This is a genomic window from Sphingobacterium nematocida, from assembly GCF_900168125.1.
Taxonomy (GTDB): Bacteria; Bacteroidota; Bacteroidia; order Sphingobacteriales; family Sphingobacteriaceae; genus Sphingobacterium; species Sphingobacterium nematocida.
Window position 1 is genome coordinate 1 of record NZ_FUZF01000005.1, and the last position, 208,874, is coordinate 208,874.

Sequence of the window (208,874 nt, forward strand, 5' to 3'; positions counted from 1 at the left end):
CGGTCCCTATCTGTTGTGGGCGTTGGAAGTTTGAGTGGATCTGTCCTTAGTACGAGAGGACCGGGATGGACTGACCGCTGGTGAACCAGTTATGCCGCCAGGTGTACGGCTGGGTAGCTACGTCGGGAATAGATAAGCGCTGAAAGCATCTAAGTGCGAAACTAGCCACGAGATGAGACTTCCTTATAGGGTCGTTGTAGATGACAACGTTGATAGGCTATAGGTGTAAAGGTTGAGAGACCAAAGCCGAGTAGTACTAATAGCCCGAAGCTTTCCAAGCAGATAGACCTGTTGTCTTCTCTGACTGTTCTTTTTCTTTCAATAACATGTCAATCAGCCAGTAGCTATTAGCCAATAGCCATTAGCTTGAGATATTTCAGGTGCCTATATCGGCGGTGTCTACCTCTTCCCATTCCGAACAGAGAAGTCAAGCCCGCCAGAGCCGATGGTATTGCCGTAACAGGTGGGAGAGTAGGTCGGTGCCTTTTTTTATACAAAGCCCCTTCAGGCAACTGGAGGGGCTTTTTGTTGTTATATATATCTTTTAATAGCTGTCTTTCCTTTCTATTATAATAAGAATTTTACATCCTTGCTAAAGGAATATACCCTATATTGTAACGGGAATATTATTAATAGAAGTCCCTATTGTAAATTATGAATCGAAAAGTTGGAACATTTTTAGTGATTTTGTTCGTGATAGTTGCTGGTTTGGTAGGTTATCGATTAGTAAAGAATAAAGAAAAGGCTGATAGCAATGTGAAAGGTGGTGGTGCAGGTCGAAGCGAAGTCAAAGTCTATGGTATGATCGTTAAAGGGAAACCGTTTTCTGATTTTCTATCGTTAACAGGATCTATAGAGGCGAATGAAGTGGTAGATTTAAAGTCTGAGATTTCTGGTCTTGTGGAACTCTTGAATTTTGAGGAAGGCGGGAAGGTCGCTGCTGGACACGTTTTGGTTAAGATAAACGATTTGGAATTACGTGCACAGCTTGAGCAGGCAAAAACTCGGAGTGCACTTGCCGGTGAAAATGAGCGCAGAGCGAATCTTCTGCTAGAGAAGGAAGCTATTAGCCAAGAAGAGTATGATATCGCTAGTGCTGATTTTCGAACTGCAAAAGCGCAAATTCAACTAATTCAAGCACAGCTTAATAAAACAGTGATAAAGGCACCTTTTTCGGGAACTGTAGGATTACGGAGTATTTCAAAGGGAAGTTATATTACACCCACTACGCCAATTGCTCAACTCGTTAATATGGCTAGGGTCAAATTGCAATTTTCTATACCGGAAAAGTATGCGGTGAAGGTGAAAGTCGGTGAAGAAGTTCGTTTTACAGTACAAGGATCAGAAGATGTTTTTTTTGCAAAGGTATATGCTTTAGATCCTTTAATCGAGGAAAGTACGCGCACATTGCGGGTGCGAGCAATAGCTGAAAATGGCGGCAATAGACTAATTCCCGGTGCATTTGCAAATGTCATTTTTCCGTTGGAGACAATTACCGATGGTCTATTGGTTCCTACGGAAGCTTTGATACCAGTTCAGAATGGTAAAAAGCTGTTTGTGAAAAAAGAAGGCAAGGCTAAAGAAATTTTGGTAGAGACTGGTGGACGTTCTGATTCTGTAGTCTTGATTACGAAGGGAATTGCCGACGGCGATACCATATTGACTTCGGGCGTAATGTCATTACGTGACGGCAGTGCTGTTAAGGTAACGTTGAAATAGGAGGAGTGATGAGTTTATCAACGTTAAGTATTAAGAGACCAGTATTAGCAATAGTGATGAACTTGTTGCTGATACTATTTGGAATAATAGGCTATACTTTTTTGGGGGTTCGAGAATTCCCTTCTATTGATCCAGCGCAGATATCTGTCAGGACTAGCTATGCGGGAGCTAATGCCGAGATTATCGAATCTCAGATTACTGAGCCGTTGGAGAAATCTATAAATTCGATCGATGGAATTCGTAACATTTCTTCATCTAGTAATCAAGGTACAAGTAATATCACTATTGAATTCAATTTAGATAAGAATCTGGAAGAGGCTGCAAATGATGTGCGCGATAAGGTGTCACAGGCGCAACGAAATCTTCCTCAAGATATCGATGCGGCTCCCGTAGTTTCAAAAGCTGATGCTGATTCAGAACCTATTATTACAATGACGGTTCAAAGTGCGACTAAAAATGTACTTGAGTTGTCTGATTATGCTGAAAATGTAATTGCGCAAAGACTTCAAACTATCCCTGGGGTAAGTTCTGTTCAAATTTGGGGACAGAAGAAATTTGCTATGCGTTTATGGATAGATCCTGTAAAACTATCATCTTATGGCTTAACTGTATTGGATGTTCGAACAGCTTTGAATAGTCAAAACGTAGAGTTGCCTTCAGGTAAATTGACCGGGGCCAATACAGAATTAGCCGTAAAGACAATCGGAAACTTATCGACGGAAGAAGGTTTTAATAATATCGTTATTCGGGCAGAAGGTAATCGAATTATTAGGTTAAGTGATATAGGTAAAGCTACTTTAGAGGCGGAGAATTTCGAAACAAAGATGTCGGATTCAGGATATCCAATGGTTAGCTTAGCTATTATTCCACAGCCTGGTACTAATTATTTAGATATAGCCAAAGAATTTTATGAGGAATACGATCGACTGGAGGTTGATCTTCCTGAGGGATTCGAAATTAATGTCGCTTTAGATAATACCCAATTTGTGAAGCGAGCGGTATTAGAAGTCGTTGAGACCTTGCTGATTTCTATAGTTTTGGTTGTAATTATTATTTATATTTTCTTTCGAAACTGGAGTATAGCATTCAGACCGTTGATTGATATTCCTGTATCTCTTATCGCTACTTTTTTTATAATGTATCTATGTGGGTTTTCAATCAATGTATTGACATTATTGGCTATAGTGTTAGCTACTGGTCTTGTGGTTGATGATGGGATCGTAGTAACAGAAAATATATTTAAAAAGGTTGAAGAGGGAATGTCTCCGATCGAAGCCGCTATAAAGGGGTCTAATGAAATATTTTTCGCTGTCATTTCTATATCGGTAACATTGGCCGCAGTGTTTCTGCCTGTTATCTTTTTGGAGGGGTTTGTGGGGAGGTTGTTTCGAGAGTTTGGAATTGTGATAGGCGCAGCGGTATTGATTTCCGCATTCGTATCGCTCTCGTTAACTCCTATGTTGAATGCTTATCTCATGAAAGGCGGAGAGCAAAAGCGATCAAAGTTTTATGAAAGAACAGAACGCTACTTTGTTATGATGAATAAGGAGTATGAAGGTTCTCTCAGGAGTTTTTTAGGTCGAAGGTGGCTGAGTGTAGCAGTTATAGGCGCTTGTTTTGTTTTAATATATTTTTTTCATCAGCTTTTGCCTAAGGAGACGGCGCCTTACGATGATCGCAGTTACGTTTCTTTGAGAGCTACAGCTCCAGAGGGCGTTTCTTATGATTATATGGATCGTTTTATGACGGAGTTAACTTTATTGATTAACGATTCGGTTCCAGAGAAAAAGGTTAGTTTAGTGATAACTTCTCCTGGATTTGGTTCTTCTTCTTCCAACAGTGGTTTCGTACGTTTAGGCTTGGTGCAACCTCAAGAGCGGGAGCGGAGCCAAGAAGAAATAGCTAATCAGTTATCGCGATTGACACGACAATATTCTGAGGCCAGAGTTGCTGTATCTCAACAACCTACAATTGCCGTAAATAGAAGAGGAGGTTCTCCAATTCAGTATATTATTCAAGCACCTAATTTTCAAAAATTAGAAGAGAAGATTCCAGAGTTTATGGAAGAGTTGTCCAAGGACAAAACTTTCTCCATGGTAGATGTTAATCTCAAGTTTAATAAACCCGAGTTGTATGTACACATCGATAGAGAGAAAGCGCAAGCATTGGGGGTATCTGTATTGGATGTAGCGCAGACTTTACAGATGTCTCTATCTGGTCAGCGCTTCGGATATTTTATGATGAATGGGAAACAGTATCAGGTGATGGGGCAGTTTGATCGCAAGGATCGTGCAACACCGACCAATCTAACTTCAATTTTTGTAAAGAATAGAGATGGAAAACTGATTCAACTAGACAATATCGTGGAGGTTCAGGAGCATAGTAGCCCTCCGCAGCTTTATCATAACAATAGATATATGTCCGCTACAGTATCAGCATCTTTGGCTCCTGGAAGAAGTATGGGCGAGGGTATCGAAGCTATGGATGCTGTTAAAGAAAGAGTTTTAGATGAAAGTTTTACTACAGATTTAGGGGGCGAAGCTAGAGATTTCGTGGAAAGTGGATCAAATACGATGTTTGCCTTTGGGTTAGCTGTTCTCTTGATATTTTTGATTTTGGCGGCACAATTTGAAAGCTTTGTAGATCCCATCATAATTTTGCTAACAGTTCCAATGGCTGTTGGGGGAGCACTGTTTTCGTTGTGGTTATTTGGACAATCGTGGAATATCTTTAGTCAGATAGGTACTATTATGCTGATTGGACTTGTCACGAAAAACGGCATTTTAATTGTAGAATTTGCTAATCAACTGCGGGAAGAAGGTCACGAAAAGTTTGAGGCGGTAGTCCTTGCTGCAGAAGCAAGATTAAGGCCGATTTTAATGACTTCTTTAGCCATTGCGTTGGGGGCCTTGCCTATTGCTCTTTCTTTGGGGGCGGCTTCTACAAGTCGTATTGGTATGGGAGTTGTGATCGTTGGTGGTACGCTCTTTTCTTTGTTGTTGACGTTATACGTTATTCCCGGATTTTACTTGATGTTTTCTCGTAAGCGAGTACATCGTCCCGAATTTGACCAGATAGATGAATAGTATGAAGCTTGTAGTATTGGTTTTTACAACTTGGATTGGAGCTGTTCTTCCAGGTTTTGGACAGGATTTATTGACTATAAAGGAAGCTGTTGAGATAGCCTTGTCAAACAATTATGATATTAAATTGTCGCGAAATGAACTGGAAGTGGCTGCCGAGAATGTCACCTATGGAAACGCAGGTATGTTACCAAGTGTGACGGGTAACTTTAGTCAGAATAATAGTATACAGAATTCTAAGCAAACCCAAAACGATGGGAGTACCCGAGCTTTGGATAATGCAAAGAATAATAATATGACCTACGGTGTAAGTCTAGGTTGGACCATTTTTGATGGCTTAGGTATGTTTTCGAGGTATGAATCGCTTAGGGAATTAGAAAAACTTGGAGGAATCCAGGTGAAGCGTACGGTTGTATCTATGGTATCGGATGTCATACGTACCTATTATAGTATTGTCGAACAGCAGAATCTTTTAATGGCTATAGATTCAAGTATATTGATTTCTAAAGAAAGATTACGTACTGCTGAGAATCGTTTTTCTATAGGTAAGGCTTCTCGATTGGAGGTGCTTAATGTACAGGTTAATCTGAATGAGGACGAATCTACGCGTTTGAGACAGATGGAAGTTGTCAAGAATCTTAAGGTCGCTCTTAATGGGTTATTGGCTAGATCATTATCTCTTGATTTTGCCGTCGTCACAGAGGTGAAAATAGATCAGTCCATGGTGCTCGAAAATTTATTGGATCAAGCTAAAGTGCATAACCCAGACCTTATTGGTGTGAGTATTAGCAAGCGCTTGGCCGAACTTGAGGTTAAGAATGTGAAAGCTGCGCGCTACCCAACAGTGCGACTAAATGGAGGCTACAACTTTTCAGAATCAGAGTCTAGTTTAGGATTTGTAGCCCAATCCAATTCAAGGGGGCTCAATTATGGGGTATCAGCTTCACTTAATATATTCGATGGTTTTAATCAACGCCGTAATGAACGCGTTGCAAAACTTAGGGTCGATAATGCTGAACTTGCGGTAGAGCAGCAACGTGTCGCTGTGGAAACTGCGATTACTCAAGCATTTCATAGTTATCAGACCAATCTTGCTTTGGTAAACATTGAAGAAGGGAACGAACGGATTGCTAAACAGAATTTGAGTATTACCTTAGACAAATTTCGTATCGGTTCAATTAGTGCCGTTGAGTTTAGAGACGCACAACAGAATTACATTGATGCAGTCACTCGCTTCAATACCGCTAAGACGCAAGCAAAACTGTCCGAAGCTATGTTAAAGGAATTAGTGGGAGCGATTGATTTTGTACGGTAACTATTCTGTTAGGCAAACGTTTTCGCAATTTAAGTCAAACGTTTGCGTTCGTTTTTTATTTCTTATTATGGTATTTATAGATTATTATTGTCTTAGATAATTCGATAAAAAGAAGTTATCTATAACCAACAAGCCTTGAAGTATAGATTGGTTATTTATGACAAAAGACTGTTTAGTTTGTTTTAAAATAGGTGATTTTAAAGGGGGCTTTATGTCCCCTTTGATTTTTTGATGGAAAATAAACCCTAAGATTAATATGAGTTCAAATAGAAGAGATTTTTTAAAGAAAGCGGGATTTCTTTCAGCAGCAGCACTATCTTTGCCTGCTCTAAATAATGAAGCGCTTGCAGCTACATCGTTCAATATGTGGGGATATGCTGCTCCTAAGATTGATAAAGTAAGAATCGCTGTGATTGGTTTGGGGATGAGAGGTCCTGGTGCTGTCGATCGCTTATCTTATATCGAGGGAACTGAGATCGTGGCTTTATGTGATAGACATGCCGATCGTGTTGATAAAGCGCAGAAAATTTTGACAGGTAAAGGCTTGAAAGAAGCAAAGTCTTATTCTGGTGATAACGGTTGGGAGAAATTACTGAAGGAAGAGGAAGTCGATCTTGTCTATATCTGTACACCATGGGAGTTTCATGCTCCAATGAGTATTGCAGCGATGAAAGCTGGTGCACATGTTGCTTGTGAAGTTCCTATTGGTTTGACAGAAAAGGAATGTTGGGAAGTCGTTAAAGTTTCAGAGGCAACGAAAAAACACTGTATGATGTTGGAAAACTGTTGTTATGACTTTTTCGAAATGTTAACATTGAATATGACTCGTCAGGGTATGTTTGGTGAACTGGTGCATGCTGAAGGGGCTTATATCCATGATTTGCTGGATTTGAATTTCAACAGCAAGAATGGATATGATAATATGTGGCGTTTACGTGAGAACATTAAAATGAACGGAAACCTTTATCCTACACACGGTATCGGACCGATTGCTCAATGTTTGAATATTAACAGCGGTGATCGGATGACACATTTAGTAGCTATGCAGACAGCTGATTTTATGATGGCAGATAGAGCCCGGGAATTAGCAGCCAAAGATTCTTTTTATCAAGAGTTTGTTGGTAAAAAATACCGCGGAAATATGGATACTACCCTGATTAAGACAGAAAAGGGAAAAACTATGATGATCCAACATGACGTTACTTCCCCTAGACCTTATTCGCGTTTACATTTATTAAGCGGTACGAAAGGTTTCGCACAGAAGTATCCAAAAGAGGGCATTGCTTTCGGACACTCTTTTGTTAAGGAAGAGGAAATGAAAGGGTTGTACGAGAAATACACACCGCAATTAATTAAGTTTATTGGTGAACAAGCTAAGCAGGTTGGCGGACATGGTGGTATGGACTTTATGATGGATTGGCGTCTGATTGACTGTTTGAGAAATGGATTACCTATTGATCAACCGGTTTATGAAGGAGCTTCTTGGTCTGTTATTGTTCCGTTAAGCTGTGAATCTGTGGCCAAAAATAGTAAAACTGTTGCTATTCCTGATTTCACGAAAGGAAACTGGAAGACAAATGCACCTCATGATATGACGTTAAATGGAGGCGGAAATACTGGAATTCGTCCTAAGGTATCTAAAGATCAAAGCAAGCAATTAAAAGTTGGTTAATATAAGGTACATGAATTAATGTATAATGAAGGGAGATATTGAAAGTATCTCCCTTTTTTTTCTGAAAGTGTTCGTATTATTGATCCGTGACTACTTTTCAAAGGCATCAATGAGCTCTCTTCATTCGGTTTAATGGACATCAAGAACTTTTTTCATTACATTGTTCTCTATCGTAGACATTCAAGAGCTCACCCACTACAATCGGGTTCGGTTCATGCTTGTTGGTGATCCAGAGGTATCATGAAAGTTTTATTGAGTCAAACAAAGATATTGGCTTTTGAGCTGTGTTATCTAAAGTTTGTTTTGCTAAAGCTGAGTTAATTCAATATATTAAACTTTCTAAATTAAGAGAGCAACAAAAGATATTATCAGATGAATAAAAATACCATATATATATGTTTATCATTGTTTTTTGTGAGTTGTAACACGAAGAATCCTAAGCAAGTTGAAATAAAGTCTGTCGATAGTACGCTAACAACATGCGCTATGCATGGAGTACCAAGCAGGTTTGGTAGCGAAAGAAAGGATAGTCTTGTCTTTACAAAAGGAAATGATGACGCCACTATGGTATTGATTAAGGGAGGTGTTTTCAAGATGGGGTCCAAAGATTTTGTAGATGCAAGTCCTGTGCATGAAGTACAGGTAGGATCTTTTTATATGGACGAACATGAGGTGACAAATGCGCAGTTTGCGGCATTTGTGCTTGCTACGGGATATGTTACTGTAGCCGAACGACCTTTGGATCCGAAAGAATTTCCTAATGTGGATCCTACTATGTTAGTGGCCGGTTCAGCTGTTTTTGTGGGAAATAAAAAAGTAGATAATCTGAATAATGCTTTGCAATGGTGGGATTATATCGCTGGTGCTAGTTGGAGACAACCAGAAGGGCCGGGAAGCTCTATCGAAAACAGAAAAAATTACCCAGTCACACAGTTGGCTTATCAAGATGCTGAAGCTTATGCTAAATGGGCGGGGAAGCGTCTGCCAACGGAAGCGGAATGGGAGTACGCTGCAAAAGGGGGGACACATACTGATGAAACTTATTATTGGGGGAGAGAAAAAAAGGAAAACGGAAAGTGGGTAGCAAATATATATCAGGGGGATTTTCCTCAACATAATTCTAAAGAAGATGGTTTTGACTATGCCGCTCCGGTAAAATCCTATCCAGCGAATTCTTACGGACTTTATGATATGGAAGGAAATGTATGGGAATGGTGTTCGGATTTTTATCGTCCAGATTACTACGCTATTAGCGAGAAGGATAATCCTAAGGGACCCAATGATTCTTATGATCCACAGGAGCCGGGCTTAGTAAAGAGAGTTCAACGTGGCGGATCTTTTCTTTGTAATGATCAGTATTGTGAGCGTTATAAAGCCGGAGCCAGGGGTAAAGGAGAAATCAATAGCCCTACGAATAATGTAGGATTCAGATGTGTAAAAGATATTTAATGTTAAAGTATTTCGATTATATTAATGACGTTTATGTTGCCTAATTTTTTTAATATTTTAGGGATATTATCGTTATCTCTGTTGATTTTTCTGTCATATGATTTTCTTAGTATTGAAATTTTCAATCTTTGTCCTTTATTTAGTTTGAATTGATGTTTCTTAAATAAGTGCGGATTAATCTCAAATGTTAAATCAGGTTTTACGACGTCGAAAAGTTCGAATTTTTGGACTTTTCCTTTGTTCCGAACTTCTCTTGGTACATTTAATAAAGTTATTTCAATTATCTGTTTTTCTCCGTGCGCTCTACTATTAGCCTCTTGACTATTATCAAAATCAACTCCTTCCTTTATTAAAAATACTGCTAGAATTATTCCTGTATTTAAGATTAAAAAGTGTTTTAATTTTGATTTTTTCGTGTCACGAATAGGGTCTTTTATAATAAATGTGGTTTCATAATTCCAGTAGATCCCGATGGGAGTGAAGATTATAAATACGATTGAAAAACATAGCCTAACAAGTGAAGGAAAGTCTCCAAAGTAAAAATAATCCATGATGCCAAGTACTCCAAAAAGACCTAATACTAATAGCAGTAATGTAGTTATTAGGAATCTAAATTTGTCATTCATGTTAAATATTTCGGCTAGTTGACCATAAAAAAACCAGCTATTAAGATAAATAGCTGGTTTAAATATACTGAAAAATATTTTTTATTGTGCGTTTAAGAACATTGATTTCTTAGAAACCAATTCTCTAAAGTAAGGGTCTTGTAAGTCTTTGATAAAGCGAATAGCTTCACCTGTTGACTTCATCTCAGGCCCTAACTGTTTATCGACTTCTGGGAATTTTGAGAAAGAGAATACAGGTTCTTTGATTGCCCAGCCTTCTAGCTTACGTTCGATCGTAAAGTCTTTTAACTTGTTAGCCCCTAACATTACTTTTGTCGCGATGTTGATGTACGGCACATCATAAGCTTTAGCTATAAAAGGAACGGTACGCGAAGCACGTGGATTCGCTTCAATAACATATACATTTTCTCCTTTTATCGCAAACTGAATGTTTAATAGTCCCCGTACATTAAGCGCTTTTGCTAGTTTTATAGAGTATTCTTCCATTTTATCCTGTACGGCTTGCGAAAGTTCAAATGGAGGGAGTACTGCAGATGAGTCTCCAGAATGGATACCTGCTGGTTCGATATGCTCCATCATACCGATGATATGGACATCTTCTCCATCAGAGATCGAGTCCGATTCTGCTTCTTCCGCACGATCTAGGAAGTGGTCAATTAAGATTTGGTTTCCTGGAAGGTTTTTCAATAGATTAACTACTGCTTTTTCAAGATCTTCATCGTTAATAACGATACTCATACCTTGTCCACCTAATACATAGGATGGACGAACAAGAACCGGATAACCGACTTCGTTCGCTACTTTGATTGCTTCCTCTGCTGAAGTCGCAACTCCATATTTAGGATAAGGAATATCTAGTGCTTTTAATAAGTCTGAGAAACGTCCACGGTCTTCCGCTAGATCCATATCTTGGAAGGATGTGCCAATTATTTTAACACCAAGTTGTTCCAAACGCTCGGCCATTTTTAACGCGGTTTGACCTCCAAGTTGCACGATGACACCTACTGGTTTTTCGAGCTCGATGATTTCACGTACATGCTCCCAGAATACGGGCTCAAAATATAACTTGTCAGCCATATTGAAATCCGTAGATACTGTCTCTGGGTTACAGTTTACCATAATTGCTTCGTAGCCACACTCTTTAGCCGCTAACAATCCGTGTACACAAGAGTAATCGAATTCGATACCTTGACCAATACGGTTTGGCCCAGAACCTAATACAATTATTTTCTTGTTGTCCGAACAGATCGATTCATTTTCGTCTTCGAATGTAGAGTAGTAATATGGGGTGTGTGCTGGAAACTCGGCAGCACAGGTGTCTACCATTTTATAAACACGGTTGATACCTAGTTCTTTACGGCGAGCATAAACCTCATCTTCCGTTACATTACCTAACAACCAAGATATTTGCTCATCCGAATAACCTTTTTGTTTCAAGGTCATGAAGAAATCTCGTGGAATATTAGATAATTGATAACGACGTAATTCTTGTTCTAGTTGAACTAACTCTTGGATCTGTACTAAGAACCATTTGTCGATGTGTGTTGCTTTACGTATAGATTCCAATGGAACACCTAGTTCAAAGGCGTCTTTTATATGGAAAAGACGATCTGCACTTGGGTGCTCTAGACTGAACATGATTTCATCTAGGTTGCGCAACTGTTTGCCATCAGCACCTAATCCAGCACGGCCCGTCTCTAATGATTGACATGCTTTTTGTAAGGCTTCGATAAATGTACGACCTATTGCCATAACTTCACCGACAGCTTTCATCTGAAGACCAAGCTCTTTATTTGCTCCTTTGAATTTGTCAAAGTTAAAACGTGGAACTTTAACAATTACATAGTCTAACGTAGGCTCGAAATATGCCGAAGTTGTTTTAGTAATTTGATTTTGTAATTCATCAAGGTTATAGCCGATAGCTAACTTCGCAGCGATTTTGGCAATTGGGTATCCAGTAGCTTTAGAAGCTAATGCTGATGAACGAGAAACGCGTGGGTTTATTTCAATGGCGATAATATCTTCGTTCTCCGGGTTTACAGAAAATTGAACATTACATCCCCCTGCAAAGTTTCCTATCGAACGCATCATTTTGATGGCTTGGTTACGCATATCTTGATAACACTTGTCAGATAGGGTCATGCCAGGGGCTACAGTGATAGAGTCTCCTGTATGAATTCCCATAGGATCAAAGTTTTCGATTGTACAAATGATGATTACATTATCATTTGTATCACGAAGTAATTCTAATTCGAATTCTTTCCAACCTAAGACAGCCTGTTCTACCAATACTTCGTGGGTAGGGGACGCGTGTAGACCTCTATTTAGCGCAGCGTCGAAATCTTCTTTCTTGTGTACAAATCCACCACCAGTACCTGCTAAGGTGTAAGAAGGGCGTATAACCAATGGGAAGCCTATTTCTTGAGCTGCTTCCTTCCCTTCTAGGAAAGAGTTAGCTATTTTTGATGGGGCTACACCTACACCAATATCAATCATTAACTGACGGAATTCTTCACGATTTTCAGTTTTTTCAATGGCCGCTACATCAACTCCGATTACTTGAACATTGTATTTGTCCCAAAGACCAAGGTTGGACGCTTCAATACATAGATTTAAAGCTGTCTGTCCACCCATAGTTGGTAGTACAGCATCAATCTTTTGCTCTTTTAAGATTTGCTCAATGCTTTCGCAAGTAAGAGGTAATAGATAAATGTGATCTGCGACAACCTTATCGGTCATAATTGTTGCAGGGTTAGAATTAATTATGGAAACCGTAATACCTTCTTCTTTGAGAGATAAGGCAGCTTGAGATCCAGAATAATCAAATTCACACGCTTGTCCGATAACAATAGGACCAGAACCTATGATTAAGACAGAGTTAATGGAGGTGTTTCTAGGCATTATTTATGAAATCAAAAAATTAAAATACGAACTAGTTGCTATTTACAAAGCGGCGAAAATGCCTTTGAAAAGAAGAGTATTCCGACTGCTTTGTCGGAGTGCAAAGTTATATTTAATTTTTGAAATATGGAAATATGTTTTATAAAACTTGCTGTTGATTAAGAGTGGATTAAAAAAAATATTCGAATGGTACATTATTTGCTTTATCTTCGACGATAATATTCAAATATAACTATAAATAAAACTTTATGAAAAAATTTACTTTAGCATTAGCTGCATTATTAGTTGCCGGAGCGTCACAAGCACAAGATTACAAAAACTCAATTGGTATCCGCCTTGGTTCAGGTTATTACGATATGGTATCTGCGTCTTTCAAAACATTTATTAGTCAGCCTGCTGCATTAGAGTTTAACTTAGGTTTTGATTCAGATAAGTTTGCTGGTGATAATTTCACGAACTTATCGCTTTCAGGTGCTTACCAACATCATTTCCCAATTGGGTCTATTCAAGGATTTAAGTGGTTTGTAGGTGGTGGAGCTGTATTATCTAATACTTTTTCAGATTATGACGAAGTTAAGGGTTTTAGTGCTGGTATTTTCCCTACAGGTGGTGTTGACTACAAATTGAAAAATGCACCTTTTGCTTTTTCTGCTGACATCAGACCTACTATTCACATCGTAAATGGTGCCGGTCATTATAAAGGATTCTACGCGAATGGTGGTGTAACAGCTCGTTATACATTCTAGCTCTGATTTGCGTCAACAAAAAAGGGATTGCCATATGGCAATCCCTTTTTTGTTGACGGATCTAATTACTTTTTGAGATGTATGTCAAAATACTTGGCAATTTTATCATACATGTGAATTCTATCTTTTCCACTTACGTTATGCTCGTGTGTAGGGTATAGGAAATAGTCTACCTGTTTTCCTGCTTTTATACATTGCTCGACAAAGTCCATACTGTGTTGTTGGACGACTACTGGGTCCTGTGCGCCATGGATTATTAGTAAGTGACCATTCAGCTTGTCTGCCTTATTTAATAAAGAAGTCTTTTTATACCCTTCTGGATTTTCTTGCGGTGTATCCATGTAACGTTCTCCGTACATAGCTTCGTAATATTTCCAGTCCATTACTGGGCCTCCAGCTACCGCCGCTTTAAAGATATTGTTGTGTTTGGTCATTAAAGAGGTGGTCATGAAGCCTCCGTAACTCCAACCAAAAATCCCCATATTGTTACTGTCTACGTAAGGAAGTGATTTGAGGTATTCTATCCCTACAAGTTGATCTGCCATTTCTGCTTCGCCAAGATTGCGATGAGTGACGCGGGTAAAGTCTCTTCCACGGGCATCTGATCCTCTATTGTCAAGCGTGAATACCAAATAGCCATTTTGAGCCATATAAAGATCGAAGTATCCTACTCCTCCCAACCATTTGTCTGTAACCAATTGAGCATGTGACCCCCCATATAAATAGAGCATGACTGGGTATTTTTTTGAAGAATCAAAGTTGGTGGGATAAGTGATCCTCGCGTTTAACGGTGTTTGTCCATCTGGGGATACAAATGTTTTGAACTCGATTCTCGGAAGATTTATCTGCGATGTAAATGGATTGTTGGCTGTTAATATATTTGTAGTCTTATCGTCCTTTTTACTTAGCACTTGTATTTTGTTTGGTGTACTTAAGTTGCTGTATTGATCAAGGATGTAATTACCGCTCTCGCTCACCGCGGCATTGTGAGTGCCGTTAATCTTGGTCAATTGGGTAGTTTTTCCGGTTTTTAACTCAACTTCAAAGAGGTGGCGTTCTAATCCATTGTTAGTAGCTCCTGTGTAGTATGCTTTCGTTCCTTTGTGGTCAAAACCTTGGAAATCAATTACGATAACGCTGTTGTATCCTAGTTTACGAATTAAAGAACCTTGCGTGTCGTATAAGTAAAGTTGGTTGTAGCCATCTTTGTCGGTCTGATAAAGGAACTGTTGTGCATTATTCGGTGTAAAGATTAATTGTTTTTGAGGTTCTACCCAGGAGTCTGATTTCTCTTCAAAAAGTGTTTTGACCAGTTCGCCCGTCTTAGCATTGTATTTATTGAGCTTTAGGTGATCTTGTCCGCGGTTTAATACACCGACATACACGTAGTCATTGTTTGGGTCCCAAGTTGCAATAGTTAAGTATTGTTCTTTCTGTGCTCCGGTTTGTAATGTTATGTATTCGTTGGTCTGCGTATTGAAGATGTTTAATGTGACTTCTTCATTTTTCATTCCAGCCATTGGATAGCGTATGTCTTTGACTGTGGCTACGCGAGTGTTCCATTGTGGTAGAGGGTATTTACTGACCATTGTTTCGTCTTTACGGTAGTAAAGTAGTTTTTGATCATCTGGAGACCACCACATCCCTTTGTTAATCCCGAATTCCTGGCGGTGAGTGTTTTCGCTCCCGTTTACTATCCCGTCAATGGTATCTTTAGTGACTTCTATTCTTTTTCCTGTGGCGGTAATAATTTCGATATTGTTGCCGTTAAGGTAAGCTGTTTGTCGGTTAGAAGTACTGTATTCTGTGTTGGAGGCATTGTTTGGAACTGTTGAATTTAAATTTGCTTCCTTGTTTGCTATATTGTAGGCGATACGGTATGTGTTTTTTTCTCCGTTAATATTAAAAGCTAGTGTATTGGCATCTACCCATACATATTGCGTAGGAAAGCTGCGTAAATTGAACTTTTCTCCGGGAAGAATTTTAGATAATGCCAATTGTAATTCTGTCACGGAGGTTAATGGTTTGCTCTGCCAGTTGTCTTTGTTGCTCCGGATTACCAGCGTTTGGAAAGTGCTGTCTATATGAGAAAAAGCATCAGTTCCCTTAACCCATTTTTGACCAAAAAGGTTTTTTGGTGCAAATTTACCAGGGCCGAATACCGTTTCATCTATGGTGAAGTTGCGTTGGCCGTATGCGTACGTAGATCCTAATAAAAGTAGTACCAATAGTTTTTTCATATGCGTATGATTATTTATGAGTGTTTGTTTTCATTTGTATAAATGAGCTCGCTTCACTCGGTTTGTTTTTATCTATCATTAAATTGTCCCGACTTGTCGGGATGGAATATCCAAGCCGAGTGTAATCAGGTCACGAAGTAATTATATATATAACCAAAGCCTCTATGATGAGTCGGGTTTAATTTCGAACGAAATTAGTTATTTACAATAATATATCCGCTAACGTCAAAAAGGTTTTACACGCATTACTGTTCTTCATAGGTTCTGAAATGGTTGATTGTACTGTGACGACTGACGCATATTATGTTTGTTGAAAATGGGTAATAAAAAGCTTGTTTAATCCAAAATTTGTGTAAATTTAATATTATGATTACACAAAAAGTCTCCTTACGGGAAGTACGCTTTTATTCGCCTATAGGTTTTTATGAAGAAGAACAGGTGGTTGGGAATGAGTTTTATGTGAATGTAGATGTCTACTTTCCTTTTCAGAATTCGGACGCTGAAGATCTGAGAAACACGATTAATTACGAAGAGCTTTATCAGGTGGTGCTGGAGGTGATGAGCCCGAAACGGAAGTTGTTGGAGTCTGCATTGGAAGATATGTTGGACCTAATTATGAAGAAGTTTAATTTCGCACAAAAGGTGTATGTCGCAATCAAAAAGATAAATCCACCCTTTGGAGGTGATTTGGCAAATTCAGAGGTCTCTTTATTGTTCGAGAAAGATTAATGTCGCGTGAATTAGGGTGAGATATTCTGTTTATGACATTATGACTTGCTTTTGTGTTTTGTTGGCGACAAAAAGTCTTGTTTTTGTTTTTGGTATTTTTATTGAAATATGCTTGATGTATTAATAATAAAAATTGAACAACTAAATAATTGGAGGACAGAAAAATGGCATTAATTAAAATCCCAACTAAAGCAGTGAATACTGATGGTGTAAACCCATTTGTTAATAGTGTATTTGATAATCTATTTAATGATTCATTTATTTCAGATCGTTTGGTGACTCGTGTTCCGGCTGTGAACATTACCGAAACGGCAGAAGCTTTCGCGATAGAATTGGCGGCTCCTGGATTACAGAAATCTGATTTTAAAATCAATGTTGATAAAAATATTATTTCCGTAGGTGTAGAGAAGGTGGAAGAAACTGAAACAAAAGAAAAAATGTACAGTAAGAAAGAGTATAATTATAGTTCATTTTCCAGATCTTTTACGCTTCCTGATACTGTAGATTATAGCAGCATTGACGCATCTTATACTGATGGAATACTACATGTAAGGATCGGAAAGAAGGAAGAAGCTATCGTTGCTAAGCGATTGATCGAGGTTAAATAATAGAAGAACTTTATAAAAACAAAGGAGCTCTATTTCGAGCTCCTTTGTTTTTGGAAAAAAAATTGCAGGATTAAATATAATAGTCTATCTTTGCGGTTCATTAAATAATTAACATTTTTAATAAATAACAATGTACGCAATAGTAAATATAGCAGGGCAGCAATTTAAGGTTGCAAAAGACCAGTATCTTTTTGTACACCGTTTACAAGGAGAAGAAGGCGCTAGTATTGAATTTGACAATGTATTGTTGGCCGAAGACGGTGGTAAATTCACTGTGGGTACTCCAAGTATCTCAGGAGCTAAAGTTTCAGCTACGATTTTGTCTCATTTGAAAGGTGATAAAGTAATCGTTTTCAAGAAAAAACGCCGTAAAGGTTACAAAAAGAAAAACGGTCACCGTCAACAATTCACTAAAATCCAGATCACTGGTATCAGTTTATAATCGAATTTTTAATCCAGGCGAAAGTCATAAATTAAGATAAAGAAATGGCACATAAAAAAGGTGCGGGTAGTTCCAAGAACGGCCGTGAGTCACATAGTAAGAGATTAGGCATCAAGATTTTTGGTGGTCAGAAAGCTATCGCTGGTAACATCATCGTTCGCCAACGCGGTACTGTACATAATCCAGATGCTAACGTAGGTGTTGGTAAAGATCATACTTTGTTTGCTTTAGTTGACGGAACAGTTGTTTTCCGTAAAAAAGCAAATAATAAATCTTACGTTTCAGTAGTACCTGCTGAACAAAACTAAGGTTTAGTTTAATCCTATTTAAAAGCCGCTAAGTAATTCTTGGCGGCTTTTTTTTCTGAAAGTGTTGTTCTCAACGGACATCGTGAACCCTCGAGACATTTTCATTGCTGTTTAAATAGCTATTACAAGAGGGTTTATTTTATATAAAACGTATTGATGAAAACTTTCAATGATTTAAAAGTTAGCTCGCCGATATTGGCCGCTTTGGAGGCGCTAGGCTATCAGAATCCAACACCTATTCAAGAACAGGCTATTCCCGAGGTACTAAAAGGTAAAGATCTCTTGGGCTGTGCACAGACAGGTACAGGTAAAACAGCAGCGTTTGCAATCCCTATATTGCAGTTGCTTAATGCTACAAAGCCGCAAGGGCAAAAGCGAGGAACAATCCGCTCATTGATTTTGACACCGACTAGAGAGCTAGCGATACAGATAGGGGAGTCTTTTAGTGATTACGGTAAAAATCTGAAGCTAAAACATACCGTGATCTTTGGCGGTGTTAATCAATTTAGTCAGGTAAACGAGATTCGGCAAGGTGTGGATATTCTTATTGCTACTCCTGGTAGACTTTTGGATTTGATGAATCAACGTATCCTATCTATTAGTCAGATCGAAATATTCGTGTTAGATGAGGCGGACAGGATGCTAGATATGGGCTTTATACATGATGTAAAGCGTGTATTGAAGGTTATTCCAGAGAAGCGTCAGACTTTGTTTTTCTCGGCAACTATGCCAAAGGTGATCCAATCTTTAGCTGATAGTATCCTGAATGAACCGGTTAAAGTCGAAGTGACGCCAGAGTCTACTACAGCAGAAACTATTCAACAGACCTTGTATTACATTGAGAAAGCGAATAAGCCCAAGGCCTTAATGTATCTATTAAAAAAAGAGGTAGATGATAATGTTTTAGTGTTTACACGTACGAAACATGGTGCTGATCGGTTAGTTAAGCTTTTGCACAGACAGGATATATCTGCAGCTGCAATACACGGTAATAAGTCGCAGAATGCTCGGCAGAATGCTTTGGAAGGCTTTAAGAAGAAGGAAATCCGTGTTTTAGTCGCTACTGATATTGCTGCTAGAGGGATTGATATTGATCTCCTGAAGTATGTTATCAATTATGAAATCCCGAATATGCCAGATGCCTATGTGCACCGTATTGGCCGTTCGGGTAGAGCGGGAGCTGAAGGTTTTGCTATTTCTTTATGTGATGTTGAAGAGATTCCATATATCAAAGATATACAGTTTACAATTGGGTTTGAGCTTCCTGTGAAGAGGATTGAAGATTTAAGTATGTCTCCTCAGTTTGTGGCAAAGTCGTCATTGCAAACAGGGAAGACTAAGGTTAAAGCTGAACAGCCAAAGCCGGGAGCAAAACCGGATTATCGCCATAAGAAGAAACAGTCCTCTGGCCGAGGTGGACGGTCTTTCGGTGGGAAAAAGGGGAGCGATAGCTCTGGAAAGAAGTACTAAAATAAAGAAAGGCAGATTTTTAGATCTGCCTTTTTTAATGGTGGAGAATAACGGATTCGAACCGATGACCTCTTGCCTGCCAGGCAAGCGCTCTAGCCAACTGAGCTAATTCCCCATTAGCTGTTGCAAAGATATAAAATTATTAATCTGTTGCAAGTCTAAGTGTAAATTTCCCTCGATCAGTTTCCGAAACCTCCCGCATAAAGTTGTAGAATTCGATATAGCTCTCTGATTGGTAGGTCCCTTCTTTAATTTCCAGTTTCCGGTAATATAAAAGCTGATCATCTTTCATGCTGATTTGAAGATCATAAGTACCCATAGGAGAATTTATAACTTTATTTATCGGATAAAATCTGTCTTTAATGTTTTCTTGTATGCTGTATGTAATACTGTCAATGTCTGTGTAGCCACGGGTTATGTAAAGAGGATTCGTTCTGTTTTTAGATTCTGGGATGGCTTTAGCCATATTGAATAGGTTTGGAAGGAATATTAGCTGATCGTTGTTCCTTACAACATAGTTCTTTATCGTGATATCTGTTTTTTCAATAACCGCTGATTCTTTTTGGTTTTCTACTTCGTAAGAATGATTTGAAAAGCTAATGTTATCGATGTCATAAAATTGTTTTAACAATTCCTGTTGTTCGCGTTGTCCTTTAGAAACATTCTCAAAATGATTGTCAAATTGAGTGCCGGTAAAAGTTGTTGTTATACTTCCTTGGATATTACCGGTTTCTGTCACTTTAATATGTCCTACTCGGCTTTGCAAATTTTTAGCAGATGGATACTTGGTTGTTCGTAATATTTTCCCCCCGTCGGGTGCACAAGCGAGAACTAGCCTGTCATCAGTAAATTTGCCTAGATAACCGAAGGGATGTTTATTGCTTGTGCATTCGAGCCAGGTGGTATCTTTTTCGAAAGGCAAACATAGTATAATGTGATTGCCATCAACGGCATTTGCAAAGTCTATATCGAGATTTTTTTTCTGGTGCCCTGCCTCGACAATACAGTATAAAGATTCGATACCCGCTTCTTTTAACAAAGCCTGTGTGTAGTTTACGAGCGCTTTGCAATCTCCATATCCCAGTTGTTCTACATAGGAAGCTGGATAAGGCTCAAGTCCCCCAATTCCTATCTGTATACTGACGTAGCGCGTTTTACCCTGCATGTATGCGTATAGCACCTTTGCTTTTTCTTTGTTCGAATTCAGATGTGCCGTAAGTTCTCTTACTTTGTCTTTTGTTTCGGGAGATAATTCCTGCTTGCCTGTTAGAAGATCTTCATGTACCCATTTTCCGAAATCCGACCAACTCCTTACAGTTCCTTTTTTCTTGAAATAGTGAAAAGTTTCCGGGACAACTTTAACGAGGATAGCATCCTGTCGATCAAATGGTTTTAAGGGCTCATCTTTTCGTGCCTTTATGTTTTTCGCAATCCATCGATAAGTTTTAGATTTTTCAGTTGCTGTTATATGAGCGGGTTGAGGTATGTTCTCGCTTTTTATCCGTAATAATTGATCCGATTTACAGCTTAATTCGTATGTGCTACTAATTACAGCAAGATCGGCTAAGTAGTTAGGTTGCCAGTATGGAATAAACAGATTTTGTGTATGTTTTACTTCATAACTATACACAATAGTATAGGGGTAGGTATGAAAGTTTGGAGTATAATGTTTGACCCGTATATCATCAAACATACTGACTTGGCGTGTGGCACTATAATCTTTAAAGTCCTTTTGATTGAATTTGTTAATTTGATTACCGAACTCATCTAAAATCTGTCCCTTTATATCCTTGATTGTTTTGCTCTTGTCATAGTATAACACTAGTTCTGCATGTTTTTCTCCAGCTTTGTTCAGTATCGTTATTACCCTATGAACCGTTTGGGATGAATTTGAATAGTCTATGTCAAAAGCTATGCGTTCTTCCTGTACTACGGCATTCGCGCGACTTAACAGATCTTTTGAAATACCCGATGCCGTATACTGTTGAGCGTTTGCGTGTAGAATACAGAAGGTCATTAATAGTACGGAAATAATTCTATAGAGAAGCATCTGCTGTGTAATTGAATGAGTGATCTATCTTTAGCTGTTGTATTATTCTCGAAAACAATTCTTTTAATCCGAAATACTCATCGGTATTGTATATGGCCTTTTTAAGTGATAGGTGCTGTGTAACATGTAGCGTGTCATCTATCAATTCACTTTTGTAGTTATATCGGGCCGTATTCTCTGGTAATACAAGGCTTATGTTTTTTGGTGACGTCTTTATATTGCTTCCCTTTGGAAGTTTTACAGTTATCGTATGGCTCTCGTCTCTTTTAGAACCGAGATCTACATGATAGTTTCTTTCGTCAAGATTGAAGGGGTTTTTAATAGTACGATTTATAAAAATAGGGTTGAAATAAAAGTTATTTCCTTTTATTTCATCACCGACTCTGACCTCTATGATGAAATTTTCAATAAGAGATATTTCATTGTGATCCAGATTTTCTATGTTAAGTTTTTTTACAGTTATGCTTGTCAGTTTTTCGTCAACAGCTTCTTCGTATTCTTCTACCGAAGGGTACTCAAGTATGTTTCGGCGCTTGCTTATGGCATCCATTCCATTGTATACTATAGCAAGGTTACCCTTTAGTATACCAGTGGGCTCAAGGGAGCCGTCGAAACTGTAGTGAGTCGATGAAATCTGGTTATTGACCAGAGGAATCCATTCCGAGGATTTTTTAGAAAAAATAATTCTGCCTTTTTCGTTGATAAAGCGTATAGGAAGTTCGCCAAAAGGAAGTAGGGGATCGGTTGCGTCTGCGAGATAGGTTTCATTCTGAATCTTAACACCGGCTATTACATAATTAAAATCCGAAATGACAGGGTGGAGATTGTTGGGTACTCCGTTATCGCGTGTGGAAACAAGAATCGGGTAGGATTCTACTCCTACAGCATTGAGAGCAGCAACGAGCGCTAGATTAATATCCGCTGTGTTTCCGTTTTTATTTCTTAAAGCATCTTCAATACCATGTTGTGCGTATTTTCCGTAAATGTTATTCCATTTGATGTTCTGTTGAATCCATTTGAATACATTTTTAGCTTTATCATGTTGGCTAGAGCCGGCATCTATTGATTTGTTCAGCGTTTCTTCTAGTAAGTTTGTTTTTTTTAGTTGCCCGCCAAAATTTTTATCCGTCATGAGTTCTCGGTCTACATCGCTCCATTTTTTTGTGAAAGATTTGACGCCGCCTCCTGACATAGCCATTTCTTCTAACTCAAAACTAACGGCCGAGATGTAGTTTTTTGGCGCCAGCATATAAGCTTCTGTTTTGAAAGCGGGTATACTTTCCATAAAATAGGTGATGTCGGAACAGTCTATTTTGTTTCCATTCAGATGGAGGCATTCGCGTTGTAGTTTCGATCTTGTGTCGGAAAGTTTCAACGGACCTTTTAACGTAATATTGTATTTATAGATTGCAGGAATCAGTACTTGGTAGTCACTTTTTAGTTTGGGGATATCTGTTTGGAATTGCCAGGATCTGAAGTTAAAGATGTCGGGAGATACTAATGTGTATTCCAGTTCTATTATCGACCCGGTCTGGATATCTGGCATCGTAAATTTATTCAGTTTAACAAAATCGCTTCTGTTTTCGAGAAAGATATCTTTGTTTTTGAGAGGAGTGCCTTCTATTTTGCCGTTTACAAGGTTATATGTGGTAGCTTTTATATTCGTAATATATTCAAAGGTTGAACCATATTTATACAGCGGAATAGTGAAATTAGCCTGCTCATATCCTTCCTTTGTGAGGATTCTGATCCGGGTCTTGTAGTGATGAAATACCATTAAGGATCGATCTGATTCGCTTCTGTCAATTTGTGTCTTCCCGTGTTCAAAGAGCGTTATGGCATGGGCGCTAGTATCTATTTCATATACCTTGGTTTCAAAATCGCTGCGTCTTATCGTAGGACTGTCCTCAAATTGTGCCATTAAGCTAGTTGAAATCAACACAAAAAGAGCTAAAAGAATATGTCTCATAACTGAATATCCGGTTTGGTATCTTCCGAAAGTTAGATAAATATAACCCGAATTGCAAACAGAATTGTTACTCTGTGCTTTGCAGCAACTGCTTTTCATAGAGTTCGGCATACTCTCCATTGGCAGCTAACAAGCTGCTATGGTTTCCTTCTTCGATGATACTTCCATTTTCTAGTACAATGATATGATCTGCATTCTTGATCGTTGAAATACGGTGAGCGATAAAAATGGTCGTTTTGTCTCGCATGATACGACTTAAGTTGTGCAGTATTTCTTCCTCAGTTTTTGTGTCTACTGCTGATAGACAGTCGTCAAAAATCAACATTTGAGGGTCTTTGACCAGGGCTCTTGCGATAGAAACACGTTGTTTTTGTCCTCCCGATAGGGTGAGTCCTCTTTCGCCTATATGGGTTTGAAACCCTGCCTCAAAAGCAAGTATATTCTCATATACGGCTGCGTCTTTGGCTGCGGATTCTACTCTATCTATTTCGCAATGATCTAATCCAAAAGCTATATTATTAGCAATAGTGTCGGAGAATAAAAATACCTGTTGTGGTACGAAGCCTATCTGGTGACGTAAGCCTTTTATATGTAAGTTTTTTATATTATTGCCGTCATATGTTATACTGCCTTGATCTGCATCATACATCCTTAAAAGGAGGTTGGCAAGGGTGGATTTTCCAGATCCGGTCTTACCTATGATAGCTAGTGTTTGACCTGCTTTGATACTAATATTTATATTGCTTAATGCCTTGATACCAGTCTCTGGATAAGTAAACGAAAGGTTCTCGATACGGATATTCCCATCCAGTTTTTGCGTAATTGTACCACTGATAATTTCGGGTTTTGTGTTGAGGAATTCATTAATTCTTTTCTGAGAAGCTGCTGCTCTCTGAATTAGTGAAGTAACCCAGGCCAAAGCCATTGCCGGAAATGTCAGTTGGTTTACGTACATAATGAACTCTGCAATATTTCCAGCTGTTATGGTTCCCTTATTTACTTCTATTCCACCGATATAGACTGTGACAATGGTGCTAAACCCGACAAGAAATATGATTAATGGGAAAAATATCGCCTGTACTTTGACGAGATCCAAAGAGCTGTTGCGGTAGACATTGCTTTCATGTGCAAATTCAGCCATTTTTTGTTCTTCTTGAGTGTAGGTCTTTATGACTCTTATCCCAGAGAAGGTTTCTTGTACAAATGACGAAAGTTTTGACAACTGCGCTTGGATTTTAGAGCTCCGCTTATTTATAATTCGATTTACAATCAAGATGATTAGCGATATGATGGGGATCGGTATTAATGCATATGAAGCTAGCGTGGGATTGACATCGTACATCGCGTATATAATCATCACAGAGAGCGTTACTGTATTGATTGCATACATGATAGCTGGGCCTAAATAGTTTCGTACCTGATTGACATCCTCTGTTGCTCTGTTCATGAGATCTCCAGTATTGTTCTTTCTGAAGAATGAAAAATCAAGCTCTTGGTAGTGTCGGTATATTTCATTCTTCAAATCGTATTCGATGTGCCTAGATATGAGAATAATGGATTGTCGCATCAGGAATAGAAAAATACCTCTCAACAAAGCTAAGACAAGTACCACCGCTCCAAAAAAGAGTAAACTGCTACCAAATACTTGGTACATGAGGTCTTGTCGTTCAAAACCGTCATAAAGTCGATACAGGTCTATATTCTCTTTGACCAAATCAAATGCTTCCCGAATTACCTTTGCTGGTAAGATTCCAAAATAATTAGAGATGATAACGAAAATAACACCTGGAATTAAGCGCCATTTATACTTGTAAAAATATTTGTTGAGGTAAGATAGTTCTTTCATGTTCTGTGTCTATTACAAATGTAATGGTTTCACTTTAATATCTTTTGGCTGTTTTGCGCTTATTCGTCATATAATTCTCTAAAAGCTATCTTATTTAATGTGCATTTGGATTTTACGACGGTGTATATTTCAATAAATAGCAGATAAAACGAATTAATTTTTTATTTTTGTACAGCTTTTTAGGATAGTTTTATATTATTTCTTTTGATATGCAAAACGCTTCAGTTTTTGATTTGATGGCCGTTTCCGGACATCAAAATTTATTTTTTTGCAATGATCCATTGGTCGGTTTGAAGGCCATTGTTGCTATTCATGATACGACGTTAGGTCCAGCAATAGGTGGGGTTCGGATGTTGCCTTATGAGTCTGAAGAAGAAGCTATCGAAGATGCTTTACGTCTTTCAAAAGCAATCACTTATAAGTCTTCGTTGGCAGGATTGAATCTTGGCGGTGGTTGTGCTGTTATAATTGGCAATAATCGTACAGAAAAGACCGAGATTCTTATGCGTCGTTTTGGTAAGTTTGTAGCCGGGCTTAACGGTAATTTTATCGCTTCTATTGATGTTGGAACTACGCAAAAGGATCTTGAATATATCCATGCAGAGACAGATTATGTTGCAGGCCTGCCCACTTCTATGAATGGAGGAGGTGATACGACTGTTTTCGCTGCAAGAGGAGTTTTTTACGGGATAAAAGCTTCTATAAAGGAGTTGTATGGAGATGATTCGCTTGCAGGGAGAAAGATAGCGGTTCAAGGAGTTGGTTCAGTAGGAGAGCAGTTGGTGTCGATGTTGCGTGCAGAGAATGCCCGTGTTTATGTCTCGGATATGACGGAAGAGCGTAAGATGAAAGTCGCTGCTAAGTACAAAGCTGAACCTATCCAGTATGCGACCAGTTATGAACTTGATGTGGATGTATATGCTCCTTGTGCATTAGGAGGAACAGTTAATCCGGATACAGTGCCTAAGATGCGCTGCAAGATTATCGCTGGATCGGCCAATAATCAATTGAAAGACGAAGAACGTACAATTCAATTGTTGAAAGAACATAATATTCTGTATACACCCGACTTTTTGATCAATTCAGGAGCACTAATTAGCTGTTATTCTGAGTTAGAAGGATATGGAACAGACCGGACGGAGTCTTTAATCCGTAATATATATAGCGCTACGCGCCATGTTTTACAAACATCTAGAGAAGAAGGTATAACTACATTTGAAGCAGCTAGACAATTGGCAGAAAGGCGTATCAATGATATGACTAAGCTGAGAAGGTAGTTTGTATTCTTTAATAATCGTTCTTATAAAATAATCGTTCTTATTAAAATATGTTAAACAGAAGACACCTTAGAGTTAAGGTATTGCAGACGCTTTATGCGTACAGTTTATCCGAAGATAAACAGGTTAAAGATTTTGAAAAGGCACTTTTCAAAAATGTTGAAGAGGTCAATGAAATGTATATCTGGACATTGAATCTATTGGATGAAGTGGCAGAATATGTGGTCTTGGACCAAGAAAGCCGTGCGGCGAAGTTTTTGCCGACGGAGAAGGATAAAATGTTGACTGCAAAATTGAATGGTAACACCTTTATTGAGTCGTTACGGCAGAATCGTACCTATCTCGAGTTGGTTAAGAAGTATAAGGTGTCTTGGGGGTTTGATCCCGAAATTGTACGTTCAATTTTTGCCCAGCTTAAGGATTCTGAGGCCTATCTTGAGTATTTAGCTTTAGAAGATCAAAGTATAAATGCTGAAAAAGATATCATCAAGTATATCTTTAAAAAGATTATCTTAAAATCAGTAGATATTGAGCAGGTTTTTGAAGATAAGTTTATCAATTGGCCAGTAGATAAGGAAGTTCTTCAGGCGATGATTGCTAAAACTTTTAAAAACTTTAGTTCAGAAAACCCTTCTAATAATAAGTTGGCAGAGCTTACTCCGAATTGGGATGAAGACGAAGAGTTTATCTCCGAATTATTAAAGACATCTGTTCGGTATGGAGATGAGTACCAGGCATTGATTGCGGCAAAAACAAAGAATTGGGAGGCAGACCGTATTGCGTTAATGGATATTTTGTTAATGCGTATGGCGATTAGTGAGCTTATAAACTTTCCGTCAATTCCAGTGAAAGTTACTATAAATGAGTATATTGAGCTTTCTAAGTCGTTTAGTACTTTGAAGAGTAACACATTTATTAATGGTATTTTGGATAAAATCCTAGCTGACTTAACGAAGGAAGGACGTATTCGTAAAGCGGGTAGGGGATTAAAGGATTAACTTATGAAATTTAGAAACACACTTTTGGCTTTTTCGATTTTGGGATTTATGGCTTCTTGTGGAAACCAGGGAGATACGAATGTCAATAAAGGGACAACTGCTATCGCAGCTTCTGTCACTGACAGTACACATTCGGAGCAGGGATCTATTGAGTTTGAGAACGCTGTATTTGATTTCGGTAAGGTAAAAGAAGGTGCTGTTGTGGAGCATGTTTTTAAGTTTACGAATGGAGGAACAGCTCCAGTAATATTGTCTCAGGTGTCGGCTTCTTGTGGTTGTACTACACCGGATTTTACAAAAGAACCTATTCTTCCAGGCAAAACAGGTGAGATAAAAGTGAGTTTTAATAGTTTAGGCCAAGTAGGTACACAGCAAAAAATTGTAACAGTGAGTTCGAACGCTGAACCGAGAGTTACAACTGTTCAAATTAAAGGGGTGGTCGAAAAGTAGATCAGTAATTTATAACTAATTAAATAATAATGATATCAACATTTTTTTTACAAGCTGCAGGTGGCGGTGGATTCATGAGTTTTTTACCAATGATTTTGATCGTTGTTGTATTTTATTTTTTCATGATCAGGCCACAGATGAAAAAACAGAAAGACCATAAGAAATATATTCAAGAATTGGACGTAAACTCTAAAGTAGTTACTACTGCTGGGATACACGGACGTATCGTAGAAGTAAGTGAAACTACCTTTTTAGTTGATGTAGGTTCTGGGGTTCGTATTCGTTTTGATAAGTCGGCAATCTCATTGGATGCGTCTCGTGCAGCTAACACAGAGGTTAAGAAAGATTAATTTTTTCTCTTAGAAAAATCAAGAGCCATTCAGTATGTTGAATGGCTTTTTTTTTCGTTAATATAGGGCATTTTATCTAAGTTTGTATATATGAAGCAAAGGAGAATTAGTAAAATACAGCGTCGTAAGATTTCAATTTTCGTGCGTTGTCTTATTATTTCTTTTATCGCATGGTTGTTGATCGCCATCTCTAACAAGTATACATTTACGGTCAAAGCAGGTATCGAATATGTGAATATACCAGAAAAACGGGCTTTTCATCCATTACAGTCTGATACAGTCAATGTTCGGGTAAAGATGAGTGGGTGGAATGTTTTATTGTCCCGATTGAATCCTGATACAGCAAATATTCAAGTTGATTTAAGTAGCCTAAGTACGCGTAATTATATTGTTTTCTCCAATCAGATTGGATTTATTAATAGGCAATTCCCTGTGGACAAACAGGTGATCAGCGTAGGACCGGATACCCTATATTTTGATTTTTCAAAACAGACCCAACGTAAGGTGCCAGTTCGAGTGCCTATGCATCTTGGATTTAAGAAACAGTACGGAGTTATTGGAGCTACTCGGACGACTCCGGAATACGTTACGATAACGGGGCCTTTGGAGGATGTTGCCAATATTGAGTATCTAGAGACTGACAGTATCTTCGGTACCCAAGTTCATACCGATATACGTACCGTATCAAATATTAATAAGCGACAACGTACAAATGTGACGATTTACCCCACCTTTGCGGAGGTTGTTATCCCGATAGGAGAGCTTACAGAGAAAGTTATTGAAATACCCATCAAGGTTGAGAATGAGGGACGTTATACTTCTGTCCGTACTATACCCAGTAAGGTGACGATTACCACTTTGGTCTCATTAAAGGATTTTAGTAAATGGACTGCACGTGATTTTGAAGCTATTGTCGACTTGGATAATTGGGAGGAAAATCGTGTCAAGAGTTTGCCTGTCCTATTGACAAAGGTTCCTGATTTTGTCAAAGTTGTGAAAATTGAGCCGCAGAATGTTGATTTTTTTGTGCGCAAGTAAATATTAGTTATGACTATAAAAGTTGGTATTACAGGGGGGATAGGGTCTGGAAAGAGTTTTGTATCCAGTATATTTAAGACGATGGGAATTCCTTTTTATGATGCGGATCGTGAAGCAAAGTTCTTAATGAATCACGATCTAGATTTAAGAAGGGGATTGATCGATATCTTCGGCGTAGAGGTTTATCAAGCTGATGGTTCTTTGGATAGAAGGTGGCTGGCGAAACAGGTTTTCGGGGATAGTGATAAATTGAACTTATTAAATAGTATAGTCCATCCGATCGTAATCCGGCATGCTGAGCGATGGGCGGAAAAACAAATTGCAGCATATAGTCTCAAAGAGGCAGCATTGCTTATTGAAAGCGGTTCTTATAAGTCACTGGATTGTCTCATTTTGGTCCGTGCTCCGGAGCCACTAAGAATTGAACGTGTCATGCAGAGGGATAATGTTTCCCGCGCAGAAGTCATTGAACGGATAAACAAACAGATGACTGAAGAAGAAAAGCAAAAATATGTGAATTTTACTATTCTAAATGATGGAGTAAGCCCTTTACTTCCTCAAATATTACAAATACATCAACAGATTTTAGATAGACAATGGTCGAAATAATTGACGACTTTTTAATAGAAACGACACTGGGTTATTATTGTCGTATTGGTAATTTTTATATTGATCCAAAGCATCCGGTACAACATGCCGTAATATCGCACGCGCATGGTGATCATGCTGTGCCAGGACATCAGGAGATATACTGTACGGCAGCTACTGCTGCATTTATGCAATATCGATTTACGAAGCAAGCCTTATCATCTTACAAGCTTCAACCATTTGACAAATGCTTTGTTTTTAATGGTGTGGAGGTTACTTTTATACCTGCCGGGCATATTCTAGGATCTGCTCAGATTTTGATGGTGTATAGAGGCGTACGGTATCTCTACACTGGTGATTATAAGTTGCAGGAGGACGCGACATGCGAGCCCATTGCTTACGTTAAAGCTGACGTATTGATTACCGAAACTACATTTGCATATCCAGATGTCATCCATCCCGATCCCGTAGAAGAGATCAAGAAGTTGGGACAGCAGTCTGTCCATATTATGTTAGGCTGTTATTCATTAGGGAAGGCACAGCGTCTTACATATCTTCTTAATACCTATTGTCCGCAGAAGGAGGTATTCGTGCATCACAGTATGGCTCCTATCCACCGCATTTACGATCAATTGGGCTTTGTTAAGCTCAAATATGAGTTGTATCACAGAAAGGCTTTGAAGGAAGGGAAAGACAAGGTGTATTTAGTTCCTCCTATGACATTCAATCATTATACAAGGGCTAAAAATGTAATTCGCGTTTTTGCATCTGGATGGAAGCGTCTGCAGCGACAGAATGATTTGTCGTTATATATTTCTGATCACATTGATTGGAATGATTTGTTAACTTATATCGAACGAGTGGAGCCGCTAGAGATTTGGACTGTACACGGAGAGGGGGCACATCTATGTTCAGTCTATAGCGATACAAAGAAAGTCAGAAATATTTTGAAAGAGTCCGGAGTCGATTAGATTATTCATAAATAAAAAAAGACTATCTAAAGAGATAGTCTTTTTTTGTGGTGCCAGCTGGATTCGAACCAGCGACACAAGGATTTTCAGTCCTTTGCTCTACCGACTGAGCTATGGCACCTTACCAAGTTTTTGTTTAGAATCTGTTACTTGTCAGATTTTGGGTGGTGCCAGCTGGATTCGAACCAGCGACACAAGGATTTTCAGTCCTTTGCTCTACCAACTGAGCTATGGCACCTTTTTTTGCAATCCGTTTTACCGTTCTTGCGATGCAAATATAGCTTCTCTTTTTGGATTCTAAAACATTTATATGAAAAAAAAACAGGATATATGTACAAATGGTTGATTTTGATTGAGATAAAATTACACGAAATAAACACAGGGATAAATGATTTTAGGGTATCTTTGCATTTTATTAAAATAGTATGAGTAAAAGAGGAAGAGTATTGGTAGCGATGAGTGGCGGTGTTGATAGTTCGGTAGCGGCCGTCATGTTGCACGAGCAAGGTTACGAAGTGATCGGAATAACGATGAAAACTTGGGATTACGCTAGTTCCGGAGGTTCGTCGAAGGAAACGGGATGTTGTAGCTTAGACAGTATTAATGATGCTCGGTCTCTTGCTGTAAATTATGGATTTCCCCATTTTATTTTAGATATACGCAATGAATTTGGTGATTATGTGATTGATAATTTCGTCGATGAGTATATCGCAGGACGTACCCCTAATCCTTGTGTGTTGTGTAATACGCATATCAAATGGGAGGCATTAATCAAAAGAGCAAATAAGCTGGATTGTGAATTTATTGCTACAGGGCATTATGCGAATATCCGTCAACACGATAATGGGCGTTATGTGATTTCTAAAGGACTTGACGAACATAAAGACCAATCTTATGTCCTGTGGGGAGTCACTCAGGAAAACCTAGCCCGGACACAGTTTCCATTGGGCGGTTTTCACAAATCAGAGATTAAACAGATGGCATTGGATATGGGGCAAAAGGAACTTGCTAACAAATCGGAAAGTTATGAGATATGTTTTGTGCCTAATAACGATTATAGAGAGTTTTTAAGGCATAAAAAGCCTTCCCTTGATCAAGAGATAGGTCCAGGTAATTTTTTGCTCTCAGATGGCACCGTAGTAGGGCAACATATCGGTTATCCTTATTTCACAATCGGTCAACGTAAGGGGCTAGGAATTGCACTAGGTAAACCAATGTTTGTGATTGAGATTTTACCAGAAAGTAATTCGGTTGTCTTGGGCGAAGAGCACGAGTTGGAGCGTTCACAGGCATTTGTACGTAATATTAATTTAGTGAAGTACGCTTCTTTGGAAGAGCCTATGGAAGCTATTACTAAAATTAGATACAAAGATGCTGGTGCGGTATCTACCTTGACCCAACAGGGGGATATCATGCAAGTGGACTTTCCTCATGCGGTGAAAGGTATTGCACCGGGGCAATCAGCCGTATTTTATGAAGGTAATGATCTAGTTGGTGGAGGATTTTTAATGAAATAAGCTTTAGAATTTCTAAAGCTTACTTTCTTTTTTAACCTTTCGTTTTACAACAACTTGACGAAGCTGTTGTTTGGCTTCATATTGAGTTTCGAGGTATTTTATAATTTCACCTGCGATATCTTTGTGTGTAGCTTTCTCGATGCCTTCTAAACCGGGGGAGGAGTTTACTTCTAGAATTAATGGGCCTCTTGTTGAAGGTAGCATATCGACCCCTGCGACAGTAAGTCCCATTGCTCGGGCAGCTGCGATAGCAGTTTCCCTTTCTTTGCGGGTTAATTTGACGATTTCGGCAGTTCCTCCTCGATGTAGATTCGATCTGAATTCTCCTTCTTTAGCGGTTCTTTTCATGGCACCTACAACTTTTCCGTCGACTACAAAAGCACGTATGTCCGTACCTTTGGCCTCTTTGATATATTCTTGAATCAGGATGTTGTTGCCTAAGCCATAGAATGCTTCGATCACAGAGGAAGCTGCTTTTTTAGTTTCGGCCAATACCACACCTATTCCTTGTGTTCCTTCTAACAATTTGATGACCAGAGGAGCACCACCTACCATGTTGATAAGATCATCTACATCTGAGGTCGTTCGGGCAAATCCTGTGATAGGTAAACCTAATCCTGCCCCTGAAAGTATCTGCATACATCTTAGCTTGTCTCGTGAGCGGGTTATCGCCTGACTTGGATTGGCAGATATTACATTCATTACTTCGAATTGACGTACGATTGCTGATCCGTAAAATGTTACCGAAGCACCAATACGTGGTATGATAGCATCTATATCTGTTATGTTCTCTCCGCGGTAATGGATGCTTGGTTTTCCTTGCTGTATTCCTACATAGCATTTGCTGTGATCCATAACAACGCATTCGTGGCCTCTAGCAGAGGCAGCTTCGACTAGACGTTGTGTGGAGTATAGATTTTTATTTGTAGATAGTATTGCTATTTTCACGAATGTGCTTATTTAAAATATAAAACAAATGGGTAGGCTAAAGGTTTGATTAAAAGCTGTTTCTAGAAAGGTTTTTCTTGGAAACATCTACAAGGAATTTTCCGCTTATGAAGTTCCTACCTAACAACATAGGGTAGGACATAGAAGATCGATCTCTTAAGGATAATTTAATATCATAAAGAGCATCAAACATACGGATTTTAGTCAAAAATATATGACGGGTTTCTGTCTGACCAAACGAACTTTTTACCACACGCTCTCGATGGATAGGAAAAGTCAATGTTAATATTTCGTCTTCTTCCAAATGCGGCTTGATATGGCAGGTTATAAAACGGTGTCCATCTTTCTCCTGAATCTCAAAATCTTCACAGTGTAGCACCGAGGTTTCGGCCCCGGTGTCTATTTTGGATTCTATATTGTACATCCCCAATTCGGGAAGATCTACAATTTCATACCTGCCTATAGTCAGCTTCTCTTTCACGTATCTTATTCGTAGATAAATGTGCCATAAGGCGATTTGATGGTGACCTGCTTCTTATGGCTATCTTCTACACGACCTATCACTTGAGCCGGTATTCCAAAAGATTCTGATATTTGAATGATATCCTGAGCGATTTCTTCAGGCACATATAGTTCCATACGGTGTCCCATATTAAATACTTTATACATTTCCTGCCAATCTGTATTTGACTCTTTTTGAATGAGGTCAAATAAAGGAGGGATTGGGAAAAGATTGTCTTTAATCACGTGTACGTTATCAACAAAATGAAGCACTTTGGTCTGTGCACCGCCCGAGCAGTGTACCATGCCGTCAATCTGACTTCTGTATTTGTCTAAAATAACTTTTATTACGGGGGCGTAGGTGCGTGTTGGAGATAAAACGAGTTTTCCTGCAGTTACCTCTTCGCCGGTCTCTACTTTTATGGTATCCGTTAACGTTTTTCCACCAGCAAATACTAAATCATAAGGTACCGCGGGGTCAAAGCTTTCTGGGTATTTCTCTGCTACATATTTGCTGAAAACGTCATGACGAGCAGATGTAAGCCCATTTGATCCCATGCCACCGTTGTATTCTTTTTCATAAGTCGCTTGACCATAAGATGCTAATCCTACGATGACGTTGCCTCCTTGTATTTTGTGGTTGGATATAACATCTTCGCGTCTCATCCGGCAGGTAACTGTACTATCTACAATGATCGTACGAACTAAGTCTCCTACATCGGCGGTTTCGCCTCCTGTAGAATAAATTCCAATTCCCAACTGACGGAGTTCCGCGAGAATCTCTTCCGTACCATTGATAATCTCTGCGATCACCTCACCCGGAATGTTGTTTTTATTACGCCCGATTGTAGACGATAGAATAATATTGTCTATCGCTCCCACACATAGTAGATCGTCTAGGTTCATAATGATTGCATCTTGAGCAATACCTCTCCACACGGATACATCACCTGTTTCTTTCCAATAGACATAAGCCAGAGAAGATTTTGTCCCAGCTCCGTCCGCATGCATGATATTACACCAGTTTTCGTCTGCCCCCAAAATATCAGGTATGATTTTGCAAAAAGCTTTTGGGTATAAACCTTTATCAATATTCTTTATAGCATTGTGTACATCCTCTTTTCCAGCGGACACACCTCTTTGATTGTATTTTAAGTCTGACATCTTGCCACAAAAATAAACATTGCTTATGACTATAGCGAAAGTTTTTCTGTAAGTATTTATTTTTTGAATAGTTCTGCGTACTTGCGTTGAGCTACGAAGCCACCGACCGGGGTTATTGTTGCTCTTCCATTTCGAAGACGGAGTCAATTTTCCAGTTTGATTTGTCCTTTGAAGCAGCTACAGCGAGTTGGTCACAACGTTCGTTGAGCGGATGGCCGGAGTGACCTTTCACCCATACGAGTTTTACTTCATGTAGTTTGTAAGACTGCATGAGTCGTATCCACAGGTCTTTATTTTTTTTTCCTTGAAAACCTTTTTGCATCCAGCCATAAACCCATCGCTTGTCAATGGCATCGATTACATACTTGGAGTCCGAATAGATAGTGACTTTTTGTTTTATGTTTTTAAGGGCTTCGAGTCCGATAATGACGGCCATTAATTCCATGCGATTATTGGTCGTTTTACGAAATCCTCCAGAAAACTCTTTCTCGATTAGTTTGCCCTGAAAAGCAGGGTTGCTTCCGGTGTAGATGGTTCTTAGTATTGTACCGTAACCTCCCGGACCAGGGTTTCCACTTGAAGCGCCGTCAGTATAAAGTTCTATCATTGGCACAAAAGTACACTATAAATCGTTATTCGATAGTAAAATTTGTCATTGATCGTGATATATCTTATTTTAGTTTATTCTACTTTAAATTTATGATTAAGAGACTTTTTATTGGATTAGTGTTGTTTTCTTTATTTGCTAAATCGTATGGGCAAAAGGATGTGTCAAAGGAAGATAAGATGCAGTGGTTTGACGATGCAAAGCTCGGAATTTTTATTCATTGGGGGGTATATGCTGTTGATGGAATTTCAGAGTCGTGGTCCTTCTTTAATAATTATACGAGTCATGACAATTATTTAAAGCAACTTCAAGGGTTTACAGCAAGTGAATATCAGCCCGAAGAATGGGTGAAGCTGATTAAAGAATCTGGGGCGAAGTATACTGTGATTACGACGAAGCATCACGATGGGATAGCTCTGTGGGACAGTAAAACCGATAAAGCCCTCACTATACCCAAAGATGGTGCAGCCAAGAAAGATGTTTTGACACCTTTTGTAGCTGCTGTTAAGAAAAGCGGATTAAAGACTGGCCTTTATTATTCATTGCCCGATTGGAGTCACCCTTACTACGATGTTATAACGCGGTCACGTAAACGTTATAATCTGCAAGATGAGCCAAAACGCTGGGGACAATTTGTTGATTATTATCAGGGACAGTTGACCGAATTATCAACACAGTATAAACCCGATTTATTATGGTTTGACGGTGATTGGGAGCATAGTTCAGAAGAATGGAAAGCAGAACAAACCCTTGCTTTGCTTCGCCGCCATAATCCGAATGTTATCGTAAACTCTCGATTGAACCATCATGGTGACTACGCCACACCAGAGCAAGGTGTACCGGTAAACAGGCCGATGGACCGGTACTGGGAGTTGTGTTATACCATGAACGATTCTTGGGGTTACCAACACTTTGATACCAATTATAAAACGCCTAATATGATTGTACGGACACTTATAGATTGTATTGCTATGGGGGGCAATTTGTTGCTGGATATCGGACCTAAAGCGGACGGTACTATCCCTGAGGAGCAGGTGAGTATATTAAAAGAACTAGGTCGTTGGACGAGTAAATATAAAGAAGCTATTTATGGTACTAGAGCAGGAGTGGCAACTGCTTTTATTCAAGAGAAAAATAGTGTTTCGAAAGATGGAAAGACTGTGTATATATATTTGGATGAAGTGAAAAATTATCTTCAGGTAAAGGGACTACAGACGAAACCTGTTGCTATTCGCTTTGTAGGGAGTTCAGAAAAAATTGATTATAAATACGATGGCTATAATTTAAGCTTGAAGATGGATGTGAAAGGTTTCGATCCTACGGCTTCTGTTGTAGCAATAGAATTTAATCAGCAACCTCATTTTGAGTTTGATCATGCAGAGGTTAAGCCTATTCTGGCTGAGATGTTGGATTCTAAAGATACCCCAAGTGCTATCCGTGAGATTGTAGAGTGGACATCCCTAGGAGCTAATCTGTTTTTAGGGCGTATGAATGATGATGGTAGTGTGTTGTCCAAAGATTTGAAATTTGCGAGCTCAGCTACTAAAGCATGGGTTCAGAAGCATGCAGAAGTACTTCATGACTCCCAAGCAGGTATTGCTCAGGGACATTATATAGGAAAGACGGCTCTCTCCAAAGATAGACAGACTTTGTATCTATTTGTTGAGGGGCAGCCTACCGGACCTATCGCAATTAAAGGGTTGAAAAATACCATAGCGCGGATACGAATAGTAGGGGAAGGGTCAATGATCGGGCATAAAATATACAATAAGTTGTATTGGAGCGCTATTCCAGGGATTGTTTATATTGATGTTCCAAAAGAAAGGTTGGACCCTCATAACACGGTTATTGCTGTTCTTTTAGATAAACCTGTCGAGCTTTATGCCGAAGAAGTAAAAGCGATTGAAAGTAATCTTTAAGCAATAAAAAAAGGCTGTATAAATAAATATACAGCCTTTTTTATTGGATTTTTTGTTACTTACTACGAATGGTTACTTTTCCTTCTTTACCCGGTGATCCGGAGTAGATTTGTCCTTGTGGTAGTCCTCGGAGCCCAGGTGCTGAAGTTGCTATCCTCGAGTAGATATTTGTAATCTCAGAACTGGGAGTGACATGTAGCCCCCCAGGAGTGATATCTACAAAAAGATAGTTCTTTTGTTTTTTATCTGTTGTCTGCGGTACAACGCCGGTGGGGTCATACACTAGATTCACAATGCCCGCATCCCCATTCGGATCCGTCCGCATGCCATTGTTGGCGTCCTGACCTCTAGCAATCACGTATAGTGATCCTAATTTTTTAAAGTTAATATCGATATCAAAATTGGAGGCATTATTTTTTCCAGCTTGTCCGGATATGAATGCCCTATCTCCAATTTCAGCATGTTTTACAACCAATTTTACGTCTTTCTTTCCATAAAATTGTAACGATGACCTATCTTTCATAATCAACGTGTCGATATGAATGACTGCTGATGAGTCACGATCATTGAAGACTTTCTTTTCTTTTTTATTCAATTCCAGCTTTCCAATATGTATATCAGCTGTTTGTCCGATAGTTAGGGAATAGAGCGCTATCAGAAAAGTCATTAATCCTAGTTTTTTGTTAATTTTCATTTCCTTATGCTTTTTTAGTTATACAATCAACTCCCTTTTATGTTCCTTGTATAGGAGCTTTTATTCTTTGACTTGATTAAGGTACTGAAGGATTAATTTAGCCGTTTTTTTCGAAGCTCCCGGTTCACCTAATTTACCTGCCAGCACTTCATAGTTCTCCAAAATACTGTCTCTATGCTCTTTCTCGGAAATAATTTTGCCTATTTCATCGCGTATCTGCCCAGGATTACAATCCTGCTGTATGAGCTCGATGACTGAAAGATAATCATTGATCAGATTGACCAAGGAAATAAATTTTACCTTGATTAATTTTCGCGCTAGCCATACGGAGATTGGATTGGCTTTGTAGACGACTACCTGTGGCACCTTTAAGATACCCGTTTCCAGAGTGGCGGTACCACTGGTTACTACAGCGGCATCAGCATTCTTGAGCAGATCGTAGGTTCGATCAAAGACAACAGGGATATCTAAGTCAGCAGTGTAATTCTGATAATAAGACAATTCAAAGTTAGGTGCACCCGCAATCACGAGTTGATGTTTCGGAAATGCGTAATAGAGTTCGATCATGTCGGGTAGGATTTGCTCTATTTCCATCTTTCTGCTACCCGGGAGTAAAGCGATTATCGGTGCCTCTGTAAGCCGGTTGTCTCTACGGAAATCCGAATTGAATGAATAGTTTGATATTGCATCCAATAGGGGATTGCCTACATAGTCTACTTTCATTCCGAATCTTTTGTAGAAATCGACTTCAAAAGGAAGTATACAAAACATATGATCAACGATCTTTTTAATCTTGTGTACCCGACCCTGATTCCAAGCCCATATTTTTGGTGAAATATAATAACAGGTCTTTATCTGATGTGCTTTTGCAAAGGAGGCAATTTTTAAGTTAAATCCAGGGAAATCAATAAGGATGACCGTGTGCGGGTTAAAATCAAGAAGATCCTTTTTTACCGTTTTCAGATTCTTGCTTATAGTGCCTAAATTTTTTATCACCTCCACGAAGCCCATAAATGCCATTTCAGAAGTGTGTATCAATGCATTTTGATTAGCTTCCTGTTGCATACGATCTCCACCCACTATTCTGAATACGGCATCAGGATCTTTAACCTTCAATGCTTTTATCAGATTCGCGCCATGTAGATCTCCCGATGTTTCTCCTGCAATAATATAGTATCTCATTAAATTGTCTCTAAATCAAAATATGCTGAGCTTGTTGTTTGTTAAATGAATAGTAACAAGCGTTTGTAAGTGTATTGTTTTAAACGTTAAAGATAAGTATTCACCTGTAAATAATTATGTATGTATGTTCTTGTTTTGTGAAATAGGAACATTTCTTTATTGAGAGATGCAAAGGGATGGTTGTTTCCATATTTTGTGCAAAAAAAAAACGTCGAACTTTTTCGACGTTTTTTAAATATTGTGATTGAGTTTTAGATACCAAGTTCCACTTGAAACATTCCGCCCCAAGAGTTTTTATTATGAGCGTTATCATATACCCCATCTTTGATCATGTAGTTGGCATTCAACTGGAATTTGAGGCGATGTGCTTTCATATATTTGGTAAGACCTACTTCTATGACCTCAGTTTGTGCTTCGAATTGTGAAATTTGTTGATGCGGTTTTACATAAGTGTAACGCCCTGCTATCTCATAACCGTGGTTTAATAAATAGGATGTTTGCTGATTGAGTCCCCAGCCTTTATAGGCATAGATATCCTCAGGCTTATCATCTGTTGTTTTGTTAAGGGGATTGTCCACATCCCTACGCATATATTCTGCTTGATAAGCAAAACCTTGGTATTTAAAGATGGCGTCTGCAAAAGCGGTTTTTAAAGTGAAGGGATCTTGTACGTACTTACCTGTCTGGCCTCCTTCTCGGGTAGTTCTGTCGTTGTAACTATATCCACCGCCAATGGATAGCTTTGGTGTTACTTCTCTTTCAATATCTCCTTCCGAGTAATCACCACCATTTACAAATTCACCTAACGGTAAAAACTCTACACGTCCAGTGTATGCTAATCCGTCATCGGTAGAGTTCGCAGGACGGCCCTCACCTGTAGAAATAGCTGCTTTTGCGTTAATAGGCATTGCGCCAAGCTTCTTACTCAAGTTAAAGCTTACCCCAAAGTCACGGTCCACAGTAAAGTTGGTATTAACGAGTGATCTATCCGCGAATTGTAAAGATCCCGAAGAATTAACACGTTGTCTGTTGCCAGGTAGTTTGTTTTGCCCGAAAGAAATGTAAAAGTCATCTGAAAAATTATAGAAAATTACAGCATCACGTACGATATTTGGTATTCCCGTATCATCAAAATCTTGATCAGATCGTGTGAAAGCAAGTTGGACTGAATACGATATCTTAGGCGTATAAATGTAACCATCCATTCGCATGCGTAATCGACGTATTCTAGCGTCAAATTTTCCATTATCTTCTCCGTCAAGTACATTGCTATAACCTAATCTATTTTGCATTCTAAACCTGAAGTTTGTATAGAATAAGGAGTCTTTGGAGGTATATTGGATGCCTTTAAAGTTAAGAATGGTAGCACGGTCATCTCTCTCTTGGGCATTAAGATTACCAAGGCTGGACAGAACGAATAGAAGAGCCGCTAATAGAGACTTTTTATAAAAAAAAAGTGTTCGAAAATTGTGGTACTGCATTGTTATTCTTTAAATTTAAAATCTAATGTTGGTATTTGGTATTAAGCTTTCATGGCTTAACATTAATTTTACGCAAATATAGGATTAATGGAACGATGACAAAGTGCTAAAGTCTAAGGTAATCATTTCATAATATTTAATTAACATTAGCTTAATATTAATAAGGAGTGAGTGTTTTAAGATGAGAAAGATCATCCATGTTGATATGGATTCATTTTACGCTTCTGTAGAGCAACGCGATTTTCCGGAATTGCGAGGAAAGCCCATTGCCGTTGGTGGGTCTCCAGATGGGCGTGGTGTCGTCGCAACATCGAGCTACGAAGCACGACGTTTTGGTGTTAAGTCTGCTATGCCTTCCAGGCAGGCATTACAGCTATGCCCCGATATTATATTTGTCTATCCCAGATTTGATGTCTACAAGGAGGTATCGGTACGGATTCGGGAGATTTTTAGACGGTATACCGATCTCATTGAACCTCTTTCTTTGGACGAAGCTTATCTCGATGTGACCGAGGATAAGAAGGGGATAGGTTCTGCAATAGAAATAGCTAGAGAGATCAAGCAAGCCATTAAGAGCGAACTCAATTTAACTGCTTCGGCTGGGGTATCGGTCAATAAGTTTATAGCTAAGATTGCGTCCGATTATAACAAACCTGATGGGCTGACTTTTATCGGACCTTCTAAAATTATCAAATTCTTAGAGTCATTACCGATAGAACGATTTTTTGGAGTAGGTAAAGTCACCGCACAAAAGATGAAAGGGAAGGGGATTCACTCTGGAAGCGATTTGAAACTTTTTTCAGAAGCGCAACTGATTCGTGATTTTGGAAAGTCCGGAAGTTTCTTTTATAACATGGTGCGAGGTAATGATGATAGGCCTGTACGGCCCAATCGGGTAGCTAAATCTATCAGCGTTGAAGATACCTTTGAACGCGATATTATGGAACTCGAAGAGATGAAGACTGAACTGGATAATCTTTGCTATAAGTTGAGTCGTCGGTTGGATCTCAAATCCGTGTCAGGCAGGACGTTGACCTTAAAAGTCAAATTTGCTGATTTCACATTACTTACCAGAAGCTATACAGGATCCCATTTTCTATCCAGCTATGGACAGTTGAAAGATGAAGCCAATGCCCTGTTGGATAAAGTTAACTTAGACGATCGGAAAGTACGGCTGTTGGGAGTTACGGTGTCGAATTTTTTTGAACACGAATTTGATGCTCCTAGGAACGGGCAATTGAGTCTATTCTAAAAAACTTTCATGATCCGCCAGCTGGCGGATCATGAAAGAGATGAACCGAATCTGATTGTGTCGGTTCATCTCTTTTAACTAGTTTTCGGCCTTTTCAGAAAAACTGCAGCCACAGCCTTTACCGCAGCCTGCACTCTTGCTTTTTGAGGGCATAAATTTCTTTACCATGAATACAATAGCGATGATAAAGATAACTGCGATAATAGCATACTGAATATACATCATAGTCTGAATTATTATTTTAACAGTTGATACGCGATCAATGCTGCAATATAGGCAAGCCCTGTCATAAAGCCTGCTTGGATCAAGGTCCACTTCCACGACCCCGTCTCTCTCTTAACAACGCCAATTGTTGCCATACATTGCATAGCGAAGGCATAAAATAATAAAAGTGAAACTCCCGAAGCTAAATTATAGGTTGGTTTACCTGTATTACGGTTGATCTCCGACTTCATGCGTGTGAATAAGGTTTGCTTTTGTCCATCATCTTCTATATCTAGATCTTCTCCAAGCGAGTACACAACAGCTACTGTCCCAACGAATACTTCGCGGGCAGCAAAAGAAGCGATTAATCCGATTCCTATTTTCCAGTCATAACCTAATGGTTCAATAACAGGTTCAATCCCACGACCTAGATACCCGAGGTAAGAATACTCTGTTTTATAAGCTGTAACCTCATCTGCAATCTGTTCTTCCGAAAAATGTGGATTTTCCTGTGTAATATACTTTTCGGGATCAGAGAATTTATCATTAGGCCCAAAATTACCAAGTACCCATAAAATTATGGATATGGCTAAAATAATCTTACCTGCTCCAAATAAGAAACCTGAAGATTTTTCCCATACCGTATTAAGTACATTCTTCCAATCCGGTGCTTTATAAGTAGGTAGTTCAAAAATCAGATAGGATTTTCGAACAGACTTAATCACTTTATTCAGTATCAATGCAGAAAACAATGCAGCTACAATACCCAGTATATACATAGCAAAGAGTACGATACCTTGCACGTTGAAACTTAGAAATTCCGTGTCAGGGATTACTAGGCCTATAATAACCACATAGATAGGGAGTCTTGCCGAGCAGGTCATGAAGGGGGTTACTAACATTGTTAATAAGCGTTCCTTAGGATTTTCAATGTTTCTGGCAGACATCACTGCGGGGATTGCACAGGCTACCCCAGACATCAATGGAATCACAGATTTACCATTCAGGCCGAATGGCTTGAGCCAACGGTCCATTAAAAAAACTACCCGGCTCATATATCCGGTTTCCTCCATCAGTGAGATAAACAGGAATAAAATGATGATTTGTGGAAGGAATATTACTATGCCCCCGATACCAGCTATTATACCATTGACCATAAGGTCTGCTAGAGGCCCTTCAGGCAATAGTGCTGCGGCTGATTCGCCTAAACTGGCAAACAGGCTGTCTACGCCATCCATTAACGGTCCTGACCAGGTGTAGATTGCTTGAAATATCAAAAATAATAAGCCAAAGAATATCAGATAACCGTATATCGGATGTATAAGTACATTGTCTATTTTTTCGGTTAAGCTTAGTTTTTTGTTTTCCTTCTTTTTTAATACCTGTTTTAGGTCATTATTAATTTGCTCCTGTCTCAATATGGCCTCAGCTTTTTGCAACTGTTGGATATGTATACCATATTTTTGTCTTATAGCGAGCAGTTGATTGTTTTCTTCTGCAGACAAGACTTTAATATTTTCTTGTGCCAGATACTGCCATGTACGGTATTCGGTCGCTAATGGAAAAAGTTTTTTTGCTTCATCGAGCGGCAGTTGGTATTCTGAGGGGAGGTTTAAGCTATTAAAATAAGGATTAACTTGGATTTCAAGATTGTTTATTAAAGCATCTATACCTTCTCCTGTGCGAGCATTCGTTTTGAAAACTTTTGTTTTTAGGTAGTTTTCCAGCGCTGGGATATCGATTTCGATTCCTTTTGCCTCAATCTCGTCCATCATGTTCAGTACGAAGATTGCGGGAAGTCCCGACTCACGTACCTGTTGATATAATACAACGCCTCGATTAATTGTACTCGGCTCAGATACTACTATGATAAGATCAGGTATACTGTGTTCACTTTTACTTGTTAAGGTATTGAAGACGACCTCTTCATCTAATGAGTTTGGAAACAAGGTGTACGTTCCTGGTAGATCGATTATTTTATAGTGTTTATCGCCTGCTTTTATAGAACCTTCTCTCTTCTCAACCGTGATACCCGGATAGTTTCCTACCTTTTGATTCAGTTTGGTAATACGATTGAATAATGATGTTTTCCCTACGTTTGGGTTTCCTAATAATGCTATTATATTGTTCTTCATTATATTGTGTTTGCCAGAATTAATGAGGCTTCTGACTTTCTGATTGCTACTAAGGTGTTATCTTGAATAATATTGACACAGATTGGACCGTGTAGTGGGGCTATGTGCTTGATCTGTATAGTAGTACCTGGGGTAAAGCCCAACTCATAAAACTTGGCTGGAAGATCATCTTTATCAAAAGAATGAATGACTGCTTTTTGACCTTTTTTTAGTTTATCAAGTGAGATTTTATTTTGCATTATTTTTGTAACTTTAGATAGTTTCTAATACCTCGAAATTCTTCAAATATAATTAAAAGGAATGAGTTTAGAGATGTTGGTTATGTCACATAATTGTTTTAATTAGATTCATTATAAATATGGGGATTGAGGATCGAATCAAAACCAGTCGGTTTCAGGATGATTGGCATAAAGCCACTGTTAACATTCTTTTTACGAATAACTGGTTGAGTAATCTGTTGGAATCCAGGGCGAACAAGAAAAAAATAACGCTTCAACAGTTTAATGTTTTGCGGATTTTGCGTGGACAATTCCCTAATCCTGCTTCCAACGCTATGATTAAGGAACGTATGATAAATAGTACACCTGATATATCGAGATTGGTGGAACGAATCGTAACCAAAGGGTTAGTCACCCGAACAAAAAATAAATCTGATAAGCGAGCAGTAGACTTACTTATTACAGAAAAAGGCCTCCAACTCTTAGAAGAATTGGAGGCTGATATGAACCTTTCTGCGATGTTGTCCGAAAATCTTTCTGAACAAGAAGCAGCGACCTTAAGTTTTTTACTGGATAAATTAAGAGGCGAAGATTAAGAAAAACTCTTAGTGGGAGTGACCTTCGTGCTCATTGTGGTTGTGCCCATCATCTTTGCTTTTATCATGACTATGGTCATGATGATCGTGTCCTTCTTTGTCGTGACTATGATCACTATGGTCATGATTGTGATCATGGTGATCGTGACCATGTCCACCATGACTATGATCGTGAGGTAGTAAGAATGTCGTCAATGATATAGCTAGGCCTAAAAAGACTGCTGCCATTTTCTTTTTGTTGAATTTATGGTGATCAGCCGATCCGGATTCAAATAAGATCGTGGTAGAGATATGTAAAAATATACCGATTACCACGGCCATTATTTTATCAAAATGCTGTGAAATATTTCCAATTTCACCCTCGCTTAGTACAGAACTGGTGATAAAACCTAGTGGAGTCATGGCCGCAAAAATGAACAACATGATTACAATTGTACGTTTACTGACCGATGAACTTAGTAATAGACTTCCCAACGCGAATGCAGCTGGGATATGATGTACTGCAATACCGAAGACGAGTTTAGATTGTTGTCCTGATATTAAAGGCATTCCTTCCAAAAACGCATGTAGACAAAGACTGATCATGATTCCAAGCGGAAATCCAGCGTTCTCACTGTGATGGATATGACCATGCTCAATACCCTGAGAAAATTGTTCTAAGAGCAATTGAAAAATGAATCCACCAAGTATGTATAATCCAATAATCTCTGGACTTGTGGTATTGGCAATATACACATGGGGAATTAAATGCAAGACTGTGATTGCAAATAAATAGGCCCCACTAAAGGATAGTATCAGTTTGAGATAGCTGGTGTTGTCTCGTTTGACAAAGAATACCGCTAATCCACTGATGAATGCGGATAAAAATAAAATAGCTACGATTAAAGTAAAGCTCATATAATATTATGTGTTGGAATTGTTTCCTTAAAAAAAGCAGGGACAAATCGTTTAAATAGATTTCCATTGAGGATTCCAATCAGACTGCCCAATATAGCGCCACAGAGTATGTCAAAGGGGTAATGCACACCGACATAAATCTGTGAAAAAGAAATTAGTGAGGCCCACAATACACACAGCCATAGTGTGTGTTTCCATTTACGACGAAACAATACAATCCAGAAAAAAGCCATAGCAAAATGGTTTGTGGCATGCGAACTGGTAAAGCTAAAACCAGAGCCGCATCGCACACGTAGATTGATGTCGTGTTTGAATTCGATGTCGTTGCAGGGGCGTATACGTTTTACATTTTTCTTAATCAGGTGCGAAGATATACCATCAGACACTCCAAAGTTAATCAATGTGCATAACACAACGAGTATACCTAATTTGCCATAGTGCTTCACGAAAAAGATAATAACAAATAGATAAAGAGGGGCCCAGGTGAATGGATTGCGTAATATAGGCAATAACCAGTCGAACACAGGGTTGCTTAGACCTTGGTTTATCAGTAGAAATATTTCTTTATCTAAATCAATTATTTGTTGCCACATAAGATTCTCTGTTTTGTGTATGAAAGGCTAAAAATACATTAATTGCCAGTAAATGGAAAATGGAATTTTAGTATTAAAATACACAAAGTTGCAACAAATATATGTTTTTAATTTTATATCCTATCAATATGTTGTATTTATTTTGGAATAAGCTATTTTTACGGCTCACTATAATTGATCAAGTATATGACTTTAATAAAATCTATTTCGGGTATTCGCGGTACGATTGGTGGTCGTGCAGGAGAAGGGTTGACACCAATTGATATCGTTAAATTCACGGCGGCATTTGGTAAGATATTGATGAGCCAGACCGGTAATAAGAAAATTGTGGTGGGGAGAGATGCGCGCGAATCTGGGGAAATGGTTAGTAACTTGGTGATCGGTACGTTGCAGAGCATAGGTGCCGAAGTTGTAGACTTAGGACTTTCTACAACACCTACCGTGGAGATTGCTGTGCCTTTGGAGAATGCAGCCGGTGGTATTATATTGACTGCGTCGCACAATCCGGGACAATGGAATGCTTTGAAGCTACTCAATGCGAAGGGAGAGTTTATATCCGATGTCGAAGGTAAGGAGGTTTTAGAATTGGGTGAGCGCCTTGATTTTGATTTTGCGGAAGTGCAGGATCTTGGAAAGGTGACGGTTGATAGCAGTTACCTGCAAAAGCATATAGATGCTGTCTTGGCTTTGGAGTATGTTGATGTAGCGGCTATCCGTGCTGCTGGATTTAAAATTGCTGTGGATGCGGTGAATAGTACGGGAGGTATTTTTATTCCCGCTTTATTGGAAGCATTGGGGGTAGAAACAGTATATAAGATACATTGCGAACCTAACGGTAAATTTCCGCATAATCCCGAACCTCTGAAAGAAAATTTAACTGATTTATCAGAGGCTGTGTTGACTCACGGAGCTGATTTGGGGATTGCTGTGGATCCGGACGTTGATCGTTTGGTCTTTATGATGGAAGATGGTGATCTTTTTGGCGAAGAATATACGTTAGTAGCTGTTGCTGATTACATTTTGTCTCAAAGTAAAGGTAATACTGTATCCAATTTATCTTCCACAAGGGCATTACGTGATATCACCGTCAAGCATGGCGGTACTTATTTTGCTGCTGCTGTAGGAGAGGTGAATGTTGTGACCAAGATGAAAGAAGTGGATGCAGTGATAGGAGGAGAAGGTAATGGAGGAGTTATTTATCCGGCGTCTCATTACGGTCGTGATGCGTTGGTAGGTGTCGCTATCTTTTTGTCGCACTTAGCAAAGATGGGCAAGAAAGCATCGGTGTACCGGGCTGAGCTGCCGCAGTACTTCATGTCTAAAAATAAGATTACGTTAACCCCTGGTTTAGATATCGATGGTCTGCTAACAAAGATGCAGATGAAATATGCACATGAAGAGCATTCTACTGTAGATGGGGTGAAAATTGATTTTGAGAATGAATGGGTACATCTACGTAAGTCAAATACAGAACCAATTATCCGTATTTATTCTGAAGGACCTACACCTGAAGCAGCAGATGCTATCGCACAGAAGATAATTAAAGAGATAGAAGATATTATCTCGTAAATAAAGAAAAAGCCTTCGATACGAAGGCTTTTTCTTTATCTTCTATTTAGATTTTCTATCCGCTGTTTGTTTTTGGCGTCCAGCCTGGAAGCTACTGCCCATATAGCTGCAGGTAGCCATCCTATCAGAGTTATTTGTAAAATTAAACATAGAATTCCCGAGAATATCTTTCCACGTAAAAAGAAAGAAAGCCAAGGGAATAATACGGCGATCAATATCATTATATTTATTAATTAAAATTAAATTACAGGATTATCTTCTTGTTCTTTTTCTGGACTGCTTTCTTTAGGTTCAGCATCTTTCCGTTCCACGATAATTTTACACTCTGCGATAATAGCTGCCAATGCACCCACTGCAGCAAATATAGGTGCAAGTATTAGGCCGACGATTCCGATAGTAACTGGAAAACTAATTATTTCTTTTTCGTTTTTATCAGCGATCGTGATCTTTGTCACATTACCATCAGCTACGAGTTCCTTGATTTTTCTTAATAAATTCTCACCTGAGATATTGTAAGTTTCTTTGAATGCCATGATTTTCTCTTTTTTATGTGTATGTTCTTTGTTTGTATGTATCAAAGATAGAGATGAACACATAGACTCCCCATATGAAATAGGTAAACCTAGCAGAATCCTCGGTGAAAAATATAATTTTGTCGGTATATTGTATAACGAATCGTGGTTAGGCTTCTTTCCCTATTAGTTCACGAATCGCTACCGAAGCGATAGCTCCTCCAAATGCCGCTGGTAAATAAGACATCGTGCCATAGGCCGATTTCTTAAAGTTACTTCCATCAGTGTAGATTAGGGAGGCTTTATCTGGTAATTCCGTTGAAAACGCCACTTTTACACCTTCTCTGATATCATGCTTACGTAGTTTCTTACGGATGTGCAAGGCGAGCTTACAATTGTACGATTTGCTGATATCGGCGATTTGTATTTTCGTTGGGTCTACTTTTCCTCCGGCTCCCATAGAACTTACAAAAGGAATCTTTGCAGCATAGGCACGACGAATTAAAAATAGTTTAGGTGTTATACTGTCTATTGCTTCGACGATGTAATCGGGTTTGGTCTCTAGCAAGGTCTCTAAGCGTTCTGGGATAATGAATTCATCTATTACATTAAGTTCTAGTTCGGGGTTTATATCGAGTAGACGCTGTTTCATGATGTTGGCCTTAGAGATACCATGATTGCTGGATAGGGCTGGGAGCTGTCGATTTCGATTCGTTGGATCGACTGTGTCTCCGTCGATGATTGTCATTTTTCCAACTCCGGCACGACATATAAATTCTGCAGCGTACGAGCCTACTCCGCCTAATCCGAGTACCATAACATGCGATGTCGTAAGTTTTTCTACGGCATCACGGCCTATCAATGCTTCTGTCCTAGATAGCCAAGATAAATCTTTCATTCTTCAATCCTGTAATTAAATACTTGTTCTAAATTTTCCATCACCTGCTGTTTTAAAGTCGCAAGTGAGATTTTTCGAGCGGCACAAAAGTAAGAAAAAATATCTACTATATTAGTCGTTTTATTGTCGGTTTCGAGAAAGAGCCTGTTGAGTGGGATTTCGAAGATTAAAGCATCTTGTCTGCCCTGCAGTATGTCGGTTCCCAGGCTCAGATAGTAGCCTTTTTGTAAGAGTTGCCGAGCGAGTTCTGTTTTTTTATTAAAGCCGTGAAAGATAATCGGCGTCTGTGCTTCCTGTAAGATTAGCTGCTGCATAATCTCTTGATAAGCTCTTACGCTATGAATGATAAGGGGTTTGTTTATTGTATTGGCCAGTTTTATCTGTCGCTGAAAGATTTCAAGCTGCAAATCCCAATCTGTTTTACATTGTTTGTCCAGGCCGCATTCACCAATAGCTATGACTTCCTTTTTTATTACTGCGACTTCTAGTTGTTCCCATTGCTCAGAGAGTGGTCTATCAATATACCAGGGATGTATACCAGCAGTGTATACTCCATCGCCCATTATTTGATCTCGACCTATGATATGGTTGCGTACCTGCAATATGTCTGGGATATCCAGTCTACTATGGGTATGTATATCAATGAATGGAGGTGTTATGTGCATCATTAGACAGCAGAATTCGAGCCTTCATCTTTTTTGTCATCGACATAAGGTATCTCTTGGCTTTCGTGCACCTCCTTGTAAGTAGCTTTGGGGCTAGAAAGATGGGCTGTTTCTTCCGTGTTGATGTTAATGTCTACCTCTATTTTATCCTTGATTTTAGGGATGCGGACGATTCCCCATTTCATAAGAAGTTCTTGTGTGGAATTTCGTTTGAGATGTTGTTTTTCCGGTTCGCCAATCAAGAATCCAAAAGCTTCCATACTAGGGATGGCGTCAAAGATTACCTTTAATGTAGCGATAAAAGGGAGTGCTAGTATTAATCCGGCTAATCCGAACAACATGCCGCCTAATAGGATGCCAATGATTGCCATCAACGGGTTAATGCTGACTTTGCTCCCTACAATATTTGGCGTGATGATATTTCCTTCTAAAAACTGTACTACCTGAAACCAGGCTACAACCCCCAACGCATACCAAGCTGAATCTTTTGTAGCTAACGCGAAAAGAGCAGGTAGGATAGACCCTATAGCTATTCCGATGTAGGGCAATAGCATTAATAAGGATGCTAGTGTTCCAAAGAACCAGGCATACTCAATATCCATTGCCATTAACCCAACTGTGTTAAGGACTGCAATGATACCCATTACGGTGACGAGCCCTGTTAGGTAGCTTTGTACGACTGTGTAAATTTTGTTTAGCACCTCGTCTACTTTTCGTTGGGGTGTAGATTTGAAAGCTTTGAAGAAAAACTCTCTGAAAAAATCACGGTAGTATAGCATAAAGAAGCTGTACAAAGGAACTAGAATGGCGCTTGCTAACATATTTCCTATTGAACCGAAGGCAGTCGTTATGACACCGCCTATGTTTTCGAGGGATTTGTTGCCTTGTTCTTTAAGCTTCTCGACCACTTGGTTTTTTCCAATTCCAAATTGATCGTGTAGCCAAGATTGGCCGTTTTCTAATACTGATAGTACTTTGCCAGTAATTGCAGTCGCGTCCTTACCAATGATAATACTTTGATGGACTATAAACCAAAGTACGGTTGAAATGACGGCGATTGCTACGATAACAGCCATCATGGCTGAAAAAGCTCGACCTAGTCTTAAGCGTTCGAACAATCTAGCTAAAGGGAATAAAGATATTGAAATCAAAGTGGCAAATAAGATAGGGAGCAATACCCCCTGTGCAACATACAACAAAGCGAGTATCAATACTAAGGCAAATAAGCTAGCTGCTAGGTTTATTGCGTACGGTTTTTTCGAAGGACTTTCCATGCTAATTATAACAAGCAATAGTTTGTTTATGTTTTTGTTCTATTCCAATATACGACATAAAAAAAGGCAATGAAAATAACCGCCGCATTTCCGTACATAATATAGGGGATGCGGGTTATAAAATCCCGGTATATATAACCTGCCAAGAGCGCACCGCCACCAATACCAATTTCTAGGGCAATATACATGGTAGCCATAGCTTTTCCTCTGTATTGAGGTAGAGAGAGGTCTATTGTCCAAGCATTGAGAGCAGGAGATAGGATACCTGTTCCTATCCCGTATACGCATGCACCTATAATAAGACCTGAAATACTTTCTCCATTTCCGAGCAAGAGCAAAGAAAGAAGAATGATGGCCAGTCCAACCAGCATTACCTTAATTCTTCCAAATCGATCGGATACCTTGCCCGATATAAATCGAATCCCGATAGAGGCCAACGTATATGCTGTAAAGAAAAGACCTTTATTCGTAATGCCTAGGTGTTCACTCCAATCCGGTATTAAGGTTAGGATTACGCCATAGGCTGAATACGAAAGTAGGGTTACGATGCCTGCTGGTATTGCTCTTTTTTCTAAGATATCAGAACGGGAGATATGAAGCATCTGCCGTTTGAATTGACGCTTGGGTTGAAGCGTTTCTTTCATGTTCATCACGATCACAATAGATAAGAAAGCAAATACTGAGGAAGAGAAAAACATCGAATTGAGACCAAAATTTTGAGCGACGAAACTACCTACTGCAGGTCCTATCGCACCACCTATACTAAAGCAAAGCCCATGCATACCGAGCGCCTCTCCCCATCGATCCTGAGGAATGATATCCGCGATATAGGCAGAGGTAGCTGTCGGCTTAAATCCTGTTGAAAAACCATGTACGAGCCGGAGCATAAAGAACCCGGATAGTGTCGTCAATACGGGGTACAAGAAGCCGCATATCACACATACGATTGATCCAATAGCCATAACAGGTACACGTCCCCATTGGTCGGTTAATTTACCGCTAAATGGGCGTGATATACCCGCTGTAAGCGTGAATAAGGCAATGATTAGTCCCTTGTGTTCTGCTCCGCCAAGGCTTGAAAGGTAGTTTGGGAGTTCTGGTATAATCATGTTAAAGCTGGCTGAGAATAAAAGCGAGCTTAAACATAGTAATGCAAATTGTAAGGTATATATTGACGTTTTTTTTTCCTGCATTATATCTGTTGTCTTCCTGTCTTCATACGGTGTCTAGCTATTTCAGAGCAGAATACTGTAGTAGCTACAGCCACATTTAATGATTCAGCATGTCCGATCCTGGGTATTGTTACAGCTTTTTTTATAGACGGGATCAGATCGGTACGGATCCCGTTGCCTTCATTTCCCATGATGATTAATCCTTCTTGACCGAAGTCGGTTTCGTAAATTGATTCCCCCTCCAATAAAGCTCCAAATGTGGCGATTTCTTTTTTGAGGATGAGGTCTGCAATATCTGTGTAGTATAGTTGCACCCGCGAAAGCGATCCCATTGTAGCCTGTACGACTTTAGGATTGTAGGCATCCACCGTTTCAATAGAGCAGATGATATGTTGTATGCCAAACCATTCGGCAGTGCGAATGATAGTGCCTAGATTGCCGGGGTCCTGTATATCATCCAATACTAAGCTATGTTTGCCTTTTAGTTCGTTTAGATCGAGCGCTAGGGATTCAGGTATCTCTACGAGAGCAAGGGCGCCCTGTGGATTCTTTAATCCTGATATTTTGCTGAAATCACTTTCAGTTAGTATCGTAGGCTTTATATTTTGCGGTATTTTAACCAATTTTGTGGAGGCTTGATCGGTAGTAAATATTTTTTGTACCTTGTATGACGAATGAACAAACTCCATTATGGATTTGATTCCCTCTACAATAAAGAGACCATGTTTGGTGCGAAACTTTTTGTGCTGGAGAGAAGTTATCAGACTGATTTGCGCTTTTGACAACATTGGATTAATGACTATAAAAAGAAGACTTTTATTTTTTACAAGTATAACACTTTTACTTCTAAAATTTGCCTCCTGTCGATCGGCAAAGTATGTGGAAGAGGGACAAGCATTAGTTACTGATGTAGATATGAGCGGTGTTCCACAAGTGTTGAAAGAGTCTTCAAATGCCTATGTCTCTAATGAGATTAGACCTAATTCGGCACTTAACCTGACCATTTATAATCTTTTTAATACCAAAAAAGGACGCTACAAAACCCAGAAGATCAGACAGGTGGGAGAGCCTCCACATTTATTGGATTCTTCTCTTGTGGAGTTGTCTGCCAATCAGATTCAACGTTTTCTGAATACCAAAGGATACTTTAGAGCGCATGTTCTTCCAGAAATTGAGATCCGGAAGAAGAGAGCGAAGATTGATTTCGTTTCCAATCTAGGAGATCCTTTTTATATACGAAAAATAGCCTACGATTTTGACGATCCAGCCCTTTCCAAGATTTATGAAGAGGATATAAAACCTTCAAGCAAAATAAAAGTCGGCATGCAATATGACGCTTCGAAACTGGCTGAGGAGCGGGAGAAGCTTTTTCGTTCAGTCAAAAATAAAGGTTATTATGATTTTCTACGTCAGTATATGCGTATCGGCGTTGATACGACTATGCCGGGCAATAATGTCGATCTGTTTATAAAAATTGCTGGTCCAGATAATGGCAGAACTCAACGCTATAAGATTCGCGAAGTGTCACTTAGTATTCTACCAAATGCGGATAAAAATCGTGAAGTTCCAGGGTATAGAGATTCGGTTTCCGGGATTGTTTTTGAGGATAAGACTGAAAGGTATCGTCTAAAACCGATTGCACGTTATATGTATTTGCGGCCTGGACAGTTTTATAATCTGGATAATGAAAACCTCTCCTACGACCGATTGTATGAGATGAATGGATTTCGTAGCGTCAAGATTAATTATGAAAAGGTAGATAGCAGCCTACTAGATGTTTCTTATGAGCTTATTCCTCGCCCATTGATGGCTAATCAGGTCGAAGGTGAGTATACTTTCAGTTCAGGAATGAGTGGTTTTAATGTAGGTAACACTTTTTCTCATCGTAATGTTTTTGGCGGAGCGGAGCAATTGGAGGTAAAATTGAGATATGGAGTACTATTTGATCCTAGGTTGCCTGGAAATCTAACGCAGAAAATTTTCAATAATGACTTTCAAGTCGGAGTCAATCTTGTCGTTCCACGTTTACTGCTGCCTTTTGCAGTACGTAGTACGGGGCGATTTGGATTACCGCGAACGATGTTTTCTTCGAGTTTACAGCTCTTCAATCAGGACGGAACATATTCTAATCGGTATTTTATCAATACTTTAAATTATTCCTGGTGGCAGTCGCGCAACCTGCAACATAGTTACACTCCATTAGTATTGGAATATAGAGATGGGCGATTTGATCCTGATTTTAAAGCTAGATTGTTACAAGAAGGTTATCAATTGTATGTAGAGTCGAATGATCGTCAATATTTTGGACTGGGGTCTCAATATGCGATCACTTGGAATGCTCCAAAACTTCAAAAGCTAGAAGACTTCTCGTTTATCCGAGGTACGGTAGATTTAAGTGGTAATACGCTAGGAGCTTTGAGTTCACTATTCAATTTTAAAGAGAATAGTGCCGGTATGAAGACTTTGTTCGGAGTTACCTATCTGCAGTTTATCAAAGGCGAAGTCGATTACCGGTTATACCGTTATTTAGGTGGAAATCGGCAGTTTGTTTTTCGGTTCAATGGAGGGCTTATAATTCCGTATGGTAATAATTCAGAACTCTTAATCTTTGAGAAAAGTTTTTTTGCGGGAGGGATGAATGGAATCAGGGCTTGGCAGGCACGTACATTGGGGCCAGGAAATTATAATCGAAGTAGTATTAAGTCGGAAGAGTTGCGGTTAAATTTGCGGAATCTGGATCAACTGGGTGAAATTAAGTTGGAAACCAATTTGGAATACCGTTTCCGTTTGTTGGATAATTTTCTAGGAGCCAAGATGAATGGAGCCACCTTTGTCGATATGGGAAATATATGGAGGTTACGACCCAATGCTTTAAATCACGAAGGTGAATTTAAGGTTGATAAATTTCTTTCTCAGGTGGCCATAGGTACAGGTTTTGGGTTGCGTTTTGATATGGACTATTTTACTATGCGTTTGGACGCGGGTTTGAAAGTTAAAGACCCGCAGTTTAAAGGTGCTGAGCAATGGGTTATTCAACATCTGTTCGATGCTAAGGATTTTAAGGATAAATATAGAGTGACCAATAGCCCCGATCGATATGGCTTTTTTCAGTATAATTTTGGAGTTGGTCTGCCTTTCTAAAAGAAGCTTTTCAAAACTTCAAAAGCGCTTTCAATAATTTGACTAATTGATAGTCCTTTGCTAAAGGAAAAATAACCATAAATGACGGCGAGTACTATAAATGTCGTGAGTAGGCGCTTAAAGGCATACGCTAATAATAGTAATGCGGCTGGGATAATAAGTAGTAGCAGCCCGTTTATCTTTATGGGGGTTATGTTGTTATCTTTTTTATAGAGAAAATACAGCTTACCCGAGCTACCATTTAGATTTTTATGTTTGAAGTAAGCGAAAGTAGAACCGTCTATGGGATGTGATGGTACACCCACTCCTTGATGAAAGGATAGTGTTTGTTCAAAACCATTGATGCTGAATTTAAAAGTTCCATTGATAGCCTCGTTTGCTATATCGAGAGAATCTACAGCTACTATAGCGACTTTACCATTGGCTGTTAAATTTTCTTTGACAATAAAGTTGTCGATATATTGTGGCGTACTCTGTGCATAAGTATATGCTGTGGAGAATAGGATCGTTAAAAAAAGGATGAATGTTCTCATGCGTTAATCTTCTCTGCAATATTACTAAATAATTCGGCTAAAGAATTGTGTGTTTGTTTTTAAAGCTGAAAATATTTTTAAAATGTAGATATACTTTGTACCTTTGGACAAAGAAAAAATAGCATACAATATTATGGAAAATACAGCAGCACAGAGACAGCCCAAAAAAACAGATAACAATGCAAATCAGACGCATTATTACGTGACATTGACTATCGCCATTATTATTGGTTTGTTTGGCGTTTTTGTAAGATTTGTTCCTGATGTTATTTCTGCATTGGATCAATATACATTCTTGTTTTCTTTAATTGCTAATGTTTCAGTTATTGTTGCCTCTATAATAGCTTTCAAAGTTGTATTTGGAATCTTGGGATTTGGCAGCAAAAAGTAATCCGTCAAGAAAGTAATAGTATCTTATATTTAGGAAAGGGCAATGTCATCAAGACATTGCCCTTTTTTATTTAATGATTTTTTTATTATTTCATATAAAAGCTATTTGTGTTGATTTTAGTTTATTAAAAAGCTTATTTTGTTATTATTTTTTCAATAAAATTTAATTTTTGTTGATATTTTGATTTTTCTTTATTTACTTTGTTGTCATATTAACATTGATAAGGATTTAATAACATTATTATGTGTGGAATTGTAGGAGCATTTGATTTAGTAGAATCTGAGGCGCAAATTAGACCTCGAGTTTTAGAAATGGCCAAACGTATTCGTCATCGAGGGCCAGATTGGTCAGGAATATTCAGTACAGACAGGGCGGTTTTGGCACATGAGCGTCTTGCTATTATCGACCCCTTGTCGGGGAGCCAGCCATTGTATAGTCCGGATGGCAAGGTCGTGCTAGCTGTCAATGGAGAGATTTATAATCATAAGGAATTGCGTGAATCTTTACCGGAGTACGAATTTAGTACCAAGTCGGATTCCGAAGTTATTCTAGCTTTATACCTTCAAAAAGGCATCTCCTTTATTGAAGAATTAAATGGAATATTTGGTTTTATACTTTATGATTGTCGTGATGATTCTTATCTGGTAGCCCGGGATCACATCGGCATCATTCCTTTATATTATGGACGTGATGATCTCGGACAGCTATTTGTGGCTTCTGAATTGAAGTCATTGGAGGGGTATTGTACAAGTATTGAACAGTTTCCTCCAGGTTTTAGGATGTCTAATAAAGAAGAGGGGGGCATTCCTCAGTCATGGTACCATAGGGAATGGTTAGATTTTGACTCCGTGTCAAACAATGATACAGATCTTTCAATTCTTCGTAAAGCGTTAGAAGATGCTGTTCATAGACAGTTGATGTCTGATGTTCCTTACGGAGTTTTGTTGTCTGGAGGGCTTGATTCTTCCGTTATAGCAGCAGTTACTAAAAAGTTTGCGTCTAAACGTGTTGAATCTGATGATCAAGAAGCGGCGTGGTATCCACAGATACATTCTTTTGCGGTCGGACTTAAGGGAGCTCCCGATCTTATTGCTGCTCGACGGGCGGCCGATCATATTGGTACGATTCACCACGAGGTTAACTTTACGATTCAAGAAGGTTTGGATGCTATCCGTGATGTCATTTATCACTTAGAAACATACGATGTCACGACTATCAGGGCTTCAACACCGATGTATTTGTTAGCTCGGGTTATCAAATCCATGGGCATTAAAATGGTTCTCTCTGGCGAAGGTTCGGACGAGCTTTTTGGAGGCTATCTATATTTTCACAAAGCACCAAATGCACAGGAGTTTCACGAGGAAACAGTACGGAAATTAAAGAAACTCCATCTGTATGATTGCTTACGCGCGAATAAATCGTTAGCGGCTTGGGGGGTCGAAGGTCGGGTGCCATTTTTAGATAAGGAATTTATGGACACAGCCATGCGTATTAATCCAAAAGACAAGATGATTGTTGAAGGTCGGATGGAAAAATGGGTCGTTCGCAAAGCTTTTGAAGATTATCTTCCCGAGAGTATTGCTTGGCGACAAAAGGAACAGTTTTCAGACGGTGTAGGTTATAGTTGGATTGATACATTGAAAGAGCGGGCCGAAATTCTTGTTAGTGATATAGAATTTGAATTGGCAACCGAGAAGTTTCCTATTAACACGCCAAAAAATAAAGAGGAGTACTACTATAGAACTTTATTCGAATCTCACTTTCCATCTTCGGCAGCTGCGGCTACAGTACCTTCGGTCAAATCTGTCGCCTGTAGTACACCAGAAGCTTTGCTTTGGGATGCCTCTTTTCAGAATTTGAACGATCCTTCTGGGAGAGCAGTTGCTAATGTACATCAGGATAGTTATACCGATGTAGCGGTTAAATCTTTTTAAATGAGTGATTTATATTTATTGTTTATCGGTAAAATACAGCTTATCCAAAGAGTTGATAGAAAAAGTTAAAAATCTTTTGGAAGCTTGATTTATAAATCTTATCTTTGTATCACTTTAGAAGGAAGTGCTTCTAAATATGATCCTGAATAGCTCAGTTGGTTAGAGCATCTGACTGTTAATCAGAGGGTCGCTGGTTCGAGCCCAGCTTCAGGAGCAAAAAAAACCGGCTATATTAGCCGGTTTTTTTGTTTTGATCCATTAAATACTAATCATGAGTTTAGTTATTGTAGGTACTGTAGCTTTTGATGCTATTGAAACTCCTTTCGGTAAAGCTGACCGAGTTGTTGGTGGGGCAGCTACTTTTGCGGGATTGGCAGCATCTTTTTTGTGTGATGAGGTGAAGTTGATTAGTGTGGTTGGAGAAGATTTTGGTCATAATATCGATCTCTTTGAGGATAGAAATATCGATACGACAGGGATAGAGGTTATATCTGGAGGCAAGTCTTTCTTTTGGTCCGGTAGGTATCATAGTGATATGAATAGTCGTGATACTCTTGTTACAGATCTTAATGTATTGGCGGATTTCGACCCTAAGATTCCGGAGTCATACCAGGATTGTAGTTATCTGTTATTGGGTAATCTGACTCCACAGGTACAGATTACTGCTTTGGAACGGTTGCGTAATAAGCCGAAGTTGGTGGTTTTAGACACGATGAATTTCTGGATGAATGTAGCTCTGGAAGATCTGATGCGTGTATTGGAGAAGGTGGATGTGTTGACCATTAATGATGCAGAGGCTAGGCAGTTGTCTGGAGAATATTCCTTGGTGAAAGCGGCAGAGAAAATTTTAGCTATGGGGCCTTCCTATTTGATTATAAAGAAGGGCGAACACGGCGCCTTGCTATTTGGTGAGGGGCAGATTTTTTCTGCACCGGCGTTGCCCTTAGCGGATGTGTTTGATCCTACAGGTGCTGGAGATGCTTTTGCGGGAGGCTTTATCGGTTACTTGGCACGAGTCAAGACTGTCAATTTTGCGAATATGAAAAATGCTATTATTTACGGTTCGGCTTTAGCTTCCTTTTGTGTTGAAAAGTTTGGGACGGAGCGCTTAGAAAATTTGACGCAGGCTGAAATTGTAGATCGTATCCAGCAATTCATTGCACTCGCAAAGTTTGAGATAAGCGAATTTTAATCCGCTTATCTTCTTATGTGTCTTTAAATAATTTTCCTATCGCCTGAAATTTGTCAAATACACTGTTGCTATGTGGTGCGTCGATGAGTTCTTCTGTTAGATCTTGTCCGGCCCAGTGCTCATAGTGCATCCCATTTTTCCATAGCCTACTTGTGCTGACATCGTATATCAGGCCTTTATAAGCGACCCATATTGCGGGTTTATCTTGTCCATTTCTCAGCGCTAGTTGTGCTTTCGTATAGATAGGGAGTTTGTCATCCTCGATTTCCATAGCGGCAAAGCTAGCGATCTTAATTGAATTTGTAGGCAGCTAGCGATTTTTTCATCATCTTGCGGGCTACATGGATTCTTGTCTTAACAGTTCCTATTGGTATTTGGAGGTGGTCGGCTATTTCGTTATACTTATAGCCTTCAAAATACATGGTAAAAGGCGTATAGTACTCTTCGGCCAAAGTTGATAGCGCCGTGTTGATATCTTCCATCACAAATTTGTTTTCACCAGCGTTTAGATGGGCCGAAACCATAAGATTCGAAGGGGAGATTTCTTCCTCTTGCGTGATAAAAGTGTTTGTTTTGGTGAGTCTGCGGTAGTTATTTATAAATGTATTTTTCATGATGGTGTACAACCATCCTTTTAAATTTGTGCCATCTCTAAAATTGTTGAAATACGTGATGGCTTTTACTACAGTGTCTTGTACTAAGTCATTAGCGTCCTCTTGGTCTTTTGTGAAGTTGCGTGCATAAGACTTTAACGAAATCGAATGCTGAATGACGAGGTTGTTAAATTCCATTCTGTTCATAGCGGTTGGTTTTATTCGTTATACATTAGTTTTATAAAATTAAACTACGGCCCTCTCCAGGTACAGAAAATATACCGATCTCTATCAGTTTATACTTAAGCTGTTTTTCAAGGAAATACGAACAAAGACTGTGCTAGTTTTTATCGATAAAGATTAAATTTTTGTTATGAGTAGATAAATTTAACGGCAAATCGCCCTTAAATCTATGTTTAACAAAGATTAACGTTTTAGGTTTTTTTGAAGTTGTTAAGAAATGTGGAAAACTTTTTATAAAATATTTACTTCTCGCTCTAATTTTATTCCAAACTCTTGATATACTGTATCTATAATCTGCGATGAAACTTCAAATATTTCAATTCCTGTAGCCTCTCCCTTGTTGGTGATTACTAATGCTTGGTTCTTCCATATCGCTACTTCACCAATTTCTTTTCCTTTCCAGCCTGTTTGTTCAATGAGCCAACCTGCGGCTATTTTGGACTCTTCATTGTCTAGTGGATAGGATATTATGTTTGGGTGCTTTATTTTTAATTCTTTGAGTTGAGTGTTGGGGATTATTGGATTTTTAAAAAAACTACCTGCATTTCCTACAGTAGAAGGATCTGGAAGTTTTTCTACCCGGATATGGGATACAACTTCAGCAACGTCTTTTATTGTCGGTGTTAAGATTCCCCTTTTTTCTAACTCGGATTCGATGGCTCCGTAACTTGTATTTGTAGTCGCATACAGATGCAATTTATAAGTTACCGATAGTATGATATACCGACCCCTATATTTGCTTTTAAAGATACTGTCTCGGTAAGTAAAAGAACACTCTTTATTGGAGAATGTGCGGAATTCCCCAGTTCGGGTATCAAAAGCTCTGCAGCTGTAGAACACATGCATGAGTTCAGCACCATAGGCGCCTATATTTTGGATCGGGGAGGCTCCTACTGTTCCCGGTATTAAGGCCATATTTTCCAATCCAGGGAAATCGTGTCCGATACAGTACCAAACCAAATCATTCCATACTTCGCCACCTGCTGCGGTCACAAATATATGTGAGCCCTCGATAAAATGTTGTATTCCTTTGTTCGCAATTCTGATGATAGTTCCGTCAAAATCCTGTGTAAACAAGATATTGCTACCTCCTCCCAAAACAAAAAACTTCCGTTGGAAATATCCCTTACGATATAAGTCCAGAAGGACTTTTTCATCATGTACCTCCACAAAATGTTTGGCTATAGATGGTACACCAAAAGTGTTTAAATTCTTTAAAGAGATATTGTTTAATACGTCCACTTAGTATCGATTTGACCTTTGCTTTTAAAAATTCAAATTAAAGTCTTACCTTTAATTGTTTTGTTGCGTAAAGATAGCAATAAAGCGAACTATTTGAACAAACTTATTTTATTTCGATATGCCCAAAAATGCAGATGAAAAGCGATTAAAGATTTTAGAAACAGCCAAGCGAAGATTTGCACATTACGGTATGGGCAAGACGACGATGGCAGAGATTGCAAAAGATCTATCTTTTTCAAAAGCACTTCTATATTACTATTTTCCAGATAAAAATAGTCTTTACGCAGCTGTTCTAGAGCATGTTGTAGAAGAGCTGGAGGAGGATATTGCAGAATCTATAAAAGACATTAATTCTGTTTCGGAATCGATCGTGATTGTCTTGGAAAAGAGAATGGAGTTTGTTAAAAAGTACTATTATATCTTAGAATATACAGTTCTGATGCGAAAGGATCTTTCATCCGAATTAGATCAGTTGCTCATTGATTCCTTCGAAAATCAAAGAGAGGTCATTAAGAATGTATTTCGTAAAGGGGTAGAGCGCGGTGAACTGATGGATGTCGATCTTGCAGAGATCTCAAAGATCTTTTTATTTTCTTCTATGGGAATGCGTTTGGTCGTCGTTAAAGATTTGAAAAGCAGTTTTATCCCCAATAAGGAAGAATTTGATGCTATTCTTGCGATGCAGAAAAAAATGGCAACTATTTTTATCCGCGGACTCAAAGCTTAGCTCTTTCTAAGATCGTATTAATTATTAAATCAGCATGTATTCTTGAGTTTTCTATAAACCAGAGGTGGGTGTTCAGTCCACCACATACAACTCCTGCTAGATACAGCCCTTTTACATTTGTTTCCATGGTAGTAGGATCATGTTTTGGTATCATAGGCTCTTCGTTCGGTATTTCTACACTCAGTTTCCGAAGAAAGTCAAAGTTTGGTCTATAACCTGTCAGAGCGATTACAAAATCGTTTTCAATTACCTTTATTCCATTCGGTGTATTTATATGTACCTGGCTTTCTTCTATTTTTGTTAGTACGCTGTTATATAAAACATGGATCTCGCCCTCGGCGATACGGTTTTCAATATCTGGTTTTACCCAATATTTCACGCGAGAGCTTATTTCGGGTCCTCGTATGACCAATGTCACTTTGGCTCCTTTACGGTAAGTTTCCAAAGCAGCATCGATAGAGGAGTTGCTCGCGCCCACCACCACAATATTTTGATCAGCATAGTAGTGTGGATCGTTATAGTAGTGACTTACCTTAGCGAGATCCTCACCCGGGATATTCAGATACATCGGTATGTCGTAAAATCCAGTCGCAACGATAATATTTTTTGCATTATACGTACTTTTTGAAGATTGTACGCTAAATAGGTTGCCTTCTTTATGACAGGATATTACTTCCTCAAAAAGCTTAGTGTTTAGTTGAAACTGTGTGTTTGTCCTTCTATAGTATTCGAGCGCCTCTGCTCGTTTGGGTTTTGGGTTGATGGATACAAATGGAATATCTCCTATTTCTAGTTTCTCCGAAGTAGAGAAAAAGGTCATATTAACGGGATAGTGGTAGAGGGAGTTAACAAGACATCCTTTTTCCAGAATAAGGTAACTCAGATTGTTTTTCTTCGCGGCGATACCACAGGCAATACCTATTGGACCAGCACCTATAATCAATACATCATACACCTTCTCCATTTGCATTCAGTTTTATTTTGTTTAGGTCTTCGCTCTTATGGGCAAAATCCGTAGTTATTTTTTGTAAGTCCGATGATATTTTGATCAAAAATTGAAGTTGTTCGGTGATCAATCGTGCGTCATCACTTTCTGTTTCGTCTGTATCTAATCTTTCGATCCCTTTCACCGGTTCAAACGGCGTATCGTTATCGTCGCTGATATAGACGATAGTCTTCTCAAGATTTCCCAGTGCTTTGTAAAGCTGTCTGAGGTGTGCATTGTTGAAATGATGATTGTCTGCATCATGAAGCTGTGTCATCAACGTCGCGGTATAAGACGAGAATACATGATTAAGAATGACAAAGCGGTTGACCTCTTTAGTTACATTTTGTCTCCATTTGGGTTCGGTCAGTAAGCGCTGGAAGGTAGAGCCCATATTGGCGGATGCAATATACACCTCTTTACGGGCGAGTTTATAGGAGGTGACATTCTCCATATTACCTGATAATACTTTTATTGCCTGGGCCAGGTAATGGTAGTTGGCAATCAATAAGCTACGTATGTTGGCCCGGATCTGGAAGCTTTCCCAGTTTGGAAAAATGATATAACTGGACAAGAAAGCGAGTGATCCTCCTAAGAAGGTATCTAGAATACGCTCTTTAGCCATTTCAATGGTATTGACCCCCGTAAAGCTGAGCATGATAAGTACATAAGGCGTCATGAAAATGACAGCCATAATATAGTTGACACGAAATAAACTGTAGGCGATCAAGAAGAAAATGATGAGGATAATAAAGCGGGCGGTGAGGTCAGGAACCGTGGCGAGTATGATGCCACCGATTATTCCACCAATTACTGTACCTATGAGACGTTGTACATTTCTCTCCTTCGTCAGACCAAAGCCTGGTTTTAATATCACGAGTATAGTCAGTAATATCCAATAGGTTCCAAAGCTGGAGTAATCCAATAGGTTGAGGGTGAGGTAGGTCCCGGCCAGCATAATAGACATCCGCAATGCGTGACGGAAGATGCTGGAGTTAATACTAAGGTTGTCCCGGAATTTTTCCCAGTTGAGCGCCTCATTGCGGAGGAATTTGCGACTGTGCTGTATTTCCTCTTTCTCCACATTGACCGATTTAAACTGTCCGTAATTGTATATGTCACGGATATGTTTTGTGATCATCCGGATATTGATTAATACTTTTTTTAACGGGATTACACTCTGTTCTGATGTTTTGTCATATCGATCTACCGCTATACGGAGCTTATCGATTTCTGCTTCTAGGTCGTATATCGGTTTGGGTATCCTATTGGCATTGATCTTATAAGCTATATTATCCAGTTCGTGTGTAGCTTTGAGGATCACCTCTTTAATGTTTTCCAGGATTCCCGATGGTCCATAGTTTATCCGTACCTTGTCATAGTCGTAATGGGTGGTCATGCTCTGCTCGAAGAGGTCGATCACATCGTTGAATATCAAAGTGAGAAAACGTCCCTCTTTGGTGGTATCTTTTATCGACCTTTTGCTACGGAATAGAATATCCCGTACATTTTCCTGATGGGCATTGACCGCAATCTGTCTTTCGATGAGTTTGATGTAGTTGTCATCAACTCCGATATTTGTGTCATAAAAATTCGCTTTCAACCGGAGATACTCTGCTACCTGCAGAATTGTTTCGGAAAGCTCCTGTTGTGCCAGCCTATAAGGGCGTACCTGCATAATAGAAAAACTGATGATCATATACCATACAGCACCTATTAGAAAATACAGTAAATAAGTGAATTCCTGTCGTATGGTGTACACATCATCTACATTGATCAGCATGACCAGTAGACACATCGTGCCTATGGTAGCTGCCCGTGCATTGAATACGGCGAGCATCGAAAACAGAAAAGCCAATACAGCAATGGTGATCGTCATCAATGGTAAAGAGCTGTTGAACAGTGCCGTGATAAAGATCGTTATTATTCCGAGCAAGGTACAGTAGACCATCCCAAATCTACGGTGTCTTGGCGCACCGGGCGTGTCCGATAATCCGACTATCAGTGCACCTAAAGAAATAAGCGTGCCCGTCTTGAATTCGCCAAAGAACGCACATATCACGACAGGGATAATGGTGCCAATAGTAATCCTTAAGCCCTCCGCAAAGTATTGGCTATAAAAAAAACTGGTTATCTCTTCTGTTTTTCTCATGTTGCTTGCTACAGCTGATCCAAGTATTTTCTGTCTATGCTTTTTTGATTTCTGAATGTAGTAGCCGATACGCCAGCTATCTCTTTAAACTGTTTGCTCAAGTGCGCTACACTACTATAGTTAAGTACGTAGGCGATTTCTTTTAACGATAGCTCATTGTAAGATAGTAGTTCTTTCGCCTTCTCAATTTTCAACTGAATATGGTATTTCTCGATGGTGGTACCCTCTTGTTGAGAGAATATCGAACTGATGGTATGGTAGTTTATGCCCAGCTTTTCACTGAGATAGACCGATAGTTTAATAGCTTCAGCATCTTCAGCGTTTACGAGTTCAATTAGCAAGGTCTTCACTTCCTTGGTTAGATTGTCTTTCGGATCATCGATCAGCTCAAAACCAATTTTTTCCAGTTCCGCTCCGATCTGTTTTACCTTATCCACCTCCATAGGGTCTGTCAATTGTATCGTGCCCAGTTGTACACTCGAAAAAGGTACCTCCAATCGATTGAGGATGTCCTCTACTGCCGATACACACCGTTTGCAGACCATATTCTTGACCGCTAATTCCATTTGCGCTAATTCTTTTTGTTTCGTTTATTTTTCGTGTATAAACTTAACGATAATTGCCTTTAAATGCAATATTGTAAGAGGCATTTAAAGGCAATTTATAATGTAGCACCTGTTGTGCTTTAGTATGGTTTGACTAATTTTTTACCGCTTCTACATGAACGATAATTTCTACGGTTGGCGCCACGGCATCTACACCAGTAGGTAATTTGTCGTTGTATTTTATATTGTAGTCAAATCGGTTGATAGCTGTTGTCGCAGTAAATCCTGCACGGGTTTTTCCCCAAGGATCTGTAATGATACCCCCATTTTGTGTTACCTTAAAAACAACCGACTTGGTGACATCACGGATGGTTAGGTCTCCAGTCAGTATAAAACTGTTGTTTTTAGCTTTTTTTAAGGTAGCGTTTGTCAGTTTCATGCTAGGGTATTTTTCTGCATTGAAAAAATCATCACTTTTTAGATGATTGTCACGCATTTCAACACGGGTGTCAATGCTGTTGACATCGATAGTAAAATTTACCTTTGCTTTGTCAAAATCCGTTGCGTTAGCAGTCTCTACAGTGCCTTCCAGTTTGGTGAATGCGCCATCTACAATTGCAATTCCTAAGTGCTTGACTTCAAATCTAGCGTTTGTGTGTGCAGGATCTATCGTCCAGCCTACCTGAGCAAAGCTTACATTTGTAAAAAGGATAAATGCAATAAATACGTTTAGTACAGTGTTCATATGTATATTATTTGATTTTAAATGGTCATATGGAATATCCAAAACTGTGCTTTTTCGTGTTTGTGCAGTCTGTGTTACAAGGATATTTCATATCGTTATTTCTTTTTTGTTTGTATGCTACAAAGTTCGGGCAAGTTTTCGATACAGAACTTAATCTAGATTAATAAAAAAACTTTCATGATCTGCCAGCCGCCGGATCATGAAAGTTTTTTTATATTAATCGATCCCTTGCCACCAAGGTGACGATACTCCAAAATGATCAAAGAATACAATTTGTCCGATTTTTGGTGTTATGATATCGACCTGCTGATCTTTTGCTGCTTTGGTTACTCGGATCAACGGTTCGTCCCAGGCATGGTTAGCGAGCGGGAATTTACCCGAATGCACGGGGATTAGGTACTTTGCCTGTAGATCTTGGGTGGCCGTGACCACCTCTTCCGGCATCATATGTATATATTTCCACATCTCGTTGTACTGACCATTTTCGAGTATCGCAAAATCAAAAGGGCCATGAATTGAGCCTATTTCTTTGAAGTGTTTGCCATATCCGCTATCGCCACCGATAAATATTTTCTTTGAGCCGGTAAGGACGAATGAAGACCATAGCGTTGTATTTCGTTTGAAAGTACGTCCCGAAAAGTGTCGTGCCGTTGTTGAATGAACCTGAAAGCCATCGATCTGTGTGCTATCTCCCCAATATAGTTCGGTGATCTGTCCGGCAGGGTAGCCCCATTTTTCAAGATGCGCTCCCACACCTAGTCCGGTTACGATATGTTTGACCTTCCCTTTGAGCTTCATGAAGGTGTTATAGTCTAGGTGGTCCCAGTGGTCATGCGTGATGAATAAGAGGTCGATATCCGGCATGTCCTCCACCTGATAATCGTATTCGCTGTCAAAAGCACGTACAGAAACCCTTACCGGTGTGGCATACTTGCTAAATACCGGGTCTACCAATATCCTCTTTCCATCCAATTGTATGTAATACGAGGAGTGCCCAAACCATACATAGAGATTGCTGTCGATCGGAAGTTTATGGAGATCGTGTTTTTCGACCGGTATTAATGCCTTAGGTATATTTCTTACCTTTTTTGCGAAGAAAAACTCAGAAAGCATCTTCGAGTAACTGGTGCCTTCGGCCAATGCTGGTGTATGTTCCAGGTTGTCAAAAGCTCCTTCTTTGTAGTTGGGTTTGCTTTGCATAAGAGCTAGGCGCGTGCCGCTGGCTTTTGCACCAAATCTGTCGTGTTGCATATAGAGCAGCGTCACCAAGACGAGCACTATCAGGAGGGCTAATATAACCTGCATACTTCGTTTTAAAAACTTTATCATATAGTGTATCTCTAAGTTATGCGAAATATTCTAATCTAAAAGTCATAAATTGCCCCTTATTATCAGACGTCACATGATCAAGTTCACATCATTAGCTTTTATAAAGACCATTTTGGTTTGCTTTTTTGCCTTATTACTACATAGGAGCGGGGTAGCACAGGTGTTGCGGCCGGGATTTGATAAAGCCGAATTTGCTGAGATATTGTCTATCAATGCGCGGTTTTCCGAAAGTCCGCAGATAGCAAAATTTGTCCCTGTCCCAACGCGTTCGCACCTCCTTTATAAAAGTGAAGAGATCGGACTGGTCAACCATTGGCAGCTGTGGTTGATGGATGAAAAAGTGGCTGTGATCTGTACCAGAGGCTCTACTCGTGAAGGGGAGAGCTGGTTGGCCAATTTATTTGCTGCCCAGATTCCTGCTAAAGGTGTATTGAAGATCGAGAAGGATTTTGAATTTAGCTATACGTTGGCAGAGCATCCGGAGGCCGCTGTACACGCAGGTTATGTTTTCAGCTCGGCTTTCCTGTTGCGCGATATATTGCCTAAGATTGACTCCTGTTATCAAGCAGGTATCCGGGATTATGTTCTTTCTGGTCATAGCCAAGGCGGTGGCATCACCTACATTATGAGTGCATACCTGCTCCAGTTGCAAAAGACGGGTAGGTTGCCCGCGGATATGCGTATCAAGGTCTATACCAGTGCTAGTCCCAAACCTGGGAACCTTTATTTTGCTTATGATTACGAACATGCCTTTGGCGATGGCTGGTCGCAACATGTGGTCAATACCGAAGATTGGGTACCCCAGTCTCCTTTCACAGTACAGACCATAGCCGATCTGCCTGATGTCAATCCCGTTCCAGCCCTAGAGGCAACACTAAAAAAGCAAAGTTTCTTCAAACGGATGTTTTTCAATTCGCTGTATAAAAAAATTACCCGGCCATCTCAGAAAGCAGTAGATCGCTATCAGAAATATTTAGGACAGTTTACAGGCAAGCAGATTAAAAAATATTATCCCGATTTTGTCATTCCCGAATTTGCCCATAGCAATGAATACGTCCGTACTGGTAGACAGGTTGTCTTGTATCCGGATAGTGGCTATTTTGATAAGTTTGATTATAGTAAGGACAAAACACAGATTATGCTGCATCATTCTACCGTAGCGTATTATTACCTGTTGAAATCTGTGCCAGGAGTAACTCTTAAATAACTCCGAGAACCGATTGTGGGGTTGTATTAACTAAATATAAGGATGAATTTAGAAGAAGTATTGAATTACCGACGTTCTGTTAGGGTCTACGATCCTGAGAAAGCGATGGATAGCGAACGGGTCAAGCACTGTGTCCAGATGGCTACATTGGCTCCCAACAGTTCTAATATGCAGCTTTGGGAGTTTTATCACGTGTGCAGTCCCGAGTTGTTGCAGCAGCTTACCCATGCGAGTCTAGGACAGTCTGCTGTAGGTACAGCTTCCGAGCTTGTGATATTTGTGACGCGACAGGATTTGCACCGTCGACGGGCAAAAGCTGTACTGGAATTTGAAAAGGGCAATATCGAACGTAATAGTCCTTTGGATAGACAGAAAAGCCGTATCCGCGACCGGGAGCTGTATTACGGCTGGTTGATGCCTATCCTTTACACGCGTTTTTTCGGAATTATCGGGCTATTCCGCAAGCTATTGGTCAGTACTGTTGGACTGTTTCGGCCCATGGTGCGACAGACGTCCGAGTGTGATGTGCGTACCGTTGTACATAAGACTTGTGCATTGGCCGCACAGACGTTTATGATAGCTATGGCCAATGAAGGTTACGATACCTGTCCCTTAGAAGGTTTTGACCATCGGCGGGTAAAAAAGATACTGAAATTGCCCTACGGTGCAGAAGTAAATATGATTATCTCTTGCGGTATCCGTAAAGGAAATGAGGGAATCTGGGGCGAACGCTTTCGCGTTCCGTTTAATGAGGTATACCATAAAGTATGAATTGATTTTTTTTTATACTTTTAATCTTATAATCTGTTGTAGAGAGCATGGCAAAACAAATTAAGGCATTAAAATGTCCACATTGTGGGAGTGTAAAGAAACAAACTATAAAAGAAGATCATTACCTCTGTAATCATTGTGGTACCGAATATTTTTTGGATAATGACGATATCAATGTCAATATAAAACATCAATATGGAGATGGCAAATCCAATGGTCTTGATCCTAAAACCAAAAAAACTATATTCCTAGTTGTCGCCGGCGTTTTGTTTTTTATTGTTTTTTCGAGTGTGCTCAGAACATGTGGGAGCCGCAACGGACAATCTCCGAGTGTTACCTATTTGGACAATTCGCCTAAGGAAAAAGAATATGTCGAACGTGTGAAAGATTATTTGGCTTTTACCGCTTACAATACTAAAAATCCGACGGTGCTCTTCATTATCAATCGGAGCAAGGATGGTTACGGTAGGGAAGGGGCTGAATATATCGCCCGGTTTTATGATCCTTTAAAGGAGAAGACTGTCAGTGATATTGCGCTTCCGGGTTGGAAAGATGATTTCTACCTGCGCAGTCGTGTGTTCAGTGATGAGGGTTATTATATCTGTGCCGATAAGAGTAATAAAGTATATAAAATAGATCCCGCCAAAAATGAATTGATTGATATGACATCTACTTTTTTTGCGGACGTGCCCGAGTTTTCTTCGGGTATCGCTACCTTAAAATTTACTCAGGATAAAGAAGGTGATGGTTTTAATATCATGACCAATGATGGCAAAGAATATTACTATTATCCGCTTGTCCGCAAGATCTATAAAGATCATTCCGAAAGACGTGAGGCTGGTACCGGTCTATCCAGTTTATTATCGGGGGCTAGTTCATCCATCTATTATACGTTTTCCGAAAAAAGTAGAGACTATCCAGAGGAGAAAGTACAACTGGTCAAGTACTGGTATAAAAACAACCCCGGTTATCCGATTATGTTACCGTACAGCCATCAAGTGATATGGGAAAAGGTCTATCAATATCCAAAAAAATCAGGCATCTACTACGGCTCATTCCCCTTTACGAAGAAGTTGTTCAAAGAACCACGTATTGCCAAATTTATTGACCTTACGCCCGATCGCCTTTATTTTGAGGCTAAGGTAGCCTATCAGGATAGTGCGAATCTTTATATAACAGGACTGCCGAATGCCAATCCAGAAGGCAATCCATATATCCAAAAGATCAATACGGAAAATGGTAAAATCGTTTGGACATTTACCCCGCAGAGTGATAATTACTCCTTCGACTACGATATGTACGGCTATGATGGTGGACTTGTTTTTTCTTATTACGATAGAGCAGGGACCGGCAGTTCCAACCGTTTAGTGGTTATTGCCAATGATGGTACAGTGTTAAAAAATCTGGACAAAGACGAAATATTTAAAAAATAAAACATGGGACTATTTAATTTTTTCAAGAAACAAATAGCTACGGTTATAGAATGGCAGCCACAGGACCCCAAGTTATTGGTGTGGAAATATCCAGCAGCAACGGATGAAATAAAAAATGCCAGTAAATTAATTATTTCGCCCGGACAGGGATGTGTCCTCGTATACGAAGGCAAGATTACAGACGTTATAGATCAAGAGGGGGTATACAATATCCGTACAGACAATCACCCATTTATCACCTCCCTTCTTAAAGTTGCACAGCTGTTCGAAAGTGAGCATAAAATGGGACTTTACTACTACCGTAAGGCCGAAGTCCTGAATCAGGGCTGGGGTACAGCATCGGCTATCAAGTATTTTGATACGTACTACAAAATCCCGATTCAGCTTTCCGCATACGGCAATTTTTCGTACCGTCTTAGTGATGCGGCGAAGTTCTTTTCAGATTATGTTGGTACACAGCATACCTATAGTGTGGAGTCTTTTCGCGAGGCCGTACAATCCCGCATCCTACAGGTGTTGACCTCCTGCTTTGCAGAAGAGAAACTTCCTTATACCCAGATTGACAGCGAGATCAACCGTCTGTCTGGCGTAATGAGAGACCGGCTTATGGCAGATTTCGATATCTTCGGGGTCGCATTGAGTGATTTTCGGATCGAAGGCAATTCCTTTGATGAGGATACCCAAAATCGCATTGGCAAGATTGCGGATATTACAGCAGATAGCCACGCGGCATCCGAGGGTGGACTTACCTACGTCGAACTGGAAAAACTACGCGCCTTACGCGATGCTGCGAAAAACGAGGGCGGTCTTGCAGGAGCTGGCGTAGGCCTAGGAGCCGGGATGAGTCTTGGAAAAGTATTTAGCAACTCGATAGATGAAGTGACGCAACCTACGACGGGCGTAGACCCTATGGAACAATTGCGCAAACTCAAACTCTTGCTCGATGAAAATATTATCACGCAGGAGGAATTCGAACAGAAGAAAAAAGAATATTTAAATAGATTGTAAGCCATGAAACATATCATAACTTTTCTATTCGTCATCTCCCTTCTGGTGTTGGGATTTGTCGGTCTGAATTACATCTGGCACTGGGTACAGATAGATTACACTGCTCTGGCAAAAGTGATCATTTCTGTTTTTGTTGTGATCTTTATCGCGACAGGTCTTGCTATGGTCTTCAGCGCAAGTTATGCACGTAAGGACAATCAGCCAAACGTTGGCAAAAAGGATTAGTTTAAGTCGTTGTAAGTGGGCATGTACTTACCTTCAGTTGTGTAGTAGAGATATCTAGTCTCTTTTGAGATGCTTAAATGCGATTTCGTCGCCCCTCAATGTGCTGTCGACATCTGACAATCGTTTGGTTAACAGGAGTAAGCGGCTAGTGAAAAATGACCTCCGAAAATGAGATGTATCTGGTACTATTCCGATAAGTAGGGAAGTGCTATTAATTGAAGATCGTGAGCTACCCAATTGAAAATTCAAATTAACCATAGGGTTTCGTACAGAATCCTTATGTGTTTCACTTTTTGTTGTATGGGTTTGTGGTACATCTATATAGAAGTGTGTGGTATATCTATAGGGTTTGGCACCTAGCCTTATGAAGTTGCGATTTAGGCATAAGGTTTTACCGCTTACCCATATGCAAGTGTGATATACCTATAGCGGTTTGCACTTAAAACTTATGGGTCTATGGTTTAGACGTAAGGTTTTTTCACCTACCCATAAAGAAGTGCGGTATAGCTGTAGGATTTCGCTTAAGATCCCTAAGTGTTTCCCATTTTGTTGTAAGTATTTGTGGTTTATCCATATGAAAGTGTGGTAAATCTATAGAGGTCTGCGCTGGAGCCTTATAGAGTTACTGTTGAGACGTAAGGTTTTGCGGTGTAGCCATATGGAAGTATAGCGTACCCGTACCGGTCTGGAGTATAAACATATGGTTTGCGGGGTATTGGAAGTGTTCTATGATGTGTGAATTAGCCTATTTTGCAACAGCGATCAGGCCCTATTGTTAAGAGGGCAAACTATACAGCTCGCCTTGGATAACAACAGAAATTTTATAATGCCCGAGCCTGAATTGATCGTAATCAAGCCACAGTGTATGATTATGAAGAAATACGCATGATTAAGTGTTTTGGCTATTATAAGGATACTAATAATTGGGTTGATAGTCAGTTAGTGGAAGGTTTGATATGTTTTAGACGGTTGTTCTGATTTTATTTCACTTTTTTACTAAGATTCTTCTTTTCACTTCGTATTGTTGGTATTAAGGTGAAAGAATATGTATGATACTTCAGAAATTGCCCGGTTAATCAAGAAGAAAATTGAAGGTGTTATTACCCCCGAAGAGTTGAGCGAGCTTAACGAATTGGCAAAAAAATATCCTTCCATTGGCAGCTTGTTGTTGATCGTAGAAGATGATCATACGCTATTGGAAGATACGGCCATGTACTTGAGCCTTTCTATGTCGCAGGAGAAGACGGACAGGCAGAATCGGCTATTGGAGAATACACTTTCAAAAATCCATCAACGACCTAAAGTAACTTTATTTCGCAGACTTCTACCTTATGTGGCAGCAGTTTGCGTGCTATCATTAAGTGCTCTTATGTATTATAAGTTGGAGCTTAAAAAATCACACACTGCTATAATTGAAGATCTGGCGCCTGGTACTAATAGGGCTTCTATTACACTCTCGGATGGACGTGTCATCGAGTTGAGTCAAGACCAGCACGGCGTTGTATTAGGCGATCAATTGCAATATGAAGATGGTACGTTGATCCAGGCAATGGATAACGCGGAGGTCGCGTACGCGACAATTGCGACTCCAAAAGGAGGACAATACCAAATCACACTCTCGGATGGCACCAAAGTTTGGTTGAATGCAGATTCAAAGTTAATATACCCTTCTCGCTTTAATGGAGATAGCCGAGTGGTGGAGCTGGAGGGAGAGGCTTTTTTTGATGTTTCTACCATTGCAAAAAATGGAAAGAAAACTCCATTTATGGTCAAAACGGCTCTTCAGCAAGTTGAAGTGCTAGGTACACAGTTTAATCTGAAGGCGTATGCCGATGATCAAGGAGATACCCGTACCACCTTGGTAGAGGGCGCTGTATCTTTACATGTAGCCGATAAAATTTTGCCATTGATCCCAGGAGAACAGGCCGTAAGCAGCAAGCAGGGCCTAAGTAAAAGAAAAGTGGATGTAGGCCCTTACATCGCTTGGAAAGATAATCAGTTTGTTTTTGAGGAAATAGAACTACGCGAGGCACTTAAAATATTGAGCCGTTGGTACGATTTTGATTTCAGTATCGACCATACCGTAAAGCCTATACATCTATATGCAAGTATCAATCGCAGTAAAAGTCTAAAAGAGGTGCTTAATATTCTAGAAAGTAGCGGTATTAAATTTAGACTCGAACGTGCAGGAGAAAGGAATAAATTATTAATCTTCAACTAAAAACCAACGAACACTATTATGGAATAAACCAATGGAAAGAAAGAAGATAGACAAAAAATCGGGCAGTGCGCTAACACTACCCGGGATTGTTTTGGCTGTCTATCGTAATTATTATCTCTAGGCAAAGAGAAGATTTCTCATTTTAACAAATTACAATATGATCTAAACCGTACAAATGTATGATTTTTAAAACAAAACCTGAAGGGCTACATAGGCCTTCTGTTAACCCTGTGCTCTTGATTATGAAATTGATAGTTGTACTTATTTTGCTAAATATTACAGCAGTATGGGCTGATGGGCTTGCGCAGAATATCACCTTGAAAGCAAATGGGATGTCGCTGGTGCAGGCCATGAAAAGTATCCAACAGCAGACTGGATATGAGTTTTTTATAAAGAGTAAAGACTTGGCACAGACCAAAGTCAATGCAAATATCCAAGGTATGCAAATCGAAAGAGCGATGGAAAAGCTGCTGCAGGGCAAATCGGCAGCCTGGCAATTAGAAAGCAACACCATCGTTATTAAACCTCAGGCACACAAAGTAATAGCGACTAAAACAGTAAACAATTCCACACAAGATATAGTCAGAGAATTGCCCTTGATACAGGAGCATCGTATTACAGGTAAAGTGACTGATGCTATAGATGACTCCCCAATATCGGGTGCGAGCGTACTGATCAAAGGGAAGACAATCGGCACGAATACGGCTGTCGATGGGGTCTACGAGTTGATGGTCAATGAAGGCGATTCATTGATTTTTTCGATGGTAGGTTATATCCCACAACGGGTGAAGGTTAGCGCTTCTAAGCTGATCAATATTAGACTTGCCAAGGATAATAAGGAATTGGAGGAGACCGTTGTCGTGGCCTTTGGTAGACAGGCCAAAGAGAGTGTGGTATCTTCCATCACCACCGTCAATGTGAAGGATTTACGTTCGCCCTCCAGTAACCTGACTACTGCACTGGCTGGTCGTATGGCTGGTTTAGTGGCTTATCAATCTACGGGGGCTCCGGGAGAAGAGGATGCACAGTTTTTTGTGCGCAGTGTGACTTCTTTTGGGAGCGGACTGACCTCACCTTTGATATTAATAGATAATATCGAGATGACATCACGGGATCTAGCACGGCTCAATCCAGACGATATTGCGAGTTTTTCGATTTTGAAGGATGCTTCGGCCACGGCGCTGTATGGTGCACGCGGTGCCAACGGGGTAGTCTTGGTAACGACCAAGGAGGGGCAAAAGGGAAAAGTGAAAACTTCTTTCCGTTATGAAACGTCGGTTTCTTCACCCACGACTAAGGTAGATGTGGTAGATCCTGTTTCATTTATGGAATATTCTAATATAGCAAGTCTGACTCGCCATAATGAATTGACATATGCGCAGGGCAAAATTAATCTTACAAAAGATCCGAATCGTAACCCGCATGTGTACCCCGCTGTAGATTGGAAGGACATGCTGACTCGCGACTATTCCATTAATCAACGTGCTAACATCAACCTAACAGGTGGAGGCAATGCCGCAACCTATTACCTCGCGGGCTCGTATTCACAAGATAAGGGGATATTAAAGGTCGACAATGCAAATCCTTTCAATACGAATATTGATTTGAAGAAATATACAATCCGATCAAATGTCAACCTAAATCTTACTAAGACGCTAGAAGCTAAAGTGAGGTTGAATGCTAATTTTGACGATTATTCAGGTCCTATTGGCGAATCAGGAAGTGGCGGTGCTAATACATATACGAAAGCATTACTAGCAAATCCTGTTCTTTTTCCAGCTTATTATGCGCCTGATCGCGCTACACAGTATGTCGACAGAATCCTTTTTGGTAATTATTCGGACAATGAATATGGTGAGGGATCTCCCCAATATATGAATCCCTATTCGGATATAATGAAGGGATATGAGGACGTGCGAAATAGTACGCTGTTGACGCAATTAGAACTGCATCAGGATCTGAATGCGTTAACCCAGGGATTAAAAGCACGATTTATTGGGAGTCTGACACGTTATTCTGGCTTTAATATCCAACGAAGCTATAAGCCATTCTATTACCAGTATATCAAAGGTACTCATGATCCGAATAATCCTGAATTTGCTTACGAGTTAGCGCCATTAAATCCAGAAGATGGTTCTGATTTTATCGATTATACTGCAGGTAATAAATTCGTACAGGCACGTTATTACGCAGAAGGAGCTTTGTTATATAATAGGAAATTTGATGAGAAGCATGATGTAGGTGGTCTTGTCGTTGGATCGGTTAAAGAAAGCATGGATGGCAGTCCAAAAAATTTGGATAGTTCGCTCCCTTCTCGAAATGTAGCGCTTGCAGGCCGCTTTACCTATGGCTTATCGCAGAAGTATTTTGCGGAATTCAATTTTGGTATCAATGGATCTGAACGTTTCGATCCGAGGTTTCGTTGGGGCTTTTTTCCTTCCTTTGGTGTTGGTTGGCAAGTGTCTGATGAAAAGTTTTGGGAACCATTACAGAACATCGTTCCTAAATTTAAAATTCGCGGTACGTATGGCTTAGTGGGGAATGACATTATCGTGGATGATGAGGACAGATTCTTCTTTACGTCAAATATTAATCTTAATGGACCCTCAGCAGGTCGATTCGGCAACAATCCATATGAATCATTTAGTCGTCCTACTATCCAAACGTTGCGTTATGCTAACCCACATATCACTTGGGAGGTATCCTACAAAACGAACTTGGCTGTAGAACTTGGGTTTTTGAATAATGATCTGTCACTAATAGCAGAGGTATATCATGAAAATCGCACTAATATTGTACAAATACGTCAAGATATTCCTTCTGTAATGGGAGTTGCGGGTGATATTCGAACTAATTATGGTGAGGCTACCGGAAAAGGAGTTGATTTGACGCTAAATTACAACAAGTCATTTTACAATGGCATGTGGTATATTTTACGTGGAAACTTTACTTATGGAGCTTCCAAGATAACTGTCTATGATGAATTGGATTACTCCGAAGTGGCGCCATGGCGATCTGTTATTGGACAGAAGGTCGGTCAATCTAGAGGGTATGTAGCAGAGCGTTTATTTATCGATGATGATGAGGTACGTAATTCGCCCGTACAACAGGTACATAGCTCAGGTGGTGATTATCAAGCAGGGGATATTAAATATCGAGATATTAATGGAGATGGTATCATTAATTCTTTTGATATCGTACCGATGGGCTATCCAACGAATCCAGAGATACAATATGGTCTAGGACTCTCTTTCGGATATAAAAGTTTCGATATCTCTGCATTTTTGCAAGGTGAATCTCGTTACTCCTTTTTCCTCGATGCGAGAGCGATGGCACCATTTGTTGAGGTCTTTGAGGGAGAACTGGAAAATGGTAGATGGACGGATAATAACAAGAAGACCGGTCTTAAGGGAAATCGGGCCATGTTGGGTTTCATTCCAGAAAGTCTTTGGACAGAAACCGATAGGGATCTTTACGCCAAATGGCCTCGTCTATCACCTGATGGAAGCGGAGCTGCTATGGGAAACAACAATAATTTCGTAAAAAGTAACTATTGGATGCGTTCAGCAAGCTACTTACGCCTTAAATCCGTAGAAATGGGATATAAGATTAAGGATATAAAGGGAGTGTCTCCTAGAATATATGCTAGTGGTACGAATTTGTTGACGCTTTCTGATTTCAAACTGTGGGATCCTGAAATGCGGGGGAACGGGCTAGCCTATCCTTTGCAAAGAGTATTTAACCTAGGTGTTCAGATCAATTTTTAAACAAAAAAGATGTATACATTGAAAAATATACCTTATTTATATGCATTAGTCCTGATCATATCTCTTTCGGGCTGCAATAAGTTTTTAGATATTTTGCCCGATGACAAGCCAGTCTTGGAAGATGCTTTTAAGGACAAATACAACGCTGAAAAATACTTGTTTACTTGTTACAACAGTATGCCCAATGTGGTAAATCCGACTAATACACTTGGTATCTCCGGTGGTGGAGATATTATTTACTCGGAGAAAAACACAGGGGGAGGTTTTTCCGCTGGTCCACCTGCTGCGCAGATGGCATTTTTAAAAGGTAACAATGTCGCTGATCCCTATGTCAATTTTTGGGATGGACGTAACGGAGCAAGTCGGAATATATGGCAAGGTATCCGACACTGTAATGTGTTTTTGGAACATATCAGGGTAGAAAATGGAGGACCTCGTGACCTAGATGACATGACTAGGGAAAAATGGATTGCAGAGGTAAAAGCAATAAAGGCCTATTTGCATTTTTATCTATTTCAACTTTATGGACCTATCCCCATTGTGGACGAGGTGATGCCTATCTCGGCCAAAGGTGATGAATTGGCCATCTACCGAGAACCTGTTGACAAGGTCGTAGATTATATTGTAGGTACCTTGGATGAAGCTATTGAACAGTTGCCAAACATGAGTGATCTAGATGTGGTGAGTGAGTATGGGAGATTTACAAAGACAATTGCATTGAGTGTAAAGGCCAAAGCATTGGTGTTGGCAGCTAGCCCTCTTTTTAATAATAACAATAATTATAGCGGCTTTAAGGATAAAAGGGGGATAGAACTATTTCCTTCGGGCGATAGTAAGACGCGTTGGGAGCGAGCTGCTGCCGCATGTGACGTGGCGGTACGCGCTGCCGAAGCAGATGGTGCTAAGATACTGATAACTACAGATGGAGGTAATAATGCCATAAGAGGAATCAATAGTACAAATATTAATGATACGACAAAGGCTATGGTTAGTCTTCGTCAGGCGGTTACGCAATCTTGGAATCCAGAAGTAATATGGGCTGTAAATGAGAGTACTACGGTATTGCAGCGATGGGCTACCATGCTGAGTAATGATGAATACTTCAATCTAGCAGGTTCTGCAGGTTCGGACATTGGTCAACGTCATAGCCCTACGTTGAATGTAGTCGAAATGTTCTATTCGTCAAATGGTGTTCCTATCGAAGAGGATCTCGAATGGGAAGACGAAGGCTGGTATCAAAGTAGATACAATACACAGCTCCCAGACGCAGAACATGCAAAGTACTTTATAAAGGCGGGACAGGAAACAGCTATTTTACACTTCAATAGATCATTACGTTTCTATGCATCTGTGGGTTTTGACGGAGGTATATGGGAGGGACGGGAAAAACCTTTGGCAGAAGCTTCATTTCCAAATATGATGCGTCATTTTGGAAGTGGTTTTAAACATTCGGAGGCTTATGGAGGCTACCCTTTTTCAGGTTATCTAGCGAAGAAGCTAAGTCACCTAAAAACGACGTATACAGAAACGCGTATAACATTGATACGTGAGGATTATTCTTTTCCGATCATTCGATTGGCGGATATGTACCTTTTATTGGCGGAGAGTCTGAATGAGGTCGGTGGGCCTACCATGACTGATTCGCAAGGACACAACGCTGCGTATTATTTGGACGTTATCCGTGCAAGATCAGGAATGGAAGGTGTGGTGGATAGTTGGAACAAGTATGCTTCGCCTAGATTTAAATCTAAACCCAGTACGCTCAATGGACTGCGGGATATTATCCGTCGCGAACGTTTCAATGAATTGGCTTTTGAGGGACATTTTTACTACGATGTCAGAAGGTGGTTAATGGCTGAGCAGTTATTTAACCAACCGATATTAGGATGGAATAAAGACGGAGAAAATAAGAGTGATTTTTATAATGTCCGTGTCTTGTTGCAACCTCGGTTTTCAATGAAAGATTACCTAATGCCTATTCGTACCAATACATTGTTGCAAAATAAAAGTCTCGTTCAAAATCCAGGCTGGTAATTCGTTTGACATGTCTGTTAATTCATAAAAATGAAAGAAATGAAAAAAGTATTAAGGAGTTTTATCGTATCAGCTGTTTGTATCGTCCTGCTTTTAGCTTGTAGTGATACCTATTTGGGGGTAGAACAGGTCGTGGTGAGTTCTAACCCTCCTGATAAGGTTACGGTAAAGGAAGTTGTCTCAAAGTCAGGAGCTTTGGAAATTCACTTTAGTCTGCCGCCGGGCAATCCCAATATTGATCAGGTAGTCGCGTCCTATAAAAACAAAAGGGGCGAAAAAATGGAATTTAAAGTGTCAAGATACAGTTCCTCTATTCTAATTGAGGGATTTACAGGTACTGACGTAAAGGCGGTGGAATTAGTTTGCATAGATGTCAGTGGCAATCGATCTGAGGTTACGATGGTCAACGCTGCTCCGTTGCTGTCTCCGCTTGAATTGGCATTTCAAACGATTAGTGTACAGCCAGCGTTTGGAGGAGTCAGGTTAGACTGGGAAAATAGTAATGCAAACCCCTTGGCTATTCATGTATTGACCGAAGATATATTACAATTAGGCGTTATTTCTCTTGTCGAAGATCCAACAAAAACCATATACAATAGAGATTCGATTAATACGTTTGCCTTTGTCCGTCAATACCCGTCGGTTGAGCAAAAGTTTGGATTTACGGTGTCTGATAAATGGGGGAATAGATCAGATACGTTAGTTAGTAAATTGGTGCCTTATAAGGAAGAGACCATAGATTGGAAATCTGTGAAGGCTATTTCATTCTTTAACCCAACATTGTTTAATGGTAGTCGGGATTATGGTATTTATGGAGTTAATCCTGCTACTGGTATCCAAAACGATGGTAATGCCCATGCAGCTGGAAATGCACCGCAAACTATGTTTAACGGAGTACCCTCTGGAAACGAATATTATGGGTATAAATTTGTGAAAAATCTGTCAAACACTGATCCCTCTAAGCGGGAGATTATACATGATGTATACGCAACATTTGATCTGAATATGGAGGCCCGATTGAATAGGGTGAAAATATCACCTAGGGTACATATATCTTACACTTACGCAAGATCTAGTCCAAAACGTTTCCGAATTTGGGGGACCAATGACAGTAATAGTCAGCGATGGGCTAAATTTCCCGAAACTTGGACCTTGATCGGTGAATATGTGGGTAGAAAACCCGTCAACCTGGCTGCACTAACACAAGAAGAATTAGATTGGTTCAATTTGAATCAGGAATATCTGATCAATGAGGATAACGTAAATCCAGCTGCAAAGCCAACTGAACCGTTCCGTTATATGAGATTACAGTTGATGGAAAGCTATAACCAGAACGAAGCATTTTATACGATTAATGAGTTTCAGATGTTTGGCGAAATTTTGAAGTTATTTTAAACATTGTCTTTATTTATAAAATAGAAGCTATGAACAAAATTAAATACATAATAACAGTGGTACTCTTCCACATGTTATTAGTAGGCTGTGATGATGCCAACGATTTGTTGAATCAACATATAAAAGATGGACCTATTGTTTATGCCGGAAAAATCAAGGAGATGGCTACCCAGTCTGGATATTACAGGGTTAGGGTCAACCTATTCCCAACAGAGGATGTAAATCGAGCGTATTGTATCTTAAGTTGGAATAAATCGGGGGAAAGCAGAGATTCGGTACGTGTAGACTATGTAGCATCCAATTATGATAAAGATATGAGGTGCTATTATATGCTGGTCGACTTTCCTTCAATTGAAGGAGCCTTACAAATCGATGCACGCAATGTGGATAGTTTTGGAAATAAATCATTGTTAGCAACTGTAAGTACTAATATTTATGGAACAAAATATGTTTCAGCGTTAGTAAACGCACCGGCGAAAGTCTCCCCTAGAGTAGATAAAGTGACTTTCGAAGAACGAGTCGGGGCGGTAGGTAATATTATCAGCTATGAAAAGAATGATGGTACTTTCACCAAAGAAATTTTTGTAACGGACAAAATCTATCCGCTAGTCGATGCAAAAAGAGGAGGGATAGTACGTACAAAGACAAGATTTCTTATTAATCAGACCGATATTGATACCCTAGACGTTACTAATTTTTTAGAGACAAAGATTCCCACCAATGAGGGGATAGCGACAATGGAGGCTTTTCGTAAAACATCTCCTTTTTTGTTAAATGCAGAACGATTGACGCTGTTGAACAAATTTGAATCGTTCTCTGATAGTTTTCCTCCTGCCTTATTCAGCCAATACTTGAAAAATTCAGATGATGGTTCGATCGATATGGAGCATGCCACACCGATATTGTATGCTTATCGCAATGCTTTTGATAAGGTACTGGCAGAAGTAAAGAGTACCCCAGTTGAGAACGGAGCCGTTGCGGTCTGGTTACTATATAATATGGGGTATATCGTCAAAACGCCTTCTACGACATTCGGTGTAGATGTGGATCATCGCTGGGCTGAAGAGCTGGAACCTTACCTTGATTTTTTATGTGTGACACATAATCACGTAGATCATGCGCATACAAAGTTAATGGATGCGATGAATAAGAAAAGTAAGCCAGTGCTATCTAACTTTTATACTAAAGATACGAAGTATATGTCGAAGGTGCCGAAAAGCTATACTATTGGAGATGTTAAAATTCGAACAGATATCACGGATCATTTACGTGATCCCGCTCTACCGGCTTTTGTGACAGTCTTCCGGATTGAGTGTGGAGCTAATGCAGGTAATTTTTCGATGTTGCACTGTGGCGATTCTGGTTTCAGACCTACAGAGTTTAAAAATGTGGAAGGACCTTTAGATCTCGCCATACTTCGATGGGGGGCGCCACGTGAAAACGATATTTTAGGTAGCGGAAGTGGACAAGTAGCACCTAAATATGCTATATTATCCCATTTAATAGAGTTGAGACATGAACCCTATCCAAAAGGTCAGGCCTCAATAACGCAGACATTAAAACACCTGCCAGATGTTAAATGTGATAATACGATAATTCCTTTCTGGGGAGAAAAAATGATTTGGAAAAATGGTCAAATGAAATAAATCTTGCACTATGGTTAAATACGTATTATCATTCTTATTATTCGCTTTTGGACATGTTTCTATTGCCCAAAAACGCTCTTTTGAAAAAGACCAGAAAAGCTACACGAATGTAGGGGTGGAGACCATTCAGAAGTTGAATAAAACAAGTCCGCTTGTATTAAATGAGGAGAGGCTGTCGCTATTGAAGACTATAGAGACCTACTCCGATCCCTATTCAGATATCCCATTCAAAGAATACCTGAAGAAGTCTGATGAAGAGGCTGAGGAGCTCGAACATAAAGAACCTATTCTCTATGCCTATAGGTCGGCGTTTGAGAAGGTATTGCAAGAAGTAAAAGCGACAAAGGTCAAAAAGGGAACAGCATCGATCTGGATGCTGTATAATATGGGCTTTGTAATCAAGACCCCTTCGGGATGTTTTGGCATAGATGTAGATCATCGCTTAGCTGAGCAGCTAGCCCCTTATCTGGACTTTTTATATATCACGCACAATCATGGTGATCATGCCAATGTGAAGTTGATAGCAGCAATGAAACAGTTGGGGAAGCCTGTAGTCACTAACTTCGATGTAGGCAATGCTCCTTATTTCTCAACGACTGCAACAGGTTATAAGATTGGTAACTTTACATTACGTACTGATATCTCAGACCATCTGCGAAGTCCCGATCTTCCAAATTTTGTAGCTGTCGTTCGTATTGATTGTGGGGAGGATACAGGCAACTTCTCGATGCTCCATTGTGGAGATTCTGGATTCGATCCACAGCGATTCAAAGAAGTGCAAGGGCCGGTAGACCTCGTCGTACTGCGGTGGGGAGCAGCGAGAGAGAATGATATCTTAGGCAGGGGAGAAGGGCAGATTCAAACCAATTATGCGCTCTTATCGCACTTGATCGAGATGAGACATAAGCCTTATCCGAAAGGTCAAGCCTCTATTACACAGACATTAAAGCATCTTCCTAATGTAAACTGTGAAAATACCATTTTGCCTTTTTGGGGAGAAAGGTTGGTCTGGGAAAAAGGAATGTTGAAATAAACACTGTTGCCAGACTGGACATAACATGCTCCTTGTGTTAGGGGCATGTTATATAATGATTATGGAATTGGTTCATAGGGGCGTTTTTAGTGGGTTTTATTTAATTTAGCATCGAACTATTTAATTAGCTGCTGTAGTTTTATTTAACATTTTATTTGATGCGGCTTTTGATTTAAATTGCTTAACTTAGTTATGCTAACAAAACTATTTAAACCTCTAAAACGTGAAAGACGACCTAAAATATGTTGAAATTTTATGTCTTGGGCATGAATTAGGCTTACAGTATTTTATTGGGCAACTTGGGGAACCGTTACATTTTTTTGCCTACAAGATTACAAAGAATAAAGAAGTCTCTGAAGAGATCGTATCCGAGTCGTTTTGCAAACTTTGGCAGCGGAGAGAAAAAATGACAAGTTATGAATGCATAAAGTCCTTTTTGTTTTTAGTGACCCGTAATGCCTGCTACGATCATATGGGCTCTGCATATCAGAAGAAGGTCTCCCTATCACACACCGACTGGACCAGTATCCAAGGAAAGGATGGTGATATGTTGGGGCAGATTATTTATGTAGAACTGATTATGCAGATTGCTGAAGAACTAGAAAAGCTGCCCAAACAACAGGCCGATGTCTTTCGTATGTCTTACCTAGAAGGAATGGATACGAAAGAAATCTGTGACGTGCTAGGTACAACGTCTGGCAACGTCTATTTTGCGCGATCAAAAGCACTCTCTACCCTTCGGATGATCTTTAAAGAAAAAGATATTAACCTCTATATGACTTTTCTGCTAGTAACCTGTCTTGAAGGAAGCTTCTGATCCCATCTATAGGTTATTCAAAATTCTAATACAATACCGATCGGGTAGCATGTTAAATAAATCTATATCGTCGTTAAAGAAGGTTTTCCTTTATTGACGAGTGTATTAGTTTTGACTATTACCACGCTTATATTAAAAAAGAATTGGTATGATAATCTGTGTAGAGACGAAAAGGAATACGATGCATTTATAAAGAAGCATAGTCTGTGATTTCTCTCTTTTTATAATCCATAGTTACTTATCCTCTCGGTAAGTCTGCACGAGCTTATCGAGATTGAGGCTACGGGCAGAGGCGTCAAATATCTCGCGGTATGTGCCTCGGGTTTCCATTAAGGAATCATGTGTACCCGACTCGACGACTTGCCCCTTTTTTAAGACATATATGTAGTCTGCATCCAATATCTGAGACAGGGAGTGGGAGATGATGACTACTGTTCTGTCTTTTTGGATAGCATCCAAGGAATTTTTTATCTGTTCCGTTGCGATGGCGTCAAGACTAGCGGTGGGTTCGTCCAAGAAGATAATAGGTGGGTTTTTTAGAAATAAACGTGCTATCGCAATACGTTGCTGTTGTCCACCGGAGAGTAAGGTCGCATCGTGCCGATAATGGTCGGGTAGCTCCATAATCTGCTCATGTAGATAAGCCTTTCGTGCGGCGTCCTGTACTTCTTCTAATGTAGCTTCTATCTGTCCGTATCGAATGTTATCTTCTATACTACCCTTGAAAATGTGGTTACGCTGGAGTACGATTCCAATTTTATCGCGTAGCACACTATTGTCGTAGTCATTAAGATCAGTGCCATCCAACAGGATTTGGCCCTGTTGGGGTAGGTAGAATTTACACAGTAAATTGATGATGGTAGATTTGCCAGCCCCACTCAGTCCCACAAAGGCAGTGGTCTTTCCATGTTCGATTTTCATGTTAATATCGACCAAAGTATTTACACTGTTGGGATAGCTGAAATCAACATGACGAAGTTCGAAAGTTCCTTTGACACTAGATGGACTCAGAGTTCCATTGGGTTCGACTTCCGTATCAGCATCTAGAATATCAAAATATCCCTCGGCATAGATCATAGCATCATTCATATCATCGTAGATGCGGTGCAGCTGACGGATCGGAGCTGACACATTATTAAATAGCATAATATGTAGCATGATAGCACCTATGGTCATCTGCTGATCTAGTACCAAAAATACCGTCAACAGAATAATCGCCACTACACCGAATTGTTCAATAAACGTCTTGAGACCATCATAAAGGAAGTTGATTTTACGGGTGTACAACTGGCTCTCCATAAGCTGCATTTGCAGGTCATATTGCTTCTTGCCCTCGAATTTTTCCCGAACAAAGCTTTTTATGACCAATATAGAATTGACGAGATTTAAGAGGCCGGATGTCTTCTGTTCCCGTTGGTTGCGGAGTTGTCGGCGCACGCCGCTTAATTTTCGAGCCTGTAACGAGCTGACGTAAAAGTAGATCGGGACGACGATTGTCGATACTAGTCCTACATATACGTTTTGAATGTACATTACAACCAACGCTAGGAGCGCACTGGAGAATAAAGGAAGAATATCAATAAAAAAGTTTTGAACCAATCGGGTTAAGCTTTCGATCCCTCGATCTATTCGCGTTTGTAGTTTGCCCGATTCATGATTTCCGTCTGTATAAAAGGAAACACGATAAGTTAATATTTTATCTATTACGGTCTGAGCGAGTTCGGAACTTACATTGATTCGTATTCGCTCGCCGTAGTACTTCTGTCCAAAATTGATAAATATATTAATGATTTCTTTAGAGAGTAGTATTACGGATATTAGAGCGAGCACATGGATACCCGTTTGCATAGGGTTGGGCAATTGTATTAATTTAGACACCTCATCTACCGTATATTTAAGTACAATAGGGTTGACCTGTGCCATTAGTGATCCTATCAGTGTGAGGACTAACGTCCAAAATATCATGCGTCGATTCGGGCGTACAAAGGGTCTTAGTTGCCTGAATATTCCCAGTAAACTGATCGTTCTATTAAATGGATTTTTCATTTCTGTCTACAATCTAACAAATTTTATCAGTTATTGTTTGTCAAAAAAAGAAGGGTTACTCTTTATTAAGAGTAACCCTTCAGCTTATAGATTCGGAATGAATTAAATGTTTTTGATGAGCTCTTTGAGTAATACCACTGGTTTAGTGTTTTTGACGACCATTTGTAGATTCTTTTGTTCCTTCATATCATAATAGATAGAACGTGTAGAAGACACTGTACTGATAAGGTTGCCATATTGGTCTACAATAGGAGCGCCACTAGATCCTGCAGCATAGTCTGCGGTGATATCTGTTTGTGGAAGTTTATTCGTCTTAGAGATGGGTGAGAGGTAATTTCGAGCTACTTTTCCAGTACTGAAATAATTAATCATAGGAGCTGGATTGCTCATTACGAATACATTGTCTCCGACCTGGGCTGTATTACCTAACGGTAATGGAGTTAGCTTTTTTCCTTTGGTATCCACCTTAACGATAGCTAAATCGGCGTCTTTAAAGGAGGAAATAATCTCGCTCACCAAAAATACATCTCCATCGTTGGTCTGGATGGACATAGCTAGGTTTTTACCGTTTTTGCTTTCAATGAACCCTTCGATAACATGGTGATTCGTTGCAATAAGGCCGTCTTCGCTGATAATATAGCCAGAAGCCGTATTAAGATGCGTACGATGGCAGTTACCACAGTCGTAAGCAGTAGCAAATGCCACAAATGAGGGCTGGATTAAAGCTGCAATCTCAGCAGCATCAAGTACCTTTTTACGGGGCTTTACCAAAGACATATCGATTTTTTTTCCTTCTACAGCTACTAAATCTTTAGCGGCTTGTTCAGTAGTGATAAACTTACTGCTCTTGAGTAATTCTTCTGTCTTTACTTCGAAATTGTTAGTGATTTCCTGTTGGTCACTAAAACCTTCCCATTTTTTTGTAGTCTGTGCGTGTGACTCTACGGTGCCTAAACACAAGCCTATTGCTAGAAGGTTTAAAACTAACTTACTTTTTTTCATGATTCTGTTTTAAAATATGTGTGATTTATTTTGGTCATTTTTGTTAAGCAAAGTTAGGTCTTTATGTGGACGGCTGTACCGCGTAACAATAATTTTAGAAAGGGATAAAATAGAGCTAGGGTAAGATTGGATAGCAGTTCGGTAAGATTATTTATAGAAGGTTGGAAATAATTGAGGAGTTTTGAATTGGAAGAGATTTGTGATTGGGTAATAAACGAAATAAATTATGAAACCATCATGACTTATTTAGTCACACAGGGGGATGAATCCACGAGCGAAGTGAGTTCATGAATGCCGCTTAAAACATACACTCGATGAATAAATCAGATAGCTTCATCACGAATCGAAGATAAACCGATCCGTCAACTGACGGATCATGAAATAAATGCGAAGCATTCATGAGTTCCATCGAGAAAATAATTAAATACACGAATAATTATAGACTGATGAAAATACTACGTTTTAAAAAGCAGGCTATAAGCATGGCTACGATGATGTTTTTTGTCTTAGGACAACAGGCCATAGGACAACAAATGGATGAGTTATGGGGTCGTGGGCAAGATAAAACAGACTTAACGGATCCAGGTAAAGAAAAAGGAAAGCGTTTTAGGGAAGGTAAGTATGCTCTGTTTATACATTGGGGACTGTATTCACAATTGGCCAATAAATGGGATGGTAAAACCTACTATGGTATAGGGGAGTGGATGATGGATGAAAATATGGCTGGTCTTAGTACAAAACAATATGTCACCATTGCTAAAGATTTTAATCCTGTTGATTTTGATGCTAAAGCAATTGTGCAATTGGCTAAGGATGCTGGAATGAAGTATATTATCATTACTTCCAAGCATCATGATGGTTTTGCGATGTATGATTCTAAGGTGAACGATTTTAATATTGTGGCTGGAACACCTTTTAAAAGAGATCCCATGAAAGAGTTGGCGGAAGCATGTGCAGCTGGAGGACTAGGATTTGGGTTTTATTATTCTCATAATCAGGATTGGACGAGCCCTTACGGAACTACTTTTCAACAGAGTGGTATATTGGAGACGAATTCATTTGAGAGTTATTTTAGGAATAAATGTCTCCCTCAAGTAGAGGAGATTACAAGTAACTATGGACCTATAGAGTTGGTGTGGTTCGATACACCAGGCAATATGAAAAAGGAATATATTGAAGAATTGGTCGCTGTGGTTCGTAAAAATCAACCTAATGCTTTTGTCTCCGGGAGGGCCGGGCATGGTCTAGGAGATTATAATACATTGGGTGATATGGAAATTCCTTTGAGAAATACATCGGGGCTATGGGAGACCGTAGACGTAACGAACGATGCTTGGGGCTATGCGTGGTATGATAATAATTGGAAAAGTCCAAAGGAAGTGCTCCAACGCTTGATATCAACTGTTGCTCGAGGCGGAACGTATATGTTAAATATCGGATTGGATGGTCGTGGAAATACTCCAGATCAAGCACAAAGGGCACTACGTTCGGCCGGTAAATGGCTGAAACAGCATGAAGAAGTGATTTATAAAGCGGAAGCTTCACCATGGCAACATGCTTTAGCATGGGGCGATGTGACTAAAAAAGGAAAAAAACTATTGTTGTCTGTTTATGATTGGCCAACCAATGGTAAGTTGTATCTGCCTGGCCTACAGGCAAGCATTCGTTCAGCAAAACTTATTGCGGGAGATAAACATATATTATTAAAATCCCAGAAAGTAGATAATTGGACAGTGTTTAGTGTGCCAAATGCGGCTACAGATCCATTAGTGTCGGTCATCGAACTGGAATTGACAGATGCCCCCAAAGTGGATCCTATACTAGCTGTAGATCCACAGATGCGAAATACATTTGCTGCTGAATTTGCGACCGTGTCTCACGCTAAAAAATCACGTAAGGGGTGGATGGAGAAGTTTGGGGAATGGAAACATGTGACTCAAGTCAGTGATTGGAAAGATGAAGCAGAAGCACGTTGGACAGTAGACGTTTTGGTACCAGGGTATTATCAAACAGAGCTGGAATACAGTGGTGAAGGTAAGCTAGTGTGGCGAATAAACCAATCAGATGGGATGCCTGTGCAGAATCAACAAAACTCTTCTGCTATTTATGCATGGCACCCCATTGGCTGGATCTATTTTACTAAGCCAGGGAAATATGATCTTTCGGTGTCTCTTATTGAAGGAAACCGTGAAAAGGCCAGCTTAAGTGGGCTCCGTCTTCAGGCAATTCAATTCTAGAAAAAGCTAATTATTAGGCAATTTCTCCAATTGAGTCGAATCCAGAGGCGTCATTATCTTTTTGTAGTTGCCTGCTATACTGGCACCGCCAGAACAGTAAAAATGAAGGATAGCCTCGTCTTGTGGGGCTTCAGGATTGATGGTTAATGTGCTATCATTGAATGTAAATATGACTTTTTTTCCTTGCAAAGATGCCTGGTACACTCCATCTTTTACCTTGTTAGCTTCTGTGTCCAAGGTGCAGGTTGGTTTTTTTCTGTCAGCCCTAGATCGTACTTGAATGACTACCGTACTGTCGTTACGATTTTGTACCATTACCCCAACCCAATCATAACCTTCACTACGTTTGTCATAATCCGCCGTAACATAGTTACCAGCCACAAGCCGAGTGTCGGATTGGGACTGTTCCGTAGTTGTTGTATTGTTTTCTTTAACTTTTTTTTGGTTACAGTTACTCAGTGCTAGTGGCACCAGGGCTAATAAAAGTGTGCTTTGTAAAATATTCATCTGGTTCTTATTCTATACAAGATGATAGCACAAAAGTCTTACCAATCTTTATTGATCTTAAATTCTATTTTCAATTGTTTTTATTAACTTCACGCTGTAAATAAACTACATCTACGCTAACATATTACCAAATGAAAAACTACCCCGTTCCACCGGATGAATTGGAACGTATCCATCGGCTACAATCGTATGGCCTTTTAGGTCTGGGCAAGGAACCCGAGCTGGATGTCTTTGCGCAGGCAGCGTGTCTTATATCAGATTGTCCTTCAGCTCTTATCGCCATGATGGAAGAAGATACCCAGCAGATCCAAAGTTGCGTCGGTATGGAACTAGATTCTGTAGAGAGACGTAACACGGTATGTCAATATACAATCATGAGCAAAGATGTGCTCGTAATAGAAGATACTTTTGAAGACCCTCGATCATCTACTAATCCGCTAATAAAGGAGGGGAATATTCGATTTTATGCAGGGGTACCATTATTGGATGATGAAGGTTATGCCTTGGGGACTATCTGTGTCATAGATTTCGTTCCGAAATCATTGTCAGAAAAACAGATTTCTTCTTTGGAGCAGCTAGGACAAGCTGTATCCAAAATTCTCCTAAGTAAAAAACGGAAAGTGCAGGCCGGTTACTTTGAAGAAATATTTCGGGTGACAAATAATATGATCTGTGTACTTAATGATAAATATGAGGTCAAAGAAGCAAATCCAATGCTTGCCCAGACTTTAGGAATACAGGTAAATGATTGTATAGGTCTATCTTTTGATAAGTTATTGCAAACAGATAATCAACCTCTCTACAAGGAGATACAACGGGTGATGCTCGATCAAGAAAGCGAACGTTTTACATCGGTGACACCGGGTAAGGGCAACGTGACGATAGTTATAGAATGGTATTTTAAGTACGACAAGATCAACAGTGAGATTTTGGCGTTCGGAAGGAATGTGACCCGTGAATTGGAAGAAAAAGCTAAATTGGAAAATTCGGAGCGTCGTTTTCGTAGTTTTTTCGAAAATGCTATCGGATTGATGAGCATGCACGATATGGACGGGAACATTATGGCTGTTAATGAAAGAGGTCGTAAGCTACTGAAGTATGAGCTGGATGAGGTGATAGGTCTGAATTTAAAGAAGTTGGTTCCAGAAAACTTACAGGAAGCCTTTGAAGCATATCTAGAAAGGATATCGGTGAATAAAGAAGACTCCGGTATGATGGTTCTCCATACAAAGGATGGAGAAAAAACCTACTGGTTGTATAGCAATACCGTAGAGGCTAGTCGAGAAGGGAGACCGTATGTCGTGAGTACAGCGTTGAATATGACCGAACGTATTCAATTGGAACGTGATCTATTACGTACCAAGCAAATTTTAGAACAGACCAATATGGTGGCTCAAGTAGGGGGCTGGGAGGTCGATTTTGAAGAGAAGAAGGTGTATTGGTCGGATTCTACAAAACTGATACATGGCGTAGATATAGGTTATACGCCAGATCTGGAAAACGCTGTTGGTTTTTTTGATGAAGAAAGCCGTCCATTGTTACGTGCTGCCTTTGATCGTGCCGTACAGGATGGACAGGCGTATGATATGGAGTTGCGGCTCCAAAAAAATGATGGGCAGCTAATTTGGGTTAGGGTTAAGGGAATTCCTGAATTAGAGAATGGAATATGTAAAAGGGTATTCGGTATAATTCAGAATATTGACCATAGTAAGACGTTGTATTTAGAGCTGGAGCGGAAAGAGGCTATGTTGCAGGCATTTGTGAATTATGTTCCTGCTTCGGTAGCCATGTTTGACCGCGATTTTAACTACGTAGCAGTCAGCAATCAATGGTTAGAGGATTTTCACCGTAGAAATAATAATCCGTTGCAGGAGAATCTTTTTAACCTATTTGCTGATATTCCAGAAAGACGAAGAAAGATATATCAAGATGCTTTAGAAGGTAAGGCATATAAGAATACAAATGAAGTGATCGAAGCTGTGGGCATATCAGAACCACTGCATTATAACTGGGAGGTCCGTCCTTGGCATCTCGCCGATGGCAATATCGGTGGGATTACCATTTTTATCCAGAACATAACCGAATCTGTCAAGGTTAATGAAGAGTTGAAAATGGCAAAGGAGCTTGCCGACTTGGCCAGTCTGGCCAAATCGGAGTTCTTGGCTAACATGAGTCACGAGATACGTACTCCATTGAATGGGGTTATTGGGTTCTCAGACTTGCTAATGAAAACTCCGCTAAATGATATTCAATTGCAATATCTAAACTACATTAACGAATCCGGTAATAATCTACTCAATATTATCAATGATATCTTAGATTTTTCAAAGATCGAGTCCGGTAAGCTGGAGTTATTCATAGATCGATTCAATGTGTATGAGCTTGCCAGTCAAGTGATCAATGTCATCATTTATCAAGCGCAACGTAAAGATGTGGAATTGCTCTTGAATATTGAGCAAGGTCTGCCTGACTATATATGGATAGACGAGGCACGTGTCAAACAGGTGATGATCAATTTGCTGGGAAATGCGGTGAAATTTACAGATTACGGCGAAATTGAACTTAAAATTGAAAAATTAAAGCTTGATGATGGCAAGCTAACTTTGCGGTTCTCCGTACGTGATACAGGGATTGGTATTCCAATCGAGAAGCAACAGCGCATTTTTGATGCCTTCACGCAAGAGGATAGCTCGGTCAGTAAACGATACGGAGGCACAGGATTGGGACTCACGATTTCTAATAATCTGTTGAAATACATGGGGAGTAAACTTTGCTTGGATAGTGAATTGGGCAAAGGATCAGTGTTCTTTTTTGATATAGAAGTACCATATGAGTATGCGAGTGAAGAGGATATGGAAGATTTTGCTATTAATCGGATACTTATAGTAGATGATAACGCAAACAATCGAAATATACTGCAGCATATGCTTGCGTATAAAAAGATAGATTCTATAACTGCGGAGAATGGGATGGAAGCTTTGCAACTCTTGATGCGAGGCGAACGTTTTGATATTATTCTGATGGATTACCATATGCCCATCTTATCTGGGGTAGAGACTATTGATAAGATAAAAGAGCTATTTCAAAAGCAAGGGGAAGCTGTGCCTTTGGTAGTCCTGCATACGTCTTCGGAAGAACACGAGGTTATATCTTCATTCAGACAGGAAGATCGATCGTTTTGTCTATTGAAACCGATTAAGTCTAATGAACTTTATGAGATGTTGCGTAGGGCCATGCAACAAAATAAGGCGGATACCGAGCAGATCGCAAAAATGAACCCTAATGCAATAGCAGATATTTATGAACAATCTGCTAACGTGTTGCTAGCGGATGATAATCCTGTAAATATGGCGTTGAATCTGCGGATTATGACTTCATTAATGCCTAATGCTTCGTTGATAGAAGTGTCTGACGGGGCACATGCTATAGCAGCATGTAGAGATCATGCTTTTGATATTATTCTTATGGATGTACAGATGCCTCAGGTCGACGGTATCGAGGCTACTAGGCAGATCCGGCAGCTTCAGGGATATGCCAGTATACCTATTATAGGTGTCACGGCAGGTAATGTACTTGGTGAAAAGGAAAAATGTATGGACGCGGGAATGTCTGATTTCTTAGCCAAGCCTATACGACAGAAAGATCTACAAAATGTACTACAAAAATATATACGGATCGAAACTCATCAACTTGGAGCTCGGGCTGTCTTGGAAGAACATTTGGATATGCGGGCACTAAGAGAACAGGTGGGAGATGACGAGGGTTTTAGATCTTTTTTCCTCAATCTAGTAATCACGGAGATCAGTCAATCGGCTTTGAATTTAGAACAAGCTAGTAAAAACTATGATTTGCAGGCCATAGGAATGGTCTTGCATAAATTACGAGGAACAGCCGCTACAGCTGGCTTATTCAGACTAGATGGATTGGCTACTCAGTTGGAAAATGATCTTGCTGTTACGAAAGATCTATCAAGCCGCATGCATGCCATCCGGGAAGAGATCGAAATAGGAATACATTTAATTACCAATTTAAAAGAGATATAATATGTTGATTTTAATAGCAGAAGATGACGAGCTGATATTACGTACTATCGAGCATAAACTAGTGAAGGAGGGGCATGAGGTCTTACTGACACGAAATGGCAAAGAAGCCATCGATACAATACGGGAAAAAGATGTTGATCTCGTGATAACAGATATAATGATGCCTTTTGCATCGGGGATTGAAATTCTTTCTTCCATACGTACATTTGGGAAAAAAGTGCCCGTTATTGTACTTTCTAGTATGGGGCAGGAAGAGGTCGTGGTGGATGCTTTCGATCTGGGAGCATCGGATTTTATGGTCAAACCCTTTAGCCCGAATGAACTGGTTTTGAGAATCAAGAGGTTAATAAATTAACGATGTTTTAATTAAGAGTTATGTCACAGTTGATCACCATTCATGAACTGGTTGTAGCAATTATTGTTGTATTGCTAGTCGTTTTGATTCTGATTATATCTGTTTTGATCTTTAGCTTTTATAGATACAAGGCTTTGCAGCATCGGCACGCGTGGTCAACAATTATCCAACAAAAAATAACGGAAGCTATTGTGGTAGGAGCAGAGAACATGTCGGTAGATAGTTCGTTTTCACTCCATTTAAAAGAACCTTCTTTTCGTCGTTTTTTCTTGTCCACATTAGTTTCGTCTGAACAGAAATTTATGGGTAAGGCAAGGGACGAGATAAATAATCTTTTTAGGGTGTATGATTTAGAGCAAGAAGCCTGGAGGAAAATCCGTTCCAAACGGGACTATCTGATAGCCGGAGGGATACAGGAGCTCACCGTAATGAAGGTCGAGTCGGCGGTACCGCAGATAGCCCTTTTTCTAAACCATTCTCGTAGGCAGGTCTATCAGGAAGCACAGTATGCGATCGTGAGTTTTCAAGGGTTTGATGGTTTATTTTTTCTGAATGAACTTGTAACACCCTTGTCCGATTGGCAACAGTTACGCTTGTTACGTTCTATAGATACAGTACCTGATGAAGAGGTCGAGCGTATTGTAAGTTGGTTGTTTAATAAAAATGAATCGGTAGCCATATTTGCGTTAAGGCTTATAGGGCAGTTTCAGTTGCTTTCCTATTATCCGAATGTTTTATCCTTGTTGGATCATAACTCAATAACGGTACGTAAACACACTGTTCGGATTTTACAGAGATTAGAGAACAGCCACACCGTAAGCCAGTTAATAGCTGCGTTTGACCAACAGGAAAATGAAGTGCAGCTGGAAATCTTAAAGGCATTGAAAGTCGCAAAGAGTAAACAGGCAGAACCATTTCTTCAAGAGCAGTTATGGCAACATCCTAATACAGCGATTAAAGTGGCGGCTGCCGAGGTATTGATGACTTTGGAAGGTCAGTCTTATTTAAAGGATATCGCAGTATCGCAGGATACACCAACTCAGATTGTACACATTGTTAAACACGCTTTACAACAACAGATATGTTAGAATTTGCTCATATTCTATATGAAGTAGTAATATGGTTGTTTATTTTATATGCTATAGCTATATTTTTGATTTATAGCTGGATGGGTCTATATGCCTATGGTGCAGTTTTACGGTATAAGCATGAGAATACCTTTACAGATTATAATCTGATTGCGGTCAATCCAAACGCACCCCGATTTAGTATTATTGCTCCCGCTTTTAACGAAGGGAAGACCATCGTTGACAACGTACGATCACTTCTTTCCATCTATTATCATAAGCTGGAAATTATTATCGTCAATGACGGTAGTCGTGATGATTCGATGGAGAAATTAATCCATGCCTATGATTTGGAGATGGTTTCTTTTTTTGTTCAAGGTAATATCTGCACCAAGGAGATAAGGGGTGTTTATAAAAGTAAAAATCCTGCTTTCAAAAAATTGCTCGTTGTGGACAAAGAGAATGGAGGTAAGGCTGATGCACTCAATGTCGGGGTGAATATATCTTCGGGCGAGTACATCGTATGTATAGATGTCGATTGTATTTTAGAACAAGACGCTATTTTAAAACTAGCTAAACCATTTTTGGAACAGACCGATAAGCGGGTGATTGCCTGTGGAGGAGTAATCCGTCTAGCTAATAACTGTAAAATTGAAAATGGTAAAGTAACTGAGGTGAACCTACCTCAGACCTGGTTGGGACGTACGCAGGCTTTAGAATATATCAGGGCATTTGTCTTGGGACGTATGGCTTGGTCTAGAGCATCAGGTTTGATCTTGATTTCGGGGGCATTTGGCGCATTTGATAAGGAAATTGTATTGGCCTGCGGTGGCTATGATAGCAATACTGTGGGTGAAGATATGGAGCTCGTAGTACGTATGCGCCGCTATATGGAAGAAGCGAAGAGACCTTATGAAGTGGTAAATATACCAGATCCACTGTGTTGGACTGAGGTGCCGGAGTCAAAAGACGTGTTGAAAAAGCAACGTAATAGATGGATGCGTGGTACGATAGAAACGCTTTGGAAGCATCGTAAGTTGATGCTCAATCCGAAATACGGAAGACTGGGGATGATCAGTATTCCATATTGGTTTTTCTTTGAATTATTGGGGCCTATTGTCGAGTTTACGGGATATTTTATCTTTTTAGTATTTTGGATTTTAGGGATCATCAATTGGCCGTTTTTTTTCGCTCTATTAGCATTGGTTGTTTCATCGGGTATATTGTACTCTATTTATGCAGTTTTGATCGATCTGGTGGGACATCAGGTATACACGAAGCGTAAAGATCTATCTAAACTTATAGCTACTGCGGTGTTAGAACCGATTTATTTCCATCCTATAGTGGTCAAAGCGGGAGTGCAAGGGGCAATAGATTATTTTCGAAAAAAACAGGGATGGGGAGAGATGACGCGACAAGGATTCCAGCAAGGAGTAAAGGGATTGCCATGGTGGCAACAGCTTGGAGAATACCTGCGGATAGTAGTGAAAAACTATACGCCTATAGCTGCTGTTTTTTTGCTGTTCTTTCTTTTGACGGTTGGTGTAGAGCGTTGGTGGTACGCTCGGCAATTTGAACAACTAGAAGGTGCTGCTATAGGATGGCCACTTTTTATGGATAATTTTTGTATAGGCTTGCAATTCGTATTTGGGGGTGTTATCTTTTATCTTTTAATTGGTGTTCTCAGTAGTTCCTTAGCAAGAACCTTTGCCATCGTTTCATTTACGTTGATCATTATCACACAGTTTGTGCTGTTTTTATACTTTTCCGAATCACGAAATCTACTTGGCGCAGATATGTTTTACTATACGACAGAGGAGATGAGTCAGATTTTGGAGGCGAGCGGTATGTTGAGTTGGACCAATGTTGGACTGTTCGCTATGCTAATACTGTTGGTAGGGATACCATTTTGGATTGTAAGCAAATGGCAGATGAAGACCGTTTTTGTGGGCTATATTTTCTTTGTGTTGGGGCTGCTCGTCTGTTTCGTTCCTATAGATCGGATTAACAATTTATCGCGTATAGAGGATGAGTTTGTACAGAATGCTGAACGCAGTAAATGGCGCTATTTCTTGGCTTCTAATGCCACTAATTACATTCAGGAGCATCCAGCTATTGCCGGTATATTAGGAGAGGATGAAGTCGATGCTATGGGGAAAGATGATGAGTTTCCGTTTCTACGGATAGAGGATACTAAAGATGCATTAGGACCTTATTTCAATTTAGCGGGCAGCCCACCTAATCTCGTTGTTATTATTGTAGAAGGGTTGGGGCATGCTTATAGTTCACCATCTGGATATATTGGTAATTTTACACCGTTTATTGATTCCCTAACTCGACGAGCATTGTATTGGCCTAATAATCTAAGTACATCCGGACGGACATTTTCGGTATTACCCAGTCTAATGGGGTCGCTTCCTTTTGGTACTCATGGCTTCTTAGAGCAGGAGGTTCTGCCTAAACATTTTAATCTTTTTAATGTATTGAAAAAAAATGGATTCCGTACAGGATTCTATTACGGAGGAAATGCTGATTTTGATTTTATGAAAAAGTTTATGCGCTACAGTGAAGTGGATACGCTCATAGATCAATGGGCATACGAGCCTCCTTATAGAAAACTTCCTGCAAATGGTGGTGGCGAGAGTTGGGGTTATGAGGACCAAGCGGTATTTGGTAAAGTGTTAGAAACACAACGACTGCAATCGCAACCCTATCTTAATGTGTTGCTCACCCTATCAACGCATAATCCCTTTTTGATCAATAATGTCGAACATTATGAAAAGATCTTTGATAAACGTTTGCAAGGGGCCGATTTGTCTGCCGCTAATAAAAAATGGGCATTGGAAAATCGTAAACAGTTGGTGTCGGTATTGAATCTCGATGAGGCCGTTCGGCAATTTTTTGAAGCATATGAAAAGCGGGAGGATTTTAAAAATACCCTGTTCGTTATTACAGGAGATCATGCTATGCCTGAAATTCCGTTGCAAAGTAAGATTAATCGCTACCATGTCCCGCTGATTATATATTCACCCCTGTTAAAGTCTGCACATACTTTTCGCCACACCGTAAGTCACCTTGATGTCACACCTTCGTTATTGGCTTTTTATAGAGAAAACTATAAACTAAGTACACCTCATCAGGTGACTTGGATAGGACGTGGACTTTCTGAAGGTCCTTCTAGCCGTAGTGCGGGTGCAGCGATGATGCAAAGTAAAAATCAACTGATCGATTTCGTATGGGGCAATTATCATATTTCGAATGATAAACTCTTTAAACTGGACGCCAAGCTAAATGAAGAACCTATATCGGATGGCGCTATTAATGAAGCTATAACACGTCGCTTTGAAGCCTTTAAGAAGGCTAACAGGATATCTTTTACGCGAAAGCAGTTGATTCCTGATAGCCTTTATACACGATACTTTCAGGAAGTTACATCAAAACATTAGAATGTTTTGATGTAACCAACTGTAAAGTCAAACTGATTGCCTTTTTCCTTTGGTCTGAACTCCTGATTGTAGTATGTCGATGATATCGAAAAAAGATTGGTGCGTTTGATTGAAAAATTATATTCTGCTCCCGCTTTAAAAGTCTTTAACTTATAGATATCATTATCTAGTAGGTTGTTTCGGTTTTCTTCAGGACTTAACCCTGTCCCCACAATAAAGCCAAGGTAATCATTAGCGCCCTTGGTATAATAACGAACTGTACCTGCATAGGACTGTGAGATGTTCTTGTCGTCCGGAGTGAGATACGTTTTTAAATTGAACCAGAAATTTTGATAGTATTTACCCACAGAAGCCGTGTACATCCAAATATTGTCACTGAAATAAAGCTGTCGGTAGCCGATTTCACCTTCAAAGCTATGAGGGAGATTTGCATATAACGATATACCTGTTCTGTACTTCGGAAAAATACCCACATTGTCCGAATAGCCTGCGCCTACATATAGATAAAACATTTTTGAAAGTCTAGGATAAGCTTCTAGTTCAAACTGTACACCATTGTCTGCGAATTTGTTCGCATAATTGGTGCGGAATATTACTGATCCAATAGGTGTTGCTCTTTTGTAGCTGACCCCTACAATATGCCAATTGTCCTCGAACTGCTTGTCAAAATGTACAAAGTTATAGGTCAAGCCTATAGCATTCTTAGCTGTGTATTCTTGGATACTCTTTGAAAGTGCCCGTGCTTCGGTGTGTTTAGGATTGATGGCCAAAAGCTGATTGATCGTTTTTTCAGCAATCTGGTAGTTGTTGGCGCTATTGTTTATTTTTGCTTTTAATAGGAGTAGATCTTCTGATTTTGGATGAAATGAAAGACCTTTATCAACTAGTGCATTGGCTTTAGTAGGTTGGTCATTCCAGTATTCCAAAGAACCGTAGGCTAAAAAGAAGTCTTCATCTTCTACCTTTTCATTATTCAACTGTTCAAATACATATCGAGCCGAGTCTATTTTGTCGGACCAAGTATATAGTCTTCCTAAAAAGATACGGATATCGGTATAGTTTGGTGCTTTTTCCAATGCTTGTTTGCTGAGTTCAATCGCTGCAGAGTAGTTCTTTTGGTCAAAGGCCATACTACGTGCACGAAGAAATAACTCGTCGGCGCTGAGATTGTTATCCTGCCCAACGCTATAAAGCGGAGCAAAGAAAAGGATCAGCAGAAGAGGTCGCCATTTTTTCCAGGTGAAAAATTGTGTTGACATAGGATGATGATGATTGCTTGTTAAGTAGGTTAAAGATAGCAAAAAAGTGTGTGTATAATGGTGATTTTTTCCTCAGGTCTGTATAATAAATCAGATCTACTATTTTTTGAGACTGTGTAAAGTCATGCCGATAATTACAAGAACTATTCCGACCAGTGCGTATATGTCCGGTAGTGGACTGTGCAGAATGACAATTTCTCCTATTACGGCAAACAATACTTCGGCAGATTGTGTTGCCTCGATTTTAGCAAGCCCTTTTTCGTCTTCGCGCACCATATCCGTTGCAGAGAAGAACAGCACGGTAGCTATTATGCCCGAAAAAATAGCAACAATTAAGGTCTGTAGTAATTGGATTTCTGTTGGTGAACTGTGCCCTGTACAGTATCCGTAAAGATTTAGAGTCAGCCAAAAGGGAATGCTACAGAAGATCATACCTAATATCCGCTGATACACGTCAAGTTTGCCATTTGCCAATTGCATCATCTTTCTGTTGCCTAGAGGGTATGCAAATGTTGCGACTAAAACCCAAAATAGACCAGCTAGGAGGCTGGAAAGCTCGATCGATTGTAAGGCATTGATCTGCATTATTACAATACCTACAATGATAATACACGAATATAAGTAGGCCTTTTTTGAATTTGCTGATCGATAGTTTTTCGTTATAAATGGTGCTAGAATCATCCCAGCCACAATCGTGATCTGCCAAGTACTAGCTACTAGCCAAGACGGACTAAAAACAGAAGCATAAGTCAAGGGTGCATAAAAAATACCAAAACCTACAGTACTCCAAAGCAGCCATGCACCGAAGTTTCGTTTGATAGCCAATAACAGCGGCTTTAGGTTACGACGTAGCGTAACAATAATCAAGAAGAATGGAAGCATCCAGTAAAAGCGCAATGCGGCACTCCAGATCCAACTGCCTCCTTCGACAGACATCAAGCGGTGGCGACAAAAGTCACTGCAAAAAATAGGGCGGATACTAGGCCTAATAAAAATGCTTTCTGTGTAATTTTCATTACTGTGTAATAGCTTTTATGTCAATCACAATTGATATACTAATCTTTCCAAGAGCTTTTGCAAATGCTTGGTGATAGGACCGGGCCCTGGTTCAAAATCTCTATGACCTAATACTGTCGTGACAGGGGTGATATTTTTGGTCGTCGAACTGATGAAAGCTTCTTGTGCACATTGCAGATCCACTATACTGATGTCACGAACCTCAACTTCGATTATTTCCCGTGCTAGATCTATGATTTTTTTTCGTGTGATTCCTTGTAGTACGTCATCTCCAGCTGTCAATAATTTACCTTCGGGGCTTATCAAAAAGAAGTTGGCACGAGGACATTCCGAGATGAGCTCATTTTGTATATATATGACATCATCTGCTCCCTGTGATTTGGCTACCTTTAAGGCCTGGATACCCATCACATAGTCTATCGATTTGACTTGGCTGAAAGGCCGATGATAGTCAAAAGGTAGTAGTCGTATACCCTGTTGTTCTTGATTAATATTTCGTGTTATCGCATGTTGGCTGATAATCAAATTGGGCTCAGCGATACTGTATCCATCGCTACTGTAGCCTCCGGTCAATAGTATCTTGATCCCTGATTCGAGGATGTTATTCGCCTGCATTAATACCGCTATAAAATTTGTGAGTTCGTCTCTAGAATATCTCACGGGTAGATCCATCAATTCTGCCGATCGATAAAAGCGATCTAGATTGTCCTCCAGAAATACAGTTACACCGTTTACCGTTTTGAAGTAGTCGAAGATACCATAGCCACGTACGATTGCCAGATCATTTGTAGCTAGTTGTGCTTCTTTTTCTGGGATCAGGGCTCCATTGAAGATTACATATGTTGTGTGCATTTCTGTTGCTATATCGTGTGTTTTTAATTAATTTTTTAGTTAGAACTGTACAAATCGTTACGACTGCCTATTCCTAAAATGTTATAAATAGTTTTCAAATGGTATTTAACTGTATTTTCTGAAATAAAAAGCTCGTTTCCGATCTCCTTGTTTGTTTTGCCATCTTTCAATAGATCAATAATTTGTTTTTGTCTTGGTGTGAGCGTAAATTGATCCAAATCCAGGCTGCTTTCACCCCGTTCATTTGTTGCCGTAGTGACTCGCTCCAGCTCTTTACGCATGAGTAGGTTTTCATGTTCCAACAGGAGGTTACGTTGTTTACTTACTTTAAATAAACGAAATAAAACAGCAATCAATACTAAGAGTAAAGCAGATAGCGTGATCAAGAAGATCCTTGTTTTTCCGGCATATTGAATTTCTACATTCTTTCGGGCCGCAAGTAGCTCTTTTTCTAAAACGGTCAGTTTGCCATTCTCAAAAGGCGCATTATATTTACTGGAGACTACTACACCCTGCTTTTCGTGCATTGATGCACTTTTATAGTCTTCTACTACGCTGTAGAAATGGCTCATGGCATAGTGCAGGATGATTTTGTAGAGATCCATATCATACTTTTCTGCGTAATGCATGCCTTGATCAAATGCCTGCTTTGCCTTTTCTGGGTTTCGAAGATGTTCACTAAGCCCTATTAACTTAGAGTAGATAATGGGGAGGTGTTTAGGACTTTGTGTTTCGAGAATCGAGATCCCTTGATTCAATATAGATTCAGCTTTTTCAAATTCCTCATTTCTTATAGCAAGTATAGCCAATACATTCATGTAGAAAGCATGACTTTCTGCATTTAGTAAGTTTAAGTTCTTGGATGAAATCTTAGATTGTAGTTTTTCCAGTGCTTCGTAATCCTGACTATCAAATGTAATAAGTGCTTTTTCAACAAGTACCCGGATCTCTACTTCGTCCTTTTTATCTGTTTTGATACCATAATCGATTGCATGGTTCAGATTGTTGATCGCCTCTGGATAATTAAATACCCGTTTATAAGTAAGTGCTTTTTGGAGGTAGGCATTGTATCTGTCATAATCTGACGCACCATCGTTGTGGATGATATTGTCGAGTTTTAACAAAGACGCTTCATAGCCTTTTTTATCATTGAGTTCGGAAATTTCTTTATGCAGCTGATCAGGATCAATGGGGGTGTGAGGAGTACAAGAAAGGGTGAAAAATAGTACGGCAAATAATAGGTGGAATTTCATTTTAACGAGTAATAATAATGTAGTGGATTTTAATCCATCTCTTAATTTTTCATATTAATTAAGCATGCAAAAATAAGAAGTTAATATTGCTTTCTGTAGAAATCTCCTGATTTGTTTTACCTGTTTTAGTTAATAGGAGTTTGGATTTAAAAAATGCTCGTCCGAAAGCGTCTTTAGGAAGATAATAATAGATTTTCGTTCCTCTTCGTTCAGTTTTCTCTTTTGCACTGCTTGAGGAAATTCAAAAGGATGGAGTAATAGTAGACTATCAAGATTTTTAAAGCGACCGTCTTGCATATAGGGAGCGGAGTGGTCTATATTTCGAAGTGATGGGCTTAAAAGTTTATAACTATTTCTATCTATAATAGCTTCGGTACTGTGGAAAAATGGAGGCACATGACAAGATGCGCATTCCTTTTCAAATAGCATAAGACCCGCTCTTTCATTTTTGTTAAATATGGAACTACCTTGGAGCGTACGGTCGTATTTACTATCCCAAGAGTTTAGCGTACGTAGGTATTGGACCAATACATTGACAATATGTATTTTGTTTATTTCTTCCGTTTGGAATATACTTTTGATTTTTTTGCTGTATACAGGATGTTGTTTTACCCGGTCGAGGATTAAAGTGAGGTTACTATTGAGCTCCAGTGTATCATTAATAGCGTTAATAACAGTTTCCTCTAAACGACTGGCCCGCCCATCAGCAAAAAAACGATTTTTCCAGATCATATTTATCAACACAGGAGCATTTCGTTTGGTGTACATTCCCTGATCGCCTATACTGAGTTTCCTTCCTTGGTCTGCATAGGAAGCCGTTTGTTGGTGGCAGGAAGCACATGATACCTTTTGGTGCTTGGAGAGTAAGGCATCGTTAAACAGTTGCCTACCCAAACTGGCGCCTTGTACCGTGACTCGACCTGTATCTATTGGTAAACCGAAATGGGCAGGCCTTTGGATTGTTATCGGAGAATCATTGCTGGTCAAAAAATAATAAGCTCCTATCAGAACTGTGGCAATCGAGAATACACTTACAATAACTAATTTACCCGAATTTAATCTTCCCATTCAAATTGTGCTCTTATTATCGGGGGCAAAGGTAAAAAGAAAGGTAAGCTTTTAGGTTTATCCACTAAGTGTTTTTTTTGAATGCTAAAGCTAAATTTTACTTTAAAAGCATATTACTCCAGTAAAGATTCTTGGACTTGTAAATCAGGTTATTTTTTTAGTTTTGTCACATATTTTACAAAGATCTGATCAGAAAACTATTATTTAACCCTGCACAGTTGTTTATATACAGCTTTTTAGGACTGATTGCTTGTTGAAGCTTCCAGTATCCTGAAATGAACCTATTTTTTTGGATTGATTCGTTATTTACAGCAAGGAGTGTAAAGTTTTCACAGCCCTCACTATTGCGAGGGCTTATTTTAGTTATAAAGGGCTTTTTTCTTCGTAGCCTTAAGTATTACGTAGTTTATTGTTCTCGTAGAGTAGATGGTTGACCAACGGCTAGAGGCATTTGGCAAAATCCCAAGAGCGAGGCATTATCCAATTTATTATACAATAGGCGAATATCTTTTTCTGAGGCGATGTGTAGAATGAGTAGTCGATCTGCTTCGATATTAATGACCTGTGTGTTATGAGATTTTATAACATCCAGTATTTCTAAACTGTTCGAATCGAATTTCATTTGATAGGTCGCAACTTGAAGCACCGATCCAAAGGAGACTGTTGCATCTAATATACCATCTATTGTTAGAATTTCTTCAATGAAATTATCGACGTAGTGACCTTCGATCTCTAATTCGATGGTGATCATGATTACTCCCTTTACATCGGTTAATGACTGCGATACCGTGCAAGGCTGATGACCTGTTTTTGAAATGTGTAGTAGAAGCCTTTCTAAGATTTCGTTACTAGACTTACAGCTGATGCTGAAGAGTTTGCTGGTTATTTTGGCTGTTTTCATGATAATAAAAAAAGCCCCCCAATTTTAATGGGAGGCTTGCTATATGATTTGTTTAAAAAATTTTAAATAGTAATTGCTCCTCCCATTTTGGTTAAAATGACGACACAGACAGCTACCACAACGACGTTGAGCGAAGAATTTATAATATTTAGGGACTGTCTTTTCATGTGCCTTGGCAAATTACAAAAAAATCAATAAAACACAATTGCTTTTTTATCTTAAATATTATCCTTAATTATATTCGATCAAAAAGTTCTCTTTAGGCCGTCTTACTTTTTTCATCGTACGTAACCAGTCTTTCGTTTCATCTGCATAGCCCAGATAGATTAAAGAAACACTTCGAAGTCCCTGTTCCGATAGACCTAGTACGTCATCGATCAGTTTGTTGTCAAATCCTTCCGCTGGTGTACTGTCTATTTTTAATTCAGCAGCTTGAGCTAAAGCTAAGCCGAGCGCTATGTATGTTTGACGTGCAGTATGCGCAAAGTTATCTGCTGGAGATTGGTCTAGATATATAGATTTCAATTTGTCGGTATATGAAGCAAATCTTCCGCGAGGTAGTTCACGCTCGTCTGTAGTATAGTCATATACTTCATCGATACGTTCTGCAGTATATCTGTCCCATGCCGCTAGTACTAATATATGCGAAGCGTCCCGCATACAATCTGGATTTAAAGCACCAGCTGCCATTTTCTCTTTAAGTTCCTGGTTTTCTACCAAGATCACACTAAAAGGTTGCAATCCAGATGACGTCGGTGCAAGCCGAGCCGCCTCTACAATCTTCTCTATATCTTCTGTACTTACTTTTTTTGACCGATCATACGCCTTTACAGCATGTCTCCATCTCAAATCATCTAATAATGCCATATATGATATTTTTAAATTTTACTAAATTGTCTCTATTAGAGCCCTATTTCCTGTTTAATATTTTGTTTACTATTTCTTTCAACGCTAGGAGGTCGGATGGTGCTATTTCCATCGATGCTAGCAACTGTTCGCGTATACCGCAGGCTTTATCCCGGATAGCGATTCCTGAGTCAGTACACATTATATTTACGACCCTTTCGTCCTTTTCGTTTCTAGTGCGACTCACATACCCCTTTTGTTCCAATCTTTTTAGGAGAGGGGTAAGGGTACCATTATCTAGTTGTAGCTTTTCTCCGAGTTGACCTACAGTCTGTTTTTCCTCTTCCCATAATACCAGCATTACGAGATATTGTGGGTAGGTAAGATCCAATTCTTCTAATAATGGGCGGTAGTGATTTACCATCTCCTTTGCAAGTGCGTAGATCGGAAAACAGACCTGATTGACCAACTTCAATTCATCTTTCATGACTGCAAAGGTATTTTTAAAATATATTTTGCACAATATAGTTTTGTCAAATAAAAGTAGTTTTGTGGATCCCCGATTTCTGTATACTGCTTTTCGGATTAGAGTGGTATCGTGAAGATAGAGTTTGGTATTAATGTTAATTTATAAACATAAAAACGCCTGAAGCGGGGAGCTTCAGGCGTTTTAAACTAACCAATTATTAACCTAAATTATGAATACAAGTTTAGTACCCAAATCTGTGCCAATTTAAAATACTGTCATCTTAGTTTAACCAAAATTAACAGTTGAAAGTTTTAAACAGCTAATACTGTTCGTAACATGCGATCAACTTGCTGTAAGCATCTTAATCACGGTTTTTGTTTTTCATGAAAATCAAGTTTGATAAAAAGAAAAGTGTTCCTGTATTTGAAAATATAGCGAAAGCAGGATTGGATGTTATTATTGATCCTCAATACACACGTACCGTTAATAGCTACGGTACAGATAGCTATGGAAATAAGGTGCCTGTAGACGAAGAAGATACACCTTTGGGAGATAGAATACTCGTCCGTAGTACAATGATGGTGGGGGCTATAGTCGGCAATGAACTAGCAAAACTTGTACCTCCCTCGACCATTGAAACATTCAGAATTAACTATTCTAGGGAAACATACAGCAAGCTATATGAAGATCTATCTATGTATACCATACACTTGCAATCGTCACCCGATTACGAGTTGGTTTTGCTGCAGAAGCTGCGAGAAGCAATGAAGCAGAACAAGGTGAAGCCTTAAAAAGGTCTCGGATTCTCGATCCTAATGATCAATGTATGGATAAAGATACCTAGCCCTTCGATACTTTGTGTTCTAAATAGAGGTGTCTAAAAATCTCGCAATCAAAGGTCTCCTGTGTTTTTAAAAGTAGAGTCTGCTACAAAGGATTCCTGTGCGTCTACGTACATGACGAACACAAAAAAACTGTTTTTTTTTAATAAAGGGGCTAGAATATCACCAACTTCGCTTCAACCAATATCTATTGTTTTGATAATTCACAGTATGTTTTTAATGTGTGAACAAGTATGGTACGTTCAAATATATAATTTATTCCAACTTGTCCAAAAGTTCTAATTAGATATTATTTATTTCATACATTTATCAAAAAAAGAGACTAGTTACATAGTAATAGCGTATATGAAAACCAATTTATTAGAAAAGAATCCACTTCATATTCAGGCAGAAACGTACCTTCGGCAGTTGATAGAAAAGGAAGAGTACAAAACAGGTAAACTTCTTCCGACCGAAGTTGAACTTGCTAAAATGTTGAACATATCGAGGAATACCTTGAGACAAGCAATTAATAAGTTGGTATATGAAGGGTTGTTGTTGCGCAAACGTGGGCATGGTACCCAAGTAGTGCGCAAAGGTATTGTTGGCGGGGTAAAGAATTGGCTGAGCTTTTCGCAGGAAATGAAAATGTTGGGTATCGAAGTAAAGAACTTTGAATTATATATTCGATATAGTTATGCTCCTAGCGAGATTACAAATTTCTTTTTGTTGGAAGAAAAGGCAAGTCCCAAATGTTTGTTGATGGAGCGTGTCCGTGGTAATTCGAGCTACCCATTTGTTTATTTTGTTTCTTACTTTAATCCAAGTATTCCTTTATCGTCAGATGAAAATTTCAACCGACCTTTGTACGAAATATTGGAAAAGGATTATGGCGTTGTCGTCAAAACCTCCAAAGAAGAGGTTTATGCTCGATTAGCCGGAGATCTGGTGGCTCAAAAACTCGAGATCAAAGCCAGCGATCCTATTTTGGTGAGAAAGCGATTCGTTTATGATGATAAGGGTCAACCCGTCGAGTATAATATTGGTTATTACCGAGCCGATAGTTTTACCTATACTATTGAAGCTGAAAGATAGCTTCAATAGTATTATCTCTATTCCGTCTGCTGCAATGAGGTAATTATCGGTTAAGCAATTGATTCAGTAAAAATGTTTCCCTTAAATTTCTTTGATTAGGTTCTGGGTGGATAGCGTATGAAAGGTGCGTGTTTTCTAAGAATAATTTGTCTGGTTTTGAAAATTAATTAAAGTTTCCATATTGTAGCTCTCCTCATCCATTTATATACTTTTATAGAGGAGATATAGGTATAAATTGGTGTTTTAAAAATTGCAGTACTAAAAGACAATTAACATTGGACCGATATTATTTATTTTGTTGCAGCTAGCTTAAGCACATGTCTGGCCAAGTTATAGGGATGCGCTTTCTTCTCGTTCCGTAAAATAGCTTTTTTACTGTAAAATACTGGATTTTTTATAGTTTAATCTGTTGGAAATATTTCCTCTATAGACTACACTATCGGCAGAAGAGAGCTTCAAAATTTAATATTCGTACGCAATTTAATTGCGTACAGAGGCAAATTTATGTAGGTTTAAGGACAGAAAATAAATAATCAACCATGAACCCAATTAAAAAACTAACATTATTCTTACAGGTCTGTCTTTTTGTGACCTTTTCTTTTGCTCAAACAGATAGTTATCGCCCCCCGAAACTGACGAATTCCGATTCCTGGTCGATGATTCTTGTCCCAGATGTACAAAGCTATGTCAAATTCGAACGCAATCATGGTATCTTAGAAATGATGACTGGTTGGGTCGCCGAGCAGATTGTACCCTTGAATATTCAGATGGTGCTCGGTACGGGCGATCTTGTGGAGCAGAATAATTGGCTCAGTCCGGACGGCAATCGCGCCAATCAGGCTAGCCCGCAACAATGGAAAGCGGTGTCTCGTGCATTTGAAAGACTCGATGCCAAGGTCCCTTATATAAATGCCACCGGAAACCATGATTATGGAATAAAGAGTGTCGAAAATCGTAAGACATACTACGATGATTTTTTTCCAGTAGATCGAAATTTTATGGCGCAGCGATTACTCTGTGAAGCAGGGTTTAATGCCGACAACCAACCATCTTTGGTGAATGCGGCCTACACCTTTCGTAGCCCTCACAACGACAATTTTTTGTTTCTGGTGTTAGAGTTTGCACCCAGAGATGAAACCATCGAATGGGCTAAGAAAATTATAGAAGACAAAAAGTACAAAGACCATCGTGTCGTGTTGCTGACCCATTCTTATCTTAATTCGAAGAACGAGCATATTATCAAGGAAAATTACCCGCTTGAAAATGGTAATTACGGAAGAGCCGTTTTTGAGAAGCTCGTACAGCCGTCTAGTAATATTGAACTGGTTTTTTCAGGTCATATCGGAAAACCCGATGACTTTGAAGGGCATGTAGGCTATCGTACCGACAAAAATAGTGCAGGCCGTACCGTACACCAGATGACATTTAATGCACAGGCCCTTGGCGGTGGCTGGCATGGTAATGGGGGCGATGGTTGGTTGCGGTGGATGGAATTTATGCCAGATAAAAGAACGGTCAAAGTAAAAACTTTTTCCCCATTCTTTGCTATCTCTCCCACGACTCGACAGTTTGCCTGGGAGCGAGCTCCTTATAATGAGTTTGAGTTTCAGTTAGATTCCAAATAAATTATATAAGTTCCATAATCCAGAAGGTGTATACTTTGTTCGTTTTGCAACAATCAATTTGGGGGATGTGTCTTGTATTGTACAATAATAGGTTTATTATAAAAAATTAAGTCTCTAAAGTATAAGTTCTACCCCTAAAAATAAGAATTTTGGCTTTGAGAGCCATTATTTTTATATTAGTTGTCGATTTGTATCATTCCTAAAGGACGAAGCGGAATGTCTGAATTTTGGTTATTAAATACCAAGGAAGGAAAAGCTGATTCTAAGTAAAATAAGTATCCGTAGTGTATAAGAATGTGAAATATCCATGTAACAATCACTGCATAAGCGCGGATGACCGCGAAACAGCATGCCTACCATTTAAAATAAAAAATAGGCATAATATAGTTTGTATATTCCATGCCGACTCGTCGGCACAAGTTAATGGCCGTTAAAATACAAATTATGCATATATGAAAAATTGGATAGTATTTGGTCTTGCTCTGTTGATGTCAATAGTTTTTTTTGTTTGTTATAGCAACCTAACTGCCTCATCCATTCCTTCTCTTGATTCTTTAAAATTTACTGTTGCTAATCGGGACTATTATTTAGAGAAAAGGCTCAGTCATATCGATACTATTCGTAACAGATTGTCGTCTACTTCTGATCCATTAGTCCAGTTTGACGAATGTAGAACTCTTTATAAAATATACTATGATCTACAGATTGATAGCGCTTTGAACTATGCACGACGTATGCAGCAAATATCGGAGAGCTTACTCGCTAAATCCCCATTATACCGTACAGAGGCTCTTTTTTTAATAGCCAGAGTTTACACTTATTCTGGAATGTATAAAGAGTCCAGTCATTTGTTGGCCCATGCTTATGAAAATGCAGGGGAACTACCTGCTAACTTGAAGCAACTTTATTTTGAAATACAAATGCAATTGTACAAAGGATTGGCCGAACAATCTATTTCGGCGGCAGATCTTGATGGCTATAGGAAGATAATAGCCGATAACAGAGATTCGTTGATTGCTATTGTTCCTGAAAATACGATTTGGTATTATATCCATTTGTCGAATAAGCTCAAGGCAGATCAGAAGTACGATCAAGCCATGGATATTTTGTATAGTGCCTATAATCAGTTGACCACATCCGATCGTGATATGGCACATGTTGCTTTTTACATGTCCGATTTATACCATTTAAAAGGTAATTTGTCACGTGAAAAAGAATATTTGACGGTGTCTTCTATCGCTGATATGAAACATGCCGTAAAGGAGTATATCTCGCTGTGGAAATTGGGAACGATCCTCTATGATGAAGGGGATGTAAAAACGGCGTATCAGTTTATCGATATATCATTACAGGATGCTATATATAGCGGTGCATATCGATGGAAACAATCTATCATAAAGATTTTACCCACTATTTATACGAGATACCATACTACGATCTTACAACAAAAAAATACGATATCAGCGGCTTTTTTAATCATTGCTTTTTTATTGATCTGCTCTGTTTTTCTCTGTATCTATATCGTGAGGCAATATAGAAAGCTTAATAACGCAAAAAGTGAATTGATTCGGGTCAACAATGATTTGAAAAAATTGAATATAGAGCTTAATGCTATAAGTGAAAAATTGTTTTCTACTAATGCAGAGCTTCAAATGAATAACGGAAAATTGGTTTTTTTGAATAATGAGTTAGTTGGTGCGAACCGACTAAAAGAGACATACCTGAGCAAATTTATCGACTTATGTTCCGATTATATTGATAAACTCGATGCTTATAGAGGTAGTATGAAGAGATTATTGAAAACTGGTAAAGTTGACAAAATAGAGCAGGAGCTGGAGTCGACTAAGTATGTGGAGAAGGAGCATAAATCATTTTTGGTGAATTTTGATGAGACTTTCTTAAATCTATATCCAGATTTCGTGTTCGAGTTTAATAGTTTATTTCCGATAGAGGAGAGACAGGAGGTAAGGGCTACTGAGCTTTTATCAACTGAATTGAGGGTGTTTGCATTGATCCGATTAGGTATTACAGATAGTCCAAAGATAGCAAAGTTTTTGCGATGTTCTGTCGCTACGATATATACTTATAGATCTCGGAGTAAAAACAGATCTTACTATCCAGATGATTTTGAAGATCGAATTAAGGACTGCCATAAACAACAGTCTTAAATATCCTGCCTTTTTAAGAATTTTCCAGCTTTCAGAACTAGTTAAACAGTGTTTTTCTGATATAAAAGTTTTGATTTTGGTTGTGTGTGTGTGTTGTTAAGTGTCTGTATTTTAGCTTTGTGTTGTTTTAATTCGTTTTGATTCTGTTCCTGATACCTTATGAGCACTGTTTATACCGAACCCAAATTCGGAACTTTGTTAGTATTTAAAATTATCCATCCACAAAAATTTTTATAAAACAATTATAATAACTATGAAATGCAAAAAAAATATGCTTTGGAATATGGTATTCCTCCTGGGCTGCTTATTGTTTTCGGGATGTTCGAAAGAAGACAATACTAAAAATGTAGCCACACGTCTGCAGGTGGATAAAGTTCAGTTGTCCGTCATACAATCGGGACGTTTGCTTTCGGGGAGCAAGGCAACGATCAATATTCTGGCAAATTTAGGATATCAGATCAGTAGCGATGTGGATTGGCTAAAAGTAGACAAACCTACAGGCAAAGGTAGAACAGATGTTACATTGGAAGTTGAGGAAAATACAAGTGGCAATGTTCGTACGGGGTCCCTCACGATATCATCTAGAGAATTGGAAGAACGTGTAATAGTTATTCAGACGATGGATCTTGACACAGATGATAGACAAGCTATCGGATTTGTCTATCTGCTAGATGATTTTGGTTGGTGCGAAGAATTTGGAGGGGTAGATGAGATTGAAAATCAAACTACCGGAACTACAATTAATGCGAATACGGTTGCAGGTGCCAAGTCAGCACTAAATTCTCGGGGATATGAGGATATCAATTCTGGTGGAAATTGTTTTTACCTGGGTAAGCATTATTTCAAGATGGGTAAGACAAACTATCAAACGGGAGTGCGGTTAAATAAAGTTCCGAATCTTGAAAAAGGGAAGACTACCAATGCTAAACTCTCGTTTAATGCAACTCCAATCCGAACAGCCTCGGGCAATTATGATAATATACAGGTTGTCGTGGAGATAGAAGGGCCAGGGTCTGTTGGAGCGGGATCCAAGAAAACCAGCGGAGAGATCAATATTCAGAATGCTAATGGCGGGCCGTGGCATTGGGTCGCACAGAGCGTCGAATTATATGGTATAGAAGAACGAACCAAGATAACATTAAAGACAACCAAGAGCGGGAGTGAGACAGGTACTTTCCGTTGGAGCTTGAATGATATCAAGATTGAAAAAATAGCAACAAACTAATAATAACAAAGTTATGAACATTAGAATATTTATTCCGCTATTATCCTTTTTTGCCGCGCTGCTTTTTCATGCCTGCAAGCCTACGTTGGAGATGGTGGATATCTTTGAAGTGTCTACAGAGCGTATTTCTTTAAATTACGAAGGCTTTTTGGCCAGTGGCGAGCGAGCTGCGATTGAGCTCGCTAGTAATGACTCTTGGCGAGTGAAGTCAAAACCAGATTGGGTAGAACTTAATAAAGCTGCTGGCGAGCGTGGGCGTTACATGATTTTTGTAACCGTGGGAGAGGCGGGGACACAAGAAGACAGGGAAGGTGAGATTCTCTTTGAAAGTTTAGGAAGAACTATTTCGGTGGGAATAAGACAAGTGAAGAAAATAGAAGAACTTTCGGTATCTCCTGCCGAAGTCGCTGTTAATATCAGAGGATTGTTGGAGAATGGAGAGGCAGCGATGCTAGACATTACGACCAACTCGGATTGGCAGATTGTGGAATTGCTCGAATGGATTAAGGTGGATAAGGTAGCGGGAAAAGCTGGAACGGTTTCGGTCGTATTGACTGTCGAAAAGAATAATTCAGGGAAAGAAAGAAAAGGGACATTCACTGTTCAATCGGGTTCGAATACCGAGATCGTTACTGTTGCTCAGGATCTATCGTACAGCCCGTTGACGGAAGTCAAGGAGATCACAGCTGACCAAAACGGGACTATCAGCAGTGGGTCGGCTACGTTTGAAATTAATGCGGTACAGCCATGGACGGCAACGAGTGATAGTTGGATCCACCTAAGTCCAAATAGTGGTGGGATTGGTAAGACTCAAGTGACGGTACGAATTGATCCGACAGTCATAGCACGCAACGGTTCGATAAAGATTATTGATACCGACGAACTCAGTACAATTGTAGTGGTGAAGCAAGAGATTAAGATACCTGATGATGGTAAATCTATTGGGTATGTATACCTAATGGATGACTTTAACTGGGTAAAGCCTTACGGCGGTGAGGATGAGTTGTTGAAAGCTCCTACAAAGACTGGTGATGGAAAGGGATTTTCTGGCGCTACAGCAAATATGCATACCAAGGGTTCTACAGGTGCGGCTACCGTTTCCGCAGCACAAGCGTTTGCGGATCGCAATTATGAGGATATCAATTGGGACGGGAATGCGTTCTATTTTGGCGCACACTACCTGAAGATGGGACGGACCAATGTGCAGACAGGACTAAAACTGAAATCTATACCCAATATTGCGGCAGATAAATCGACCAATATGAAGCTGACGTTCAATGCGAGTCCAGCTCGTGGTTCTACGTCAGGTAGCGCCTTTGATGATGTTGTCTTGATGGTACAGATCGAAGGGCCAGGTTCGGTAGATATAAACGATAAGGCGATGAAAGTCAAAGACAATATTGATATACAGATCCCTGATAATGCAGCTACGGATTGGTATTGGATTGAAAGAAGTGTAGTGCTATATGGGGTTACAGCAGAAACGAAAGTAACGATAAAACCAAGTGCGAGCACACCTGGAGGACAGTTCAATCGCTGGTTGCTCAGTGATATCAAATTTGAAAAGCATAGTAAAGTAAATTAACCGGGATAACAGCAATGATATATATACACGAAAAATCGACAAGACGTTTGTTTAATTATGCATTGAGCCTGATAGTTACACTTTTTTCTTTATTCACGACGGTACATGGTCAGACCAAGAATGTATCCGGTAAGGTCACAGATAAAGATGGAGGGGCGATGGCAGGTGTGACCATAACGGTCAAGGGACAGCAAAGATCTACAGTTTCCGATGTGAAGGGGAGTTATGACGTCAGTAAGGTTCATAATGGGGATAAATTAGTGTTTTCACTGGTAGGTTATGAAACAGAAGAGGTAGAGGTTGGAAGTCAGTCACAGATCGATGTTCAATTGATTTCCTCATTTATAGATTTGGGTGAAGCTGTCGTAATTGGTTATGGTTCTTTAGAGAAACGCCAAGTTACCTCCTCGATAACTTCCATCAGAGGGGATAAGCTCCCGTTGGGGCTAGGAGGAGCTACAATAGCTACAGCGCTTCGCGGTAAAGTCCCTGGTCTTACAATAGATGGTACATCTAGCCCCAATGCGACCAATAGTTTTCAGTTGCGTGGAGTAGCATCCGTTCATGCCGGGCAAGGGCCGCTTGTCGTTATTGACGGGATTCCCGGGGGGGATATCCGCGCTATCAGCCAAGAAGATATCGAAACCATTGATGTCCTAAAAGATGCCTCAGCAGGTGCTATTTATGGAACACGTGCTGCAGGGGGAGTAATATTGATTACCACCAAACAGGCCAAAGCAGGTGAGGTAAAAATACAGTATAGCGGCGAATTTTCGACGGAGCAAATACGGAAGCGCCCGGATCTGCTTAGCTCGAGTGAATATGTGATATATGGTCTAGGACAGGATTATGGATATGATACGGATTGGTATAGTGCATTGACCAATGATCGTCCGTTTTCTCACCGTCAGGTGGTTAGTCTTTCCGGTGGTAGCCCTAATGCATTGGTGTACACGACATTTTCTACACAAAATCAGAAGGGGATCGTTATTGGAGATGGTCGGAAGGACTATTCAGGACGAATCAACAGTAAGTTTTCGATGTTTGATAACAAAGTCGAGATTCAGGCTCGGGCCGAATATAGACAAGCTCAGCGTGATCAGCGTAATGGCTCGGGTTCATTTAACACGGCGATGATGCTGAATCCGACGATACCGATCTACAACGATGCCAATGAATCAGGGTATAATGTAAGAGAAATCGGGATTTCGGGCACCAGTAATAATCCAGTAGCTGATATTATGTTGAAGACCTACGACGGAAAGGATAGCTGGTTGTTGAGTGACGCTTCGCTTAAGATCAATCTTTCTAATAATTTATCCGTCAAAGGGACAATTGGGTATCAGGAGTCAAAATGGCAGCTCTATCGCTATACCTCGCCTCATCATAAATCATCCGTTGACAATTCCAGGAGAGGTGAGGGGTATCACGGTTTTAGTAAGAATAACCGATTCTCTACGGATGCCTATCTGAATTATAAAAATATATTTAACGGTGATCATAATGTCGATGCGATAGCGGGATACAGTTTTTGGGAGGCTAATGGTGAAAGCTTCAACATGACCAATTACAATTTTACCATCGATGGTGTAGGGCCTTGGAATATGGAAGACGGTACTTGGCTGACCGATGGCAGAGCACTTATGGATTCGGAGAAGAGCCCTCGCGAACGCCTGTTGTCTATGTTTTCTCGAATTAATTATACGTTCAAAGACAAGTACATCCTGTCCGCAAGTTACCGTCGGGAGGGGTCATCCAAATTTGGACCGAATCACCGTTGGGGCAATTTTTGGGCTGTTTCTGGAGGCTGGCGAATGATTGAAGAGGACTTTATTAAGAACATTCCTTTTATCAGTGACCTTAAGCTTCGTGCAGGATATGGCGTGACCGGTAACAATAGTTTTGGAAACGGCTACGCGACACGTATGTACAGCCCCGATTCGCAGATGTACCCGACACCGGGTGGCGAGTGGATATATGCCTATGGCCCGCAGCGAAATGTCAATGCTAACCTAAAATGGGAAGAGAAAGGTGAGTTGAATGTTGGCTTGGATTTCGGTTTTTGGAACAATCGCCTATTTGGTAAGCTTGATGTTTACAAGAGACGGGTTAAAGACCTACTTTTTGAAACCGATGCACCTACGCCTCCTATGACGCATACTACGATCATGCGCAATGTGGGCACTTTGGAGAATAGAGGATGGGAGTTCGAGTTGGGCAGCGAGATCGTCCGCAACACAGACTGGAACTATAATACGGTAGCCCGTTTATCGCATAATACCTCTAAAATATTGGATTTAGGAGAAGATGGTGTAATTGATATGGATGCATTCCCTTCACCTGGTAATCCTGGCAGGGGAGGTCGTCTAGGTAATAATTCGACCATCGGTCAGTTTTTTGTATTCAAATATGCGGGATTGGATGAGTACGGCAAATGGTTGATCTATGATAAAAATGGTGATGTAGTCCCTGGTGGGAGCGCCAACTTGATCAATGAGAATAAGTATCATGTGGGCAATGCTATCCCCAAATTGACGGTTTCGTGGGATCACAACTTGAGTTACAAGCAGTTTGATTTTTCTCTATCGCTGAGAAGCTATATCAACTATGATGTGTTCAGTCAGATCAATATGTATTATGGATTGCGTACCCAATCACAGTTCAATGTTTTGAGAGAAGCATTCGATCGATATGCTGCTGTAAATGATGAGAAGATATTGAGCGATGTGTTTATCAGTGATGCTACTTTTTTGGCCTTAGATGCGATCAGTGCAGGTTATACATTCGATTTAAAGAAGTATACGCCTTATGTTTCAAAAGCGAAATTGTACTTCAGCTCGAGGGATCTGTTTGTATGGAGTGCCTACAAAGGGGTCAATCCTCAGGTCAATCTAAATGGTCTGTTTCCAGGGTTCGAGCAGATCAATACTACGGCTAGTATGTATCCGCAAACACGCCGGTTCACATTGGGCGTACAACTTACATTTTAAAAAAATAGATAGAGATGAAAAGCTATATACCAACATATTTTAAAATTTCGGCGCTGACATGTTCTCTTCTTCTAGGAGGCTGTAATCTCGATGAGAAGCATTTTTCTTCCGTGACTCCCGATACATTTTTTACGTCCAAGGAGAGTACTTATGCTGTGTTGGCTCGTCCGTTTACACATTGGCGATGGTTTATAGGTGGGGATCGCTGGTACCTGCAAGAGTTGACTACCGATGCGATGACTTGTCCGCAGCGTGCAGAGGACTGGTATAATGGAGGAGAGTATTTCCGATTGCAATATCACACCTGGAATCCCGATGATCGTTTTGTAGAAAATACCTATAATGGCGTAGGCGGGGGAATAGCCCGTACTATGTCCGCAAAAGAAGATCTGGAGGGATTGGATTACTCTACAGTGGGGATGACCGCCCAAGATAAGGCGGATCAGGTTCAACAGTTAGAGGCATTGATTGCGTGGTTTTACATGCGTGGTCTTGACTTTTTTGGGGGCATGCCGATTTACACATCTACGCAAGATGAATTAAAGCCTAGAGCCAGCGACCAAGAGACGTTTGATCATATTGAAGCTCTATTGAAAAATGCAATTCCCAATTTAAAGAAAAAGGCACAGATTGGAGGGGCCGAGGACGGGTATATACGTCAGGCTGCTGCAGCAGCAATGCTGGCTGAGCTTTATTTTAATGCGGAGGCCTATACGGGTAAGAATCGATTTGCAGATTGTGCTGCAATATGTGAAGATCTAATCAACGGGGTATATGGTACATATGACCTCGATAAAACTTGGTGGGGGCCACATGGGTTTGATAACGATCGGTCTACTGAGGTCATCTGGGCTGCTCCATCCAAAGGGGGAGGTTCTACGGAGACGGCTTGGAATTGGTACTGGCGCTATTTTTATCACCAAGAGAGTGGTAAGTATTTTGGTGGTGTCGCTGGTAATGGAGCCCCTTATAATGGATTTATGCTTAGTCCCTCCCGTAAGCCAACGGGAGAAGTGTATACTGAATTTAAGCTCGGCAATACGTACGAGAAATTTCACGACAAGGATCTGCGTAAGAAGCCTTTTGTGTATAGAGGGGGGAAAAACTACGAAGGGATGTTTTTGGTCGGTACCCAGACGAACCCGATTACAGGAGAATCAACGAGAGGGACAAAAGCTTATCAAGGTCAGATCTTGAATTTTGTGGATGTGGTTGCTCCATTCAGGGAACTCAACTCCAAATATGGAGGCGATATTTCCAAATTGCCTTCTAATATTCAGGTCGGAGAGGAAAATAGCGGGGTTCGATTGGTGAAAGTACCTCAGCCGAATCTTGCGGATCAGGCCTTCCAGTTTGATCCAGACTGTCCTGTCATTCGTCTTACCGAAGTGTATTATATGCTGGCAGAGTGCAAGCTGCGTGCAGGCGATACAAAAGGCGGAGCAGATCTCATCAACGTGGTGCGTAAACGCAATTTTGCCAATGGAATAGATCCTGATCCGGTAACTGCTAGTAACTTGGATAAATATAGGATGTTGGACGAATGGCTGATTGAGTTTTTGGGAGAAGGACGCAGACGTACGGATCTGATCCGTTGGGGAGCATTTACCGGAGAGAAATGGTGGGATCATGAACCGACCGATGCGACAAAAAATAGATTTCCGATTCCCTACTCTGCTATCTCTGCGAATAAACTTTTGGCGCCAAATCCAGGGTATGGAAGTCAAGGGAAATAGTCAATCCATTTAATGATAAAGTGAACAATCATGATTAATAAGATATTTTTCAATTTTTTAATAGTAGGTTTATTTCTCTTTGTAGGCTGTAGCGAAGATGAGCGATTGGTGCGTAACCCCTCTCCCGAAGAGCCTTCGGACATCGTTATAAAGGAGGGAATGAATCTTGTAGGCAGACTGATGGATGGTGCTAATCCCGTCGTCGGAGCCGTAGTCAGTGACGGTTATAGTACTGCCGTTACGGATGCTGAGGGGATTTACCAATTGAAAGCTGATGCGCTTGCTAAATTTGTATTTGTATCCATACCGGCGGACTACGCGATCCCTTTAGATAAAGGTCTGCCCAAAATATATCAAACGCTTGAAGCTGATCGTAGTAAGGTTTTACGAAAGGATTTTGCTTTGAAGAAACAGGCTGTTGTAAACAAATTTCAGCTCTTGGCATTAGCCGACGTGCAGATAGGTCAATCTGTAGAATTGAATTGGCTACGCCAGTCCGAGATCCCACTGATAGCGGATTATATTAAAACCATGAAAGCCGAATCACCAGTATACGGCATTTCATTGGGAGATTTGGTATGGGATAATATGAGTTATCTGACTGAATATGCTGGCGAGATAAAACGTTTGGAGGTTCCTTTTTTTCAGGTAATCGGGAACCATGACCATGATCGGACTATAATAGGCAACGACTCTAGAGCTGCTTATCCGTTTGAAACTAATTTTGGACCGACTTATTATTCCTATAATATCGGAGACTGCCACTTTGTAGTACTGGACAATGTAAACTATAATGGACATAGTGACTATAGCGCACATATCACGCAGAATCAACTGGACTGGTTGAAAGACGATCTGAAACATGTCGGTAAAGACAAATTAATCATTTTAGGAACTCACATTTATACATCCAGAAGAGATAGACCTACGCTAATGACGAGTAATAGAGAGGAGCTCTATAAACTTTTGGAGGGGTATAAGGTTCGCATCCTGACCGGCCATCTTCATAACAATCGCATGACTACCATCAACCAGGATATCGAGGAGAATAATTTAGGATCGGTGATGGGCGCTTTTTGGAATTACTGGTGTAATGACGGCAGCCCTCGTGGTTATGCCGTGTATGAAATCGAAGGTAATAAGATCCAAAATTGGTATTATAAGGGGACAGACAAACCAAAAGATTATCAAATCAAGATTTACAAGCCAGGGCAGGCCGTTACCGAATCCCGAAAAGACGGAGTTGTCATCAATATTTTTGCTTGGCACACCAATTGGACCGTCAAAGTATATGAGAATGATGTTTATAAAGCCACATTAACAGAAAATCTTCGGTTCGAAATGGATAGGGATGCTTATGATGCTTATTTTGGCGACGATAAACCTGCTCATCGCCCATCTGCAGAACCAGAAGCTTACAACGATCATATGTTTTACTATAAGCCTACGGTTTCCAAAGGTGTGACTATTAAGGTAGAGGCTACCGATTCTAATGGCAATAAGTATACAGAGAGCGTAACGTTTTAAAAGGAGGTGTAGTATACCCGAAGTACACTACATCCGTACCTATGGGGGATCAACTGCTCGCGCTGCTCTTTGAGCGGCGCGATTTTCTTTAGTACAGTTTTTAAGAATCAAACTTTTTAAACGTCTGGTTTTGCAGCAAGTTCTATGATAGTGTCAATAAATTTGTCAAAGGCTTCCTGTGTATATATTTTATACGTGTTTATACAGTGATCCACTCTGTACATTATTCGATTTTTCAAAGTTTCTTCTTTGAAGGTCGATACAATAACAACGTATTTATTGGACATATCGAGCACTTCCAGAAGGTTGTTAACTGAAAAATTATCGCCACCGCTGGTCAAGAGTAATATTTCAGCTTCAGCGGCAGATTCTTCAAGCGTGTCTTTGTATACCCCTACTACTTTGGGAGATTTTTCAATAAGTGCCTTAAAGTGCTTATCTCCACCATAAAGTTGCCATATGCACACCTTATAAATCTCCTTTTGAGATAGTGGAATACGTTCCGCTAATTTTGGCTTATTTTTCCGGTTGGATGAATAGACAATATCTTCTACGTCCGAATACTGTGCAGATGAGCTGATGATTGTCCTTGCCAAAATACCATCTGTTTTGAATGAAAGAAAATTTTCTTTAGTATTTTCTTTTTGATCTGTATCTGCAAATAGATTTTTTATAAATTTTTTAACAGTAAGGAGTAGCTTTCTCATAAGTAAATAATTGGTTTTTACAATTTACCAATTATTTACTAGCTAAACAAATCCCATATTCATGAGCTAGAAAATCCACTTTTGTTTTGCTAGGTCCTGCAAGTATATAATGCTTATGATTCTCATTCGTCGTTGGTCAATGCCCACTGCCCGCCAGCTCTCCCCTTAGTTCGTTCTTGTAAAGCACTATTAAGTTTCTTAAGTTTGAGTGTATTTACCCATAATTTGAATTATGCTTACACAAAAAGAATTATTTGAGCTGCTTTGTGCTCGCTTTGAAACAAAAGATGAAGCAATAGCATTTATCGCTGAAGCATTGTGTGTTTCCTCAGAAGTAGCTAAGAAATGGGTCGAAGGTACAATAGATATTTATTATTCAGATTTACAGAGTCTTGTCCGTTTATTTGGTCTGGGGCCTGATGAACTTGCGAAAAAGTAAGAGCAGTTATTAGAAATGGTAAGTATTCATAATGCTCGTTATTTGGTATAAATTATTTTCTATTTCTTCTGAGCACTGGTCGCAATTTGTGACTTCAAAGATGCCTATTCATCTTCTGTCTTCTGTAAGTTGAAACATGAAATGTTCAAGAAATCGAATGATATTTTTCTTCTAACTTGTTCTTTGAGCCTGCGAGTTTCCACTCCGTATAATTCGGCAAGATCACTGTATAGCACTGTCCGACCACTGGCGGATCAGTTTTTGGCTTCTGAAAAGATAAATTCTGCTCATCAGAACGTCTTCCGGATACAAGGTTTTTATTTCTGCATGGTTGTCGTCTCTTGGAGGCGATCTTAGATTGTTTATTCATTTAGTGGGAGTTATTTCGCTAATCCTTCTAATTCTATAATCTCTTTACCCTGCTCCGTAATGGTGTAATAGGAAAGAAAGCCTTCTTCTGTTTTTTTGTTGCATTTTAGCCAACCTGTCTCGGCGAAGCTTTTATCGTTGCGGTCATTCTTGCGTTTTTGCTCCTAGCAGAAAGGAAGAAATTCTGATACTTTTTCAACATTATTATTTAAAAACCTCTAACAAATAAAACAACTATTTCGACATTGATTCAAAAGTTAATAACTCGTTTGGTGTTACTTTAAGAGCTTTAGCTATTTGGAAAAGTATAAAGGCTGTCGGGTTAGCCCCTTGAACCTCATATCTATTTATGAATTGTTTATCTTTTCCTATTGTATGGGCCAATTGTTCCTGAGACAAATTATTTTGTTTTCTCAAAATCATGATTCTTTCACCTAATTTTCTTTTGAATTCTGAGATCGACATTTCTTTCATAGATTCAATGTCGAAAAATATAACATCAAAAAAGTCATCTTTAGTGTTGACTTTTTGCGATATGTTTCTTAAATTTGAAAATAAAATTTAGATAATGTGAAATGATTAAATAAATTTGATGCACCATATTGAAAATATTTAGGTGCTCACTTAAAATTTGCCTCATAAAAGCCAAACGAACGTAGGAATTCAGTTAGAAGCTAAGAGGACAAGTGAGCGTCTGGTAAAGATACCCCACGAATTTATTCGTGGGTACCAGACCTTCTTGTTGTAGCTTCTGAGAGTTGGACATGTTCAAATCTCCCCGGATTCCTACCCGGGTCGTTTGGCGAAGCAAGATAGGTCTGGCCCCTTTGGGGTTAAAAACTCTTCGATGAGGCTTTGGAAAACAAAGCTAAAAATGAAAACAAAAAAACAGCAGCACAAAAACATTATCAAAGGTCCGGAGTAGCTTCGTTAACCTTAGTCATCTAGCATGACTTTTCTATTCTTGTGATGTGTATTATATACCGATTATACAAACTTAAGTTACCTTCTTAGTACATCCGAGATAATCATTTAATCAATTTTTTATTAAAACGTGTGGCCTGTCTTATGGTTGCATGATTGTAGCCCGTTCGACTCCTCCACCAGGTGGAGGAGTCGCTTCCCGATGAAACAGGGACACAGCAGGGTGATGGTCACAGCTATTAGGTCACACTCAATGAACCGAAAATGAAACAAATTTTTAGGGGTGGGAAAGGTATGTCTTTCTCGCTCGAGCCGCGAGAGGCTTCTCCTTTTTCCTTGATGAAAAAGGATACAAAAAATCAAGGCGTTGAATGCTCGCCTAAATTTAGAACCAGTCGTCTAAATCTCGAAAACTCTCCCGATAAATCGGGATCAAACAGTTTGAGATTTTATACGTCGCCTGATTCGAAATTCTTAACGGCTGTGCATCCAAAGGCCGTATTGACCCAAAGATTTAAGCCTACGGCTTTATTAATGATTTTATGTGTGTTGTTTAGTGGCCATTTGGTTTCTCCTGCTTTCGGGCAGGAGGCCAAAGGCCTAAACCAGACGGTACTGAGCGGCGTGGTTTCATCTCTTCAAGATGGTAAGGCGATAGAAGGAGCTTCGATCTCTGTAGAGAAGAAGCACGCACGCACGGATAAGCAGGGGAGGTTTACGATCAGTGTAGACAAGCCTACAGGCGTACTAACTATAAAACATATCGGATACAAGGAGCAATGGGTTGCTTATGAGAACACGTCTACATTATTAAATATCGCCCTACAGGCCAATGAAAAAGAGATCGAAGAAGTCGAAGTGGTATCTACAGGATACCAGAAGATACCGAAGGATAGAGCTACGGGGAGCTTTGAGTTTATAGACTCCGCCTTATTTAACCGGAAAGTATCTACGGATATATTGAGCAGACTGGAAGATGTGGTGCCAGGATTATCGACAGATAAAAGCTTTGCTTCGGGGCGGGGTAATGTTTTGAATATGAATGTAAGAGGTGTTAGTACGCTAGGCTCTAATCTATGGCCTTTAATAGTCATTGATGGCGTTCCTTATGAAAATAGAATGGCAGATTATGGTCTAGCAGCCTTCAATAATATCAATCCTAATGATGTGGAGAACATCACGGTTCTCAAAGACGCTGCCGCGGCATCGATATGGGGCGCACAGTCCGGTAATGGGGTAATCGTAATCACGACCAAAAGAGGAAAATTTGATCAAAAAGCGCAGTTGACCTTTAATAGTAATCTGACGATAGTCCAGAAGCCCCATCTTTATAAATATAAAGTATTACCTACTTCAGATTATATTGATATCACGAGATTGTTTTATGATAAGGGCAAATATAGATCACGACTGAACCAATGGAACCGAAACGTAGAGCCATTGGTATGGTTGTTAAAGGAGGCTACGGATAAGAAGATAACGGAGGAAGAACTGGAGGCAGAGCTTGACCGCCTGAGCCAGATTGATCAGCGCGACGACTTTATGAAGTATATCTATAGACCACAAATTAAACAACAGCATAGTTTGCGATTAACACAGGGAGGAGAAAAGATAAATTTTTCATTGGGTGTGGGCTATGATCACAATTTAGCACAGCTCGTCACCGAAGACTACCAGCGTATCAATATAAAAGGTGCAGTACAGGCGCGACCGATCAAAAATCTACACCTTGACCTTACAACCACCTACGCCGAGTCCAAGAAAAAGGAGAGTTGGGATTACACCCATTACAATGGACTGGCTAAAGGTGTGTCAAATCCTCCATACATGCAATTGGCCGATGCAAACGGTAAGCATCTGCCCGTAGATATCTCGGGACTCAGCCCAGTCTACAGGGATACTGTTGCAGGAGGGAGGTTGCGGCCATTTACGTATGTTCCATTGGATGAACTCTTATTAACAGATCAGGTGCAAAAGATTCGGGAGGTGTTGATGCAACTCAGTGTGACTTATAAGTTTGATTTTGGAGTCGCTTTACATGGTCTATATGCCTATCAGCGCAACCATAATCCCATTAGCAATTGGCGTAGTGGTGAGAGTTTTGTAGCGCGGGATTATGCTAATGCCTTTGCACAGTGGGATGATAATAACATCATATGGAATTATCCGATAGGGGATAATCTGGTAGGCTTGGACTGGAACCATTATGCCCATCAAGGTCGGGTCAATCTTTCTTTTGATCGTTCGTTTGGTGATCAACATGCCATTAGCTTTCTCGGAGGATTTGATATCCGTGAGCTTCAAAAGGATTTAAAGACCTTTCAATATTACGGTTATGAACCAGACAAAGGGACTTTCCAGCAGGTCCAGTTCGGGAGGGAGTTTAGGACCTTCAATGGAAAAGGGGGAGTCAATAGGATAATAGATCAGAATCGCATGGAATCGCTTACCAATCGCTTCGTGGCTTTTTATTTAAATGGCTCTTACACGTTTAAGCAACGCTATATTTGGTCTGGTAGTATCCGCAGAGATGCTTCCAACTTGTTTGGTGTCAAAGCAAATGATCGCGGGCAACCTTTCTGGTCAACAGGGCTAGCTTGGTTGATATCTAATGAGAACTACATGGCGGACAGTTATTTCAACTACCTGAAGCTGCGTACTACCTATGGCTATAATGGTAATGTGAATAACAGTACCTCGCCGTTGCCCATAATGACCATTGAAAGTCAACAGCATTATATTACAGGACAACCTTACGGTTTTATCAATAGACCACCCAATCCGAATCTACGCTGGGAGCGCGTCGCAAATCTCAATTTTGGTGTAGACTTCGGGACAAGAGACGGGATATTCTCCGGTGCTATTGAGTATTATCACAAACGCGCCAAAGATCTAATAGCACAGGCCGAGGTAGATCCTTCGGTAGGCTTTACGCACCTAACCGTCAATACAGCCGACTTATTGACCAAAGGTTGGGATATTACGATCAATGCAAAACCAATACGTAATAAGACTTGGGAATGGAATTCTAATCTGGTGTTTTCCAACGGTCGTACTAAGGTCTTGAAAGCCTATATAGATAATGATATTGCGATGTCTAATGTGAGTAAAGCTTCCTCGGTCTTGATGACTCCTTATGAAGGGCGGGACCTCTATAGCTTGTTGGCTTTCGATTGGGCAGGACTAGACCCAGTCGATGGTATGCCGCGTGCTTATTTGAACGGTGAGATGACCAAAGATTATAATGCCTTACTCTATGGGAATACAGCCTCGCTAAAAGAGTACGGTACACAGCGACCACGCTATTTTGGTTCCTGGCGTAATAGTTTACGCTACAAAAATCTAGAGCTCTCTTGGAATGTCTCCTATCAACTGGGGCATAAATTCATCCGGGAGACATTTCGTGCAGATTATTTCTTTAACGACGGTGTAGGTCATCCGGATTATGCACTACGTTGGCAGCAACCCGGGGATGAGGCTTGGACGGATGTACCGGCATTTGCCTACCCGATAAGGACAACAGCCAATCAGGTATACGGTAGTTCGTCTGCTTTGATAGAGCGGGGCGATCAGATCAAGCTACGGGATATACAGGGGAGTCTTTCGATTCCGGGTTTAGCGCGATACGGGTTTAAGAATTTTAGGCTGTATGCCTATATGCAGAATATAGGTACCATATGGCAAGCCAATAAGAAAGGGATAGATAATGAGTATGGTGCGAGTATTCCAGATCCTTTGTCTACCTCTTTTGGAATTAATTTTAACTTTTAATAAGAACGAAAATGAAAGATTTACTATACATAAGTGCACTTGCTTGTTTACTTGGTCTATCGGCCTGTAATGAGTTCTTAGACAAGAAGCAGGATATCAAGATGGTGGTTCCGCAGACTATAGATGATGCTACCCATTTATTGAATGATTATGGGACAATGAATATGGGCTATCCGATATGGGGCGAATTGGGGATCGATGATTATTACATTACTAAGGAGGGGAGGGAATCGAGCAGGGAGGATTATCGTAGTGCTTACATCTGGGCTGATAGACCGTATACGGATGCGGCGCAATGGCAGCGCCCCTATAAAGCGGTGTATTATGCCAACCAGACAATGGATGTATTAAGCAAGGTTGATCCACAACAGGATCGCATCAGTTTTAATAGAAACTTAGGTGCAGCGCATTTCTTCCGAGCCTTTGCCTTTCAGCTATTGACAGAGGTGCATTGTCCGGCTTATCAGACTAATACCGCCTCTGTCGATATAGGGATTCCGTTGAGACTGAGTCCCGGTGTAGATGATAAATCGACTCGAGTTACCGTGCAACAGACCTATGAGCAGATATTAAAGGATTTTAAAGCCGCTGCACAGCATCTGCCTGTTAATGAATCTGTACGTGGTAGGCCATCCAAGGCTGCGGCTTATGCCGGATTGGCACGGGCATATCTGAATACGGGGGATTTTAACAATGCCTATCGGTACGCGGATTCCTGCCTACAGTTGCGACCAGAGCTGATGGATTATAATACATTAAAAGCGGGTGACGATTTGCCAGTCAAGCAATTTAATATAGAAGTGCTTATCCCAATATCCAGTGTGTCATCAGGACCTATGTCAGGGATGAACGCCCTGATTGATTCCGACCTCTATAGCTCTTATGAGGTTAATGACCTGCGGAAAGGTGTTTTCTTCAAACCCAATCCAAATATAGTTGGTACCTATCTTTTTAAGGGGGGCTATAACGAGAACAGCTTTGAGCTGTTTATGGGGATTACGAATAGTGAGGTCTACCTCGTCAAAGCTGAAGCTGCTTGTCGTATCGGTAAGATCTCTGAAGCGTTATCCGCTGTGAATACTTTACGTGAGTCAAGGTGGAACAAAGACGTTCTTTATCCCACTATAACTGAAACCGATCCAGAACGACTATTGGAAATAGTTTTGGAGGAAAGACGTAAAGAGTTGGTTTTTCGGGGACGTCGATGGTCTGATCTGAAGCGGCTCAATCAGGACGATCGGTTCAAGAAGGCCATAAGCCGAACGCTTGGAACAGAACAATATTTACTTCCTGCAGGTGATCTACGGTATGCCTTCCGGCTCTCCGAAACATTGGTTAGGGTAGGTGGTATACCACAAAATAAAAGATAGCAAATGAGAGGTTTATTATTGATGATTATAGGTCTAGTTCTAGGAACTGGATATATACATGCACAACAGAAGAATGGAATTGATTTAACGAAGCGGCTATACGTCGGGGACGTATTCACGCCGCCGTCTAACGTACAACTGATGCGTGGAAATCTCAAGAAAGTAGATTGGAAGAAACTCAAAGACAAGATAGTTTTGCTTGATTTCTTTAGCACGTCCTGTGGGAGCTGTATTGAGTCTATGCCTAAGCTTCAGCAGTTGCAGAATCAATATTCCGATATATTTGAGGTTATTATGGTCGGTTGGCAGGATAGGAGTACCTTGGAAAAGCTCTTTCATAAAAATGAATACCTTAAAGAGCATAAGGTTAACCTACCGGTAATCTATGCAGACAGCTACCTCAAAAGTTTGTTTCCGCATCACTCGGTACCGCATGCTGTACTCCTTTATCGGGGTAAAGTGCAGGCGATTACAACGACGAACTTTGTCACTGCTGCAAATATCGAAAAACTTTATAAAGAGGGCAGTATCGTATTACCTCTGAAGGATGACTTTGGTTCGCGGGATCTATCAGATAGTAAAAAGCATCTCGGAGTTACAGTCATGGGCTATCAAGACGGAGTGCCATATCGGGGTTGGACTTTTGAAAAGGATAGCGTATCAGGCCTGATAAAGAGTTCGCTGTACAATGCGTCTATTTTTGCAGCATTGAAAGCGCTGGGTGCAAAAGCGAGACTGCAACACTCTCTTTATATCCCTCGTATGGACAGGGTGGTCTGGAAAGTGAAGGATTCTACCCGATATTACAACTTTGCTAATGATCCCTATTGGGATATAGCGAATAAGATATGTTACGAGCGATACGATAGTATAGTCCGCCCAGATTCATTACAGGCACTTAGCGTATTAAAGGATTTTGAGACATTCTTTGGTGTTAAAGTTTATAAGGGGATGAAGCGTATGCGTGTTCTCCAACTTAACCCTACTGCAATCAAGACGTATATTGCTCCTAAGGGGCGGGAAGCCATGGTTTATATGGGCTCTGCTGTATTTGCAGGGTTTACGGATCTAAGTGAGGTTTTTCCACCTGTTGTCGATAATGTCAAATCGGATGTAAAGATGGAGATCCACCCTTATAGAACATTGGAGGAGCTAAATAAACAATTGGCCGCCTATGGGATAAAAGCGGAATATGGAATGGAGGAGGTAGAAGTACTTGTAATCGAGGAGTTATAGCTATAAGAACGTCTCGTTAGTAGATAAACGACAAGGGCATGGAGATTATCCATGCCCTTTCTAAAGTTTAGCAATGCTTATTTTAGTTGATCTGCCCTAGGAATCAACTTTTTGAACGTAATCTCTCGGGATTAACGCGCCTTCAACTGTACATTAGGTTCGTTCACCTCGTTCTGTAAAGCTCTCGCCATTTCGGATAAAATAGGGATATCCAAAACTGGTTTGTCGCTTCCATTATTTGTTGCATTGATTGCACAAAGTTTTTCCTCTGTACTGCCACAATTGGGAGTTGAAGTCGCTAATGTATAGTGATTCGGATTTGCTGGATCCGAGCCTGTAAAATTAAACCATGCCATAATTGTATGATTTTAATTAACTATCATAATTCGTTTTAACTGATCCGTATCCACTGCGTATTAACTCAAGATCTTACAGTTATAACCGATCTCATTGCGTCCAATTTTTCTGATCAGTCATAGGCCCTTTCTTTGCCTCTCCCGAGGACTTTTCTAAAGACGACGTCAGGACTCCTTATTGGTCATCTCGTTAATTTCTTACCGCCTCACGGGTATACCGCGAATCTACGCCGTATCCGTTTGAATAGCGACAGGTAGCAGTAGCTTCGATCTCTACCACCTAGATAGCGCATAGGGTAGGTCTGCTCCCATAAGGGATGGCCTATAGCTGCGGAGTCTATCCGCAAGACGCTGTGTCTGCCTGCTTGTGCTGTACCCAATGGATGATATGTCGCTACTGCTGTCATTTATTGTTCTAATCTAATACATCAAAATTAGTAGTGGTCTTTTGGTAATACTTGGGTTTCGTATCCCAATTAATTGGGTTTTGTACTTAGAAGAGTTGGCGGAGATATTCCTCACTAATACTGAGGTATTGCGCCAGCTCCTTGCGCGTGATCAACGGGATGACCGCTTGATAGTCTTTACGGAATATATCGAGTCTTTCGCCCTTGGGTTGTTCGAGTAGGTTGGTACGGTATTCCAGGTATTTATGATGGTCGAGCCAAATGCGGTGATTGAGCTGTATCATGTCGGTATAGACCCAATGCAGTTCATACAGGCTCTGCTGGTCTATCTTGTACAGCAAGGCGTCGCTCAGGGCTTTAAAACGTGTAGGACTGGGCTCTAGCGCTGTTAGTATAGGTTCTGCGCGTATGACATAGCGCTGAGGAGATTTTTTCTTGTATTTGCCCAGTACCCCCTCTAGCACGAGATAACTGCAGCCTGGCTCGTAGTGCAGCCACTCATGGCTACATAGCTGTTCCAACTGGAGATGTCTTTCCAGTCCCGGATATCGGACTTCCCAATCGCCCTGTATGCGGCTTAGATAATCATTTAGTTCAATATACTTCTCGCGTTTCATAGCTAACTGCTTTTTTTAAAACTACGGCCCTGCCCATGCTGCGAAGCAGAACCGTAGATAGCACAATAGATTAAAGGGCTACCGGTACCGGATTATGATCTGTAACCCTGTAGATTCTCTAAGATCGCCCGATTCAAAGCTGTACGACTTTGCTTGGCTTCTAGAAAGTAAAACATCCTTGTCTTCTTGTTCTGGCTTGTTCGGTTCTTCTTTAGCAAAAGCCACAGTATGCCCGGCTAATAGTTCTTGGGCAATGGCTTCCGTCATAGTAGACTTGAAGCTGGTCGGTAAATTGGCAATCTGCTCTTTTTGCCTCAGGCTGAGCTCAAAGCGCTCATCCATCCAGCCCGAAAAGTCCGACTGTAGATAGGTCATTGATCGTGCAAGATCGGCAGCGTTTTGGTTTAGCTCCTGCTGTTGTACGGTGGCCGCTCCAGGGCCATTTAATGGTTGCTTCATATTATTTAAGTTTTTGATGTATTGCAAAGGAAGTTTATTTAAACTCTTTGGAAGAGGATCGATCTCGGTTTTAGGGCCTTTCTACCAAATTGTGGATAACTTCGGTATTTGGTGGGATGGAGATAATATTTATTTTCACTAAAAATATTTGCTTATTATTTTTTTATTGTACAATTTAGTATTGTATAAAGTGGATAGTCACTTTTTTAAGTTGCTTCTCCTTTTGTTAACAGAAAGAACCTACTATGATTGTATTCATTTTAATCCTGAAGTACCTATTATGTATTCCTACGATTGCTTACCTCATCACGGCCAATAAGAAGTTTTTTCTTTTCCAGGAAATCATTGCTTCTGAAAAGTTTTTTACCCTTTATAAGCCGACATTAGTGCTAGTGTCGTGTTATTTATTAGTCATTGAGCTTGTTTATTACCTGTTCAAAAAGAGATATACAGCGATAGATAAACCAACACCAGGCTGGCGGAAAATAGTTCAATATATTTTTATAGCGCTATTCATAGTTACGACATTCAATCTTGTTTTATTGGATTATGCATTGAGTGAAAAAGATGAAACGTTGATATCTACAGGCTACCTGAAGAGCGGCCTGTTTTTCTTTTTGATCACATTTTTTTTGTATGCAATATCGGTATGGTTCAGGCCCAAGTACAGCCTTGGTTACTGGCTTCATCAATTTGCTGTAGCGAAAATTATGGATAGAATAATGCACAGGAATGACTCGGAACAGGTGCTGATTGCCGCCGCAGAAAACAACGATAATCTTCGTTTACTGGTACAAGTAGAAGAGGTGCTGAAGCTACCTGAGGTTGATACGTATAAAGAGGGAGAGGACAGTAACATTACACCTGCTACTATCAACGGGCTGTCTGATGTCATTTTAATGGATATCCTGTTGGTCATCTCCAGTAGAAAAGGGATCTACCTTTACCTGCGGAGTGGACAATGTATCTTTGTGTCCAAAAAAATGAAAGATCTATTTACAAAAGAGCAATTGGTTTGGCTGGTAAGTTATCAGAAAGGAGCAAGGGTAAATTTGATTCATCTTGTTGCAAACGTAGGGCATTCGATAGATTCATTGTGGTCGAGTAATACGTATAACCATTTTATGGATGGTATCGAAAAGTCGCTGTTTGAGTTGGCTGATATGCTGAAAATGACATCTACCTTCCAAGAAAATATAGCACAACAGATTCTACATAGGGAAAAATTGGACAAGACGGTACTGAGCCGTAAAGTTTTTTAATTACTTTTTTGAAAAATTCTATTTGGAGTCTTCGGACCCCGCATGCTGCAGATATTCAAAGTTTGCGAACATGGAAACAAAAAATGAAACACTGCATAACAATAATTGTGGTCATAGCACCTGTGCGCAGGTAGTTTCGCCTGCAATAGATAAAGATACAAATCCGGTAGTTAAGGACGAACCTACATGTTCGTGCATGGCATGTATACTCAAGACGACCGCTATACCCATATACGCTCGCTTTGACCAACTATTGGATACCGCTGTACGTATGTTGGAGCTGCTGGAGGCAAGTATTGATCCGCCTATTGACCTGAATGAACAACTTATCGATGCTTTGGAACTTAAGCATATACTTAAGGTGGGGGATACCAAATTTGCTACAATGAAAAAGCTATTCAAAACCTATGATGTGGATAAAAAGCCCTATTACCTAAAGTATGAGGTATTGGAGGTCATAAGGCGTTATGAAGTTATTTCAAAAACGGACAATACCAATTCATAATAGGTAAAAAATACAGTTTCTATTAGTCTCGGTAGAAACTGTATTTTGCTTGCTACAGATTATTGCTCGAACTAAGGTTCGACTAGCCTATAACTAGCCTAAGACTAGGGTTGAACTAGGAAACAACTAATAATGAACTAAGAACCAACTAGTAGCTGTTCATAATCGTTCATAATCATTCATATTCCTTCATAATCATTCGCAGCTGTCTGAAGGTCATTGTTTTATGAAAAATAGGGCGAATCTTTGTATCGTTATGCTCGACGGAAGGCGCCCCGTATAGCTTGACAACGAACAGATTTTTTAATGTCAAATAAACAAAGAAATGGCAAAATCAAGAGACAACATCGTGATGCAGGGCGCATCAGGAAGAATCGGAAGGAACCTCGTGTTTCGTCAACGAGGTGATCAAACAATTATTTCGAAGACCCCGCGCATACCCACAGATAGGGTAATGACGGCAAAGCAGGTTGCTGTACAGTATAAGTTTTACGATGCCACCCAGTATGCAAAGAGTGTCATGTTGGACGACGATCTGAAAGCAGAGTACAAGAGAAAAGCTAACGTCAATCAATCGGCTTACAACGTCGCGTTCAAAGATTATTTTACCGATCCTGAAATACGCCGCGTAGACGACAGAGCCTATGAGGGAGAGGTCGGTGATAAGATCAGTTTTCATGTAAAGGATGTCATGGTGCTACGATCGTTAAGCGTAGAGATTTTGGATAGTCAGGGTGATGTTCTAGAATCTGCTGCCGCTGTACTGAAAGACAGGTCGGATAGCGAGTGGGTCTACACCGCTACAGTGCAGAATCCAGACTTCTTGGACAGTAAGTACCGTGTCACTATGGTCGACAAACCCAATAAGGTAGTCACCGAGACCAGAGACTTTGGAGAATATCAAGGTTAGGCTTTGTAATTAATTTTTGGTCATCAAAAGGAAAGGGCCTTCGAGCCCTTTCTCACTCTCATAACCTCCATAACTCTTGTCCCGATTTTCGGGATCATCACTCTATAATATGACAACAACAATCAATCCTTCATGGCTAGCCCAGGGCTGGCGGGAGGAACTTACTACAAAAGAAAAACTCTTCTTTGGATTTCTATTTCTGATCATCGGCTGGCTAATAGTCTCGGTTGTATTACAGCTGTTCGATCCGGCAATCGGTGTATTGGATTTCGGAGTGCTCACCGTTGCGGTATTCGGACTGCTGGTCGGCTGGCTCGCCGTATATATCAGCATTTGGCTGCAGGAGCTGCTATGGCACCCTTTTAAATCGTTTCGTAAGCAATTTGGTCATCACTTTAATCAACTATCATCATGGCAACAATGTATTCTTTATTTTTCGGTGTTCTTTTTACTGTTGTATGCAGTGGTAAAGGTAATGGAAGTGGTGTTTTAAGGCCCGATGTTGTTACTCCTAGCTACGTCATGTCGACCGTAGTGGAGACATCTAAGGACTTCATTGAAACTGGCTTTAATAATTCTTTATTCTCGCGCAAGCCACAGTTGTCATTTTCCATGACGAGGACATACTTTTTTTCCGCAAAAAAGTATGCAAAAACCGGAACGAAGTGGAGCTCAGCGAAGCTAAACTCATCGCTTAAACCACGAAGTGCTGTGCGCAGCAAAACTTTTGACACAAAGGAAGTGCATCCACTTGCTATTGTCAAAAATTTACCTCCGGTGAGCTCGCAGGCTCGGTTTGTAGGCGATAAATTGAGGGAATGTATGGTATTTGCTAGTAATTGCTTACTCTCTACATTAATGTCTCCTGTGAAGCAACTTGCCATTAAGGACGACCTTTTAGCATATGGAGTCAAAGGCCGTAAAGCTACAAATCGAAATTCTGTACATTTTGCACTAGGTCAGGATTCCCAGTCTAAGAGGGGGATAGGAGGGCAGGAGACCTTGGGAACCGCCTGTGTAGCTTTACGAAGCCTTGATGAACATAGGGTAAACAGTCTTGATCTTTGCTTCTTTCCATCAAGGGAAAGAAGGAGCCAGTCTGGCGATGAAGACAATAATAAGATTAGAAATAATAAAACTCTTCTAGCTGAGAGTCGTCAGTCAATAATAGCGATTGCTTCAAAAGAGCTAGGCATCCGCGAAGCTACGGGCAATAATGACGGCTTGCGAGTGGAAGAATACCTTCGCTATACAAACCTCTCCAAAGGCTATGAATGGTGTGCCGCCTTTGTATCCTGGTGCTACGGTCAAGCCGGATTCGCTGTTCCACGTAACCCATGGAGCCCTGCGTTGTTTTCGAAAGTAAAACTGATCCGTAAAGACCAATGTCAGCCAGCGGATGTATTCGGAATCTACGGGGTCAAGGCCAAGCGCATCAATCACGTAGGTCTAGTCAAAGAATTGTCTAAGGATTACCTGATCACCATCGAAGGCAACAGCAATAACTGGGTCGAATCGCGACGGAGACATCTACGGACGGTGTATGCAGTTGCGGATTGGGTAAATTAATGGTTAGTGATTAATTGTTAATGATTAATGGCGGATTCGCGAATTTGCAAATGCGTCTACCCTAAAAATACATCACCATGCTTCACCTTGTAACTCTGTTACTTCGTAACCCTGTAAACCTTATAAACCATGAAAAATAGCACAATCATCACTCACATCACTCTTGTCATCCTCTTCACCTTCTCCTCTTGCCGCACGGTCAAAGAAAAAACAACACAACAATCTTATGAAAGAGAACAGGCATATACCCATTGGCAGCATAAATACACAGAAGCCTTTGGGTGGATGGATAGCACGGGGAGGTACTGGAGCTTTAGTACAGATAGTGCATTTCATTACCATCCAGATAGTGGGATCTATGCAAAACAGGGATTGCTATCGTTTTGGGAAGATAAGCTGCAAAAGCAGGTTTGGACGTCCATAATAGATAGCAATTATACCGGGGCGGTCGTGCAGCAGCAACATAACCTATGGAAGACCTACTACCGAAGTATAAAGGACAGCAAGTGGGGCATTTTGATAGGACTTTCGCTGTTGGTTCTGGGCTGCTATTTATTATATAGATCTTGGTAATGAAGATTATAAAAAAACGCAGAAATTGGATTAATCCGTATATTCGGCGCAATATAAAATACAAACCATTAGTAACAATGAAATTTATCTTTTTTGCGATTTGCTCGTTTTTATGGGCGTTTAACGCTTTTGGACAAAAATATCCCGAAAGTAAAATGCAACAGATCGGTATTGGTCCTTACATCGGCTACGAGTCCAATGCAGAAACCGTGGTGTATGGTGTTGGGGGGTATTATGAATATCGCCCGTTCAAGCGCTGGGGATTTACGGTGGGAGCGAGCTACGATAAAAGCCCTTTCGCACGTAGTACCCAGGATGATCTGCTCAGACTGATTTATGAAGATTTGGGAATTGATATTCCGGAGAATACCTCGGAAATAAAACAAAATCAGTTAGCAGTGAATGCTGGAGCTCGATTTTATATGAGCAAGTTTTTTGTTTCTGCAGGGCTTGGTTGGTCGTTTTTAGACTATGAGGTTAGGGATACAGAGACTGCTGTGCAGGAGTCAAATAAGACGGATTACTTCTATCATACTGTAGGCGTAGGTTATCAATGGTCATTGGGTGGTAACCATCTGTTGGAGCCATTTTTTAGCGCCACGACTGGTGGTGTGCCGAGATCAAACGGTACGGCTAAGACGACCTTGGGTGTCCGCTATGCTTATCGTTTTAAATAGAACCCTTTTCTAGTCAGCAAGAAGCAATCTGTTCTCCATGGATTGCTTCTTGTGTTTTGCGGAAAGCTAAGATTTAACAACTTCGCTCTAGTTTTCGCCTGTGTTTCGTATTGTAACAAGCTATTTTGTTTCGTTTTGTTTTTTTAAAGCATCTACTTAATTAAGAGATGCTTTTTTTTTGGTTTCTTGATTTGGGACTTGATCTTAATTTAATACAAGATTAATAATAACATAATAGGCTTTTTGAGGCTTTTGGGCTACAGTTGTCTAGTTTTGCAGCGTCAAAAAGACAAACCGTCAACCGGTATTAACTTGTGTTTTTATGTTTTTATTAGTTTCAATTTTTAGTTTTAAATTTTTGTTTAGTTTCTTTTTGTTTTAGAAATATTTGTTTTGTTTGTTTTTCTCACTTATATTCGGTTATTCGTTGAGAACCAAATATAAACGCAATTAACCATCATATGTTATGAAACAACGTAATCTATTAGCACTTCCTTTGTTATTGTTACTGTTTTTTTCTTCTTGTAAAGAAGATGCTGCAACAACGCAAAGCGAGCACGATCCCAACAAGCCGGTTGTGCTGACCTCATTTTACCCTGCAGAAGGTGGGGCAAAAGACAAAATTTTATTGAATGGTGAGAATTTCGGTTCTGACCCTAAGAAAATCAAAGTTTATTTTAACAATGCCAAAGCAGCTGTAGTTTCAGCTAGTGGAGGTCGTGTTTACGCCATCGTTCCACGTTTGCCGGGAGATAATCCAAAGATATCGGTAGTAATTGGTAAGGATTCTGTCGTATATGATAATACATTCGCATATCATATACAGGCACAGGTGACTACAGTTACAGGAACGGGATCTCGAGAATTTATTGCGGGTACTCTTGACCAGGCGCGCGTTTGTGCCAAATACCTGGAACTGGATGCAGAGGGTAATCTCTTTATGACCTGGCGCGACGGTAAAGATAATGCGGTATTTGGTGTCGGACGTGTCAGCGAGAAGGAAAACCTGGTTACGGGACTATATCAAGCTAAATCAGCACCCTATCCGTATGCGAATGGAATTACGGTAGATAGGGCTACTGGTGTAATGACGGTCTCGCATGAGTCTGTTGTTGAAACATTTTTCTCGTTCGATCCTATTGAAGGTTGGTATCCGCGTCAGCGTAATGCCAAATTTGCGCAGGCCCATGGTATACCCAATGGGGATCAATATATGAACTTTATTACTTTCAGTCCTTATGATGGGTATCTCTACAGCCGCTCGCGTGATGGAAGTGTCATTAAGATACATCCAGATACTTATGAGGCGACATTGGTCAGTAAGGGGTCGAAAGCTGCTGGATCAACATGGCCTTACGGATCGCAGTATGGACAAGGGATAAATCCGGCCAAACCATGGGAGCTGTGGATGACACTCCACTCGAATGCCAGTCCGATAGAATACCGTCAGGGACTTATGGTACTGGATCTGCGTCCGGAGCATATCGGTAAAGGATTCCGTCGTGTGAACGGTACAGGTGGTAGCGACCATCGGGATGGACCGATCGAAGATGCGATATTCAACTATCCAAAGGATATTAAGTTTGATAATGCTGGTAACATGTTCATAGCAGATTCGGGCAATCAATGTATCCGAATGGTATCAGCCGACGGAATCGTTACGACTGTAGCAGGTCAGCCTAAGGTCAAAGGTTATAGAGATGGTGGTCCGTTGGAGTCTATGTTCAATGAGCCCTGGGGAGTAGCAGTTAATCAACAGGGAGAAATCTATATTGCTGACTATGGTAACTCACGAATTCGCAAACTAGTTATTGAATAATTAACCTAATTCTATATCATGAGGATTATTTACATTTTGTGCATATTACCGCTGTGTCTGTGGTTTACGGGGGTATCTGCACAACAAACAGAAGAATTGATAATTACAGGTACTGTTGTCAATGAAAAAAATGTACCTGTACAAAGTGTTTCTATATACATAAAGGATAGACCGGCAGGAGCAGCATCTACCGATCAGAACGGAAAATTCAGCATTAAAGCGATATATGGCGATATGTTGGTATTCAGTTATGTAGGTTACGAATCGATAGAGCACCTCGTTACAAAGTCTGAAGCTAATTTGAGTATTAAGCTTGCGGACAAAAGTCTTGATGTGGAAGAGGTAGTAGTTGTCGGTCTGGGGGCTACGCAACGGAAAATCAGTTCGGTCGGAGCCATCACCACGGTAGACGTCAAGCAGTTGCAGAGTCCCGCTCCATCGATGTCTAATCTCTTGGGGGGGCGCGCTGCGGGAGTGATCTCGATGCAGACGTCCGGAGAGCCAGGTGCTAATATCGCCGATTTCTGGATACGTGGCATCGGTACATTTGGAGCTAATAGTAGCGCTTTGGTGCTAATCGACGGATTGGAAGGTGACTTGAATACGATTGATCCAGCAGATGTGGAGAGTTTCTCTATTTTGAAGGATGCGTCGGCTACGGCAGTATATGGTGTGCGTGGTGCGAATGGGGTGGTTTTAATAACCACCAAAAGAGGAACGGTAGACCGTATACAGATTACTGCTCGGGTTAACTCTACACTGTCTAGACTTAATAGGTTGCCTAAATACCTAGGTGCTTATGACTATGCAAAACTAGCTAATGAAGCAGCTTTCTCCCGAGGAGAATCTTCGGTATACAATCCTACTGAATTGGGGATTATTGAGCATGGGTTGGACCCGGATATGTACCCTAATGTCGATTGGCAGAAGGAGATCTTGAACAATAGCTTCTGGCGTCAGAGTTACTATGCCTCAGGGCGTGGTGGATCGGAAATAGCACGTTATTTCTTGAGTCTCGGTGGAAAGAGTGAAACGGCTGCCTATAAAGTAGATAAAAACAGCCCTTATAGTTCTAATGTAGGATTCAATACCTATAATTATCGCGTAAACTTGGATTTGAACCTAACTAAAACGACCAAAGTATATCTTGGATCTGACGGGTATTTATCTAGACTATTGCAGCCGGGGATCTCGAATACGGATTATATATGGGGGGCACAATCTAGTCTGACGCCACTGTCAGTTCCTACAAGATATTCTAACGGTTTGTTTCCTGCGGCAGGTGGAGGGGAGCTTTCATCTCCTTATGTATTGATCAATCGCACAGGCCGTGCTTCGGAGGAGTGGTACAAAGGTAAGACCACGCTAGCTTTAGATCAAGATCTTACTAGCATATTAGATGGCCTTAAATTCCGCATGCAGGGGGCTTATGATATTCATAGTAACTTTGAGGAGCGCCGCTGGGTACAACCAGCTCTTTATCAGGCGATGGGGCGTAATTATGATGGGTCGCTTATTATGAAGGAAACCGTGCAGGAACGTTCAGCGATCTACGGTAAAGCATTAAGACAGTTTCGTAAATACCATTTCGAAACTACCATTAACTACGATCAGAAATTTGGAGAAGATCACCGCACGTCAGCATTGCTGTATTATTATATGAGTGATTCCAAAGACACTAAATATGCAACAAATAATCTTACGGCTATTCCAGAACGCTATCAAGGGGTATCCAGCCGTTTGACTTATGGATTTAGAGATACTTATTTATTGGATGTCAACTTTGGGTATACAGGCTCAGAAAACTTTCAGCCTGGACGTCAATATGGTTTCTTTCCCTCGGTAGCTTTAGGTTGGGTGCCGACGGGTTATAAGTATGTACAGGAGAAAGCGCCTTGGTTGGATTATTTTAAGATCAGAGCTTCTTATGGTACAGTAGGTAATGACCGTATTATTGACGGTGTCCGGTTCCCGTACCTGACGAAAGCAGACCAGTATTTCAGTAATGTATGGGGAGCGGGAGCTGTGGAAACGATAACCGAAACCCGTATTGGAGCTGATAACCTAGCTTGGGAAAGATCGATTAAGTCAAATCTGGGAATTGAAGGTAAATTGTTCAATAACAAGATTGACTTTGTTGTAGACTTCTTTAAAGATCAGCGTAACGGTATATTCCAGCCACGTGTACAGGTGCCTGAATATGTAGGGGTTATTTCCAACCCTTGGGCTAATGTTGGACGGATGTGGAGCGCTGGAGCGGATGGTAATGTTAGTTACAATATGCAGATAAATCAGGATATGGGATTTACGGTGCGTGGTAATTTTACCTACTCTAAGAATATGGTGCAGAACTGGGAGCAGCCTTATATGGAGTATTCATACCTAGAGTACAACGGATACCCTTACGGTTCTATCCGTGGTTATCAGGCTCTCGGTTTGTTTAAGGATGAAGAAGATGTCAAGTATAGTCCGAAACAAACTTTTGGAACAGTATTGCCCGGTGATATTAAATATAAAGATGTAAACGGCGATGGGGTAATCAATACGTTGGATAAAGTGCCGTTGACCCACAACGATTATCCATTAACGATGTTCGGATTTGGCGGAGAGTTTCGCTACAAGAATCTATCGGTAGGAGTCTTGTTTAAGGGAACAGGTAGTACACCTTTTTACTACGTAGGAATGCCTAAAACGTATAAGAATGTAACAGAGATCAATGGAAAGGGATATATGCCGTTCTATAATGGTAGTGAGGGGAACGTAATTACTTTGGCCAATGATCCTGCCAACCGCTGGATACCTCGCGAGTACGCATTGCAGGAAGGAATGGACCTGTCTCTAGCAGAAAATCCGGATGCCCGTTTCCCTCGTTTGCAATACGGTAACAATGAAAATAATACCCAGTTGTCTACATTCTGGAAGGATGATTCGCGCTACATAAGACTGCAGGAATTAACGGTTAATTATCGGGTTAACCCTAATTTTCTTAAACGCGTAGGGGTTAAATCTATGGATCTACAGTTTGTAGGAAATAACCTGTACATCTGGGATAATGTCAAAATATTTGATCCTGAACAGGCTGCCTGGAATGGACGTAAATATCCAATACCATCCACTTATTCGGTGCAGGTATATGTTAATTTTTAATACGATTAGATATAGATCAACGATATGAAGACGTCAATAATCATAAAGAGAATAGCGACAGCGGCCTTTATTATTCAACTGTTTTTTCTGGTGACATCCTGTAAGGATTACCTGAATATCGATAATTATTTCGATGATGAATTTAATATAGACTCCGCTTTTAGTAATGCGCGAAATATAGAAGCTTATATGTGGGGAGCCGCAGCTATGTTTCCAGACGAATCAAGAACGATAAGAGGCAACTATACACCGGGTCCGATGGCTACAGATGAGGGTTTTAACGGTTTGACGGGAGCTGGAACCACCAATATCTATTATGGGATGGATTTTGCAACAGGGAATATCACTCCCGATAAATTTGGTGGGCTTAACCAATGGGGCAATTATTACAAAATAATCCGTAAGTGTAATCTAATCTTACAGAATCTGCAAAAACCAAAGGATATTACTTCGACAGATAGGCTTCGGATAGAGGGATATACCCGTTTTATCAGGGCTTATGCTTATTACAATATCTTAGTGGATTATGGCCCTCCTATTTTATTGGGCGATGAGGTAGTCAATACCAATGAAAGTATGGAATACTACGACCGTCCGAGATCTACCTATGATGAGGCCATGGAGTATACCTGTGCAGAATTTGAGAAAGCGGGTACGCTAATGCCTCCTGATGTCGGTCTTTTGAATTTTGGACGACCTACTCGAGGTGCTGCTTTTGCTATGATCGCTCGCTTACGTTTGATACATGCTAGCCCTTTGTATAATGGAGGTAATGCTGCGCGCTCTTACTTTGGAAGCTGGACGCGTAAGACTGATGGGGTGCATTATGTATCACAGCAGTATGATGAGAGTCGGTGGGCCGTGGCAGCGGCGGCAGCGAAACGTGTTATGGATATGGGAAAGTATCAGTTATATACTGTTCCGGCAGACAACCTGACCGCTCAGTTGCCTTCTGGTGTAACTTCGGATCCAAATTTCTATGGATCATATCCTAATGGTGCTTTGGGAATAGATGCATTTAAATCCTATTCGGATATATTTACCGGTGAGTCTGTTGCGGCGATCAATCCGGAGTTTATCTGGGGAGTGAGTTCGCCTTATATCAACACGGATATCAATCAGGGGGCTTTCCCACCTACACTGGGCGGATGGGGACGTTTCTGTGTGACACAGAAAGTAGTGGATGCTTATCTGATGGAAGACGGGCGTAGCATACAGGAAGCTCGTGGCGACACTTATTTTGAAACAGTAGCCGATCTACCTGCAGGAGGGACATTTAATGACCTATTTACGGAGCAATCTAAAACTTTCTCTGGATATCCACTTAATGCTGGTGTGTATAAAATGTACGCGAATCGCGAAATGCGGTTTTATGCCTCTGTTGGTTTTAACGAAGCTGTATGGCAGGCGTTGTCAACGTCTGATGTGGCATTGCAGAATCATACCGCGAAGTATTATTTTCAGGACCTTGATGGACGTGGTGGCGTATCCGCAAGCTCACCTAACTATCCGATTACTGGATATATTATCAAGAAATGGGTTCATTCGTATGATGCAAAAACTGGTACAGGAGCTCGTACACTTCCTAAATTCTATCCTATTATACGGTATGCGGAAATCTTATTGTCTTACGCAGAGGCATTGAACAATCTGAACGGTAGTCATACGGTCAAGATGGGAGAGAGAGAATATACGATGTCAAGAGATGTGGAAGAGATTAAGAAAGCATTCAACCAGGTACGTTACCGTGCAGGGCTACCGGGATTGTCCCCTAATCAATTGACTTCGGCAGGGACTGTTCAAAAAGAGCTTGTACGTGAGCGTATGGTGGAGTTTTTGTGGGAAAATAGACGTTTCTACGATGTGCGTCGTTGGGGAATGTATGAGGAAACTGAGCGTGAACCTATTATGGGAATGAATCCGGATGGAGCGACCAAGGAGGCATATTATAGACGTGTGATCCCAGGGACATCATCATTCTTGACAAGAGAAGTGAACAAAAGACTGAATTGGGTGCCGATACCGCGTTCGGAGATGAGAAGATTACCTTCTGCGGATCAGAATCCGGGATATAATTAAAAAATATAGTACCTGAAAACTAAAAAAATAACAGATGAAACGAAGATATATAACAGTTCTCGCACTCCTTTTGGGCGTGGCTTCATGTAAGGATAATGAAGTCTTTGAGAAAGAAATGTATAAGAATGAGGTTTCCCTGATTAGTAGCGAAAATCACAATGTCTTTCAAGAGGTGGTGCATATGACAGGTGAAGAAATCATTGGGTACGTAGCTGCTTCTGCTGGTGGTACATTGGCTCCAACAAAGGATCTAGTCGTGGGATTGGAAGAGGATGCCGAGCCGCTAAAGGAATATAATTGGGCAAATTTTGACGCTGCAGAAGAGCTCTATGCTAAGCTGTTGCCTCAGGATAAGTACGAGATCATGGATGATAAAGTGGTGATCAAGGCTGGTGAGCGTACAGGAAGGACGATGATTAAATTGAGACCAGAAGGGCTATCACCAGACTCGACTTATTTTATCGGATTGAAGGTTGTTGATAAGTCAGGTGTCGAGATCAATCCGAAGAAAAGTACGATGTTGTACCAGGTGTCTTTTCAGAATGATTATGCCTCGCAAGTGAATAGTTCGATGTATATGATGACTGGTGTGAAGGATGACGTCATACCGGTGGCAGCCAATAAAAAGCTTTTTCCATTGACTCATAATAGTGTGAGATTGACTGCCGGTAATGAATTGTTTGAACCTAAGCTCGCAAACATTGACAAAAACTCAATGATATTGGAAATTGATGATTCTAATAGGGTGACCATCAGGCCGTACAAGACTATAAATGTTGTGCAATTGGATAACGATCCTAAATATCCGAATATATTTCAGGTCGAAGAGTCTTTTGGTAAGAAAACGAATGTGTTCTTGCTCTCTTATCAGTACTCGGTTGATGGGGGAAAAACTTACAGTAAGATGAAGGAACGCGTGGAGATGCAGGTTAAATAATAAAAGAAGGAATCCATGAAAACGACTAATTATTATAAAATTAAGGCGATGTCAAAAGTAGTTTTTGCTTTTGTCCTTTCCCTGACGATGTTACTCTCGTCCTGTAAAGATGAAAATGAGGCGAGGAGCCAGTTTACTTTGAAGGACAATCCATCTAAGATGGAAGCGCCTGCGCGTGGCTCTTCGGAGACCTATACGGTGCAATCTAGTGGAAACTGGAAGGTAGAACCTCAGCGCAAGGAAAAGTGGTTGAAGATCGATCCGATGGAAGGTAATGGTGACGGCACATTTACGGTTACCGTGAATAAGAATATAGCCCAAGGAGCCCGTAATGTAACGCTCTTTTTTACAGTAGATGGTCAGCTACATAATAGCGTGCTCAAGATAGAACAGGCAGCTGGGACAGGAGAAGGAGAAGAAGAGGATCCTTATATTTATCTTGATGGAAACCTCACTAAACTGGAATCTGCTGAAGCCGGTGGTGTGAGTAATTATGTCTTGCGCGCTAATGGAAAATGGCGCTTAGAATTGGAAGATCAACCCGATTGGGTCAATATCGAACCGATGGAAGGTACCGGCGACACTCCACTAAAACTAACAGTAGCTAAAAATACAGATTTAGAGCGTACAGCAAACTTGTTCTTCTTTTTGGAAGATGTACAGCAGTCACAATCTGTGTCAGTCTACCAGAAAGGCCAAAAATTACAGGTTCCCGGGGATTTGGTCTTAAAAGAGGATTTCAATTGGCTGAGCTACGGTAGTGAAATTTTTAATGTGACGACTGGCGAGACGAGAATTGGTTCGTGGAAAGCAGAAGACCTAGCTAAAGGTTGGACAAGTACCATAAATACAACAACAGGAGGTGGAGATTATGCTTCCATCTATGCGCGTCCGGGGTTTGTAAAACTAGGGCGTACCAATTACGGTGGAGATCTGATATCGCCTAAGTTGGAAAAGGTACAGCGTACAAAGGATCTGCTGGTGACTTTTAAAGCGGTACGATACGCAACAGGGGATCACTACCTGCTTACGGTAGGTGTCAATGGGCCGGGAACGGTCAGTGTAAAGGAGTTTGACATTATGAATGTGGCTAGTCCGAATTCGAATCTAGAGGCATGCAGAGCTGCATGGCAAGCTCCTGAAGCAACCTATTCTTTTGTAGTAAAGGGGGCTACTGCTGAAACGCAAGTGTGGTTCTTGGGTGGAGCTTTTGATCAGCGTGCTGGCAATTGGCCTAAAACGACAAACCGTATTTTTGTCGACGATGTCGTAGTCACTGTAAAGTAAATGTAATCAACCTATAATTAACTATAAAGTCCGTGCAGAGTATTCCGCACGGGCTTTTTTATACTTTAAATTATGAAAAAGAAAAACAATTATACACGAAGAAGCTTTATTCAAGCCTCTTTGATAACAGGATTAGGTCTTTCGTTAAATCTTTATAGTTGTACAAAATCTGTAGCCGAGCCGACAAAAGAACCTACTACACCAGATTCTGGTGGGGGGGATGATGGTAAGTTGAGTATCACAGGCGTGCTTATTGCTGCATATATAGATGCAACCAAGGGATCAGAATATAGTATTAGCGGAAAAGGATTTGCAGCAGGTGATCAGCTCTACTTTGAATCACGGGCTAATCTGACAGCGAGCGGAAAATACACAATAACGAGTAAAACTGTTACAGCAGATCAGATCAGTTTTGTATTCCCAATGGATATTCCTTCGGATAGTTATAGGGTGTCGGTGAAACGAGGTTCGGAGTCGTTTTTGCTGGGATCAACTATTTTGAATCTGTATTTCAATGCTAATATTCCCGATAAAGTAGGAATGACGGTAAAAGGTGTAGTGTATGCTGCGGGTGTGGGGCTAGCTAATGTAGTGGTGTCTGATGGTTTTGAGGTAGCAACTACGGATGCTAATGGTATTTATTACCTACCATCGGCAAAGAAGGGTAAATATGTTTTTGTATCTATCCCTGGCAACTATGAGGTGGCTGCTACGATAAATGCACCACAGTTTTTTCAACGCTTGTCTCAGCCTGCAAGCATAGTGGAGATTAAGGATTTTGAATTGAAGCCGGTTAACAATGAGAAACATGTCGTGATGGTGCTGGGGGATATGCATCTGGCCAAACGTACGGATGATCTCAATCAATTTCAGAAAGGGTTTCTTCCGGATGTAAATCAGTCGATTCAGACCTACAAGAATGCCGGTAATAAGGTCTATGCCTTAACACTAGGCGATATGACTTGGGATTCCTACTGGTACGATAATAATTATGCATTGCCACAGTATCTCACGGAGATGAATAAGATAAATGCACCTGTGTTTAATACCATGGGAAATCATGATAATGATCCTAAGTTTTTTGAAGATTGGGGTTCGTCCGATAAATTTCGGGATATATTAGGGCCTACATATTATTCTTTTAATCTTGGCAAGGTACACTACATCGTACTGGACAACATTGAATACCTCAATACAAATAATGGAAGAAATTACAATACCAAGATCGTCGCAGACCAGATTGAATGGTTGAAAAAGGATCTGGCAACGATTGCAGATAAAAGCACACCTATCGTGGTGGCCATGCATGCGCATCTCCATACAAATCCATCGCTGAATAGCAGTGGTAATGAAACTACGGGATACCGCATTTCGAACGCAGAAGATTTTGTCAATGCGCTGAATGCTTTTACTAAAGTCCATGTATTGACGGGGCATACACATATCAACTATAATGTGGAGACAGAAGCAAAGCCGAATATCATGGAGCATAATACCGCTGCGGTATGTGCGACCTGGTGGTGGACTGGAAATATCGGGTATGCGGGAAATCATATCTGTAAAGATGGTGCGCCAGGCGGGTATGGTATCTGGGAGATGCAGGGTAGAGATTTGAAATGGAAGTACAAAGCGATTGGTGAGAACGAAGATTACCAGTTTAGAGCATATGACCTTAATCAGGTACACTTGACCAAGGAAAAATATGCGCCTGCATACAACGGTGCAGAATGGAACACCTACGCCGCTGAATATGCGAATGCGAGTACAGCCAATGAGGTGTTGATCAATGTGTGGAATTATGATAAAAACTGGAAGGTAGAGGTGACAGAAAATGGACAGCCTTTGAAGGTGAACCGTGTGCGTATGCGGGATCCATTACATATTATTTCGTACTCTGCGCAAAGATTGAATCGGAATGCGGTACCTACGGAAGATTTTGTAACGTCTTTGACGGCCCATATGTTTAAGGTGAAGGCTTCATCGCCAACTAGCACGTTACAGATCAGGGTTACGGATCGCTTTGGTAAGGTTTATCAGGAAAGTATGGTGCGGCCTAAAGCCTTAGGGTATTTAATGAAGTAGTCGAGTACGTCATGTCGTAGCGTCACGATTGTCGTCGACGAGCTTCCGGTATCGATTTATCGGGGACCTTGTGGAGACATCTATGGGCTATCTAGACGGTGAATATCATATTTATTGGTGTTAAATTTTTTTAGAATGAAAGCTATATTAATATCATTTGTCGGGATTTTGGTGTTTGGCTTTAGCGCACAGGCACAAACTGAATTTGGTCTCAAGGCAGGAGCTAGTTTTTCGTCTTATAAATGCGCAGATTCGGAAGTGCTTGGAGAGACCAAACCTCTTACCAGTTTTTATTTAGCAGGATACCTCGATACCCGTATTGTTTCAGGACTTTATTTTCAGCCTGAAGTGTCATTGCAAGGAAAGGGGAGCAAGCTGGTAGAGTCGGAGGTAAGAGGGGCATGGCAGATCGAACAGAAAACTAAATGGTTGGATTTTGCTTTTAACTTTTTGGGTAAAGTGCCTGTTGGGCAAATAGGAAAGGTATTTGTTGGTGCTGGGCCTTATGTTGGATTTGCGATGGACGGGACTAACGAATATATCGAAAAAGGTACTACTACAGCCGTGATTATCTATGATGATAACGCCATGAGAAGCTTTGATTATGGCGTCAATTTGTTGACAGGGATTAAATTTGCCAAGCGTTTTTCTGTGACAGCCAACTATCGGATGGGGATGGCTAATATTGCAGAGAGTGGCTTTAAATGGTCGGATAATGTTAAAAACCGAGTGCTTTCTGTAGGATTAGGCGTAGCGCTGTAGACCGTTTAAGATTCTAGAGCAATATTAGAGCTTCTTTTATTCGATCACGGTTCGGTTTGGATACGGGGATTTTTACCTAGTTTGTCAATAGTATTGTTCCACCATCTTCTTTGAGCCAACTTTTGATAAACCTAGGGTTGATCAAGTGGCTTTGGTGTGTTCGGAGAAAACCATGGGGTGTTAAGATCTCAGTGTATTCTTTTAGTGGTTTGGATACTATTATTTTCGGCTCATTGAGCATGTGAAATATGGTGTAGGTATCGTCCGCCTCACAACGGACGATATCTACGATAGGTATATACCTGGTTTCATTTTGAAAAGATAATGCTATCTTTTTTGGTAGATGGCTTTTTGTCCCCCATTGTTGAATTAAGAATTCGACTTGCGATTTCTGTACCAAGCTATTTATTTTTTCTTCAGCCTTTGCTACGGCTTGTTTCAGCTCATCTATATCGATGGGTTTTAAAAGATAATCTAGCGCCGCATGTTTTATCGCTTGAATTCCATACTGATTGTATGCTGTAACAAAAATCACCTGAAAGTCTATTTTATTAATATTTTGAAGTAGATCAAAGCCTGTATGACTGCCCATTTGAATATCAAGAAATAGCAGGTTGGGACGATGACGCATTATTAAATCTTCTGCTTGCTCAATTGTATTTGCTGTCCCTAATATGGTTACTTGGGGACAATACTTCCTGAGCATTGCTGTTAAATTATTGGTGTTAGCTATTTCATCGTCTATTAATAGGGCGCGTATCATTTATAACCAGTTTTTAAAAGTTAAATATACAGATGTTCCTGTACTATTAGATACGGTCTCTATAGAAATCAGCGCTTTTTGGTGTAACTCGTTCCAAATTTGTATACGTTCATTTGTTAGTCTGATACCCAGTCCGATCGTTGTATTATATACGTCGTAACCCATACCATTATCTATTATAATGATCAACATATCATTCTCTTTCCTATCAAAATATATCTTTATTTCCCCTCGGTCTCTCAGCTCTGCAATACCATGTTTTACCGCGTTTTCAACCAAAGGCTGTAGGAGCATAGTTGGTATTTCAATATTGTCGCCTTCTAGGTTATTCCGTTGTATTTCATATTGAAAGCCAAATCGTAACTGTTCCATCATAAGATAGTCGGCTAATAGATTCTGTTCATCCGTCAATGTGTTTGAGGCAGGACTATTTAGCACATGTCTTGTGAGACGCGCAAATTTGCTCAAATACCTATTTGCATTATCTACATCATGGTCATTTATAAAACTCTGTATACTAGAGAGGGCATTAAAAAGAAAATGAGGATTAAGCTGCGATTGAATGGAAGCGAGTTTTGTTTCCGATATTTTTTTCTTCAAATTTTCGTCTTTAATCTTTTGCTTGTTTTTTCTTCGGATTAGGTAAAACAAGGATGCTGCAATACAAAAACAAATTACGATTAGTATTATTGACCATAAGAAGAAGTCTTCTGTGGTATAGGTCTTCACAATGTCGACAGAAATAGTCTTACGTGAACTATACTGCTCCAGCTCTTTTTCTGAAATATGTTTTAGATCCGGTCTGATAATGATTTCATAATCACCTGAGTTCTTAAAATAATTCTTGTCTATCGAAATGTGAGGTTGATTACCCCCTCCCTTAGAAGAAATATAACTGTAGTTCCAGGACTGATCTTTGAATACTGTTTCGCCTGTTTTTTTTTCTTTTACGATTAAGGCGTATATAAAACTGTAATCATTCTTTTTAGCAGCGACTAGTATGCCTTTAGATTCCTGATCAAAAGTAACTTCAGATACATCTCTTTTCATTTCTACAGTAGACCCTTTGCCGCCATCAATAAAAAATTGTCTGCTTATAATTATAATTTCACTTTGAGAAAGTGTTTGGTTGTAAACGATCGCCGTCCCCTGCTGGGCAGGGTCTTTGCTGTTATATAGCGTTATAGAGATAACCTTATCTTGGATGTCTAAGGTTGGCAGTTTTGCCGAATACCCAAATAAGGGATGTTTAGTAAATTCTAGTTGGTCTAGACTTCCTGATAATATATCATTTTTTAGATCGTCCATGACAACAAAGCGATAATCCTTTATGCTTGAAAGTTGCTTACAGTTTATATCGAATTGTAACCTATTCCCATTTTGGATATAGGTGAATGCTTTGTTACTTATATTAGGAAATTTATTGGCATAACTTCTGACCTTAGCCAAGGTATCGAATGAAGCACCGATACTAATTTCAGGTATATCAAGACTGCCTAAATAATAACTCCTTTTGGTATTTACAGAATAGAGCTCTGTCTGTTGGTTCGTCTGTGCAACTGTGGAGAAATAAAAGAATAAGGTGAGGAGTAAAAATGTAATTTTCTTCATGCTTTGTAATTTGATATGACAAACCTCTAGAATTATTGTTTTTTAAAAAAAGTCAAAACAGTATTTACCTACTGCCACTTGGTAAAAGCACGATTTCAGCCCGTAAACAAATTACTTTGACGTGCAAGCCCGCCAACTATTGTTATAGTAATTATACAAAGAATAAATTGATGAAATAATAAAAAAGAGGCTGTTTTTAAATAGTTTATTTTTTGTTTCTTATTGTTTTGAATAATTAACGGTTTTTATATATCTTAAAGGATTATAACTGAACATATGAAATTTAAAGGTATTGTATTGGCTTCTGTGTATCTGGCTATGTCTTCCTTGGTATTCGGACAGGAAAGTACACTCAAGGTTACTTCGAAACGCAACGACGATAAATCTGTGGATTTGCATTTTGAAAAGGATGATCCGGGTACAATGACGGTCAACCTCAAATTTAAATCAATTAGTAACTCGAGTACTCCTACGAATATTTGTAGAGCAGAGGGGTACTCTGGGACGTTGCTGACATTAAGACCTATGAATAAAGACAGTGGGATTGATCTATCATATAGCTACCGCTATATTAGAGGGCGTCTGATGCCTAAGTTTGATAAAACATTTGTTTACGCACTCCCTTTTAGAGCTGGTACCGAGGTCTATGCACGTGAAGCTAGTTTTTTGAGCGCGAGGTATTTTGGGAACACAACACCTGATGATTGGAAAGTTTATCATTTTTATACGACCGATCAACAAGAAGTTACTGCTTCGAGAAAAGGAGTGGTGGTCGAAATAGTCGATCGGCATGAGGATGTGATGCTCGAGGATAAGGAATATAGCTCTAGCACGAACAGTATTACGATAGAGCATAAAGATGGTACATTGTTGAAGTATGATGGATTGAGTAAAGGAAGTATTCAGGTCGAAGCGGGCGAGACCGTATTTCCTGGCCAGGTGATAGGTAGCAATGTAAAGAGAGGTAATCATGGGTATTTTGTGAGTTTTATGCTGATGTATCTTAAGTCTGCAGAACTGGATGCGAATCAAGGAAAGAATATCACAAATTCGACTAGCTTCTATGGTTTTATAACACCACTATTTGACATAGGATCTGAAGCTGCTATCCTGACTAAGGACAAGAAGTATATGGCGTCGATCAGTCCAGATCTTATGAGCAAAGAGATGAGTAAAAAAGAACTGAAGAATTATAAAGGAAAATAAGGCTTGCGTTAATATCTAGACCGTGTTTCTAAGAACTTTGAAACCTTGATTATCAATAGAGGAAAAGATTCTGGAATAGTGGTGATGCCGTTAGAGGAATATAATTCCTTGATGGCAACAAATCATGAGTTGACATCTAGAAAGAATGAACAACGCTTAGATGCAGCGATTGATAAATTGAAGTATGGTACAAAGTTCAATAAAGAGATAATTGAAGATTGACATGAAATATGTTTTTGTGGATGAATCTTGGGAAGATAGAACAAAAAAGGAGCTTTTAAAGCTCCTTTTCTTGTTTATTGATAACCTAAAAGTTTCATGACCTGTTTGGAGTTTTGCTCCTCACCAAACACTTCGTAGTTGAATGTCTCGTCTCTATTTCGACGGATGATCACGTGTTTTGGAGATGGTAATAAACAGTGGTGTATACCGCCATAGCCGCTTAATACATCTTGGTAAGCTCCAGTATGGAAGAATCCAAGGTATTGTACTTTACGTGTCTTGGGCATAAACACGGAGTTCATATGAGCTTCCTGATTGTAATAATCCTGTCCGTCGCAAGTGATACCACCTAGATTGACACGCTCGTACTCCGAATCCCAGTTGTTGATCGGTAATAGGATGTATTTTTGGTTCAATGCCCATACGTCCGGTAGGTTGGTAATGAATGAACCATCGATCATAAACCATTTCTCACGGTCATTCTGTAACTTACGGCCTAATACTTTGTAAAGTATACCTGATGCCTCAGCCACCGTATACTTACCAAATTCGGTAATAATATCCGGTTCCATGACCTCGTGGTGCGCACAGATCTGCTTGATGCGGTTTACGATCTCATTGACCATGTATTCGTAATCGAAGTCATGCACCAAAGAATCTTTAAATGGCATACCGCCACCGATATCCAAGGTATCTAGATCAGGGTTTACTTTTTTGAATTTACAGTATAACGTAACGTATTTCTCTAACTCATTCCAGTAGTACGGGGTATCCGAAATACCGGAGTTGATAAAGAAGTGTAACAACTTTACTTTGAAGTTGGGGTTGTCTGCGATCTTATTATTGTAAAACTCGATAACTTCTTCAATACGGATACCTAGACGCGAAGTATAAAACTGCGAATCAGGCTGCTCTTCGGAAGCGATACGGATACCTAAAGCACAAGGTTGATCCAATTCGATCTCATCGTCATATAGGTTAAACTCTTCCTTGTTGTCCAATACAGGGATGATGTTGGTATACCCATCATGAATCATGTCGATGATATACTGCTTGTATTGATAGGTCTTAAAACCATTACAGATTACTGTAATGTCTTTGTTGACCGTACCGGCGCGTTCTAAAGAGTCGATCATAGGCATATCAAAGGCCGATGAGGTCTCCAAGTGGATGTCATTTTTAAGTGCTTCCTCTACAATATGCTTAAAGTGGGAAGATTTGGTACAGTAACAGTACTTGTACGACCCCCTATAATCATGTTTAAGGATAGCGGTTTGAAAAAGAATCTTCGCCTGTTGAATTTTTTTGCTAATTATAGGTAGATAGGTAAACCGCAATGGAGTTCCATATGTCTCTATCATTTCCATTAAATTCAAATCATGGAAGTACAATTCGTCGTCGATTATTTCGAATCCGTCTTGCGGAAAACCAACACTTAAGTCAAGAAATTCCTGATAGCTCTGCATTTTTTATTATTTTTGGCAAAGATATGCTTTCGTAATGAATACCTAAACACTTTGGGTGTTATTTTTATCGTTCATTATCAATAGGATATGAATATTACATAATATTTACATGACTAATTCTATACAATTTACGCTCGTCCAAGAAACTGTAGCGGCGGTAAAGTCGCTTTATGGCGCTGATATTCCAGACAATCAGATTACTTTGCAGGAAACCCGCAAGGAATTTGAAGGTCAAATAACCATTGTCACGTTTCCTGTAACACGATTTTCTAAAAAATCGCCCGAGCAGACAGGAATGGAAATTGGAGAATATTTGCAACAGCATATTGCCTCGATTTCAGGCTATAATGTCATCAAGGGATTTTTAAATATTAGCTTGTCGGATGCGTATTGGATCTCCATGCTCAATGACAAGATCTCTAAACCAGATTTTGGTCAGTTTGCAAAAAATGGGAAGAAGTTGATGGTGGAATATTCTTCGCCAAATACCAACAAACCACTGCATCTTGGCCATATCCGCAACAACCTATTAGGCTATTCAGTAGCAGAGATACTGAAGGCGTATGGGTATGATGTGGTTAAAGCTAATCTGGTAAATGACAGGGGGATTCATATCTGTAAGTCAATGCTGGCTTGGCAACGATTCGGTAATGGAGAGACCCCAGAATCTGCCGGTATGAAAGGTGACCACCTCGTGGGCAAATACTATGTTGTATTTGACAAAGAATATAAGAAGGAAATAGAGACCCTGAAAGCGGAAGGACAGTCCGAAGAGGAAGCTAAGAAAAATGCGCCTCTGATCAAAGCAGCTCAAACTATGTTGCAACAATGGGAGGCCGGAGATGAAGAGGTCATTTCTTTGTGGAAGACGATGAACGGCTGGGTATACGCTGGTTTTGAAGCGACATACAAACAGTTGGGCGTTGACTTTGATAAATATTACTACGAATCGAATACGTACCTATTGGGTAAAGATATCATCCAGGAAGGATTGGAAAAAGGGGTTTTCTTTAAGAAAGAAGATAACTCGGTCTGGATCGATCTGACAGCCGAAGGTCTGGATGAAAAGCTGGTACTCCGTGGCGACGGTACTTCGGTATATATCACACAGGATCTAGGTACAGCACAGCTAAAATACGATGAGTTCCACATGGATGAGTCGATTTATGTGGTGGGCAATGAGCAGGACTACCATTTTAAGGTGTTATTTGCGATATTGAAAAAACTGGGTAAATCCTGGGCACAGGGATTATTCCACCTTTCGTACGGCATGGTCGACTTGCCTTCGGGTAAGATGAAATCCCGTGAGGGAACGGTTGTTGATGCCGATGATCTGATGCGTGAAATGGTCGATACCGCAAAGGAACGTACCGAAGAATTGGGAAAAACGGAGGGATTTGAGGAAGACGAAAAAGCACAGCTTTACGATATGATCGGTATGGGCGCGCTGAAGTATTTCTTATTAAAAGTAGATCCGAAGAAGAGGTTACTTTTTGATCCAAAGGAGTCGGTCGATTTTCAAGGACACACTGGACCATTCATTCAGTATACACACGCTCGTATCAAGTCGGTATTACGTAGGGCATCTTTTGACAGTGCTGCTGCTACTGTGGTGCCTTCTTCTTTTTCGCCTTACGAACGGGATCTTATCTTGGCGCTATCCAACTACCCGATGGTAATTGAATCTGCAGCAAAGGAGTTCAGCCCGGCACAACTGGCAAATTATGTTTATGAAGTGGCCAAGCTGTACAATAAATTCTATCACGAAGAAAGTATTCTTAAGGCAGAGCAGGAGGATGTGAAGACTTTCCGTCTGCATCTATCGGCAGCATCGGTCCGTATCATCGCTGAGAGTATGCGCATGCTGGGGATTGATTCGCCAGAGAGGATGTAAGTGGAAGTGAGGAGAGTGATGAAGGTTATGGTGGTGAGGGTAATAAGGACAGAGGTGAACGAGTTAATTCCGATTAGATCGGGACAGGCAAGATCACAGGATAACAGGTTTATAGGTTAATCCCGATTGGATCGGGACAGGCAGGATAATTAGGTGTTCACTTTAAAGAGTTAGAAAAATGAAAAAGTTTAAAGTTGGGTTAATAGGATTTTCGATAGGAGGTTATGTATTTCATGCGCCTTTTATCGCTAGTAATCCAAATCTCGAATTATACAAAGTAACTGCTCGAAAAGAAGAGCAACAGAAGATGTTGGCCGAACGCTATCCTAATGCTATAGGCGTATTGTCTGCGGAAGATATTATCCAAGATCCGGAGGTGGATATTGTGGTTATCGCTACTTCAAACGATGTTCATTTTAGCTTAGCCAAAGCGGCTTTAGAAGCGGGCAAAAATGTAATCGTAGAGAAGCCGTTTACCAATACGACGGAAGAAGCCGATTTCTTAATTGCATTGGCCAAGGAAAAAGGTGTATTGTTATCGGTGCACCATAATGCACGCTTTCATTCGGACTATAAAACAGTGCAGAAGGTACTAGCCTCAGGAAGGCTGGGACGTGTAGTGCATTACGAAGCTCGGTTTGATCGGTTTCGTAACTTCTTGCGCGAGGGTGCTTGGCGCGAAGCTGCGCTTCCAGGATCGGGTATTCACTACGATTTAGGAGCTCATCTTATTGATCAGGCATTACAGTTGTTTGGTTATCCTGATGCAGTGTTTGCAGATTTGAGAGCACAGCGCGATGGAGCCAAAGCAGTGGATGATTTTGAGTTTATTTTATCCTACCCGAGTTTAAAGGTTTCGCTAAAGGGACAGATGCTCGCTAAAGAACCTACGCCAAGATTTGCAATATATGGTATGAATGGCTGTTTTGTAAAACGCGGTGTAGATCCTCAGGAAAATATGTTACGTGCTGGTGTACGTCCTGAAAATGACCCTAAATGGGGGGTGGAACCGGCAGAGATACAGGGCAAACTCTCTTTGTTGGAAAATGGTGAAGATGTAGAGGAATACGTGCTTAGTGAAATCGGGTCGGGACAGGATTTCTATAAAAACATTGTCGCGACGTTGTTGGGAGAGGAAGAACTGTTTGTCAAACCCGAACAGGCTAGGGATGTAATCCGTATTTTGGAACTGGCAGAACAATCCTGGGCGGAACAAAGAACGATTAAGACAGAAGGACAGTTGATATCTAGCTAGAAAAAGTGATAATATCATAACTTTCCTCACCTTTAATAACAAATAAAAAATTGAATAACTACGACGCTATTATAATAGGAGCAGGTGCCTGTGGGTTGATGTGTGCGGTACAAGCTGGATTTTTGGGTAAGAAAACGCTTGTGCTGGAACGGAATGATAAACCAGGGGCCAAAATATTGATCTCTGGTGGTGGACGTTGTAATTATACAAATCTATATACCTCTACCGACAATTTTGTGTCGGAGAATCCAAAATTTCTGAATGCTGTCTTTGCACAGTGGTCTGTGGATGATACGATAGCATTTTTTGAGAATTTCGGACAGATTACGGGCCAAGAGAAGACGCTAGGTCAGCTTTTCCCTGTATCGAATAAAGCTAAGGATATCGTAGCCACATTTACCCAATTGATGTACGATACAGGGCAAGATATCTGGTTAAATACCTTGGTTAAGGACGTGAATCCAAATGGAGAAGGGTATCGCGTCACAATAGAGCGGAATGGGAAAACGGAGGACCTACTGACTTCCAAGGTTGTCTTTGCTTCGGGCGGGCTCCCGGTGGCGAAGCTGGGGGCTACTGATTTTGCCCTACGTACGGCTCGTCGATTGGGATTAGAAATCGTACCGACAGCACCTGCTTTGGTACCGCTTACTATTACGGGGAAAGATGCTGAATGGTATGCTTCGCTTTCTGGAAATTCGGTCTATGCCCGCGTGTATAACGATAAAATATCTTTTGAAGAGAATATACTGTTTACCCATTGGGGGCTAAGCGGTCCCGCTATCCTGCAAATATCTTCGTACTGGCAGCCGGGTGAATCTTTTACCATGGATCTTTTACCAAGATTTAAGCTGCAGGATCTGATTGCTGAAGAGCGCAATTTTGGCGGCAAACGTACTGTTGGACAGATGCTGCAAAGCCATTTTACCAAAAAGATGGTGGATGCCTTAGCGCGATTTTTACCGGTGGATATCAAGATAGCTTCGTTAAGTAAGGCGGATGCAAAACTGGTGGTAGAGACTATTCATCAGTTTAAAGTCAAAGCTGCTGGTGATAAAGGCTATGACAAAGCTGAGGTGATGCGTGGAGGTGTGTCTACGACGGAGTTAAAAGCTAAAACATTGGAATCTAAAAAGTATCCGGGGTTGTATTTTGGAGGTGAAGCAGTGGATGTAACAGGTTGGCTGGGCGGATATAACTTTCAATGGGCCTGGGCCGCAGGATACGCCATAGCGCAAGATCTATAATTTGTTGCTTGAACCGCGGGCTATTCATTGTTTTTCATATTTCATTTGTCTTTTTTAAGGTATTCAAGAGCCACTTCGTGGGTTTCCTTGATGAAAAAACGAAGCAAAAAAATCAAGACTTGGACATTGTTACGCTAAAAGCGTTTCAAATTCCTAAATTGATTTGAGACGTTCCGCTTTGTTTCACTTCGTAAATCAATTTTTTACGAAATTTAAATCACTTTCTTAACGCTACAAAGTCCTAGGTCGAAAGAAAGTAGCTGTACATTAAATATTGCATATACTGCTCATATACGACAATTGTCGCCTAAGAAGCTTTTGGGAATTGCAGGTGGAGGCACTATCGTTGTCCAAAAGGTTCAAGCGACACGCTTTTGTATACTTTTGGCAAGACAAAAGTATAGGCATGTCACGGCCTGAGTGACAATAAGGATTAGCTATATTAATAAAAGAGCGCTAGAATCAATATCTAGCGCTCTTTTAATTTAAGCGTTTCTCTTTTTATAAATACTGTCCACAATCAATGCTATAGCCCCATCTCCAGTCACATTACATGCTGTGCCAAAGCTATCCATCGCAATATATAGGGAGATCATCAACGCTTGATTCTGTGCATCAAAACCTAACATGGAAGCAATAACACCAATGGCAGCCATGATAGCGCCGCCGGGTACGCCGGGTGCAGCAATCATAGTAACTCCTAACATGCATACAAAACCAGCCATCTGTATAGGGTCTATCGGCATACCTTGCATGAGCATCAGGGCTACAACACAGGCTACAATCTTTAACATACTGCCCGCAAGATGTATGGTGGCGCACAAAGGAACGGTGAAGTTGGCGATGTCTTCACTGACACCAGCTTTCTTTGCCTGCGCCAAAGTGACCGGAATGGTGGCCGCAGAAGATTGGGTGCCCAATGCCGTGAAATAGGCAGGTAGCATCGTGGTCAGAAGACGAATCGGATTCTTTTTGCCGATAATACCGGCTATAACAAATTGTGTCAAGAGCAAGAGGATATGCATGATAAAAATCACGCCGATGATCTTGATGAAGACATCCAATATCATTCCGACTTTGCCCGAATAGGTCATATCCAAAAAGATCCCGAAAATGAACAAGGGAAGAATAGGAATGATCAGCTTTTCAATTAGAAACGATATTATTTTTTCAAAATCTATAGCTGCCTTTTCCAAGGTGGAATCTTCTAAACGTGCTAAACCTATGCCCACTAGAAATGCAAACACTAATGCGGTCATCACGTCAAATAGTGGCGGGAAGCTTAATGTAAAATAAGGTGTGAGAGCTTTGGTAGACTCTGCAATGTCGGTAGCTACCTGTCCTTGGATAAGAGAAGGAAAGATAGCCATACTACCGAAGTAGGAAGAGAAACCGGCAAATAAGGTCGATCCGTAGGCTATAGCGACGGTCATTAACAGGAGTTTGCCGGCGGTCTTGCCTAGTTTGGAAATAGCAGGAATAATCAAACCTACAATGATCAAGGGGATCAAAAACTTGAGCAGTTGATCAAATAGGGAATTGAAAGTTGCAAAAATACGACCTATCGACTCGGGAATAATATAGCCTATACCTATGCCTAGCGCTATGGCTAGGACAACGCGGAACAGAAGATTGTCTATCAGTTTTCTCATGTTCTTACTTTAATAAGCCTGCTCTTTTTAATAGGGGTTCTACCTGTGGAGCCTGCCCTCTAAACCGTAGATACAGCGTCATAGGGTGCTCGGTACCTCCTTTGGAAAGGATGTTGTCTTTGAATTTTGTGGCAATTTCTTTGTTGAAAATACCATTTTCCTTGAAGTAGTCAAAGGCGTCTGCATCCAGTACTTCGGCCCACTTGTAGCTGTAATAACCGGAAGAATAACCGCCATTGAAAATATGAGAAAAGCTGGGACTCATCGCATTGTCTGCGACATCGGGGTACAGTTGTGTTGAAGCAAACTGCTCGGTTTCAAAAGCCTTGAGGCTCTTTATGAGGTTTGGATCGCCACCATGCCAGCCCATGTCTAATAAACCAAAGCTGATCTGTCTTACGGTAGCCATTCCTTCTTGGAAAGAAGCGGATTCTTTTATTTTCTCGACCAATTCCATCGGTATATTCTCTCCGGTCTCATAATGCTTGGCAAATAGTGCAAGCGCTTCTTTTTCGTAGCACCAGTTCTCCATAATTTGGCTCGGCAGCTCCACAAAATCCCAGTATACCGAAGTGCCGGAAAGGCTGGGGTAAGTGGTATCGGCCAACATGCCGTGTAACGCATGTCCAAATTCATGAAATAAAGTGGTAACCTCTTGAAATGTCAATAGGGAAGGTTTGGATGGTGTCGGTCGCGTAAAGTTACAGACGATAGATACATGTGGACGTTCTTGTATGCCTTGATACTGGTACTGCGGCTTGAAAGAGGTCATCCACGCACCGTTGCGTTTACCCTTGCGGGGGAAGAAATCGGTGTAAAATATAGATACGAGTTCTCCGTCATCATTGGTCACTTCAAAGGTTTGAACCTCTTCGTGGTACTTGTCGATTGTAGTTATCTCTTTGAAATGTAACCCGTACAAAAGCCTTGCTGTTTCGTAAGCGCCCTCCAGTACTTTTTCAAGCTGAAAGTAGGGTTTTAACTTTTCGTCATCCAGATTGAATCGCTCTTGCTTTAGCTTCTCGGCATAGTATGCACCATCCCATTTTTGCAACTGGGTGATTCCATCTGTTTTCTTTGCGAAATCCGTAAGTTCCTGAAACTCGCGCTCTGCTGCCGGTTTTGCTTTTTCTAATAAATCTTGTAGAAACTCCTTTACTTTGTCGGGAGACTGCGCCATACGCTCTTCTAGAACGAAGTGAGCGTGCGTGGCATAGCCCAAAAGCTGTGCCCGTCTAAAACGTAATTGCGCTATTTTAAGGACATTACTTTCATTGTTGTATTCATTGTTCTGAAACGCTTTGCGTCCTGCTGCAAGGGCTAATTCCTGACGTAGCGCTCTGTTGTCGGCATAGGTCATAAATGGAATATAACTCGGGTAATCCAGCGTGAATAACCAACCCTCTTTTTCTTGGCTTTCTGCCAGAGCTTTGGCGGCTTCAATGACGCCTTCTGGTAGACCGGATAAATCGGATTCCTCTTCGATTAGGAGCTGGTAAGCATTGGTCTCCGCAAGAACATTTTCGCCAAATTTTAGCTTTATCACAGCGAGCTCTGCATCGATTTGACGTAGTTCCTCTTTGTCTCCATCTTGAAGTAAAGCACCGTTGCGTACAAAATCTTTGTATGATTTTTCCAATAGGGTATGCTGCTCTGGTGTGAGACTGAGATTGTCCTGCTGTTCATACACCTCCTGGATGCGTTTGAACAGGTCAAAATTTAGTGTGATATCATTGCCCAAAGCCGAAAGCTTAGGTGCTACTTCCTGAGCTATTTTTTCCAGCTCATCGTTGGTCTCGGCAGAATGTAGATTGAAAAATATATTGGAAAGACGATCAAGGGTCATCCCTGAAAAAGCCATCGCTTCTAAAGTATTGACGAAGCTAGCGGGCTCGGGGTTGTTGACGATGGCATCGATCTCGTCTTTTGTCTTTTGTATGGCCTCTTCAAAGGCTAGAATATACTCCTCGGTATTGATTTTTGAAAAAGGCGCTGTATTGTACAGCGTATCAAATTTGCGCGTTAGTATTGACATGGGTGTAAAGTTAACAAATATTTGTGCGGATTCTATCCGCACAAATATTTGAAAAGCTATTACATTTCGCGCTCTACGTCTTTGTCTCCTCTTCCGGATACGTTGACGATAGCTAATGCGTTTTTGTCTTTTAGTAATTTAATAGCCAATGCTACTGCATGCGCACTCTCGATGGCTGTGGTGATGCCTTCTAGACGTGATAATAGTTTGTAGGCATCGATGGCTTCTTGATCGGTCACCGGATAATACTGCGCACGGTTGGTATCTTTGAGATAAGCATGCTGTGGCGATATTCCCGGATAATCTAATCCGGCAGCGATGGATTTGGAAGCGATCGGTTGGCCGTTGTCGTCGACCAAACAATAAGAACGTGTACCTTGAAATACGGTTGGCTTGCCGAAAGAAAGTGTAGCGGCAGTATTGGGGTAAGTCCCATCTCCACCTCCTTCTGCTCCGTGGATAGCCACATCATTGTCTTCCAAAAAGCCTGAAAAAAGACCTATGGCATTAGACCCTCCGCCTACGGAAGCGAATATGCTATCGGGAAGACGTCCTTCAAAGGCTAAAATTTGTTGCTTTGCTTCTTGGCCAATAACGGACTGAAAGTAACCTACCATTTTGGGGTACGGATGCGGCCCTACATGCGAACCTAAAAGGTAATATGCCGTTGGATTTTCGATGTAATAACCCAATGCAGCATCCACAGCGTCTTTTAAAGTCTTACTGCCCAGTTCGGTAGCGATAACTTCTGCTCCCAATAAGCGCATACGGCGGACGTTGAGCGCTTGGCGTTGGACATCTATCGCACCCATAAATACCTTACAGGGAATATTTAACAGAGCTGCTGCCGTGGCGGTAGCCACGCCGTGCTGACCGGCACCGGTCTCGGCGATGATCTCTTTGGCGCCCATCTTTTTAGCTAGTAGTATCTGACCGATAGCATTGTTGATTTTGTGGGATCCGGTGTGATTGAGGTCTTCGCGTTTGAGGTATATCGTAGAACCTACGTAAGCACTTAGGTTTTTAGCATGAAATAGTGCTGAAGGTCTGCCTACGTAATTTTTTAAGAGTTGGATAAACTCCTCATTGAATTCCGATTTTTGAGCTTCGTTGTCAAAAAAAGCTGCAAGTTCCTGCAGTTGTTTTTCGAGTACAGGTGGGATGTAAGATCCACCATATTCGCCGTAGTTGCCTTGGTAGGCAAGCATGGATGGGTTAGGTTTGACTTCGATCATTGTGATTTGCTGTTAATTAATTGAAGTCTAAACATAAAAAAAATATAGCGAATAAACAAGATAGAAACGGCATAGTATGGTGTTAACGGGACCTAATAGTGGAGCTGAGACCGTGATAAATAAAGGGCTTCTACAGTGAATTATTGATAATTCCTGTAGAAAGCCCTAATTATAGTTAGTGATTAGTTAGAAACGTGTTAGTTTAATTGTAGAGAGGCTGGACCAAACTCTTCAAAATGTATCGCATCCTGAGATACTCCATTGGCTATCAGGTATTCGTAATGTTTACGGATAAATGGTGCCGGACCACAAATATAGTAATCAGCTTGAGTTCCCAAAATTTCATTTTTCAATACATCTAATTCGACACGGCCCGGGTAGCTATTTTCCGCCGGAGCAGCTGTATCCTCGTAGAAAATATGTTGATTGAGCTGCTGGTAAATGCTACTTATCTCGGCTAGTCTATCTTTGAATGCGTGCACCTGCTCGCTACGACAGCCGTGAATCCAGGTTACGGGAGCATGATCTGCCTGTGGACGGGAAACAATATCTTCCAACATGGATAGTAGGGGAGTCTGACCTACACCGCCGCTGATGAATATTTTGTGTGATTGTCCTTGCTTATTCAGAACGAATGAACCAGCCGGAGCTGTTAATTCGACACGATCTCCTTTTTGAATATGGTCGTGCAGACGGTTACTGATCATACCGTCTGGATGTTGACTGCCTGCTTCTCGTTTTACCGAGATACGATAGTACTTGCCGTTTGGTGAACAGGAGATACTGTACTGGCGAGGTTGAAGTAGATTTAACTCGGGAAGAAACAACCGAAGGCTGATAAATTGTCCTGGAAGGTAGTCGGCGACCTCTCCACCATCGGAAGGATATAGATAGAATGAGGTGATCTCTGTCGATTCTTTAACTTTCTCATGGACAATAAATGAACGCCAACCTGTCCAACCTCCTTTTTTGGAGGTCTGTGTATCATAGATTTTTTGTTCGTGACCGCTCATGATACTAGCGAGTTGCTGATAAGCTAGTGTCCATGCCTCTAATAAAGCTGGACTGGCGGATTCGCCCAGTACCTCGGAAATGGAGGCAATTAAATGCTTACCTACAATCGCATAATGTTCTGGACGGATATCCAAACTGGTATGTTTTTGACCGATGTGATCGACAGCGGGCATTAAAGCGACCGGATTTTCAATATGTTCGGCATAAGCGAGTACAGCTAGGGCTAAAGCAGTCTGCTGTTTGCTGTTTTGTTGATTGCCCATATTAAACACATGTTTTAACTCTGGATTGTGCTCAAACATACGTTTGTAAAAATGGGTTGTCAATAGTACACCATGTTCACGTAGTATGGGGGCGGTGCTTTTTACCAGTTGTATTTGTTCTGATGTCATAGTATATAAAAATTATTAAAGGATATTTTTGTCTTCTATTTGAATGCTTCTTATTCTATACCGGATGTTTTTGTCTTTTATTTAATCAAAAAAACTATTTGTTGAGTGTGAGTGCCCCAGTTAAGAGATCTTGGTTAAACTCGCCTATGCTTGTATTGTAAAGCATGTGGGTCAACTGGTTTCTTACTTTTTTGAATTCGTTGTGAAGGGGACATGGGTTGCTTTCGGAGCAATAGCTTAATCCCATCCCGCAGCCGGTGAATATTTCATCGCCCTCTAAACAGGTGATAATATCAGCTAGTGGTCTGTTCATGCCATTCGGTTCAATATAGAACCCGCCATGCGGCCCCTTGATGGAGGATACAATTCCTCCTTTACTGAGTTTTTGTAGGATTTTGGCTAAAAAATGCTCGGGCGAATTGATGTTTTCGGCAATCTCTTTAATACCAGGACGGCTGCTATCGGTAGAGTGGCTGGCAATGTAAAAAACTGCCCGCATCGCATACTCACATGTTTTTGAAAATAGCCCCATTTTGATTAATTGCCTTTTACCGCTTGTTGTACACGTTCTACCTGATCTCCTTTGTATAAAGATAACCTTACGATGCTGTTTACGGATGCTTTAAGGTCATGGACGACATTGCTTTCGAGGCTGATAAGGGAGCCTTTGGGTAAGTCATGACGCTGGTTGTCTACACCAAAATCTATAAAACCATCTACCACTTCAATAACAATAGGATAAGGAGCTTTGTGCGCTTTCATTTCCTGCCCTTCGCGAAATACAATACGTATTTCTTTGCTATAATCGTTGTTGATCAATACTTGCGCCGAAGGATGATTTTCGGCGTAGCTGATGTTTGTTAGTAGTGATGTAATCTCCATAACGTTAAATTTCCCTTTAAGGGTTATTCCTTGGGTCAAAGGTAGTGATTATTTAATAAAAGATGAAAATGTCTTTTATTATTTTGCCCGTAATTTCGTATACTAGCATATATATAGCCAATAGAATGACAATGGAAAAGGTAGGATTTATAGGTTTAGGAAATATGGGATATCCCATGGCGAAGAATTTGGAAAGAGCAGGTTTTCCACTCTCGGTATATAATAGAACAGCAGCCAGGGCTTCGGCCTTCGCCGCTCAATCGACGATATCGCCTAACGTAGAAACGTTGGTGAGGAAAAACGATGTCATCTTTACTATGTTGACAAACGATGAGGCCGTAGCAGTAGTATATGATATCATCGTAAAGCAGGAAATCGCTGGTAAATTATTCGTGGATATGAGTACAATCTCGCAAAAACGAAGCCAGGAACTAGCAGCGACATTGCGTAGCAAGGGGGCTGCCTTTGTAGATGCACCTGTAGCCGGAAGTACGGTGCCCGCAGCAGAGGGAACACTAATAATTATTGCTGGAGGTGAGGCAGCGGATATCGTGCGTGCCAAGCCTTATTTTGAAAAGATGGGTAAGCTAACAAAGCATGTGGGAGGTAATGGACAGGGAATAGCCGCGAAGCTCGCTATTAATTATTTTCTATCAACGTTATATCAGGGATTAGCGGAGACGGTTCTTTTTTCAGAGAGCCTGGGCATATCGAGGACGGATATGCTAGAGATTATTAATGAGAGTGCAAGCGGGAGTGGCGCGACTAAGGTAAAGACTCCGCTTCTGGTAAATGAAGATTATAAAGCTGCATTTGCGTTGGATCTGATGTTGAAGGATGTATTGTTGGCACAGGAGGCTGGGGCCGATTATCCATTGACCAAGCCGCTGATTGAAACCTATAGTACAGCTCAGAAAGAAGGGTTTGGCGAACAGGATGTAATAGCGGTTATTAATTATTTGCGAAAAAAATAGGCTTCGACATCAATGAAAATATTTACAGCTCAACAAATGAAGGTAGTGGACCGGGAGACGGCAAATCAGCAGTGTATCTCGAGTTTTCAATTGATGGAACGTGCTGGCGGGGCCTTGCTGTCAGCGTTGAGCCGTAGATTTGTGTTGTCAAAGCAGCGCTTTGTGATCTTCTGTGGAAAAGGAAATAACGGCGGTGATGGATTAGTACTCGCGCAGTATTTGCGGCAACAGCAAGCCCGAGTAACGGTGTATCTCCTGGAGTCTGATTCGTATTCGAAGGATAATATAGAGGCGCAGAAGCGTAATCCAGCTTCACTGATTCAGAAGTTTTTGTTGGATGGAAAATTGGATATTCCAGCCGATGCGGTAATATTGGATTGTCTATTTGGATGTGGTTTAAAGGGAGTACTGGATGTTACGTGGAACGCTGTCGTACAGGTAATCAATAGTTCAGGGTGTAGAGTGATAGCTGTGGATATACCGTCAGGATTGCTGTCTGATAGCCCTACTCCAAAGGATGCAGCCGTCGTATATGCGGATGAAGTACTGACGTTTCATAGTCCGAAGCTAGCCCTGCTCATGCCAGATAATCAAGCATTTTTTGCGTCTTTTGAGGTGTTGGACATCAACCTTAGCAAAGATGCTACAGATGCAACCGATTCTCCTTATTTGTTCGTGACTAAGGAGGATGTTAAGACGTTTTATAAGAAACGTAAAAAGTTTGACCATAAAGGTGTATTCGGTCATGCGCTTATTATTGGGGGAAGCCATGGTAAGATGGGAGCGGTACAATTGGCTGCAAAGGCTGCACTGCGATCGGGATGTGGCCTACTGTCGACGTATGTCCCAGAATGTGGCTATCCTATTATCCAAATAGCAGTGCCGGAAGCAATGGTAATTACGGATGTACAGACAGATTTGATTTCTTCACTGCCCGCTGTGATGAACTACCAAGCGGTAGGTATTGGTGTAGGAATGGGAACAGACGAAAAGACGAAGGGTGCTTTTCGTGAATTTTTGTTGGCATCACAGCATACTTCTCTGGTACTGGATGCTGATGCCTTGAATATATTGGCGGAGGAGCCTGATCTGTTATCAAAAACTCCACGATATAGTATACTTACACCACACCCCAAGGAACTGAAGAGAATCATTGGAGAATGGGATAACGACTGGCATAAAATCGAAAAAGCCAAACTGCTGGCTGTAGAATACGAGCTGTGTATATTGATCAAAGGTGCCAATAGTGTCGTTATCTTACCTAATGGAATGGTTTATTTCAATAGCACTGGAAATGTAGGTATGGCTACAGGTGGTAGTGGTGATGTGCTTACGGGAATACTGACGGCATTGGTCGGTCAAGGATATACAGCAGCTGATGCTTTGATAATGGGGGTATACCTACATGGTAGAGCTGCAGATATTGCGGTGCAGAAATTTGGAACTTATAGTTTATTGCCCTCGGATATTATTGTTTCTTTGCCGCAGGCTTTTTTGGAACTGGAAAAGGAAGCGTAAACTTATTCCATAAACTCTTTTGGGTAGACCACTGTGCCTGACTTATTCTGAAGTGCATTTTCGGTAAGACCTATGACCATACAGTTTTCTTCAGGTACCTCAAAAGGAAGAATGATACCATAATCTATGGCCTTCTTGTAGCCAAATATTGGATAGTATGTTTCGTGTCCCAATACGATGATCGTGTCAAAACCTAGTGCTTGAGCTTTGCTGTGTGCATGTCGTATTAGACTACTGCCGATACCTTGCTTTTGATAATGCGGGTGGACGGCCACAGGCGCTAAGGCGAGGGCATCCATAGTCGTCGAATCGTTGATAATTTGAATTTTTGACAAAAGGAGATAGCCGATAATCTGCCCATCGATTTCTGCAATAAAGGAGAGTTCTGGAATAAAGTCTTTTGATTTGCGCAGTCGATCTACTAGATAGTGTTCCTGATGGTCACTGTGTGGCTCCGATGCAAAGGCGATACGGATCAAATCAAATACTGCCGCATAATCTTGGGGCGTCTCCTGTCTGATGTTCATATGTACAAACCTACATAAATTCGCCTTTACAAGCAATGTAATTGCGTCGTGATATAAAAGCGAGTTTTGTAGCTCTCCTCATCTATTTGTAGCGGAAATACAGCGGATGAAATTTTATTATTCTCGTAGCCGCTTAATAATCAAAATTTATTGTAGATATTCTTAATGAATGTAAACCATTTTAGTTAAGTTTGGAATATCGTAATCTCAACCTAATCAAAACGATAAACCATTCATGAAGTGTTATTACTCTTTTTTCTGCTGTCTTTTATTCTCTTCGCTATGTTGGGCGCAAGATGAAAGAAAGGAAGTGGTCTCTTTTGAAGATGCCTATAAACGTATATACAATATCACGAAGCTCTCGGAGGAGCGTCCGCGCATTGATGGGAAACTTGATGAAAGTATATGGCAGGAAAAAGGGGAATGGTCTGAGAAGTTTTCGCAGGTCATCCCTTTCGAGCGTGCTTATACGGCTTCCTGGACCCGCGTGAAGCTTTTTTACGATGACGTAAACATTTATATTGGGGTCTACTGTAAGGATGTACGTCCCGAAACAATGAATGCTTTTATAGGAAATAGAGATGATAATAGTAATGGGGATCTCGTTAGTATCGCTTTTGATACCTATCACGACTATCGGGTGGCATCGGAGTTTAATATTAACCTGGGCGGCAATAAGACTGATCTGACGGTTACGGATAAACTGTCTGTAAATTTAAGTTGGAATGCGGTGTGGGAAGGGCAAACGCATATTAATAAAACGGACTCTTGCTGGACTGCCGAACTACGAATACCTTTTAGCCAGCTGCGGTATAACCAGGAAAATGGGGATGGAAAATGGGGGCTGCATGTACGTCGTATTATTCGTCGCAATAATGAGGTTCAAAATTGGAGTTTGATCCCGATTAAGAATAATGGCCATGTGTTTTCTTTTGGAGAGATGCACGGGATGACGGAACTCCCTAAACCAAAAGGAATTGAATTTTTACCTTATGCGATGGCTAAATTTACGAAGGAGCCTAAAATCCCTAACAGTCCTTTTCAGAGCGGTAATCGATGGGGACGAAATGTAGGATTGGATACTAAAGTGGCATTGAATGATTTTACGATGGATCTGACCATCAATCCGGATTATGGTCAGGTGGAGCTGGATCCTTCGGTGATGAACCTCTCTGCCTACGAAATATTTTACGATGAAAAGAGACCGTTTTTTTTGGAAGGTAAGCATATTTTAGAATTTGATAATAATGAGGGGGGGATGATGTTTTACTCGCGTCGAATAGGAGCGATGCCTTCTTATCAACCTAAAGGGATAGATAATGTCAATAATTACGCTAGCACCGCGAACCCTATACCGATACTCGGTGCCCTGAAACTGACCGGGACTAATAGAAGTGGTGTAACCGTAGGACTTTTGGAAAGTATAACTGCAAAAACTACATCCCGGGTGATGCGTGAAGGGGATTATGATCGGGAAATCACTGAACCTTTGACCAACTATACAGTAGCACGGGTACAAAAAAACTGGGAAGGTAATACGCTATTGGGTGGGATGGTGACATCTGTAAATCGGAATCTCCGTGCGGATCATCTGAAAGATGCTTTGATCGAAAATGCATTTGCAGCAGGAATTGATTTTACCCAGTACTTTGCAAACCGTCTGTATTATATCGATGCGAAAGGGATGTTCAGTACGTTGAATGGTTCGTCGGCCGCAATTTTGAATACAAAACGAAATGCTGCTCATTATTTTCAACGTGAGTCAGGAGCATCTTATTTGGATCTAAGACCAGATGAGACGTCGATGCAGGGTAGTAGCGGCTACGTGAAGGTGGGTAAAAAGGGAAATGCGCAGTGGAACTTTTCGCAGACTTTTAGTTGGGCATCTCCAGGATTTGATCTAAATGATGTGGGTTATATGAAACAGTCTGATTATAAATCAAATGAGTCGGAGGTCGTATTCCGGAAGACAGATCCATGGGGACCTTTCCGTTTTGCGGGGATTAACCTGACACAAAAGAATATTTGGAACTATGGGGGGAAAGCTGTCAATAATGATATTGCTGTCCGATGGCGTAGCTTGAGCATTAAGCGAAGAATTGAGATGGATATCAAGGAAACTTTCGGATGGAATACCATAGATAGCCGTAGATTACGAGGAGGGCCGGATATGCGCTATAATTCGAATTTTGAAACCAACGCGATGGTTAGTACCGATCGGGCGAAGCCGATCATGGTTAAAATGGAGTATAATGGACGATACTATTTGGATGAAAAAACGGGATACAATGCAATACATCCGAGCATGGTCTTTCGGGTAGGCAATCATGTGCGTGTGGCGGGACAATTTAATTATTCCTGGAATAAGGATAATCTACAGTACGTAGGGACGGTAAGACCTTCTGATAATCCAGATAATGCAAATGCCTACATTTTGGGTCGTATGGATCAGAAGACATATGGAGTTACGTTAAATCTACAGATGAATGTGACACCAGATATTTCCATTCAATACTACGGTTCGCCTTTTACCTCAACAGCGACTTATGACAAGTTTAAGTTGGCCCAAAATATGGATGCCAAACGCTATGAGGATAGATTTGTAGATTTTGTGGATCAGGCACTAACCGAGGTCAATGGGGGCTATGTTGGAGCGACGGGTAATCATACCTATGCTTTTAAAAATCCTAACTTTAGTTTTAATGAATTTCGCTCTAATCTGGTGGCGAGATGGGAGTATCTGCCAGGGTCTACGGTATATGTGGTCTGGGAACATAATCAGTCAGGTAATGATGGAATATATCAACCGGGCTGGGGAAATAATCTGGACCGTATGTTTGGATTGCCCGCCAGTAATACTTTTATGATGAAAATCAATTACTGGTTTTCATTGTAAAAGTAAGTTAGCGGGGGAATGCCCCCGCTAACTTAACTGTTGGGATAATCTTTCGATAAATTGTTTTAAGACGTCGATCTGTACGTGGTCCATGACTACAATTTTGTACCATTGTGAAGCATTCCCGTGCGAATCTGGTACCAAACCAAATTCGGTAACTAACGTGAAAGGAATATCGGAGGCACGTATGGTAATGATGTTCATCTGTGGATTTCTGTAATAGCGTACACCCAGCTTGTCTAGATCTGTACAGCATACGGTAGTTCGGTACAATAAGGTGTTCAACTTTTCTAACCATCCGTGTGGGCCGTAGGTTTGTAATATCATCCATACCGCTATGGCATTGGCACCGGATCTGCTGCCGCTGAGGGTGATATCCATACCGTTAACGTATTTGGCTTCGGCAGTGAGTACATAGTTGATCAGTCCTTTCCTAGATAAGAACACACCGGTTCCATAAGGGGCCTGGAGCATTTTGTGTGCATCTAAGGTGACAGAAGATACATGTGGGTTATTGAATCCTATATTATTCTCTGATTGTACTATTGGGTATATAAAACCTCCAAAAGCTGCATCCATGTGAATTTTGAATACAAGGTCGTATTTGGTCAGGACGGTTGCATAACTATCTGGATCGTCTACACTACCAAACATGGTCGTGCCAACGTTGGAAATTACGATAACGTATTTCTTTCCAGACTGCTGAGCCTGTGCTACCAAACGATCCAACTCGGCTTCAATAATTTCCCGGGTGTCCATTTGAACTGGGATAGAAAGAAAATCGATCTGAAGCAGATTCGAAGCTTTATGAACGGAATAATGGGTGTCCTCGGAAGCGATCAGCAGGATCTCGTCGAGACGGGCTCCGTACTCTTGCATGAAAAAGTTTCTATACATCCAACAGGCCTGAATATTGGCTTCTGTACCACCTGTTGCGATGTAACCATCACAGCTGCCTTCTGTTGCTTTTAATATGTCCTCACTCAATATTTTTATGACCTCTCGTTCGATTTCTTGGGTGCCCGCAAAATAAGGCTCCGACTCGCCAAGTGTGTGACAACCGATATGATTGGGATTTTGTACGATTGATTGTAGGAATGGCGCTTCTTTGAGAAAGCTAGCCTGGTCGTAAAATACCTGACTGTCCAATTTGGAACCAGGTACTCCTAGCGTTATAATCTTTTGATAGTCTATGTTTTTTGAAAGCGCATCTGCGATATGTTGGCGCTGTTCGTCAAAATTTATTTTTTTCCAGTATTTCATCTTGCTGTTTAGTTCTATAGTTACGGACTGTATGTAAAAATACACCATCGAGCACCTTAAGGGGTGTTGAAAAATCCTTAGCCTAACAAAAGTAAAGTATCTTGAGCGATTTGTGTTCGATCAGCATATACTTCCGAATATTTTGTAGAATTCTAGTGCCTTTTGGGGATTGTTCTGATATTATTTCGGTACATCTATTCGTTGTCTTACGTTTTTTAGTACATCTTACTTTTTTTTGAAAAGAAGATGTTTGGTAATTTAAGTGAAAGTGATGTTGTCGATAAGCGCTTTACTTTATAGTAGTGACATGTTATTAAAGTTTTGTTATAAAATAGTATAATGAGGATCCTGTACAAATATTTTTGTACTTTTGGGCAGATAGGGATAAAATGTCGGATTATTAATTAAAAACAGTCAGGTGAAAATACTACGCGCGTATACGGATTCCTTTAAGGGATTATCTCAAGAGGCTTGGATGCTTTCGATTGTGATGTTGATCAATCGTACCGGTTCTATGGTTATTCCTTTTTTGGGGGTGTATATGGCAGACCACCTGAAGTTTGACATCACGCACACGGGTATTGTACTTAGCTTTTACGGTGTAGGTTCGGTAATCGGATCTTGGTTAGGTGGTTTTTTTACGGATCGATTTGGCGAGTATAGGGTGCAAAGTTTAAGCTTATTCCTCAGCGCACCTTTATTTGTGTTGATTCCATTTTTTCCTACGGTAGAGGGTATGGCCTGTATTATATTGGTGCAGAGCATTATCAGCGAGACATTTCGGCCTGCAAATTCTGTAGCTATTACAAAGTACGCTAAGCCCCAGAATCTGACACGGGCATTTTCATTGAATCGAATGGCGGTGAATCTTGGCTTTTCTATCGGACCTGCATTGGGGGGGATTCTTTCGGCTATTTCTTATGAGTTTTTATTTTCTATAAATACGGCTGGTGCTCTGATCGCGGGGATTGTCTATGTAAAGTTCTTTCGGAAAAGGCATAAACTGTATCAGGCCAAGGTACAAGAACGGGAGAAATATAGGGATGAACTAAACATGCAGTCTAAAGTGAAAAGCAAATCGCCTTATCGTGATATGCCGTTTCTTATATTTTGCTTTTTCTGTACGATATTCTCGATTTGTTTTTTTCAGTTTTTCAATACTATTCCAATATTTTACAAGGAGGTTGCCAAGATGGATCAGGCTACGATAGGCTACGTGCTGGGATATAGTGGCTTTATAATAGTTTTGTTAGAGATGTTGGTGGTTAATTTTGCTGATAAATATCTGACGATTGCTAAAACTATTCTTTATGGAGCCCTGTTGTGTGCGATTGCATATTCCATCTTAGCATTAAACCATCATATTTCTATATTATTACTGTCTATCACTTTGTTGAGTGTTAGTGAGATATTGGTGCTGCCGTTTATGTCGACAATTACCGCGTTGCGATCTGGAAAGGAAAGCCAAGGTGCTTACATGGGGTTGAATGGGATGAGTTTTTCGTTCTCTTTTATTATTACCCCCTTATTGGGGACGCAAATAGTGCATCAATTGGGGTTTGATACATTGTGGTTGGGAACCGGAAGTATATTGGCTCTGTCGGCGATAGCTTTGTATTTTGTAATACGATGGATGCTACCGAAAGATAAGTATACACAAGCCGAAGGCTTAGGGGGCCATTAGGTCATCTGCCCAGACTATTCACAAAAAAGGTTGCTCTTGATAATTGAGCAACCTTTATGATGTATCGATGAACTATAAACAAAATTACATCAGTTCTACTTCCGAAATCTGATTGCCTTGTTTGGTTCTTGTGTATTTGTACTTTACTTTTTGATTTAGCGTCAATACCATCCCCGCTAGTTTGTCGTTAAAGTATACTGTCTCGCGGCTCTCGTTGTCCCTGATGAAACCATAATTTCCAGTTTCGTTGTAATAGGAAACTTTACCGTAAAGGAATTCGTCTTCATTATCAACAGGACGTTGCAAATCTTCTTCCTTAAACTTATAAACCTGTGTAGGAGGTGTATCCGAGATGTTTCCGAATTCGTCAACGTAAGCAAACATTTCTTCCAATGATTTTCCTTTGTTATTATTGGATTTGTTTACCTCACGTCTTTCTTGCTTTTCTTTTTTCTTCTGTTGTTGTTTCTTCGCGCGTTCTTTTTTGTTGAATGTAAGTTGACTTTTAGCCATTAAATAGAATTAAAGATTATTATATAAATAAAAATGAAAGGTGTATGTCTTAAATTAGCGGACTTGGCTCAAGGATAAGAAATAGGGGCCTTTGTGATATTGGAACAAAGATACGAATTTTATTTGATAAAAACCAACAGACCGACACCTAACAGCTAAAGCTAACTGCTGGTAATAAGGCATCTAATTGTAGATAAGGGATTTTTTTTTTAGGTTTAAGGAACAAATTAAATCAAGATTGCGATGAATTTTAAAATAGTATTTTTCTTTAGTCTATTTTTCTGGACTATATGGGGATTAAAGGCGCAAACGTCTTTGGATTATTGTAACGACCGGATTCGGACTGGGGCTGAGCGGACAGAAAGCTATGTTCCTTATTTGAAAGGCAAGCGTGTCGCTATTTTGGGAAATCTTTCTACCGTTATTAAAAAGCAGCACCTGGTCGATAGTCTATTGAAGGTAGGAGTGAAGATCGTTAAGATATTCGGACCAGAACATGGTTTTAGAGGTAATGCGAGTAATGGTACAGAGGTGAGTGATGAGGTGGATGTAAAGACGGGAATACCGATTATTTCGTTGTATGGCAGTAAAAGGAAGCCTTCTGCTGCAGATCTTGCCGATATCGATGTTTTTATATTTGATGTTCAGGATATGGGGGTACGTTTTTATACGAATATCAATACGCTACGCGATATCATGGAAGCCTGTGCAGAGCAGGGTAAAGAATTGTTGATCCTGGATCGGCCTAACCCGAACGCGTATCTGATCGATGGACCTATCCTGGATATGAAGCACAGGTCGGGCATAGGTCAATTTCCGGTGCCCATAGCCCACGGTATGACGATAGCGGAGTTTGCACAGATGATAAATGGGGAGGGCTGGATGTCAACTGCGAAGAAGTGCAAATTAAAGATTATTCCTGTGGAAGGATATGCGCACCATATGTTGTATAAATTGCCCGTGAGTCCTTCGCCTAATCTAAATACAGAACAAAGTATTCTTTTGTATCCGAGTACCTGTCTGTTTGAAGGTGTTAAAGTGAATCATGGCAGAGGTACTGATTATCCATTTACAGTTATTGGCAGCCCTGCTTACAAAGGTATATATAGCTTTTCTTTTACGCCGGTGAGCAAGAAAGGCATGAGTGAGAGACCGCTGTTTATGAATGAAAAGTGTTATGGGTTGGATTTACGCGGATATGACCTTCATAGCTTGGTAAAGGGTAAAAAGCTTAATTTAGCATGGATTATGGAGTTGTATGAAAAATCGCCTGAAAAGGATAAATTCTTTGACCAAAGTTTTTCAGATCAGATCGGTCGTTTTGAAAACTTGTCGGGCGTAGATGATTTACGTCTACAGATTGAGAGAGGTATTAGTGAGAAAGAGATACGCGCCAGCTGGGCAGATGGATTGGCCAAGTATAAGCTGATGCGTAAAAAGTATACAATTTATGAAGATTAAGGAGTTAACAGACAAAGATAATATGGGTATTAAACCTAAGGAGTGAATGCAGGAGAAAGTGAATTTATTTTGGTTTCGTAGAGACCTGAGGTTGGAGGATAATCATGGTTTATGCAGGGCCTTGAATGAGGGGGGAGAGGTGGTCCCCATCTTTATTTTTGATCGTGATATATTATCTAAATTGCCGACTGCCGAGGACCGGAGGGTGGATTATATTCATCAAGCCTTATGCTCGCTACAGGAGCAGTTAAGGATATTAGGTACGGATATTTATGTATATATAGGAAAGCCTCTTGATATTTTTAAGGAGTTGACACAGCTGTTTAACATAGATAAGGTGTACTGCAATAAAGATTATGAACCCGATGCCGTTGGAAGAGATATTGAAGTTGGAGCTTGGTTGAAAAATGAGGGGATAGGATTTAATTCCTACAAAGATCAGGTGATCTTTGAGGAATTTGATGTCTTAAAAAAGGATGGAACACCCTATACGGTGTATACTCCATACAGTCGGATATGGAAAACTAAATTGTCTGCGCGTGATTTGATTCCATTTGAAATAGCTGCTGGTGGGTTTAAAAGTCTTCCTTTTAAAGATGTACCTACACTGGCGAATATTGGTTTTCAAAAGACGGACATTCATTATGTGAAGCCTAAATTGGAAGGGCAAGATATCAAAGATTACGATAGGGATCGGGATTTTCCGGGATTGGATGCCACTACCAAAATTGGAATTGCCTTGCGATTTGGAACTATCTCCATTCGTGAATGTGTGGCAATGGCTGAGCGTTGGAATGCAGTATGGCTGAATGAACTGATTTGGCGCGAGTTTTTTATGCAGATTATCTTTCACTATCCGCAGTCGCAACGTCAATGTTTTAAATCGGCATACGAGTCGATACCATGGCGCAATGAGGAGTCGGAATTCGAACGGTGGTGTAAAGGAGAGACGGGGTATGCGCTGGTTGATGCTGGTATGATCGAACTGAATGAGACAGGATTTATGCATAATAGGGTGCGGATGGTGGTCGCTAGCTTCTTGACCAAGCATCTTTTGATTGATTGGCGTTGGGGGGAAGCTTATTTTGCAGGAAAGCTATTGGATTACGATTGTAGTGCAAATGTAGGGAATTGGCAATGGGCGGCGGGATGTGGTTGTGATGCGGCTCCGTATTTTCGGGTATTCAATCCGGATGAACAGCTTAGAAAGTTTGATAAGGACTTAAGTTACGTAAGACGTTGGAATCCTGATTTTGAATCAAAGTCAATGAATCGTATTGTCGAACATGTTTTTGCGAGAGAACGGGCATTGCGTACCTATAAAGAAGCTTTACAAAATAGGGGGTAAACCGTGAAAATAGGGGCATAAAAAAAGGTTTTCAAACGGGGAGAATGAAAACCTTTATAACCAATTATAAACCTAAATTATGATACCACAAAGATAGTGTATCTTTTACACAAATGCAAATTTATTTTTATTTATGTGTTAAGCGAGCTCTGGTAAGCATGTGATGTTACCAGAATAACGTATATAAAGCTGCTGTAATGCCTAATACCAATAATGCACCGACGGCAAACGAACGGTCGAGTTTGAACATCTTTATATCTATTTCAAGCCCCTTTGGTATCACTCCTTTTTTGTTTTCATATATACTTATTAGATACATTCCTATTAAACAGGTAATAAATACGATAGCAACTCTATCTATAAACGGTATTTCATAGATCCCGTTGACCGGAACAGCAAATCCGGCGGACGCTAAGAAGGACAGGTCTACCATTTTGGGTAAAAATTTAAGAAGCAAAGAAAATAGAAAACCTCCGATCGTCGCAAACAAAGCCGCGTTGGAGGTTGTGCGCTTCCAGAAGAAACCCAATAAGAACATGGCGAAAATCCCGGGAGACACAAATCCGGTGTATTCTTGTATATATTGAAAGCCTCCCTTTTTGTCTATTCCTAAGTGTGGGGCTATTATTACGGCTAATAGCATAGAGACTACAATTGTTATCTTACCGATGTTGACTAGTTTTTTTTCTGAAGCCTCTTTATGAAAGAGGTTTTTGTAGATGTCTAGTGTGAATATAGTGGCAATACTATTTGCTTTTCCTGCTAAAGAAGCGACGACGGCGGCGGTCAATGCTGCAAAGGACAAGCCTTTAAGTCCTGTAGGGAGAAGATTCAGGAGTACAGGGTAGGCCCGATCCGGATTAAGCTCTCCACCGCTGGTCATTTCTTGTTGAAAGAGTCCTTCTTTATAGAGTACGTAAGCAGCAATGCCTGGCAAAACAACGATAATAGGCATTAAAAGTTTTAAAAAGGCCGCAAATAGAAGCCCATTCCGTGCAGTCGAAAGGTCTGCTCCTAAGGCCCGTTGGGTAATATATTGATTACAGCCCCAATAGCTTAAATTGATCACCCACATACCTCCGATCAGGACACTTAGTCCGGGTAGATCTATGTAATTGGGATTATCGGGGTGTAATATCATATGGAAATGTTCTGAGGCATGGGTCGTGACATGCCGGTAACCGTCCAAAATGCCAGCGCCCCCGAAGTGGCTGGATACTAAATCTAAGGCCAAATAGGTGGTGGCCAGTCCGCCAAAGATTAGAAAGAATACTTGTATAACATCGGTATACCCGATTACTTTCATACCGCCTAGGGTGATGAATATCGCAAATATGGCTAGCCCATACATGCATAGATTAAAGTCTAATTCTGAAATACTGGATACCGCAAGAGCGCCAAGAAAAAGTATGGAGGTGAGATTGACAACGATATAGAGTAATAACCAAAAGACCGCCATAATTAAAGCAACGGTCCCATTGTACCGTTGATGGAGAAATTGTGGCATGGTAAAGATCTTATTTTTTAGATAGACTGGAAGAAAAAATACCGCTACAACTAATAGAGTAACAGCGGCCATCCACTCGTAGGTGGCTATAGCTAACCCTATTTTGAAACCAGAGCCACTCATACCTATAAATTGTTCGGCGGAGATATTAGAAGCGATCAGGGAGGCACCGATAGCCCACCACGTCAAAGAACCTTCTGCTAAAAAATAGTCTTTGGAACCTTCGATAGCAGATTTTTTCTTGAAGTAGATATATATTCCATAACCTGCCACGATAATGAAATACACTAAAAAAACGATATAATCTTGAATAGCCATTGTGGGTTTATATAAAGGTTGTCTGGTTAGATTGTTCTGAATGGAAATATACGTATTACTTTTTGATTTTAATATTCTAATAGTGAGGTCCCGTTGCTTAGTTTTACTTGTATTGGCGAAGGGGACTTTCCAAATCGATCGAAGTAAGCGGTGGTTATTTTATCGATTAGTGCTGTTGAACTACCTTTTTTGATAATGTTGATGGTACAGCCTCCAAAACCACCGCCCATCATACGGGCGCCTGCTACTTCGGGAAGCCCTTGTACAAAGTGCACCAAAAAGTCCAACTCGGCACAACTGACTTCATAATCCTTACTCAAGGCCCAGTGTGCTTCATAAAGAAGCCTGCCAAACTGCGTGATGTCTTTACGTTGAATAGCGTCGCTGGCTTGCTGTACTCGTAGGTTTTCTTGGATAACGAATCTACATTTTATAAAGATATCCTCGGATAGAGGACGAACTATGTCGTCCAACTGCTGTAGATTGATATCGCGTAGGGTGTTTACTTCAGGATACTTTTCTTTTACCCATGCGACGCCTTGCTCACAGGCTTCTCTACGTTTGTTGTATGCTGAGGAGGCGAGATTGTGCTTCACATTGCTATTGAGAAGGAGAATTTCATATTCAGGCCATTGTAATTCAAAATAACGGTATGATAGGTCTTTACAGTCTAGGACAAAAGCTTGGTTTTCTTTGCCCATAACAGAGGCAAATTGATCCATAATACCGCAATTGACCCCTATGTATCTATGCTCGGTCTGCTGTCCTATTTGTGCTATTTCTAAACGCGATAATCCCAGTTGAAAAAGTGCATTGATTCCAAAACCTGTAGCACAGGTTAGCGCGGCCGACGAGGACAGGCCTGCCCCAAGAGGGATGTCTCCGTCTAGAAAGAGGTTGATACCCGATTTTATACTTTTTTTGCCGTTTATTAGTTGTACGACCCCCAATATATACTTGGCCCATTCAGGTGCTGTCTCCGAGGTCTCAGGAAGCAGTGTAGTTTTAAAGTAAGTATTGTAGGCGGCTGAGAAGATATGAATTTCATTGTCTTCTCTTGCTGATAATGCGACATAAATGTATCTGTCTATTGCAGCTGGAAAAACAAAGCCTTCATTGTAATCGGTATGTTCGCCGATAAGATTGATACGTCCCGGTGAACTGGCGATGCAGGTAGGGGCGACTTGAAAGTGCTGAACAAACTGTTGGTTAAGGTATGCTGTGTTGTACATGGTTTATTATCGGGTGCTTTTGTAGTGTATGGTTGACTGGTTACGTAATATCTCGGCAGCAGACTCTGGTGTAATATCGCGTTGAGGATTGGCCAACATTTCGTAACCAACCATGAATTTTTTGATATTTGCAGATCGCAACAATGGTGGGTAAAAATGCATATGCCAGTGCCAACCGGTGTATGCTCCGCTATTGACCGGAGACTGGTGCATACCTGCAGAATAAGGAAATGAGGTCTGAAAAATATTATCGTAACGTATGGTCAGCTCTTGAAGGATTTTGGCTAGGTCATTTTTTTCTTCTATTGTAAATTGACCGATGTGTTGTATATGTCTCTTGCTGATAATCAATGTCTCATAAGGCCAGGATGCCCAAAATGGAACTACTGCTGCAAAATGAAGGCCTTCGATGACTATCCGTGTTTGTTCTCTTAACTCGAGTTCAAGATAATCTGAAAGAAGGGATTTCTTGTATTGCTGGTAGAATTTTTCAAGACGATAGGTTTCTTTTTCAATTTCAGTCGGTATCGACTGCTGTGCCCATATCTGGCCATGCGGGTGTGGATTGCTACATCCCATGATAGCCCCTTTATTCTCAAATATCTGTATGTATTTGATCCATTCTATCTGCTGTAGACTTATAAATTCGCTTTGCCAAAGATCAACCACTGCCGTTATTTTGTCTAGTTCCATTTCGGGTAATGTTAAATCATGCCGGGGACTAAAAACAATAACCTTGCAAATACCTCTTTCATGAGTAGCTTGTAATAAGTGCTTTGTGTCTGCTGGTTCTACAATGGGCTCGTCAATAGTATTATCTAACAGTGCCGAAAAATCATTGATAAATACATAGGTGTCTTTATAATCTGGATTGTTGTCTCCTCCGGCTCTCGAGTTATTGGGGCATAAGTAACAGTTAGGGTCGTGTGGAGGCATGGCGTCGACAATAATGTCTTCGATTTGTCCCTGCCAAGGGCGTTTATTTCTTTGAGGAGATACCAATACTTTTTCACCTGTTAATATATTGGTGCGTAAATGTGGGCTATCTAAGTTTAAGTTCATTTTATTACAACATGGCTAATGAATAGGAAGATTCCTTTTGCAGATTACAAAATACGAATATGTGTGCTGAAAACATAATGCTTTTGTAATATCTGGGCTGTCTTTGTTGTTTTTCAGAATATACATATATTCGTTTACAATTCTATAATATGGTGGGATTGATAAATATGTGATTTATGAATAAAATCTATGATTTTTTTAATTTACACCAAGGAGAGGATTCTAAAGAGAAAGTCCTGGAGAATGTGTTGTCTAATATATCTTTTCGGGGGGCTAACCTGTGGATTCTTGCCTGTGCTATTGTAGTTGCATCGGTCGGACTTAATGTGAACTCGACAGCTGTTATCATTGGGGCTATGCTAATATCGCCATTGATGGGACCTATTGTAGGTGCGGGATTTGCACTAGGTACGTACGATTTTGAGTTGTTGAAAAAGTCCTTAAAAAATCTGGCCATCGCTACATTGGTGAGTCTTTTGGTATCTTTTTTATATTTTGTATTGAGCCCGTTTAAAGATGCGCAATCTGAACTTTTGGCCCGTACCTCACCGAATATTTATGACGTATTGATTGCCTTTTTTGGTGGCTTGGTAGGCGTTATTGCTATTACGAGGGTGGAGAAAGGAAACCCCATTCCGGGAGTTGCTATTGCGACAGCATTGATGCCGCCATTATGTACAGCAGGTTATGGGTTGGCAATAGGTAATATCAGTTACTTTGCAGGTGCCCTATACCTGTACACGATAAATTGTTTTTTTATCTGTATTTCAACATTTCTGATTGTAAAGCTATTGAAGTATCCTAAAGTGAAATTTGTTGATGAGGAACGGGAAAAGCGGATAACACGAATCATATCTTTATTAATACTGGTTATGTTGGTGCCAAGTTCTTATTTGGCTTATGCGCTGTTGCAAGAAAAAAAATACGTTCAAAATGCAGACCGGTTTATCAAAAGTGAATTAATCGATAAAGGGTATACGTTGATTTATGAAAAGATAAGTTTTAACAGCCGTCCGAAGAAAATTGAATTGGCTTTTTTGGATAAACGCTTTACAAACCAGGAGTTGATCCTACTGAACGATAGGCTGGAAGCCTATCAGATAGGAGATACAGAGTTGCGGATCAGACAGGATAGTACCGATCTGAAACAGGATATCCTGAAAGAAATAAATAGGCAGTCGTATAATGTTTCTGAAAAAGACCTCACCATTCAGAATTTAAGGAAGCAATTGGCTAGTTATACCTTTGACGATAAGCAGCTGATTCAAGAGATCAATATCTTGTTTCCGGATCTAGCTCCGTTTTCTATCGGAAAGCAGTTGGTCGTGGTGAATGTAGATAGCAGCTATCATGAAGATGTACTGCTGTATGGTGCTAAGAAAGATTTGGGAGCAGAGTCCGTAAAAACTTTGGAGAACTGGTTGCGGACGAAACTCAATTCGGATAAGGTACGGGTGAGTAAAGCCGAAATGTAATGTTGATGTATGATACAGCGCGATCTGTCGAATTACGTTGTCGATAGATCGCGCTGTATTTAATTTATTTCAGACTTTTATTCGAAGAGGCTTTGCCCGAAATCAAGGTCAGATAACCGATAACCCCGGCCAATAAAGACGTTATTAAAATGGAAAGCTTGGCTTCAGAAACATGTAATGGGTCACCAAAAGAAAGGATGGCTATAAATATGGACATGGTGAAGCCAATACCGGCTAAGAGACCTACTCCCAAAATGTGACGCCAGGTGCTACATTCTGGTAGACTACTTAATTTTAGTTTTGTACATAGATAAGAAGTTAACAGGATACCTACTGGTTTGCCCAATAATAGTCCCAAGGAGATACCTAATCCCAGTGAAGATGTTAGTCCAGCCAGCATTTCGCTTTCTAGCGTGATATTTGTATTGGCAAAGGCGAACAGTGGGATGATGAGGAAGTTGACCGGCTTGGTCAACGCATGCTCAAGACGCTCTAAAGGGGACTCTGTATCTGTATCGTTGGTAGGGATAGTCATGGCTACCAATACACCAGCAATCGTAGCGTGTATGCCCGAATGGTGGACAAAATACCAAATAAATATTCCTGGTATAAGATATAGATAAGGATTGAGCACGTTCATTCTATTCATGATGATCAGAACCATGAGGCCAATAGCTGCATACAATAGGTAGGTTGTCTCGATGCCTGAGGAATAGAAAAATGCAATGACGAGGATGGCTATTAAATCGTCAACAATAGCTAGAGCAGCTAGAAATATCTTTAAACTGCTTGGAATACGGTTGCCCAATAGATTGATCACAGCTAACGCAAAAGCGATATCTGTCGCCATTGGAATTCCCCAGCCTGATGCGGTCTCTTGTCCGGCATTGAGGCCCAGGTATATGATGGCTGGTACTACGGCTCCGCCTATGGCACATAAAATAGGTAAAGATGCTTTTTGAGGAGATGACAATTCTCCTTCTACAATCTCCCGTTTGATCTCTAAGCCAACTAGAAGGAAGAAAATAGCCATTAAACCGTCGTTGATCCAGAGAAGGATAGGGTAGCGGAGATGAACACTTTCGTTCTCAAATCCGATAGGATGATCAAGAATATTTTGCAATGGAACGGCAAAATCGGTGTTTGCTAAAATCATGGAGATAATAACACAGATAAATAGAATAATCCCGCCTGCATTACTTGATTGAAAAAAGTCTTTAAAGACATTTAAATTGATAAGTTTTGTCATCGCTTACGATAAAGTTAAAATATGAACCCTTTGGAGGCTTTTAAATTATGTTTGGCAATGGCGTATTTTTATTCACGTATCTGATCTACACTTTTTAAAATAGCCGTTGAAAGCTTAGCCGGAGAATGTACTTTTCCTTTCAAGCCTTGCTAAAATAGGGAAAACAGAAGGTGCTGCCTTGAATTATTGCATAGATTATATCTATTGCAATTGTAATTAGTTATTTGGTTTTTTGTGTTTTGTGGGTTTAAAAAGTTTAACTGCAGCTTTTGAGGAGACGCTGTGCCGAATCGGATGCTACCACTAGACCAGCTGCGAGCATGATGATATCTTTTAGTACCAATCTACCTGCACCCGATAGGTAGGGAAATCCGTAGTGGGGAGTAGCGAAGTCGCCCCCGAGATTGGGAACGTACACTTCGGGGGTGGTAACAAGAAAGGATAAGGTGACTAAGGACATGCCAAAAGTCAGTATTCCGCCTATCAACCCCAGCTTTGCAGACCATATTCCTGCTAAGGTGAGAAGGCCGATGACAACAATGACCGAGCCGAGTGCATACGAAAATGCATAGGTCCCGTTTGTCTGATGCCAATCTATGTTCTTCTGAACAGTTTTGCCTTCTGGGTTTTTATAGGTTTGATATTCCGGGGCTGATTTTTGATAGAAGAAGCTCATAAATGGACTGTTGGCGACAAAGGGTACAATACCGTCGGCTTCATATTGGAAAGCTTTTAACCCGCCTATCCAAGCCATTACAATAAAGATGCTGATACGCATTAAATGTATGAAGTTGGATTGTGATTTTGCTAGAAACTCTAAGGTGTATCGCATAGCTGTCGTTTTCTTTTGGTGTACCCAAAATTATGCGATAGATAGCACGCATGGAATGGACAAATTCGACTATACCATAGATTATTTTGCAACGATGGATATGCCGACCTTTTCTCTGTATTGGGAGGGGGATATGCCAACATTTTTCTTAAAATATCGACTGAAATAATATTCGTCGTTGAAATTTAGGGTTTCTGCGATCTCTTTGATAGGTAGATGGGTGAGGTGGAGTAGTTTTTTTGCTTCTAAAACAGTGCGTTCTTGAATAAGTAAAGATGGTGATTTTCCGAGCTGTTGTCTGATTTTTTTGCTGAAGCTATCCAAATTTATATTCGCTTGATCTGCATAATACTGTACCGACTTTTGAGTACGAAAGAACTCCTCTAGCCGTTTTTGGAAAATGTTGCCCGTGGTATTGTTGGTATGATCTAACGGACTAAAGCCTTCCATTATCAACTTTTTCTCTTTGCTACAGAGTGCTAATAAAAGCTGTAAATAGGCTTTTATAATGGAGTCCGAATTGCTTGGAGATAAGGAGATCTCATCTGCTACTTTTTGGTATATCTGTTCTATTTCGTTAAATAGGGATGTCCCAACGGTTACATAAGGTTGTATATAAATGTTGTTGAATAGTATGCCGTTGCAGGCTACTTCTTTTTTGTGGTATTCGATGCAGTAATAATCTCCGTGAAAGGTAAGCTGTCTGTAAGATAAATGGGGCGCGTGATGAATTTGTAGGTGTTGATAAGGACTAAGAAATAGGATCGAGTGTGCTGGAATATTATATGCTGTAAAGTCGACTTGGGCAACGGTGTCCCTGTCTATTAGTAAAATCTGGTATAGCGGTATTTGATAATCATCCACTAATAGCATGGTGTCTAGTTGGTTAATTCCTATTAGTTTCTGCGCACTATCTGTTTGCTTCATGATTATAAATACTTAGATTTCTGATGACGACTAAAAATAGTAATATTCTGCGGGATTAGGATATAACGAGGAAGGGATGACTTCCAAATCTTTAATAGAGAATGTTGTTGGAATAGATAGAATTTTAATAGCTTCGTATTCAAATAAACATGAAGTGAATAAGGTACTAATCATTGACGACGAAGACAAGCTAAGACAGCTGATGGCCAAAATTATCGGTTTGGAGGGATTTGAAGTTTTTCAGGCAGCAGATATTAAATCGGGATTGAAACGGTTGGAGTCTACGGATATCGATGTGGTGATCTGTGATGTGAAACTTCCTGATGGCAGTGGTGTGGATACGGTAAAGTTTATTAAGGAAAAATACCCTTATGTAGAGGTCATCTTATTGACGGCTTATGGAAATATACCCGATGGTGTACAAGCTATAAAAAATGGTGCCTTCGACTATATTACCAAAGGTGACGATAATAATAAGATAATTCCACTCTTATACAAAGCGAATGATAAAGCTTCCTTAGCGAAGAAGGTCAATCAATTGGAAAATAGATTGGTGAAAAAATATTCTTTTGATAAAATAGTGGGTAAATCTAAAGTTTTACAACAGACTATTGATTTAGCGAAAAGAGTAGCTGCTACGGATACAACGGTATTGCTCACGGGAGAAACGGGAACTGGCAAAGAGGTCTTTGCACAGTCTATACATCAAGAGAGTACGCGTTCGAAATCAAGTTTTGTTGCTATAAACTGTTCGGCATTCAGCCGTGAGCTTTTGGAAAATGAACTTTTCGGACATCGTGCTGGGGCTTTTACTGGGGCAAATAAAGATCAAAAGGGATTATTTGAAGAAGCACATCGGGGCACTATATTTCTGGATGAGATTGGAGAGATGGCTCTTGAACTTCAGGCCAAAATACTGCGGGTACTGGAAACAGGTGAATTTTTAAAGGTGGGAGATTCTAAACCTACAAAAGTGGATGTGCGTATTATAGCTGCTACCAATCGGAACCTCGAAGAAGAGATTGCTAAAGATACCTTCCGTAGTGATTTGTTTTACAGACTTTCGGTTTTCGTAATTCATCTCCCGGCTCTGCGTGACCGGAAGGAGGACTTGAAGGGACTGGCGTTATATTATATTCAGGAATTTTCACTCAAGGCGGGTAAAAAGCCGCTGTCCCTGAGTCCTGAATACTTAGAGGTGCTGGAGAAAAATGAATGGAAAGGTAATATCAGAGAACTGAAGAATGTTATCGAACGAAGTGTAATCTTAGCAGATAATGATAGTGTAGATGTAGGAACATTGCCTTTAGAAATGCAGTACGACGGTTTAAAAACGAATAGCTCCTCTTCTATGGCCTTGGCCGAAATAGAACGTATCCATATTTACAAAGTACTACAGCATACGGGCGGTAATAAAGCTGAGGCTGCACGCCTTCTACAAATTGGCATAGCTACCCTGTATCGGAAAATAGACGAGTACAAATTGTAAATCATATTTAAATAAAACTAACTCATTTTGAGAAAGAGCCTATCATTTTGATAGGCTTTTTTTGTTGCTATACAAATCTTGTTGCTTGTTTTTGGTTGATATACAGCTGCTTGTTGTTGTTGTGTTTCACTTGGAATAAACTTTGGCATTAAGGTGTAAACAAAGAAAAATATGTTATCAATTATTTTATTAACTGTGGGGCTTATCTGTTTTTGGTTATTGTTCAGGTCTGTCTCTTTTTTCGAGAATATCTAAATGATGGGGACGGTAAAAATGGAAACCAAAATTAAAAACACGCTGATGCAATGGATTCCAGGAATCCAGCCAGCAAGTGAAGATGAGTCTGATTATGACCTGCTGCGGCGGTTGGCCTGCTCGTGTATGGATAGAATCCATATCGGAACAGATGAAGATCTACAATGGGTAGAGGATATTGGTAAGGTGGTCAATCTCTTATATCAAAGTGGCAATAGATACACCAAAAACGCTATTGAAAACGAATTTCTGAGTGAACTGATTCGAGAAGAATGTCCAGCTAGTCTAAAGCTGCATATGGCCTTGTTGCCCAGGGAACTACGAAAGGAATATTTGAAAGTTATCTTAGAAAACTAAGTGAAATGAGAAGGGTAAATGAAGACAACATGGCTAACTATCTAGCGCACGATTGCAGAGAGATCGAAGAAGAGATAGTACTACTTTCAAAGAAGCACAACATTGCAGGTGTCCTACAGGCTGTAGTCAATTTTTTGAGAACACTATTGTTGAACAATCGATTAACGGATGCTTGTATGCATATACAGTTTTTAGGACAGGTATATCAAAAAGGGAATAAATATGTACGCTATCTGATTGAAAACTTGGTAGTACGCGCATTTGAGAGCTTCAGACGACAGTGTGACCAACAGCAATGGGAACAGTTGTATGGACGTATTCCATATCAGCTACAGGGGGTGTATCAACAACAGGTAATTGAGAATCAAATTCAAAAATCAAGACTATGAGTATCCTATTTATAATAGCGGTTGCGGTATTTATATACATCGCCTATGTACTGCTTAACCCAGAGAAGTTTTAAGTTTTAGATAACGGATGCTTTAAAAAATATAAATATATGAACACAGAAATATTAAGTATTATAATTCTTTTCCTACTGACCGTAGTTCTGGCTATTCCATTGGGCAGATACATAGCTCGGGTTTATAGTGGTGATAAAACCTTGTTTGACGGTGTTTTGGGACCTCTTGAAAGATTCGTTTTTAAGATCAGTGGTATCAATCCATCGCAGGAGATGGGCTGGAAACAACAGATGGTTGCGATGCTGACTATCAATATGCTATGGTTTATTATAGGTATGGTACTATTGATGACACAGGGTGGGCTACCGTTGAATCCGGATAATAACGCTAGCATGTCTGCTGATTTGGCATTTAATACGACTATCTCTTTTGTAGTGAACTGTAATTTACAGCATTACTCTGGTGAGACTGGAGTGAGTTACTTAGCACAATTGTGGTTGATGTTTTTGCAGTTTGTGAGTGCGGGTACGGGTATGGCGGCAGCGGTGGTGGTGTTTAGGGCCTTTCGAGATAAAACCGCGGATAAATTGGGCAACTTTTATAATTACCTTATGTTGTCCTGTACACGTATCTTATTGCCTATTTCATTTTTTGTAGCGATAGTCTTGATTTTTCAAGGTACGCCGATGACATTCGACGGTAAGGATACAATGCAGACATTGGAGGGTGATACTATTGAGGTTTCCCGTGGACCGGTAGCCGGTTTTGTCGCTATAAAACATGTAGGGACGAACGGGGGCGGATTCTTTGGTACGAATGGAGCTCACCCTCTTGAAAATCCTACTTACCTGACGAATATGTTGGAGATGATGGCGCAGATGATTGTTCCGTTGGCTATGTTGTTTGCTTTTGGATATTTTACGAAGCGTCTTCGTTTTTCATGGATGATGTTTTCAGTGATGACATTTGGTTTTTTACTGTTGGTGATACCCAATGTGTATATGGAGATGAAAGGAAACCCTGCAATAGAGGGCATGGGAATTAATAATAGTCTTGGGGCTATGGAAGGGAAGGAAATGCGGATTGGGGCGGCAGCTTCGGGTTTTTGGAGTATTGCTACTACTGTTATTTCCACAGGTTCGGTGAATAGTATGCACGATAGTACAATGCCGCTATCAGGGATGAATGAACTGTTGGCCATGATGATTAATAGTTTTTATGGAGGGGTAGGTGTAGGTATACTGAACTTTTTTGTCTTTGTGATACTCGCTGTTTTTATAAGTGGTCTGATGGTAGGACGGACTCCAGAACTGTTCGGGAAAAAAGTGGAAGCACGGGAGATGAAGATCGCTATGATTGTCGCACTGATTCACCCATTTCTTATTCTTGTCGGTACTGGCCTCTCTACAGCATTTCCGCAGTTAACTGCAGATACATTGAATAACCCGGGATTTCACGGTTTTAGTGAGATACTTTATGAATATACCTCGTCATCGGCTAATAATGGGAGTGGTTTTGAAGGATTGGGAGATAATACCCCTTGGTGGAATATCAGTACCGGGATAGTGTTGATCTTAAGTCGTTTTCTACCCATTATAGGTCCTGTGGCGATTGCGGGATTGATGGCACAGAAGAAATTTATTCCTGAAGGAGAAGGAACATTGAAAACAGATACCGGTACGTTTGGTCTGATGATTTTTACCGTTATCATTATTGTTGCCGCTTTGGCTTTTTTCCCAGCTCTGACATTAGGTCCTTTGGCAGAGTATTTTTCTGCACGTTAATCAGGAGTGATAACTCTTAACAAAATATACTATTGATACTGTACTAATGAAATACTCATGTTTAGCGAAGCACAAACACCCATGAGTATTCCATCCCGACTAATCGGGACAAGTCAATGAACGTTAAAAAACAAATCATTTACATATGAAAAATAATAAATCCTTATTTCAAGGGGATATGGTTCGGGATGCACTAAAGCAATCTTTTGTAAAGTTGCACCCAGCACATATGTACCGCAATCCTATCATGTTTACTGTAGAATTGGGTACCGTGATCATGCTGTTTGTCTGTATATGGATCGCCTTTGGCGAACAAGAGCAAGGGAGCTTGATGTACAATTTTGTCGTGTTTATCGTACTGTTGTTGACATTGCTTTTTGCAAATTTTGCTGAAGCTATAGCCGAGGCTCGTGGTAAAGCACAGGCCGATAGCCTTCGGAAGACCCGTGAAGATACACCCGCTAAGCTATCTGATGGTAGGGTGGTTTCCTCAGCGATACTCCGTAAAGGGGATGTATTCTATTGTGAAGCAGGCGATATTATCCCTTCGGACGGGGAGATCATAGAGGGATTGGCTACGATAGATGAGAGCGCTATCACTGGTGAGTCTGCCCCTGTAATCCGGGAAGCCGGAGGTGATAAAAGTTCTGTCACAGGCGGTACCAAAGTGCTTTCTGACCGTATTGTGGTGCAGGTGACCGCGCAACCTGGGGAAAGCTTTCTAGATAAGATGATTGCCTTGGTAGAGGGGGCTAGCCGGCAAAAGACCCCCAACGAAATTGCTTTGACTATTCTATTGTCAGGGTTTACCTTGGTGTTTGTCTTGGTAACAATCACGTTGAAGCCCTTTGCTGATTATGCGAATGTACATATTACTATTGCCTCATTTATAGCCTTGTTTGTTTGTCTTATTCCGACGACAATCGGTGGATTGCTGTCTGCAATTGGAATAGCTGGTATGGATAGAGCTTTGAAAGCAAATGTCATAACCAAGAGTGGTAAAGCCGTGGAGACAGCAGGAGATATCGATGTGTTATTGCTTGACAAAACCGGTACCATCACTATCGGCAACAGAAAGGCTACTCACTTTTATCCCGTGGAGGGGCATAGCAGTAGGGCATTAATAGAGGCTGCATTATTAAGTTCTGTAGCCGACGAAACTCCCGAAGGTAAATCTATTGTGGAATTGGCGGGGGTTACTGAAAATGCTAGACTCGTCACAGACAAGGGAAGTATCTCTTATATAAAAGATGGGGTAGTGTCATTTGAACATAAATTGTCGAACCTGAGCTTTATTCGTTTTACGGCAGAGACCCGTAGTTCTGGTGTGAATATAGGCAATCGGTGTATTCGTAAGGGGGCGACAGATGCTATGCGGGCTCAGGTCGAGCAGGCTGGGAATACATTTCCGAAGGGTACTTTGGAACAAGTGAAAATTATTTCGGAGAATGGAGGTACACCGCTGGTGGTAACGGAGAATAACCAGGTGTTGGGCGTGGTCGAACTACAGGACGTTATCAAAACGGGTATTCAAGAGCGCTTTGAACGGTTGCGAAAAATGGGGATTAAGACAGTGATGGTGACGGGAGATAACCCATTGACAGCCCGGTACATCGCCGAAAAGGCTGGAGTAGATGATTTTATAGCCGAAGCGAAACCTGAGGACAAAATGAACTACATTAAGAAGGAACAACAGGAAGGGCGTTTGGTAGCGATGATGGGCGACGGTACAAATGATGCGCCAGCTCTAGCGCAGGCGGATGTTGGTGTCGCGATGAATAGCGGGACACAGGCTGCTAAAGAAGCGGGTAATATGGTAGACTTGGACAACGATCCTACTAAACTGATTGAGGTCGTGGAGATTGGTAAACAATTACTGATGACGAGAGGTACATTAACCACATTTAGTATAGCTAATGACGTGGCCAAGTACTTTGCTATTATCCCTGCGTTGTTTGTTGCGGCGATCCCGGCACTACAGGGACTCAATATTATGCGTCTGCACAGTCCGGAGACAGCTATACTTTCGGCTGTAATTTTTAATGCTATTGTCATTCCGATATTAATTCCACTGGCGTTGAAGGGGGTGGCCTACAAGCCGATAGGTGCAAGTGCATTATTGCGGCGTAACCTATTGGTATACGGTCTTGGTGGTGTGCTAGTACCGTTTGTCGGTATTAAATTGATCGACATACTTGTGGCTTTATTCTTTTAGTTTTTACATAATTAGTATATATATGAAAACAAATATATTACCAGCTATAAAGCTGACATTTATCTTAATTCTTTTATTTGTCGTGTTATACCCATTCGTTTTGTGGGGTGTTGGGCAATTGTCTAAAGACAATGGAAGGGGAATTCTAGTCAAACAAGATGGGAAGGCGTATTATAAAAACATAGGCCAATCGTTTAAAGAAGCAAAGTATTTCTGGTCACGTCCTTCTGCTGTTGATTATAATGCGGCAGGCTCGGGTGCGAGTAATAAAGGACCTAATAATGAGGAATACCTTCTGCTTGTCAAGCAACGGATAGATGAGTTTGTGCTACAGAATCCTACGGTAAAAGTCTCTGATATTCCGGTTGATCTTGTGACTGCCAGTGGCAGTGGATTAGATCCTCATATTTCTGTCGCTGCGGCTCGTGTTCAGGTAGATCGAATAGCAAAGCTACGTAAACTGGATACCTCCCGTATTTATTCGCTGATTGATAGCTGCACTGAGCGCCCTCTATTAGGTTTGTTTGGTCCCGAAAAAATCAATGTTCTGGAATTGAACCTCGTTTTGGATCAGTTGGTAAATTAATTAAAGTATGACCATAAATAATAAGGAACACACATATGGAAAGATATATAGCTGCATGGGTAGGCGCTGTCCTACTAGGAGGAGTTTTTTTTAAAGCAGGTGCACAAGATGTTAAGGGACTGCAGGTTAGTGGTTACGCCGAAGTCTATTACCAACATGATTTTGGTTCTAATAAATCAAATCAAAGACCTAACTTTATATATAGTCACAATCGCAACAACGAGGTGAGTTTGAATTTAGGGATTATAAAGGCTTCTTATGAGACTACTCATATGCGTACCAATTTGGCGATGGGTGTGGGGTCGTACATGAGTGCCAACTATGCTGCAGAGCCCGATGTTTTGAAAAACATCTACGAAGCCAATGTTGGTGTACGGCTTTCTTCTACTAGGGAACTGTGGTTGGATGTCGGTATATTACCTTCTCATATTGGTGCGGAGGGCGCAATAGGTATGGATTGCCCGACTTTGACACGCAGCTTGATGGCTGAGAATTCGCCTTATTTTGAAACAGGAGCAAAATTATCTTATCAGACGGGAAGTAAAAAATGGCAGTTAGCACTGTTGGTGTTGAACGGTTGGCAGCGTATACAGCGAGTCAATGGAAATACAACTCCTGCTTTCGGGCATCAATTGACATATCGTCCCTCAGAGCGATTAACATTGAATAGCAGTTCTTTTGTAGGTAGTGATAAACCCGATAGTACAAGGCAGATGCGTTATTTTCACAATTTGTATGGCCAGTTTCAATGGACCGAGAACCTGAGCATTACTGCGGCATTTGATATAGGTGCAGAGCAGCAGGAGAAGGGACGTAACAACTATAATATATGGTATTCGCCAGCATTAATCTTGAGTTATAAAGCTGGTACGGCATGGCGTTTTGCTGGACGTGCCGAGTATTATAACGATCGTAAAGGTGTTATCGTTACTGTCGCAGATAGGCAAGGAATGCGTACTGTCGGGGCATCTATAAATGCGGATTATCGTATTTTACCAAATCTACTGTGGCGGGTAGAGGTAAAAGATCTGATACAGGGTAAAAAGCAGTACTGGGCTGCTACAACTGCGCTGGTTGTTAAGTTTTGACCGCCAGCTAAATAAAGAGGTATGGAAGAAAATAAACGCGCGGCGCATTTTCTTGAACTTATTAAAAAGTCGAGAAGAGGTAAGTTCAAGCTCTACATTGGGATGAGTGCGGGGGTGGGTAAGACCTATCGCATGCTACAAGAGGCGCATTCTATGCTTAAAAATGGTGTGGATGTAAAGATTGGATTTATAGAAACGCATTATCGCAAGGAAACGCATGCTTTGTTGGAGGGACTTCCTATTATCCAAAGGAAGCGGATGTTTTATAAAGGTAAGGAGTTGGAGGAAATGGACCTTCAGGCAATCTTGTCAGCGCGGCCGGAAGTGGTGGTTGTAGACGAGCTGGCTCACACCAATATGGAAGGTAGTGTCAACGCCAAAAGGTGGCAAGATGTGATGGATATTCTTGCAGCAGGAATTAATGTGATCAGTGCGGTGAATATACAACACATCGAAAGTCTAAATGACGAGATTCGTGCCATCACAGGTGTGGAGGTTCGTGAGCGTATTCCTGATAGTGTTGTTGCTATGGCCGATGAAGTGGTAAATATAGATTTAAGTGCGGAGGAACTCATAGATCGGTTGAAGGAAGGTAAAATTTATGATAGAAATAAAGTGGATGCTGCACTCGCTAATTTTTTCAAAAGTGATCATATCCTTCAACTGCGCGAACTGGCACTGAAAGAGGTTGCTTCACAGGTACAGCGGAAGGTCGAATCGGAGATAGCTCCTTTACGCTCTGTAAAAAAGGAGCGTCTTTTGGCTTGTATCAGTTCAAATGAAAAGACGGCACGGACCATTATCCGTAAGACGGCTAGACTGGCCAATTACTATAACGCCGTCTGGTACGTGCTGTATGTGCAGACCGCAAAAGAGCGCCTTGATAAGATTGCGCTGGATAAACAGCGGCATCTCATTAATAATTTTAAGCTTGCTACGGATTTAGGAGCAGAAATTATCAAAATAAAAAGCAATCGTATTACCCAAACTATTCTATCCCAATGCGAAGACCGAAAGATAACGACGGTATGTATCGGTAAACCGCATTTGACGTTGTTAAAGATAATTTTGGCTACCGATACTTTTAATACTTTATTAAATAAATTATCAAAAGAAAATATAGATTTGGTGATTCTAAGCTGATAGTTATAGTCCCAATTAAAGAACAAATGGTATGAACATAAAAGCAAAAATTACGTTTGGTGTAGGGATGCTCTTCTTGCTGATCGTCTTGTTGGCTACGGTAAGCGGTTGGTATGTAAATCAACTGAAAAGAGATACGAATAATATACTGGTGGCCAACTATAATACTTTGCAGTATGGCAATAATATGTTATTGGCTTTGGAAGATTTGGAAAGGGATCCTGTGGCGGTGAATCGCTTTCGGGAGAATCTGGATAAGCAACAGCTAAATATGACGGAGCTGGGCGAGCAGGAGGCTACAACGCTGATTGTCGAACATCTGAGTGCATTAATGAAGAATCCCAAGGATCAGCGCTTAACGTCGGCCATTCGTCGGGACGTAGCTGAATTAATGCGCTTGAATATGGAAGCTATCGAGCGAAAGAGCGTCATTGCCGATGAGACTGCGGAGCGTGCAATTATCATTATATCTATAACAGGGGCTTTATGTTTTTTGATTGCTTTCGTTCTATTGGTAAACCTACCCTCTTCGATAGCGAATCCCATAACGGAGTTAACAGAGAGCATTAAACAGATCGCAAATCAAAATTATAAGAAACGTGTGTTTTTCTCGGGACATAAGGAGTTTGGGGAACTGGCAGACTCTTTTAATACGATGGCTGAAAAGCTAGAAGAATATGCGGAAAGTAAATTGGATAAACTATTGAAAAGTAAGAAACGCATCGAGACGTTGATAGACCGAATGCATGATCCGGTAATCGGTACAGATGAGGATGAGATCGTTCTGTTTGCTAATGAGCAGGCCTGTAAGGTGACCGGAATGAGAAGGGAAGAATTTGTCGGTTATTCTATCCGGGATTTGGCATTGCGGAATGATTTGATCCGTGATGTGTATAGAGACTGGAATAAAGACGGGAATGGTTTTTTAGGAAACGGTACGCTTAAAATATATGCTGATGATAAGGAGAGCTACTTTGAGAAGGAGCTTATTGACATAGGGATAGTTCCTACGGGTGAACGTGAAGAACAGTTTATCGGGCGTGTGGTCTTATTAAAGAATGTTACAACGTTTAAGGAGATGGATTTAGCAAAGACTAATTTCATAGGTACGGTTTCGCATGAGTTTAAGACACCGATCGCTTCTATTAAATTAGGAATACAACTGTTGGAGAATAAGCAAATAGGGGTATTAAATGAGGAGCAGTCGAATTTGGTTACAGGGATCAAAGACGATTTGCAACGCCTGTTGCAGATTACTGGGGAGTTGTTGAATATGGCTCAGGTGGAAAGTGGCGCTATTCAGATGAATATAACGGCGACTGAAGTGAAACCCATTGTCGATTATGCGGTAGAGGCCAATCGTGCAATGATGGAGCAACGTCATATTGAGATTGCTGTAGATATTGAGGAGCCTATGGTCAACGTTCAGGCCGATTCGGAAAAGACTGCTTGGGTGTTGACGAATTTGATTTCTAATGCATTGCGGTATTCGCATGACGATTCTAATGTATATGTGCGGGTATATGTTAAGGAAGATAAAGTCTGGTTTTCGGTACGTGATACAGGGCAGGGGATTTTGCCGGAGTACACGGATAAGATCTTTCACCGCTACTTTAGGGTGCCTGGCGTAAAGAAGGAGGGAACAGGACTGGGACTCAGTATTAGTAAGGATTTTATTGAGGCACAAGGGGGAGTTATCACTGTCGAAAGTGAGTATGGAATAGGTAGTGTTTTTTCTTTTTTCCTGCGGGCTGAAAAACGCTTGCAGTCAACTTAAAATCGTATTCACTTTTAAGTAGATCAATCTAATTTTTCCAATATTTTAAACGAACCTCAGCGAAAAGTCTGAGGTTTTTTGTTATTGTTCAATCATGGTTGAACGTTGTGTGGACAACCATTAATATATAGACTCGAATGTTTTGTAGCTAAAAGTTTACAAAATGAAATTAAAAAGTTCTCTAAAGTTAAAACTGTAACACGCGTCACTAAAAAAAGTGATATATATCACTTTTTTTAGTGACGCGTGTTAACTCTGTGGTGAAAGTATTTAATGACTTTATTTTTTTTGAATCGTTTTAAGAAAATATCATTGGATAGGTGAGGGTTTTTGTTTAAACATGTTTGGTTATTCTGTTATTTTGTGTCGTTTTGGTTAATAAATATTCTGAAAATAAATTTTAAATTTTCGTTTGAATAATTTTTTTAAATAAAGAGTAACATTTAGTTTTGTAGTGTATTCATCATGCTACATATGATGGTTGCTACCTATTAGAAATTGTAATGTTGTATTTGAGGTCATGAATTTTGTGATCTGAAAGACCATACCAAGTTGTTGATTATATGAAAAATGCAAATCAAGCCCCTGGATTGTTGCGTAGCCGTTCGTCTAGCTTCGCGTTTATGCTCCTTACTTATTGTGTATTATTGCTGATGCCTGGCTGGGCCAGGGGGCAGACGAAAGTATTGGCGAATGAGGTTTCCTACACTACTGGGGATAAGCCTGTGGTGTTTGGTTTTAATAAGCCTACAGTTGATAATCCAGATAACGCATTGCTAGATAATAATGATTATTCCAGAGTTTGGGCTAGTCCTGGGGTTCTTTTAAATGGAGGAGCTTATCAAGGAGTCATTGAGCTCAAGTTTCCCGAGGGGCTCTCTGCAAATCAATGGTCTTATGTTCGAATTGGAGCTGACCCAACGCTTCTGAGAGCGTTGTTGGGGGGCTCTTTAGGAAATGCGTTGGGAACAATTCTTGGTGGAGTATTATTAGGAAATCAAGAGTTTGAAATTGAGGTTCTTAATAATACCAATTCTGTTTTGAAACGAACAAATACAGAAGGTTTTAATATTGATCGGATTAAGTTATTAGTTGATGGAAGTGGTAATTCTTATATTGCGGTCAAACCTTCTGCAGCTTATGATAGGGTGCGATTAACCAATCGCTCTATTTCTGCGCTTGGGTTAGGAACTCAGTATACTTTAGATGTATACAACGCTTTTACATTCACGGGGTCTGGTGGTGATTGTGGGCGTCCGATTGGAACTGCCTTTGATGGTAGTGCAGGATTAGGCTTGCAGGTAGCAGATTTAAATAATCAAAACTTAAATAGGGCGATTGATGCCGACATGAATAGTTTTTCATTGTTGAAATCTTCAGGAATACTAGATCTTAGTGTAGCTCGGTCTTTTTCGCAGTATTTTTATTTCCCGACCACGTCGCCTGAAAATAGCTCAGTTAATATAAAACTGGCATTAGGTTCTGGTGGAGTAGTGAATACTGATTTGTTGGGGGGTATCGAGGTGGTGTTCACTAAATGGAATTCAGCTACTGCTGCGAATGATGTTGTTTATAGACGGTCGTTGCAAAGCAGTCTGTTGAATAATACGGATGCACTGGCTTTATTACAATCAGGCAATGCTGCGACCCTGACTTTTGGTCCAGGTAAAGCGTTTGATCGGATAGAGGTTAGATTGAATTCTACTGTTGGTTTGAGTGTTTTAGGTAATGGAGTGCGTATCTACAATGTGCAGCGTTATACAGGTGCCCCAGGTTGTGTCAATCCTGAAATTGGCACTACACCTTCACCTACGACGGGCCCATTGCAATCGGCTTCCTGTGCAGGTGCATTAGGTACGTTTTCAAATGTCGACTTTGCGCACTTGGCTGTAGATAATAATAATGAAACATTTGCAACTATCCACGCAGACGCGGGTAGTTTATTAGTATCTGGGCCAACGACAGGATACCTAAATCTAGACATGGGGCAGACTGTAGGTGCAGGTAAGACAACTTATATTCGTATTAATTATGATCAAGATGTCTTGGAGCGCTTGCTGAACGGTAGTCTTGGGAAGTTAGCAGGTGGATTAGTGAATGACTTACTTTTGGGAAATCAATCTTTTGAAATTGTAGCAAAAGACGGAAATGGAACTCCGGTGCTTTCTGCAACGAGTAAAGACGCATTTCAGGCGAGCGTAACCAATAACGAAGGTACTGTCCGAATCGTTAGGGATAATATAGGTCGTTATTATATAGCTGTCTCTCCAAAGAATGGTTATAGAACTATTCAGATTACGAATAAGGTAGAAGCAGTTTTAGCTACAGGTAAAAAAGCATCTCTAGATGTTTACAATGCTTGCTTCGAATTAGGAACGGATAAATGTTTCCCTGCTAATTTTACATCTTATCAGTACAGTGGTATTTCATTAGGTGTAGCTGATCTTGCAAAATCCAAAGTAGATAATTCCTATCGTGCAATCAGTGTGAATTCATCTGATTACTCAGAAATTAGTCTTGGTGTAGGTGTAGCTGCTGAAATTTTCCAATCGGTTTATTTCAACCAACCTTCCGATGCTAATGATTATGTGAAAATTCGTATGAAGCTTTCGCCTTCGTCGTTGTTGGACGCGCAGGTTTTAGCAGGGTATAAGGTGCGCTTTTTTAACGGTGAAACACAGGTAGGATCTGATTATACCATTTCTCAGGGATTGGTAAATAACTTGAATGCTTTAGGTCTTTTAGGCTCTGGAGATATTGTTACTTTAGAATATACGCCAAACGGGACGTTTGATCGCGTAGATATAGGTATGGATGGCTTGGTCAACGCTGATGTAAATACATCGCCCTTAAGAGTATTCAGTGTCAAACGATTTGGTGCAGGTTGTCAAGAAGTGCCAAAAGCTTGGCCTCTAAAAGATCCGAAATTTGCCACTGAGCTTAATGGTGCTTCTAATGTAGATGAAGTTCAAAACTTATTCAATGAGGATTTTGATAGTTTCGCGACTTTAAAATCCGGCGAACAAGGATTATTAGGTCTAGGCGGGAATCTTCAAGGATCGGTCGAACTAGGTTACACGAATGAAATCCCTGCTGGTACAACATCTTATGTCCGAATCGATTTTGAACAAGGTGTCTTAGATGGATTACTAAGTGGTAGCTTGGGGAATGTGGTGACTGGATTGGTAAATGGACTTATACTTGGCAATCACTTCTTCGAAGTAGAGGTTAAGCATAATGGCGTACCTCTTCCTGGCCATAGCGTGAGTTCTAGTTCTGATCAGATTTCTGCTGGGGGAAATAATAACATACGGATCGTGAAGGATAAAGATGGTCATTATTATATAGCTATCACACCTGATGCACCATATACTTCAGTACGTATTGTAGATAAAACAAAGGCACTGTTGCCATTGAATTCACCTGCGAACACGATGAATATTTATGGTATGGCCTATGAAGGTAGTACAGACGGATGTTTGGAAGTGTTCTCTACTTCATATGAGTATGAAGGATTAAATTTATCGGTCACGAATTTATCAGGAGCGGGCGTTACTAATCCGCAATATGCTATTGATGATAATTCAAATAGCGCCTCTCAAATATCCAACGGAACTTTAGCTGTTGGTACAGCAACCACGCAATGGCTATTCTTTAATACGAAATCAAAGGCAAATGATATAACTACAATTAAGTTACGTACGCAAGGTGGTGCTGTGAATGTCAATTTGTTGGGTGGGGTAATTATTCGTGCTTATAATAATGATGCGCTTGTAAAATCATTAAGTTTAGAGGAATATCAACAACTGGTATCTGGAATCAACGTCTTGAATCTGTTGAATTCTAATACAGGTATAGAGATTCCACTTGTTACGGACCAGTCCTACGATCGTATAGCGATTACTTATGGTGGTACTGTGGATATTTCTGCTTTCCCTCCATTGGAAGTATTTAGTGTAACACGTACTTGTACACAAGCTCCGGCATCTTTGCTGTCTTGGAAATCATTTGTTGTTGATAATGATGCCGCTATTAAAGAAGTAAAAGGTGGTGAAGAAGTAGAATACACTATTCATATACGCAATACAGGTAGTGTAGCGTTGGAGGATTACATCATTACAGATGCTATTCCTGACAATACTGAATTTGTTTCTGCAGAAAATGCTGGTTCAGTAACTGGAGGAGTTGTAACATTTAGCGGTATAGATGTACCTGTAGGTGCGACTGCAACGGTTAGCTTTAAAGTGAAGGTTAATGAGAATTTAACGGGGGTTACTAAAATTAGTAATGTGGCATTGGTTAAGAAAGATGCTACAGATCCAGGAACGGAAACATTCCCTCCATTGCCAACGGATCCAAATGAACCGAAAACAGATGGCGATAAAGGAACGGATATACCGGTAACGCCAATCTCGACTATCGAAACATGGAAGTCATTTGTTGTCAACGATGATCCAGCCATAAAGACAGTGATAGGTGGTGAATTAGTAAAATACACTATCCACGTAAAGAATACAGGAAACACGCAGTTGACGAATGTAAAGATTGCGGATGAACTTCCGGCTGGAGTTACCTACGTGTCTGGTGGTACCTTCGATGGTACTCAGGTGCGCTTTGGAACGCAGACGGCAATTAATATCGACTATGGACAGACTATTGCCCGTACATTTACGGTACGTGTGAATGCTAATCTAAGCGGTATCAGTACTATTAGTAATATTGCAACTGTAGAGGGGGACGGCTTGACGTCTACACCGACAGTGCAGCCTGATTCTAATGATCCAAATCAACCGGGTGATCCAGGTTCAACAGATATTCCGGTTACAGATAATTCGACAGTAACGTTTACAAAGGTAGCTTCCGGATCAAAGAAAATTGTGGAAGGACAACCATTGACTTATATTCTTACGGTTGAAAATACGGGTAATAAAGATTTGACTAATGTCGTTATATCTGACCCTTTAAATGCGATACCTGTTTACTTTACCGATCAGGTAGAAGTTGATGGGGTGCTACAACCCGTAGTTGGTGGAGCTGGAATATCAAAGACTATCGGCAGTCTGGCGGTAGGGGCTTCGGCAACGGTTACGATCAAAGTTACGGCAGTTGCAACTTTGCCAAATGCTAATCCGGTGATCAATACAGCTACTGTAACTTTTACAAAAGAAGACAATACAACAGGATCAGAAACTGCTACAGAGACGGTTTTATCAGACTGTGATGAGGTCAATGGTGATGATATTAATGTTTTGCCAACTTCTGGTACTGTATGTATAGGAGAGCAGGCGACATTTACAGCAAGTCTTGCTATTGCTATGCCTACAGGTGCAGATTTTGTGTGGCGCAGAGGATCTGATAATGGACCGATTATACATACAGGAGGAACGTTTAATGTAATGGAAAGTACTGCCGGAACATATACTTATGTAGTAAGTGTTGAAGGTGGAAGAGCTTGTTTCAAAACACCAGGAAAGACAGTTAGTGTAACGGTTAATCCTCGAGCTACTGCCGCATTAACTACTACGCAGGATATAGCTGTATGCCAAGGAGTAGCTATTGATTTAAATACATTAGTGACTGTAGGCGGTAGTGTTGACGCTCCTGTTGTGCGGTTTTACGCTGACGCAGCTTTAACATCAGCATTGCTATCTCCATCAGTTTCACCAGCTGTGGGCACATATACATATTATGTTACTGTAAGCGGTACCGATTTGTGCGAGAATGCTCCGAATACGGCTGCAGAGATTGTAGTAACGGTTAGTTCTCGCGCTCTGGCAGCAGATATTTCTGTACAGGGGGTAACTATCTGCGAAGGCGATAATACAACACTTACAGCTGCTTTATCGTCCGGGAAACAAATTAATAACCCGATATTTAAATGGTATAGTGATGCTACATTAACCACATTGGAACATACAGGAGCTAGTTTTACACCATCTCCAGCATTGACAGCTACAACATCTTATTTTGTTACCGTTCAGGGAACAGGTGTCTGCGAGAATCTACCGGCAGAAGCCAAAGAAGTTGCTGTTACGGTGACACCTAGAGGTAAAGCTGGATTTATTACTATTGATGGACCTTCTGAGGTTTGCGAAGGAGAGAATATAAAATTCGAAGCTATTCTTGCACAACCTACTCCGTCTATAATTAATCCGGTGATCAGGTGGTATAGAGATGCTGCATTGACCGAATTGATCTATGAAGGCAATACTTTTGAATCAATCGCAGACGCGAGTCGTATCGGGGTCAATACATTGTACGTCACTGTATCAGGTGATAACTACTGTGAGAATGCTGCAGGTACTGCCCAAAATCATGTAATAACGGTGAATGAAATGGCTGTTGTTAAACTGGAAAGTAAACAGACCTCATTCGCAATTTCGAAGGGTGCAATGCTTGATTTATGGGGTGTAAGTGGGCCTACTGTATCACCAGCTACGACAACTGTAAACTGGTATGACGAAAATAATAGCCTAGTAGCTCCTGGTAATGTAGAAAGCTGGCTAAAGAATATTTCATTCTCTGCTGAAGGTACTTATACTTTACGTGTGGAAGCTAGTGCAGGTAGTTGTGTTTCTAATACAACGATTACTATTACTGTATTTGATCCAGACCGGTGTCCTCCGTCCGTACAGCGCGTTTATGCTTCAACCCAAAGCTGGAGTTCAGTTATTACGGGAGGGGTTTCTAAGGATGGACAAGCTGTTGATGGCAATGTGAAAACGTATTCTACATTAACCACTGGAGTTGGTCTATTGGGAATAGGTACGGTATGGCAGAATTTAAATTTTGGACACGAGGTACCTGCAGGAACTCCTTTAACCGTTAAGCTTGGTAAAGAATATAGTGGATTGATGCTTGCAGGGGGGATTACGGTAGTAGGATATAATAATGATGGGGATATAGGGCCAATCCGTGGTGTACAAGGTGCTATTTTAGATTTGTTGAACGCTGATAACGTTGTAGAGTTTACTTTTGTGCCGACCGAAGGAGGCGTAGCAAAACCTTATACTGGCGTACGTGTAATACAAGGTGCGCTGGTTAGTGTGGCACAGAATGTCCGTTTGTATGGAGCTTATTATACAAAGAGTGGACCGGTAAATTGCGATGCTATTGACGAAAGCACGAATAGGGATATTCTAGATCTGTACCATGGGGTGCGTGATATCGGTCTTGGTGTAGCTAGCTCGTTGGCCACTGTTAAAGATCCATGGAATGCTGTTGATAATGATCCAAATACTTTTACAGAGTTCTGGGCTGGTGTGGGTGTTCTAAATCAAGGGTTTATTACCCCAGTTTTTAAAACGAGGAGTATGCCTACAGATTCATTACATATTACGTTGGCAATTCCAGGTCAACCGGTACTTAGTCTTAGTCTTTTGACGAATATCAAGATACAACGTTATCTTGGGGGGGCAAAAGTCGGTAGTGAAATACGACCTTTGGGGCAGAATATTCTAGGATTACGTTTGTTAGGTTTACTTGGGGATGGCTCACAGAAAGCGGTATTGACTATTCCTTCAGAAGGGCAGGTTTACGATCGCATAGATATTGCTTATGATAAATTTTTATCTGTTCTTGGCGATTTTGTAAATGTATACGACGTATCTGTTGTACCTAAAATAGCCAATGTTGATGATGGTTCTATGAGCTTTGAGGTGTGCGCAACGGGCGATTTACGGATCCAGATGCAAGATGGCTGTACTAATTATGAAGTGTTTGATGACAAAGGGAATTCTTTGGTAACTGCGGACAAGTTGAATTTTGAACTGCCAACGGATGTTCAACCGGGTACATACACTTATTATGTACAGGCTAAACGCTACGATTGTACAGTTGGTCCAAGACAGGCGATAACGGTGAAAGTGAACGCTTTGCCTACTACATCAAGTATCAAGTTAAATGGTGGGGAACAGACTACAATTACTTTGGCGCCATACGAGGAATTGAATGTAGAGGTTATAACAGATGCCAATACAACTATAGCAAAATGGGAAATTAATGAGAGTGGTACTTGGAATGAGTACACTGTAGCTGGTACGGACAAGACAGCATTTGCATATGCTGTGCCATTAAAGCCGGCTGGTTCTCAAGTCAAGTTCAGAGCTTTATTGACATCGGATAAAGCTTGTGATGCCTATACAAGTGAAATTGTATTAAATATCAAAGCCCAAGAGGTTGATTATGATAAATCTAATCTTAAGGTAACGAAATTAGAAGCTGTTGCAGATGGAGTTGACTATACCGAGTTCACAGCAACTATCATGGATGCGTTCGAGAATCCTATTGCGAACAAGGATGTCGTATTCAGTATTACAAATCCAGATGGCACTACGGAACAACGAACAATCACTACAGATGCAGCTGGTGTTGCAGTTGTACAGCCTACTTCTACGAAAGCAGGTATAATTACTGTTGATGCCCAGGTAGATACTAAGTCTATCAAAGATAGCCCTGCACAAGCTAGGTTTGTAGCGGGAGCAGTAGACTACGGCAAGTCTAATCTTAAGGTAACGAAATTAGAAGCTGTTGCAGACGGAGTTGACTATACCGAGTTCAC

Annotated in this window: 164 protein-coding genes, 4 tRNA genes, 2 rRNA genes and 1 pseudogene; 98 read left to right on the forward strand and 73 right to left on the reverse strand. The window is 40.4% G+C overall.

The window, feature by feature from the left end:
• The 7 genes from B5X76_RS07725 to B5X76_RS07755 all read left to right on the forward strand — a co-directional run.
• A 23S ribosomal RNA gene (locus B5X76_RS07725) occupies window positions 1–280 on the forward strand; the annotation flags it as partial.
• Between the two features lie 96 nt (window positions 281–376).
• Window positions 377–488, forward strand: a 5S ribosomal RNA gene (gene rrf / locus B5X76_RS07730).
• Window positions 489–654: 166 nt separating this feature from the next.
• Window positions 655–1,719 (forward strand): efflux RND transporter periplasmic adaptor subunit, encoded by a 1,065-nt coding sequence (locus B5X76_RS07735; protein ID WP_079642544.1) that lies wholly within the window; start codon window positions 655–657, stop codon window positions 1,717–1,719.
• Window positions 1,720–1,727: 8 nt separating this feature from the next.
• A complete protein-coding gene (locus B5X76_RS07740; protein WP_079642545.1) occupies window positions 1,728–4,805 on the forward strand; it encodes an efflux RND transporter permease subunit in 3,078 nt (1,025 codons plus the stop codon).
• A 1-nt stretch (window position 4,806) separates the two neighbouring features.
• On the forward strand, window positions 4,807–6,117 hold the full coding sequence (locus B5X76_RS07745; protein ID WP_079642688.1) for a TolC family protein: 1,311 nt from the start codon (window positions 4,807–4,809) through the stop codon (window positions 6,115–6,117).
• A gap of 256 nt (window positions 6,118–6,373) precedes the next feature.
• Window positions 6,374–7,789: a Gfo/Idh/MocA family protein gene (locus tag B5X76_RS07750; RefSeq protein WP_079642546.1), complete on the forward strand. Its 1,416-nt coding sequence runs from the start codon at window positions 6,374–6,376 to the stop codon at window positions 7,787–7,789.
• Between the two features lie 486 nt (window positions 7,790–8,275).
• Entirely contained in the window at window positions 8,276–9,238 is a 963-nt protein-coding gene (locus tag B5X76_RS07755; protein WP_245801001.1) for a formylglycine-generating enzyme family protein, read from the forward strand.
• Window positions 9,239–9,240: 2 nt separating this feature from the next.
• Here the strand turns inward: B5X76_RS07755 and B5X76_RS07760 are convergent, their stop codons facing one another.
• Window positions 9,241–9,864, reverse strand: coding sequence for a hypothetical protein (locus tag B5X76_RS07760; RefSeq protein WP_079642548.1), 624 nt, complete (start codon window positions 9,862–9,864; stop codon window positions 9,241–9,243).
• Window positions 9,865–9,945: 81 nt separating this feature from the next.
• Entirely contained in the window at window positions 9,946–12,765 is a 2,820-nt protein-coding gene (gene carB / locus B5X76_RS07765; protein WP_079642549.1) for a carbamoyl-phosphate synthase large subunit, read from the reverse strand.
• A gap of 248 nt (window positions 12,766–13,013) precedes the next feature.
• On the opposite strand from carB, the gene B5X76_RS07770 reads away from it, so the two are divergent.
• The gene (locus tag B5X76_RS07770; RefSeq protein ID WP_079642550.1) at window positions 13,014–13,511 is read left to right on the forward strand and encodes a hypothetical protein; all 498 of its coding nucleotides are present in this window, start codon (window positions 13,014–13,016) and stop codon (window positions 13,509–13,511) included.
• A gap of 65 nt (window positions 13,512–13,576) precedes the next feature.
• Here B5X76_RS07770 and B5X76_RS07775 read toward each other — a convergent pair whose 3' ends face one another.
• A complete protein-coding gene (locus B5X76_RS07775; protein ID WP_079642551.1) occupies window positions 13,577–15,751 on the reverse strand; it encodes a S9 family peptidase in 2,175 nt (724 codons plus the stop codon).
• Window positions 15,752–16,117: 366 nt separating this feature from the next.
• Here B5X76_RS07775 and folB point away from each other — a divergent pair, with 366 nt between their 5' ends.
• From folB to B5X76_RS07800, 5 genes are all read left to right on the forward strand, one after another.
• Complete coding sequence (gene folB, locus B5X76_RS07780) at window positions 16,118–16,480, forward strand: dihydroneopterin aldolase (protein WP_079642552.1); 363 nt, start codon at window positions 16,118–16,120, stop codon at window positions 16,478–16,480.
• Window positions 16,481–16,644: 164 nt separating this feature from the next.
• Entirely contained in the window at window positions 16,645–17,088 is a 444-nt protein-coding gene (locus B5X76_RS07785) for an Hsp20/alpha crystallin family protein (protein WP_079642553.1), read from the forward strand.
• A gap of 130 nt (window positions 17,089–17,218) precedes the next feature.
• On the forward strand, window positions 17,219–17,530 hold the full coding sequence (gene rplU / locus B5X76_RS07790; protein ID WP_079642554.1) for a 50S ribosomal protein L21: 312 nt from the start codon (window positions 17,219–17,221) through the stop codon (window positions 17,528–17,530).
• A 44-nt stretch (window positions 17,531–17,574) separates the two neighbouring features.
• Complete coding sequence (gene rpmA / locus B5X76_RS07795; RefSeq protein WP_021070981.1) at window positions 17,575–17,838, forward strand: 50S ribosomal protein L27; 264 nt, start codon at window positions 17,575–17,577, stop codon at window positions 17,836–17,838.
• A gap of 156 nt (window positions 17,839–17,994) precedes the next feature.
• Entirely contained in the window at window positions 17,995–19,308 is a 1,314-nt protein-coding gene (locus tag B5X76_RS07800; RefSeq protein WP_079642555.1) for a DEAD/DEAH box helicase, read from the forward strand.
• Between the two features lie 38 nt (window positions 19,309–19,346).
• Here the strand turns inward: B5X76_RS07800 and B5X76_RS07805 are convergent.
• From B5X76_RS07805 to B5X76_RS07820, 4 genes are all read right to left on the reverse strand, one after another.
• A tRNA-Ala gene (locus B5X76_RS07805) sits at window positions 19,347–19,423 on the reverse strand.
• A 27-nt stretch (window positions 19,424–19,450) separates the two neighbouring features.
• Window positions 19,451–21,325 (reverse strand): DUF3857 domain-containing protein, encoded by a 1,875-nt coding sequence (locus tag B5X76_RS07810; protein WP_176141013.1) that lies wholly within the window; start codon window positions 21,323–21,325, stop codon window positions 19,451–19,453.
• Between the two features lie 19 nt (window positions 21,326–21,344).
• Window positions 21,345–23,327, reverse strand: a complete 1,983-nt coding sequence (locus B5X76_RS07815) for a transglutaminase family protein (protein ID WP_176141014.1) — start codon at window positions 23,325–23,327, stop codon at window positions 21,345–21,347.
• A gap of 67 nt (window positions 23,328–23,394) precedes the next feature.
• Window positions 23,395–25,173, reverse strand: coding sequence for an ABC transporter ATP-binding protein (locus B5X76_RS07820; RefSeq protein ID WP_079642558.1), 1,779 nt, complete (start codon window positions 25,171–25,173; stop codon window positions 23,395–23,397).
• Window positions 25,174–25,382: 209 nt separating this feature from the next.
• On the opposite strand from B5X76_RS07820, the gene B5X76_RS07825 reads away from it, so the two are divergent.
• The 7 genes from B5X76_RS07825 to B5X76_RS07855 all read left to right on the forward strand — a co-directional run bounded on the left by B5X76_RS07825 (window position 25,383) and on the right by B5X76_RS07855 (window position 30,845).
• Window positions 25,383–26,450 carry a Glu/Leu/Phe/Val family dehydrogenase gene (locus B5X76_RS07825; RefSeq protein WP_079642559.1) on the forward strand — a complete coding sequence of 356 codons (1,068 nt, stop codon included), beginning with the start codon at window positions 25,383–25,385 and terminating at the stop codon, window positions 26,448–26,450.
• A gap of 50 nt (window positions 26,451–26,500) precedes the next feature.
• Window positions 26,501–27,448: a transcription antitermination factor NusB gene (gene nusB, locus B5X76_RS07830; RefSeq protein ID WP_176141015.1), complete on the forward strand. Its 948-nt coding sequence runs from the start codon at window positions 26,501–26,503 to the stop codon at window positions 27,446–27,448.
• 3 nt (window positions 27,449–27,451) lie between these two features.
• Window positions 27,452–27,898, forward strand: coding sequence for a DUF1573 domain-containing protein (locus B5X76_RS07835; RefSeq protein WP_079642560.1), 447 nt, complete (start codon window positions 27,452–27,454; stop codon window positions 27,896–27,898).
• Window positions 27,899–27,927: 29 nt separating this feature from the next.
• On the forward strand, window positions 27,928–28,248 hold the full coding sequence (gene yajC, locus B5X76_RS07840) for a preprotein translocase subunit YajC (protein WP_079642561.1): 321 nt from the start codon (window positions 27,928–27,930) through the stop codon (window positions 28,246–28,248).
• 90 nt (window positions 28,249–28,338) lie between these two features.
• A complete protein-coding gene (locus B5X76_RS07845; protein WP_079642562.1) occupies window positions 28,339–29,286 on the forward strand; it encodes a YbbR-like domain-containing protein in 948 nt (315 codons plus the stop codon).
• A gap of 9 nt (window positions 29,287–29,295) precedes the next feature.
• Window positions 29,296–29,895: a dephospho-CoA kinase gene (gene coaE / locus B5X76_RS07850; protein ID WP_079642563.1), complete on the forward strand. Its 600-nt coding sequence runs from the start codon at window positions 29,296–29,298 to the stop codon at window positions 29,893–29,895.
• Complete coding sequence (locus tag B5X76_RS07855) at window positions 29,883–30,845, forward strand: MBL fold metallo-hydrolase (protein ID WP_079642564.1); 963 nt, start codon at window positions 29,883–29,885, stop codon at window positions 30,843–30,845. Before coaE ends, B5X76_RS07855 begins: the two co-directional genes overlap by 13 nt.
• Window positions 30,846–30,893: 48 nt before the next feature.
• Here B5X76_RS07855 and B5X76_RS07860 read toward each other — a convergent pair.
• Together B5X76_RS07860 and B5X76_RS07865 are read right to left on the reverse strand one after the other, a co-directional pair.
• Window positions 30,894–30,966, reverse strand: a tRNA-Phe gene (locus B5X76_RS07860).
• 44 nt (window positions 30,967–31,010) lie between these two features.
• Window positions 31,011–31,083 (reverse strand) — tRNA-Phe (locus B5X76_RS07865).
• A gap of 187 nt (window positions 31,084–31,270) precedes the next feature.
• Between B5X76_RS07865 and mnmA the strand changes: the two genes are divergently transcribed.
• Window positions 31,271–32,362 (forward strand): tRNA 2-thiouridine(34) synthase MnmA, encoded by a 1,092-nt coding sequence (gene mnmA, locus B5X76_RS07870; RefSeq protein WP_079642565.1) that lies wholly within the window; start codon window positions 31,271–31,273, stop codon window positions 32,360–32,362.
• 12 nt (window positions 32,363–32,374) lie between these two features.
• Here mnmA and rimK read toward each other — a convergent pair whose 3' ends face one another.
• The 4 genes from rimK to rnhA all read right to left on the reverse strand — a co-directional run bounded on the left by rimK (window position 32,375) and on the right by rnhA (window position 35,582).
• Window positions 32,375–33,310: a 30S ribosomal protein S6--L-glutamate ligase gene (gene rimK / locus B5X76_RS07875; RefSeq protein WP_079642566.1), complete on the reverse strand. Its 936-nt coding sequence runs from the start codon at window positions 33,308–33,310 to the stop codon at window positions 32,375–32,377.
• Between the two features lie 49 nt (window positions 33,311–33,359).
• Entirely contained in the window at window positions 33,360–33,791 is a 432-nt protein-coding gene (locus tag B5X76_RS07880) for an ATP-dependent zinc protease family protein (RefSeq protein WP_079642567.1), read from the reverse strand.
• Between the two features lie 5 nt (window positions 33,792–33,796).
• On the reverse strand, window positions 33,797–34,975 hold the full coding sequence (locus tag B5X76_RS07885; RefSeq protein ID WP_079642568.1) for an AIR synthase related protein: 1,179 nt from the start codon (window positions 34,973–34,975) through the stop codon (window positions 33,797–33,799).
• A 112-nt stretch (window positions 34,976–35,087) separates the two neighbouring features.
• A complete protein-coding gene (rnhA, locus tag B5X76_RS07890) occupies window positions 35,088–35,582 on the reverse strand; it encodes a ribonuclease HI (protein ID WP_079642569.1) in 495 nt (164 codons plus the stop codon).
• 92 nt (window positions 35,583–35,674) lie between these two features.
• Here rnhA and B5X76_RS07895 point away from each other — a divergent pair, with 92 nt between their 5' ends.
• Window positions 35,675–37,501, forward strand: coding sequence for an alpha-L-fucosidase (locus B5X76_RS07895; RefSeq protein WP_079642690.1), 1,827 nt, complete (start codon window positions 35,675–35,677; stop codon window positions 37,499–37,501).
• A gap of 55 nt (window positions 37,502–37,556) precedes the next feature.
• On the opposite strand, the gene B5X76_RS07900 is transcribed toward B5X76_RS07895, so the two are convergent.
• From B5X76_RS07900 to B5X76_RS07910, 3 genes are all read right to left on the reverse strand, one after another.
• Window positions 37,557–38,195, reverse strand: a complete 639-nt coding sequence (locus B5X76_RS07900; RefSeq protein WP_139375238.1) for a hypothetical protein — start codon at window positions 38,193–38,195, stop codon at window positions 37,557–37,559.
• A 60-nt stretch (window positions 38,196–38,255) separates the two neighbouring features.
• A complete protein-coding gene (lpxB, locus tag B5X76_RS07905) occupies window positions 38,256–39,377 on the reverse strand; it encodes a lipid-A-disaccharide synthase (protein ID WP_079642570.1) in 1,122 nt (373 codons plus the stop codon).
• A gap of 251 nt (window positions 39,378–39,628) precedes the next feature.
• A complete protein-coding gene (locus tag B5X76_RS07910) occupies window positions 39,629–40,858 on the reverse strand; it encodes a porin (RefSeq protein WP_079642571.1) in 1,230 nt (409 codons plus the stop codon).
• A 181-nt stretch (window positions 40,859–41,039) separates the two neighbouring features.
• On the opposite strand from B5X76_RS07910, the gene dinB reads away from it, so the two are divergent.
• Window positions 41,040–42,110 carry a DNA polymerase IV gene (gene dinB, locus B5X76_RS07915; RefSeq protein WP_079642572.1) on the forward strand — a complete coding sequence of 357 codons (1,071 nt, stop codon included), beginning with the start codon at window positions 41,040–41,042 and terminating at the stop codon, window positions 42,108–42,110.
• Window positions 42,111–42,188: 78 nt separating this feature from the next.
• On the opposite strand, the gene B5X76_RS21640 is transcribed toward dinB, so the two are convergent.
• Genes B5X76_RS21640 through B5X76_RS07925 form a run of 3 tightly spaced genes read right to left on the reverse strand, consistent with a single transcriptional unit; the run spans window position 42,189 to window position 44,688 of the window.
• A complete protein-coding gene (locus B5X76_RS21640; RefSeq protein ID WP_139375239.1) occupies window positions 42,189–42,335 on the reverse strand; it encodes a FeoB-associated Cys-rich membrane protein in 147 nt (48 codons plus the stop codon).
• An 11-nt stretch (window positions 42,336–42,346) separates the two neighbouring features.
• The gene (feoB, locus tag B5X76_RS07920) at window positions 42,347–44,449 is read right to left on the reverse strand and encodes a ferrous iron transport protein B (protein WP_079642573.1); all 2,103 of its coding nucleotides are present in this window, start codon (window positions 44,447–44,449) and stop codon (window positions 42,347–42,349) included.
• Window positions 44,449–44,688, reverse strand: coding sequence for a FeoA family protein (locus B5X76_RS07925; RefSeq protein ID WP_079642574.1), 240 nt, complete (start codon window positions 44,686–44,688; stop codon window positions 44,449–44,451). The genes feoB and B5X76_RS07925 overlap by 1 nt, the downstream gene beginning before the upstream one ends.
• A 119-nt stretch (window positions 44,689–44,807) precedes the next feature.
• Between B5X76_RS07925 and B5X76_RS07930 the strand changes: the two genes are divergently transcribed.
• Window positions 44,808–45,263, forward strand: a complete 456-nt coding sequence (locus B5X76_RS07930) for a MarR family winged helix-turn-helix transcriptional regulator (RefSeq protein ID WP_079642575.1) — start codon at window positions 44,808–44,810, stop codon at window positions 45,261–45,263.
• A 9-nt stretch (window positions 45,264–45,272) separates the two neighbouring features.
• On the opposite strand, the gene B5X76_RS07935 is transcribed toward B5X76_RS07930, so the two are convergent.
• Together B5X76_RS07935 and B5X76_RS07940 are read right to left on the reverse strand one after the other, a co-directional pair.
• Window positions 45,273–46,160 (reverse strand): ZIP family metal transporter, encoded by an 888-nt coding sequence (locus B5X76_RS07935; RefSeq protein ID WP_079642576.1) that lies wholly within the window; start codon window positions 46,158–46,160, stop codon window positions 45,273–45,275.
• Window positions 46,157–46,753, reverse strand: coding sequence for a phosphatase PAP2 family protein (locus tag B5X76_RS07940; protein ID WP_079642577.1), 597 nt, complete (start codon window positions 46,751–46,753; stop codon window positions 46,157–46,159). The genes B5X76_RS07935 and B5X76_RS07940 overlap by 4 nt, the downstream gene beginning before the upstream one ends.
• A gap of 186 nt (window positions 46,754–46,939) precedes the next feature.
• Between B5X76_RS07940 and glmM the strand changes: the two genes are divergently transcribed.
• Window positions 46,940–48,322 carry a phosphoglucosamine mutase gene (gene glmM / locus B5X76_RS07945; protein WP_079642578.1) on the forward strand — a complete coding sequence of 461 codons (1,383 nt, stop codon included), beginning with the start codon at window positions 46,940–46,942 and terminating at the stop codon, window positions 48,320–48,322.
• 35 nt (window positions 48,323–48,357) lie between these two features.
• On the opposite strand, the gene B5X76_RS07950 is transcribed toward glmM, so the two are convergent.
• The 7 genes from B5X76_RS07950 to B5X76_RS07980 form a co-directional block, all read right to left on the reverse strand.
• On the reverse strand, window positions 48,358–48,543 hold the full coding sequence (locus B5X76_RS07950) for a YqaE/Pmp3 family membrane protein (protein WP_079642579.1): 186 nt from the start codon (window positions 48,541–48,543) through the stop codon (window positions 48,358–48,360).
• An 18-nt stretch (window positions 48,544–48,561) separates the two neighbouring features.
• Window positions 48,562–48,855, reverse strand: a complete 294-nt coding sequence (locus B5X76_RS07955; protein ID WP_079642692.1) for a DUF4342 domain-containing protein — start codon at window positions 48,853–48,855, stop codon at window positions 48,562–48,564.
• A gap of 148 nt (window positions 48,856–49,003) precedes the next feature.
• Window positions 49,004–49,732, reverse strand: coding sequence for a tRNA threonylcarbamoyladenosine dehydratase (locus B5X76_RS07960; RefSeq protein ID WP_079642580.1), 729 nt, complete (start codon window positions 49,730–49,732; stop codon window positions 49,004–49,006).
• The gene (locus B5X76_RS07965; RefSeq protein ID WP_079642581.1) at window positions 49,729–50,400 is read right to left on the reverse strand and encodes a TatD family hydrolase; all 672 of its coding nucleotides are present in this window, start codon (window positions 50,398–50,400) and stop codon (window positions 49,729–49,731) included. Before B5X76_RS07965 ends, B5X76_RS07960 begins: the two co-directional genes overlap by 4 nt.
• On the reverse strand, window positions 50,400–51,671 hold the full coding sequence (locus B5X76_RS07970) for an AI-2E family transporter (protein ID WP_079642582.1): 1,272 nt from the start codon (window positions 51,669–51,671) through the stop codon (window positions 50,400–50,402). Before B5X76_RS07970 ends, B5X76_RS07965 begins: the two co-directional genes overlap by 1 nt.
• 26 nt (window positions 51,672–51,697) lie before the next feature.
• Complete coding sequence (locus tag B5X76_RS07975; protein WP_079642583.1) at window positions 51,698–52,864, reverse strand: MFS transporter; 1,167 nt, start codon at window positions 52,862–52,864, stop codon at window positions 51,698–51,700.
• Window positions 52,864–53,631: a TrmH family RNA methyltransferase gene (locus B5X76_RS07980; protein ID WP_079642584.1), complete on the reverse strand. Its 768-nt coding sequence runs from the start codon at window positions 53,629–53,631 to the stop codon at window positions 52,864–52,866. Before B5X76_RS07980 ends, B5X76_RS07975 begins: the two co-directional genes overlap by 1 nt.
• A gap of 7 nt (window positions 53,632–53,638) precedes the next feature.
• Here B5X76_RS07980 and tamL point away from each other — a divergent pair, with 7 nt between their 5' ends.
• Window positions 53,639–55,984 carry a translocation and assembly module lipoprotein TamL gene (gene tamL / locus B5X76_RS07985; protein WP_079642585.1) on the forward strand — a complete coding sequence of 782 codons (2,346 nt, stop codon included), beginning with the start codon at window positions 53,639–53,641 and terminating at the stop codon, window positions 55,982–55,984.
• Here tamL and B5X76_RS07990 read toward each other — a convergent pair.
• Window positions 55,981–56,517 carry a hypothetical protein gene (locus tag B5X76_RS07990; RefSeq protein WP_079642586.1) on the reverse strand — a complete coding sequence of 179 codons (537 nt, stop codon included), beginning with the start codon at window positions 56,515–56,517 and terminating at the stop codon, window positions 55,981–55,983. The two genes, tamL and B5X76_RS07990, sit on opposite strands and share 4 nt — an antisense overlap.
• 133 nt (window positions 56,518–56,650) lie before the next feature.
• Between B5X76_RS07990 and B5X76_RS07995 the strand changes: the two genes are divergently transcribed.
• From B5X76_RS07995 to B5X76_RS08010, 4 genes are all read left to right on the forward strand, one after another.
• Window positions 56,651–56,908, forward strand: a complete 258-nt coding sequence (locus B5X76_RS07995; protein ID WP_079642587.1) for a hypothetical protein — start codon at window positions 56,651–56,653, stop codon at window positions 56,906–56,908.
• Window positions 56,909–57,150: 242 nt separating this feature from the next.
• A complete protein-coding gene (gene asnB, locus B5X76_RS08000) occupies window positions 57,151–58,842 on the forward strand; it encodes an asparagine synthase B (RefSeq protein ID WP_079642588.1) in 1,692 nt (563 codons plus the stop codon).
• 140 nt (window positions 58,843–58,982) lie between these two features.
• Window positions 58,983–59,056 (forward strand) — tRNA-Asn (locus B5X76_RS08005).
• A 57-nt stretch (window positions 59,057–59,113) separates the two neighbouring features.
• A complete protein-coding gene (locus B5X76_RS08010; RefSeq protein WP_079642589.1) occupies window positions 59,114–60,034 on the forward strand; it encodes a PfkB family carbohydrate kinase in 921 nt (306 codons plus the stop codon).
• Window positions 60,035–60,047: 13 nt separating this feature from the next.
• Here the strand turns inward: B5X76_RS08010 and B5X76_RS08015 are convergent, their stop codons facing one another.
• From B5X76_RS08015 to murB, 3 genes are all read right to left on the reverse strand, one after another.
• A complete protein-coding gene (locus tag B5X76_RS08015; protein ID WP_079642590.1) occupies window positions 60,048–60,305 on the reverse strand; it encodes a cytochrome b5 domain-containing protein in 258 nt (85 codons plus the stop codon).
• Between the two features lie 19 nt (window positions 60,306–60,324).
• On the reverse strand, window positions 60,325–60,834 hold the full coding sequence (locus B5X76_RS08020) for an RNA polymerase sigma factor (protein WP_079642591.1): 510 nt from the start codon (window positions 60,832–60,834) through the stop codon (window positions 60,325–60,327).
• Window positions 60,835–61,101: 267 nt separating this feature from the next.
• Window positions 61,102–62,112: a UDP-N-acetylmuramate dehydrogenase gene (gene murB, locus B5X76_RS08025; RefSeq protein ID WP_079642592.1), complete on the reverse strand. Its 1,011-nt coding sequence runs from the start codon at window positions 62,110–62,112 to the stop codon at window positions 61,102–61,104.
• 118 nt (window positions 62,113–62,230) lie between these two features.
• Here murB and B5X76_RS08030 point away from each other — a divergent pair, with 118 nt between their 5' ends.
• Complete coding sequence (locus B5X76_RS08030) at window positions 62,231–62,839, forward strand: TetR/AcrR family transcriptional regulator (RefSeq protein ID WP_079642593.1); 609 nt, start codon at window positions 62,231–62,233, stop codon at window positions 62,837–62,839.
• Here B5X76_RS08030 and B5X76_RS08035 read toward each other — a convergent pair.
• The 5 genes from B5X76_RS08035 to B5X76_RS08055 all read right to left on the reverse strand — a co-directional run bounded on the left by B5X76_RS08035 (window position 62,829) and on the right by B5X76_RS08055 (window position 68,595).
• The gene (locus tag B5X76_RS08035) at window positions 62,829–63,803 is read right to left on the reverse strand and encodes a YpdA family putative bacillithiol disulfide reductase (RefSeq protein WP_394333402.1); all 975 of its coding nucleotides are present in this window, start codon (window positions 63,801–63,803) and stop codon (window positions 62,829–62,831) included. The genes B5X76_RS08030 and B5X76_RS08035 overlap by 11 nt on opposite strands.
• Window positions 63,787–65,976: an FUSC family membrane protein gene (locus B5X76_RS08040; RefSeq protein WP_079642595.1), complete on the reverse strand. Its 2,190-nt coding sequence runs from the start codon at window positions 65,974–65,976 to the stop codon at window positions 63,787–63,789. Before B5X76_RS08040 ends, B5X76_RS08035 begins: the two co-directional genes overlap by 17 nt.
• 8 nt (window positions 65,977–65,984) lie before the next feature.
• Window positions 65,985–66,542: a helix-turn-helix domain-containing protein gene (locus B5X76_RS08045; protein WP_079642596.1), complete on the reverse strand. Its 558-nt coding sequence runs from the start codon at window positions 66,540–66,542 to the stop codon at window positions 65,985–65,987.
• A gap of 133 nt (window positions 66,543–66,675) precedes the next feature.
• Window positions 66,676–67,266 carry a YceI family protein gene (locus B5X76_RS08050; RefSeq protein WP_079642597.1) on the reverse strand — a complete coding sequence of 197 codons (591 nt, stop codon included), beginning with the start codon at window positions 67,264–67,266 and terminating at the stop codon, window positions 66,676–66,678.
• Between the two features lie 216 nt (window positions 67,267–67,482).
• Complete coding sequence (locus tag B5X76_RS08055) at window positions 67,483–68,595, reverse strand: MBL fold metallo-hydrolase (protein ID WP_245801003.1); 1,113 nt, start codon at window positions 68,593–68,595, stop codon at window positions 67,483–67,485.
• Between the two features lie 73 nt (window positions 68,596–68,668).
• Here B5X76_RS08055 and B5X76_RS08060 point away from each other — a divergent pair, with 73 nt between their 5' ends.
• The 12 genes from B5X76_RS08060 (at window position 68,669) to B5X76_RS08115 (ending at window position 86,152) form a co-directional block, all read left to right on the forward strand.
• A complete protein-coding gene (locus B5X76_RS08060) occupies window positions 68,669–69,802 on the forward strand; it encodes a lipase family protein (RefSeq protein ID WP_079642599.1) in 1,134 nt (377 codons plus the stop codon).
• Between the two features lie 42 nt (window positions 69,803–69,844).
• Window positions 69,845–70,573: a nitroreductase family protein gene (locus B5X76_RS08065; RefSeq protein ID WP_079642600.1), complete on the forward strand. Its 729-nt coding sequence runs from the start codon at window positions 69,845–69,847 to the stop codon at window positions 70,571–70,573.
• 47 nt (window positions 70,574–70,620) lie between these two features.
• A complete protein-coding gene (locus tag B5X76_RS08070; RefSeq protein ID WP_079642601.1) occupies window positions 70,621–72,006 on the forward strand; it encodes a hypothetical protein in 1,386 nt (461 codons plus the stop codon).
• 3 nt (window positions 72,007–72,009) lie between these two features.
• Complete coding sequence (locus B5X76_RS08075; RefSeq protein ID WP_079642602.1) at window positions 72,010–73,014, forward strand: SPFH domain-containing protein; 1,005 nt, start codon at window positions 72,010–72,012, stop codon at window positions 73,012–73,014.
• A gap of 3 nt (window positions 73,015–73,017) precedes the next feature.
• Window positions 73,018–73,239, forward strand: coding sequence for a hypothetical protein (locus B5X76_RS08080; protein WP_079642603.1), 222 nt, complete (start codon window positions 73,018–73,020; stop codon window positions 73,237–73,239).
• A 1,045-nt stretch (window positions 73,240–74,284) separates the two neighbouring features.
• The gene (locus tag B5X76_RS08085) at window positions 74,285–75,460 is read left to right on the forward strand and encodes a FecR family protein (protein ID WP_079642604.1); all 1,176 of its coding nucleotides are present in this window, start codon (window positions 74,285–74,287) and stop codon (window positions 75,458–75,460) included.
• A gap of 242 nt (window positions 75,461–75,702) precedes the next feature.
• A complete protein-coding gene (locus tag B5X76_RS08090; protein WP_176141016.1) occupies window positions 75,703–79,227 on the forward strand; it encodes a SusC/RagA family TonB-linked outer membrane protein in 3,525 nt (1,174 codons plus the stop codon).
• A gap of 9 nt (window positions 79,228–79,236) precedes the next feature.
• On the forward strand, window positions 79,237–81,261 hold the full coding sequence (locus B5X76_RS08095) for a RagB/SusD family nutrient uptake outer membrane protein (protein WP_079642605.1): 2,025 nt from the start codon (window positions 79,237–79,239) through the stop codon (window positions 81,259–81,261).
• A gap of 39 nt (window positions 81,262–81,300) precedes the next feature.
• Entirely contained in the window at window positions 81,301–82,656 is a 1,356-nt protein-coding gene (locus tag B5X76_RS08100; RefSeq protein WP_176141017.1) for a DUF5126 domain-containing protein, read from the forward strand.
• Between the two features lie 29 nt (window positions 82,657–82,685).
• Window positions 82,686–84,302 (forward strand): DUF4998 domain-containing protein, encoded by a 1,617-nt coding sequence (locus B5X76_RS08105; protein WP_079642607.1) that lies wholly within the window; start codon window positions 82,686–82,688, stop codon window positions 84,300–84,302.
• Window positions 84,303–84,312: 10 nt separating this feature from the next.
• Entirely contained in the window at window positions 84,313–85,335 is a 1,023-nt protein-coding gene (locus tag B5X76_RS08110; RefSeq protein ID WP_079642608.1) for an MBL fold metallo-hydrolase, read from the forward strand.
• 223 nt (window positions 85,336–85,558) lie between these two features.
• Window positions 85,559–86,152 carry an RNA polymerase sigma factor gene (locus B5X76_RS08115; protein WP_079642609.1) on the forward strand — a complete coding sequence of 198 codons (594 nt, stop codon included), beginning with the start codon at window positions 85,559–85,561 and terminating at the stop codon, window positions 86,150–86,152.
• Between the two features lie 234 nt (window positions 86,153–86,386).
• On the opposite strand, the gene B5X76_RS08120 is transcribed toward B5X76_RS08115, so the two are convergent.
• Complete coding sequence (locus tag B5X76_RS08120; RefSeq protein WP_245801004.1) at window positions 86,387–88,198, reverse strand: ABC transporter ATP-binding protein; 1,812 nt, start codon at window positions 88,196–88,198, stop codon at window positions 86,387–86,389.
• A 102-nt stretch (window positions 88,199–88,300) separates the two neighbouring features.
• Window positions 88,301–89,200 (reverse strand): S1 family peptidase, encoded by a 900-nt coding sequence (locus B5X76_RS08125; RefSeq protein ID WP_079642611.1) that lies wholly within the window; start codon window positions 89,198–89,200, stop codon window positions 88,301–88,303.
• 446 nt (window positions 89,201–89,646) lie between these two features.
• Here B5X76_RS08125 and B5X76_RS08130 point away from each other — a divergent pair, with 446 nt between their 5' ends.
• Complete coding sequence (locus tag B5X76_RS08130; RefSeq protein WP_217699633.1) at window positions 89,647–91,437, forward strand: alpha-L-fucosidase; 1,791 nt, start codon at window positions 89,647–89,649, stop codon at window positions 91,435–91,437.
• Between the two features lie 6 nt (window positions 91,438–91,443).
• On the opposite strand, the gene B5X76_RS08135 is transcribed toward B5X76_RS08130, so the two are convergent.
• On the reverse strand, window positions 91,444–91,944 hold the full coding sequence (locus B5X76_RS08135; RefSeq protein WP_079642613.1) for a hypothetical protein: 501 nt from the start codon (window positions 91,942–91,944) through the stop codon (window positions 91,444–91,446).
• 131 nt (window positions 91,945–92,075) lie between these two features.
• On the opposite strand from B5X76_RS08135, the gene B5X76_RS08140 reads away from it, so the two are divergent.
• The 4 genes from B5X76_RS08140 to B5X76_RS08155 are packed head-to-tail and all read left to right on the forward strand — an operon-like array spanning window position 92,076 to window position 100,855.
• On the forward strand, window positions 92,076–95,987 hold the full coding sequence (locus B5X76_RS08140) for a response regulator (protein WP_079642614.1): 3,912 nt from the start codon (window positions 92,076–92,078) through the stop codon (window positions 95,985–95,987).
• Between the two features lies 1 nt (window position 95,988).
• Window positions 95,989–96,342, forward strand: coding sequence for a response regulator transcription factor (locus B5X76_RS08145; protein ID WP_079642615.1), 354 nt, complete (start codon window positions 95,989–95,991; stop codon window positions 96,340–96,342).
• 20 nt (window positions 96,343–96,362) lie between these two features.
• Window positions 96,363–97,430, forward strand: a complete 1,068-nt coding sequence (locus tag B5X76_RS08150) for a HEAT repeat domain-containing protein (protein ID WP_079642616.1) — start codon at window positions 96,363–96,365, stop codon at window positions 97,428–97,430.
• Window positions 97,424–100,855: a sulfatase-like hydrolase/transferase gene (locus tag B5X76_RS08155; RefSeq protein WP_079642617.1), complete on the forward strand. Its 3,432-nt coding sequence runs from the start codon at window positions 97,424–97,426 to the stop codon at window positions 100,853–100,855. Before B5X76_RS08150 ends, B5X76_RS08155 begins: the two co-directional genes overlap by 7 nt.
• Here B5X76_RS08155 and B5X76_RS08160 read toward each other — a convergent pair.
• The 8 genes from B5X76_RS08160 to B5X76_RS08195 form a co-directional block, all read right to left on the reverse strand.
• Window positions 100,852–102,114: a YaiO family outer membrane beta-barrel protein gene (locus tag B5X76_RS08160; protein ID WP_079642618.1), complete on the reverse strand. Its 1,263-nt coding sequence runs from the start codon at window positions 102,112–102,114 to the stop codon at window positions 100,852–100,854. The genes B5X76_RS08155 and B5X76_RS08160 overlap by 4 nt on opposite strands.
• Window positions 102,115–102,213: 99 nt before the next feature.
• On the reverse strand, window positions 102,214–103,050 hold the full coding sequence (locus B5X76_RS08165; protein ID WP_245801005.1) for a DMT family transporter: 837 nt from the start codon (window positions 103,048–103,050) through the stop codon (window positions 102,214–102,216).
• Between the two features lie 105 nt (window positions 103,051–103,155).
• Window positions 103,156–103,983 (reverse strand): aminotransferase class IV, encoded by an 828-nt coding sequence (locus B5X76_RS08170; RefSeq protein WP_079642619.1) that lies wholly within the window; start codon window positions 103,981–103,983, stop codon window positions 103,156–103,158.
• 35 nt (window positions 103,984–104,018) lie between these two features.
• Window positions 104,019–105,236, reverse strand: coding sequence for a helix-turn-helix transcriptional regulator (locus B5X76_RS08175; protein ID WP_079642620.1), 1,218 nt, complete (start codon window positions 105,234–105,236; stop codon window positions 104,019–104,021).
• A 129-nt stretch (window positions 105,237–105,365) separates the two neighbouring features.
• Complete coding sequence (locus B5X76_RS08180; RefSeq protein WP_079642621.1) at window positions 105,366–106,304, reverse strand: cytochrome-c peroxidase; 939 nt, start codon at window positions 106,302–106,304, stop codon at window positions 105,366–105,368.
• 406 nt (window positions 106,305–106,710) lie between these two features.
• Complete coding sequence (locus tag B5X76_RS08185) at window positions 106,711–107,205, reverse strand: hypothetical protein (protein ID WP_079642622.1); 495 nt, start codon at window positions 107,203–107,205, stop codon at window positions 106,711–106,713.
• A 231-nt stretch (window positions 107,206–107,436) separates the two neighbouring features.
• On the reverse strand, window positions 107,437–108,072 hold the full coding sequence (locus tag B5X76_RS08190; protein WP_079642623.1) for a nitroreductase family protein: 636 nt from the start codon (window positions 108,070–108,072) through the stop codon (window positions 107,437–107,439).
• 43 nt (window positions 108,073–108,115) lie between these two features.
• On the reverse strand, window positions 108,116–108,538 hold the full coding sequence (locus B5X76_RS08195) for a MarR family winged helix-turn-helix transcriptional regulator (protein WP_176141018.1): 423 nt from the start codon (window positions 108,536–108,538) through the stop codon (window positions 108,116–108,118).
• Window positions 108,539–108,903: 365 nt separating this feature from the next.
• On the opposite strand from B5X76_RS08195, the gene B5X76_RS08200 reads away from it, so the two are divergent.
• The 9 genes from B5X76_RS08200 (at window position 108,904) to B5X76_RS08240 (ending at window position 123,292) form a co-directional block, all read left to right on the forward strand.
• Window positions 108,904–109,311, forward strand: a complete 408-nt coding sequence (locus B5X76_RS08200; protein WP_079642624.1) for a hypothetical protein — start codon at window positions 108,904–108,906, stop codon at window positions 109,309–109,311.
• Between the two features lie 396 nt (window positions 109,312–109,707).
• Window positions 109,708–110,436, forward strand: a complete 729-nt coding sequence (locus tag B5X76_RS08205; RefSeq protein WP_079642625.1) for a GntR family transcriptional regulator — start codon at window positions 109,708–109,710, stop codon at window positions 110,434–110,436.
• Window positions 110,437–110,975: 539 nt separating this feature from the next.
• Window positions 110,976–112,061, forward strand: a complete 1,086-nt coding sequence (locus B5X76_RS08210; RefSeq protein WP_079642626.1) for a metallophosphoesterase — start codon at window positions 110,976–110,978, stop codon at window positions 112,059–112,061.
• Window positions 112,062–112,513: 452 nt separating this feature from the next.
• Window positions 112,514–114,229 carry a DUF6377 domain-containing protein gene (locus B5X76_RS08215; RefSeq protein WP_079642627.1) on the forward strand — a complete coding sequence of 572 codons (1,716 nt, stop codon included), beginning with the start codon at window positions 112,514–112,516 and terminating at the stop codon, window positions 114,227–114,229.
• A 253-nt stretch (window positions 114,230–114,482) separates the two neighbouring features.
• A complete protein-coding gene (locus B5X76_RS08220; RefSeq protein ID WP_079642628.1) occupies window positions 114,483–115,454 on the forward strand; it encodes a BACON domain-containing protein in 972 nt (323 codons plus the stop codon).
• A gap of 13 nt (window positions 115,455–115,467) precedes the next feature.
• Window positions 115,468–117,039, forward strand: a complete 1,572-nt coding sequence (locus tag B5X76_RS08225) for a BACON domain-containing protein (protein WP_079642629.1) — start codon at window positions 115,468–115,470, stop codon at window positions 117,037–117,039.
• Between the two features lie 14 nt (window positions 117,040–117,053).
• Window positions 117,054–120,029 carry a SusC/RagA family TonB-linked outer membrane protein gene (locus B5X76_RS08230; RefSeq protein ID WP_079642630.1) on the forward strand — a complete coding sequence of 992 codons (2,976 nt, stop codon included), beginning with the start codon at window positions 117,054–117,056 and terminating at the stop codon, window positions 120,027–120,029.
• Between the two features lie 14 nt (window positions 120,030–120,043).
• Complete coding sequence (locus tag B5X76_RS08235; protein WP_079642631.1) at window positions 120,044–121,765, forward strand: RagB/SusD family nutrient uptake outer membrane protein; 1,722 nt, start codon at window positions 120,044–120,046, stop codon at window positions 121,763–121,765.
• A 30-nt stretch (window positions 121,766–121,795) separates the two neighbouring features.
• A complete protein-coding gene (locus tag B5X76_RS08240; RefSeq protein WP_079642632.1) occupies window positions 121,796–123,292 on the forward strand; it encodes a calcineurin-like phosphoesterase C-terminal domain-containing protein in 1,497 nt (498 codons plus the stop codon).
• Between the two features lie 116 nt (window positions 123,293–123,408).
• On the opposite strand, the gene B5X76_RS08245 is transcribed toward B5X76_RS08240, so the two are convergent.
• Window positions 123,409–123,999: a hypothetical protein gene (locus B5X76_RS08245; protein WP_079642633.1), complete on the reverse strand. Its 591-nt coding sequence runs from the start codon at window positions 123,997–123,999 to the stop codon at window positions 123,409–123,411.
• A 232-nt stretch (window positions 124,000–124,231) separates the two neighbouring features.
• Between B5X76_RS08245 and B5X76_RS08250 the strand changes: the two genes are divergently transcribed.
• Complete coding sequence (locus tag B5X76_RS08250) at window positions 124,232–124,438, forward strand: hypothetical protein (protein ID WP_079642634.1); 207 nt, start codon at window positions 124,232–124,234, stop codon at window positions 124,436–124,438.
• A gap of 104 nt (window positions 124,439–124,542) precedes the next feature.
• On the opposite strand, the gene B5X76_RS22235 is transcribed toward B5X76_RS08250, so the two are convergent.
• Entirely contained in the window at window positions 124,543–124,674 is a 132-nt protein-coding gene (locus B5X76_RS22235) for an ORF6N domain-containing protein (protein WP_317042860.1), read from the reverse strand.
• Between the two features lie 367 nt (window positions 124,675–125,041).
• Window positions 125,042–125,281 carry a helix-turn-helix domain-containing protein gene (locus B5X76_RS08260; RefSeq protein ID WP_079642636.1) on the reverse strand — a complete coding sequence of 80 codons (240 nt, stop codon included), beginning with the start codon at window positions 125,279–125,281 and terminating at the stop codon, window positions 125,042–125,044.
• A gap of 714 nt (window positions 125,282–125,995) precedes the next feature.
• Between B5X76_RS08260 and B5X76_RS08265 the strand changes: the two genes are divergently transcribed.
• The 3 genes from B5X76_RS08265 to B5X76_RS08275 are packed head-to-tail and all read left to right on the forward strand — an operon-like array spanning window position 125,996 to window position 132,108.
• Window positions 125,996–129,502: a SusC/RagA family TonB-linked outer membrane protein gene (locus B5X76_RS08265; RefSeq protein ID WP_079642637.1), complete on the forward strand. Its 3,507-nt coding sequence runs from the start codon at window positions 125,996–125,998 to the stop codon at window positions 129,500–129,502.
• Window positions 129,503–129,513: 11 nt separating this feature from the next.
• Window positions 129,514–130,872, forward strand: coding sequence for a RagB/SusD family nutrient uptake outer membrane protein (locus B5X76_RS08270; protein WP_079642638.1), 1,359 nt, complete (start codon window positions 129,514–129,516; stop codon window positions 130,870–130,872).
• Window positions 130,873–130,875: 3 nt separating this feature from the next.
• On the forward strand, window positions 130,876–132,108 hold the full coding sequence (locus tag B5X76_RS08275) for a TlpA family protein disulfide reductase (RefSeq protein WP_079642639.1): 1,233 nt from the start codon (window positions 130,876–130,878) through the stop codon (window positions 132,106–132,108).
• 131 nt (window positions 132,109–132,239) lie between these two features.
• Here the strand turns inward: B5X76_RS08275 and B5X76_RS08280 are convergent, their stop codons facing one another.
• From B5X76_RS08280 to B5X76_RS08290, 4 genes are all read right to left on the reverse strand, one after another.
• Complete coding sequence (locus tag B5X76_RS08280; protein ID WP_079642640.1) at window positions 132,240–132,464, reverse strand: hypothetical protein; 225 nt, start codon at window positions 132,462–132,464, stop codon at window positions 132,240–132,242.
• 206 nt (window positions 132,465–132,670) lie between these two features.
• Complete coding sequence (locus tag B5X76_RS21650) at window positions 132,671–132,871, reverse strand: hypothetical protein (protein ID WP_139375241.1); 201 nt, start codon at window positions 132,869–132,871, stop codon at window positions 132,671–132,673.
• A gap of 86 nt (window positions 132,872–132,957) precedes the next feature.
• A complete protein-coding gene (locus tag B5X76_RS08285; RefSeq protein WP_079642641.1) occupies window positions 132,958–133,488 on the reverse strand; it encodes a cyclic nucleotide-binding domain-containing protein in 531 nt (176 codons plus the stop codon).
• A gap of 78 nt (window positions 133,489–133,566) precedes the next feature.
• Window positions 133,567–133,947: a hypothetical protein gene (locus tag B5X76_RS08290; RefSeq protein WP_079642642.1), complete on the reverse strand. Its 381-nt coding sequence runs from the start codon at window positions 133,945–133,947 to the stop codon at window positions 133,567–133,569.
• A gap of 245 nt (window positions 133,948–134,192) precedes the next feature.
• On the opposite strand from B5X76_RS08290, the gene B5X76_RS08295 reads away from it, so the two are divergent.
• The 14 genes from B5X76_RS08295 to B5X76_RS08360 all read left to right on the forward strand — a co-directional run bounded on the left by B5X76_RS08295 (window position 134,193) and on the right by B5X76_RS08360 (window position 151,556).
• Complete coding sequence (locus B5X76_RS08295; RefSeq protein ID WP_079642643.1) at window positions 134,193–135,209, forward strand: hypothetical protein; 1,017 nt, start codon at window positions 134,193–134,195, stop codon at window positions 135,207–135,209.
• A 70-nt stretch (window positions 135,210–135,279) separates the two neighbouring features.
• The gene (locus B5X76_RS08300) at window positions 135,280–135,714 is read left to right on the forward strand and encodes a hypothetical protein (RefSeq protein ID WP_079642644.1); all 435 of its coding nucleotides are present in this window, start codon (window positions 135,280–135,282) and stop codon (window positions 135,712–135,714) included.
• A gap of 325 nt (window positions 135,715–136,039) precedes the next feature.
• Window positions 136,040–136,624 carry a hypothetical protein gene (locus tag B5X76_RS08305; protein ID WP_079642645.1) on the forward strand — a complete coding sequence of 195 codons (585 nt, stop codon included), beginning with the start codon at window positions 136,040–136,042 and terminating at the stop codon, window positions 136,622–136,624.
• Between the two features lie 109 nt (window positions 136,625–136,733).
• Window positions 136,734–137,117 carry a hypothetical protein gene (locus B5X76_RS08310; protein ID WP_079642646.1) on the forward strand — a complete coding sequence of 128 codons (384 nt, stop codon included), beginning with the start codon at window positions 136,734–136,736 and terminating at the stop codon, window positions 137,115–137,117.
• The gene (locus B5X76_RS22240) at window positions 137,036–138,193 is read left to right on the forward strand and encodes a C40 family peptidase (RefSeq protein ID WP_245801007.1); all 1,158 of its coding nucleotides are present in this window, start codon (window positions 137,036–137,038) and stop codon (window positions 138,191–138,193) included. The genes B5X76_RS08310 and B5X76_RS22240 overlap by 82 nt, the downstream gene beginning before the upstream one ends.
• A gap of 129 nt (window positions 138,194–138,322) precedes the next feature.
• Window positions 138,323–138,766 (forward strand): hypothetical protein, encoded by a 444-nt coding sequence (locus tag B5X76_RS08320; RefSeq protein ID WP_079642647.1) that lies wholly within the window; start codon window positions 138,323–138,325, stop codon window positions 138,764–138,766.
• 77 nt (window positions 138,767–138,843) lie between these two features.
• Window positions 138,844–139,443, forward strand: coding sequence for an autotransporter domain-containing protein (locus B5X76_RS08325; protein WP_176141019.1), 600 nt, complete (start codon window positions 138,844–138,846; stop codon window positions 139,441–139,443).
• Between the two features lie 466 nt (window positions 139,444–139,909).
• Window positions 139,910–141,262, forward strand: coding sequence for an IPT/TIG domain-containing protein (locus B5X76_RS08330; protein ID WP_079642649.1), 1,353 nt, complete (start codon window positions 139,910–139,912; stop codon window positions 141,260–141,262).
• Window positions 141,263–141,280: 18 nt separating this feature from the next.
• Window positions 141,281–144,409 (forward strand): SusC/RagA family TonB-linked outer membrane protein, encoded by a 3,129-nt coding sequence (locus tag B5X76_RS08335; RefSeq protein WP_079642650.1) that lies wholly within the window; start codon window positions 141,281–141,283, stop codon window positions 144,407–144,409.
• 24 nt (window positions 144,410–144,433) lie between these two features.
• Window positions 144,434–146,488, forward strand: a complete 2,055-nt coding sequence (locus B5X76_RS08340) for a RagB/SusD family nutrient uptake outer membrane protein (RefSeq protein WP_079642651.1) — start codon at window positions 144,434–144,436, stop codon at window positions 146,486–146,488.
• 34 nt (window positions 146,489–146,522) lie between these two features.
• Window positions 146,523–147,425: a BT_3044 domain-containing protein gene (locus tag B5X76_RS08345; RefSeq protein ID WP_079642652.1), complete on the forward strand. Its 903-nt coding sequence runs from the start codon at window positions 146,523–146,525 to the stop codon at window positions 147,423–147,425.
• A gap of 15 nt (window positions 147,426–147,440) precedes the next feature.
• Window positions 147,441–148,712: a BACON domain-containing protein gene (locus B5X76_RS08350; RefSeq protein WP_079642653.1), complete on the forward strand. Its 1,272-nt coding sequence runs from the start codon at window positions 147,441–147,443 to the stop codon at window positions 148,710–148,712.
• A gap of 72 nt (window positions 148,713–148,784) precedes the next feature.
• Window positions 148,785–150,794, forward strand: a complete 2,010-nt coding sequence (locus B5X76_RS08355; RefSeq protein WP_079642654.1) for a calcineurin-like phosphoesterase C-terminal domain-containing protein — start codon at window positions 148,785–148,787, stop codon at window positions 150,792–150,794.
• 135 nt (window positions 150,795–150,929) lie between these two features.
• Entirely contained in the window at window positions 150,930–151,556 is a 627-nt protein-coding gene (locus tag B5X76_RS08360; RefSeq protein ID WP_079642655.1) for an outer membrane beta-barrel protein, read from the forward strand.
• A gap of 76 nt (window positions 151,557–151,632) precedes the next feature.
• Here B5X76_RS08360 and B5X76_RS08365 read toward each other — a convergent pair whose 3' ends face one another.
• Together B5X76_RS08365 and B5X76_RS08370 are read right to left on the reverse strand one after the other, a co-directional pair.
• On the reverse strand, window positions 151,633–152,319 hold the full coding sequence (locus tag B5X76_RS08365; RefSeq protein WP_245801008.1) for a LytR/AlgR family response regulator transcription factor: 687 nt from the start codon (window positions 152,317–152,319) through the stop codon (window positions 151,633–151,635).
• Window positions 152,320–153,930 carry a sensor histidine kinase gene (locus tag B5X76_RS08370; RefSeq protein ID WP_079642656.1) on the reverse strand — a complete coding sequence of 537 codons (1,611 nt, stop codon included), beginning with the start codon at window positions 153,928–153,930 and terminating at the stop codon, window positions 152,320–152,322.
• Between the two features lie 276 nt (window positions 153,931–154,206).
• On the opposite strand from B5X76_RS08370, the gene B5X76_RS08375 reads away from it, so the two are divergent.
• On the forward strand, window positions 154,207–155,136 hold the full coding sequence (locus B5X76_RS08375) for a M23 family metallopeptidase (protein ID WP_139375242.1): 930 nt from the start codon (window positions 154,207–154,209) through the stop codon (window positions 155,134–155,136).
• A 24-nt stretch (window positions 155,137–155,160) separates the two neighbouring features.
• Window positions 155,161–155,358: pseudogene (locus B5X76_RS21655) on the forward strand (type II toxin-antitoxin system Phd/YefM family antitoxin); the annotation flags it as partial.
• Between the two features lie 74 nt (window positions 155,359–155,432).
• Here B5X76_RS21655 and B5X76_RS08380 read toward each other — a convergent pair.
• Complete coding sequence (locus B5X76_RS08380; protein ID WP_079642657.1) at window positions 155,433–156,824, reverse strand: arginine decarboxylase; 1,392 nt, start codon at window positions 156,822–156,824, stop codon at window positions 155,433–155,435.
• A gap of 109 nt (window positions 156,825–156,933) precedes the next feature.
• On the opposite strand from B5X76_RS08380, the gene argS reads away from it, so the two are divergent.
• From argS to B5X76_RS08395, 3 genes are all read left to right on the forward strand, one after another.
• Window positions 156,934–158,718 (forward strand): arginine--tRNA ligase, encoded by a 1,785-nt coding sequence (gene argS, locus B5X76_RS08385; protein WP_079642658.1) that lies wholly within the window; start codon window positions 156,934–156,936, stop codon window positions 158,716–158,718.
• A 178-nt stretch (window positions 158,719–158,896) separates the two neighbouring features.
• Window positions 158,897–159,973 (forward strand): Gfo/Idh/MocA family oxidoreductase, encoded by a 1,077-nt coding sequence (locus B5X76_RS08390; protein WP_079642659.1) that lies wholly within the window; start codon window positions 158,897–158,899, stop codon window positions 159,971–159,973.
• Between the two features lie 50 nt (window positions 159,974–160,023).
• Window positions 160,024–161,220: a BaiN/RdsA family NAD(P)/FAD-dependent oxidoreductase gene (locus B5X76_RS08395; protein WP_262507904.1), complete on the forward strand. Its 1,197-nt coding sequence runs from the start codon at window positions 160,024–160,026 to the stop codon at window positions 161,218–161,220.
• Between the two features lie 485 nt (window positions 161,221–161,705).
• Here B5X76_RS08395 and B5X76_RS08400 read toward each other — a convergent pair whose 3' ends face one another.
• The 6 genes from B5X76_RS08400 to B5X76_RS08425 all read right to left on the reverse strand — a co-directional run bounded on the left by B5X76_RS08400 (window position 161,706) and on the right by B5X76_RS08425 (window position 168,430).
• Window positions 161,706–162,872 (reverse strand): dicarboxylate/amino acid:cation symporter, encoded by a 1,167-nt coding sequence (locus tag B5X76_RS08400; RefSeq protein ID WP_079642661.1) that lies wholly within the window; start codon window positions 162,870–162,872, stop codon window positions 161,706–161,708.
• A 4-nt stretch (window positions 162,873–162,876) separates the two neighbouring features.
• Window positions 162,877–164,907, reverse strand: coding sequence for a M3 family metallopeptidase (locus B5X76_RS08405; protein ID WP_079642662.1), 2,031 nt, complete (start codon window positions 164,905–164,907; stop codon window positions 162,877–162,879).
• A 59-nt stretch (window positions 164,908–164,966) separates the two neighbouring features.
• Complete coding sequence (gene trpB / locus B5X76_RS08410) at window positions 164,967–166,142, reverse strand: tryptophan synthase subunit beta (RefSeq protein WP_245801009.1); 1,176 nt, start codon at window positions 166,140–166,142, stop codon at window positions 164,967–164,969.
• 197 nt (window positions 166,143–166,339) lie between these two features.
• Window positions 166,340–167,548 (reverse strand): NO-inducible flavohemoprotein, encoded by a 1,209-nt coding sequence (gene hmpA / locus B5X76_RS08415; protein ID WP_079642663.1) that lies wholly within the window; start codon window positions 167,546–167,548, stop codon window positions 166,340–166,342.
• Between the two features lie 94 nt (window positions 167,549–167,642).
• Window positions 167,643–168,080 carry an RrF2 family transcriptional regulator gene (locus B5X76_RS08420; RefSeq protein WP_079642664.1) on the reverse strand — a complete coding sequence of 146 codons (438 nt, stop codon included), beginning with the start codon at window positions 168,078–168,080 and terminating at the stop codon, window positions 167,643–167,645.
• A 5-nt stretch (window positions 168,081–168,085) separates the two neighbouring features.
• Window positions 168,086–168,430, reverse strand: a complete 345-nt coding sequence (locus tag B5X76_RS08425; protein ID WP_079642665.1) for a cupin domain-containing protein — start codon at window positions 168,428–168,430, stop codon at window positions 168,086–168,088.
• Window positions 168,431–168,492: 62 nt separating this feature from the next.
• On the opposite strand from B5X76_RS08425, the gene B5X76_RS08430 reads away from it, so the two are divergent.
• Together B5X76_RS08430 and B5X76_RS08435 are read left to right on the forward strand one after the other, a co-directional pair.
• On the forward strand, window positions 168,493–169,404 hold the full coding sequence (locus tag B5X76_RS08430) for an NAD(P)-dependent oxidoreductase (RefSeq protein WP_217699635.1): 912 nt from the start codon (window positions 168,493–168,495) through the stop codon (window positions 169,402–169,404).
• A 12-nt stretch (window positions 169,405–169,416) separates the two neighbouring features.
• The gene (locus B5X76_RS08435) at window positions 169,417–170,922 is read left to right on the forward strand and encodes an NAD(P)H-hydrate dehydratase (RefSeq protein ID WP_079642666.1); all 1,506 of its coding nucleotides are present in this window, start codon (window positions 169,417–169,419) and stop codon (window positions 170,920–170,922) included.
• A 2-nt stretch (window positions 170,923–170,924) separates the two neighbouring features.
• Here B5X76_RS08435 and B5X76_RS08440 read toward each other — a convergent pair whose 3' ends face one another.
• Window positions 170,925–171,449: a GNAT family N-acetyltransferase gene (locus tag B5X76_RS08440; protein WP_079642667.1), complete on the reverse strand. Its 525-nt coding sequence runs from the start codon at window positions 171,447–171,449 to the stop codon at window positions 170,925–170,927.
• A gap of 235 nt (window positions 171,450–171,684) precedes the next feature.
• Between B5X76_RS08440 and B5X76_RS08445 the strand changes: the two genes are divergently transcribed.
• Window positions 171,685–174,345: a DUF5916 domain-containing protein gene (locus B5X76_RS08445; RefSeq protein ID WP_079642668.1), complete on the forward strand. Its 2,661-nt coding sequence runs from the start codon at window positions 171,685–171,687 to the stop codon at window positions 174,343–174,345.
• Between the two features lie 27 nt (window positions 174,346–174,372).
• On the opposite strand, the gene B5X76_RS08450 is transcribed toward B5X76_RS08445, so the two are convergent.
• Window positions 174,373–175,608 carry a pyridoxal phosphate-dependent decarboxylase family protein gene (locus B5X76_RS08450; RefSeq protein WP_079642699.1) on the reverse strand — a complete coding sequence of 412 codons (1,236 nt, stop codon included), beginning with the start codon at window positions 175,606–175,608 and terminating at the stop codon, window positions 174,373–174,375.
• 418 nt (window positions 175,609–176,026) lie between these two features.
• On the opposite strand from B5X76_RS08450, the gene B5X76_RS08455 reads away from it, so the two are divergent.
• Complete coding sequence (locus B5X76_RS08455; protein ID WP_245801011.1) at window positions 176,027–177,292, forward strand: MFS transporter; 1,266 nt, start codon at window positions 176,027–176,029, stop codon at window positions 177,290–177,292.
• A gap of 84 nt (window positions 177,293–177,376) precedes the next feature.
• On the opposite strand, the gene B5X76_RS08460 is transcribed toward B5X76_RS08455, so the two are convergent.
• On the reverse strand, window positions 177,377–177,805 hold the full coding sequence (locus B5X76_RS08460; RefSeq protein ID WP_205600311.1) for a cold-shock protein: 429 nt from the start codon (window positions 177,803–177,805) through the stop codon (window positions 177,377–177,379).
• A 243-nt stretch (window positions 177,806–178,048) separates the two neighbouring features.
• On the opposite strand from B5X76_RS08460, the gene B5X76_RS08465 reads away from it, so the two are divergent.
• Entirely contained in the window at window positions 178,049–179,266 is a 1,218-nt protein-coding gene (locus tag B5X76_RS08465) for an exo-beta-N-acetylmuramidase NamZ family protein (RefSeq protein WP_079642670.1), read from the forward strand.
• 46 nt (window positions 179,267–179,312) lie between these two features.
• Window positions 179,313–180,614 (forward strand): cryptochrome/photolyase family protein, encoded by a 1,302-nt coding sequence (locus tag B5X76_RS08470; protein ID WP_079642671.1) that lies wholly within the window; start codon window positions 179,313–179,315, stop codon window positions 180,612–180,614.
• Between the two features lie 166 nt (window positions 180,615–180,780).
• Here the strand turns inward: B5X76_RS08470 and B5X76_RS08475 are convergent, their stop codons facing one another.
• From B5X76_RS08475 to B5X76_RS08485, 3 genes are all read right to left on the reverse strand, one after another.
• Window positions 180,781–182,439: a sodium/sugar symporter gene (locus B5X76_RS08475; RefSeq protein WP_079642672.1), complete on the reverse strand. Its 1,659-nt coding sequence runs from the start codon at window positions 182,437–182,439 to the stop codon at window positions 180,781–180,783.
• A 68-nt stretch (window positions 182,440–182,507) separates the two neighbouring features.
• Entirely contained in the window at window positions 182,508–183,671 is a 1,164-nt protein-coding gene (galK, locus tag B5X76_RS08480) for a galactokinase (RefSeq protein WP_079642673.1), read from the reverse strand.
• 6 nt (window positions 183,672–183,677) lie between these two features.
• Window positions 183,678–184,733: a UDP-glucose--hexose-1-phosphate uridylyltransferase gene (locus B5X76_RS08485; RefSeq protein WP_079642674.1), complete on the reverse strand. Its 1,056-nt coding sequence runs from the start codon at window positions 184,731–184,733 to the stop codon at window positions 183,678–183,680.
• Window positions 184,734–184,909: 176 nt separating this feature from the next.
• Between B5X76_RS08485 and B5X76_RS08490 the strand changes: the two genes are divergently transcribed.
• Entirely contained in the window at window positions 184,910–186,208 is a 1,299-nt protein-coding gene (locus B5X76_RS08490) for a DUF389 domain-containing protein (protein ID WP_079642675.1), read from the forward strand.
• 64 nt (window positions 186,209–186,272) lie between these two features.
• Here B5X76_RS08490 and nhaA read toward each other — a convergent pair whose 3' ends face one another.
• The 3 genes from nhaA to B5X76_RS08505 all read right to left on the reverse strand — a co-directional run bounded on the left by nhaA (window position 186,273) and on the right by B5X76_RS08505 (window position 189,216).
• Window positions 186,273–187,457, reverse strand: coding sequence for a Na+/H+ antiporter NhaA (gene nhaA / locus B5X76_RS08495; RefSeq protein WP_079642676.1), 1,185 nt, complete (start codon window positions 187,455–187,457; stop codon window positions 186,273–186,275).
• A gap of 256 nt (window positions 187,458–187,713) precedes the next feature.
• Window positions 187,714–188,289 carry a reactive chlorine resistance membrane protein RclC gene (rclC, locus tag B5X76_RS08500; RefSeq protein WP_079642677.1) on the reverse strand — a complete coding sequence of 192 codons (576 nt, stop codon included), beginning with the start codon at window positions 188,287–188,289 and terminating at the stop codon, window positions 187,714–187,716.
• 81 nt (window positions 188,290–188,370) lie between these two features.
• Window positions 188,371–189,216, reverse strand: coding sequence for a helix-turn-helix domain-containing protein (locus tag B5X76_RS08505; protein ID WP_079642678.1), 846 nt, complete (start codon window positions 189,214–189,216; stop codon window positions 188,371–188,373).
• Between the two features lie 154 nt (window positions 189,217–189,370).
• Here B5X76_RS08505 and B5X76_RS08510 point away from each other — a divergent pair, with 154 nt between their 5' ends.
• The 11 genes from B5X76_RS08510 to B5X76_RS08560 all read left to right on the forward strand — a co-directional run.
• Window positions 189,371–190,705 carry a sigma-54-dependent transcriptional regulator gene (locus tag B5X76_RS08510; protein WP_079642701.1) on the forward strand — a complete coding sequence of 445 codons (1,335 nt, stop codon included), beginning with the start codon at window positions 189,371–189,373 and terminating at the stop codon, window positions 190,703–190,705.
• A gap of 273 nt (window positions 190,706–190,978) precedes the next feature.
• Window positions 190,979–191,317 carry a DUF7674 family protein gene (locus tag B5X76_RS08515; protein ID WP_139375243.1) on the forward strand — a complete coding sequence of 113 codons (339 nt, stop codon included), beginning with the start codon at window positions 190,979–190,981 and terminating at the stop codon, window positions 191,315–191,317.
• Between the two features lie 5 nt (window positions 191,318–191,322).
• Window positions 191,323–191,706 carry a DUF7674 family protein gene (locus B5X76_RS08520; RefSeq protein ID WP_079642680.1) on the forward strand — a complete coding sequence of 128 codons (384 nt, stop codon included), beginning with the start codon at window positions 191,323–191,325 and terminating at the stop codon, window positions 191,704–191,706.
• Complete coding sequence (locus B5X76_RS22445) at window positions 191,703–191,780, forward strand: potassium-transporting ATPase subunit F (protein ID WP_079642702.1); 78 nt, start codon at window positions 191,703–191,705, stop codon at window positions 191,778–191,780. Before B5X76_RS08520 ends, B5X76_RS22445 begins: the two co-directional genes overlap by 4 nt.
• Before the next feature lie 36 nt (window positions 191,781–191,816).
• Window positions 191,817–193,505, forward strand: a complete 1,689-nt coding sequence (kdpA, locus tag B5X76_RS08530; protein ID WP_079642681.1) for a potassium-transporting ATPase subunit KdpA — start codon at window positions 191,817–191,819, stop codon at window positions 193,503–193,505.
• Window positions 193,506–193,650: 145 nt separating this feature from the next.
• Window positions 193,651–195,720, forward strand: a complete 2,070-nt coding sequence (kdpB, locus tag B5X76_RS08535) for a potassium-transporting ATPase subunit KdpB (RefSeq protein WP_079642682.1) — start codon at window positions 193,651–193,653, stop codon at window positions 195,718–195,720.
• 22 nt (window positions 195,721–195,742) lie between these two features.
• A complete protein-coding gene (gene kdpC, locus B5X76_RS08540; RefSeq protein ID WP_079642683.1) occupies window positions 195,743–196,306 on the forward strand; it encodes a K(+)-transporting ATPase subunit C in 564 nt (187 codons plus the stop codon).
• A gap of 35 nt (window positions 196,307–196,341) precedes the next feature.
• Window positions 196,342–197,394: a porin gene (locus tag B5X76_RS08545; protein ID WP_079642684.1), complete on the forward strand. Its 1,053-nt coding sequence runs from the start codon at window positions 196,342–196,344 to the stop codon at window positions 197,392–197,394.
• Between the two features lie 21 nt (window positions 197,395–197,415).
• On the forward strand, window positions 197,416–198,537 hold the full coding sequence (locus tag B5X76_RS08550) for a sensor protein KdpD (RefSeq protein ID WP_079642685.1): 1,122 nt from the start codon (window positions 197,416–197,418) through the stop codon (window positions 198,535–198,537).
• A gap of 31 nt (window positions 198,538–198,568) precedes the next feature.
• The gene (locus tag B5X76_RS08555; RefSeq protein WP_079642686.1) at window positions 198,569–200,314 is read left to right on the forward strand and encodes a HAMP domain-containing sensor histidine kinase; all 1,746 of its coding nucleotides are present in this window, start codon (window positions 198,569–198,571) and stop codon (window positions 200,312–200,314) included.
• Between the two features lie 563 nt (window positions 200,315–200,877).
• On the forward strand, window positions 200,878–208,874 hold a 7,997-nt coding region (locus tag B5X76_RS08560; protein WP_079642687.1), incomplete at its 3' end, for an Ig-like domain-containing protein.

Bases quoted from the DNA above. Each gene is read 5' to 3' on its own strand.
- B5X76_RS07735 (WP_079642544.1), top strand. From the start codon at position 655: ATGAATCGAAAAGTTGGAACATTTTTAGTGATTTTGTTCGTGATAGTT.
- B5X76_RS07740 (WP_079642545.1), top strand. From the start codon at position 1,728: ATGAGTTTATCAACGTTAAGTATTAAGAGACCAGTATTAGCAATAGTG.
- B5X76_RS07745 (WP_079642688.1), top strand. From the start codon at position 4,807: ATGAAGCTTGTAGTATTGGTTTTTACAACTTGGATTGGAGCTGTTCTT.
- B5X76_RS07750 (WP_079642546.1), top strand. From the start codon at position 6,374: ATGAGTTCAAATAGAAGAGATTTTTTAAAGAAAGCGGGATTTCTTTCA.
- B5X76_RS07755 (WP_245801001.1), top strand. From the start codon at position 8,276: ATGCATGGAGTACCAAGCAGGTTTGGTAGCGAAAGAAAGGATAGTCTT.
- B5X76_RS07760 (WP_079642548.1), bottom strand. From the start codon at position 9,864: ATGAATGACAAATTTAGATTCCTAATAACTACATTACTGCTATTAGTA.
- carB (WP_079642549.1), bottom strand. From the start codon at position 12,765: ATGCCTAGAAACACCTCCATTAACTCTGTCTTAATCATAGGTTCTGGT.
- B5X76_RS07770 (WP_079642550.1), top strand. From the start codon at position 13,014: ATGAAAAAATTTACTTTAGCATTAGCTGCATTATTAGTTGCCGGAGCG.
- B5X76_RS07775 (WP_079642551.1), bottom strand. From the start codon at position 15,751: ATGAAAAAACTATTGGTACTACTTTTATTAGGATCTACGTACGCATAC.
- folB (WP_079642552.1), top strand. From the start codon at position 16,118: ATGATTACACAAAAAGTCTCCTTACGGGAAGTACGCTTTTATTCGCCT.
- B5X76_RS07785 (WP_079642553.1), top strand. From the start codon at position 16,645: ATGGCATTAATTAAAATCCCAACTAAAGCAGTGAATACTGATGGTGTA.
- rplU (WP_079642554.1), top strand. From the start codon at position 17,219: ATGTACGCAATAGTAAATATAGCAGGGCAGCAATTTAAGGTTGCAAAA.
- rpmA (WP_021070981.1), top strand. From the start codon at position 17,575: ATGGCACATAAAAAAGGTGCGGGTAGTTCCAAGAACGGCCGTGAGTCA.
- B5X76_RS07800 (WP_079642555.1), top strand. From the start codon at position 17,995: ATGAAAACTTTCAATGATTTAAAAGTTAGCTCGCCGATATTGGCCGCT.
- B5X76_RS07810 (WP_176141013.1), bottom strand. From the start codon at position 21,325: ATGACCTTCTGTATTCTACACGCAAACGCTCAACAGTATACGGCATCG.
- B5X76_RS07815 (WP_176141014.1), bottom strand. From the start codon at position 23,327: ATGAGACATATTCTTTTAGCTCTTTTTGTGTTGATTTCAACTAGCTTA.
- B5X76_RS07820 (WP_079642558.1), bottom strand. From the start codon at position 25,173: ATGAAAGAACTATCTTACCTCAACAAATATTTTTACAAGTATAAATGG.
- B5X76_RS07825 (WP_079642559.1), top strand. From the start codon at position 25,383: ATGCAAAACGCTTCAGTTTTTGATTTGATGGCCGTTTCCGGACATCAA.
- nusB (WP_176141015.1), top strand. From the start codon at position 26,501: ATGTTAAACAGAAGACACCTTAGAGTTAAGGTATTGCAGACGCTTTAT.
- B5X76_RS07835 (WP_079642560.1), top strand. From the start codon at position 27,452: ATGAAATTTAGAAACACACTTTTGGCTTTTTCGATTTTGGGATTTATG.
- yajC (WP_079642561.1), top strand. From the start codon at position 27,928: ATGATATCAACATTTTTTTTACAAGCTGCAGGTGGCGGTGGATTCATG.
- B5X76_RS07845 (WP_079642562.1), top strand. From the start codon at position 28,339: ATGAAGCAAAGGAGAATTAGTAAAATACAGCGTCGTAAGATTTCAATT.
- coaE (WP_079642563.1), top strand. From the start codon at position 29,296: ATGACTATAAAAGTTGGTATTACAGGGGGGATAGGGTCTGGAAAGAGT.
- B5X76_RS07855 (WP_079642564.1), top strand. From the start codon at position 29,883: ATGGTCGAAATAATTGACGACTTTTTAATAGAAACGACACTGGGTTAT.
- mnmA (WP_079642565.1), top strand. From the start codon at position 31,271: ATGAGTAAAAGAGGAAGAGTATTGGTAGCGATGAGTGGCGGTGTTGAT.
- B5X76_RS07885 (WP_079642568.1), bottom strand. From the start codon at position 34,975: ATGTCAGACTTAAAATACAATCAAAGAGGTGTGTCCGCTGGAAAAGAG.
- rnhA (WP_079642569.1), bottom strand. From the start codon at position 35,582: ATGATAGAACTTTATACTGACGGCGCTTCAAGTGGAAACCCTGGTCCG.
- B5X76_RS07895 (WP_079642690.1), top strand. From the start codon at position 35,675: ATGATTAAGAGACTTTTTATTGGATTAGTGTTGTTTTCTTTATTTGCT.
- B5X76_RS07900 (WP_139375238.1), bottom strand. From the start codon at position 38,195: ATGAAAATTAACAAAAAACTAGGATTAATGACTTTTCTGATAGCGCTC.
- lpxB (WP_079642570.1), bottom strand. From the start codon at position 39,377: ATGAGATACTATATTATTGCAGGAGAAACATCGGGAGATCTACATGGC.
- B5X76_RS07910 (WP_079642571.1), bottom strand. From the start codon at position 40,858: ATGCAGTACCACAATTTTCGAACACTTTTTTTTTATAAAAAGTCTCTA.
- dinB (WP_079642572.1), top strand. From the start codon at position 41,040: ATGAGAAAGATCATCCATGTTGATATGGATTCATTTTACGCTTCTGTA.
- B5X76_RS21640 (WP_139375239.1), bottom strand. From the start codon at position 42,335: ATGATGTATATTCAGTATGCTATTATCGCAGTTATCTTTATCATCGCT.
- feoB (WP_079642573.1), bottom strand. From the start codon at position 44,449: ATGAAGAACAATATAATAGCATTATTAGGAAACCCAAACGTAGGGAAA.
- B5X76_RS07925 (WP_079642574.1), bottom strand. From the start codon at position 44,688: ATGCAAAATAAAATCTCACTTGATAAACTAAAAAAAGGTCAAAAAGCA.
- B5X76_RS07930 (WP_079642575.1), top strand. From the start codon at position 44,808: ATGGGGATTGAGGATCGAATCAAAACCAGTCGGTTTCAGGATGATTGG.
- B5X76_RS07935 (WP_079642576.1), bottom strand. From the start codon at position 46,160: ATGAGCTTTACTTTAATCGTAGCTATTTTATTTTTATCCGCATTCATC.
- B5X76_RS07940 (WP_079642577.1), bottom strand. From the start codon at position 46,753: ATGTGGCAACAAATAATTGATTTAGATAAAGAAATATTTCTACTGATA.
- glmM (WP_079642578.1), top strand. From the start codon at position 46,940: ATGACTTTAATAAAATCTATTTCGGGTATTCGCGGTACGATTGGTGGT.
- B5X76_RS07950 (WP_079642579.1), bottom strand. From the start codon at position 48,543: ATGATATTGATCGCCGTATTATTCCCTTGGCTTTCTTTCTTTTTACGT.
- B5X76_RS07955 (WP_079642692.1), bottom strand. From the start codon at position 48,855: ATGGCATTCAAAGAAACTTACAATATCTCAGGTGAGAATTTATTAAGA.
- B5X76_RS07960 (WP_079642580.1), bottom strand. From the start codon at position 49,732: ATGAAAGATTTATCTTGGCTATCTAGGACAGAAGCATTGATAGGCCGT.
- B5X76_RS07965 (WP_079642581.1), bottom strand. From the start codon at position 50,400: ATGATGCACATAACACCTCCATTCATTGATATACATACCCATAGTAGA.
- B5X76_RS07970 (WP_079642582.1), bottom strand. From the start codon at position 51,671: ATGGAAAGTCCTTCGAAAAAACCGTACGCAATAAACCTAGCAGCTAGC.
- B5X76_RS07975 (WP_079642583.1), bottom strand. From the start codon at position 52,864: ATGCAGGAAAAAAAAACGTCAATATATACCTTACAATTTGCATTACTA.
- B5X76_RS07980 (WP_079642584.1), bottom strand. From the start codon at position 53,631: ATGTTGTCAAAAGCGCAAATCAGTCTGATAACTTCTCTCCAGCACAAA.
- tamL (WP_079642585.1), top strand. From the start codon at position 53,639: ATGACTATAAAAAGAAGACTTTTATTTTTTACAAGTATAACACTTTTA.
- B5X76_RS07990 (WP_079642586.1), bottom strand. From the start codon at position 56,517: ATGAGAACATTCATCCTTTTTTTAACGATCCTATTCTCCACAGCATAT.
- B5X76_RS07995 (WP_079642587.1), top strand. From the start codon at position 56,651: ATGGAAAATACAGCAGCACAGAGACAGCCCAAAAAAACAGATAACAAT.
- asnB (WP_079642588.1), top strand. From the start codon at position 57,151: ATGTGTGGAATTGTAGGAGCATTTGATTTAGTAGAATCTGAGGCGCAA.
- B5X76_RS08010 (WP_079642589.1), top strand. From the start codon at position 59,114: ATGAGTTTAGTTATTGTAGGTACTGTAGCTTTTGATGCTATTGAAACT.
- B5X76_RS08015 (WP_079642590.1), bottom strand. From the start codon at position 60,305: ATGGAAATCGAGGATGACAAACTCCCTATCTATACGAAAGCACAACTA.
- B5X76_RS08020 (WP_079642591.1), bottom strand. From the start codon at position 60,834: ATGAACAGAATGGAATTTAACAACCTCGTCATTCAGCATTCGATTTCG.
- B5X76_RS08030 (WP_079642593.1), top strand. From the start codon at position 62,231: ATGCCCAAAAATGCAGATGAAAAGCGATTAAAGATTTTAGAAACAGCC.
- B5X76_RS08035 (WP_394333402.1), bottom strand. From the start codon at position 63,803: ATGGAGAAGGTGTATGATGTATTGATTATAGGTGCTGGTCCAATAGGT.
- B5X76_RS08040 (WP_079642595.1), bottom strand. From the start codon at position 65,976: ATGAGAAAAACAGAAGAGATAACCAGTTTTTTTTATAGCCAATACTTT.
- B5X76_RS08045 (WP_079642596.1), bottom strand. From the start codon at position 66,542: ATGGAATTAGCGGTCAAGAATATGGTCTGCAAACGGTGTGTATCGGCA.
- B5X76_RS08050 (WP_079642597.1), bottom strand. From the start codon at position 67,266: ATGAACACTGTACTAAACGTATTTATTGCATTTATCCTTTTTACAAAT.
- B5X76_RS08055 (WP_245801003.1), bottom strand. From the start codon at position 68,595: ATGATAAAGTTTTTAAAACGAAGTATGCAGGTTATATTAGCCCTCCTG.
- B5X76_RS08060 (WP_079642599.1), top strand. From the start codon at position 68,669: ATGATCAAGTTCACATCATTAGCTTTTATAAAGACCATTTTGGTTTGC.
- B5X76_RS08065 (WP_079642600.1), top strand. From the start codon at position 69,845: ATGAATTTAGAAGAAGTATTGAATTACCGACGTTCTGTTAGGGTCTAC.
- B5X76_RS08070 (WP_079642601.1), top strand. From the start codon at position 70,621: ATGGCAAAACAAATTAAGGCATTAAAATGTCCACATTGTGGGAGTGTA.
- B5X76_RS08075 (WP_079642602.1), top strand. From the start codon at position 72,010: ATGGGACTATTTAATTTTTTCAAGAAACAAATAGCTACGGTTATAGAA.
- B5X76_RS08080 (WP_079642603.1), top strand. From the start codon at position 73,018: ATGAAACATATCATAACTTTTCTATTCGTCATCTCCCTTCTGGTGTTG.
- B5X76_RS08085 (WP_079642604.1), top strand. From the start codon at position 74,285: ATGTATGATACTTCAGAAATTGCCCGGTTAATCAAGAAGAAAATTGAA.
- B5X76_RS08090 (WP_176141016.1), top strand. From the start codon at position 75,703: ATGAAATTGATAGTTGTACTTATTTTGCTAAATATTACAGCAGTATGG.
- B5X76_RS08095 (WP_079642605.1), top strand. From the start codon at position 79,237: ATGTATACATTGAAAAATATACCTTATTTATATGCATTAGTCCTGATC.
- B5X76_RS08100 (WP_176141017.1), top strand. From the start codon at position 81,301: ATGAAAAAAGTATTAAGGAGTTTTATCGTATCAGCTGTTTGTATCGTC.
- B5X76_RS08105 (WP_079642607.1), top strand. From the start codon at position 82,686: ATGAACAAAATTAAATACATAATAACAGTGGTACTCTTCCACATGTTA.
- B5X76_RS08110 (WP_079642608.1), top strand. From the start codon at position 84,313: ATGGTTAAATACGTATTATCATTCTTATTATTCGCTTTTGGACATGTT.
- B5X76_RS08120 (WP_245801004.1), bottom strand. From the start codon at position 88,198: ATGAAAAATCCATTTAATAGAACGATCAGTTTACTGGGAATATTCAGG.
- B5X76_RS08125 (WP_079642611.1), bottom strand. From the start codon at position 89,200: ATGAAAAAAAGTAAGTTAGTTTTAAACCTTCTAGCAATAGGCTTGTGT.
- B5X76_RS08130 (WP_217699633.1), top strand. From the start codon at position 89,647: ATGAAAATACTACGTTTTAAAAAGCAGGCTATAAGCATGGCTACGATG.
- B5X76_RS08135 (WP_079642613.1), bottom strand. From the start codon at position 91,944: ATGAATATTTTACAAAGCACACTTTTATTAGCCCTGGTGCCACTAGCA.
- B5X76_RS08140 (WP_079642614.1), top strand. From the start codon at position 92,076: ATGAAAAACTACCCCGTTCCACCGGATGAATTGGAACGTATCCATCGG.
- B5X76_RS08145 (WP_079642615.1), top strand. From the start codon at position 95,989: ATGTTGATTTTAATAGCAGAAGATGACGAGCTGATATTACGTACTATC.
- B5X76_RS08150 (WP_079642616.1), top strand. From the start codon at position 96,363: ATGTCACAGTTGATCACCATTCATGAACTGGTTGTAGCAATTATTGTT.
- B5X76_RS08155 (WP_079642617.1), top strand. From the start codon at position 97,424: ATGTTAGAATTTGCTCATATTCTATATGAAGTAGTAATATGGTTGTTT.
- B5X76_RS08160 (WP_079642618.1), bottom strand. From the start codon at position 102,114: ATGTCAACACAATTTTTCACCTGGAAAAAATGGCGACCTCTTCTGCTG.
- B5X76_RS08165 (WP_245801005.1), bottom strand. From the start codon at position 103,050: ATGTCTGTCGAAGGAGGCAGTTGGATCTGGAGTGCCGCATTGCGCTTT.
- B5X76_RS08170 (WP_079642619.1), bottom strand. From the start codon at position 103,983: ATGCACACAACATATGTAATCTTCAATGGAGCCCTGATCCCAGAAAAA.
- B5X76_RS08175 (WP_079642620.1), bottom strand. From the start codon at position 105,236: ATGAAATTCCACCTATTATTTGCCGTACTATTTTTCACCCTTTCTTGT.
- B5X76_RS08180 (WP_079642621.1), bottom strand. From the start codon at position 106,304: ATGGGAAGATTAAATTCGGGTAAATTAGTTATTGTAAGTGTATTCTCG.
- B5X76_RS08185 (WP_079642622.1), bottom strand. From the start codon at position 107,205: ATGAAAACAGCCAAAATAACCAGCAAACTCTTCAGCATCAGCTGTAAG.
- B5X76_RS08190 (WP_079642623.1), bottom strand. From the start codon at position 108,072: ATGGCATTATTAGATGATTTGAGATGGAGACATGCTGTAAAGGCGTAT.
- B5X76_RS08195 (WP_176141018.1), bottom strand. From the start codon at position 108,538: ATGAAAGATGAATTGAAGTTGGTCAATCAGGTCTGTTTTCCGATCTAC.
- B5X76_RS08200 (WP_079642624.1), top strand. From the start codon at position 108,904: ATGAAAATCAAGTTTGATAAAAAGAAAAGTGTTCCTGTATTTGAAAAT.
- B5X76_RS08205 (WP_079642625.1), top strand. From the start codon at position 109,708: ATGAAAACCAATTTATTAGAAAAGAATCCACTTCATATTCAGGCAGAA.
- B5X76_RS08210 (WP_079642626.1), top strand. From the start codon at position 110,976: ATGAACCCAATTAAAAAACTAACATTATTCTTACAGGTCTGTCTTTTT.
- B5X76_RS08215 (WP_079642627.1), top strand. From the start codon at position 112,514: ATGAAAAATTGGATAGTATTTGGTCTTGCTCTGTTGATGTCAATAGTT.
- B5X76_RS08220 (WP_079642628.1), top strand. From the start codon at position 114,483: ATGAAATGCAAAAAAAATATGCTTTGGAATATGGTATTCCTCCTGGGC.
- B5X76_RS08225 (WP_079642629.1), top strand. From the start codon at position 115,468: ATGAACATTAGAATATTTATTCCGCTATTATCCTTTTTTGCCGCGCTG.
- B5X76_RS08230 (WP_079642630.1), top strand. From the start codon at position 117,054: ATGATATATATACACGAAAAATCGACAAGACGTTTGTTTAATTATGCA.
- B5X76_RS08235 (WP_079642631.1), top strand. From the start codon at position 120,044: ATGAAAAGCTATATACCAACATATTTTAAAATTTCGGCGCTGACATGT.
- B5X76_RS08240 (WP_079642632.1), top strand. From the start codon at position 121,796: ATGATTAATAAGATATTTTTCAATTTTTTAATAGTAGGTTTATTTCTC.
- B5X76_RS08245 (WP_079642633.1), bottom strand. From the start codon at position 123,999: ATGAGAAAGCTACTCCTTACTGTTAAAAAATTTATAAAAAATCTATTT.
- B5X76_RS08250 (WP_079642634.1), top strand. From the start codon at position 124,232: ATGCTTACACAAAAAGAATTATTTGAGCTGCTTTGTGCTCGCTTTGAA.
- B5X76_RS08260 (WP_079642636.1), bottom strand. From the start codon at position 125,281: ATGAAAGAAATGTCGATCTCAGAATTCAAAAGAAAATTAGGTGAAAGA.
- B5X76_RS08265 (WP_079642637.1), top strand. From the start codon at position 125,996: ATGAAACAAATTTTTAGGGGTGGGAAAGGTATGTCTTTCTCGCTCGAG.
- B5X76_RS08270 (WP_079642638.1), top strand. From the start codon at position 129,514: ATGAAAGATTTACTATACATAAGTGCACTTGCTTGTTTACTTGGTCTA.
- B5X76_RS08275 (WP_079642639.1), top strand. From the start codon at position 130,876: ATGAGAGGTTTATTATTGATGATTATAGGTCTAGTTCTAGGAACTGGA.
- B5X76_RS08280 (WP_079642640.1), bottom strand. From the start codon at position 132,464: ATGGCATGGTTTAATTTTACAGGCTCGGATCCAGCAAATCCGAATCAC.
- B5X76_RS21650 (WP_139375241.1), bottom strand. From the start codon at position 132,871: ATGACAGCAGTAGCGACATATCATCCATTGGGTACAGCACAAGCAGGC.
- B5X76_RS08285 (WP_079642641.1), bottom strand. From the start codon at position 133,488: ATGAAACGCGAGAAGTATATTGAACTAAATGATTATCTAAGCCGCATA.
- B5X76_RS08290 (WP_079642642.1), bottom strand. From the start codon at position 133,947: ATGAAGCAACCATTAAATGGCCCTGGAGCGGCCACCGTACAACAGCAG.
- B5X76_RS08295 (WP_079642643.1), top strand. From the start codon at position 134,193: ATGATTGTATTCATTTTAATCCTGAAGTACCTATTATGTATTCCTACG.
- B5X76_RS08300 (WP_079642644.1), top strand. From the start codon at position 135,280: ATGGAAACAAAAAATGAAACACTGCATAACAATAATTGTGGTCATAGC.
- B5X76_RS08305 (WP_079642645.1), top strand. From the start codon at position 136,040: ATGGCAAAATCAAGAGACAACATCGTGATGCAGGGCGCATCAGGAAGA.
- B5X76_RS08310 (WP_079642646.1), top strand. From the start codon at position 136,734: ATGACAACAACAATCAATCCTTCATGGCTAGCCCAGGGCTGGCGGGAG.
- B5X76_RS22240 (WP_245801007.1), top strand. From the start codon at position 137,036: ATGGCAACAATGTATTCTTTATTTTTCGGTGTTCTTTTTACTGTTGTA.
- B5X76_RS08320 (WP_079642647.1), top strand. From the start codon at position 138,323: ATGAAAAATAGCACAATCATCACTCACATCACTCTTGTCATCCTCTTC.
- B5X76_RS08325 (WP_176141019.1), top strand. From the start codon at position 138,844: ATGAAATTTATCTTTTTTGCGATTTGCTCGTTTTTATGGGCGTTTAAC.
- B5X76_RS08330 (WP_079642649.1), top strand. From the start codon at position 139,910: ATGAAACAACGTAATCTATTAGCACTTCCTTTGTTATTGTTACTGTTT.
- B5X76_RS08335 (WP_079642650.1), top strand. From the start codon at position 141,281: ATGAGGATTATTTACATTTTGTGCATATTACCGCTGTGTCTGTGGTTT.
- B5X76_RS08340 (WP_079642651.1), top strand. From the start codon at position 144,434: ATGAAGACGTCAATAATCATAAAGAGAATAGCGACAGCGGCCTTTATT.
- B5X76_RS08345 (WP_079642652.1), top strand. From the start codon at position 146,523: ATGAAACGAAGATATATAACAGTTCTCGCACTCCTTTTGGGCGTGGCT.
- B5X76_RS08350 (WP_079642653.1), top strand. From the start codon at position 147,441: ATGAAAACGACTAATTATTATAAAATTAAGGCGATGTCAAAAGTAGTT.
- B5X76_RS08355 (WP_079642654.1), top strand. From the start codon at position 148,785: ATGAAAAAGAAAAACAATTATACACGAAGAAGCTTTATTCAAGCCTCT.
- B5X76_RS08360 (WP_079642655.1), top strand. From the start codon at position 150,930: ATGAAAGCTATATTAATATCATTTGTCGGGATTTTGGTGTTTGGCTTT.
- B5X76_RS08365 (WP_245801008.1), bottom strand. From the start codon at position 152,319: ATGATACGCGCCCTATTAATAGACGATGAAATAGCTAACACCAATAAT.
- B5X76_RS08370 (WP_079642656.1), bottom strand. From the start codon at position 153,930: ATGAAGAAAATTACATTTTTACTCCTCACCTTATTCTTTTATTTCTCC.
- B5X76_RS08375 (WP_139375242.1), top strand. From the start codon at position 154,207: ATGAAATTTAAAGGTATTGTATTGGCTTCTGTGTATCTGGCTATGTCT.
- B5X76_RS08380 (WP_079642657.1), bottom strand. From the start codon at position 156,824: ATGCAGAGCTATCAGGAATTTCTTGACTTAAGTGTTGGTTTTCCGCAA.
- argS (WP_079642658.1), top strand. From the start codon at position 156,934: ATGACTAATTCTATACAATTTACGCTCGTCCAAGAAACTGTAGCGGCG.
- B5X76_RS08390 (WP_079642659.1), top strand. From the start codon at position 158,897: ATGAAAAAGTTTAAAGTTGGGTTAATAGGATTTTCGATAGGAGGTTAT.
- B5X76_RS08400 (WP_079642661.1), bottom strand. From the start codon at position 162,872: ATGAGAAAACTGATAGACAATCTTCTGTTCCGCGTTGTCCTAGCCATA.
- B5X76_RS08405 (WP_079642662.1), bottom strand. From the start codon at position 164,907: ATGTCAATACTAACGCGCAAATTTGATACGCTGTACAATACAGCGCCT.
- trpB (WP_245801009.1), bottom strand. From the start codon at position 166,142: ATGATCGAAGTCAAACCTAACCCATCCATGCTTGCCTACCAAGGCAAC.
- hmpA (WP_079642663.1), bottom strand. From the start codon at position 167,548: ATGACATCAGAACAAATACAACTGGTAAAAAGCACCGCCCCCATACTA.
- B5X76_RS08420 (WP_079642664.1), bottom strand. From the start codon at position 168,080: ATGGGGCTATTTTCAAAAACATGTGAGTATGCGATGCGGGCAGTTTTT.
- B5X76_RS08425 (WP_079642665.1), bottom strand. From the start codon at position 168,430: ATGGAGATTACATCACTACTAACAAACATCAGCTACGCCGAAAATCAT.
- B5X76_RS08430 (WP_217699635.1), top strand. From the start codon at position 168,493: ATGAAAATGTCTTTTATTATTTTGCCCGTAATTTCGTATACTAGCATA.
- B5X76_RS08435 (WP_079642666.1), top strand. From the start codon at position 169,417: ATGAAAATATTTACAGCTCAACAAATGAAGGTAGTGGACCGGGAGACG.
- B5X76_RS08440 (WP_079642667.1), bottom strand. From the start codon at position 171,449: ATGAACATCAGACAGGAGACGCCCCAAGATTATGCGGCAGTATTTGAT.
- B5X76_RS08445 (WP_079642668.1), top strand. From the start codon at position 171,685: ATGAAGTGTTATTACTCTTTTTTCTGCTGTCTTTTATTCTCTTCGCTA.
- B5X76_RS08450 (WP_079642699.1), bottom strand. From the start codon at position 175,608: ATGAAATACTGGAAAAAAATAAATTTTGACGAACAGCGCCAACATATC.
- B5X76_RS08460 (WP_205600311.1), bottom strand. From the start codon at position 177,805: ATGGCTAAAAGTCAACTTACATTCAACAAAAAAGAACGCGCGAAGAAA.
- B5X76_RS08465 (WP_079642670.1), top strand. From the start codon at position 178,049: ATGAATTTTAAAATAGTATTTTTCTTTAGTCTATTTTTCTGGACTATA.
- B5X76_RS08470 (WP_079642671.1), top strand. From the start codon at position 179,313: ATGCAGGAGAAAGTGAATTTATTTTGGTTTCGTAGAGACCTGAGGTTG.
- B5X76_RS08475 (WP_079642672.1), bottom strand. From the start codon at position 182,439: ATGGCTATTCAAGATTATATCGTTTTTTTAGTGTATTTCATTATCGTG.
- galK (WP_079642673.1), bottom strand. From the start codon at position 183,671: ATGTACAACACAGCATACCTTAACCAACAGTTTGTTCAGCACTTTCAA.
- B5X76_RS08485 (WP_079642674.1), bottom strand. From the start codon at position 184,733: ATGAACTTAAACTTAGATAGCCCACATTTACGCACCAATATATTAACA.
- B5X76_RS08490 (WP_079642675.1), top strand. From the start codon at position 184,910: ATGAATAAAATCTATGATTTTTTTAATTTACACCAAGGAGAGGATTCT.
- nhaA (WP_079642676.1), bottom strand. From the start codon at position 187,457: ATGACAAAACTTATCAATTTAAATGTCTTTAAAGACTTTTTTCAATCA.
- rclC (WP_079642677.1), bottom strand. From the start codon at position 188,289: ATGCGATACACCTTAGAGTTTCTAGCAAAATCACAATCCAACTTCATA.
- B5X76_RS08505 (WP_079642678.1), bottom strand. From the start codon at position 189,216: ATGAAGCAAACAGATAGTGCGCAGAAACTAATAGGAATTAACCAACTA.
- B5X76_RS08515 (WP_139375243.1), top strand. From the start codon at position 190,979: ATGGAAACCAAAATTAAAAACACGCTGATGCAATGGATTCCAGGAATC.
- B5X76_RS08520 (WP_079642680.1), top strand. From the start codon at position 191,323: ATGAGAAGGGTAAATGAAGACAACATGGCTAACTATCTAGCGCACGAT.
- B5X76_RS22445 (WP_079642702.1), top strand. From the start codon at position 191,703: ATGAGTATCCTATTTATAATAGCGGTTGCGGTATTTATATACATCGCC.
- kdpA (WP_079642681.1), top strand. From the start codon at position 191,817: ATGAACACAGAAATATTAAGTATTATAATTCTTTTCCTACTGACCGTA.
- kdpB (WP_079642682.1), top strand. From the start codon at position 193,651: ATGAAAAATAATAAATCCTTATTTCAAGGGGATATGGTTCGGGATGCA.
- kdpC (WP_079642683.1), top strand. From the start codon at position 195,743: ATGAAAACAAATATATTACCAGCTATAAAGCTGACATTTATCTTAATT.
- B5X76_RS08545 (WP_079642684.1), top strand. From the start codon at position 196,342: ATGGAAAGATATATAGCTGCATGGGTAGGCGCTGTCCTACTAGGAGGA.
- B5X76_RS08550 (WP_079642685.1), top strand. From the start codon at position 197,416: ATGGAAGAAAATAAACGCGCGGCGCATTTTCTTGAACTTATTAAAAAG.
- B5X76_RS08555 (WP_079642686.1), top strand. From the start codon at position 198,569: ATGAACATAAAAGCAAAAATTACGTTTGGTGTAGGGATGCTCTTCTTG.